This window comes from Cryobacterium serini, assembly GCF_004404025.1.
Classification (GTDB): domain Bacteria; phylum Actinomycetota; class Actinomycetes; order Actinomycetales; family Microbacteriaceae; genus Cryobacterium; species Cryobacterium serini.
The window spans coordinates 1-228291 of record NZ_SOHN01000018.1 but is presented as its reverse complement, the minus strand read 5'-3'; the positions used below and the strand labels follow the sequence as shown (position 1 = coordinate 228291).

The following is a 228291-nucleotide window of genomic DNA, read 5'->3' as shown; positions in this document are numbered from 1 at the left end:
CCCGTCGTCATCAAAAAAGGCTAACCACCCCGGCTAACCCCACCCCAGAATTCCCTCGCAGGAACCAGGCGGGCCCCACGTGCACACAGCACGCGAGGCCCGCCTCATCGCACACCCCACCACAAACCCACTGCCCCACAACCCGAGCCCACACCAGTGACCCAGCGCCGGCAGCCCCACCCTGGACACGGCTCTGAAAGTCACCGAGTCAACCGGCGCACTCGACTCGCTCGACTGATGGTGACTGGCCTGCTTTGCTTCCTGCGCCGCAGGAAATACTTCGCCTAGATCAGTACGAGATTGTTGATGACGTCAGCGGCACTTCTGTGCATGGGCTCTTGGCGCGAACGGGCGTGCGCACGGAGGCGCTTAAAGGCCTCATCCATATTGATGTTGTTGCGTGCCGCAATGACCCCCTTTGCCTGCTCGATGAAAACCCGGCTGTTCAGTGCGTGCTGAAGTTGAGCATTCACCGTCGCGTTTTTTCTAGCTGTGCGTTCGTGAAGGAGAGTGATGGTGGCAACGTCGGCCAGTGCCTGCCCGATGACCGCATCCTCATCACTCAACGCGCCTTTCCGATTTCGAAACAAATTCAGTGCGCCGATCGTATTTGGACGAAAGCGCATCGGAATGGCATGTACGGATTGGAAGCCTTGGGCCAGCGCCGCCGCCTGAAACTCGGGATAGTCGTTGCCGTCCGCTGCAATATCGCTCAGCGTGACCACCATGCCGGCTCGATACGCGTCAAAGCAGGGACCGGCTCCGGCCTGGTGTTGAAGTACTTCGACACGGCGACTTTCCTCGCTCGTGGAGGCGATGACCTGAAGATTGCCACGTTGGTCCGCCAGCAGAAGACCCGCTGCCGTGGCGTCGAGCAATACAACACACTGATCGACCAAAGTACGCAGGAGATCAGCGGAATCGTACTCGCCCACTAGAGCGTCCGCCAGTTGCACAAATGCTCCGCTCACCAGCGAGGCGCGAGACAAGTTCGTCATGCCTGCCATTCTGGACTCCATCCCACAATTGGTAACGACCTCTGCCCGAATCTCAGTGTTTTGGGAGGAAGGCTTCCCGCGCGGCGACACCCTGCTGTTCTTCACCGGCGGTCCTACCGTCGGGGGTGATTTATTCGCGCCGCCGTCGGATTCTTCACGGCCGGCGTGATCTATCAGCCAGGCCATCCGGCTTGAACCAACGGGTCTTGACAGACCTCCAGGGCCATGTAACACTCAATTCAGACCGCATGGTCGATCAGCTACTGAATAAATATGCACCGAACCGTGAGTAGTTTCAAGGGAGAAACCCATGCACAGCATCAAATTTCGTCCAAAATGTATGATTGCCACTGCAGCCGCGTTGTCGGCGGCTCTGCTCTTCACCGGCTGCAGCCCGACTGTCGTCCCAACAGCCAATGTCGCTGACGGCAGCGACAATGGCAAAACGATTGGCATCGCGGTCGCGGACCAAAAGTCCCTTTTCTATGTCGCGGCCGTGGACGGAATGGAGCAGGCTGCGGACGAGGCCGGTTACAAGCTCGTCACGCTCTCCGCCAATAACAATTCCGGTCAGCAGGTCAACCAGGTTCAGGATTTGATCACCCAGCAGGTTGATGTGATCATTTTCATCGCCCAGGACGCGACATCAGCTGCAGCCGGCGTCAAGCTGGCCAACGACGCCGGTATTCCGATCATCGCCGTCGACCAAAAGCCGGAGTCTGGCAACGGAAAACTTGCGACCTACATCGCGACGGACAGTGTCGCGGCAGCCGAAAAGCTGTGCACCTGGATGTTCGACCAGATCGGCGGCGCGGGCGACATAGCAATTCTCCAAGGCCCGCTTGGCTCCACCGCGGAGTTGCAGCGAAGCGAAGGGTGCGCGAACGCACTGGCGAACTATCCCGACGTCAAAGTTGTCGGTCAGGAATCAGCAGGGTGGGACGAGACCAAGGCATTCACCGCCGCGCAGAACATCCTGACGGCAAATCCCAACTTGAAGGGAATCTTCGGCGAAAGCGATGCCATGGCTCTAGGCGCAGCTAAGGCAGCCCAGCAGGAGGGCCGCTCCGGCCTGGTATTTGTGGGTATCGACGGATTCCCGACGATGTTCACGGCGGTCGCAGACGGACTCACCCAGGCCACAATGGCCCAGCAGCCGTACCTCATGGGGCAAATGTCCGTGCAGGATGCGGTGAAGATTGCCGAGGGAAACGGTAGCGATATTCCCGAACTCCAGTATCAGGACACGGTGCTCGTCACCAGCGAGAACGTTGCTGAAAACGATCCCGCGAAGTTCTACGGTCCTGACTTCAAGTAATCGAACATATCACCGGTGGGAGACGTCCAGACTTCGTTGGAATGTCTCCCACCGGTCCTACTCCGATCGCGATGAATGGATGACAGTGGTAGAGACACTAGAACAGACAATTGACGACGGCCAGGCACGCGGAGATTCTGCGGGTCTCATTTGCACCGGGCTCTCGAAAAGCTACTGGGGAATTCCCGTGCTCAAGGACGTCGGATTGACGCTCCGGCCCGGAACCGTCATCGGACTCATCGGCGAGAACGGGGCCGGCAAGTCGACGACGTCGTCCATCATCGCGGGCATAGTGGAAGCCAACGCGGGCTCGATGACCATTGACGGTGTTCCCTACGAACCAGCTCGGCCCTCAGACGCATTGAAACACGGCGTCGCTCTCATTCATCAAGAGATTCGTATGGTGCAGGAGCTGTCGGTAGCGGAAAATATCTTCATTGGGCGGCTGCCTCGGCGCCGAGGAGTGATTGATCGAAATCGCATCAACGACGAGGCGAAAGAATACCTCGAGCTCGTCGGTTCCCAGACAGACCCGCGCCGCCCCGTTGCCGGGCTTTCCATCGCGGCGCAGCAGGAAATTGAGATCGCACGCGCCCTCTCTCGCAAACCGAAATACATCATTTTCGACGAGCCGTCGGCTTCACTCGGACAATCCGAAACCCAGCACGTTTTCGCTCAAATTGCAGCTTTGAGACAACGGGGCGTTGGAATCGTGTATATCTCCCATCGCCTGGAAGAGATCAAAGAAGTCGCGGACACGATCGTGTGCCTCAGGGACGGCGCGTTGGTGGGAAATTGGCCAGCAAGTGAGATCACCAAAGACGAAATGGTCAAAGCAATGGTTGGCCGCGACTTCGTCTTCGCGCACCGGGCACCACAGGCCGCTACTGGCGAGATCGCATTGTCTGTCAAAGGGCTGAGCAAGGCTGGGGTATTCGCGGGCATCGACTTCGATGTTCGGCGGGGTGAAATATTCGGCTTTGCTGGACTCGTGGGAGCTGGTCGGACCGAGGTGGTGCGCGCCATCGCGGGGGCGGACCAGGCCGACGCGGGCGAGATCAGCGTGCGCGGCGAGGTCGTTCACATCAAAAACCCACGGTCGGGCATCGACGCAGGGATCGCGATGGTTCCCGAAGATCGGAAGGGCCAAGGTCTCAACCTGGACCGAACCGGCGCCGAAAACATCACCCTTCCGTGGGAGAAAAAGTTAAGCTCTGCGGGAATCATCACCAAGAAGAAGGTGACGGCCACCGCGAACAAGCTACGAGACTTCCTCGACATCCGCGGACGGCTCGACATCCCCGTGGGGTCTCTCTCTGGCGGGAATCAGCAGAAGGTGCTGCTGGCGAAGTGGCTGGTGAACGAGCCCAAGGTGCTCATTCTCGACGAGCCCACCAGGGGCGTCGACGTCGGGGCGAAGATGACGATCTACGAGACCATCAGAGCGCTGGCCGAAACCGGTGTCGGCGTCATCGTCGTCTCATCAGAACTTGAAGAAGTACTCGGCCTGTCGCACCGCGTGCTCGTGATGTCAGGTGGCCTCCAGCGTGCGATTCTCGACCGCGCGGACGCTACACCGGAAGCAGTCATGGCCCTTGCGCTCAGCAACGTGCCAAAAGAATCCCCACTCGAGTCGCCGATCGACGGCGAAGCAGAGTATCAAACGCCGATGAGAACACAGGAGAACTGAACCATGGCCATAGTCGACCGCAACGTCACACCACCTCGGCCAGACGCTACTCCTGCCCACGGCGCGGTCGCGCCGCCGTCTGTTGCGTCCGACAACACCGGTCGGTTCCGGCGAACAATGAGCCAAATTCCCGGTCCCCTGATCGGCCTGATCGTCATCTTCGTCGCGCTCTCATTCCTCTCCGAGTACTTCCTGACCCCTCGCAACCTGCTCAATATCCTGAGCCAGGTTTCGGCTGTCGGCGTTATGTCGGTCGGAGCGCTCCTGATCATCCTCCTGGGCGGTATCGACCTCTCCGTTGGCTCCGTGCTGGCGCTCAGTTCGATGTCTATGGCCGCCATGTACAAAATGGCCGGGTGGCCATTCGAGGTTGCGTTCCTCGCGGGCCTCGTCGTGGGTGCCCTCGTCGGTCTCATCAACGGCATCCTTACCGCCTACGGCAAACTGCAGCCGTTCATCGCAACTCTGGCAACTATGTCAGCAGCGGCGGGCCTCGCGTTGTTCATCACGAATGGCAACCCAATCACGGGGTTCCCCGACTGGTTCATTGCGATCACAGCTACGAGCATTCTCGGCCTTCCTATTGAGGGCGTCATTCTCGTCGCGATATTTGCTATTGCGGCATTCTGGCTCAAGTTCAGGCCGTCGGGCCGTGCGCTCTACGCGATCGGTGGAAACGAGGAAGTTGCTCGCCTTTCCGGACTTCCCGTGCGCCGCGCCAAAATCTTGGTCTACACCATCGCCGGATTACTCGCCGCGATAGCCGGTCTACTGGTGACATCACGACTCGACTCCGCTCAGCCCACCGCTGGCGCTGCTGACCTCCTGAACGTTATCGCCGTAGTGGTCATCGGCGGTGCCAGCCTTTCTGGCGGCTCGGGCAGCCTTTTGGGCACGTTCGTCGGACTCCTCATAATCGGAGTCCTGAATAACGGAATGTCGCTCCTGAACGTCTCCGCCAACCTCCAGCCCGTCGTTATTGGCGCCGTTATCGCCGCCGCGGTGCTCACCGACCGAAAGTCGAGCAGAAGACACACATGAGTACATTCGCCGCAATCACCGATCCCACCGACCTCGACGCGATCCGCGCGGTCATCGCCTCAACAGCCGACGCGGCCGAACTGGTGCCGCTCGGCATCCGCTCACTGGTGATTTCACCCGAAGCAAGCTTCAATTTAGTCTCCGCGGTGAAAGGCCTGATACCGGAAGGGCCAACGGAAACGCGCCGAGTCGCAGTACTGGTCGACGAGACGGCCATTCTGCGCGACGGCCGCGATCTGAAACAGCAACTGTGCCTGCTCCTTGCCGAAGCGTTCGTGGTGGATATTGTCGTGCTTGGCCATGGGGGACAGCTGCACGCCGACGAAAAAGCGCTCGAGACTGCCACGGCTGCAATTAAAGGGTATGACTGCGCCGTTGCGATCGGTAGCGGCACTATCTCTGACATCGGGAAGGTGGCGACTGACCGCCTCGGTGGGATCCCGCTCGTGATCGTGCAGACCGCAGCATCTGTCGACGGCTTTACCGACAACGTCTCGGTGGTCTTGCGCAATGGGGTGAAGCGCACCATCCCGTCCCGGTGGCCCGACGTAGTGCTCGCCGACACGACGACAATCAGAGACGCCCCCGTCGCCATGAACACTGCTGGTTTCGGTGAGGTGCTTTCGCTCTATACCGCTCCTGCCGACTGGAATCTCGCCAATTGCCTGGGCTTCGACAGCAGTTTTCGACTGACTCCGCGGGATTTCCTGCTCGAGTTCGCGGGAGACCCCGCCACCTGGGCAGACGGTCTCTCCGAGGGTGCACCTGGAGCTGTGCTCGACCTCACGCGGATGCTCGCTATTCGCGGAATGGGCACAGGGATTGCGGGTACCACGGCCTGCCTCTCCGGTGTTGAGCATGTCGTCTCGCATATGCTCGACATGTACGCCGCAGCCCACAATTTACCGACCGGTCTCCATGGAGCTCAGGTTGGCGTTGCAACTCAGGTTGCGTCCGCAGCATGGGACCTCTTGCGTCGCCGAGTCGCCGAGGGTGAGATCACCCTCCGTTTCCCCGCAGCGAGCGACCTCGAGCAGCTGGTGAAGCGAGCGTTCGATGTGTGCGACGAGACAGGCGGTCGCGGTGAGGAATGCTGGTCCGATTACGCGCGCAAGATCGAAGCGTGGAACGTCGACCCCGAGCGAATGAAGGGCCTTGTCGCCAATGCTGTCGCGGATGGTGTCGCTATCGCTGCCACGGTTCCCACGCCCGGGTCGTTGTCTGCCGGTCTTCGCGCCGCTGGCTCACCGACCACGCCGGGGGGTCTTTTGGACTGGGTGACCCCGGATATCTGGCGGTGGGCCGTAGCGAACTGTCTCTTCATGCGCGATCGCTTTACTGTCATTGACTTGCTCTTCCTGCTCGGGTGGTGGACGTCGGCCGACGTGGATGCAGTAATTGAACAGGCCTTTCAGACGGAGAGTGAGCCGACATCATGAGTGATCGCGTGGTCATCGCGGTGGACTGCTCAACCACCGGAGCGAAAGCGAGTGTCTGGAACACGGATGGCACCGAGGTGGCCAGTGGGCGGGCCGAGCTTGACTTGAGCATCCCCGCACCTGGCCGCGGCGAACAGGATCCGCGCCAATGGTGGACAGCTATGCAAAGCGCAGTGCGTAGTGCCGTCGCGGGACTCGACATCAGCCGCGTCGTCTCCCTCAGCGTGACCCACCAGCGCGAGAGTTTCGTCTGCCTCGACGACGATGGCGAAGCCGTCAGACCCGCAATGCTTTGGCTCGATTCCAGGGCTGGCGAACAAGTGGACCGATTTGGTTCTACCAATGTGCACGACCGCACGGGTAAGCCACCGAACACCACCGTTTCGTACTACAAATTGCTATGGATGGCCGAGCACGAACCCGAGAACTTGCGTCGTACGGCGCACGTCGTCGAGGTGCATGGCTATCTGGTTCACCGCATGACCGGCCTCTGGGCGACCTCGACGGCGAGTATGGACCCCACTGGCCTCGTCGACATTCGAACCGGCGATTACGACGCAGCCGTCCTGACGCACCTCGGTCTCGATCGCTCTCAACTATCGACCATGCACTCTCCCGGAGACGTCATGGGAGGCCTCACCGTCGATGCCGCCGAGCTTCTCGGCTTGCTTCCCGGCACGCTCATCGTCGCGGGAGCCGGTGACGGCCAATGCGCAGGCCTCGGCGCGGGGGTCGCGGCGCCCGGGCGAGCGTACCTCAATATTGGTACCGGCCTGATCTCAGGAACGTATTGCTCTCACTATCAGCCCGACAGGGCGTATCGCGCGATGCTGGGTACGATACCGGGCAGCTTCGCGTACGAAACTTTTGTGGGCGCAGGTACCTACATGATCTCTTGGTTCATCGATACGTTCATTCATACCTCGGAGGAGTTTCTCGGCGGGGTCGAGGCGAACCTCGAGTCGGAAGCGGCGGTCGTGCCTCGCGGCAGTGACGGCCTGTTTGTTGTCCCCTACTGGAACGGTGCGCTCACGCCGTACTGGGACCATGAGGCCCGCGGCATCATGGTGGGCCTCCAGGGCGTGCACCGTCGCGGCCACATCTACCGCGCCATTCTGGAGGGCGTGGCATTCGAACTGCGGCTTAGTCAAGACCAGGTTGAGCAAGCAACGGGGGAGACGGTGACAGAGTTCGTAGCTATGGGGGGCGGCTCGCAATGCCCGCTCTGGTGTCAGATAATCGCGGATGTTCTGCGCCGACCCGTTGTATTGTCGCGCCAGAGGGAAACAACCTGTCTCGGTGCCGGCATGCTCGCGGCCTTCGGGGCGGGACTATTCCCGAGTATTAGCCATGCCGCCGAGGCCATGAGTGCTACCGATCTCCGATACGAACCCAGCCAGGTAGCGGCCGACGACTACGAAACGCTTTACCGCCGATATGCAGCGATCTACCCAGCGTTCCGCTCCTTCTTCCATGACCGGATCGATGTGATGGCGTGAGTGAGACAACGGCGATCAGCGTCGGCCTATCCGCGGCGTCGACGCGTGACTACGCACCGCGGACGCTGCCCGAACGGGTCTACGACGCGTATCTCTTCGACCTGGACGGCACCATTTATCTGGGCGAGGAGCTTCTTCCCGGAGCGCTCCAGCTCCTGGCGCACCTCCGCGAGATGAAACGTCGGGTGGTGTTTCTCTCGAACAACCCGACGCTCAACCGGGCAATGTACGTCTCCAAGCTCACGAAACTTGGCATTCAGGTTGCGCCAGAGGAGGTCGTCAACTCAGTGGTGAGTATGGTCGCCTGGCTCAGGCGCGAACACCCCGGTAAAACGGTTTACCCGATTGCTGAACAGCCGCTGATAGCGGCCCTGCGGGAGGCTGGCATCCTGACGTCTTCCAACCCGGACGAGATAGAGATTGTCTTGGCGAGCTATGACCGAAGTTTCGACTATTCCAAGCTTCAAATAGCATTTGACGCTTTATGGAAGCGGGATGCGATCCTGGTGGCTACCAATCTGGATCGCTTTTGCCCCTTTCCTGGCGGCCGCGGGGAGCCTGACGCGGCCGCGATCGTCGCGGCGATCGAGGCGTGCACCGGAGTGTCCTGTGTTGCCAATGCGGGGAAGCCCAGCGTGATAATGCTCGAGACGGTAATGGCGACCCTCGGGTTACGGCCAGAGCAGTGTCTGATGACGGGTGATCGGCTCTACACGGATGTGAAAATGGCCGTGGATGCCGGGATGGACTCCGCGCTCGTGCTCACCGGAGACGCCGACCTCGACTCGGTGGCGCGCACTGCTGCAGCGGACCAGCCGACCTACATTCTTGACCGAGTGGACCATGTCATTCCGGCGGCTGTACGGCATCAACTTGGTTGGTCTGATGTTCCATCGGTATCGCTTGCAGTGGAACCCGGAAGTGCGTAGCATAGAGTTTCATAACGCGAATGAATATTCACTCGCGAACGCAGACAAAGACGTCGAGAGAAAGGCGGTTTCCAATGGCCGAATTGGCACGCGATACCCTGCGCGAAATGCAGCTGCGAATGTTGCGAATCCGAGCGTTCGATGAGCGCGCATCCAAGATGGTGAAACGAGGCCACATTCCCGGCACCGTGCACACCAGCATCGGGCAGGAGGCGCAGGTCGTTGGCGCCACCATGGCCCTCGGCACCGGTGATTACATGAGTGGAAACCACCGCAGCCATGGGCACCCCATCGGAAAAGGCTCACCGCTCGGCCCGCTCATGGCTGAGCTCGTAGGCAAGGCAACGGGGGTCTGCAAAGGCAAGGGCGGCTCGCTGCATCTCGCTGACTTCGCTGTGGGAAGCCTCGGCGAGTCCGGCATTGTTGGGTCTTCCATCCCGATCGCCAATGGAGCAGCCCTTTCGTCGAAGGTGCTGAACAACGGAAAAGTGGCGCTCGCCTTCTTCGGTGACGGAGCAGCCAATCAGGGTGTCCTGTACGAGTCCATGAACATGGCCGGGGTGTGGGCCCTCCCGATGATCTTTTTGTGCGAGAACAACCAGTACGCTCTGAGCACTCCGGCTCACACCGTTACATCGGGCATCATCTCCGAGCGTGCCGCCGGATTCGGGATGCCCGGGATCAAAGTTGAAGAAGGGCAAGACGTTCTGGCTGTGTACGACGCGGTATCTGCAGCGGTGGCTCGGGCGCGCGCCGGCGACGGACCCACTCTCGTGGAGGTCATGACCTACCGCTATAACGAGCACTCCGAAGGGCTGAGGCTAGGCACGGACTACCGGAACGCCGATGAGCGTGAGGCCTGGCTGAGAAAAGACCCGATCGTGCTTTTCCGGCAGTATCTGGCGTCGCAGGGGTTCTCTGAAGAAGAACTTGATGGCCTGCAGGCCACTGCGCTCGCCGAGGTCGACGCAGCTGTCGCATTCTCGGACGCGAGCCCCTACCCCGATCTCTCCGTCGCTTTCGACGACCTCTACACCGACAAGGAGTCCGCAGCATGACTGTGATGAGCTATTTGGGTGCTATTGGGGCAGCCCAGCGCGAGGCGATGGACGCTGACGAGCGCGTCATTATCATCGGCGAAGACGTTGAAGCCAATGTCTATGGCACCACCGGCGGTGGTAAATCCCGCAGCGACAAGGGTGATTTTCTGCAGCGGTACGGCAAGAACCGCATTCGCAACACCCCGATCTCCGAGGAAGGCATTGTCGGCGCGGCAGCTGGTGCTGCGATGACCGGGCTGCGCCCGATAGTCGATCTCTCCTACTCCAGCTTCCTTTACATGGCTATGGATCAGTTCGTGAACCAGGTAGCAAAGAATCGGTACATGTTCGGCGGCCAGGCCTCGATGCCCGTGGTTTTTCGCTCTGCCATGTTCTACGGACTGAACACCGGTGCGCACCACTCGGACCGTCCGTATCCGATGTTCATGAACGTTCCGGGCCTCAAGATCATCGCGCCCGCCACGCCCGCAGACGCCAAGGGGCTACTCCGCTCAGCGGTCGACTCCGACGACCCGGTGCTCAGTTTCGAGGCCTGCCTCTTATGGAGCACGAAGGAGGACGTCGATGAGAACGAGTTCTGGGTGCCGCTGGGCGTTGCCCGCACGGCGCGTGAGGGGACCGATGTCACAGTCGTAGCCATATCGAGTTCGGTGCCGGAAGCCGTGGCTGCCGCAGAAGAACTTGCGAAGGAAGGCGTGTCTGTTGAGGTCATCGACCCCCGCACGCTCGTCCCTCTCGATCGCAATGCCATTCTGCGATCAGTGGCGAAGACAGGTCGACTGATTGTGGCGGAACCTGCTCACCGTACCTGCGGTGCCGCGGCGGAAATCAGTGCGCTTGTCGCGGAAGAAATCTTTGACTCTCTCAAAGCCCCGATCATTCGTGTGACCGCACCGGACATGCAGATCCCCTTCAGCCCATCGCTGGAAAAGCAGATGTACCCGACTCGAGCCACTATCGCGGCCGCCATTCGTCGCGTGGTCGACCTGCCGGCGCTTCAGCCGGTCGCAACCGCAGTCTAATAACGAAAGAGGAATCTAATGGCTCGCATAGATGTGTTGCTTCCCCAGTGGGGAATGGGAATGAGCGAAGGGGCGATCGTGGAGTGGCTCAAGAAGGTGGGCGACCACGTCGACGAGGACGAACCACTGGCGGAGGTTGAGGCGGAGAAGGTTGAGGAAACCCTGGAGTCACCTGCTACGGGAACCCTGGTCGAGATCCTGGTTAAGGAAGGTGCCTCAGTCGAGGTCCGCACCATTCTTGCCGTGATCGAAACCGAATAAACGCGAGCTTAGACAAAAAACAACGAAGCAGGAGGAGCCATGAGCGCATCTTTGGTGAACGCGCGCGACACCCGCGCACCGTACGACCTGGTCGTCGTCGGTGCTGGTATCAACGGACTTGGCATAGCCCGCGATGCGGCTGCGCGAGGGCTGCGAACCATCGTCATCGACCAGGAAGACATTTGCAGTGGTGTCTCCGCATGGTCGGGGCGACTCATTCACGGAGGCCTGCGATACCTCGAGCACAAGGACTTCGCCCTGGTCCGCGAATCTCTGAAGGAGCGCGAGCGCCTCTTCAAGCTCGCTCCGCACCTCGTCAAGCCCGTGCCTCTGCTCATGCCCTTCTATGCTCGCAACAAGCGGCCGTCATGGTTGATCCGCCTGGGCATGATCGCCTATGACGTACTGTCCTTTGACAAGAAGCAGCCCAACCACAGCATTCTGACCAAGCGCGCTGTGCTGTCCCGCTTCACTGGGATGGAGCCCGCCGGACTTTCAGGTTCGGCGGTCTTCATCGATGGGCAGGTCGAATATGCTGAGCGACTCTGCGTTGAACTCGCGGTGGCAGCCAAGAGTGACGGGGCCGACATCGTCACCCATTCGCGAGTCGACGGGCTACTCAAGTCCGGTTCTCGTGTGACCGGCGTCCAGTACATCGATTCCATCACAGGGGAGCGCCATTTCGTGAATGGGCGTGTGGTCATGAACGCCGCTGGCCCGTGGGTCGACCGCCTGCTCTCGGATTTTGAGGGAGTCAGTTCACCTCGATTCATCGGCGGCTCCAAAGGAAGCCACATTGTCGTAGCTCCCTTCCCCGGGGCGCCGCATGACGTCGTGTACTACGAGTCACAGGCGGATGGCCGTCTGGTGCTCGTCATACCGTGGATGAACAGATACCTGATCGGGTGCACCGATAACCTCTTTGACGAGGAGCCGGACTCTGCTCGCGCGGAACAGTCGGAAATCGATTATCTGCTCAACGAGGTCAACACTCTCGTGCCGGGCGCCAAGCTCACCACCGGTGATGTTCTTTACACCTACAGCGGAGTGCGACCACTGCCCTATGCGCCCGGTGTGCCCGAATGGAAGATTCCGCGCAGCCACATCATCCACGACCACGCCAAAGACGGCGTCGAAGGCCTCTTCTCCGTTATCGGGGGCAAGCTCACGACCTTCCGACAGCTGTCAGAGGACGCCGTCGACTTGGCACTTCGCAGCCTGGGCGCCAAGAAGGTGAAAACAATCACGCTGACGAGCCCACTTCCTGGTGCTCGAGTGGCAAACTATGCGGCGTTCTCGAAGGCGTTCATTGCGAACGGTGCTTTGCCACCACGAGTGGCAAAGCGCCTCCTGGCGCTGTACGGAGTGCGGGCAGCGCACATAGTGGCTCTCGTGGGTAACGACGCCAGTCTGGCCGAGATTGTCGATGAGAAGTCGGGGGCTTTGGCCGCTGAAGTGGTTTTTGCAATCAATGAGGAATTTGCGCGTACTCTCACAGACGTCATGGCGAGACGACTTCTGCTGGCGTTTGAACCGGATCACGGAATCGAAGGCGCCGAGCGGATCGCGACGATCATCGCGGCGATCAACGGCTGGGACGAAAATCGCATCCAGAATGAACTCGACGGCTACGTTGAGTGGCTCGGTCACCTGGCAGTCCCCGGCCGGCCCACTGCGCAAATTCCGGGTCGCGCGACATCCGCTGAACGCGAAAATGGGTTGACCGTCGGCGGCGTCGGCCTCCAGGGCGGCCGGGCAGACTCGTGACCGGCCGCTATGTTCTCGCGCTCGACGAAGGGTCGAGCAGCGCGAGGGCGGTACTCGTCGATGCGGACGGACGCATCGTCGCCGAGGCATCAAATCCGATCACGCCCCTTTTCCCGAACCACGGCTGTGTCGAGCTTGACCCGGCCCAGCTGTGGAGTGCGATGCGGGCAGCGATCGACGAGGTAATGGACCGGACGGGGCTGACGGCACGTGATATCGCAACGGTCGGGGTGACAACTCACCGCGAGACCTGTCTGATCTGGAACCGATCCACCTTTGTACCCGTGCACAACGCGATCATGTGGTCTTCACACCAGACCGATGAGATCGTACAACGCTGGTCAGACATGGGGCTCGACGCTGAGATCCGCATGCGCACCGGGCTTCGGAACGACTCGTTTTTCTCGGCCCCCAAGCTGGCATGGTTCATCGAAAACGTCCCGGGGCTCAAAGCGCTTGCAGGTACGGGCGCCTACGCTGCCGGAACAGTCGACACCTGGCTTGTTTGGAACCTCACCGGCGGGCGCGCGCATGTCACCGATGCGACATCGGCGTCGCGAACGGCGCTGCTCAACATCGACGATCTCGAGTGGGACGACCGCCTCTGCGAGGTATACGGAATCCCGCAGGAGCTACTCCCCGAGGTGCGGTCTTCCAGTTCACTCTTCGGCTACCTTGACCCCAGCATTCTTCCCGGCGGCGTCGGCCACCCCGTACCGATCCACGCGGTCGTCGCCGATCAACAGGCCGGTCTGTTTGGGCAGGGATGTTTCGACGAGGGATCAGTCAAGAACACGTTTGGAACTGCTGGCGTGCTCGTCGCTAACGTGGGGAGCAGCCCACTGCTCCTGGCCGGAATGACCACCAGCGTGGCGATGAACATTCCGGGGCTGACCAGCTACGAAGTCGAAGGGGTGGTATTCCACAGCGGGCAGACGCTGCATTGGCTGCGTGACAAGATGCGGGCAGTTGGATCTATAGCGGAGATGGAGCGCATTGCCGAACGGGTCACAGACACGCAGGGCGTCTACTTCGTTCCCGCGTTCGCTGGCCTCTGCGATCCTTACTGGGACAAAGATGTCCGGGCATCAATTTTTGGTTTGACTCTCGACACGGGCATCGATCAAATCGTTCGCGCAGCGCTTGAAGCCATGGCATATCAGACACGGGACAATCTTGACGCGTTGCGCGCCGGCGGTATGAACGTGACGTCGCTGAAGGTAGATGGAAAAGCAGTCTGCAACAACTTCCTGTGCCAGTTCCAGGCAGACATCCTCGGCTTGCCGGTCGTTCGACCGGAGGGCCTCGAACGCACCGCACTCGGAGTCGCCTACATCGCCGGGGCAGAAATAGGTCTGTGGAACGCGCAAGATCTCGTGCGCGAGACGTGGCGTGTGGAGCGAGTATTCGAGCCCCGCATGAGTAGCGAACGCCGCGACCAGCTTTATGGCGGTTGGCAGGCCGCTGTGCGATCGGCGCGCATGATGCCGCCCGCACCGCCTCATCCGACCAATGGAACGGTCCTAGGCTCCATCCCGATACTGGCCGCACACTGACGTGCCAGTCCAACAACTGAACCAATTGAAAGGATCATGATGACCCCGAATACAGCCGAAAACTACGTTGCCCGCGCCCGCGCAGGCGGCTACGCGGTAGGTGGTTTCAATATGCACAACCCTGAGACCACACAAGCGCTGATCGCAGCGTCCATTCGCTCTCAATCACCAGTGTTCCTGCAAGTTGGACGAGCGATCGTTCCGCACATGGGCCTCGAAGCCGCGTACCGCATGACCCGTCGTGAACTCGACGGCACAGAAGCGGATGCGGTCATCCACCTGGACCACGGTACATACGGCGAGGTTTTCGAAGCCCTGCGCCTCGGATTCGACTCGATCATGTTCGACGGCTCGCACTTGCCGTTTGAAGAAAACCTGAAAACGACCCGCTATGTCGTTCAGGTCGCACATTCATTCGGCGTTCCGGTGGAAGCGGAGCTGGGCAGCATTCCCGATGCGTCCAATGGGATCGACTGGTCAGCGCACTACACCAATGTCGACGAAGCCGAACGTTTTGTCGCGGAAACCGGCGTTGACTTCCTGGCGATCTCGGCCGGTGTGATGCACGGCATCAGCTCCGGGGACCCTTTACCCCTGGACATCGAACGCATCCAGCATATTCGTGACGTCACGGGCGTTCCCCTTGTACTGCACGGAGCGTCGGGCGTGCCAGCGTCGGATATCAGCGCCGCGATCGCGGCTGGTGTGCATAAGTTGAACGCCGATACAGATCTCCGCCATGCCTTCCGACGCGGTATCGAAGAGACCTGGGCCAAGGGTGACCGTCAGTTCGAAGACGCTATGTCCGAAGGAAAGCGCCAGATGATCGAAGCGACGATCGCCAAGATGCGTGAGTACGGGTGTGCCGGTGCGTCGACGGCCACCGTTTTGACCGAAGCGCGGGCGCGATGACGCAACCATTGGAACTTGACGAGGGCCAGCGCACCGAGCTGAAGGGGATGCGTCGCACCGCGGCGCGACGCATGGTCGTGGCGTGGGAAGCGCCTGTGTTCCACCTCACGGTGGAAGTCGACATGACGGAGGCATCGCGTGCCAAGGAAGTCGTGTCGGGAGCGACAGTGACTGACGTGCTCGTTCGCGCGACCGCGCATGCTCTGACCAGCGTGCCGGAGGTGAACGTCCACGTCGATGGCGAAGCGGTGGTGTCTTTTCAACGAGCTCACGTTGGAATAGCGGTTGCCACGGAGAAGGGTTTGACAGTACCGATCATTCACAACGCTGATCAGTTGGATCTCGAAGAGATCGCCCTGCGCAGGCGCGACATTGTCGGCCGTGCCCGTACCGGGGGACTGGGGCGCGAGGACATCACCGGAGGAACGTTTACGATTTCGAATCTCGGCATGCTCGGTGTGACACGCTTCGACGCCATCGTGAATGCCCCCCAGGCTGCGATCCTGGCGGTGGGAGCCACGATCCGCCGAAATGTCTGGACCGAGGACGGCGGGGCGTGGCGCCCCATCGCGGAATTGACATTGACGTCGGATCACCGCGCTTTGGACGGAGCCGTTGCGGCCCGGTTCCTTGCGGCGTTGAAATCGGAGCTGGAGGCGCCGCTCTAACAGCGCGCAGGCGGTGGCGGATGCTCGTTTGCGCGGGCAACCGCCACCTGCAGATCACTCGCGCAGGAGGCGCTCCGCGGTTTCCATATCCGTGACCAGGGTGTCGATCCAGTTGCCACGAAGGGCTGCGCGCACAGCCTCGTATTTCGACCTTCCACCAGCGACGGCAAATCGTCCGCCCTTGGCCGGAAGCTGGGCCAGGGTCACACCGATCACCAGGGAGTCGAGCTCGCTGACGATCGGGATTCCCTCCGCATCGATGAACCTGAGGTTGATCTGTCCCACGGCGCCCAGCGACTTCGCCATTTCGAATTGCTCTACTGTGAAAAAGTTGCCACCCGGCTCCAACGGCGCATCGATGTTGCAGGTGCCAATACCGACCAGAGCGACGTCCAGCTCGTCCAACGCTGCGATTGCTTCGCGGGTGTGCACGTCGTAGCTAATCATGGCTTCACGCATTTCCGCGGACGACAGAACCCCGGGAGCGCGGATAAACAGGGGCGTCCCCCCGATCAGGTCGGCAAAGCGCTGCGTGGATCGGGTGGAATCATGCTGGAGCTGTGGGGGGCCGACGTCTCCGAGCATTTCGACGATGCGAGTAGCGGTGGATCTCTTTTTCGACGGTTCGAGAGTAGACACGAGTGACCGCAGCGACCGGCTCCAGGAAGTGAAGCCAATGGTTTTCCCCGATAGTTGCATCGCCGAGAGGATCAATGCGGCAGCCTCGCCGAGGTCGCGATTGATGCCGGCCTCGTCGTTGGGATCCAGCGCCTCCACGACATGAGCCTGGGACAACCCGTAGCGCTTCTGAAGATCTTCTTCGATTTCCGCGTGCAGGCCCTCGGGGATCACGACAATCGTTCGCACAATTTTCGCCTGTTCTGCGGCTTGCAGCAGCCGGGAAACGCGGGCTTGCGATATGCCCAGGCTCGACGCAATCTCGACCTGACGGATGCCGTGGGTGTAATACATACGCGCCACCTTCGTCATGAAGCGGCGCGGTTCGGGAACAGCAGCCACGATTCTTCCTCTCCCTAGGTCGCTCAAGTGTATCAAGATTCGTCAATTGCAAGAATATCCATTTGGATCTAAACTACGGCCTTGGGTTAGTTTAAATCCCCGGGCAAGGAGATTGACGGATGGCGATCCCACGACGTGCCCACACAAATCTCGTTTGCACGCCATGACGGGGGCGAAACAACAGCTGCCCACTGGCCTGCCGGAATTATCACTGGGCCGGGTCGGAACCACGGCCCAGGACGACATCGATGAAAGCTTGCGTCTGCTTCGCGAGATGCAAGAGGATGTCAAGCCTCAAGCTCGGATCAGGGCGTATCGACCGGTTCCAACCGTGGCATTCAGTCGCCGCGAAAGTTTGATGCCCGAATTTGCTGGCGCGTCGGCAGCTGCTCGTAGGCTCGGCTTCGACCCGGTGATTCGCCTCGCGGGGGGACGGGCGGTGGCGTACGACCAAACGTGCCTCGTCATCGACCTCATGGCACCCCTGGCTCTCTTCGACAATCACATTGCGGCTTTCGATGCTGGCGCCGCCTGTTTTCGGGACGTGCTGAGCGATCTGGGCATCGACGCCCGAGTGGGTCCAGTGCCTGGAGAATACTGCGCAGGAGCCCACAGCGTAAATGCACGGGGACAGGTGAAAATCGTGGGACTTGCTCAGCGCGCCATGCGCCGGTCCAGGCTTCTCACGGCTTGCATCGTGCTGGAAGCACCCGACCGACTTCGTCCGGTCGTGGACGCGGTCTACAGCGCCATGAAACTTGATTGGTCACGAGAAAGCCTGGGAAGTGTTCGCGACGAAGGCGTGCAAGGTTCACTCGACGAAGTGGTGCACGAGCTCGTAACCGGGCTTCAACAACGACACGCGGCCTGGGCGCTGCCACAAAAGACCATCGTTGACGGCGTGCTGGCGTGAGTAGCCCGTATCCGGGCAGATAGCCCGGCCGCATCCTCTCCATAGGTTGGGTGACGGGCGCAGGTTACCGGATGTTGTAGAGCGCTCTAGCCTCGTCAGGTGTCGCTATGGGGCGGCCCACCTCTCGCGCGATCTCCTGGGCTTGCTGAAGTAGCTCAAGGTTCGTGGGGTTGCGGGCCGGGTCATAGAACAACTCCAACCCAGTCTTGATGTGGCCCCCAAGTTCGATCGCCCTGCGGAGGATCGAGGTGTCGTCGAGTGCCCCCTGGCCCCAGATAGAGATGTACCACGGGTGCTTCACCTTTGCTTCCTCGATCATCCAGAGGTAGTAGTACAAGCTCTCAAGGCTCGGCTTCATGCCGTTCGTCCCGATGGGATCCTTGGCGGTGAGGCCATAGTCTCCGATGAGGTAGAAATCCCACATAGAGCCAGGTGTGGAAAGCCCGTTGTTGACATAGTGCATGGCGTGGCGAAGGTGCCCTGGCTCATAGACGCCGAAGACCATCGGTGAGCCGTAATCACGCAGCATCTTGATTTGGCTGCCAACGCGCTCGTAATTGAATCCGAATTCGGGGCCAATGAGGTAGCCCTCGGCGTCCGTTTCTGTAGCAAAAAGCGTGAGTCCGGTATCGACACAGGCGATCCGGACGTTTGCCTTTTCGATCAGGAAGGGAACGTGCTGGAGTCCGTTCTCGTCGCCTTTGAGGCGAAGGTTATTGCAGGTGGTGGGATACCAGGTAATGTCCGGGTGCTTCTGCAAAACCTGGTCCCAGGTGCGCATGTAGTCCTTGAATGCGTCTTCGCCCATGAGATCAAAACTGGTGTTGTGGGCGTGGATCGCGCCGGCTCCCGCCTCCCAACAACGGATCGCGTCTTCCGCGATCTCGTCATAGGAAATCGGGGTGTTCGGGTTCATTTCTTTCGTGCGAATCCCATTGATGTGCGACTCAATGATGACCGGGTAATCCCAGTGTGGCTTCATATCTGCGTACTTGTCGAGGCCAGTGCCCATGGTTCACTTCTCCTTCTCGTAATGGCTGCATTCCCAGCGATCAACTCATTCGGCGAAACCGGACCACGACATTCGGACCCTGCGCGCAGACTATAGCGCAGGTCAAGAGCGCAACGTGAATCGGCACGCCACCTGACCAGCGTCGGACGTCCGGGAGATGCCGAAACAACTCCGTGATGACTATTTTTCGATCGGCGTGAACGGAAAAGATTCAACGATTACGGCCGGGAGCCGCTGCACGCTAATTCTTCTGAGCTAGCACGATTCGTTGACACGCATCCCTACTTGGGATATAAATGAATATACACTCAGGTACTGAATATTCAATTCTTCGTGTGTGCGACACAGAACAAGGAGGTTCTACATTGTCGAATTCGTTCGATGTTCGTCCCTACGAGATCCGCATCCCCGAGGCAGATCTTGACGACATGATGGAGCGGCTGAAGCGGACCCGATTTCCTCAGGACTTCGCAAACGAGGATTGGCGCTACGGCTACAACACTGAGTATCACCGTACGCTCATCGACTACTGGATCAACGAGTACGACTGGCGCGATGTGGAGCGTCGTATGAACGAGCTGCCACACTTCAAGGTCGACCTGATGGGCGTTCCCCTGCATTTCATCCACGTGCGCGGCAAGGGATCGAATCCAAAGCCGCTGCTTCTCCACCACGGCTGGCCCTGGACTTTCTGGGATGTCCGCAAAATTATCGAGCCTCTGACCGATCCGGTGAAATTCGGCGGCCAGGAATCCGATTCGTTTGACGTGGTTCTGATCTCCCTGCCCGGCTACGGGTTCTCCTCACCACTGACTGAGACGGGCTGGAATTTCTGGAAAACCGCCGATCTCGAGAACGTCCTCATGACGCAGGTCCTCGGTTACGACCGTTACGCCACCGCAGGGGGCGACTGGGGAGCGCTGATCGCCCAACAGCACGGTCACAAGTATGAAACAGACGTCATCGGCGTTTACACGCACTTTCCCGCGCAGATGTCGCATTACCTAGCGGAACACCCCGACCAGCCCGATGGCGTGGAGTACGACGCTGCCTTGGGACTGCCGGCGGCGAGCGAATACTCCGCTGAAGAAGACGGGTGGTTTGATCGCGGCAAGTTGTTCGTTGAGAATGAAAGCGGCTACGGCGAACTCCAATTGACGAAGCCACAGACACTCGCGGCTCTCGTCACCGACTCACCGGCCGCCCAGCTGGCCTGGATCACCGAAAAGCGGTACTTCTGGGGACTCGCGGAACGTGGCAGCGGCACCAAAGCATTCGAGAGCGTCTGGCCCAAGGAAGATCTGGTCACGACCGCCGCGGTGTACTTCCTCACGGGCACGGGCGGGACGTCAGCCCGCTACTACTGGGAGTGCCGCGGAAATCCCTGGACGCCGAGTCATAACCGCTTCCCGGTCGTCGGGGTGCCGACGGCGGTCTCGATCTATCCGGGAGAGATCTACAAGCCTCCGAAAACCTGGACGGAAAAGTATTTCAACCTCAAGCAGTACCGGGTTCACAGCAGTGGTGGTCACTTTGCTCCCTTGGAGGAACCGGAGATCTACGTCAATGACGTTCGTGATTTCTTTCGAACCTTGCGCTGAAGCACGATCCCTCGGTGCCAAATCGTAACGAATCGGTCACGAGTGGGCTATCCGGCAAGATCCTCTTGCGTGCGTATGTAAAATGCCTCTATCCTCACAATGAATCAAAACTAATTCATTGAATAAAAATGCAAACAACCTAATTTCAAGCCTTACCCACCATCAAGGAGTCAACGATGTCTCTAAAAAATAAACGTGGCGCGCTCCGCCTCGCCGCATTCGCGGCTGTCGCTGCGCTCGCGCTCGCCGGGTGCACGTCGACGGCGGGTGGAACCGCTGCTGGTTCCTCCGGGCCGATCGCAAAGGAGGACCTCGTCCTAGTAGCGTCCGTCATCAACACCACCAACCCGTACTTCATTGCCAACATTGAAGGGGCAAAAGCCCTCTCGAAAAAACTTGATATCCCGCTCGAGATCATTGACTCGCAGGGCTCGTCGCAGACTGAAATCTCAAAGATCCAGGCGATTTTGGCGCAGGGCAAGAAGGTCGTCATGTTCGTCAACACCGTTGCTAGTTCGGACACCCCCACAATCGTGGACGCCGTCAAGCGTGCCGGTGGCTACGTATCGATCTGGTGGAACAAGCCGGATAACTTCGAGCCCTGGGACTCGGGTGACAACTTTGTGGCCTTCCAGAAGCACCCCGGCGTGGACTCTGGTCGCTGCAATGCACAGGCGATCGGTGATGCGCTGGGCGGCAAGGGCAACGTCATTATGTTCCCCGGCGTTCAAGACAGCACAACGAGCCAGACGCGTGTCGCCGGCTTCGAGGCTGAAATGCGTGAAAACTACCCCGGGATCAAGATTCTCGAGAACCAGCCGTCAAACTGGGACCCGCAGCTCGCCAACCAGAATGCAAAAGATCTGATCGCGAAGTACGGGGATCAAATCAATGGCGTGTGGAGTGCCGATGACGGCATGCAGCTTGGCGCGATCCAGGCCTTCGACGACGCAGGTCTGCTGGACAAGGTGAAGTTCGCTTCCGATGGCCTGTATCCCGACACGGTGGCCATGATGAAAGAGGGCTACGGCAACAACGCCATCGTCGGGGAAACCTTTCACCGTGGCTACATGGCTTCCGCCATTGGTCTGTACACGGCTTACCTGGCGGCTACGGGAGAAATCGTCCCGTCTGAACTGCCGAAGGAAAAGCGTACGAGCTTCTTTGACATCAAATGTGTGACGCCCGACACCCTCGATGACTACCTGAAGTACGACAGCCCCACTGCTGCAGCTGATTTCGTCGACCAGCTTGTCGAGAATGGCCCGTGGGACACCGAGCCGGCCACCCTCACCGGCGGCGGTGGACCCGAAGTAATGCCCAAGCCGTAACATCACGGCTATTGGATCCGGCCCTCGTCTGATCGACGAGGGCCGGATCAGGCACATCACCATTATGTGATCGGTATCTGCGAGGAGAGTTCTCATGGTTAACAAAGTCTTGTCGGAACAGGGCGCGGGCGGGATAACCACCACCGCGATCAGAATCCGCGAGTCCGGTATCGAGCGTCGCGCTCGTTTCCGAAGTCTCGCCGAGCCATTGAGCTTACTCGTGGCTCTCGCCGTCCTTATCGGTGTTTTTTCCCTACTCAATGAACGTTTTCTGACCGCATCCAACGTTCAAAACATACTGACGCAGTCCGCTATCCCCTTGATCGTTGCCGTGGGAGCGACCCTGGTTATTCTCCTCGGATCTATCGACTTGTCCGTCGAGGGAGTCATGGGAGCCACCGGAATGACCTGGATCCTCCTCAGTGCAAACTCGCGCGGAGGAGTGGACCTTGGGCCATGGGCTTGGGTTATCGCGCTCGGCGTGGCCCTCCTGCTCGGAGTCGCCAGCGGCCTCATTTTCACCGCACTGAAAGTTCCCTCATTCATCGTCACTCTGGGGATGTGGTACGTCGGCCTGGGAATCGCCACCATGCTCTACGGAACCGACCTTCTCCCTCGTCTTGAGGACGAGGGGCTGAAAGGCTGGACCTCGCGAATTAGTTTGGGGCTTCCCAACTCCTTCTGGGTGGCGCTGCTCGTCATTGGCCTCGGCATACTCGTTCTACGCAGCACTCGGATCGGCCGCGTGACCCTCGCGATTGGAAACAGCGAGACGATAGTTCGCTCGGCGGGCCTCCCCGCTTTCCGTGTCAAGGTCGCCGTCTTTGCCATCGCCGCCGTGCTGAGTGGCCTCGGCGGTATCCTCGCCACTGTTCAACTCGACATCGGGTCGCCCACTGTCGGCTCCGGAGTGCTTTTCATCGTCATCCCCGCAGTTGTCATCGGAGGAACTCACCTCAGCGGCGGAAAAGGAGGGATCCTGCGCACAGTATTGGGCGTATTCCTCCTGACGATCCTCAACAACGGACTCATTCTCTCCGGTGTTGAGTCGAGCTATCAGTCGGCCGTTACCGGCGCGATACTGGTCGCAGCCATTGTGTTCGCCGCGTGGTCGCAGCGCGACAGATTGCGGGTGGCAAAGTGAGCGACGTGACCGCACCTCCTGCAGTACTTCACCTCGACGGTGTCTCCAAGAGCTTTGGATCTAATCGTGCCGTTCGGGGTGTGTCCCTGAGTATCCAATCCGGTCAGGTCATTGGACTCATCGGCGAGAACGGCGCGGGCAAGTCCACGCTGCTGAAGATCCTCTCGGGCAACTATCGCCACGACGAAGGAACAATCGCGGTAAACGGGCAGGCAGTCCAGTTCCGCGGACCAGCCGATGCCCTGCGCGCGGGGATCGGGGTCGTTCACCAAGAGCAATCACTGTTCACGAACCTCACTATTGCCGAGAACATTGAGGTCAACACCCCGATCGGCCGGGGCGGTGTCAATCGACTCGGGCTGTACAACTGGCGGCGCCTCTACGCGGACGCGGCAAAGGCCCTCGACCTCATTGGATCGCACCTGGATCCCAAGACGCGAGTCAGCGATCTATCATTCGTTGATCGGCAGATGGTTGAGATCGCACGGGCGATCCGGGTGAGTGCCGCCAGTCACACGACTCCTCTCGTGATCCTCGACGAACCGACAGCGATTTTGGAGAGGACGGAGACCGCGATCCTGGAGAGGGAAATCTCCAAGCTTCGCGACATCGGCTCGGTGATCTTCGTCTCGCACCGACTCGACGAGGTTATGCGCATTTGCGATCGCGTCGTCGTCATGCGCGATGGTGAATTGATCGCCGACCGCCCCGTCGATGACGTGACCGAAGACGAGCTATTCCGCCTCATGGTCGGTCGTGAGACTCACGCCGCCCTTCGAAGTCGGCGCGGTATTGAGCCGGAGAGCAGTCCAATCATCTCGACGCACGACCTCAGTCGGGCGGGCGAATATACAGATGTGTCGATCAATGCCTACCCCGGCCGTGTCCTGGCCATTCTGGGTACCAGCGGCTCAGGCCGCGAGTCCGTGGCGCGAGCGATATTTGGGGCCGAAGGCTTCGATTCCGGATCATTCTCGATTGCGGGCTACTCCGGGCGCCACCTGTCCATCAAGAAGGCCGTTGCCCTCGGTGTGGGCTACGTCCCCGCAGAACGCAAGACTGAGGGAATGGTGGGGGAAATGCCGGCCGATCAGAACATCACGCTCACGCATCCCGGCTCTGCAGCTCTCGGGCCGTTTGAGCTCCCCCATCGCAGAAGGTCTCTGGCACGCATGTGGTTTGAGAAGCTGGACATCCGGCCTCGCGAGCCGGAACATATGCTGCAGGACTTTTCTGGTGGCAACCAGCAGAAGGTCGTTCTCGCCAAGTGGTTGAACTCGACGCACCTGAAGGCGCTTGTGCTAGACCACCCGCTCCGAGGCCTTGATCCAGGTGCGGCCGAAACAGTCAATGCGCAAATCCGGTCGGTATGCGATGACGGGGCCGCGATCATCCTCATTCCCGACACGATCGACGAAGCATTGAACATCGCCGACGACATCGTCGTGATGCGAGACGGTCGGATCTCAGGCGTCTTCGATCTTGGGCACGACAATCCCGCCACCCTGGACCTGCTCGAAAGGATGCTCTGATGTCCAAGATTGACAACGAGACGACTAAGACTGCCGTCCCTGTCCCCGTCCCCGTTCCCGCGCGCGCTAAGTTGCCGTCCGTGAAGCGCATCGGAGGCTGGCATGCCATTGGCCCGATCGTCATCTTCCTCGCGATACTCCTTGTCGTTGCGATCCTCACGCCAGCTTTCATCGGGGGAGGAGGATTAGCGATAATCGCGTCGTCGTCGGCCCCTATTCTCCTGCTGGCCCTCGGGCAGGCAATGGTGCTCAACATCGGGTCGATCGACCTGTCGAATGCCGCGATTGGCCTGTTGGGTGCAATCCTGCTTGCGCTCACGCTCGGGCCCGTAGCGGGTCTGTCGCCGCTGATCGTTCTCCTTGCCACCACGGCTTTCGGAGCCGTGAACGGTTTGATCCTCGCCTATGCGCAGGTACCGTCCTTTGCGCTGACACTCGGCACGCTGGGAATCTTTCAGGCCGTCGCGCTCGTGGCCAGCGGCCGCACGACCGTGTATGTCTCCAGCAACGGGGAGGGCGTTCACTCTTTGTATGAAAGCGGAATCGCGAATGTGCCGATGACGTTCTGGATGGGCGTGCTCCTTGCGGTCGCTCTCTGGGTACTTCTGCGCTACACCCGCGTAGGCCGAGGGATGACGGCCATCGGGAAGAACGAGTCTGCCGCGATCTTCTCTGCGGTCCGAACTCGCTCGCTTAAGGTGCTGGCCTTCGCTCTCTCTGGGTTCGCCGCCGGACTTGCCGGCATCGCGATCATCGCGCAGGCGGGTTCTGCGTCGCCCACGGGCCTCGGCAGCGACCTTCTGCTTCCCGCTATCGCCGCAGCCCTGATCGGAGGCACGTCAATCTCCGGGGGTGTAGTCAACCCGCTCACAGTAATTTTCGGAGCGCTGACCGTTGCCCTCGTTCCTATCGCGACGACCGCCGTCGGCATCGACGCTCAAGCTCAAAGTTTGGTCTACGGTGCGGTCATCATCGGAGTTGTTGCCCTTACGATGTCGCGCAACAAATCAAGCATTGTCAAGTAACCAACAAGAGGGATAACACATGTCTGCAGTGGACGTCTTGGAAGCGACCAACTCTGGCGTGCTCAGAGACCTCGAACCGCGCGAGGTATTCCGATTCTTCGAAGTGCTCACCAGTATCCCGAGAGGGTCAGGGAATGAGAAACAGGTCGCCACTTGGGTCGTGGATTTCGCGCGGTCCCATGGACTTGAGGCGACCAAGGACGACCTGCACTGCGTTCTCGTGCGTAAGCCCGGACAGGGAGGCCTCGAGAAGGCAGCGCCCCTGATCCTGCACGGCCACCTGGACATGGTCTGCGAAAAGGCCGAAGGGATCGAATTCGACTTCGTGAACCAACCGTTGAACCTCGTCGTCGATGGCGAGTACATCTCGGCGACGGGAACGTCTCTGGGGGCGGACAACGGAATCGGAGTGTCGTACATTCTCGCGCTGCTGGAATCGAAGGATATTCCTCATCCGCCGCTGGAGGCAGTACTTACAGCCATGGAAGAGAAAGGAAAGGTAGGTGCCGGACAGTTCAACGTTGCGCAACTTGCTGGGCGCCGCATGATTGACTTCAACTGGATAACCGACGAAGAGATCCTCGCGGGGTGCAGCGGGGACGTGACGTTCACTGTCGATGTCCCGGGCGAGTTCGAATTGGTACCGGAGGCCTTGACCTGCGCGCGCTCGCTGGAGGTGCGCGGGCTCAATGGTGGTCACTGCGAATTTGACATTCAGCTGGAACGGGCGAACGCCCTGCAGGTGCTGGCCCGCGCAGTGCACAGGCTGGCGGGCGCGCATGAGCTGCGCATTGCCAACCCTGTCGGAGGCGCTCAAAATAGTGCGATCCCGGCCGATGCATCCGCTGTCATAGTTTTCAAAGACGCGGACACGGATTCGATCGAGGCACTCATCGCCGCGCTGGACGGAGAGCTCAAGAAAGAGTACGAGGTTTCCGACCCCGCCATTCGTGTCGAGCTGAAGGCTGCCATACGTCCCAATCTTGCGTTTTCGCTCGCTGCTGGGCTTCGTCTCATGTCGGTTTTGCGCCTCATTCCTCATGGGGTGGTCAGCTGGAATCTGCACGTCCCCGGCCGCGTAGAGACGTCAAACAATGTCGGAACGTTGCGGCCGACTCCTGAAGGCGCACGCGTGATGTCCACGGTCACGTCGGCCCTCACCTCGCGGAAACACGAGTTGATCGAGCGAGTACAGGCTCTCGTGGCGCTCGCTGGTGGTGGGGTCGTGTGCGAGCTCTACGGCCTCGACGCTCCGGAGTTTCCGTATCGTCCCGACTCCCGACTCCTGGCTACGGCATCCGAGGCCTACCGCGACGTGCTTGGCAAGGAGCCCAACGTCGAGGTATCGCAGTGTTCTCTCGAGCTCGGTATGTTCAGCAGGAGGGTGCCTGTCACCGATATTATCTCGATCGGTACCGAGCTTCAGGCCCTGCATTCCTCCGCCGAGAGGGTGAATCACAAGTCCGTGGAACGTGTCTGGCCGCTGATCAAGACGGTCGTGTCGCGACTGGGATAGGCACGGATGGTCCGGGACAACGAGGTTGCGGACCATCCCTGCCTGTCCCAGAGATAACTTAGTTCTGCGACTCGAAGGTGAATCCGGGCGGCCGATCGGCTTGACCGGATTGATCGGGCTGTGCAGACGAACGGTAGATGCATGTAGGTTATCCTTACCTAACTAGCTCCCACGTATCGTTCGAAAGTGTTCCGTGTTCCAGACTATGCCCGCTCCACACCTCAGGCTCCTCAGGGGCGCAGACGAGGACGTCGCCTTCGTCGCTGGCGGTGGATTTGTCAGCTATGCCCAGGTGGCCGAGATGGCTGCTGCACGTCGACGCGAGCTGGGCGATGTCCGGCGACTGGTGATGCTGGAGGCGTCCAATGCCGTCGAGTCGATCGTCACGTATCTTGCAGCGTTGGAAGGCGGACACCCCGTACTTTTAGTCCCGCCGGGTGACGACGAAGCATCGCGCACTCTTCGTGCGTCGCTCGCTGACCGGTTCAATCCGGATGTCCTGTTTATTGGCGGCGACGGCGACGGCGAGGGTGGCGCGGCACTGCGGGAGGTACGGCCCGGCTCCGCGCACAGCTTCGCTGACGACCTCGCTCTGCTGGTGAACACGTCCGGGTCGACCGGGACGCCCAAGCTCGTGCGCTTATCGCGACAAAACGTGTTGAGCAACGCACACGCCATTGCGTCGTATCTACGTCTAACCCCCGCTGACCGGGCAGTGACCACGCTGCCATTGCATTACTGTTACGGGCTCTCCGTGTTGAACAGTCATCTCGTGGCCGGAGCGAGCGTTCTCCTCACTGATCGGTCAGTGGCCGACGCGGCGTTCTGGGAGGAGGCCGCGACGCACCGGATCACCTCTTTCGCTGGGGTCCCTTATACCTTTGAGCTTCTCGAAGCGGGCGAGTTCACTGATCGGTTGCCCGCGAGCATCCGCTACCTCACCCAGGCTGGTGGCCGCCTCGCCCCCGACGCGGTGCGCCGCTTTGCACGCCTCGGGGAACGTCGCGGATTCGAATTCTTCGCTATGTACGGGCAGACAGAAGCAACCGCGCGCATGGCGTACGTCCCCGCGGAGTTCGCCGCCCAGGCCGCTGGCACAATCGGCCGCGCCATCCCAGGCGGTCGCTTGCGCATCGATGCCGCGCCGGGAACGGATGTCGGCGAGCTGGTCTACCAGGGCCCCAACGTCATGCTCGGCTACGCAGAAACACCCGCGGACTTCGCACTCGGGCGCAGCTTGCACGAGCTTCGTACCGGCGATCTTGCCCGGCAGCGCGACGATGGCATGTTCGAGGTCGTCGGTCGGCTGAACCGATTTGTGAAGGTGTACGGACTCCGGGTCGACCTTGATTCCGTTCAACGCCTCCTTGCTCAGGAAGGTTTCGAAGCCCGTACCGCGAGCACCGGAGAAGACGTGCTCGTATTCGTCCGTGCGGCCCGCTACGTTGACCGCGTGCGAACCCGCGCCGCTGCACTACTCGGCATTCCCGCTCACGCGATACGTGTCTACTCCATCAGCGAGTTTCCACGCACGGCCAGTGGCAAGCCCGATTGTGTCGCGCTCGTGCGATACGCCGAAACGATCGACGCTCAAAAGGTGTCGGTAGGGGTGATCGGCGGGCAGGGCGCAACCGCCGACGTGATTCGTGACCTGTTCATCGTGCTTCTCGAGCGACCCGACGCGACGATCAGCGACTCGTTCGCCGGGCTGGGTGGGGATTCGTTGAGCTACGTTGAGGTAGCCCTGCGGCTGGAAGATTTGCTCGGGGCGCTGCCGCGGAATTGGCCCATCCAATCGGCTCAGACCCTCGCTTCCTTGGCCGAAGGATCTTCCCCACGTGCTGATCGCACTGCCGTGGGCGAATCGGAGATTGGAGGACCAGCGACAGGCACGGGGTGGTGGGGCCGTCTTTCCCGCGTAGAGACTCCCGCCGTTCTTCGCGCTGTGGCTATCGTTTTGATCGTCGCCACCCATGCCGACCTAATCACAGTGGAGGGCGGCGCGCATCTGCTGCTCGCCGTAGCTGGCTACAACCTTGCCAGGTTCCAGCTTGCCAACGTGGCGGGGGCGACGCGCGTTCGCCGTCTGTTGACGAGCGCAGCCCAAATCGCGGTTCCGGCCGCGCTGTGGATCGGTGCCGTCGCGGTGTTCACCGGCAAGTACACCTGGACCACCGCTTTGTTGGTCAACAATATTGTTCCCGGCGATGGCGGCTGGAACGAGCAATGGCAATTCTGGTTTCTCGAGGCCGCCGTCTGGACGATGCTCGGCCTGGCAGCCATGTTCCTCATTCGCCCACTCGATCGTCTGGAGCGCCGACATCCATGGACGTTTTCCGTTGCCCTCTTTGTGGCAGCGGTAACGATCCGGTTCGCGCTCGTCGGGATCGAAGCGGAAGGTGTTGAACGCTATGCCGTGATCACTGTGCTGTGGTGCTTCGTGCTCGGGTGGGTCATCGCCCGGGCCGACAGCAATGGCAAGCGCCTGGCCGTGTCCGTGGCGGCGATCGTCGCCACCGCCGGTTTCTTCGGGGATCCAGCGCGCGAAGCGGTCGTGGTGGGCGGAATACTGTTACTGATCTGGGTACAGCGGCTGCCAATACACCGGCTCCTCGTGCCTGCCGTGCGACGTCTCGCCAGCGCATCCCTGTTCATCTACCTCACCCACTGGGTCGTCTACCCGGCATGGGAGATGAGTGCACCCTGGTTCGGGACGGTCTTGTCACTGTCCATCGGAGTTGCGGCGTGGTACCTGTATCGCCTGGGTGGCCGAGCGCTGAACTTCACTGTCCCCAGTGGCATCCGGGGCCATAAGTTTGCTTTGGCACGCGGCGACGAATCGTTACGGACAACGGAGTGAAATGCCATCACGTACGGTCTGATGCGACGCCACAATTACTGGTGATGGCCCTAACCCTGGCGTGACGTCTCGCTGAGTGGTGTACACCGTTTAGCGAGGCAAGGCGCGCACCTGTGAACCCGTCATCGCCCATTCCCTGACCCGGATCATGGACAATTGACTGCGGGTCGATGCCGCTACGGACGTATGCTGCGGCGTCTCTTGACCGCGTTCTCCGCTTTCGTCGATTCAGAAAGGTTGCTCAAGTACGAAGTACACCACTCTCGGACGCTCCGGGCTCGTTGTTTCCACACTCGCGTTGGGGACGATGACGTTCGGCGCCGAAACAGGCGCCGAACAAGCTCACGCTCAGCTGGATCACTACACGGAGGCCGGTGGCACCATGATCGAGACCGCCGATGTGTACAGTGGTGGACATTCGGAAGAGATTGTCGGTGAATGGCTGCGCGGCCAAAGTGACGTGGCGCGGAACCGGCTCGTGATCGCGGGCAAGGGGCGGTTTCCGGTCGACGTAGACCCCCGGGATTCCGGCACGTCCCGTCGGCACCTGCGGCGCGCGCTCGAGGGCACGTTGCGGCGGCTGGGCGTAGACCACATCGACCTTTATCAAGTGCATTCGTGGGACCCCATCACCCCGCTGGATGAGACCCTTGGATTTCTTGAATCCGCAGTTCAGTCGGGCAAAATCAGCTACGCCGGTCTGTCGAACTTCCTTGGCTGGCAGATTGCCCAGGCCGCGTCGGCCGCTCGCGGTCGGTTCCCGCTCCTCAATGCAGCCGCAATACAATCTGCTGGTGCGCGAGGTCGAGTGGGAAATCTTGCCGGCCTGCGAAGCCAACGGGCTAGGAGTGCTCCCGTGGTCGCCCCTAGGTGGTGGATGGCTAGCTGGCAAGTACTCAAAAGACCAGCGCCCCTCCGGTGCGACACGCTTAGGTGAGGATCCCCACCGCGGCGTCGAGGCTTACGACCTGCGCTCCGCTCAGGCGAGGACGTGGCGTGTACTCGAGGCGCTGCACGATCTCGCTGACGTTCACAGTCAGTCGATGTCGCGTATCGCACTGGCCTGGTTGAACGCGCAACCAGCAGTCAGCTCGGTAATTCTCGGCGCACGCACCACCAGCCAGCTTGCCGACAATCTCGGCAGCGTCGACGTCGCGCTCACCGCCGACGACATTGCAACGCTCAACACCGCAAGCGACCCCGAGCCCTCGGCTTGGCCCTACGGCGCAGTGGGGCGCGAGCAGCGCTCCCGCGTGCTCGACTAGGTGTAGGAGCCTGCGATTCGTCAGTTTGTTGAGTCGTCGGGCCACTGCGCTCGTCGAAATAGGTCATCAGGGACGCTCGCTGTCCGTCGTCGGCTGGCGGGGAACTCACGTGCGCGGGGAGTTTTTTGTGAATTTTCATGACATTTGTGAACGAGAAAACGTCTTGCTGATGACCGGGTGACACACACCGGACGATTCAGAGGAGCACATCGTGTCGCAACGCAATACTCTCGTTCGAAGCCTGCATGACATCGGATTGGCCGCCTGGTTCGGCGGTTCGCTCATGGGTGCGGTCGGGCTCAACGGTGCAGCTGCAACCGTCAAGGATCCGAAAGAACGTATTCCTGTGGCCACGGTGGGTTGGAAACGCTGGGCTCCCGTGCAGATGGCAGCATTTATCGCGCACGGTGTCGGCGGTGTGGGGCTGATTTTGAGCAACAAGACCCGTCTTGTTGGCCAGCGGGAAGCGCGGGCAAATACCACGGTAAAACTCGTCCTCACCCTCGTCGCCGCCGGCTCATCCATCTACTCGGGCTTCCTCGGGGCTCGAATGGCCGCGCACGCGGGTGAGGGAACCCACGGCATTACTGAGCCGTCGCCAGACTCGTCACCGGAACTGGCATCCGCGCAAGCTCAGCAGCGTGTTTTGCAGTGGCTTACTCCAGCGCTAACCCTCGTTCTGCTCATTCTGGGAGCCCAGCAAGGTGAGCAGCAGCGTCCGGTCGCAGGCTGGATGAAGCGCACAACGAAAAGTTGACGCCCGCTCCGAACGCCGTTCCGGAAACTAATTCGCACCTATTGAATGCATGGAGAGCCGTAATGACAGCTACCACTCAAAGTACTGAAAAGTCGGTCGGAGTACGGCCGGTCGAAAGCGCCCACCACGAAGGGGATCCAGCGTTGAACCTTTACCAGGACCCGTGCGCAGTGGAAGATCTGGAAGTCCGCAATCTGTCCGATCACGAGTGGCGTGTGGGGGATGGGCGATGCCACGAGGGATCGCCAGCGAAGGTGCTGGGTTACATCGAGAAATGTGGTTCTGCTTTTGAAGTTCTGAACCTGAAAAAGCCACGACAGGTTTTCGTATTCGATCGTTTCGAAGCTGCGGTCGCGTCGCTAGCAGTAGTCTCCCCGAACTAGATTTGGTACACGGCGCTGCGGCCATTTCCCCGCGGGCGTTGCGGACCGCGCCGGGCAGGGGCAACGGGAAGGGGATCTGATCTCACACTGCCGGGCCACGGGCAGGACGCTGACCGGGTAGAACGGTGCGGAAGAATCTCGCATGAAATCCGCGCGCCCCTGCCGGACATGCCTCAATATGAGAGTTGTGATCGACACAGAGCGCGAAAAGCGGATGCGCGACCTCGTCCTGCTCGTCGGCGACCCTGTTCGCCGCTACCTGCACCGCCGCACCGACGCTGCGACGGCCGATGACGTGATCGGCGACACCCTGCTGGTGTGCTGGCGCCGCCTTGACGAGGTGCCCGACGATGCCCTCCCGTGGGCGATCGTCGTCGCGCGACAGTGCCTCAGTAATGCCCGACGTGCCGAGCGTCGTCGCATCCGCCTCATTGGCCGCATCATCGCCATCGACCCGCCGCCGGTCGTTGCACACGAGAACGCCGCAACATCCACCGTCGATGCCACCGCCGAGGCGGCCCGTGTGACCACCGCCCTGGCCGGCCTGCGTCGAAACGACGCCGAAATCCTGCGGCTGTGGGCGTGGGACGCGTTGACGAGCCCGCAGATTGCCGTTGTGCTCGGCATCAGCGCGAACGCAGCGGCGATCCGCTTGCACCGTGCGAAGGCGCGCCTTAAGCAGGAGTTACTGAAATCCGGCACCCCGACCGGACATGTAACTCACGACGAAGGGAGCGAAGATGCACGACGATGACCGTGCGCTGCGCGAGCAGCTGCGTGGCGCCGATCCGGCCCGCGCGCTGCTCCCCGCCTCGCCGACGTGGCTCGACCACAGAATGGAGCAGATCATGACCGACCAGTCCCTGACCACCACGACCGTCACCCCCGAGGGGCCGCGACGCACCTTTCGGCGGTGGATGCCGGTGGTCGGCGTCGCCGCGGGCCTCGCCATCGCGGCGGCAATCGTCGCGCCCCTCGTTCTCGGTGGCGCGGAACCCACCGTCGAGGCGCTGCAGCCGCCCATGGGCGGAGACCTCGCGAGCGGCAGCTGCCTCGCGCTCGAGCCGGCGACCGTATCGGCGCAGGAGCAGGCGTTCGCCGCGACGGTACTGCAAATCCGTGGCGGCATCGCGATGTTGGAGGTTACGGAGCGCTTCGCCGGCGACGTCGCCGACCGCGTGGAGGTGGCGCAGGTGGATGCGATGACCTCCGACTTCTCGGGCGTGCCCTTCGAGGTCGGCCAGAGCTACCTCGTCGGCGCAGTCGATGGAACGATGACCGGTTGCGGCGTCACCGGGGCCGACAGCGCCGAGCTACGCGCGGTCTACGATGCCGCGTTCCCTGGCTGATCCACGCGAGCGCGCGCGGGTCCGTATTGAGCGCCTGATCATCCGCACTCCGCCGCCAGGACGGGGTGCCCAGCACCGCATCGAGGCCGAGTGAATCCGGGCGGACGGAATCGTTCTTTGGTCGGTCCAGCCGGAGAGGTCCGATCGCCGCGGTGGTGGTCGGCTACTGCCTCGGTGCGACAGACGTGGCCAATTTCAAACAATTTCAACGTCACCGCACTAGCCCAGATTCGCCTGCGTCCGTATGCTGCCAGGATGACAGACTTCAGCAAGGGCGACCGGGTGAGTTGGGCCACACCTCAAGGACGAACTCAGGGTGAGATAGTCGAGAAAAAGACGAGCAACTTTGACTTTGCGGGCCAGACGTTTCATGCCTCGAAAGACGAGCCGGCATTTATCGTGAAATCTGAAAAGACGGGTGCCGAAGCCGCGCACAAGGCCAGCGCCCTTCGCAAGCTGTCGCCACGTTAGGGCGCGTTCCACTTTGGCAAAATAAAACCTGGCCAGCCTGCGATGGGTTTACAGGAGCACAGCTTCACACTCAATCTTGCGCCTACCGGTTTGTGAAACACACCCAGGCTATTTCGGCCGCGAAAGATTCTTACGCCACGCCGAAAAACTCTGGACAGATCCGGCGTGAGGTTGGGCAAGCCAGGGCCACGGATGAAGCTCCACGGCGGATAGGGCGTATTTCGCGAAGCTTGGGACCGGAGCCCAGGTCATCGCGGCCTTGAGTTCTGGAGCGATCAATCTCGGGTCTCCGAGATGTACGACCACATCGCGCCGCGTCGCCAAATCCTGCAGTGTCTCGACGAAAAAGACCAGCCTCTTGCTCGAAAGCTGAAGTTTTTCAAGAGCTGGTTCGTCGAAGATAAAGACGGCCGGCAATTGTGGATGCGCGAGAAGAGCCGGATCCGCATCGCCCAGCGATTCGACGGTGAGCAAGACCGATTGTGGCGTGGAGCGCTGCACCACAGTGGCGGGACCTTGGGTGGTCGCAAGATCGTCGTCCCGCACGAGCAGCGGAGTCGGATTCGACACTGGGCGCAGATCCATGTCTGGCGGAAAGTTTTGAATCGGGCAGGTGCGGTTGAGGGGGCAGGCGGCACACAACTGAGGCGCGCGCTTCTCGACCTGCCAACGTGCGAACCCGTAGGGTTTGCTCGAGCCGGCGCCAACCGTCCACTGCCACCCCAGCAAGTTGGCAGCGCGAGAACCATCGAGCAGGTGTCGATGAAAATACTCCTGCCCGGCCACCCAGCCCGCTCCGGATCGCACCGTGTACTGCGAGGCGAGCCACATACGAGACTGGTTCACCAGCCAGCCGTCCGTTTCCAGACTCGAAAGAGCCCAGTCAACGCAGGCCATTTCGCGGGGCCAGGCCGCTGGCGCAAATTCCCCCGACCATGCCACGTCGAACCGTAAATTGCGGTGCAGATGCATTCCAACGCGAGCATACAAATGACGGGCATACTCCTGCCAGAGCAATTCGTCCCTAAATTTTGAGGCATCCGGCGCCGGACCCGCTGCGACCGCGTTCCAGGCTTCTTGCAAGGAAAGCAACCCGTGGCGAATGTAGGGCGACAGCCGGGAGGCTCCGCGACCCGATTCCGGAAGTACTCGGTTGCGCGTCGCGGCATACCCGGCCACGTCGAACGCGGCGAGGGCAGCATCCGCGGCCGTTTGGCCACCGCGGATGTCGGGACTCGCCCTGATTCGATCGCTCACGAGGTGCGACAGGTGTCGATTCACAACAGCTTCCGCGGAAACACCAGCAAGGGCAATGATCACTCGGTGATTCTAACGCCCGACGATATGGAAGTTAGAGACAAGATGTCGATCCCGTGCAGGGGTGCAGGTCGGTCGATATAGAAGAAAGAGCTCAGGGAAAAACCCAAAGCCGGTCAATGTTTCGAAAATTCGTTTGCAATTGGCTGGCAAACTCCTGTCGGCCGGAGTACGTTGTGACACATAACCAAGTTAGCTATTTATTCTCGTTTGATTCCCGCCGTTTCGGCGCATGCTCGTGACCAGCAAAGGACATCGTGATACCTGACTCCCTGACCCAGATCCAGTACGACACCATTTATAACGTGTTCTCCCTCGTGATCGCTTCGCAACTGTTCACGTCTGTTTTTCTGGTCATTTGCCTGCCGCGAGTACTTCCGCGCTACCGCCAGGCAATGACCGTCGCGGCTATCGTCTGTGGCATTGCGGCGTACCACTACTTCCGCATTTTTAACTCCTTCACCGACGCGTTTGTTACGGACGCCGTCGGTGGCCGCGGGAGTTACTCGCAAGTCGCCGGAGCATCCTTCAACGAGGGCTACCGCTACGTCGACTGGCTGCTCACCGTGCCGCTGCTGCTGCTTGAGCTCGTGGCCGTTCTGGCCCTGGCGCGCAAGGTGCAAAGCAGTCTCCTGACGCGCCTGATCCCCGCTGCCGCTCTCATGATCGCCCTCGGCTACCCCGGCGAGATGGCCTCTGACAACCTCACTCGCGGCATCTTCGGCCTGCTGTCCTCGATCCCATTCGCGTACATCCTCTACGTGCTCTTTGTGGAGCTGACTCGATCGCTGGAACGTCAGCCCGCCACGGTGCGCAAAACCATAAGCCTGCTGCGCCTGCTGCTGCTGGCCACCTGGGGCGTTTACCCGATTGCCTACCTACTGCCCGGCATCGGCATCGACGGATCCGACGCCTGGGTCGGCCTGCAAATCGGCTACTCCGTGGCCGACATCCTCGCCAAGTGCCTCTACGGCCTGATCATCTACCGCATCGCGCGCATGAAATCCTTCGCCGACGATCAGACCTTCGCCAACTCCGAACTGTCCTTGGAAGACGCTGCAAGCTTCAAGCGTTCCACGACCAACTCGTAGTTGCCGCTGAAGTTCATCGCGGTGCCAGCGCAGCGATCGGCTGGCGGTGAGCCAGCGACCGGAGTCTGAGCCAGTCAGTTTGATGCAGGGACGGCCGTCACTCGGACCGTGGCGCGCCTTCCCCGGACACAATGCTGCGGATAACGGCGATCGGCAGTTTGGGCTTCCGGTTCGCGTCGGTCAGTCCGTTCGTCTCCTGCATGGTGTCCGTGAGCTGGGTATAACAGAAGCCGGAGAGAATTGGGTTGTCCCGAAGACTGCCGACGAGACCTGACACTCGACTTTCGAAGTCCTCATAGCTCGTTGCTGTCGTGTAACCCCAGGAATCATCGGCAGCGTCCGGCGCGAAGCTGACCCCGCCGAATTCGGTGACCATAATCGACTGGCCGTCGATCTCTCGGGGGATGAGCTGAAGGCGCCGGCCGGCCGGCCCCATACCCGCAACCAAGGCACGGATGGCGTCGACGTCCCGGTAGTTGGCATCAAGCTGTTCAGCCGTACCGGCGTAATCATGGATCGTAAGAATGTCAGAAATCGCGTGCTCCCAGCCGTCATTGGAAATGACGGGGCGGCTCGGATCGAGCGATCGGGTCAGATGGTAGAGCGACTGGGCGAAGCTCATCTGGGCGTCGTCATGTGCGATCTGTTGAACGCCCCAACTCTCATTGAGGGGAACCCAGGTGACTATTGACGGATGCGATCGGTCACGGCGCACCACGTCGGTCCATTCGCGGGTGACTCGCGACACTGCCTCCGAAGAGAACTCGTAGGTGCTCCCCATTTCACCCCAAATGAGAAGTCCGAGCCGATCCGCCCAATAAAGAAATCGTGGGTCCTCGACCTTTTCGTGAATTCTAGCTGCGTTGAACCCGAGGGCCTTTATCAACTCCACCTCGGCACGCAAAGCTTCGGCTGACGGGGCAGCGAGATGCGACTGTGGCCAGTAGCCCTGCTCGAGCACCGATCGTACAAAATAAGGTCGGTCATTGAGTAAGAACCTACCGCTGGCGACGCTGGCGCTGCGTAGCCCGAAATACGAGTCAGAATCGTCGAGAACGCTTCCATCCTCAGCAATGATTGACACATGCGCGTCGATAAGTCGCGGATTTTCCGGCGACCATAACAGAGCTTCGAAGACCTGACCGTTTGACTGTCGCGCAATCTGAATGGTTGCCCGAGAGCGAGGCTCCAGGGTCGAGTAGGACTGCCTGGCAAGGATTTCGCCCGCGATGGACAGTTCTACCTGCACGCTTACTCCGGTCGCCGGTCGTCGGCTCAGGCCCACCTCGATTTCAACGTTCCCGGCCTGTGCATTCGGGGTCCAATTCAGTGCCTCGATGCGCTGGTCCGGCACGGACTCGAGCCAGACCGGCTGCCAGATCCCTGTCGTACGGTGGTACCAAATCACGTGCGGCTCTTCAAGCCAGTCCTGTTTGCCGCGCGGCTGAGCGACGTCGTGAGGGTCATCCTCAGCACGAACTACAAGCACGCAGTCCTTGTGGAGCGTTAGCGCTTCGGTGACGTCAAAAAAGAATGGCGTCTGGCCGCCCTCGTGTGACCCGATGAACTGGCCATCGATCCATACAGATGCGCGGTAGTCGACCGCCCCAAAATGCAATATCACTCGGTCACGCTCTAGAGATCGACCACTCGCGGCTATGTCTTCTGTGCTGATGACGCGCGAGTACCAGACGACAGGGTGGAAGCCAGGGTCATTGATTCCGGACATCTCCGACTCGGGGGGAAATGGAACTGTGATGACCTGGCTGAGGTGCGAAGCATGTGCGAACCAGCGTTCGGTTTTGCCAATGTCCCGGTCGTCGTGTTCGAATGCCCACTTGCCGGCGAGGTCGTGCCAATTCGGGCGGACAAGTTGGGGGCGGGGGTATACGCCACCCTGGGCACTGGCAGAAATCCGGAGAGAACGCGACATACCGCAATCATGCCGCCAAATTACAGCGCTGTAAAGTTTCGCGAAATTGAGGATGCTACGGAGTAAGTGGAGCGCTCTCGCGCACCGCGAGCGAATGCCCCGCGATCATGTGCCGACCAACGCCTCGGTATCCAGCAATCCGTTCCTCGAGAAGATCGAAGGCAGCCGCGACAAGTTCGGTCTTTTTCGGCGCCACCGAGGTGAGGGTCGGGGAGGTGTATGCAGCCAGAAAGGTGTTGTCCCAGCCGACCACAGCCACGTCTCCGGGTACCGATCGGCCGGAATTATGGAGGGCCTTCAGTGCGCCGATCGCGAACCGGTCGTCGCGGCAGACCACACCGTCGAAATGCACCCCGCGCTCGATCGCCTCAGCGACTGAACTAAGGCCAGCTTCCGCTGTGAATTCCAGCGCAGTGAAGACGAGCTCGGGATCCAATCGAATCCCTGCTTCCAGCAGGCCCTGTTGGTAGCCAAGAAGACGCTGATTCGTCGAACCAGTGATGTCGGCCGCGATGACTCCGAGGAAAGCGATGCGGCGGCATCCGCTTGCCAGAAGATGCCGCGTAGCATCGAGAGCGGCCGAGACATTGTCGATCATCACGTGGTCGGTCATAACTGGCATAGCGGCCTCGCCGAGTAAAACCAGGGGAGTGCCAGCATCGAGCCTGGCAATGTCGAGCGTTTCCATGCGGACGGGGTGAAAGATCACGCCGTCGACCAACCCCGCTTCGCGATCGCTGAGTACCGCTCGCTCTAAATCAGGATCGCTCAAAGTCTGCTCGATGATGACGCGGTATCCCCGCCGAGTTGCTTCCTCGGCCAGATGGCGTGAAAGCTCCGAAAAGTACGGGTGGTCGATTTCCGGGATGGCCAGGGCAATCATTCCGGTTTTGCCGGTAGCCAGGCGCCGTGCCGTCAGGTTGGGGCGATACCCGAGCTGGTCAATGGCGGCTTGCACCTTTTCGCGAAGGGCTGGGGCCACATGGGGATAGCTGTGAACGACGTTCGAGACGGTCTTCATGGACACGCCCGCCAGTTCAGCAACGTCAATGAGTCGAATTCTTGCCATATTGGTTCCGTCCAGTCCGGTCCATCCTAGGGCGGCTGCGGCCGGCGCTGGAAACGGCATGTACGTCGCATGTGCACGATGTAGACAAATATCTTTCTAGCGCTGTACATTGTCGGAAGGCGCTTGTTTGCCGCACCATGACGTGCGGGGAGAATGTAGCCGGCTTTGCGCATGAGTCGCGGAGCAATGTTTTCGATGAGGAGGACGAACGATCATGAAGCAGAAAGACTTCTCCGGGCGACGAGTACTCGGGGTCACCGCTCTCGGTGCCGCACTCGCGCTGGTTCTCGCCGGATGCTCCGCGGGCGGAGCCGAACAGACGGCGAGTGAGCCCTTCACCGGTGAATACGCCGGGCCTGAGGTTGAGCTGTCTTACTGGAACGGATTCACCGGTGGTGATGGCCCGTTCATGGAGACGATGGTCGCTGAGTTCAATGCCGAACACGACAACATCAAGGTTGTCTCAAACACGATGCAATGGACTGACTTCTACCAGCGCCTTCCCGCCGCAGTGACCGCTGGAGAGGGCCCGGACGTCGGCGTGATGCACCTGGACCAGCTCGCGACCAATGCTGCGCGAAACATCATCGTACCGATCGACGATCTCACCGAGGAGTTGGGTCTGACGTCGGATGACTTCACCAAGGACGTCTGGAATGCCGGCGTCTACAAGGACGCCCGATACGGCGTTCCGCTCGACGTGCACTCCCTGGCCATGTACTACAACACCGAACATTTCGCTGCAGCGGGGATCACGGCGGTCCCAACCGATGCGGCTTCCTTGCAAGATGCGCTCGTCAAGCTTCAGGCAGCTGGCTATGAAACTCCCTTCTGGATGCCGACGAGGTGGCCGAGCCACCTCATGAATCTCTCCGTGCTCTGGCAGAACGGCGGTGAACCGTACGGCGACGACGGAGCAACGTTCGATTCAGCGGCCGGGGTAGAGGCACTTGAGTGGCAGCGCTCCATCGTGGACGACGGATATAGCCCGAGTGACGTCGCTATCGACTCTCAATATGTCGCGTTCAAGAACGGTGAGACCTCGATCACCTGGGATGGCATCTGGCAGATCAACGATCTCGCCGAGTCCGGTCTTCCGTACGCGGTCGCCCCGATTCCCACAATCGGCGAAACAGACGCTGTGTGGGCCAACTCACACAACTTCTTCCTTCCGCGCCAGAGCAACGCCGACCAGAACAAGGTCAACGCGTCGAAGGTCTTCATCGCCTGGATGAGCGAGCAGTCGGCTGAGTGGGCAGGCTCGGGCATGATCCCCGCTCGTCAGTCAGTGCGCGATGCGGGCGCACTCAAGGGGCTCCCGCAGGAAGCAATCGCGGAGACGATCGATTCGATGCGTTTCCTGCCGCCCATTCCCGGGATCGGCCAAGTGCAGGCCGAGACCCTCGAAATCGCCGTCGCCGACGGGGTTCAGGGAACGACAACGCCGAGTGAGGCGCTCAAAAAAGCCGCCGACTCGGCGACGCAACTCATGGACGACAACAAAGCCTCGTTCGGGGGCTGACCTATGTCGACGAAGGTTGGTGAGCGCGCACTTCCTACGGGGAGGGCGCGCCGCCCCTCGGCTTCTGAACCGGAGTCGCAGAAGAAACGTGGAGTACGAGCGGGCACTCGGCAACAGGGGATAGCAACGCCGTGGCTCTTTCTCACCCCCTACCTGCTATTGTTTGGCAGCTTCGTCATCCTCCCGGCAGTTCTGGGGGTGTGGATCAGTTTTCATTCCTGGGACTACACGCTGCCAAATAAACCCTTTGTCGGCCTAGACAACTACGTCGCCTTGTTCTCGCCCGGGTCGACGGTTTTCGGACCCTTCTGGGGATCAATGCGGGCCACTGGAATCTTCACGGTACTCAGCGTGCCGCTGCTCCTGATCGTTCCACTGGCCGTTGCATTGCTCATGAGCAAGAAGTTTCCCGGACGGGACTTTCTCCGCGCCATCTATTTCGCCCCCTACGTGCTCGGCGTCGCCGTCATTTCGGTACTCTGGCGATACCTGCTCGATAACAATATTGGACTCGTGAACCACTATCTGGGACTTCTCGGACTCCCGGACGACACGGCGTGGACAACAACGACGCCTGCGGCCTGGGTCGCGCTCGTGGGAGTGACCGTCTGGTGGACGCTCGGCTTCAACGCCGTCATCTACCTCGCCGGTCTTCAGGACATCCCGGCCGAGCTCTATGAAGCCGCGCGCGTTGATGGGGCCGGACCGTGGATGCAGTTTCTGCACGTGACGATCCCCGGGCTCAAGCCCATTCTGTCGTTCATCACGATCATCACCCTCCTCGCATCCGCCAATATGTTTGGTCAGTCTTATCTCATGACCCAGGGTGGCCCCGGACGTGAAACGCGCACGGCCATTTATCAGATCGCCGACACGGGTCTACGCAACTTTCAGATGGGCAGCGCAGCAGCGATGAGTTACGTGCTCACCGTCTTCCTCATGGCGATCAGTGCCTTTGTTTTCTATATTTTTCGCGAGAAACAGCCCAGGAAGCTCAGGAAGGGGGCGCGCTCGTGAGCAATTTCACGGCGACGGTCCGTGCGGCATCTCGAGCACGCCGTGCACGCCGGCGGAGTGGCAGTATCACTCGAGTCGTCGTTCTCGGCGCAATCGCAGTCGCGTTCATCAGCCCGATCATCTTCATGATCGTGACCAGCCTCAAGACCCGGGCCGACGCGACTGCTATTCCACCGTCGTGGATTCCCGATCCGATTTCTCTGCAAGCTTTTGCGTCTATCCTGGCTCCCGGGACCGCGACTCCGGTGCTGCAATGGTTCGCAAACAGCATGGTCGCAGCTGCCCTCAACGCCACGCTGGTCGTCATCACGGCGTCACTCGCGGCGTATCCGCTCGCGCGAATGCAGTTTCGCGGCAAGAATTTCGTCTTCGTCATCATCGTTGCGACTTTGCTGGTGCCGCCGGTGATCCTGGTGATTCCCAATTACCTCATCGTGAGTGAACTGGGGTGGCTCAACTCGCTCGTCGCGATCATCGTTCCAACGGCGGCATCCGCTTTCGGAGTGTTCTTCATGCGACAGTTCTTCGTGGGCCTGCCCGTGGAGTTGGAGGAGGCCGCCCGGCTCGACGGGGCGAACCGATTCGTGATCTTCACGCAAGTAGTTCTGCCGCTCGCCAAGCCCGCGCTTGCAACACTCGCGCTGCTCGCTTTTCTCGGCAACTGGAATGACTTCCTCTGGCCCGTCTACGTCTTATTCAGCCCGGAAGTACAAACGCTGCCCGCTGGCCTGTCCACGCTGCAATCGGCAAATGCAGTGCGCTATGACCTACTGATGGCCGGCGCCGTCGTCGCGAGCGTGCCAGTGCTCGCGCTGTTCATCTTTCTCCAGCGCTTCATTATTGAGGGCGTTTCTCGCTCCGGCGTCAAGGGATAGCACCCGATGAAGTCAGCTCGCCGCGCAGCGTTAGCCTCGGTGTCGGCAGCAATTATGACCGTCCTCGCGGTGACCGGCTGCACGGCGGCTGCAGAGCAATCGGCGCCCCCGGCGCTCGCCACAGCCGGCGCCCCAGTACTCAACGCGAATTTTGCTGATCCCGACGTGATGAAGGTGGACGGCACGTACTTTGCGTATGCCACCAACGACAACAACCGCAACGTGCAGGTCGCCTCCTCCACCGATCTTGTCGATTGGGACGTCCTTCCCGACGCTTTGCCGGAGCTGCCGAACTGGATCATTCCGGGGAAGACCTGGGCACCCGAAGTAACGAGGCTCACCGACAATTCCTTCGTTATGTACTTCACGGCGACGAACTTTGCGCCAACGCTGCAGTGCATCGGGGTTGCCACGGCCACCGACCCGGCCGGGCCGTTCACCGTTCAGGGCGACGCCATGATCGTGTGTCCTGAAGACCAAGGCGGTGCAATCGATGCAAGCACCGTCGTCATCGACGACGTACTGTACCTCGTCTGGAAAAATGACGGGAACTGTTGCGAACTGGATACCTGGATTCAGGCGGCTACGCTCTCTCCCGACGGACGCAGCATCACGGGCGATCCCAGCAGGATTCTCAAGCAGACCGAAGAGTGGGAGGGCGCCCTGATCGAAGCTCCGACCATTGTGGCTCGAGGGTCAGGACTTGTCATGCTCTACTCCGCGAATTCTTACGGAGGTGACCAATACGCGGTCGGTGCGGCAACAGCTGCCTCAATCGACGGTCCGTGGAGGAAGGAGGTTGGTCCGATCCTTTCGACCGACACTTCGGACGGTCTATATCGCGGGCCCGGTGGCCAAGACTTGGTCATGGATGTGGGTGGTCAGGACTACATCGTTTTCCATGCGTGGGACAAGGATTACACATATCGCGCCTTGCACGTTGCTGAGGCGGATTGGGATGCCGACATTCCTCGGATCGTGATCCCCGACTGAGCACTCCAACACGAACTGAATGGCGCCCCATGGAAAACTCTGTATCGCCCAGCCCGCTGTCGGGAACACAATTCGTTCTCGAGGCCAACGGATACACCGCCTCGATCGCGAGCATTGGGGCCAGCATTCGATCGCTCCAGTACCGCGGGCGGCACCTCGTGGTGCCGTTCGACGCCGACCAAGTGCGACCGTTCTTTCGCGGCGCAGTGCTGGCACCGTGGCCGAACCGAGTCGTTGATGGACGCTACTCATTCGGTGGCGTTGAGCAACAGCTGAGCATTACGGAACCGTTGAGGGGACACGCTCTCCATGGACTCGTGGCCTGGCTGGATTTTGCTGTGGTGAGGCAGACGACCCGTCGACTGGTTCTCGGAGCAACTATCGAAGCGCAACCTGGATACCCTCACCGGGTGACACTAGAGGTGGCTTTTGCGCTTGACCCCGGAGGACTTCGAACGACAGTGACGGCAGTGAATACCGGCCCAACTGCTGCCCCGTTTGGTATCGCTCCGCACCCCTATCTTGTCGCCGGCGAGGGCCGTGTCAACGACTGGACGCTCGAACTCCCCGCCAGGCAAATACTGACCGTGAGTCCTGACCGACTCATTCCTCTTCGCCTTCGTGACGTCACTGAAAGTGATCTCGCCGCCTTTGATTTTCGCGCGCCACGTACGATCGATGACACCTTTATCGACCATGCCTTCACTGGCTTCGACCGGGACGAGGAAGGCAACGCGACGGTTCGAGTGACAACGAGCGCCGGCAGTGGCGTGGCACTGAGCTTTGATGGCGAATGCCCGTGGGTTCAAGTGCACACCGCTGACCAGCCCACACCCGCTATTGACAGAATCGGACTAGCCGTGGAACCGATGACCTGTCCGCCGGATGCTTTCAACTCCGGGGTGAACCTGAACGTCCTCGAGCCAGGAGGCTCGGCAGGTGCCTCCTGGACGATTCGAGCCATCGACTAGTCAGGCGCCGCAGCCCCGTCCCGTCCGAGAGGGCAAGCCCCAAGCGTTCTGGAGAATCCGACGCGTTCTGACAGGTGCGACAACCGGCCGCCATGCCGGCGGTGGGACATGGCGCCGCACCACCGCCGACAGATTCAAGCGTCTTTCAAGTCGATGCCCTTTGTTTCCTTCATGATGAAACAGGCGATCCCCGTGCACGCGCAGAGAACAATGATGTACACGCTGGAGAGCCAGCCAACATCCAGCGAGTTGAAGAGGGCGTTCAAGTAGGGAGCGGTACCGCCGAACACGGCCACTGAAATGGAATAGGCGAAACCGATGGCCCTGGTACGAATTCTGGTCGGGAAATTCTCGGAGAGAATGGCCGAGAGCAAAGCACCGGGGATGGCGACGATCACTAAAGCGATCGCCGAGGCGAGCAGGAGCGTCCACCCCGCCGAACCGATCATGGCAGTCAGGGGGAGGGAGAGCGCGATCATGAGAACGGCGAAGATCAGCATCATCGGGCGCCGACCGACTCGGTCGGAAACCCATCCCCAGAGTGGCAGGGTTGCCAGGGCGATCAACTGGGCCGTCAGGGTCATCCAGAAGGCGGTGCCTGAGTCCATCCCTTTCTGGGTGATCGCGTAGGTGGAAGCATATGAGGTCCAGGTGTAGTGGGCCGCTGTCACCCCGGAAGTCATGGCGATCATCAGCACGATTGTTCGGGCAACCTGAGCTTTCGGGAGCGGGGCCGGCTTGTCGGTGCCGGCCGTGTGGTCGTCGAAGACCTCGCTCTCACCCATGTTGCGTCGCATATAGAGAGCCGCAAGGGCGAGGAAAGCGCCGAGGATGAACGGGATACGCCATCCCCAGGCCGCGACACTGTCGTCGGGCATGATGCTGGTCACACCGCCGGCGACACCGTAGGCCAGTACAGACCCGCCGAAGATGGCGATGAAGACGGCACTGCCCCAGAGTCCGCGATGACGCCGCGGCGCAATTTCAGCCACGTAGGTATAAGCGGTCGCGGTTTCTCCGCCGTGGGCAAACCCTTGGATGACCCTGACCGTGAGCAGCAGGAATGACGCCCAGGCACCGGCGTTCTGATACGTCGGCATTACAGCCATGGCCAGGCTTCCGCCGGCCATCATGAGCATTGTCGTGACCAAGACGAATTTGCGCCCGCGCCGGTCGGCGACCAGGCCGAAGACGATGCCGCCAAGCGGTCGCATTAAGAAGCCGACGGCAAAAACTCCCAGGGTGGAGAGGAGTCCGGAGATGGGATCCTCGGGGTTGAACATGGCAGCGGCGATGAACGGCGCAAAGACCGCGTAGGCGCTCCACTCATACCATTCAAGAACGTTGCCGAGAGTACTGGCGATCAGGTCACGCCGCTTCGACCGTTCGGTGACGCCCTTGGCTTCTCTGGCTGTGTCGTTGTCGGTTTCGTCGATCTGGGTCATCAGAAAAGGCTCCTTTGCCTCAAGATATTCACATCAGTGCACCCCAAGTGGGATGTCGGTGGGTCACAAGCCGGACACTTTGTCGTGCGGGTAGAACCTGGCTCCGGTCGTTCGATCAAACCGCCCTGCTCGCACGGAGGCAGCTTTCGGCAATCCCGCGGCCCATTGGGCCCGGGCCGCCAACACCCACCGTTTTGATCCTCGACATTCCCGTTTGCGGTGTCATGCCTCGTACCTCCTGATCAAAGCGGCGAGTGCTTGGCCGCCGCCGATGCACAGCGTGACGATGCCATATTCCGCGCCGCTGCGCTGCAAATGTCGGGCTGCACGGAGTGTCAGGATGGCGCCGGTCGCCCCGATTGGGTGGCCCAGGGCGATAGCCCCGCCGTAGGGATTGGTCTTTTCTGGATCAAGTTTCAGATCGCGGATGACGGCGACGGACTGGGCCGCGAACGCTTCGTTAAGCTCGACGATCTCAATGTCTGCCGGACTGAGTCCGGTTTCGTCAAAGAGTTTTCGCAGCGCCAAGGCCGGGGCATAGCCCATCAGCGCCGGATCGATCCCGGCCGTCGCGACATGTTCCAGAGTAGCCAGGCCACCGAGTCCTCGTTCGCGGGCCGTGCTGTCCTTCATCAGAATAACGGCCGCGGCGCCGTCGTTGATTCCCGATGAGTTGCCGGCGGTCACGCTGCCCCCCGTCTGAAACGCCGGGCGGAGCCCCTCCAGCGTGTCAAGGGTAGTGTCCGGGCGGGGTGCCTCATCGATGGTCACAGTCACCGGCTTCTTTCCGGGAATCAGTACCGGCGTGATTTCATTCTGAAATACCGCCTGGGCTTCCGCGGTGCCCGCTCTGCGTTGGCTCTCCCAGGCAAACTCATCCTGTTCCCGCCGGGACACCCCGTATTTTTTGGCCACGTTCTCGGCCGTAACACCCATGTGCTTTTCGCTGAACGGGTCGATGAGCATGGCCAGTGTGCCGTCAACTTGGGTGCGGTCTCCCAGTCGAGCATTGCCTCGGGCGTTGTAATCCAGGAAGGGCATCCGGGACATCGATTCATCGCCGCCGGCCAGGATGACGTCGGCTCCGCCCCAGCGCAGCTGCTGAGCAGCCGACCAGATGGCCTGCAGGCCGCTGCCGCAGAGCCTATTGACGGTGAAAGCGGGGGTACGGTCGGGCACGCCGGCTGCCAGAGCAACGCGCCGGGCGTTGTAGGCATCCGCACCGGCTTGGCCGACGCAGCCCATGATGACCTCGTCGATGTCGTCCGTTGTCACGCCGCTGCGCGCCATTGCCGCGGTCGCAGCAATGGCGCCGAGTTGGTGTGCTGGCACGGCCGCCAGGGCCCCGTTGTATTTCCCGACGGGCGTTCTGGCTCCGTCAACGATAACTATCTTCTGCTGTGACACTGCAATCTCACTTCTATGACGTGCAGGGGAATGGCGTGAATGGGTTCAGGAAGCGACGGTCGAGCTGACGCCGGCAAACTGCCGGGCACCGTCCAGTAGTCTCGGGATGCCTTCTTCAAGCGAGGGGCCGAAGCCGGTGTCGCCCGGTCGTTCGCCCTTGAGCCAGCGGGTGTAAATGGCTTCGCAGAAGATGGAGGCTTTCCACAATGCCAGCGTCTGGTACCAGGGCAGCGCGTCCAAATCCAGATGCATCCGCTCGCGGTACCGCGAAATGAGCTGATCGCGGGTGAGATATCCGGGTTCGCGGGTCACGCTGGTCAATTCGAGCGGCGTAGAAAAACTTCCGGGTTCCGAATAGGTTGCCGTGAGATAGCCAAGATCCGCCAACGGGTCACCCACCGTGGCCATTTCCCAGTCCAGGATGGCCATCACGCGTGCCGGGGACGACGGTTCAAACATCAGGTTTCCGGCCCGAAAGTCACCGTGGATCACTGTGACGGCCTGGCTGGTGGGAATATTGCGTTCCAGCCAACTGCCGATGCTGACGACCTCGGGCAGATTCCGGGTGGTGTTCACCTCCCACAGGGCGGAGAAGCGCTGGACCTGTCGTTTTAGGTAGCCTTCCGGGCGCCCGAACGCGGCCAGTTCTCCGGCGGAAACATCCACCTGGTGTAGCTGCACCAGAGTGTCAACAACGGCGGCACTGGTCGCCTCGCGCTGCGCCATGGCACCGAGGTAGCCGGGGATTTGATCGGTGATCACGGTGCCGCTCAGGAAAGACATGATGTAGAAAGGAACGCCGAGCAGCGACTCGTCTTGACAAATGGCGAGAATTTCGGGAACCGGCACCCCCTGTTTTCTGACCAACTGTTGGATCCGAGCCTCACGAACCATGTCATGGGTGGATCGCGGCAGGGGCGGACGGGGGCCGCGGCGCAACACAAACACCTCCATGCCGCGCTGGAGACGGTAGGTGACATTGGACTGCCCGTCACCAATCCGACACCAGGACAGCGGCCCGATACCGAGCCCTTGGACATCCATGAACTTTTCGACTGCGTCGAGAATGAGAAGAGGCGGCAAGTCCAGCCGTGCTGCTTCGGCGCAGTCGGCGACGACTTCAACGCCGTCGGGAACGGTGCGCATCAACGGATTCCTGCCAGCTCAGTGTTGAGATCAGCGGCGTGCAGGTCGGCACTACCCGCGGCAGCGCCGTCCAGATCGGAGCCGTGCACGTCGGCCAGGTACGGCTCGCCCGCATCGACGGCCCGCTTGCGCGCCGCCGAGGCACGCCGGGAGATGGCCCATTTATGGGTTTCATTGGCGCCGTCGTAGATCCGGAACGGGCGCACCTCGTTCAGGTAGGCGGCCAAGGGGAGCCCGTCTGAAACACCGTCGCCACCGCAGAGCTGGATGGCGCGGTCGACCACCCGGAAGATCGCTTCCGAGCAGTGCACCTTTGCGATAGAGGACATCGCGGATCCGGCCCGTGGATCCGCCGCGAGCAGTGCGGCGGTCTTCTCGATGATGGCATCGGAGGTTTCGATGTCGATCACGGACTGGGCAATCAGTTCCTGGGCAAGACCCAGGTTCTTCATCGGAGAGCCGAACATTTCGCGGCGCTCGATTCGGTCCAACGCAATGTCCAGGGAGCGCCGGGCCAGTCCGAGCCAGCGCATGCAGTGTGTAAGACGGGCTGGGCCGAGGCGGACCTGGGCGTATTTGAAGCCGAGTCCGACAGCCCCCAGTACCGCATCATCTGTCACAAAGCAGTCGTTGAGATAAATGTGAGGATGACCGCCAGCTATGGCACGGTCCATGGTGTGGATGCTTTCACCGAGCCGGATGCCTTTGTTGTCGAGATCGACCAGGAACATGGTGGCACCGGTCGGGGCGTCTCCGACAGCCTCGGTGCGGGCCATCACGATGCAAAAGGCTGCGCCGTCGGCGCCACTTGTGAATCGTTTGTGACCATTAATGGACCATCCGCCGTCGACCTTTGCCGCTGCGGTGAGCAGGGCGGCCGGATCTGAACCGGCGCCGGGGTGCGGCTCGGTCATTCCGAAGCAGGACCGCGACGTGCCGGCGGCCAGGGGCACAAGGTAGCGCTGTTTCTGCGCTTGCGTGGCGATCAGATTCAGCATGTGCATATTGCCTTCGTCGGGCGCCATGCAGTTGAGCGCGGACGCGCCGATCGGGGAATATCCGGCCTCTTGAAAGATCGCGGACCAGTGCTGAATGGGGACGCCCTGGCCGCCGAATTCCTTAGGGACGTGCGGGGCAAAGACATTGGCGGCCTTTGCTGCTGCTTGGAGTCGGTCCCGGGTGGACTGGGCCAGGTGCTCGCCCGGCCTGGGCTCGGCAGGAATAACCGTGTTGCGGATGAACTCGCGGGTGCGGATTCGCAAATCTTCGACGTCTGCGGGCAGTGACTGGGTGCTCATTATTCTGTTTCCTTTCGCGGCCTGGGCCGATGAGGGGGGGCTGTTAAGCGGTGCCACCGGCCGCGAGCAGGCCGCCGTCAAGGTTGATGACCTGACCGGTGATCCAGGCCGAATCTGAGGACGCGAGAAAGGCAACGGTGGCAGCGATATCCTCGGGGTTGCCGAGGCGGCCCAGAGGATATCTCGCGGCGACTTCCGCCTCCTTGCCTTCGTAAAGGGCCTGAGCGAATTGCGTCTTGACCACCGCCGGTGCAACCGCGTTCACTCGTATCTTCGGTCCCATTTCGACGGCGAGAGTGCGGGTCAGATGCGCTATGGCGGCCTTGGTGACGCCATAGAAACCGATGCCGGGTGCCGGTGTCTGCCCGGTGACCGAAGACACATTAATGACGGTGCCGCCGCGGCCGGCGAAATCGAGGGCAGCGTGGCGGTAAGCATCCTGGATCCAGGCCAGGGTGCCGAAGACGTTCACCTCGGTGATCTTGCGCGCGGCGGACAGGTCTAGATCCATCACCGAACCGTAGACGGGGTTGATGCCCGCATTGTTGACGAGGACGTCCAGCTGGCCGAATGTTTCGGCGACGGCGTTGAGTACCTCGAGGCGGTGGTCCGGATCGTGGGCTTTGCCAGCGAGGGGGAGTACAGATCCTTTCGGGAACTGGGCGGCCGCATCGTGTAACGCCTCGGCGTTACGGGCGGTGATACAGACCCGGGCGCCCTCCGCCACCAGCCGCAAGGCGATGGCCAGCCCGATTCCGCGACTGGCGCCCGTGACGATGGCCGTCTTGCCCTCAAAGCGGTGCGCTTGGACGGGTTGCTCGCTCATAGTTTGTCTTTCTGGGACGGTACGCCCTGGGCTGCCGTGTTTTCATCACGGAGCTCCTGGCGGCGAATTTTTCCGGTCTGTGTCTTGGGTAAGTCGTCGATGATGTGCACGATGCGGGGGTATTTGTAAGCTGCGAGTCGCTCTTTGGTGAAGGCGATGAGTTCGGCGGGGGTGGCCGGCACACCTGATTTCAGGGACACGAAAGCGACGACGGTTTCGCCACGGTAGTCATCCGCCTGGCCAATCACAGCGGCCTCATGGACAGCTGGATGTTCATACAGCGCGTCCTCGACCTCGCGGGGCCAGACCTTGTACCCGGAGACGTTGATCTGGTCTTTGAGCCGGTCCACTAGATAAATCCAGCCTTGGGTGTCGATGATTGCCACGTCGCCGGTGCGAAACCTGCCTCCGGGCATTGCATGGGAGGTGGCATCCGGATTATTCCAGTAACCCGGGATGATTTGGGGGCCAGATAATTCCAGCTCGCCCTGGGTTCCGGGGGGAACGGATTGACCATTCTGGTCGATGATTCTTGCTACAACGTGCGGTAACGGAATGCCGATAGACAGCGTGCCGCTGGAGGCGTCGACCGGCGCCTCGGTAAAGGGCGGGACGGCAATTACACCGGACGTACTTTCGGTTAGTCCATAGGCATTGTGGATGTAGACGCCGAAGCGCGTTCTGAAGCGTTCCACGGTGGACGGCGGGATCGGTGCTCCACCGGAATACAGAGTCTTAACGGCGGCAAAATGGCTGGCGTTGGCGTGTGGAAGCGCCAAAATCGCGTTGAAAACGGTAATCGAGCCGATGGTATAGCTGACCCTATGCTCGGCGAAGGCCTCTAACACGACATCAGGGTCAAAACGGCCCGTAAAAACCAGGGTTGTGTCGGTGAATAGTGAGATCGCAGCGTTAATCACGGCGCCAGTGATATGAAATAGTGGGGCCACGGCCATGACGACGTCACCGGGGGCGAGCCGTGCAAATCGGCCAAATGTCGTGGCGACGGCCAAGACGTTTTCGTGGGTGTTCATGGCGCCCTTTGGCGGCCCGGTCGTACCAGAGGTATAGGTCAAGAGCGCCACGTCGTAGCGGGTCAGATCAATGTCCGCGGGTCGCAAGCCGTCGAATTCGCGAATCAGAGCCGCGACGTCTCCGTCAACCGAAGCCGCCGGGTGTGTTGTCATGTCACAGCTACGCGGATCGTTTCGCGTCTGAAAGTCACGTGCAGAGGTACTGATGAGCCAGCAAGCCGTGCCTCCGGCAAGCGTTTGACGAGTTTCCGACACAGCCGTATCGGCACAAATAACACCGATTGCACCCGAGTCGTCAACGAGGCGACGCAGCTCTCGACCTTTGTACATGGGGTTCAGCAAGAGTGCCGTCGCGCCCAATTTCCAGAGGGCAAGCAGGGCCAGCACATAGTGCGGGGTGTTCTGGAGGTAGATGCCTACCCGGGAACCGCGAATTGTGCCGCGGGCCGCGAGCGCTACAGCGAGAGCGTCGGAGGCACGGTCGACTTCGGCGGCAGTCATCCTGCCATCGAAATAGCGTACTGCGACGCGCTCCGGATTGGCGGCGACGCGGGCCTTCCACGCTTCCACGGTGGACTCATACCGCATCCCCGCATGTACTTTCGTGCTCAACACGTCTGGTGCGGTCTGAGAATCGTCTCCGGTGTTGATCCGAGAACGACTCTGTACGGCAGAGCTGATCTCACAACGGTTGGTCACAGATGAACGAGTCACGGCAGCCGCCCCTCTCCGGCATCGTCGCCGGAATTGACTTTACTCACTCCTACCGAGCGATCGCTCGGTAGGATTTAGTCTGGAGTAGACGTCATCATCTGTCAAGACAGACAATGGCATTCAGGCATGAACAGGTGAAGGAGTATTCGTGAAAGTTGAGACTGCGAAAAAAGTCGAAGATGCTGCAGCATGGCGCAAATACTCCGAAAATATGCTGCCACCCCTGTTGCAAGCGGCTTTAGATTGTTTTGTGGAGCACGGCTATCACGGCACGACAATTCGCACTGTGGCCGCTCGGGCCAAGCTCTCCGTACCGGGCCTGTATCACCACTACGCCTCCAAGCAGGCACTGCTAGTGGCGATTGTTCAGTTTGCGATGAAGGATTTATTGATCAGGAGCGAAGATGCCGTAGCGGAGGCAGGTTCTTCAGTGGAGGAACAGTTCCGACTTCTGATCGAATGTCTGGCGCTCTTTCACGCTCATCGCAGTGAGCTCGCCTTCATCGCTGCTAGTGAGATCCGAAGCCTGGAAGGCGAGTCGCGAACGGCGCACATCAAATCTCGCGATAAGCAGCAGCAGATGGTGGACGACATCATCAACCAGGGGATGCGGGAGGGGAACTTTGACGCCGAGCATCCCAAAGACACCAGTCGAGCAATCGTGACTATGTGTACTGGTATTGCGCAGTGGTACCGCCGTGACGGTGAGCTTTCGCCCGAAGAACTGGCCCTCAGATACGCCAACATCGCCCGGATGACTTTAGGGGTTGGCCCAGGCTCTCGAAGAGAGAGTGTTTTCACGGCGCCCATCGTGGGTGATGCTCCGATAGTTGTCAATTGATATTTTAAGGTTTCGGTTGCTCGTGGTGCCAGTCTCGACGTCAAAATGGCCCCCTGCGGCTGGCCACTAACATCGAGTTCATGCCGACCAACCAAGACTGCCCGATGATCCACAAGGCGGTGAAGCTTGTCATCGTCGAAAATCTGCGTCGAAGCGTTAGCGTCGTAACATGAGCAACCATAAGGGCGGGACGGCGCGTCGCGGCACCAATCTCCCAGCGATGGCCGACTTCAATCAGTCGGTTATTCTCGATGCCATCCGTCGATCTGCCACCGGCCTGAGTCGTGTCGAGCTCGTGACCACTACCGGGCTTTCTCCGCAGACCATTTCGAACATCACCAGGCGCCTGCTTGATAACGGGTTCATCGAGGAAGCCGGCAAAACGGGCACCGGGCCTGGCAAGCCCCGCACGATGTTGCGGCTCAATCCCGGCGGGCGCTATGCGCTCGGAGTTCACATCGATCCGACGGTCGTGACTTTGGTCATGCTCGATCTCCATGGCAGCGTCGTCAGTCGGTCGAGTTTCTCGACCCCGGCGGTCATGGACCCGAACCTCATCATCGAACAGATCGTCGCGTGGCTCGTGCAGCTGATCGATGACTCGGGGGTGCCCCGGGTCCGGATCGGCGGGGTGGGCATCGCGGCCCCCGGGCCCATCGATAATCTGCTGGGTACGGTGGTTGACCCGCCACACCTGCACGGCTGGCATCGGGTTCCGCTAAGAGACGCGCTCCAGGCGGGCGTCGGGCTCCCGGCCATTCTCGACAAGGACGTCACTGCGTCGGCGATAGCTGAGATGTGGGCGGGCGGGGAATCCGGATTAGGTAGCTTTGCCTTCTTTTACCTGGGAACCGGCATCGGGGTCGGTCTCGTGATGCGCGACGAAGTGGTCAGGGGAAGCTCTGGAAACGCGGGAGAGATCGGGCACATCGTCACCGATCCTGCCGGCCCGCCGTGCTTCTGCGGGCTGCGCGGATGCATCGCGGTGACCTGTATGCCTCAGTCGCTCGTCCAGGAGGCGGAGCGATTGGGTGTCCTCGATGACACGAGTGTCGCCAACGACACCCGAACTGTCGATTCGAGGTTCACGGAATTGTGCGCGGCCGCGGAGGCGGGCAACGCGACCGCAATCGAGATTGTAGAGCGCTCCGCCGTTCGGATGTCGAAAGCGGTAGCCGTCATAGCGAACCTTCTCGACGTCGATCGTGTGGTCTTCGGCGGACCATTCTGGTCCCGCCTCTCAGACCATTACCTGCGCAGGATCCCGGAGTTGCTCGAGGAACTCCGCGCCACGCGAAGCATCCACAGAATTTCAGTATCGGGATCGGCGGTGGGGGAGGACGTCGGTGCGATCGGGGCAGCATGCCTTGTGCTCGATCACGCACTCGCTCCGAATCCCCGAGCGCTGCTCCTGTCCGACGAGAAAGCGGAACCCAGCGAAACAAACGCGTTAAGGCCTTGACGTAGGTTTATCTAATCGATGTACTATTACGTCGGAGCACGGCAGCGAGGCATTTCAATCTCTTAAGTGCGTCGGCACCACACATCGCATGTCCATTCGTACTCGGAGCAAGGGAGCACCGTGAAGAAAAGAGCATCAATCGCCCTATCGGCGTTTGCGATAGGCGGACTGGTAGCACTCACCGGATGCACGGCCGGATCGGCGCCATCTGAGGGACAAGACAAGGTTCTCAAAGTCGCGTACATCAAGACGGATGCTTTCACCGCTCTCGACACGCTTTTCACGACCACGAAGGCGGACTTCGAGGCCGCGAACGAGGGCGTGACCGTCGAGCTGCAGCCCATCGCGGCAACGGATGACGACTACAAGATCAAGCTCGCCCTATCCCAGCGCTCGGCAGAGACCGCCCCGGACATCTTCTACGAAGACACCACTGCATTGCGCGCGGACGCGGATGCCGGGTACCTCCTCAACCTCGATGAGTATGTTTCCGAGTGGGAGGACTGGGATCAGTTCACCGATGCCGCCAAGGAGGCAGGCAAGGGCGACGACAACAGCATCTATGCCGTCTCCCTCGGCACCGATACCCGTGCGGTCTGGTACAGCAAGCCCGTCTTCGAGGCGGCCGGAATCGCACTTCCGTGGGAGCCGAAGAGTTGGGACGACATTATGGAGGCCGCGCGCCAGATCAAGGCAAGCAGTCCTGACGTCGTGCCGTTCAACTTCTACGCAGGAACAGGCACCGGCGAGGGCTCGAACATGCAGGGCTTCTACCAACTCCTGTACGGCACCGAACTCGGGGGAGATTCGCTCTACGACTCGGAAACCTCGAAGTGGGTCACTGGCTCGCAGGGGTTCATCGATTCCCTGGCCTTCGTCGACGAGCTCTACACTGAGGAACTCGCTCTGACCCCGGCGCAGGCGCTCGATCCAAACATCTGGAAGAGCATCTTCGGGGAAATGTTCCCAAACGCGACTCTCGGTGCAACGATCGAGGGCTCCTACACACCGTCATTCTGGCAGACCGGTGGTTCATATGAGTGGCCCGAGTACGTCGACGACATGGGCGCAACGGTGTTCCCGACCCAGAACGGCCAGAATCCTGGCGGCGTTAGCATGTCAGGCGGCTGGGCCCTCGCAGTCGGCGCTAAAACTGCAGATCCGCAGCTTGCCTTCGACTTCATGGCGATGGCGCTGAGTAAGGACAACGCACTCGCTTACGACAACGAGAACTCGCAGATTGCCGTTCGTAAGGATGTCGCCGCCGATGAGAGCTACATTGCTGCCAATCCCTTTGTCCGGACCGTCACTGACATCGTCGAGGTGACCAACTTTCGTCCGGCGACGGCCGACTACAACCAGATCTCGGCCGAGGTCCAGAAGGCCAACGAAGCAGTCATCACCGACAAAGCAACTCCCGAGGAAGCGGCCGCAGCCTACGACAAGGCAATCGAAGCGATCGTCGGCGCCGAGGGCGTCATCCAGAAATAGCAGTACAGGGACACCCAGGTGCGCGCCCACAGAAAAACGAAAACAGGAACACAGTGAATGCAGAAGTGCTCGCGCCGCAGGTCACGCACGTGCGGCGGCCGAAATCGAATTCGGGTTCCCGCCGCCGCCCGGTGCGCGAAATCGTCAAAGCCATGCGGATGATCCCGCTCCTGCCAGCGATTCTCATCATGATCACCTTTCTCGCCGGACCGATCATCTGGTCGATCTATGGGTCGTTCACGAACGCGTCGCTCACAGGGGTCAACGCGAGCAACCCCCAATGGATCGGCTTCGAGAACTACCTCAAGCTCGTCAACGATCCCGTTTTCCCCCTCTCAATCTGGCTGACCGTGATCTTCACCTTCGGCTCCGCCGTTATCTCGCAAAACGCCCTTGGCCTCGGTCTCGCGCTCCTCATGCAGAAGGCCGATAAGAAGGTCACCGCTTCCGTTGGCACGATCATCGTCGCCGCGTGGATCCTGCCCGAGATCGTCGCAGCCTTCGTCTGCTACGCGTATTTCAGCCTCGACGGCACCCTCAACCAGATTCTGGCGAACTTCGGTATGACCGGTCCCAACTGGTTGTACAGCTTTCCCATGTTCGCGATCATCCTGGCAAATTTGTGGCGTGGAACGGCGTTTTCGATGATGGTCTACCAGGCCGCCCTCAACGACGTGCCACCAGAGATTACCGAGGCGGCAATGATCGACGGAGCTGGCGGTTCAAAACGACTTTTGCTCGTGACCATTCCCATGATCAAGAACACGATCGTAACGAACACCATGCTCATCAGTTTGCTCACCTTGTCGGTCTTCACCCTCATCTACGTGATGACAGCGGGTGGGCCCGGCAACGACAGCACAACGTTGCCAATCCTCGCCTACAAAGAGGCTTTCCGCTTCAGCAACATCGGCTATGGCACAGCCATTGCCACTGTGATGCTCATCATCGGTGCGATCTTCTCTGTCGTCTACATTCGGGCACTTCGTCCACAGAAGGATTAGCCGATGTCAGTCATCGCCGCGCCACCGAAGGGTCGAAAGTCCGATCGGCCCGTCTCAGTAGCCTCCCCCAAAAAAAACGTGATCGGGTTCCTTGCCAATGCCGTTCTCGTCGTGATCGGCGCCTGTTTTCTTCTTCCCCTATGCTGGCTCATCTTCGCGTCGGTCGACAACAAGGCCACCTACCAGACCAAGTTTCCCGAAGAGTTCTCGCTGGACAATTTCGCGGCGGTTCTCACTCCCGAACTCACATTCCTTCCGCTGTGGAATAGCCTGATCATCTCCGTCGGTACGGCAGGAATTACGATCGTCGCCGCATTGCTCGCGGCATATCCGCTGTCTCGATATCAGGCGAGATTCAACAAGCCGTTCATGTATGGCGTGCTCTTCGCGACCGGGCTGCCAATCACGGCAATCATGGTGCCGGTTTACAGCCTCTTCGTGCAGTTCAATCTGCTCGACTCGATCCCGGGCACAATCCTTTTCATGGCCGCCTCGTCTCTGCCGGTCGCGATCTTCATGACCAAAAACTTCATGGACTCGGTGCCGATCACCCTCGAGGAAGCAGCTTGGATCGACGGCGCGTCAGCGATGGGAGCCCTGCGCCTGATCGTGGTTCCCCTGATGAGACCCGGCATCGCCGTGGTCGGGATCTTCGTCTTCTTTCAGGCCTGGGGAAACTTTTTCGTGCCGTTCATCCTGCTCCTCTCGCCAAGCAAGCAACCCGCCGCAATCAGCATTTACAGCTTTTTCGGCCAGTACGGCGCGATCGCCTACGGGCAACTCGCCGCGTTTTCACTCATCTATGCGGTGCCGGCCATCGTTCTGTACGTTCTCGTGTCCCGCGGCATCGGCGGTTCATTCGCTCTCGCGGGCGCAGTCAAGGGTTGAATCACCATCACCATCACGCCTCGCCGCGCGGCGAGCATTATCGCGGGCTAGGGAGCCATCATGCATGACAATCGAGTTCTCCTCGAAGCGCGAATCGAGCGCGTCATCCGGGAGCGGATCAAGCCCGCCGTCTACCGCCGTAGCGCCCCGCTGTCGATCGTTGCCTGGACCGTCGACGATGAGCCGGTGCCGTTTGACGCGGCCATCGGGCAGAGCTACGTGCCTTTCGCTGTCGGTGGCGCGTGGGGCAAACCCTGGGGCACTGTCTGGTTCCATCTCACGGGATCGGTGCCGGCTGAATGGGACGAGGATGGCACCCGGGCTGAGGTCGTCGTCGACCTCGGGTTCTCCGCCACGCTCCCAGGTTTTCAGGCCGAGGGCACCGCGTACACGGGTGATGGCGTGATAATCAAGGCGATCGAACCGCTCAACAGCTACATACCGGCGGGAGAAGCGGGGGATCCCGTGGACATCTACCTTGAGGCGGCCGCCAATCCAAATATCGCCGGTATTTTTACCTTCGGCGTCACTGAGCTCGGCGACAAGGCCACAGCGGGGGACTCGACCAGTTACGTTCTGCGGCGGCTCGAACTAGGACAACTCGACGTCGCCGTATGGGAGCTCCTGCAGGACACCTGGACCCTTATCGGCCTGATGACGGAGCTTCCGCACAGTCTCCCGCGGCGGGCGGACATCCTGCATGCGCTCGGCCGGATGGCTGACGCTCTTGATCCCGACGACGTTGCGGGCACGGCAGAGGCCGCCCGTGCGACGCTCGTCGACGTGCTCGCCAGTCCCGCGTACGCGAGTGCGCACCGCCTTGCCGCCGTCGGTCACGCCCACATCGATTCCGCCTGGCTGTGGCCGGTCCGTGAGACCGTGCGCAAGGTCGCGCGAACCTTCTCGAACGTTCTGGCGCTGATGGAGGAGGACCCGGAATTCACCTTCGCTGCCTCCTCGGCGCAGCAGTACGCGTGGCTGCAGGTTTACTATCCGGAGTTATTCGAGCGAGTGAAGAAGCAGGTGGCGGCGGGCCGATTCATTCCGGTCGGCGGAATGTGGGTCGAGTCCGACACGAATATGCCCGGCGGTGAAGCGCTCGCGCGGCAATTTGTCGCCGGCAAGAAGTTCTTCATGGAGGAGCTCGGAGTCGAGCCGCTCGAGGTGTGGCTTCCGGATTCGTTCGGTTACACCGCATCGCTACCGCAGATCGTGGCCGCGGCGGGATCTCGCTGGCTCCTCACGCAGAAGATGTCGTGGAACGAGACCAATCGGATGCCGCATCACACCTTTTGGTGGGAGGGCATTGATGGCACGCGGATCTTCACTCATTTCCCCCCGGTCGACACCTACAGCGCGGAAATCTCTGGCAAGGAGCTTGCCCAGGCCGAACGGCAGTACGCCGAAAAGGGGGTGGGTACTACCTCGCTCCTGCCGTTCGGGTGGGGCGACGGCGGTGGAGGCCCAACCCGCGAGATGCTGGCGGCTGCGGCGCGCACGCGTGACCTCGAGGGATCTCCACGCGTCACCATGACGACGACGGAGCAGTTTTTCCAGAGCGCGCACCGCGAATACATCGAGGCTCCGGTCTGGTCGGGGGAAATGTACCTCGAATTCCATCGCGGCACCTACACTTCCCAGGCCAAGACGAAGCGCGGCAATCGCCGCAGCGAACACCTGCTCCGAGAAGCAGAGCTCTGGGCCACTGCTGCGACAGTCCTTCACGATGCAAAGTATCCCTACGACGCCCTCGACGACGTCTGGAGGACTGTGCTTCTGCAGCAGTTCCACGACATCCTCCCCGGCACATCGATCGCGTGGGTGCATCAGGAAGCCGAGCGCAACTACGCTGCCGTAGCCAAGATCCTGGCTGAGCAGATCAACCGATCGATCGAAATCCTGGCCGGCAGCGGCAGTCATCCGCTCACTTTCAATGCCGGGCCGAACACACGTGACGGTGTCCCGGGCCTCGCCGCGGCAACCGCGGTGAGGAAGGGAGCAGCCAAGGTCACCGAAAACGGCGCAGGATTGGTCCTCGCGAATGACCGGGTGCGCGTCGTCATCGACGATCGGGGACTCATTGTGTCGATGCGCGACCTCGTTGCCGACCGTGAAGTCATCCCCGTCGGCGAGGCCGCCAACCTGCTGCAGCTGTTCCGGGACACACCAATCCAGTGGGACGCCTGGGACATCGACGAGACTTACAAGAACGTCGGTCATGACCTGACCGAGGCCTCAAGCGTCGCTGTCACCGACGACGGTTTCGGCGTCCAGGTCGACAGGTCCTTCGGCTCCTCCTCCGTGGTCCAGACCCTCCGACTCAACGGCGCGACCGGTGCCCTCGACATCCACACGGCCATCGACTGGCACGAGTCCCAGAAACTCCTGAAGCTCGCCTTTCCCCTCGCCGTCCACGCCGATCGCGCCGCCTCCGAAATGCAGTTCGGGCATGTCTATCGGCCGACCCACGCGAACACCTCCTGGGATTCCGCTCGGTTCGAGACCGTTGCCCATCGCTGGGTTCACGTTGGCGAGCCGGGGTACGGTGTCGCCGTCGCCAACGATGCCAGCTATGGGCACGACATCCGACGCGCCGCACTGACCAGTGGCGGGACGAGCACCGTGGTACGCGTCTCCCTTCTGCGCGCGCCGCTCTTTCCCGACCCAGTCTCGGACCAGGGCGCGCAGGAGTTCGTCGTCTCATTGCGTGTGGGTGCCGAGATAGCGGATGCCGTCGACGAGGGATACAGGGTCAACCTGCCCTTGCGCGAGGTCGCGGGAGCCGGCCCGATGGCGCCCCTGATCGTCGTGACCAATCCGGCAATCGTCGTCGAGGCAGTCAAGCTCGCGGAGGACCGTTCCGGCGACGTGATCGTGCGGCTCTACGAGTCATTGGGCGCGCGTGCACGCGGCGGTCTGGCTCCGGGATTCGACTGGTCGGAAGTCACGGAGACTGACCTGCTCGAGCGGGAAACCACTCCAAACGCCGTGATCGGGCGTTCAGACGAAACCATTTCGCTCTCGCTCCGCCCGTTCCAGCTCGTCACGCTGCGCCTTCGCCGCACCGCACCAGAGGATGTCAAATTTCGACACCTCAGCCGATGAGAGTTCGTGCTGGAGAGCCGTTGGCTGTCGGATGTTCCACCCCGCTAGAGCGGGGCGCTCGGGAAAAAAATACTTCAATCAAGGGCATTCGACATTTTGTGCACAAGTGGAAGCGCTGCAGCCGCTGTCCCCGCGCCCGTCGAACAGCCCGGCGGCGGAATCGCCTGGAACGCGGCGGTCAGCTACGCCGGAACCGAGCAGCGCGTTTGCGGGCCGCTCTCTGGCGACGGCTACTCCGAGGACGATGTCTTCCTCAACCTCGGGCTCGACTACCCTGATCCAGAGCGCTTCCAGATCGTCGTCTGGGACGTCGGTGTACTCGAACCCATTGCACACGGTTCAACGCTCTGCACATCGGGCGTGATCACGTTGTACAACGGGGTCGCCCAGATCGAACTCGACGACCCAAGTCTGATATCGATCTACGAATAATGCTCACCCCTGCAATCAACGTTGGCGATTCGTTTTGTGATCTCGGCAACGTCGGCAAGAGCGCGGAAGGCCGCGTCGTCCGCGTTCGATGCACAGGGCGACCCGCGGCGGAGACCGGCCGCAAACGCCTCGATCCACCGCATCGTGCGCGTGTCACCGGGTGGTCTATTCGAAGATTGTAAAACCATCACTTTTTTTGCGCGCTGGGCCACGCCACGGCGAAGAATCGGTAAACAAAAACCCTTTTCTCTCAAGACGTGGGCAGGAAAGCTTTCTGTCTCTATCTCTGGCTCTGTCCTTGGCCGGGGGAAGAATTTGATTATGCGCCCGTTAGCGCTTTCTCCCGGAGGCGTACTTCGAGTAGTGCCGCAGCGTCTAAAAGCTGAGTTTCGTGTCCTGGCTTTCCGACGAGCTGTATGGAGTGTGGCATGTCGGTGCAGGGGCTGAAGACAGGAATGCTGATGGCTGGAAAGCCCAGGACGCTCCAAGGTGCCGTCATGGAAAGAAGCGCTTCCCGAGGGTTAGCCCAGCCACTATCGGGGGGAAGGCGGCGTTGGCCAATGGCCGGAGCCTCTATGGGAACAGTTGGCATTACCAAAATATCGGAGGAGAAAGTCCGCTCGAGGGTGGCGACCCGCAGTAGACGCCGTTTCTCCAGCGCCTGGACGTAGGTCCATCCTTTGACCTCCGCGGCGATCCGGAGTCGTTCCAGGACCTCCGAATCAAATAGTTCTGGTGAGTCGTCGACCCGTTTGCTATGGATCGCGAATGCTTCGGCGGATTGGATCGCTACGTATGGGTCCCAGCACGCGTCGATTTCTGGAACCGGAAGTGTCGCGACGTGGGCCCCTGATCTTGACAGCTCTTCCAGCACGGTTTCCGCTGAATTTATGAGTTCCGATGCGGTCCTGCGCAACAAATCGGAGGTCACGCGGGCGAAGCGAAGATTTTTGGCTCGTTCAGGGCGAGGAATGAAACGCTCGTTCCATTCAAGCCCTCCGACTCCGTTAGTACCTGGTCTGGAGGACAGGGCCCACCAGGCTATCGCCGTGTCGAGAACGCTTCCGCCCATGGGACCTACTGTGTCCATGCTCGGTGAAAGCGGAAATACTCCACGGGCACTTAGTGCGCCCTGGGTAGGGCGTAGGCCAACCGCCCCGCAGAGTGCCGCGGGGATTCGCACGGATCCGCCGGTGTCTGTGCCCAATGCAATCGGTACGATTCCGGCTGCGACAGCAGCCCCGGAGCCGGCACTGGAACCGCCCGACATTCGGGAGTTGTCGTGGGGGTTGCGGACCGGACCGGTCGCTGTGCGGTCACCGGTTGGTCCGTATGCGAATTCGTGGCTCTGCGTCTTCCCAAGGATCACCGCCCCGGATCTCCGCAGTGAAATTACGACGTCAGCATCCACCATGGGTACATGATTGGCGAAATGGCGCGATCCCATTGTTGTCGCCAGTCCAGAGGTGGCGATCACGTCTTTTACTCCGACAGGAATTCCGTGCAGCGGCCCTCGATCCAGTCCTGAGTCCAGTTCCCGGTCGGCGAGTCGTGCAGCCCGCAGTGCGCCTTCATCATCGATGGTGACGAAGCAGTTCAGTTTTGTACCGTTTTCGTGGGCCGCAGTCAGCGCCTGCTCGGTTACCTCCAGCGCCGTAATCTTTCTTTTACGGATCCGGTCTGCTATCTCGAGAATAGAGAGACCGCCGAACGGACCTGACCCTGCTTCGGATTTCATGTCGCTCATGCGGTGGCCGATAGTTGGGGCTGCTTGTTGCGTACCCCTGGCTTGACGAAAATCATAGCCAGCATACCGACGGAAGTCGCCACTGCGGTTGCTATGAACATTGAGTTGTAACCGTGGAGTGCTACGAGGAAGCCAGTCAGGGTCGGGGCGATAATCGTGGCGATGTTGGTGACGAAGTGGCTGATCCCGCCAAATGTTCCCGCCCGGGTCGGGGCGGTGTCGATGATAACAATCCAGTACACCGCATTAGGCAGAGAATTGAGCGCGTTTCCGATGGCCATGATGAGCAGAACCGCCCATACGCTGTCGACCAGAGGAATTAGGCTGAAACACAGCGTCGTCAGTAGCAGAGATCCCGCAGCGAAACCGCTACGCGCGATCCATAGGCTGCCGGTTCTTTGACGGAGCCAATCGGAAATTTTACCGCCGAGAAGTACCGTGAAGCACGCGCCTATCCAGGGAATCATTCCCAAGTACCAAAGAGAGCCGAGATTGAACCCGAATTCATCCTGCAGGTATTTCGGAGTCCATGTGAGAATCATGAAGTTCACGTATTGGAAGGCAAAGTAACCGATGGCGTTAAAGACAAGCGTTCGGCTTTTGAAGAAGGACCACCAAGGCACTTTTTCCTCTTCAGTGACAATACTTCGCTCATCGTGAAGCATTCCGTCGGTACTTCGGATCCTGCGCAGCTCATCAGGAGAAACCTGCGGATTGTCCTCCGGGAGGTCGGTGAAGACCCGTCGGAAGAAAATAAGCCAGACGAGACCCACTACGCCGAGGATGATGAACATCCACCGCCAGTCGCCGGTTGCTGTTAGCAGAAAAACAGCTATTGGAGCAGCCAGTAACGCTCCCAGGGGTGTCCCGAGCAGCCCCAGAGACGCAGCAAAGCCCCGTTCGCGGACTGTCGCCCAGTTCGCCATAGTGCGGTTGATGGTTGAAAACGTCGGGCCCTCGGCGACTCCGAAGAGGATGCGGAAAACCGCGAACCCAGCCAGCGCGGATCCGCCGAACAGTGCTATCCCGATATTGCCTGCAAAAGCCATACCGACCTCGAATATCGACCACAAAAGAACAGCCCAGAACCATACCCATCGTGGTCCTTTCCGGTCTGCTAATGCTCCGCCTATGAGGGCGCCGAACATGTATCCATAGCCGAAGTAGCCAAGCACTTGCCCCCAGGCGACCGTATCCAGATTGAACTCATCGATCATTGGGTTTGCCGCGTAAGAAATTGCGCCACGATCGACATAGTTAATGACGGTGATGACCACGACTAGTCCGAAAATCGTGAATCTAAAATTCGGCTTCAGACTTTTCTTTGCTCTGCCGACCTTATGGGATACCAATCTGGGGAGCGCGTCTCGAGTGGTCATGGCGTCTTTCTCAAAGTTGTGTGCCTCACTAGTGCCAGGTAATCCATGCATGAGCGCCGCTAAATTGTTCGGGCTGCTGACCAGCGATGGCAGACTCGTGGTCGCAATCGGCAACTTATTGCGACGGTCGTTATGCAAGAAGTTAGCAGTTCCTCCGATATCGCGCAATCGTTTGTGTCGTATGGATTGGGAGGGGGCGCGTCTCCTCCCTGTCAGACATTTTGTCCGTGCGACAATCCTTGAGTACTGGATGTCTCTGTGAGAGCAGCCGTTCAAGCGGATACCGAGCTAAGCTTTCGAAGTCTCGAGAATCGAGTGTCACTGCCTCAAAGGAGATCGGCGTGGGCGTTGAGCAAGGTCGGCCCGTAACGCTGCGAATGATTGCAGAAGAAGTGGGCGTTCACGTATCAACTGTGTCACGGGTCCTCACAGCGGCAGATGCTGATGTATCTCGCTGGGCGGCACCGAATACTGCCGAGCGAATCCGTGATACCGCCCGTAAACGTGGCTACCACCGGAATGTTTACGCGTCGAATCTGCGCACTGCACGATCGAATCTCGTCGGTGTCATCGTTCCACGTCTTCAAGATTTCGTTCTGGCCACCGTTTATGAAGGCATTGAGGAAGCCGCTATTGAGAATGGCCTATCTACCTTCGTCACCAATTCTCTTGACCGTGAGGAAGACCAGCGGACTCGTACGGAAATGATGCTTGAGCGCCGTGTGGGCGGCTTAATATTTGGTGACGCTCACCTCGACAATCCCTTCCTTGATGAGATACGGTCGCGAGGAGTGCCCACGGTTTTGGTCAGCCGGCACTCAGGTGACCACGTCTCAGTTACCTGCAACGACTATCTGGGAGGTCGGCTGGTAGGCGAACACCTGTTAGCTCTCGGGCGTCGCGACGTGGCAATCCTGGCCGGGATGTCTTTCGCCTCCACCGGGCAGGACCGTACACAGGGCGTCATCGACGCTTACCGTGATGCAGGAATACTCATTCCGCCTGATCGCGTTGTCCACGGGGGTTTCGATGCGGCGGGCGGGCGGGCGGGCGCTGAGGCCATACTCGCGACCAGAAAATATCCGGATGCAATCTTCGCGACGAATGATTTCGCGGCCATCGGTGCTCTCGGGGTGCTACGGGACCGTGGACTGAGTGTTCCAGATGATGTGGCGCTAGTCGGCTATAACGACACTCCCTTAGCTCGTGAAATGATGGTGCCACTTACGACCGTGCGTTCACCCATGCATCAAATGGGTCGTCGGGCACTGGAAATGTTGATCTCAGTCATGGATGGGAAGACCATCAGCTCAGAGCGGCTAGATCCGACACTGATCATCCGTACATCGACAAGCGCTCGAGCGGACGAAACCGGATGATTTGGCCTCAATATCGTTCGGTTAAGCGTTTGAATGCTGATTTTCGGCTCGCGGCGCGGTGAGGACCGGTGGGCGTGGTGGGTATCAACGCGGCCAATGAGTGCGAGCGACGGTTATAAACACCTGCTCAGCATGGTCGTTGCCGGTGATGGCAAACGAGTACGGTCGATTCCGCTCACTCGTTACTGCACCCAGGAAGGTACACCGCCGGATCGGTGGATGGGTGCAGGACTCGTAGGGGCCGCGGAGGACGCATTTTCCAAGGCGGTGTCGTTACGAAGGCGCAGCTGCACCTGGTCATCGGGCTTGGTCGCGACCCGGTTGCTGGAGGGGCCCTCGGGCGCGCTCACCCGATCTACCGGACCGTCTCCGACCGCATCCCGGACATCAAGACGGTCACGGCCTGATCAAGCGGGCTGCGGTATCCGCTGACGAGCATTCGGACTCAGGTCGGCGTCGAGCCGTTGCCGGTTATGACTTCACGTTCTCGGTCCCGAAGTCGGCGAGTATCCTCTGGGGTGTTGGTGACGCGACCACGCAGGAAGTTATCGTGCGGGCGCACCATGCGGCAGTGGGCGAGGTGCTTGCCGACATGAAGCGCGAGGTGGTCGAACGCGCCACGAAACGGAAAGATTGACCAGCGCGGCAGCGTGCCCACCAAATCGCCATCACACCCCGCACTCACGCGCCGCTTAAACCAGAAATCAGTCCTCGCCTTTTAGAAGGCTTTCGCTTCACCGAGGCTTTAAAGGTAGATGCATAGCGCCCTAGCCAGCGTCCTATCAGTGACGAGTATGTCGCCGAGCTGCGCGTTCACGGTAGGGCTGTGGCGGTTCTTTCCGGACAAAAATCTTGTTTTCGTAATTTCTTTTGAGCAGAGAAATGCTATGGACAAAAGAATTCAGGGGTGCTTAGGTGGTACAAGTTGTCAGCAACGGCGCACCAACTTACTCACGGAGGACCCATGGCATATGTGATCGGGATCGACATCGGTGGTACCTTCACCGACGCATTCGCGGCTGACGAGTCGGGGAGGGTCGCGGCGGCAAAGACACCGTCGACACCGCCTGACTTCGCAAGTGGTTTCCTTCAAGTCGTGGACGAGCTGGCCGCCAACCTCGGTGTATCCACCCAGCAGTTGCTCGAAGACACGCAGTACATCGTGCATGGCACGACCACTACTCTGAACGCACTCGTGACGGGGGATGTCGCTAAGGTGGGGTTCCTTACGACGGCTGGCCATTCCGACTCCATCACGATCATGAACCTGGAGGGTCGTTACGCGGGCCTCGGCGCAGACAAGGTGCAGGATATGGTCCGAACCGACAAGCCCGCGCCGCTGGTGCCGCCGCACCTGATTCATGAACTTGACGAGCGCATCGACTACAAAGGTGAAGTCGTAGTCCCGCTCGACGAGCAGGGGGCCCGCGTTGCGATCCGGTCGCTTGTCGATCAAGGCGTGGAGGCGATCGCGGTCTCCTTCCTCTGGTCGTTCAGTAACCCCAAGCATGAGCATCGCGTACGCGAACTCATCTCCGAGATTTCTCCCGATCTCTATGTCGCTCTCTCGAGCGACGTGAGTCCTCGCATCCGGGAGTTCTCGCGAAGTGTGACCACCATTATGAACACCCAAGTGGGGCCGCGTCTTCGTGCCTATCTCGTACCGCTCGAGGCGCGGCTGCGTTCGCGCGGTCTTACCGGCAGCCTTTTGGTAATGCAGGGCAGCGGCGGTTGCGTCACAGCCGCTGAAGCACCCGCCCGTGCGATCACAACTATAGGATCGGTGCTTACGGGCGGCGTTGTAGGCTGCACCCGACTAGCGGATGAACTGGGACACAGGAACGTCATCTCCACCGACATGGGAGGCACCACCTTCCTCACAGGTCTTGTCGTTGACGGCGCTCCGGTGACGTCGAACACCACCGTGCTGAACCAATACCACGTCAATGTGCCAATGGTCGACGTGCACACAATCGGGGCAGGCGGTGGAGCCATCGCTTGGGTCGATGCCGGAGGCAATCTGCATGTGGGGCCCCGCAGCGCCGGCGCCCGTCCTGGTCCCGCATGTTATGGCGAGGGCGGAACCGAGCCGACCGTGACGGACGTGGACCTCATCCTGGGCATCATCAATCCGGACAACTTCCTGGGTGGGCGCAAGAAGCTACACCGCGAACTTGCCGAGGAGGCGCTTCGCATTTACGTGGCCGAGCCGCTTGGTCTTGACATCGACTCCGCAGCCGCCGCCGTGTATGCGATCCAGAACGCGCAGACGGCAGACCTTGTGCGAAAGGTGGTGGTGACCTCGGGACAGGATCCTCGAGACTTTGTGCTCTACGCGTTCGGCGGCGCTGGGCCGATGCATTGTGCCAGCTACGCAGCTGACCTTGAGATCTCGGAAGTTATTGTGCCCCTCGGCACAGCCGCCGCGGTGTTCTCAGCATATGGGCTTGCTGCCTCAGACATATCGCTCACCGCCGAGATATCGCAGCCGTGCAACTTCCCGCCCGCCTCCGACGAGTTTGGCTCGGTGTTCGCCGCGCTCGACGTCGAACTCGACGAACGCCTTGCCGCTCAGGCGCTGAACTTTTCGAATGTTGTGCGCAACCGCGAGGTCGACATGCGCTACACCATGCAACTCGCCGAGGTGACGACGCCCGTAGAAACTGATATTTACACCTCCGAGACGCTCGACCGTCTTGGAGACCAGTTCGGCCAGCAATACGAACATCTCTATGGGCCCGGCTCCGGTTTCGCCGACGCAGGGCTTCAGCTGATCACCTATCGATCAGAGGCTATCGGCGTCCTGCCGATCCGTCCAAAGCTGACTGCGGCGCCTGCTGGCAGCGGCGAGCCGCCGATCACGGGAATCCGCAGGGTGTATTTGGACACGACGGCTGGCTGGGAAGACGCTTCGATCTACGACTACAGCACGCTTGGCTTCGGCCACGAACTAGTGGGGCCAGCCATCGTGGAGGCTCCCACGACCACGGTCGTCATTCCCCGAGGATGCCATGGAGTCGTCGACCCCCTCGGAAACCTCGTCATCCGTTACGACGCACGCTGAAACTGGAAAGGTTCAACTAATGCCTATCATCCCCGTCGCCGGTTCCGAGGAGTTCGCGAACCATCCCGTCTCTGCTGCAGAGACGCGCGCCCTTGTCGAAGGCAAGATAGCACTGCACTCCGTTGATTCGTCGTTGGTCGACTCGATCGACCCCTTGACCTATGAGGTCGTGCGCCACCGCCTCACGTCGATCACCGAAGAGATGGGTGAGGCTCTCAAGAAGATGTCGGGTTCCGTCGTAGTGACCGACTGTAACGATTTCGACGCGGCCATCATGGATGAGGTCGGTGACGTCGTCCAGGTGGGGCTTTACAACACCGAACTCGCCGCCTCGTTGGACATGGCGGCAAACTGGACACTGCGCAACCGCGTGGACTCTCCCGGGATTTACACGGGCGACATGTTTCTCTGCAATGACCCCTGGGTCGGCGGCGGCCTGCACCAGAACGATGTCAGCCTCTTCGCCCCTCTGTTCCATGACGGCGAGTTGTTCGCCTGGACGGGGGCGGTGGCGCACCAAGTCGACCTCGGCGGAGTGTCGCCGGGCAGCTGGTCAGTCGGCGCCACCGACGTTTTCTGGGAGTCGGTGCCGACGCCGCCCGTCAAGATCGTTGACGGCGGCAAGATCCGCAAAGACGTCGAAGACGTCTACCTCCGCCGGTCCCGCGTGCCGAAGCTTGTCGCCCTCGACTTACGCGCCAAGATCGGCGCCAACAATGTAGCCCACGAGCGTATCCGCACATTAATTGCGAAGTACGGAGCAGACACAGTCAAGGCGGTGATGCGCCGCACGATGGACGATGCGGAGCGGCGTCTGAAGGCCAAGCTGCTCGAGATCCCAGACGGCACTTGGCAAGCAGTGGCTCATCAGGACTCGGCCCGTTCGGGTGACGACGGCGTGTACAAGATCGTGCTCAGTCTCACGAAGACTGCCGATAAGTTGATCTTCGATTTCACGGGCACCGATCCTCAAGTCGAGGGCCTGATCAACTGCACGTATGCGGGTCTGCGCGGCGGGATCTTGCCGATCCTGCTCACCACGGTGTGCGGCGACATTCCGTGGGCACCCGGCGGACTGTATCGGTGTCTCGAGATCATCAGTGAACCCGGCACTATCAACAACTGCACCTTCCCCGCAGGTATCGGCAAAGCCTCCGTGGCATCGGCCTGGGCCACGCAGAACGTGGTCACTGAATGCATTGCCGGGATGCTCGACACCCATCCCGAGCACCGCAAGCGGTTGATGAGCGTGTGTTGCGGTACTTGGGACTTTGCCCTTCTCGCGGGAGTCGACCAGCGCGGCGGTGGATTCGTCACTATGCTTTGCGACTCGATGGCGGGAGGGCTCGGTGCGCGTACGGATTCCGATGGCGTCGATACTGGCGGGCTGGCCTGCATTCCGATGGGCCGGATCGCCGACTCCGAGATGAATGAGTTCGCCTTCCCGATGCTGTACCTTTGGCGCCGGGAGGAAGCTGACTCGGGCGGTCCTGGCCGCTTCCGTGGCGGTGTCGGGGCGTCGAGTTGCTTCATCCCGTGGGACAGCCCCATCGGAGGGGTGCACCTCGTCGTCTCGGCACCCGGTAAAGCGCTGCCTCTAGCGGCGGGAGTGAGCGGCGGCCTGCCGGCCGGCACGCAGTTCGACGTGTTGGTCCGCGAGAGCCGGGTGCGAGAGCTTCTCGCGTCGGGTCGGATCCCACGCTCTATCGATGAGCTCGGTGGGGAGGAGCAGCTGGTGCCAACGCACTATGAGACTGACCTCGGGCCGTCCGACGTGTACTTCACGCATTGGCAGGGCGGCGGCGGCTACGGCGATCCATTGCTGCGCGAGCCCGAGCTCGTCGCGCGGGACGTGCTCGCGCGTAAGGTCTCGCCTGTGGCGTCGTTCGAGGTGTACGGCGTCGTGCTGGGTGGCGATGGATCGGTCGACTTTGACGCGACGACCGCAGCAAGGTCGGTTCGGCGACGGACGCGCGCAGGCATCAGTGAAGGAGCAGACGTATGACGTTCATCGACGATAACCTCGAGGCGGTCGGCGAGACGGTGGCCTGCAGGCACTGCGCCACGCCGCTCGGCAGTCGCACAGAACCGTTGCAGCTCGCGAGGGTGACGGAAGTCGATCCTGCGCTGGCTGGCCCCGGTGTGCGGGCCGAAGCTAGCAACTTCGCCTCACGGACAATCGTGTTGAGGCGCACTTTTTGCCCGAAGTGTCTCACACAGCTAAAAGCCGAGATCGTCCCGGCCGATGAGCCGACCTTGCGTTCGAGCGTCTTGAGTGAGTCGCCGTGACGGCGGGTAGGCGCACGCTCGAAGACCGGGTCGTCGTTGTCACGGGTGGCGGCCAGGGCATTGGCCGCGCATACGCCCAGGCCATCGCGAACGCTGGCGGCATAGTGATCGTGGCTGACCTGAACGACGAAACGGGAGCTGCTGTTGTCGCAGAAATCGAGCAAGAGGGAGGCCGGGCGTCATTCGTACATCTCGATGTCTCCGATCAGGTCAGTTGTGAGGCCCTGGCAGTTCAGCTGCTCGCTGAGCACGGGCGTGTCGATGGACTAATCAATAACGCGGCCGTGTTCTCGACAATCACAATGAAGCCGTTCTGGGAGATCCCAGTGGCCGAATGGGATCGGCTGATGTCAATCAACCTCCGCGGGCCGTGGCTGCTCACAGTTGCACTGTTGGAGGCTCTGCGCGCCGCGCCCGCAGCGTCGATCGTCAATATCTCTTCTGACGCTGTGCTGCTGGGACGGTCTGGGTACCTGCATTACGTCGCTAGCAAGGGTGGTGTGACTGCCATGACCTTCGCCTTATCGCATGAGCTTGGCGGCGACGGGATCAGGGTAAATAACGTCTCGCCGGGCCCCACATACACCGAGGTGGAGCGGGCGACTGTCTCGACCCAGCAGAAAGCCGCAATGCTTGCCGGGCAGAGCCTGCATCGCGAGGCGCATCCCGAAGATATGGTCGGCGCCGTGCTGTTCCTGCTCTCCGATGCCAGCGGCTTCATCACGGGCCAAACCATGCACGTGAACGGCGGATTGTTGCACGCCTGAACAAGCATGTCGCTTGGAGAGGAGCGTGGCCCTATCGTGGGCCTCGCTCCTCTCGTTCGTCAGTGGCCGTTCAACCGAGGATCTCGGCCAATCGAAGCGCCGCTTCGTGCAAGGTGAGGGCGAATGTCTTTGCTTTGTTCGCGGGCAGCCGGTGGATCGGTGCGGAGGCATTTATCGCGATCTTTAGACCTGAAGATGTGGGCACGGCAACGGCCACGGAACCTACGCCATCCTCGCTCTCCTCGCGGTTGACGGCGTAACCGCGCTGGCGCACCTGATCCAGCTGTGCTTCGAGCTCCGTCCTGGTGCGAACGGAGTGCGTTGTGAATTCTTCGAGCTCCTCGGTTGGATAGAGACTGTGCAGCTGCTCGCGGCTGAGCTCCGCGAGCAGGGCCTTGCCGGTCGAGGTGGCGAAGGCCGGCATGACCTGGCCAAGGCGCGACGCTACACGTACTGCGGTATCTGGTTCGGAGACTGCAAGAAACCGTAAGCGATTGCCCTCCAGCACCCCCAGGTGACTCGTCTCGCGCAGAACGGAGCTCACGTAGTTGAGGATCGGCTCGGCAAGGCCTGTCAGGTCCATTTGCCGCAGAACGGAAAACGCTACCGTGGTCAGCGCCGGGCCAGGCAGGTATGCCTTCGTGGAAGGGTCCTGACGAACGAAGCCTCGCCAAGCGAGCATGGCCAGAATGCGATGTGCAGTTGAGGATGCGACCCCCAGATGCGCACTGGCCTCGGTGAGCCGGATCTGCGGACGATCCCCGAGGAGCAGAATAAGCTTTAATGCGTTGTCGACCGATTCGATCGGATATTGCGGGGAAATCGCGTCTTTCTGCACAACAGAAACGGTATCGCTTAATGCGCCGTGTGGCTAGCACCAGCTGCTCTATCGGATCGAGCGCAATCCACTGCCCGGATTCGGGCGACTCGATCAAGGCGGGAGCCGTTCCTCGTCGTCCTGCGCGCCACCCGGATTTCCCTGAACTCGTTCGCGATAGTCACCGGCGGCCCGATGGCTCTCTCCGCAAGGCGGTCGTACTCGATTCCGGTACGGTGCACGTCGACGCCAAAAACCAAGGACGGCCCCTTTGAATGCCTCCGCGTCCTCCGTGCCGCTCGCAGTTCAGCGGTGAAGGCCCGCACAATTGCCATCAACCAGATCAAGGGGATACTCGTGCCCGCTCAAGAGCACGTGCGCAGTCGGTTCCGCCCGCTGACCAGCGCGCAACTCATCCCGGCGATGGAGCGTTCCCGTTCAATGGGAAACCTCACGGACCCTGAGATCGCAACGGCCCTCACTGTGAAGAAACTCGCTGCCCGATACCGATTTCTCGAGCGGGAGATTCTTGACACCGATGCAGTGATGGCAGAGATTCTTCGGGACTGCGCGCCGCTGTTACGGAAGGTCCCCGGTGTTGGCATAAAAGTAGCCAGCCAACTCCTCGTTACCGTGGGCGACGACCCCGAACGCATCGCCTCAGAAGCGGAGTTCGCAGCACGCGTCGGCGTAGCTCCGATACCCGCCTCGTCGGGCAAGACGAGCCGGCACAAGCTCAGCCGCGGCGGCGACAGAGCCGCCAACGCGGCAGTCCACCACGTCGTCGTCTCACGCCTCGCGACCGACTCCCGCACGAGAGAGTATGCGGCCCGACGGACGGCTCAAGGCAAGACCAAAAAGGAAATCATGCGCTGCCTGAAACGATACGTCGCCCGGGAGCTCTACCGTCAACTCGCCAACCACGCGCGGCGCCCTCGATCACCGACCTACGCGCCGCGCGCGAAGACCTCCACATCACCCTCCGCGCAGCGGCCGGACACTTCAACACCTGGCCGGGCACCCTCTCCCGAATCGAACGAGGACTCAGCCGAGACGACAACTTCGCGAGCCAATTCCGGGACTGGCTCCACCAGCAAAGAGCCATCCAAAATATCAACTGGCGACTACAGGTGCGTCACATGACGGGATCATGCCTCGTCGCAGATGGACTTGCGCACTGTCATGATGCGGATGCTGAAAGTTGGGGTGAAAGAAAAGGAAATCTGCTTTGCAGAGGAATTGCATCGATCGGGGCCAAAACTTAAGTATTTCTGCTTGTCAGAGAATGATTCTGCTATTCTCAACGGGTGCAACGATGGACGGATGAGCGGCGCACGATCGCCGAAGGATGCAGAATATTGGCCCATCGAGGCCTGGTCGATGACATCTTAGGTCACATCAGCTTCCGGGTAGATGAGACCACGGTGCTCGTGCGGTGCCGTGGCCCTCTGGAACGAGGATTGGCGTTCACCTTGCCTGCGGACATCCACGAGTTGTCGCTGGATGGGAGTCACGATCTGCCCGATCTTGCCGGTCACGGGCTAACGGCCGCCGGTGAGAGCGTTGAGCAGGCCGTCATCCGGGCAGTAAACGTCGAGACGCTTGCAAAGATGCAGCTGAGCGTGCTCTCGGCCGGCGCAACACCGCCCGACATTGTCGAGGCCGACCGGGGAGACCTACCCGACCTCGGTTCGGCATTCAACGACGCCATGGTTTGGCGGTTTCACCTCGCGGCAATCGACCATGCGGGACTATCAATAAGAAGACCCGAGGAGGCAAAGTGACACTGCAGGCGATCACCGAAACCCGAGGAGGCAAAGTGACATTGCAGGCGATTGCCGAAACCCGATGGAACATCGTGATCGGTGGTCGCAGTGTCGAGGTGGCCGCACGGTATCCGGTGGAAAATCCGTCGACCGGCCGACTGTTGGCCAGCGTTCCGGACTGCTCAAAGGACGATGTCGACCGCGCGGTCCGTGCTGCGAAAGCGGCGCAGACCGCGTGGGGCGCCCTACCTCCGCGGCGACGTGGGGCGCTCTTGCGCGCCTATGCCGGTGTCGTTCGTGAGCACAGGGAGGAACTGGCGAGCCTCGACGCCGTCGACGGGGGCTTTGCCCTTGAGATGATGCGTCGCGACGTGGATGCGGGGATTGAATTGATCGAGCTCTTCGCCGAGTTGGGCCTCGCACTCGGCGGCCGCACCATTCCGGTAAGCGAAAACCTGCACTTCACGAACAATGAACCGTACGGCGTGGTAGCGCGGATCGGTGCCTTCAACCACCCCGCTTTTTTCGCACTTTCGAAGATCGCTGCTCCCCTGATGGCAGGCAACTCAGTTATCCTCAAGGCGCCAGACCAGACGCCCCTCTCATCGCTCCGGTTAGCCGAACTCGCGATCGACGTATTGCCGCAGGATCTTTTCATCACCATCAGTGGGCGCGGGCAGACGGCGGGGCGCGCGATCGTGCGTCATCCCGAGATTCGCCGGATCGGCTTTATCGGGTCGACCGAGACTGGCCGAGCGATCCAGCGTGACGCGGCAGAGACCGGAGTCAAGCACATCTCGCTTGAGCTCGGGGGCAAGAATGCCCAAATTGTGTTCGCTGACGCCGACCTGGAGAAGGCAGCTCAAGGAGCGGTGAGCGGCATGAATTTCAACTGGACAGCGGGGCAGAGCTGCGGCTCGACGAGCAGGCTGCTCGTGCAGGAATCGATCGCTGAAGCCGTGACCGAGCGCGTCGCGGAGCTTGTCTCGGCGATTAGGGTTGGCCATCCTCTGGACGAAGCGACCGAGATGGGTCCGCTCGTCTCTGAGGCGCAGCTACGCAAGTCCGAATACGCTATAAAGCGCGCGCAGGAAGAGGGTGCGCGAGTGGTCGCCGGCGGTGGTCGGCCAGCGTCCGTTGCGCCAGGAGGCTGGTTCATCGAACCGACGGTGCTGGCTGACGTGAAGCGCGGATCGTTCGTGGAGCAAACCGAGATATTCGGCCCCGTGCTCTCGATTGTCACCTTCGCCACGGACGATGAAGCAGTCGATATCGCAAACGGAGTCGAGTACGGGCTTACTGCGACAATTTGGTCCTCAGACGTGACCCGCGCTCTCACGACAGCCAGACGAGTGGAGGCAGGCTACGTCATCGTGAACGGCGGTAGCAGGCACTACTGGGGCGTTCCCTTCGGCGGTATCAAGGCCTCCGGCGTGGGGCGCGAGGAATCCACAGACGAACTACTTTCTTACACTGAGGTGAAAGCTACTACAGTCATATTGTCGTGATGACGGCTCGGCGCACCCAGCGAATGCTGCTGCATCAGCGGCGCTGGGCGGGTCCGAGGTCGTGGGTATCCGTCGGCTGAGGTCTGCCGGCATCGGTCCCGTCGCGGTCATACACACCTGGCCGCCCTGTCGATCGCTGCCGACCTCACGGCCATCGAGCTGACGGACGCCTCGCTGTACACCGTTTTGCATTCCCGCCTTGGCGTGTCGATCGTCTCCGGCCGCCGACAGGTGCGCGCCGTACCCGCTACTCAGGGTCTGGCGCAGCTGTTGCAAGTCAGCATCGGGGAGCCGCTGCCACTGCAGCTGCTCGAAGGGACGAGCCTGGACGAAAACGGCGTGCCTTTCGAGATGTTCCCCTCCTGACACCGCGCCCGAAGCGACCAGCTGGCCGGTGTGGATACTGTTTCAGTCCTCCAGCGCTTCGCCCTGTTTCTCGGGGAGTCCGAAAGCGCCGAGGGCCGCAACCACGAAGAACATGGCAAAAACCGCGAACAGGAGGCCGGTCCCGCCCGTCTCGCGCAGCGACGGCACGGCCAGCGGCGCCAAGATTGCGGCGATCCGCCCGATGCCAGCCGCCCATCCGGCCCCGGTGGCTCGGATGCGGGTGGGGTAGAGCTCGGGGGTCACGGCGTACAGCGCTCCCCATGCGCCGAGGTTGAAGAAAGAAAGCAACATGCCGGCACCGATCACCTGGGTGGCGTCTCCGGCGACCCCGAAAAGCGTCGCCGAGAGTGCCGAGCCGATGAGGAACACTGCGAGGGTCCGGCGCCGCCCCCACCGTTCGATCAGGTACGCCGAGGCAGCGTATCCCGGCAGTTGAGCCACGGTGATGATGAGCGTGTAGGCGAAGGAGCGAACAAGGGAGAATCCCGACGCGACCAGGATGGTCGGAAGCCAGATAAAGGCACCGTAGTAGGAGAAGTTCACGCAGAACCAGACCAGCCACAACGCACCGGTTCGGCGACGCAGGCCGCGCGACCACAGCGCGGTGACGCGTGTCCTGGCCGCGGAAATAGTCGACCCTGGACTTGTCGCCGCAGGCAGCGCCAAATCATCGGGTGCAGCGGTGACTCCGGCGGACTTTTCGAAGCGTCGGACGGTCGACTCCGCGTCCTGGAAGCGGCCACGCGATTCGAGGAAGCGAACAGACTCCGGCAGCCGCAGCCGCACGACCACCGCGTACACGGCCGGAGCTGCTCCAATAGCCAGCGCCCAGCGCCATCCGTCGGCCGAAGACGGTACAACGAGAAACCCGATCACGGCGGAAAGGGTCCAGCCGATGGCCCAGAAGGACTCGAGGAAGACGATGATGCGGCCACGAATTCGTGGCGGCGCGAATTCGCTCACGAGCGTCGAGGCGACCGGAAGCTCACCGCCGAGACCGAGCCCCACGACGAATCGCCAGGCGATAAGGATAGCCACGGACCCGGACAATGCAGACGCTCCCGTCGCGAGTCCGTAGACGAGCAGTGTGAGTGCGAAAACTTGGCGTCGACCGATGCGGTCGGCCAGCAAGCCGCCGAGGACGGCGCCAATGGCCATGCCGATGAACCCGGCGGACGCGATCCAGGACAGTTCTGCGTCTGTGGTATCCCATTGCACCGCCAATTGGGCAAGGACGAAGGAGATGAGTCCAACGTCCATCGCATCCAGGGCCCAGCCCAGGCCGGAACCCACGAGCACACTGCGATGCTCCCGGGTAAACGGAAGTGCGTCCAATCGCTCGGATCGACTAAAACGTGCGCGAACTTCAGCCATCAGGTGTCCACTTCAGCGTTGGCGGCAATGCGGCAAACTGAGGGTAAAGCGTCCACCGGATAAACGAACTCTATTGCACGTCTTTCCCGCGCCTCCCTCGCTCTTCGGCCATCACGCGGTGCGGTTGATCTCCCGCGTGGGTGGTTGACTCCCGCTGCACTCTACCGGGGTGGGCCTCGTGCTGCTGTTCTAGGCGCCGAATGACGCCGTGCAGGGCTGCCGAGAGTCGTCGATGCGAATACCTTGACTGCATCACACCAGCATGCCGCAAAGTTTTTCCGCAGCGGCTTGGAGCAGGGCTCCGAGCTCGGCACGCAGTTTGTCTGACATCCGGTGGGCCGGCACCGAAACATTCATGCCGAAGATCTCGCCGCTGGGGCTGGATATCGCGACGGCGACCGACATGACACCGTCTTCGCTTTCCTCCCGGCTGGTCGCGTAGCCGGTGTCACGGATGGATTCCAGGGCTTGCTCCAACGCGGTTCGGGATGTAATTGAGCCTTGAGTGAGACCGGGGAGCTCTTCTTGGGGGTACAGGGTCCGCAGCTCATCTGTGGTGAGGCGGCTCATCATCGCTTTTCCTGTGGCAGTGCTGTTGGCAGGCAGCGTGAGGCCCTGGCGGGAACCGACGCGTACCACCCGTGAGCTTTCGATGGCATCAATGAAGCAGGTGTGGGCCCCTTCCAGCTTGGCGAAGTGGACCGTCTCGTCTGTTGCATTTGACAGTTGCTCTAATATGGGGCGAGCCAAGGATCGAACGTCGACTTGACGTCTGATCGCGAAGGCGATGGAGCTAAGCGCCTGACCGGGCTCATAGGCTCGCGTAGACGGATTTTGCCGGACAAATCCGCGGTAGAGAAGCATTCCCATGAGCCGGTGGGCGGTGGACGACGCCACGCCGAGATAGTTGCTAGCGTCAGTCAGTCTGATACTTGGACGCGTCTCGAATAACAACAACAGGCGCAAGGCACTGTCAACAGATTCGATGCGATATTGCGGCGGCGGACCGTACTTGGACTGGGGTTCTGGCTCTACAGTGCTGATGCCACTTGCCCTATCCCTTGGCCCAGTCTCGCGAGCTCGTGCCGCCAAGCCGTAGCCGTATTAAAGGATCCGCCCAAGTCAGGCAGCTCAACTAGGTCGCTTTCGGGAAGGTCGACGAGTTCGCCTCCGGCGGCACGTATCTGCAGTGAAAGCCGAGCCAAATTGTCGACGCTGATGGCTTGCAGCACTGCCTGCTCGACTGTCATCGCTGCGCTGGTAAGTCCATGCCCGCGAAGTACTACGACGGGGCGTTCGCCCATGGCCGTGACCATTTCCTTGGCCAGCCGGCGGTTTCGGACCAACACTCCACGAGGGTAGACGGGCACTCCACCGGCGGCCAGGCGCGTGCCGGGAATGTCGAAAGCTCCAACAATGGGTCGTATCGGCAAACCGGCGAGATCTGCCGCAACAACGTGAGGGGGATGGGCGTGGACGACGGCCCTAACATCAGGGCGAGAACGAAGAAGTTCGGTGTGGAGGGGCAGCTCATTGGGTACTGTGTACCCGCCGTCGAGCTCGCCATCGGCTGCGGGATTGCCGTCGAGGTCGACCAGATGGATATCTTCGGCCTCGGTGAAGGCAAGGCCGCGCTCCCGGGGCCCACGGCAGCGGATAAGGAGTGCATTTTCATTGACTAGAAGACTGATGTGCCCTAGAACGCCGTCGGCCAAGCCCCGATGTGCCAATACCCTGCAGGCCATCGACACAGCCTCCCTGCTAGCACCCAATGACAAGGTTTCGAGAGTCTGCCGCATCACGGTACCGGCATCACTTGTGAGGTCAGCTGAGTCTCGAGCGCATCGCGCAGCTCGGTGATGGTGATGCCTGTTGCCATTCCGCGGCGGCAGGTGATGAGCGCCTTTGGCCAGTTGACTGTCGCTGCCCCGTGCAGACTGATCCCGTCTTTCGTGTAAAGGGCAGCGAACCTGCCGTGAGTCTCGGGGTGCCCGATCACGATGTGCTTCGCATTGTTTCCCACCCGCCCGACAATCTGGATTTTCCAGTTGTATTGGTCACTCCAGACATACTCGACGGGAGTATATTCTCGAGGCTCGGCCGGATGGGTGATGTTGTATGCGACGCAGATGGCCTGCTCGACCGCATTGGTCCAATGCTCGATTCGGATGTCTTCACCGTGCCGCGGGTGGTGCCAGCGTGCCACATCGCCGACGGCGTAAATGGATGGTGCGTGCACGGCGCGGCAATATTTGTCCAGCACGACCCCGTTGTCTACGAGCAGACCGGAGGACGAAAGCCAAGCGTCATTGGGAACGGCTCCGATGCCAACGAGGACTGTCGCTGCCGGCAGAACGCGGCCGTCGGTCAGGTGCACGCTGAAGGCGCCCTGGTGTCCGTCGATTGCGTCGACGCCGGTACCGAAAATCGTCGTGACGCCGTTATCGCGATGCAGGGCGCCGAACCAGTGGCCGATCTCGGGATTGAAGATGCGACTCATAGGAATGATCTGCGGATCGATGACCGTGACCGTGAGGCCCATCGACCGCGCCGTGGCTGCCGCCTCGGCGCCAATGAAACCGGCGCCGATGACGACCAGGTCACCGCCGCCGAGGAGACTGGCGCGCAGCCGGTGGGCATCATCTAGGGAGCGAAGCACGTGGATGCCCGCACGTTCGCCCCAGGGAGACGGGCGCGCGGCCGCTCCGGTCGCGATAACCAGGTTGTCGAAGTGGATGGGGTCGTGATTCTCTAATTCGAGGAGACCATAGTTGATGTCGACACCGGTCGCGGTGTGCCCCAGCACTAACTGGATTCGCGCTTCATCGGCCTCTTCCTGCGTGAGGAGGCAGATAGACGCTGCCTGTGCTGTGCCGGCCAGAACGGACTTGGACAGTGGCGGCTTGTCATAGGGAAGCTCTGATTCTGCACCAACGAGAACGATGTCGCCTTGGTACCCCTCCAGCCGAAGAGACTGTGCGGTGCGCACCCCGCCGATGGAGGAACCCACGATCACGGTGGTCGAGCTCATTCGCTCACCGTGAGGGCCGAAACCGGGCAGCTGCGGGCCGCTTCGGTGACACGGGATCGCTCCGCCTCCGGAACCTCTGTCTTGACCATGACCACGTTGCCATCATCGTCGAGGTCGAAGTAATCCGGTGCGGCCATGACGCAGTTGGCATAGCCCTGACAGGCCTTCAGATCAGCGGTTACAACCGGCATGGTCAAGCTCCTTTGCCTAAATTATTCACGTGTTGTTGGGTGCTACGGCAACGTTGTCAGCCGAAGTTTCGACGGTCAGGCATCCTCGGTGACCAGTGGTCCGAAGGGATGGCCGATCATGGCTGAGAAAGTAGCCGGTGACTGCCACGTCAGGGCTTCGAGTTCGAACGGACAGAGCGCCACCCATTGGCCCGAACGTGGGGAGTGGATCATGAGCCGTGAACCATTGCGGGTCTCGACGCGGCTGACCCGTATCTCGGAAAACTCGTTACCAAGAACGATCGGGGTACCCGTCGTGTGTGCCTCGAGCTGGGCTCGTTCTTCGCTCGCGTGAAGCGCCGCCTGACGGTCTTCTGCCTCACCTTCCCATTCGAGCTTCACAGGAATATCGCTAAGTTCTGCATGCGAATAACGGACTCGTCGACCATGATCGTTCGGCGGGCAAGTTCCCAACCGGTTGGAGTTCGCCGCAGCAGGTCCTCACGACTGGCCGAAATGGTGGCGGCCTCGTTAATGTCCCCGCGACTTCTAAAAAGCAGTACGGCAGAGTCCACGACAATTTCGTCTGGATTCTTGGTTCGAAAAGTGCGGACATTGGTGATGTAGTGGCGCAGGCGAGAGGGTGGGTCTTCGGTCCAGGCGTGCTCGGTCGCGAAGCGGGCCACGCGGCGACTGAGCGAGTACATGTTTTCGTCGAGATGGGCCATTCCGGGAGCAGTCGTGTAACCGGCCCCGAGGGCTGTGGTGACGCGCACCGGCATGAGATAGTGAATATCGGAAGCGATTGTCGATAGCCAGGCCTCGTAATCCTGCGCATCCAGAAGATAGGATTCGTCCACAAGCCACCGGTGGGCCTGGAGGTGCAGCTCGTCATTGAACGCCAGGGATTCACCCATTCGCTGGGTCCGGGGGGCGTGTGCTCCCAAGGGAGACTGCTCCGATAATGTGCGGTCGGTGCGCACGTTTGCCGTTTTTACACTCATGGCTAGGCGTCCAGCAATACGGAATCGGCGGCTTCGTCGGTGGGAGCCGTGGCGGTGACACAGGATAAAGCGGCGCCACTTTTAGACGTCTTCCGGACGGCGGTCATTCCGACCTTCAGCTGTGCCGCGGCTTCAATTGGGCGTTCCAGGTGGTCGGCCCAGCGAGTCAGCAGCTCCCGCTGGTTGTATTCGCTGTAGCCCACGCGAGTGGAGCCCGGACCCGAATACTGCTCGGTAGTCAACGGCTCCACAACGTTCTCACCGTTTTCCAAAAGGCCCATTCGGCCATTGAGGAGAAGCCGCCGAGCCATGGAACCGGCCGCAGTATTGGTCAACGATACCCAATTTTCAACGTCATCCTGCTCGAACATACCGCCGCTGCCGAAGCACATGAGGTAGGCCTTGTAGGAGAGTTCCTTGTATTCGTCGGTCGCATTCTTGTCTACAGCGAACCAGGACAGGACCTCAGTCTCATTTTCGCTGATCGGCTGCCACTGACGGATGGAGATGAAGGGGTGCACGTCATCGGAATCCTCCTCCACTCGCGGCCAGTTGTGGACGAAGCTCATATTGGGGAACACCGATGCAGCGGAGACCATGAAGCCATCCTTGCCGATGACATCCAGTTGCGCCTGGCTCCACTGCCCCTTCATCCTGTCGATCATTTCGTCCGGGTAGCCGACATAGCGCAGACGGTCTTCCAGGCTTCCCTCGGGAAGTTTGTAGGTCGTACCGCCACCGTTGCCGGCCCAATACGTGGTGCCATCTTTGCGTTTTTCCGCCTTGGGTTCGCGGAACAAACCGATTTCAACCACGGAAGCGTGCGTCTGAGGTGTGTGGTACATGTCACCGGCAAAGTTTTCGGCACCGATTTTCCAGTTGGCTTTAATGCGCCAACGCTGCGGTCCACGTAGTTCAATGCCGCCGCCGCTCTGCTTCGTGTAGTAGTCCAAGTAGAACTTGAAATCGCCGAGAAAGTCCTCGAGCGGCTCCGCATTCGGATCCAGGCTGATGAAGATGAGCCCGTTGTACACACCGAGGGATGGTGCGGGGAGAAGAGTCTGGCCCTTTTTCTTGAAGCCCTCTTCGCCGCCGAACGCTTCCTCGTGGAACGGCAGGCCGATGAGTCGGCCATCATTTCGGTAGGACCAGCCGTGGTAAGGGCAGCGGAAGTGTGATGCGTTGCCCATTTCCGCTCGGCAGACCTGCATGCCACGGTGCAGGCACATGTTGAACAAAGCTCGGACCTCGCCTTTCTCGTCGCGCGAAATGATAAAAGAGTCCTCGAGGACATGACGGACGACATAGTCACCGGCCTGGGGAACTTCGGACTCGTGCGCGACAAACAACCAACTCCGACCAAAAATGCGCTCCTTTTCAAGATCGAACAGTTCTTTGTCGTTGTAGATATGTGCCGGAATCATGCCCTGGCGTACGTCGTTCAGGACACCGCTCTGGTCTGTCATGGGAACTCCTCGTTTGGTGCGGCGTTGGACATTTATTCTGCTAGTCAGAGATTAGTTCTGTAATAAAGAGAATGGCGCACTGCTGATAGTTCGTCAAGCCCCGGTTGCACGACTCGTTGCAGCTGGCCCGCTGAGCGCGGGTGAGTGCCGAGCCGGCACCTAGATTCAGTGCCCGTTTTCCGGGTTATCTGAGTCGCGAGCGGCTGCTTCGCCTCGATCCATCTCATGCAGGGCCTGCATGTCGGTGGCAGTGAGTACGAAATCGAAGACCGCGAGGTTTTCGGCCAAATACAGGGGGTCGGATGACTGGGGGATCGGGATGAGGCCCTGTTGGACGTGCCAACGGAGCAAGACCTGCGCGGGAGTTCTCTGCACACGTTCCGCGATTGCTTTGACGATGGGTGTGTCCCGCAGGCCGGAGGCGCGGCCGATCGGGCTCCAGGATTCGGTCAGGATTCCCAGGTCATCGTGGATCGCCCGCGCTTCCCTGCGGGCCAGGTCAACACTCAATTGGATTTGATTGACATCGGGGACCACACCGGTCGCTTCAATGATCTTCTTCAAATGAGTCGGTTTGAAATTGGAGACGCCGATTGCTTTAACCTGGCCTTCCTGCAGCAGCTTGACCAGGCCCTTCCATGCCTCGACGTAGCTGCCCTGTGCTGGCACAGGCCAGTGGCACAGGAACAGGTCGAGGTAGTTGACGCCGAGCCTCCGAAGGCTGTCGTCGTAGGCTCGCTGAACGCCTTCGACGCTGTGGGATTCCTTGTTGAATTTGCTGGAAACAAAAAGGTCATCCCGGTCGATGTCCGAGGACCTGATTGCACGTCCGATCGCTTCTTCGTTCCGATACTGGAACGCGGTATCCACCAAACGGTACCCCGCTTGAAGTGCATGACCGACAGCGGCCTCACATTCTTTGTCCAGAAGTGGCCACGTTCCCAGTCCCAATAACGGAATGCTGTGCCCGTGGAGTAATTTTCGTCGAGGCGCGACTCCCGTTTCGCTGATCATGTTTGCTCCGGACGGCCTACATCTTCGAGATAGGTGCAGGCTTTGTCGAGAGTGACAACGTCACCATATTTGCTGTCGATGTCGAACAGGCTGGCTAGATGGGGTAGCTCGGCTCGGTCACCGACGCCTTCCTCAACGACGACAGTGTGGAAACCATATGAGCAGGCATCAACGGCCGTGGCGCGGATGCACCCGCTGGTGGTGCATCCGACGATGAGCAGCGTGTCCACGCCTTTCGATATCAGACGCGTCGCCAAATCCGTGCCAAAGAAGCAGGATGCGAATTTCTTGACTAGGAGCATTTCATTGCTCTGGCGCTGCAGCCTTGCGTCGAGTTCGACCCATTCGCTACCCTCCACGAGCCAGCTGTTGGAGGGTATTTTGCGGATCCACTTACCGGCATCCTGCAGATTGGTGTCATAGGCGACGGTCGAGAAAATTATCGGAATATCTGCTGCCCGCGCACTCGCCAGTAATTTCAGCGTAGCTTCTATCTGCCGATCGAGATCGCCAGCTAGGGGCGACCGTGCATCGGTGAAACCACGGATAAAGTCGACGACAAGAAGAGCCGGACGTGTGCCGAAGCCGGTGCGGCTGCTGAGACCCTTTTGCCTGAATTCGGACCGGAGCTTCTCATACGCATCAAAAATGATGGTGCTGGATGACATGATTTCCTTTCTCGAAGGATCCGTTCCAGGAACGGACAATTGACCGCGGCGCGGCCTAGGTGGTTTTACGCAGGTGTCCCTCGATAGCCCAGAGCGCCAGATTGCCAATGAGCGCGATGAGGGCGAGCAACGTGATAAGGCCATACATCATGGGCAAATCCAGCTGTCCATAGGCGCGCAGCGCCAGCAGACCTAGGCCGGCGCGCGCGGCAAAGAACTCGGCGATGATGACGTTGATGAAAGCGATGCTGAATCCGATTCGGATACCGACCATCAGTGATGGGGCCATCGCCGGTATATATATTTTCGTCACGGTCTGCAGCCGGTTCAGGCTGAGGGACCGTGCCAGCTTCGGCAGGAGTGGATTGATGGCGCGGACACCGGCCGTGGTGGAAACCATGATCGGGAATACGGCCGCGAGAGCAGCCATGGCGGCCTGGGCTCCTACTCCCACGCCGAAAATCTGCAGCAGAATCGGAAAGAAGATGACGCGTGGCGTGGCGAATGCGCCCGCCACGATCGGATCGAACACGGCCCCCAGGAATTTGCTCCTTCCGATGCAGTATCCAAGAGGAAAGCCCACAACGGCGGCAATCAGAAAACCAATGGCTACCGCGTTCAGCGTGCTCCACAGGTGCCTATAGATTGACCCGTCCGCAAAGGCATCCGCAAGTGCCAGGAAGGATGCGACGGGGGATGACACCAAATCGCTAATGGTTGACAAGAAACCCCAGATAAGGAAGACAGCCACGAGGACGACAGCGCGCCACACGTTGTCGATGAGGGCGGAGGATTTCTTCCCTCCCGACGGGTTGCTGGCCTTGGGCGCGGCAAGAATCGTGACATCGGTGCTCACAACATGTCCCTTCTGATGCGCTTCTCGAGCCACGTGAGAACGCCGTTGACGACAACGCTGACGACAACGACGACGACAATGTAGCCCCACATGTCTATTACATTGAGTTCCCGGTAATACAGGCCGGCGCGGAAGCCGATTCCTTGTGCCGCCAGAATGAATTCCATGGCGATGGTGCCGATCACGGCATAGATGAAACCGAGCCGGATGCCGGGGAAGACCAGCGGTGTGGCGGCAGGAAATAATACCTTCAGGTAATACTGCGCTGGAGAGGCATTTACGGAGTTCGCGAGCTTGTGAAGAATGGGCTTGATTGAGCTCAGCGCGATCTTCGTGGTCAGCGCGATCGGAATCAGAGACATCGTTGCCGCGATCAAAATAATTGGCCCCGCGTTAAGTCCCATCACGGCCAGAAGTACGGGATAGAACAACAGCGTGGGCATGGCGTAGCCCGTGACGATGAATGGCTCCAGGATTCGCCCGGCAGCCGGGACACGCCATAAGAACACGCCCAGTGGAATTCCCACGGCGAGGCCGGTGGCGAACGCGAAAAGAATCGTGGTCAGGGTGCGAACCGAATCCTCCGCAAACTCGCTGGTCGGGGCAATGGATGCGAGCCGGATCAGAATTTCAGATGGTGGTGCCATCAACGTGGGCGCAATGAGCCCTGTCTTGGTGGCCGTTTCGAGGAGGACGAGGAGCGCTGCGATGATGAACCACCGAACGAAAGTCGGCGTACGCCAAACCGAGGCCGCGCTGAGCTGTTTCGTTTTGACCTTTATCTGCAGTGTGCTCATGCAAGCAGCGCCCCAGGGCCCAGTGTTTTTTCGGCTTCGACCTTCACTAGGTTCCACAGGTGCTCTTCCAACTCCCGGAAGCGTGGAAGTGCGTGAGTACCTTCCGGCCGTGGACGTGGCAGGTCAATGGTGACGATCTCTTTGACGATTGACGGTCGAGCCGACATGACCCACACCTCATCCGAGAGATAAACTGCCTCCTGAATATCATGGGTAATGAAGAGCACCCGATTTTGGGTCCTCTCCCAGATACGCAAGAGCTCCCGACCGATAAACTGGCGAGTTTGCTGGTCCAGCGCACCGAACGGTTCATCCATGAGCAGAACGCGAGGCTCGACGGCCAAAGCTCGAGCAATAGCGACACGCTGTTTCATTCCCCCCGACAGCTGCCCGGGGCGGTGATCTTCGAATCCTCGCAGCCCTACAAGATCGATCATGAGGCGTGCACGGTCGTGGCGGGCGACTTTGGAAACGCCTTGGACCTCCAGGCCAAAGGCGACGTTGTCGAGGACGCTGCGCCAATGCAGAGTGGAGTCTTCCTGGAACACCATTGCGGTGTCCCGGCGGGGACCGGTGACGAGCTCGCCGTCAATGCTGACGGAGCCCTGCGTGGGTTTCAGAATTCCCCCGACCATGTCCAACAGAGTGCTCTTCCCACAGCCGCTCGGACCTATTACGGAGACGAACTTGCCTTCGGGAATTGTCCCCGAAACGTTGGCCACCGCCTGGGTAGCCCCGGCATCGGTTTGAAAAGTCATACCGATGCGGTCGAAAACAACATTGTTGTTCTGTTCGGTCGAACCCGTGCCCAGTACGTCGCTCATGACAGGACGTTTTTCAGGACGATGGCGTCCATATCGGGCTCCCGAGTTAGCTGGCCCTGGTCGAGACCCGCGGCGACAACGGACTGTAACTGTGCGTCCGTGAAATCGAGACTGTAGAAACTCTGGGAATTTTTCAAGGCCTCAAAGGCGACTTCCGCTTCGTAATCGATCGCCTTGGCGTAAATGGCTGCGGCCTTCTCCAGATCGGTCGCGATGAGGTCAATGCCCTTCTTGAGTGCCCTACCCCATCCTTTGAGAACCTCTGCGTTCTCGTCGATGAAAGCACCGGTCGCGCACAGGCAGGTATCTGACCAGTCGGTGACATAGTCGCGCGAGCGCCAGATGATCTTCGACTCACTCTCATTGGCAATTTTCTCTGACAAGGGTGAGGCCGTCCAAGCGACATCGACAACTCCCTGAGACAAGACAGTCCAAGAATCGCTGGCCGACCCGACACTGACCAGTTCTACGTCTTTGCCGGGGATGATTCCGGCTTCCCGCAGCGTTCGCTCTGCAAAGTAGGTCGAGTTCGAACCGGGAGTACTGACGGCTACCTTCTTGCCGCGAACGTCCTCAATGGATGTTATGGACGAACCAGCGGGTGCGATGAAATCTACGGACGGAGAGGTGTAGACGTTGCCAAATATTTTGACGTCCATACCCTTCTCGGCCGCGATAAAGACCGGAATTGTGGAGGAAGTGCCAAAACCGATACCGGAGTCAATCCCGCGCACCGTATCGAGGCCGCCAGGGAATTGGATGTGCTCAAGGGAGAGCCCTTCTTCTTCGTAATATCCGGCCGCTTGTGCGATGAAAAACGGGGCCGAATGAATTAGGCTCGCCAGCCCGGTGACCGCAACGTCACCGGAAAATCCGGCCTTCCCCGTGCTCCCGCTCGGCGCGCACGACGTTGTGGCCCCCAAGAGAGCCAGACCTCCCGCAGCGGCAGAGAGCCGCATAAATCCTCGCCGGTCCATATGGCTTAATTTAAATTCCATCGTGTTCTCCCTCGCCATTGAGTGCTTTTTACGGGCATTTGTCTGAGTAAATCACATTGTAGTACTGCTGTGCAGATACTTGTTCTGTTGGACAGAGATAATCGTGCGAGCATACGCGTAAATCGACCGTAAAAGAACGTGCGTCGCGCACGTCCGAGTTGATCGACGTCGTGGGATGTGATGTGTGACGCCGAATACACAAGTCCCCCCAGATGCTATCGCCGGATTTGTTTGACATGAAAATGGTATGAGGTAGCCGTAGGGCTCCTCATTGGAGTGTCGGCCATCACGCAGATTATTGCGCGGGCTGGCATGGGGGCCCTGATGGATCGCTTTTCAACGCGGACATTCATCCTGCTTGCGCTCATCCTTTTGGCCGCCTCCTGTGCGATCCTTGGCCTGAGTGAAGATTTATGGGCGTTCGTTGTCTCGCAACTCCTCCAAGGTGCCGCTCGCGCCTACTTCTTCACCGGCGCACAGACGCACGTAGTGCGTTCGGCGCGGCCGGCCGTCACTGCCCTCGCGCTCATGAATGTGACGAACGGCATCGGATTGCTGGTCGGCCCCCTACCCGCCGGATTCGTCGGTGCATCGTCCCTGACCCTCACGCTCTTCATCGCAGCAGGCATTGCAGCCGCTGCTATCCCAGCATGCGCATTCCTAGTGCGATACGAGCCGTTTACGAGGCCGCCTTCGGAGCCCGGCGTGGTCTCAGTTGCGGTATGGCGGCGTCCCAGCGTGCTGACTGCGGCATGGATGAGCGTGGCGGCTGGGTCATGGCGAGGCATTATGAACTCATACTTTCCACTCCTATTGTCAGAAGCAGGTCACTCCGTACCAGTCGTGGGTGCGATGACGACGTCGGCAAATTTTGCAGCATTGGCTGGTTCTATCTTGGCGCGGGGAGCCCGGCGGGCAGGCCTGAGACTTGCGAGCGTCTTGGGTACTGTGTTGGCCCTTGGAGGCATCGCTGCCATGGCCCTTCTCCTGCCCAACTTGGTATTGGCGGGCGCATTCCTCTTCATCTCGGGGGTGGGCTCAGGAATCCTGCAGACTCTTGGCCCGGCTCTCGCGGCAGAGGCAGTCGGCCCGGAAGAGCGTGGTCGCTCCATTGCCTCGATCGGCACGTTCCGTGCCTTCTCGCTCCTCGTCACACCTATGAGCATCGGGGCACTAATTTTCGTACTTCCCTCTGCCGCAGTTGCGACCGCGATCGTTGCTATCGCTGTCGGCGTCCCTGGGATGGTGATGCGGTCCCGTCCTCCCCGCGGCATGAATGACTAAACCTTCTCGGCATCTATCTTCTTGAAATCTGCTTCTGCAATGCGCAGAACTGGCCTCCTGGCCGGCGCATTGAGCGTGAGCATATGCGCGCCGGTTCTGAGGGCACCGTCTAATTCATCCAAGCCAGCACATTCATGACTCGAGAAAAACTCGATGAAATGTCGTCATGATCGTCGATGGATGGATGAGCGGACACCGTGCGCCCTGTGTCTGATCTCCGAGGTTGAAACCCACTAGTCACGTGCGAGAGCTACTTGGTCCGAGCCTCGGAAACGCTTGCGGCAGGACTGTCGCTCTGACCAGAAACGCGCCAAGAACCCCGCAATGTGACCAGAATTCGCCGGTGCTTCACCGTACAGCGCATACACTAAGCGGCATGACATCCGCGGAATTCCGCGAAATGCTGCCCCTGTTGCAGGTTCGCGACCAGGCCGAGACGACTATGATTTGCTCTTGGTTCGAGTCGAGGCACCACCGCTAGCCACCATTTTCTACGGGGCAAGAGAATCGGATTCCGGGCTCAGTATCGGGCGTCGCATTTTGTGCGCACGCTCAGTCCTTGTCCTTCGCAAAACTCCTGTTCAGAAGCTCCGCGGTCGCCGGATTCACCACCTCGTTCCGCCGGATGTAGTGCTGCACGGTGATCTTCGTATCCGTGTGACCGAGCAACTCCCCGGCCAGCTCGACGTTGGCGTTGTCACCGCAATATCGTTTCTGCCACTTGCCAGAGCCTCGCCAAGACAGGGAAGCGCACTGTCATATTGCTCACGTAGCTCTCATCTACGACATTCAAATTGTGTTGCTAGTTGTGCGACAAATTTTGGTTTCTCGAGCGATTCGGTTGGGTTGTCCCATAATCGAACGTATGAGTGACACGGACCAGCATGCTTGTTGACTACATGCGGGCGTCGAAGGCCGACGGGTCGCAGAGCACTAATCTTCAACGGGATACGACGGTTGGGTCGTCGGTTCTTATTTTGCCAGAAGGGACTCGTAGCGGGCGCGCATGTCCTGGAAAACCTGGGTGGTCGCCGCTGCGTCCAAGAAGGAATCCGGCACGAAGCGATCGCCGATCTGGGCTATGACGTCCTTGTCCTGGCTGCAAGTTTCGACACCATTCTGGAGCTTCTCGGAGACATCCTGGGGCAGGCCTTTAGGTCCGAAGAGGCCGTAGACCGATGTCGTCTTGACGTCATAGCCGGCCTCATCCGTGGTCGGAACGTCGGGAAAGGCTTCGGAACGCACGTCGCCCGCCGCGGCCAACGGGACAATCGCACCGTCCTTCACCTGGGCTTCGACGTCGACGTGGTCGTTGACGAACCCGGCGTCGATGTGGCCGCCCAGCAGGTTAGTAATGAGCTCGGCGCTGCCCGATGTAGGCACCATCGCCAACTCGATGCCGGTGTCCTTCTGGAGGCGCTTGAGCTCGATGGCCAACGAACTAGTGGCGCCGGGGACCCCGATGGAGATCTGTCCGGGATCGGCCTTCGCGGCATCGAACAGATCTTGGAGGCTCTTGTACGGGGAGCCTTTGGGTACCGCGAATAGCGTCGGAATCTCGGCCATCGTGCCCACGGCTTGGAAGTCCGCCTGGGAGTAGGACAACTCATTGGACATCGGGTTCAGGACCAGCGGCCCGTTGGTGCTCAGGCCCACGGTGTGTCCGTCCGGTTTCGCGCTGGCCAGTTCCTGCATGGCTACGGCGCCAGCGCCGCTGTCCCGGTTCTCCACCACGAAGGTTCCGCCGAGAAGCTTTTCCAGGCAGGAACTGTACGCGCGGGCCGTGGTGTCAGACGGGCCGCCAGCGGCGTAGGGCACGAGAAAGGTGACGGGCTTTGTGGGGTAGCCCTCGGCTGCCCGGGAGGATACCGAGCACCCGGTGGCGGTCAAGGCCAGTCCGGCGATAGCGGCGGCGGCCGTGACATGGCGCAGTCGATTCTTGTTCAAGGTATCCTCTGGTGGTCGAAGTGAAGTTGAGAGTTCAATCCGCACGGAGTGCCCTCTCAGTAATACATGATTATGACGAACGGCACAACTAGTTGTGGTGAATTTACTCACCCGTTACGCACGCGTGGGACTCCAGCCGGGAAACGCTCAGCGCGGCCCGCGGCTTCATGAAGCTGTCCCATACGGGCCCGGTCGAGAGCCAGCGTAACGGGTCCATCAGGGCAAGGCTCCGCGGGATGAAAACCTTACGGCGGCGGCTGGCCATCGCGTTGACTAGGAGATCGGCGCAGGTATCCGTGCTGGAAACGATGCTGAAGGGCCATGGCAGAGAGCGGCTCTCCCCGGCCCGTGTGGATGCACCCGAAATCATGTTCGTTCGCACCCAGGCAGGATGTGCGACGCCGACGTTTACGCCTTTATGGGCGACTTCCAGCCGCAGTGCCCCGCCGAAGGCCTCCACGCCCGCCTTCGAGGCGGCATAGGCGTTTGCGCGCGGCACGTTCTTCAGCGCGGCCGCCGAACTCATGAGCAGGAAGTAGCCGCCGTGCTTCGTGACCTCTTCGAGGGTGGCCTTGACGGTCCTGATGACTCCGCCGAGGTTGACATCCACGATCCGCAGCAGGTCCTCGGTACGGGAGGCGGAGACAGTGGAGGCGCTGCCCACACCGGCACAGGCAAAGACGATGTCCAGTCGGCTGAAGTGTTCGACTGTTCGCTGCACCGCGAGTTCCAGCGAGGTATAGTCCGTGACGTCCGCTGCCGTGGCCAGGTGATTCCCGCCGAGCCTGGACACGACTTGTCCGAGGGCCTGCTGGTCGCGGTCGACGAGCGACACAAGGGCTCCTGCGGCAGCCAGTCGCTCGGCCGTGGCCGCGCCAATGCCGCCGGCGCCTCCGGTTATCAGAACTACTTTTCCGCGTAGGGAAGCGCGGGCCGATCTGGCGCCGGAGGACCCCGCGCGGCCCGAAATTTTGAAGACGTGAGAGGGCCCGTTCATCCCATATACGACCCGCCGTTGACGTCAACCGTAATTCCGGTGACGAAGCCATTGCCGGGTGTTGCCAGGTACTGGACGGCTTGAGCGACGTCGCTGGCATAGCCCAGACGCCCGACCGGGATACGGGTCAGATAGTTTTGGTTGACCTCATCTGACACCGACGAAACCATGCCTACTCCGATCCGTCCGGGGGCGATGGCGTTGACGGTGATGCCGAACGGCGCGAGTTCCCGGGCGAAGGAGCGGGTAATGCCCAGCAGGCCCGTCTTGGTGGCCGCGTAGTGGACACCGCCCAGTCTGCCGCCGTCGCGGCCTGCAAGCGAAGACATGTTAATGATCCGGCCGAATCGAGTGCTCTTCATGTGAGGTGCCAGCGCCTGGATGCCCAAAAATGGCCCGGTGAGGTTCACGGCCATGACCGCGTTCCATTCATCGAATGGTATTTCGTCCCCTGGGATCTTCTGGCCGTCTCGTTTTGGGGAGATGCCGGCGTTGTTGACCAGAACGGCCTGCGCTGCGGGTGAGGCTTCGACGGCCTCGGCGATCCGCTTCCAGTCCTGGGGTTCGGTGACGTCGCAGCACATGGTCAGGATCGATCCATCCTGTTGTGGATCCAGCGTCGCTTCAAGGTCGGCTAGTGCGGTCTCTGACGCGTCCACCGCGATGACCCTGTCTCCGCTGGTCAGGAACGACTCCACGATGCCGCGGCCAATGCCACCGCCCGCACCGGTGATGACGACTGTTCTGTAGTGCTGCTCGTTCATGATTATGCTTTCCGTTCCTGGATCGTTAACGACGTGCACTAGCGAGCCGCGATCAAAACCTGTTCAACGGTTTCGTCTTCAGATCCCGTCAAATACGGTTCGGGTTCGAAATGCGCGTTGACTTGGCGGAAGGTGTAGGCCGGTTCCGGCCACAGCGTGGTCAGTCGGCCGTTGCGGTGGTCCACGTACCAGCTCCGGCAGCCGCCCTCCAGCCATACGGTGCCTTCCGCCAGACGGTCCACGCGATCCATGAAGGCTTCCTCTGCCTCTTCGGCGACCTCCAGGGCGGGTAAGTCGGCCGCCTCGCGGAAGTTCACCGCCGCCATGATGTAATCGATCTGTGCCTCCGCGATGTAGACCGCGGAGTTGTGTCCCAGGCCGGTGTTGGGACCGTTTATGATCCAGAGGTTCGGGAATCCGTGCACCGCCGTCGTGGCGTAAGCCTGCATGCCGTTGGACCAGCGTTCGCTCAACGGCAGGCCATTGCGGCCGAAGATCCGGTGGGCGATAGGCAAGTCTGTGGTTTCAAAGCCGGTGCAGGCCACGATCACATCGAGCTCGTGGCTCCCTCCGTCCTTCGTAATGACCCGGTTGCCTTCGACCCGTTCGATGCCGTCAGTCTCCAGATGGACGTGCTCCTGGACGAACGCCGGGTAGTAGTCGTTGGATTTCAGAACGCGCTTGCAACCGATGATGTAGTCCGGGGTCAGCTTTCGGCGCAGTTCCGGATCCTGGATCTGCCGGTGTAGATGGTCCAGAGCTACCTGGGTGGCGGCGGAAACCAAGGTAGGTGTGCCCCGACGCTGGGCATAGCGCTCCTCGTTGGACCAGAACATCTCTTCGCGCAGTTCCTGAATGCTTTCGGGCATCTTGCGGAAGAGGCCTTTTTCCTGATCGCTGTAGGCGCGGTCAGGACGTGGTGTCACGTACGGTGCCGAGCGCTGGAACACAACGACCTCCGAGGCGATTTTCGCCACCTCGGGCATGACCTGGATGGCAGTTGCTCCCGAGCCAATGACGCCGACCCGCTTGCCCACCAGATCGACTTCGTCAGCCCACTCGGCCGAGTGGAACAAGCTCCCCGAGAAGTCAGACAATCCATCAATATTCGGCAGCTTTGGTTCGGACAGGTGCCCGACGGCGGTTACCAGGTTCTTGGCCGAGAAGTCGCCCTTGGGGGTGGCGACGTTCCACAATGCGGCGGCTTCATCCCAGCGTGCGCTCGTCACCTCGGCGCCGAAAACAATCCGTTCGTGGAAATTCTCATCCCGGGGGACGTGTCGAAGATAGTCGAGGATCTCCTTCTGCGGGGCGAACATCCGCGACCACTCCGGGTTGGGACGGAATGAAAACGAGTATAGGTGTGAGGGCACGTCGCAGGCAGCGCCGGGATAGTGATTGTCGCGCCAGGTGCCTCCGACTTCCTCCGCGCGTTCCAGAATGATGAACGAGCTCTTGCCTTCGCGTGCAAGCTGCGTACCCAGGCCGAGACCGCCGAAGCCGGCCCCAATGATGATGACGTCGACCGGCGAGTCGGGTGCCGGATATCCCAGTGGAGTGCTTGCCACTATTCCTCCAAATTGTGTCTTGTTATGTGCTGGTATCGATGGACTAGACAAACATGCGCTCCCGGATTTCACCGGCAGGGACGGATTCGGGATCCGTCACGAACTCGTTGATGATCTGGAAAAGCTGGGCGGGGCGTTCCTGCGGGATGGCATGCCCGCTGTCGATGACGGCGTAGCGGGCGTTAAGAATGCCTCCGAAGAGCAACTTGGTCTGGCGGGTCGGGACCATCTGGTCATGGGCGCCGGCGACGACCAGTGTCGGGGCGGTAATGCTCGCCAGCTTGCCGCAGAGGTCGGCGTTGGCATTGAGCTTCATCTGTTCGACGATTCCGTCCGGGAAGACGCGGGCTTCGACGAGGGCTCGGACATCGGCTTCAGAGCGGCCTGCAAGGAAGGGATGGCCGTAGGCGGTCCAGGTGGCAAATTCCCGTAGGAGGTCTTGATCCGTTTCGAAGAGCCGCATCCAAATCCGGTTCCGGAGCCTCTGTTGGGAATCGGCCTTGGTCCAGCCCGCGACCAGAGTCAGGCTTGCCAAGGTGTGAGGGTTCGAGGCGGCCAAGTCAGCAGCGACCAGGGCGCCCAGTGAATACCCCACGACGTGGACCGACCGGGCGGGGACGCAATGCTCGATAACGCCCGCGACCTGCCTTGAGAACGTCCCAAGAGTGAGACCTTCACGGGGAGTCTGGAGGTCGACGGCGAGCACACGGTACTTGGCGGCGAGCATCGGAAACAGGGTGTGGAAGTGGGTCCTGGCGTTTCCGCCCGTTCCATGAATCAGGACAACAGTGGCCCGGGCATCATGGGGCGCAACTGTGTCGTGGAAAGGTACGGTGAACCCGCCGACCCTGACGAGACCCTCGTTCGCATCTGGATGAATCTTCAAAACCAATCCCTTCGATATGTGGCTGCCGGCGTTCATGGTCGTAGGATCCGCTCCAGCCGAGACGAATATTGAAAGTACACTCCGTGCGGATTACACTCTCATAAAAGCATATGAATGATATGAAGCACAACCCTTTGAAAGAGTCGACATGAAGATCACCGGTGCGGTTCTTGAGACCGTCGGTTTCGTCCGTCCCTGTGCCGAGTCGCGGCCGATGGTTGTCTGGGAACTCGATCTCGCCGAGCCCAGACCGCAGAAGGTCCTGATCAAAATGGAGGCGGTGGGCGTCTGCCATGCCGACTTGTCGGTCGTAAACGGGGACCGTCCCTGGCCGGTGCCCATGGTGCTGGGCCACGAGGCCGCCGGCATCATCGTTGCCGTCGGTTCGCAACCGGCTCACCCGCAACGGCGGGCAGTCCTCTACCACCTCGGCGTCTCCGGGTACGCAACCCACGCCGGCTCAAGCGGCGCTCGGTCGTCCCGGTCGACAGCGACTTGCTCCCGCCGTCGCGACGGTCCTTGGCTGTGCCGGGATGACCGGCGGCGCCGCCGTCCTCAAGGCAGGCAAGCCCCAGGACGGACAGGACATTATGACTGTCGGGCTCGGGGGAGTGGGTATGGCCGCCCCGCCGACCGCAGTCCCCGTATCGTCAAAGTGGTCAACGTGGTCAGCGCCGGCGCGCATCATTGGTATCAACGCAAACCCGGAGAAACTGACCTTGCCACGAAACTTGGCGGCCACGGGAGCTTATTCTTCGGGAGAAGCAGAGGAGCCTGGCATCCATGCCCATGTCGTCGTCGAGGCAGCCGGCCATTCGCGGGCGCAGATGAGGCGCGAAGGAAGACTGCCGGTCACAAAGCTGACATCATCGGTGATTGTCCTGGACAAGATTAGTGAGGCGATGGATGAACTCGTGGACGGCAAGGCCATTCGCCAGATCGTGGTGTTTAATTGGTCGATATGTGTATTAGGAATTCGTAGTTCAGTGGCCAAAGAATGGCTACTCTGATATCTATGCGCTGATAGGGACGTTAATGCAGATGAGATCATTGGCTTCGGTGGAAACACCGCCCGGTGCACCCCTGGGATTGCGAGAGAAAGCGCGGATCGAGCGCTATCGAAACATTCGCGCCGCAGCGGAGCAGATCTTTAACGAGCGCGGCTACGAGCACGCGACGACGAAGGAAATCGCTGAACTCGCCGGGGTCGGGGAAGCAACACTGTTCCGCTATGTCACCAACAAGCACGAGCTGCTGCTTCTGGTGATCGGCAAACGCGTGGACCTGGAGATCCAGGGCATCGAAGATGTGGATAAGGAACTGGCCGCCGACGCGACCTCCGCTTGGGACTACATCGAGCGGATCTACGCAATCTACCGGGCCCGGGCTAGGTTTTACACGACCGATCCGGAGAACGTGACCAGCTACCTGCAGTACGGCTTCAAAGCCGGAAGTCAGCTGGGCGCCCAGAGCATCACGCAGGGCGACAGGATCATCGCACTGACCGCGGCCGTCCTCGACAGCGCGCAAAAGGCCGGCCACCTGGTAGCCCAAGTTGATACCCGGATCGTCGCGCAGAACTGCAACGGCACCTACACCCACGAGGTCCTGCGCACGCCGGTGCGCGAGTTCGCACCCCGGAACCTCTGGGAGAGGCTCCAGAAGCGCCTGCAGGTGCAAATCGAGCCGCTCTTCCGGCTCTGAGGCACACCAACCAGGACAGCGCAGCCCTGCATGCTTTTGCCGTTCTTACCGTCTCGCGGACCCGACTTGCAACGCGCCGGTCGAACGATAGCGAGGTTTAAGCGACACTTCAATGCGCGGCAGTTACGAGCCGGTGGGGCTGGGTTCGCTTTGTTGATCACGCTCCAGCGGTGACGTGGAGCCGAGCTAGGTCTGGAGTCATAGAGTTGGGCTCGCCATTCCAACTTCAGGTTAGCCCGCGTACGGGTCGGCGATGCCGATGTATTGGGTGGTGGTGTATTCGGCGATGCCTTCGGATCCGCCTTCGCGGCCGAGCCCGGATTGTTTGACGCCGCCGAAGGGGGCGGCTGCGTTGGAGATGACGCCGGCGTTAAAGCCGACCATGCCGAATTCGATCTGCTCGGCCACGCGCAGGAGCCTGCTGAAGTCACGGCTGTAAAGATAGGAGGCGAGGCCGTATTCGCTGGCGTTGGCCAGACGGATGGCGTCACCTTCAGTGGAGAACAAGGTGACCGGGGCGACTGGCCCAAAGATCTCCTGGCGGAGGATCGCCGCGTCATTGGGTACGTTGGCTAAGACGGTCGGCGGGTAGAAGTAGCCGGGACCGTCAACGGGGGAACCGCCGGTCACGGCGGTGGCTCCGGCGTCGATGGCGGCGCGCACTAAGGCGTGAACGTCGTCCCGGGCGCCGGCATCGATGAGCGGACCTACCTGGGCGGCCGGTTCGGTGCCACGGCCGATCGCCAAAGCGCCCATCGCGACGGCGAACTTTGTGGTGAATTCGGCGGCGACGGATTCCTGGACCAGGAACCGGTTCGCGGCGGTGCAGGCTTCGCCCATGTTCCGCATCTTCGCCGCCATGGCCCCCTCGACCGCCTTGTCCAGGTCCGCGTCCTCGAACACGATGAACGGGGCGTTCCCGCCCAGCTCCATCGAGGTCCGCAACACGTTGTGTGCGGCGTCGGCCATCAGCCGCTTGCCCACCGGGGTGGATCCGGTGAACGAAACCTTCCGGAGCCTCGGGTCAGTCAGCAAAGGACCGGAGATACCCGCGGCGCTGGAGGAAGACACCACGTTCAAGACCCCTGCTGGCAGGCCGGCCTCGAGCATGGTCTGTGCGAACAGCTGGGAGGTCAGCGGCGTCAATTTCGCCGGTTTGAGAATCATGGTGCAGCCCGCGGCTACGGCGGGGGCCACTTTCCGGGTGGCCATCGCGAGCGGGAAGTTCCAGGGCGTGATCAGCAGGCACGGGCCGACCGGTTTGTGTTGGACCAGGATTTTGTTCTTGCCCTCTGGGGTGGTGAGGTACCGGCCGTAGTCCCGGACTGCCTCTTCGGAGAACCAGCGCAGGAATTCGGCACCGTAGGTGACCTCGCCGCGGGCTTCGGCCAACGGTTTGCCCATTTCCAGGGTCATCAGCAGGGCGAAGTCCTCGGCCCGTTCAGTCACCAGGTCGAAAGCGCGGCGGAGAATCTCGGCGCGTTCACGCGGCGCCGTCCGGGCCCAGCCGAACTGGGCCTTATCTGCGGCGTCGAGCGCTGCAAGAGCGTCCTCGCTGGTAGCGGAGGCGAGAGTGGCAAGTACCTCCCCGGTAGCGGGGTCATATACGTTGAACGTGCCGCCGTCAGACGCGTTCCTCCACTGCCCGTCGATGAGCAGACCGGTAGGCACGGAGGCTATGAGTGCAGCCTCCCGGGCTGCAGAAATGTCAGACGAGTCGGCGGGTGAAACGGTCATGGAAAGTCCTTCAATGTTACGGCGGGGGAGTAGCGGGCGGGGTTTTCGCCGTCGCCGGCGTGTATGTATTCGACAGCGAGGCTTCGAAGCCCCGTATTAAAAGCGCGATGTCGGCCCTGACCAGGACGAACTTGGCACCGCTGTCCAGGTAGTGGCGGACCGTGGATGGGGCGGTAGGGGAGACCAGCTAGCTAGCCTTCTCCGCCTAGTCGGTGAGCTCGACCAGCCAGTTGGCGGCCCGGTTCAACAGTCTTGCACCGGTGGGAATTTTTCCGGCTGCGGTGAACAGTCCATGGGAGTGGCGCGGCAGATGGTGGTGCTCCACTGGTGCTCCGGCGCGGGCCAGAAGACCTGCGTATTCGACTCCTTCGTCGGCCAGGGGGTCTAGTCCGACGGTCACTACGAATGCTGGCGGAGCGCCGTGTTCGGCCAGTTCGGCGGGTTGACGAAGTCCAGGTGAGACGCGGAGGTCGCGTGCAAATTGCGGATCTGCCAGGTACAGGCTTCGAAACCATCGCATTGAGCCTGCGGTCAGGGGAAAACCGTCGGTGATACGGGCGTAGGAATCCGACTCGTGCAGCAGGTTCGCCACAGGATAGAAGAGCAGCTGGCCGATGATGGTACTTCCGCTTACGGTGCAGCCCGGGTCCGAAGCCAAGACGGCGGCAAGGTTGCCGCCGGCGCTGTCGCCGGCCACGATGATCCGATGCGGATCCCAGCCATATTCTCCGGCCCGGACACTGACAAAGGTCAGGGCTGCTATGCAGTCCTCGAGCGGGGTCGGGAACGGGTACTCAGGAGCCAGCCGGTAGTCGACGGATACAACGTCAAGTCCGCTGACCGCGGCCAGGTAGCGGCAGAGGCGGTCGTGCGTTTCCACCGAGCCGATCACCCACCCACCACCATGGAGGTACACCACGACAGCACGTGCGGTCTCCGAATCGTTACCTCCGGGACGGTAGTGCCGCAGCCGGATGGACCCGCCGTTGACCTCGCAGTAAAGGTCCTCGACCCGTTCCAGAGCTTTAAATGGAACCCCGTTTGCGGCACAGCCCGCCTCGTAGGCAGCCCGTGACTGGTCCAGAGGCTGGTCTTGAAAACTGACCGCTCCGGCGTCGCGGAACGCCCGGATCAGGTCCACTGCGTCGACAGCTACGTCGTCCAGCGGGACCGCCGGCAAGAGTTTCGAGTTCATACTCTCGCCATTTCCTGAACTGGCAGCACGGCGCCGGAGAGCATGTAGTCGCCCGGGTTCCAGTGCCCAGCGAGGCTACGGTATTCCTCCACTGTTCCGGACCAGTTGTTGATGACCTTGCCCGCGGCGTTCTTGTACCAGCTGGAGCAGTCGGCGGAAAAAGCGGATCCTTCCATCTCGTTCTGCAGGCTTGCGTTGTACGAGGTCAGGACCCTTCCGCGCACTTCCACTGAGGCCTGCGGGGCGGTAAGCAGGTGCACCAAGATTTTAAGGATGTATGCCTGCTGGATTTCCAGCATGGTGATGATCGAATTGTGGTTCAGGTTGGTGTTCGGCCCGTAGATCATGAACATGTTCGGGAAGCCGTCGACGCTCATACCCAGATGGGCCTCCGCGCCGTCGGCCCAGCGTTCTTTCAGGTCCTCGCCGGAGGCACCGATGACCTGCAGATCGCCTTGGAAGGCCTGGCTGCTGAATCCGGTGCCGAAAATGATGACGTCCGCTTTATGGATCTGCCCGTCACGGGTGCGGATGCCTTCTGGAACGATGGCGTCGATGCCCTGGGTGACTAGTTCGACGTTCCCACCCATCAGGGCCGGGTAGTAGTCGTCAGTGCGGAGGATCCGCTTGCATCCGAACTCGTAGTCAGGGGTCAGTTTGCGCCGCAGTTCTGGGTCCGGCACCTGCGCCTCGAGATGGGCAACGGCCTGGGCGACGCCGGCGCGCTGGGCGTCGGTGGCACGGCGTGTGCGTTCGAACCCGTTCTCCCGGAAATCGTGCAGGTTGCGGCGGCTTTGCTCAAAGGTGTCCGGATTTTCTTCGAAGGAGTCAAGCTGTTCCTTGCTGAAGATCACTTGGTTGCGGGGCATGATCCAGTTGGCACTGCGCTGGAAAACTTCCAGCGATCCGGCGACCTTGGCCACCTCGGGCACGTACTGGACGGCACTGGCCGCCGAGCCGATGCTGATGATTTTCTTCCCGGTCAAGTCGACAGTGTGGTCCCAGCGCGCAGAGTGGAATGCGGCGCCTTGGAAATCGGCCAGGCCGGGAAATGCAGGAACGAACGGAGTGTTCAGCTGTCCCCAGGCGGGGATGAAAACGCGGGCGGTGTGTTCACCTGAGCCATTAACCTGCAGGCGCCAGAGCGCGTTTGCCCCATCCCATACGGCGGAGGTGACTTCGGTGTTGAAATTCAGGTGCGGGCCCAGTGTGTATCGGGTGGCTAAACGCTCCAGGTAGCCCATCAGCTCGTTGCGGTCCGCGTACATCCGGCTTACTCGTAAGTGGGGGAAGAAGCTGTAACAGTAGAGATGGGCCTCGGTGTCACAGGCGGCACCCGGGTAGCTGTTTTCGCGCCAGACTCCGCCCAGGCCGGGGCCCTTGTCGAAGATGGCGAAGTTCTCGATACCAGCCTCTTTCAGCTGGGCGCCCATGCCCAGGCCGCCGAATCCTGCGCCGAGGATCACTACGTCGTGGTCGGTTGTCTGGATGCTCATCGGTTCTTCCGTTCTTCGTGCGTTGTCCCAAAGTTGATGACCTGCCGGATCCCGCTGCCGGAGGCGAGGGCGTCCATGCCCTCGTTTATGTCGTCGAGGCTGATCTCCCGAGAGACAAGCCGTTCGAGCGGCAGTTTTCCTTCGCGCCAGAGTTGTTCAAAAACGGGGATGTCGCGCTTCGGTACGGCTGATCCGAGGTAGCTCCCCACGATCGATTGTGCCTTTGCCGTCAGTCGCAACGGTTCGATTGAGGACATGGCACCTGGTGCTGGAAGGCCGACGGTCACCAGCGTTCCGCCTAAGCCCAGCAGTTGGTAGGCGGTTTCAAAGGCGCGGGGATGGCCCGCCGCTTCAAGCACGACGTCAACGACCACGGAGCGTTCCAAGGCTTCCTCCGGGGTGTAGGCCTCGCTCGCCCCCCACTGCAGGGCAAGGTCAAGCTTGGAGGCCTGGGCGTCGACGGCAATGACGCGTCGGCAGCCAGTGGCAAGGGCAGCCAGGAGTCCGGCCATGCCCACTCCGCCAAGGCCGACGATTGCGACGGTGGACTCGGCAGTGATGCGTCCAGCGTTGAGAAGGGCCCCGCCCCCGGTGAGTACGGCGCAACCCAGAAGTGCAGCGACCGCTGGCGGCACGTCAGCCCCGACGGGCACCACGGATCGGTGATCGACCACCGCATAGGTGGCGAAGCCGGAGACGCCCAAGTGATGGGCCACCGTTTCGCCGCCGCGCGTCAGGTGGGAAGAACCGCTGAGCAGGATTCCCTGTTCGTTACTCTTGCTGCCCGCGGAGCAGGGCAGCTTTCCGTTGGTCAGGCAGGCCTCGCACTGGCCGCACCGTGGCAGGAAGGTCATAACCACCCGCTGGCCGATGAGGTTGGAGTCAACGTCGTGGCCCACCGCTTCGACGATTCCTGCTGCCTCGTGGCCCAGCAGCATCGGCAGCGGCCGCGGACGTGAACCGTTGACCACTGACAGGTCTGAGTGGCACAGTCCGGCTGCCTCGATCCGCACCAGCACTTCGCCGCGTGCTGGTCCGCTGAGGGTCAGTTCGTCCACGGTGATGGGCCGACTCTGCGCATATGGGGGCTGCGCCCCGGTGGAATTCAAGACGGCACCGCGGATTGTCATTGCGGTCGGGGCCGCTGCGACCGTCACGCCCTGGAGATCTGTCAGTGGAGAGCTCATCATGCCGTCCCCTGCCTGCAGTTGGCCCTGCCAGCGGACCGAGGGTCGAGTTGCTGAGTCATCTGCTGTCCTTTTTGGTAATCAGTGTGATGTAGCGAACGTTCCTGGTTCAGTCTCGCAGGAGAGCCCTCGGGCAGCCATGGAGGTTCATGACATACTGAAACCGGTTTTATGTGGATAATTCCAAGGAGGGTTTCATGCACTTGCTCGCTGGCCTCTTGCAGCAGGCATTGGACCCGGCGTCCTCCGATTTCCTTACGGGGTTGGACCTTCTCCCGGCGGATGCCCAGGGGCAACGGCTGCGCGAGAGCCTGCGGTCCGTGCACGCACTGGCCTCCAACGCACGCGGACAGCGGATGCTCACGCTGGCCCTGTCCGAGACTGCCGCTGCTATCTCGTCCCTGCGCGAGGGTGGAAATGTGCTTCGTGAAATCGTCACCCGTACCCGGGCCATCGTCGGTACGGACATGGCCTACATCAGCCTCAACGATCCAGAAAAGCGGGAAACGCGAATTACGGAGACTGACGGAGTGTGGACCCAGGCCTACCGGGACATCCGCATGCCCTTTGGCACCGGCGTCCTTGGCAACGTAGCACGGGCCGATGGCCCCATCCAGGTTGCGGATTATTTGCCGGCTGTCTCACTTGCACATCTGGAACACATTGACGATGCGGTTGCCAAAGAGGGGGTCAAAGCGCTGCTGGGCGCGCCTATGCGCATCGGCGGGGACATCATTGGGGCGCTCATGGTGGCAGATCGTTGGGCCCATGAGTTCAGCGAGGAACAAATCTTTGCCGTGGAGGCCCTGGCAAACCAGGCCGCCGTCGCCCTGGACAACCTGGAACGCCTGGCCGAACTGACCGAGTCGATGGGATCGCTCGAGACCGCGAACCGGGACAAGGAGAGCTCAATCGCCAGGCTCAAACGGTTGGCGGCCACAGATGATGAGCTTTTTGCAGCCCTGAGTTCCTCGGAGGGCCTGCCCGGACTGGCCGCCCGGATCAGCCAGATCCTCGGCCGCCCGGCACGACTGCTCGATCTAACCGTCCGCATCGATGCCGGTGATGTGGGAGGCGAAAAGCTCCACGCGGCACGGGCCCTGATTCCCGCGTCCCGGCACACCAACGCTCCCGTCACCGCGACGCTGGAGGACGGGACCACTGTGGTTGTCATGGCCTCAGTCATCGAAGGGGAAGCGCTGGGCGGCGTGCTCGTCGAGGGTGAAACCGCGGCCGACGACGAAGCGATTCTCCGGCGCGCTGCGCTGGTTCTGGGAACGTTCATTTCACATTCCGACGCGTCGCGGCACAACCGGCAGCGCCAGCGTGTGGAACTTCTGGCCACGCTGATCAGCCCGCCGGCGGAAGGATTGCGGCAGCACACAGCAACATCGGCTGCTGCCTACGGCCTTGAGGACGGCTCACCGTTCCGGGTCGCCATCGTTGACGGAGCGCTGCGGTCGTTGACGGACTTTGAGGAAGCTTTGGAGGTGGACCTCGGAGAACAGCTGCTGCGGGGCCACTTCGATGACCGCTTGTATTTGGGTGCTCCGGAGCAGGTTTTTGCATGGATCGCCGATTTTCTCGGCAAGCCCGGAGCCCGGCGTTGGGGCGGCGTGCGCATGGCCCACTCAGAGCCCCTCGGCGCGCTCAGTGAAATCGGAGCAGGATTCGCCCTGGCCGAACGCGTGCTGACGGCGGCACGTTCACTACCCCAAGCCGGCAACGTCGTAGGGTGGCAGTCTCTGGGAACCATTGGCATTTTCCTCGCCAACGCGGATTCACAGGTCACTCAAAGTGCCCTGCGCGGAAGCCTGGGTCCTTTACTTGACTACGACCGGTCGAATGGCACGCAGCTGTGCGATACGGCATTGTGCTATCTCGACGAGGGGCGCAATATTGCCCGAACGGCCCACGAGCTGGTGGTGCACCCCAATACGGTCCGCCAACGCCTTGAACGCATCGAATCCTTGCTGGGACCAGACTGGAACAATGGGCGCCGGGCCCTCGACCACCACGTCCTGTTGGTAGTCGCCAGGCTCCTGGACGGTTCCCCGGCAAAACACTAACGGCCGCTGCGCGTCAAGGGCTATACGTACCAAGCGCCGTCGATCGTTAATCCCCCATCGACAACGAGGGTGTGGCCCGTGACGAACGACGCCGCCGAGGAAGCCAGGAATAGGATGCTCTCAGCAATTTCAGCTGGGTGCGCAAACCGGTGTAGCGGCGTGCGACTCACAATCGGAGCCTTGTCTAATTGGCCTGATTCCTCCAGAAGCTGAGTAAAGGAGGTATCGACATATCCAGGGGCGACGGCGTTGCACCGGATTCCGTGCGGAGCCCACTCGACCGCCAGTGATCGGGTAAGGCCCTCGATGCCGGCCTTCACCGCGTTGTAGCTCGCCCTGTGGGGCATTCCCATGCGCCCAGCCACCGAGGAAATGTTAACGATGGCCGCCCGGTCGCTGGCGGCCAGGGCAGGAAGAGCGGCCTGGCATGCCCACATGGCGCCCGTCAGGTGGACGTCGACCATAACGTTCCAGTCCTCCGGCAGGAGTGTCTCGCTCGGGCCGGGGCGTGCGATTCCGGCCGAATTGATGAGCACGTCGCATCCTCCCCATTGGTCCTGTACTGCGGCGAATGCCTCGAAGACGGCCTGGCGATCGCGGACATCGCAGCGCAGATTGAGCAATTGCGCCTGTGTGTCGGAGTCGATCTGGGAGGCGGTGTCATTGGAGATGTCCAAAACTGCCACCCGGTGCCCTTGGTTCAGCAGTGCGTCGGTACAGGCCTGGCCGATGCCGGACCTTCCGCCGGTCACCACAGCCCTCAAGGGAGTCGGCCGATTCTCAGTTGACATAGAACCCACCATTGACGCTGATGTTCTCGCCGTGGACGAAGGAAGCGCCGGGGCTGCAGAGAAAGTCGATGACTGCGGCCACTTCTGCCGGAGTTCCGTATCGGCCCAGCGGCGTGCTGGTGAGAATCGTCGCGCCTGCGCCGTCGCGGAGCGACTGTGTCATTCGGTTTTCAATGATGCCCGGAGATACAGTGTTGATGCGCCGCTGCCCGCCGAGCTCCCACATCACGGATCGCATAAGCCCAAGCAGTCCGGCTTTACTCGCTGCATAATGGGCATGGCCCTTGCTTCCCCGCAGTCCAGCGATAGAACTGATCAAAACGATGGAGGCATCCGGAGCCAGCCGGGGCAGCGCGGCAATGAGCAGGCGGTAGACGGCGGTGAGATTGATGTCGAGGCAGTCCTGCCACTCAACCTCGCTGATGCGGGCGAACTCACGTTCTGGATAGATCCCAGCGGCCAGGACAAGGTGCTGAATCACCGCGTCGTCAGGCAGCGCCTCGACCAGTTTCTGCGCCCCTTCTCTATCGTCGGCTTCGTAGTGCATCTGCAAGTCATTGCCGGATGGCGTTGCATCTTGCGGTGGAGGCTGGCGATCGGCCGAGACGACGCGCATCCCCTTGCCGAGGAAGAGTTCGGCAACGGCGCGGCCGATCGATCCGTTCCCTCCGGTAACTACCGCCACGGGGCTGTTCGATCCCATGGCGAGGGTGCTCTTCGTAAGCTGATCGTTCGTATTCATGGCGGTCGGATTCTCTCTTGAAAATGGGCGTGGACCCGCTGTAGCAGCGGGTCCACGGCCTGCGGTGCGGTAGGTTAGCGGGCCAATTCGTTTTCGTGTATCCGGTCGAGGGAGGAGAGATCCAGTCCACGTGTTTCTTTGAGCCTGGACAATGCCACGGTAGAAATGATGAGGATTCCGACGACGTAGATAACGATCGGAAGAGTGCTGTTGAACTGGTTCAGCAGCAGTGTGGCGATCATCGGGGCCACGGAGCCCGCGAAGATGGTGGCGATCTGGTAGGTAAATGAGGATCCCGAGTAACGCATGCGTGTCGGGAAGATCTCGGACATCAGGGCTGCCTGCGGTGCATACGCGGCGGCCTGGACGGTCAGCCCAAAGGTGGTGCTGGCGAGGATGGCCCAGAAATTACCGCTGTCCAAAGCCGGAAAGAACGTCAATGCCCAGACCAATAGGCCCGCGTACCCGATACCGATGGTGCGTTTGCGACCGATCTTGTCCGAGAGCCATCCGCCTCCGAGCATGGCGAAGAATTGGACGATGTTGGCCACGAACAGCACCAACAGGACAGTCGAGTATTCAACCTTGACGTGGACGGTCAGGTACGTGATAGCGAAGACGATCATGAGGTAGTACGAGGAATTTTCCCCGATGCGCATGATCAGCGCCTTGGTGATCTGGGCAGGGTAAGTGCGCAGGACCTCCCGCAGGGTTGCTGCTTCGCGCTGGGCTTCCCGCTGCTTGCGCATCGCTTCGATAAAAACCGGTGCATCTTCGACCGTACGGCGAATCATGTAACCCACAAAGATGATCAGCGCCGAGAGCCAGAATGCGATCCGCCAGCCCCATGCCATGAACGAGGACTGGTCCAAGGTCCAGGAAAGCCCGAGCATGACGACGGTCGCCAGCACGTTGCCGACCGGTGCGGCAGCCTGGGGGAAGCTGGCCCAGAATCCGCGCTGATTTTGCGGACTGTGCTCGCTGACCAACAGCACGGCGCCGCCCCACTCACCGCCGACGGCGAAACCTTGAAGGAACCGCAAGAGCACCAGCAGTGCGGGCGCCCAGTAGCCGATCTCCTGAAACCCAGGCAGGCAGCCCATGAGGAACGTCGCTGCGCCGACCAGGAGGAGGCTGAACTGCAGCAGCTTCTTGCGTCCATACCTGTCACCAAAATGACCGAAAACCATGCCTCCGAGTGGCCGGGCGAGGAAGCCGACCGCGTACGTGGCAAAGGCCGCAATGATCCCGTCCAATGGATTGCCCGTTTTAGGAAAAAACAGGGAACCGAAGACCAAAGTCGCGGCCGTACCGTAAATAAAGAACTCATACCACTCGGCGACTGTGCCGGCCATGGATGCGGCGACCACGCGCTTTATCCGTGATTTCGGGGTTTTCTGCGGGGCGTTGACTGGCGACTGACTCAGGGCTTGGGTCATCGTAAAGCCTCCTTGCTTTTCGGTGATGACGATTACTCTCAGCCAGCCTCCCGGCTGCGGACACGTAAAACCATGGATGGATACACATACATTTGGGTTCCTTATGTATGATCAACCACCGAGGAATTACGTGGTTTCGGTGCTCTCGTTTGGCGGGGCGCCGGAATCGGCTGGCTATTCGACCAGCAGTGACACCGTTTCGGCGACGCAGGCGGGGCGGTCCGCACCATCAATCTCGATGTGGTGGCGGAAGACGGCCTGGTGACCGCGCTCCGATGCCGTCACCGACACGAGTGTCAGCCGGTCGCGCACGCGCGAGCCCACGGGTACTGCGCTCGGAAATCTGACCTTGTTCAGCCCGTAGTTCACGACCATAAGCAGCCCTTTGACCCGGTACACCTGCTTGGTCAGGTACGGGATCATCGATAGCGTCAGGTACCCGTGGGCCACGGTCCGGCCGAATGGTCCGGCCGCAGCCGCAACAGGGTCAACGTGGATCCACTGCTGGTCGCCCGTCGAATCGGCGAAGGCCTTCACCTGATCTTGCGTCACAGTGTGCCACTCGCTCACGCCGAGCTCCTCACCCACGAGTGCCGCTAGCTCGGTGAGGCCCTGGATTTCGCGCACGACTCAGCCTCCCAGGATCGGCCGGTACAGGGCCTGTATCTCGGCCAGGCTCTCGCCGAGGGCTGTGCCGCCCTGAAACTGGGCGGGCACGAGGCTCTCCCCGAGCTGCTCGAGCACCGTGGGGTCGGTCAGACACGCCTCGAGTGCGCCTTCGAGCGCGTCCGCCACGGGTGTCGGCAGATCGCGAGGGCCGAACAGTCCAAAGACGGATGTCGCATCCACGAGATCGGTGAAGCCGAGTTCGGCAAGCGTCGGCAACTCCGGCAGCCACGGTAGCCGTTCGGGCGTCGTCGCGGCCAGGGCCCGAAATGAGCCCTCATCGATGCGGGAGATAACGTCGGGGTGATCGTTGATGAAGAGCGCATCGACGTGACCGCCAAGCAGGTTCGTAGTCATCTCGGCATTTCCCGTTGCGGGCACGGCCACGACCTCGACGTCGTATTGGTCTTTGAGGCGCTTGAGTTCGATCGCGGCCGGGCTCGTTGCTCCGGGCACGCCCATCGTGAGGGTGCCCGGACGTTTCTCGGCCGCCGCGAAGAACGCTTCCGCGTTCTCGTAGGGAGAATCGTCACCGACGACGATGAGTGTGGGGTTCTCGGCCATCACGCCGATCGGGGTGAAGTCGTCAAGAGAATAGGCCAGGGAGTTCACCATCGGGGTCATTACGAGCGTCCCCGCAGTGCCCAGGCCGAGGGTGTAGCCGTCGGGCTTCGCACTCGCGAGTTCCTGCATGGCGACCGCCCCGCTGCCTCCCGCCTTGTTCTGCACCACGAAGGTCTCGCCGAAACCGTCGCCGAGGCAGGACGAAATCGACCGGGCGGTGAGATCGGACGGGCCGCCGGCCGCGTACGGCATGAGTACCGTAACCGGCTGTGACGGGTAGGTTTCGCTGCCGCCCGTCGCGCCGGCCTGGCAGCCGGCGAGAGCGACGGCGAGAGCGACGGCCGCAGAGGGCAGCAGAAGATTTCTGTGGGACTTGCGCACGATGACCGCCTACCGGAAGGCCGGAATGCCGGTGACGTGGCTGCCGAGGATGAGGGTGTGCACTTCGTCGGTTCCCTCATAAGTGCGCACGGACTCAAGGTTGTTCGCGTGCCGCAATGGCGAATAGTCCAGGGTGATGCCGTTACCGCCGAGAATAGATCTGGCCTCACGGCAAATCTTGAGGGCCTCCCGCACATTGTTTAGCTTGCCGAGCGAAATCTGCACGGGCTCGAGCACGCCGGCGTCCTTCAGACGACCGGTGTGAATGGCGAGCAGCGTGCCTTTCTGGATCTCGAGGAGCATGTTCACGAGCTTGACCTGAGTGATCTGGTACGCCGCAAGGGGCTTGTCGAACTGCATGCGGTCGAGGGAATATGCCAGAGCCACCTCGTAGCTGTCCCGCGCGGCGCCCATCGCGCCCCATATGATGCCATATCGGGCCTCATTCAGGCACGCGAACGGTCCGCTCAGGCCGCGCGCCCCCGGCAGTAGCGCGGTGTCGGGAAGCCGAACGTCGTCGAGCAGGATGTCGCATTGTATGGAGGCCCGCATCGAGAGTTTCGCCTCGATCGGCGTCGCAGTGAAGCCGGGTGTGTCGGTCGGCACGATGAAACCGCGCACGCCCTCGTCGGTCATGGCCCAGATGATCGCGATTTGAGCAACGGATGCGAGGCCGATCCACCGCTTGGATCCTGCGATTATCCAGCCCCCGTTGTCATCACGGCGGGCGGTTGTGGCCATGCTCGACGGGTCGGACCCCGCGGTCGGCTCGGTGAGCCCGAAGCATCCGATCAGGCGGCCGGCTGCCATCTCGGGCAGGTACCGGTTCTTCTGTTCTTCGGAGCCCCACTTATGAATGCTGCTCATGGCCAGCGAGCCCTGCACACTCACGAAGGTGCGCAGGCCCGAGTCCGCGGCTTCGAGTTCCATGGCGGCGAGGCCGTACTCCACGCTCGACCGGCCGGGGCAGCCGTATCCCGTGAGATGCATGCCGAGCAGCCCGAGCGCGCCCATCTGCTCCACGATCTCGATCGGAAAGTGCGCCGAGTCGTACCAGCCCTGGATGTAGGGCGCGATGCGCTCAAGCACGAAGGCGCGAACCGTGTCGCGCAGTTCGCGTTCTGCTGAGCTCAACAGCCCGTCGAGGTTCAGAATATCCGAGGTGGTCGCGGGCATATGAGTGGCTCCTTTGCCGAATCGGCGTGCTGGGTCACCAGCAACACACTCTCGACTGTGCCAGCAAATCTATTTTTGCTCCAATACTAAATCGCTCGGTTATTGATCTCTATTCAGCATGAATCTCGGTGCGGGCAACTACGGGTGGATCGGGGAGCACCTCTTCAGAGAGCCTCAAGACTTCGCGCAGCGCCGGGCTGTCGTTGTCGGTACGCCACACGAGCTGCAACAGGATGGGCTGCATTTCGTCATCGAGGGGCAGAAAGACCACGCTAGGGTAGTGCACGTTTTCGGCCACCGTCGAGACGGTGAGCGCGATGCCGATCTCGGCCGCGACCAGGGAGACGAGGGTCCACGTGTCAGGGGCCACCTGCACGATGGATGGCACGAAACCGGCCGTACTCGCCAGCCGCGTCAAGTGGTCGCGCAGGATCGCCCCGGGGTCCCGCGGCAGGGTCACGAAGGGCTGGCCGACCAAATCCTTCATGGACACCGACTGCCGATCGGCGAGCGGATGGCTGGAGTGGATCGCGATGACGAGGTTTTCATAGGCGATCACGCGGCGTTCGATGCCGGCCGGGATGAAGTTCCACCTACCGAGACCGATCTCCATTTGCTTGTTGATCACCTTGTCGAGCGCGGGGATCGCGAAATTGGAACTGTAGAGCTCGAAGTCGATTCCCGGATGGGTCTCACGCACGAGTTTGGCGAGTTTGCCCACCATGACATGAGACGACGCTCCTGCGAAGGCCACCCGCACGCGGCCCGTCTCGCCCTTTCCCGCCGATACCACCGCGACCGCCGCTCGGCGGACACCATCGAGGATGTCCGTGGCCGGTTGTATAAGGGCCTCACCGGCCGGCGTGAGGCGTACCGACCGGGTGCTGCGGGCGAAGAGCAACGTTCCGAGCTCGCGTTCCAGGTTCTGGATCGCCCGGCTCAGCGGAGGTTGCGCAATGAAGAGTTTCTCGGCCGCGCGGCCGAAATGCAGTTCCTCGGCCACGGCGAGAAATGCTCGAATTTGCTGGATTTCCATGCCTCCACTATTGCGAGTTGCGCATGAAACTGTCAATGATTTATGCATTATTGCCCCGCGGGTATCAATAGACGGCGCAATTGATATTGGACGGAGCGTAATTCTATTTGCGACAGTGGAGGCACGACAGACGAACAGGGAGCCATTCAATGGATGAATCTGGCGCAGCAAAGAAGCTGCACCGCATATTCGGTCGGCCGGGCGGCGGGCCACTGAGCGGAATCATCGTGGCAGACTTTAGCCGCGTTCTTGCCGGCCCGTACTGCACGATGCTTCTCGCCGATATGGGGGCAACGGTCATCAAGGTGGAAAGTCTGCAGGGAGACGACACCAGGGGATGGATCCCGCCAGTGCGCGACGACGAGGCAACTTTCTACCTCTCGGTCAACCGCAACAAGCACTCGATCGCCCTCGACCTCAACGATCCGGCCGATCTTGCGGTGGCACACGAACTCGCCGCGCGGGCCGACGTGCTCGTGGAGAACTTCAAGCCAGGAGGACTCGATCGCTTTTTTCTCGACTACGACTCGGTCGTCACCCACAATCCCGAGGTGATTTACGCCTCGATCACAGGCTTCGGAACCGGCGCTGGTGCAGGACTGCCCGGATACGACCTGCTCGTGCAGGCGGTCTCCGGCATGATGAGCCTCACAGGCGGCCAGGACACTGAGCCGTACCGGGCGGGCCTCGCGATGTTCGATGTGATCACCGGGCTGCACGCGGGAATGGGCGTGCTGGGGGCGCTTCATCATAAGGACCTCACCGGAAGCGGGCAGCGCGTGGAACTCAACCTGCTCTCATCCGCTCTCTCCGGCATGGTCAACCAGTCCGCCGCCTATGTCACCGGCGGCGTCATACCTACCCGCATGGGTAATGAACACCCGAGCCTCTACCCCTACGAGCCGATGCCAACGGGTGACGGCATGCTCATCATCGCGGCGGGCAATAATTCTCAATTCGCAAGGCTGTGCACGGCACTCGACATTCCGGAGACGGCAACGGATGCCAGATTCAACTCGCCGCAGCAGCGCAACTCCAACCGTGGTCCACTCCGGGAGATTCTCCAACTCCAGCTTCTCCAGCGTTCGGCCGCCGACTGGTTCGAGTTTCTCTCCGACCTGGGCCTGCCCTGTGCACCGATCCAGGATGTGAAGGGCGGAATCGAGCTCGCCGAAAGGCTCGGCCTCGAGCCGGTCGTGTTGGCGGGAACCGGGGATCGCCGCATTCCCACCGTGCGGCATCCGGTCACCTTTTCACAGACCCCCGTGACCTACGATCTGGCCCCCCCGCACCTCAACGAGAGTTCTGCCCTTGTGCGCTCGTGGCTCGGCACACGCGAGGCGCAGCTCGTTGACTGAGCCGTTTCGTGCCCGGGTAGGGGTGCGGTGGAGCGACCAGGACCTCAATGGCCATGTGAACAACGCTCGCGTGGCCACCCTGATCGAAGAAGCGCGGCTGGCCTGGCGCGCACAAGCCCTCACCGGCTACGACCACGTCGGCTCGCCGACGGTCGTGGCGGCCCTGCAACTCAGCTTTCGGCGCCCGATCGAGTTCGGCGCCGCCGTCGAGATCGACGTATGGGTCGGCCGGGTGGGATCGAAGTCATACACCCTGCAGTATTCGGGGATTCAGGCCGGCCACCCGGTGCTCGACGCCTCGACCGTGATGGTGCCACTGCACCCCGAAAACGGTGAGGCGCGGCGGCTCGACGCCGCGGAGCGCGGCTCCCTCGCCCGATGGTTCATCGCCGCTGCAGCCCCACAGCAACCGCGCCAACAGAGCCAACCGAAAGGAACAGCATGACCGACTCCGAGATCAACAGTGATTACTACCTCGTCGATGACTTCCTCAACGATGAGGAGCGCGCCATCCGCCTCAAGGTGCGAGCCTTCGCAGACGCCGAGGTGCTTCCCATCATCAACGATTACTGGGACCGCGCCGCCTTCCCCTTCGAACTGATCCCGAAGATCGCCGGGCTCGGCATAGTGGGCGGCACAATAGAAGGCTACGGATGTCCGGGACTGAGCCGTCTGGGCGCTGGTATGACCTCCCTCGAAATGTCCCGCGCCGACGGTTCGATCAACACCTTCATCGGCGTGCAGTCCGGCCTTACCATGGGTACTATCAACATGCTCGGGAGCGAGGAGCAGAAACAGCGATGGCTGCCTGGACTCGCGGCGCTCGACCTCGTGGGAGCGTTCGGGCTTACCGAGCCCAACCACGGATCCGACTCGGTAGCGCTTGAAACGAGCGCACGGCTCGACGGAGCCCACTATGTTCTCAACGGCGCCAAACGATGGATTGGTAACGCGAGCTTTGCCGACGTCGTCGTGATCTGGGCCCGCGACGAAGCCGACGCCAAGGTCAAGGCCTTCGTCATGGAAAAGAACACTGACGGTTCCTTCCCCGAGGGTTACGACGCCACCGTCATCACCGGCAAAGTCGGCAAGCGAGCCATCCTGCAGCCGGACATCGTGATCACCAACCTGCGCATCCCCGCCGAGAACAGGCTCGTCAACGGCCACTCCTTCACAGACGCCGTGCGCGTTCTGAATTCCACCCGCGGTGGGGCTTCCTGGGAAGCCCTCGGGCACGGCATCGCCGCCTACGAGGCCGCTGTCGCGTATGCCCGCGACCGCGTGCAGTTCGGTAAGCCCATCGGTAGCTATCAACTCGTACAGAACAAACTCGCCAATATGCTCGCCGAACTCACGGCGATGCAACTCCTATGCTTTCGGCTGGCCACGCTCGCTGACCAGGGCAAGATGACGGGGGCCATGGCCTCCCTCGCCAAGATGCACACGGCTCAGAAGGGGCGCTGGATCTGCCAGGAGGCCCGCGACATGCTCGGAGGCAACGGCCTGCTACTCGAAAATCACGTGGCTCGGCACCTCACCGACATGGAGGTCGTGCACACCTACGAGGGAACAGATTCGATCCAATCATTGCTAATCGGCCGTGACATCACCGGAATTTCGGCATTCTCATGAGCCTCCGGCCCACGAGCGTCCCACAACAGACCAAGCAGGGAGATTTCATGAATAGGCTCACCGACAGGGTCGCGGTCATTACCGGCGGCGCGCAGGGTATCGGGGCGGCGACGGCACTGCGCTTCGCAACGGAAGGCGCGCACGTGGCCATCCTGGATCTGAATGGAGAGCGCGCGGCCGAAACGGCCCAGCAGATCTCCCAAGCCGAGGCCGTTGTCGCGGCGGGCGGGTCGGCCAGTGGTCTCGTGTGCGACGTCACCGACGAAGACCGGGTAGCAAAAGCCTTCAGCCAGGTCTTCGCCCGCGCCGGTCGACTCGACATTCTTGTCAACAATGCCGGCATAACCCGCGACAACTTGCTGTTCAAGATGGGGCGTGCCGACTGGGATTCGGTGCTCGTCACCAACCTCACGAGTGCCTTCCTGTGCGCTCAGGCCGCTCAGAAATTTATGGTTCCCGCTCGCTACGGCCGGATCGTGAGTCTCAGCAGCCGCTCGGCGCTCGGAAACCGGGGACAGGCGAACTACGCGGCGGCCAAAGCAGGGATTCAGGGGCTGACGGCTACGCTCGCCCTCGAACTCGGGCCGTTCAACATCACCGTCAACGCGATCGCACCGGGGTACATCGCCACGGCCATGACCGCGGCCACCGCCGAGCGGGTCGGCAGCACCGCGGAGGAACACCAGAAAGCGGTCGCCGAGCGCACCCCGCTCGGCCGGGTCGGGGCACCGCACGAGGTCGCAGCCGCTATCGCATTCTTCGCGAGCGACGATTCCTCCTATGTCTCCGGCCAAACGCTTTACATCAATGGGGGAGCGCGCTGATGGCCGAGGCTTTTTTGGTGGGAGGGGTGCGCACGCCCGTCGGCCGCTACGGCGGAGGCCTGTCGAGCATCCGCGCGGACGATCTTGCGGCTCTTGCGCTCGGCGAGCTTGTGCACCGCACCGGCATCGACCCCGCCATGATCGATGAGGTAATTCTCGGCAACACCAACCAGGCTGGCGAAGACAGCCGCAACGTGGCGCGCATGGCGAGCCTGCTCGCCGGTTTTCCCGACGAGATCCCCGGGCTCACCGTCAACCGCCTGTGCGCCTCGGGCTTGAGTGCCATCATCCTCGCCTCGCAGATGGTCAAGAGCGGAGCAGCCGACGTCGTCGTGGCCGGCGGGGTGGAATCGATGTCGCGGGCGCCGTGGGTGCTGGCCAAGCCGGACAAGGCCTTCGGACGACCGGGCGAGATCGCTGACACGAGCATCGGTGCCCGATTCGTGAACCCGAAATTTGCCTCGACGACCACTCTCTCGATGCCGGAAACGGCCGAGGAGCTCGCCCGTGTCGATGGCATCACCCGCGAAGACGCGGATGCTTTTGCCCTTGGCTCCCACGAGCGGGCCGCCGCGGCCATCGATGGCGGCCGTTTTGCGGCCGAGATCGTTCCGGTGGTGACGAAGAAGGGTCTGGTAGAGCACGATGAGGGGCCGCGTCGGGACACGAGTTTCGAGACCCTCGCGGGCCTGCGCTCGGTCGTACGGTCGGACGGAATCGTGACGGCGGGCAATTCGAGCTCGCTCAATGACGGAGCCTCTGCCGTGATCGTGGCGAGTGAGAGTGCCATTGAACGGCTGGGTCTCACGCCACGCGCCCGAATCGTGCACGGAGCATCGGCAGGGGTGCCGCCGCAGATCATGGGAATTGGACCCGTGCCGGCCACCCGGAAGGTGCTCGAACACGTGGGGTGGTCTGTCGATGATCTGGGAGCGATCGAGCTCAACGAGGCCTTTGCTGTGCAGGCGCTGGCCTGTATTCGGCGCCTCGGGCTCGACCCGCAGGTCGTGAATCGTGATGGCGGGGCGATCGCCCTCGGGCATCCACTTGGCTCATCGGGCTCACGGATCGCGATCACCCTGATGGGCCGCATGGAACGCGAGGGCGCCCACAGGGGGCTGGCCACGATGTGCGTGGGGCTCGGCCAGGGAACAGCGATGTTGCTCGAACGGGTCTAAACCTTGACACACTTTTATATGCCACGGGTATCAATCCGACCCCAAAATAGTATTGGAAATGGATTTATGATTCTGCAAGAGTGAAATGGGCTGACGCGAATCACTGCGCTAATTACTCCGCCATGAGGCACTAAACAGATGACAATGAGGTCAGCTTTGAAGAAGAACACTGTTGTATTCCTACCCGCGCTCGCCGGACTGGCCATGATGGGCCTCGTGGGCTGTAGCGCCTCCGGCTCTGCCGGGGCGCAGGAGGCCGAAGGCGGATACCCGTCGAAACCCGTTACCTTCGTGGTGCCGTTTGCGGCGGGAGGGCCGTCCACAGTGACGGCCCTCGCCTTCGCTTCCTGCCTCGAGGCGGGGCTCGGGCAGACATTTGTCGTCGAGAACCAGCCGGGCGGTAGCGGTGGACTGGCCATGCAGGACGTATCGAGCGCCAAACCTGACGGCTACACACTCACGCTCGGTACGAACGGCCCGCTGGTGATGAACCCCATGATTAACGAGCTCAACTACAGCATCGAAGACTTCACCTCGGTTGGTGTGATGGCGCAGATGCCGACCGTGTTGGTTGTCGGTGAGGATTCTCCCTATGAGAGCGCCGATGATTTCTTTGCGGCGGCTGATAAGAACCCTGGCAAGCTCAGTGTTGCCGTTCCGGGCGCGACCACCTCTGCGGCAATCGAGCTGCAGCGGCTATATGAGGAATACGACATTGAGGTGATTGCCGTTCCCGCCGTGGGCAACGCGGAGATGACCACCAACCTGCTCGGGGGTCACGTGGATGCGCTTTTCATCACCGACCACCAAGACGTGCAATCGCGCATCGACGAGGGCTCTTTCGTGCCGCTCGCGGTGAGCAGCCCCAAACGGGCGGACTGGTACCCGGACGTGCCTACCCTGGCCGAGCTGGGATTCCCTGAGCTGGTCAACGCGGTGTCCGTTTTTGGAGTTATGGGACCGAAGGGCATGCCAGATTCCATCGTGTCCACCCTTGAGTCAGAACTTAAGACCTGCTCGGAAGACGCGACTGTCATCGACCAGATCGGCGAGATGTTCGTTCCGGCGGAGTCCAGCGGCGCAGCAGCCCTCGATAAGGTCTTCGCTGACATGCAGAGACTCTACGAACCCATCCTTGGACAAGAATGAGCGAGGACACCCTCGAGGCCGTCCAAGTCGCCGAGCCTGCTCCGTTCGCAACGGCTGGCCGGTACCAGGGCCGCTTCCGACTCGTCCCTGTTGTGCTGCTGGCTACCGGGGTCGCCGCCGTGATTGGATCCTGGCGTCTCGGACTGGGCGAACTCACCAACCCCGGGCCGGGGCTCTGGCCCTTGGTGGTCTCGATCGCGGTCTCGATCTCGGCGGCCATACTCATCGTCATTCCCGATATTGAGGCCTACGAGAAGTGGACGCGGCGGACGACACTGCTCGTGGGCGGCGTGCTGAGCCTCGTGGTCTTCATCCTTCTCTTCACGGCGATCGGCTTCGTCGTGCCCGCCTTCTTGCTTCTTCTTCTTTGGCTGCGGGTGTTCGGCGAGGAATCCTGGCGGCTCGCCCTCACGCTCGCCGGTGGCGGCACCGCCGTCTTCTACGTGGGCTTCGCGGTTCTCCTCGGTGTTCCTTTTCCCGACGACATCGTCGCGGGCACCATCACCCGACTGATCGGAATGTGACATGGACGCCTTCAACAACCTGGGTCTCGGATTCTCCGTTGCCTTCGAGCCCATGAACTTGCTGTTCGTCTTTGTGGGTGTGGTCATCGGCACCGCCATCGGCGTGCTTCCGGGCCTCGGCCCGACGGCTACGATCGCGCTGTTGCTGCCCATCACCTACACGATGGACGCCACAAGTGCCGTGATCATGCTCGCGGGCATCTACTACGGTTCGATGTATGGCGGAACGATCACCTCGGTGCTGCTGCGCATTCCGGGGGAGGCGGCATCCGTGGTGACCACCTTCGATGGGTATCAGATGACCAAGCAGGGCCGCGCGGGCCCTGCGCTCGGAATCAGCGCGATCGGCAGCTTCATCGGCGGCACCGTCGCCATCATCGGGCTGACATTTCTCGCGCCCTTGCTGGCGCAGGTCGCCGTCGCAGTGGGCCCCGCCTCCTATGTCGCGATCATGGTACTCGGGCTCTTTCTGGTGACGTCCCTCGGCACGGGTTCCACGATGAAGAGCCTGTGCATGGCCGCGATCGGCCTGCTGCTCTCAACCGTAGGTCAGGACCCGATCACGGGCACAGCCCGCTTCACCTTCGGGATTCCCTCCCTGCTCGGCGGCTTCGACTTCGTGGCGATCGCGATGGGCCTGTTCGGCGTCGGCCAGCTCTTGCACAGCCTCGAACGCACCGAAAAGGCGCAGGCGATCACGACGAAGATCAAGAACATCTGGCCGTCGCGCAAGGATTTTCGGGACTCCTCCGGCGCCATCGTGCGCGGTTCACTGCTCGGCTTCGTGATCGGCGTTCTGCCCGGGGGAGGTGGGGTTATCTCATCCCTCGCTTCCTACGCGCTCGAGAAGCGCCGAGCGAAAGACCCGTCACGGTTTGGTAAAGGAGCGATCGAGGGGGTTGCCGGACCAGAGACAGCGAACAACGCATCGTCGACATCCGCTTTCATACCGTTGCTGATTCTCGGTATCCCGTCCAACGTGGTGCTCGCAATGCTCTACGGGGCATTGCTGCTGCAGGGGATCACACCCGGCCCGTCGCTGATCGAAGATCGGCCGGACATTTTCTGGGGCGTCATTGCGTCGATGTACATCGGCAACGTGATGCTCGTGATTCTCAATATCCCACTGATCGGTATCTTTATTCAGATGCTACGGGTGAGAACCGGCATCCTCGCGACCTTCGCGCTCATGGTGGTCATGGTGGGCGTGTACTCGATCAATAACAACCCATTCGACATGTGGGTGGTGCTGATCTTCGGTGTTTTTGGCTGGATTATGATTAAGACCGGTTTCGACCCCGGGCCACTCGTACTGGCCTTCATTCTCGGACCGATCCTGGAACGGTCGTTTCGGCAGTCGATGCTCATATCCGACGGCAGCTTCGGTATCTTTGTGACTGATCCGATCTCGGCGACGATCTTCGGGGCGCTCGCGGTGTCTCTGACCTACTCGTTCATCAGCCGACGGCGTCGGGTCAAGGCTGCACAGACTCTGTCGCGCGTGAGTGTGGATGCGAAGTAGTTGGGGTCAGCTCACCTCGCTTCCGGTGTCGAGGGTCAGTCGCCTCTTGGAACGGCTTCCAGCCTGTCGCACTCGGCGAGCGGCTGTCGCGATGTGGGGTGTCCGTGGTCAGCCGGTCGGGGATGCCAGCGACGGTTAGAAATCGAGTCAGAATCGACGGTGAAAACTGAGCCATCCGAGCACGATTGTTGGGTGATTACGGTGGAAGAGTGGGCTGTGGTTCATCTCCTTTATGTACATGCGGGCGTGTCGCAGCGCGACTGCACGGTGTCGACTGGTTCTGCCTCGACGACGGGCTCCTCAACGCTGGGCTCCTCGGCGGCCGGCTGCTATAAAGGTGATGATAGGGCTTGATAAACCGACCGCGAGCCCAGAAATCCGAGTGGGGTACGAATGATGATTGTGCGGTCACGGTCACGGTCAGGTCAGTCGAGAGTGTTCTCGACGAGGTTTCGGATTTCAGGATTAGAGCGCGTGTTGAAGAAGGTGTCCCATGCGGTCACGTTTGGTGCGTAGATAGGCGGAGTTGGCCGGATGAGCACCTGCTGTAAGTGGTATGCGCTCGAGGACGGTGATCCCGTGTTCGGTGAGCTGGTCGACCTTGTCGGGGTTGTTAGTGAGGAGACGCACTGCCTGAAGCTGGAGGTTGTGAAGGATGGCAGCCGCGGCAGAGTAGTCACGGCCGTCCGCGGGGAGGCCGAGCGCGAGGTTCGCATCGAGCGTGTCTAAGCCGGCTTCTTGCAGTCGGTAGGCCTTGAGCTTGTTGACGAGTCCGATGCCGCGACCTTCGTGGCCGCGCATGTAGATCACGATGCCGCCGTATTGATTGATCGTGTTGAGGGCGGAGTCGAGCTGTGGGCCGCATTCACATTTCTGGGATTTGAAAACCTCGCCGGTCAGACATTCTGAGTGCACGCGGACAAGGCAGCCGTCGGTTGGCCTGCCGGACACGATGGCGAGATGTTCGCTGCCCGTGACGAGATCGCGGTAGGCGCGGAACTGGAAAGTGCCGTGCTTGGTCGGAACAGTCGTTTCAACTTCAAACCTGACACCTGACATTGCAATTGCACGCACAGCACGGATACTGTCTTCTTCCGCCGAGAGCGCGGGGGTGGGTGCCCTCGAAGAGTTGGTACTGAAACATGTTTCGGCCATGATTACAGTGATTCCAGTGGCACGTCGGCATCTGCAAGTTTGGCGTGATCGACTTGGTTGCCGCGCCGAATGATGCCTTGCACGGCTTCGTTGACGTCCCAGACATTCACGTTCATTCCGGCCACAACTCTCCCATCCGCCACCCAGAAGGCGATGAATTCGCGGCCAGCCCGGTCGCCTCGGTACACCACATCGGCTCCCCGGGTTAGGGGGCCGAATCCGGAGTACTCCATTCCGACGTCGAACTGGTCGGTGTAGAAGTACGGGATGTCGTCGAAGGACACGTTTTGGCCGAGCATCGACCGCGCTGCAACCTTCCCACCATTCAACGCATTGGCCCAGTGTTCGCTGCGCAGTTGCAGCTTCGCCAGAGGATGGTAGGCATTGGCAACGTCGCCTGCTGCGTAGATTGCCGGGTCGTTTGTGCGAAGGGATGCATCGACGGAGATGCCGTTATCGATCGTTAGCCCCGCTGAACTGGCGAGCTCAACGTTAGGCGTGGCACCAATGCCGACCAAAACGAGGTCCGCGGGAATGACCTCTCCGCTTTCGAGTCTCACAGCGCTAGCTCGGCCGTCTTTTCCGAGAACGCTTTCAACGGACACCGAACGTCGCAGGATGACGCCGTTGTGTTCGTGGAGATCGGCGAACATCTGGCCGAGCTCATCGCCGAGCGCGTTCGCCAGGGGGATTGGGTCGCGTTCGAGAATCGTCACGTCGTTTCCTAGGGTGCGTGCCGTCGCAGCCACTTCCATGCCAATCCAGCCCGAGCCGATCAGGACGAGTCGCAAGCTTCCGGCCGCAAGTAAAGGGCGTAAGGTGTCGGAGTCTTCCAGAGTACGCAGGTAGTGCACCCCTTCGAGGTCTGCCCCGGGGATCGACAGGCGGCGAGGTGACGAGCCAGTGGCTATGAGCAACTTGCTGTAAGCGAATTCATCACCGGCGTCAGTATGAATGAGCTGGCGGCCGGCATCAACGCGGGCGACAGAAGTGCCGAGGAGTAACTCAACATCATGCTGCGCGTACCAATCCTTGGGATCAACGTATACAGAGTCGCGGTCGCTGGATCCGCTGAGGTAGTCCTTCGAAAGAGGCGGCCGGATATAAGGCCGGTGCGCTTCGGCGCCGATCAGTTGGATTGGCCCGGTGAAGCCCTCTTCGCGCAGCGTCCTAGCAGCGGACGCACCCGCGAGCCCTGCTCCGACGATGACATAACTCTGAGAATCCGACATGTTTCCTCTTTACTGTGTGCTGGCGAGCTTCGTAGCCCAACTTTAGGAGCCACCCGTTTCTTTTGTCAAGATACTTTGTTTTAGAGTTACGATCATCACTATGAACGAACAATCACAGTCGGACGACATCTTTGCAATAGCGTCGCTCAGCGACCCGCTGAGGCGCTCCTTGTTCGATTTGGTCTCTCAAAGTGCCGTGCCGATGGGCCGTGATGAGGCAGCCGAAGCGCTGGGCGTTCCGCGCGGGACGGTAGCGTTTCACCTGGAAAGACTTGCTCGATGCGGGCTGTTAGACACCGAATTCCAGCGCCGCACGGGCCGATCTGGTCCTGGCGCTGGACGGCCCGCCAAGCTGTACCGGCGTGCGGCCAACGAAATCGTCGTGTCCGTTCCGGGCCGACATTACGCTCTGGCCGGAGAGCTGTTAATCTCCGCCATTGAGCAATCCGATCGCACAGGGGAGCCCGCCCAGGAGTCGCTCACTCGGGTGTCTGTAGAACACGGCCGTACATTGGGCATGAGTGCCGGCTCATTGGATGCGGTGCTGCAGTCCACCGGATACGAACCTCAGGACGATGGTGATGGCGGACTGCTTCTGCACAACTGCCCATTCCACCAGCTGGCCAAGGGCCACGCCGAGACTATCTGTGCGGCCAACCTAGCCCTACTGGTCGGCGTCGCGGAAGGTGCGGGCGAGAGCAGGCGCAAAGTCCAATTTGCGCCGAGAGACGGATACTGTTGCGTGCATATTGCCCGGAATACCGATTAGGCGGAGGGCTTTGTCTTTTCGTCGGTCGATCCGGTCTATCCGTGGGTCGTGAACGTCATCACCCAACGAGTCCGGTGGTCTCGTCGACACCTCGGTCCCAAAGAGCGGTTGTGACCGCTCGGTTGTAAAGACGACTAATTTCACGGCGTTGTTTTATATTCCGAAGCGAAGTCCCGACACGATTGTGCTTTGGTGAACATTCTCTTCTGTGAGCTGTCCTCTCAAGAGGATCAGTCTCATTGCCTGGTCATTACAGCTCGGCGCGGTCTTTGAGTTGATGGTCATATCATGAAGGGAGAACTATAAGGGGTCAAGACGTTCGTTGAAGCCGGCTCAACCACACTGGTAGCTAACACAATGACGCCATATTTTATCTTCTATCCTCGTTCCACGAAAGGACACCATGCACGCCTCCGATACACTCCGCACGAACTTGCAGTCCGTTCTTGTCGACCTGATTGCGCTGCATCTGCAGGGCAAGCAGGCACACTGGAATGTCGTTGGACCGAACTTTCGTGACCTGCACCTGCAACTCGACGAAATCGTCGGAGAGGTGCGTGAATTCTCTGATCAACTGGCCGAACGCTTACGCGCACTCAACGCGCAGCCCGACGGACGCATCGAAACCGTCAGCGCGACCACACACTTGCCAAGCTTTCCCACCGGCGAGGTACTCACCACGGACGCCATCAACCTGATTACGCAACGCCTGAACGTCACAGTGGAGAACATACGGGCAGTGCACGATGACGTCGACGAGGAAGATCCCACCAGCGCAGATATTCTGCACGTTTTCATTGAGAAGTTGGAGCAGTACGCCTGGATGGTGAGCGCTGAGAATCGGCAGCCGCAACCGGCGGTGCAGACCCACGCCTAAGCCCAGGGTTCGACAGGTTCAATTTCAACGAACTGTCGTGCGCCCTGACTACTCTCCGAGCAGCGCCAGCATGCTCGCGATGGTCTCCGCGAGCTTGTCGTCTGCGGCACCGTAGACGGCAAAGTCGCCCTCGGCCAGAGCTGCCTGCTTCTCGGTGAGCGCCGCGTTGGCGACCTCTAAGAGCGCTGCCAGTTCGACGCCAGTCTCCGCGTTGCCGGTGCTCGTAAGTGTCTTGTGAAATGCCGTCGATCTCATACCGGTCCACGCTGAGGTTGGCTGGGAATTGGTAGTACTGACGGAACTGCTCCAGCTGAGCGAAAGAGTCGCTGACCAGAGCCGGGTCGAGAATACGAATATTCGCCGTCGTGGCGGCATCTTCACGCAACGCACCCGGTGTCGCTTCTGTGGTGGCATTGTGATCGCCGCCGTAATAGCTAGCGGGGCTCGGCTCCGGATAGGAGTACTGGACGAAGATGAACTCACGAATTAGCCTCTTGTTCTCAGTGCTCGGGACACTTATGACGTTAGCCCGAATCTACTGATCAACGTGTAATGTCACGTCATTTTTAGCCGGTAATACCCTTCTGAGCAGCTTTAAAAATTGTTACTTAGGAAAACTATTTAACGCTCACGGAGACAATTCATGGTTTTATTTGTATCTGTTGACTAACCGAATCGTGTTGTCGGAAGCGCTCGTTCGCGACGTGGTGCGTATGAGGACCTCACGACAACTGCTTGGGTTTACGACCTACTTGATCCAGCCGCCTCAACCAGCCAGCCAGTCCAAGGGGCGTGTGAAAGTAGAGAGATGGGCACCCGTCGGCAGCAAGAGTTTCCGGCCTCGAAGGCATACGGCTGGTGAAGATAAGAAGAATCCCAAACGGTGGCATTGGTACGTCGTGAACGACTCTGACCATGGACCGCACAACCGAATAGCGCCCGTGACCTGGTGAGAAGTGATTTCACCGCGTCGGTGCCCGTTCGTAGACTGCTTGTGCTTCAACAGTTCCGTCCGATTTCCCATCATCCCGGCACGGAGGCACTGTTTGTAGTCATAGAAGCATGAGTGATCCCGCGGATATCGCCGCTGATCTGCCTCTCTCAGTTGCGCGTACTGTTGGGCAAGTACGGCTCAAGCCATTTCAGGTCGCCGTTTCGTATCGGGATCTGCACTGATTCGGTGTCCGCTCCAACGGTGATGGTAACGTGCGCAACTGCACCTGAGATGTCATCAGCGGTCTCGAAAAGGGTCGGGTGTTCCTGGAACGCGTACTGCTCCCCCGGATCGAGGGTGACGGAGACCTCATCGTCTTGGTCTGACAGTGTTACCTGAACGTCTTCCTCTGACCCATTCAGGAGGACCCCGATGAGACGTGCGGGCTCGGCCTCGCCGCGTGTGACTAAAAGCAGGTTTCTCACTTCGACAGGACCTACCTCCGCGTTCATGCCGATGTTTATCGATCCCAACTCCGTCGGGGGTATGCGCGGGGCGCCGACGCCGGAGCAGCCTGACAACCCGCCGACCGCAAGCACCAGTGCTGCAGCACTGACTCGATTACGCACGACACGTTGCCTTGACGTGAGAGGAGCCTTGATCTGGCTGGGGGAGTGCACGATGCAGCGGTCCGACCGTCGCACGGTGATCAGGGCGAAAATTCTGGTCATTATGGGTCCTCCTGCTTGATCTATTACGGCTGCTTGTGGTCTTTCTGCTAAGGCCATCGCTCGGTGATTGATGCTTTCAACAATCAGTTTATGTGCGGCGCGCAACTCGACCCCGGACCGATACCGCGCGCTGAGCGCACCCAAGCCCTTGACCCGTGGCTCAACTATTACGGCAGTGAATGTATCCACACGGGCAGTGGATCCACCTCGCTCCAGCGAGTGTCACCAACTTGATGGCCCGGTACAACTAGATGCGACGATCCAGTCGGGTCAGAAATCCTGATCAGGACACTGCGCAGATGATGACCGAGGTATCGCCGAGCCGTTGCCTGGGGGCGGTTGTGAGATCGATTACGTTCTGTGCCTGCTGGCAGCGGTGATGGCGGCCACGATCGCGTGCTGCTCTCCCGACTCGTCCTCGAGAGCACGGAGGGCAGCACGTCGTGGACGTGTTGACACAAGCTACCGCGAGTGAAAGTGTGAATTGTAGACATAGACGAGCGAAACGAGGACAGTATGACCGAATTCACAACGGAAACTGATCAGCTCACGGGCGTGCGGCATCGCACCATTTCCGTCAATGGAGTAGAAATCTTCTATCGGGAGGCGGGCCCCGCGGACGCGCCAACGCTCGTGCTGCTGCATGGTTTTCCTGCTGCGTCGCACCAGTATGCGCGCCTGATGGATCGGCTCAGCGATCGGGTGCACCTCGTCGCACCGGATTATCCGGGGTTTGGTTACAGCAGCGCTCCCACCTCGAGTAGTGGCGGTGGAGACTTTGTTTACTCTTTCGATCACATCGCCGAGGTTATCGAAGCGTTTCTGGTCGCCCTCGGCATCGACGAGTTCTTTATGTACGTTTTCGATTTTGGGGCTCCTATCGGGTATCGCATCGCGGCGCGACATCCGAATTGGATTCAGGGAGTCATCGCACAAAATGGCAACGCCTACGAGTCCGGACTGGGACCGAATATGCAGCCTGTGGTCCAGTACTGGATAAATCGAGAAGAGATGGAGCCCGTCATTCGCGGAGCCCTTACAGCTGAGGCAACGCGCTCCCAACATCTCGAGGGAACGGCTAACCCAGAGTCCGTCGATCCGGACGTATGGACTTTGGATCAACACTGGCTCGATCAAGCGGGGCGAGAGCAGATCATGCTTGATTTGCTCTATGACTATCAGTCCAACGTCGCGCTGTATCCCGCGTGGCAAGCATGGATGCGCGAGCATCAGCCCCCGATGCTTTTGCCCTGGGGGCGTAACGATCAGTTCTTTCCTGAAGCAGGAGCGCGCGCCTACCTCGACGATCTTCCGTCCGCTGAACTGCACCTGCTCGACACCGGGCACTTCGCCTTGGATGAACAGTTGGACTCCATAGTGCATCTGATCGATGGCTTCATCGGGCGACACACGCACTATGAGCCACTCGAAGTACACGCACCGCAAACACAGAAAGACAACGCCAATGTCATTTGAGCAACGCCTCTCCGTCCCGGACGTCGATCCCGAGGCATACAAACCGATGATCGCCCTCGAAAAATACATCCACGCGGGAAGCTTGGGGGAAGCCCTGTTGGCGCTTGTGAAAATTCGTGCTTCGCAGATCAACGGATGTGCGTACTGCCTGGACATGCACGGACGTGAAGCTCGCGCCGCGGGCATCGATCAGCGCCGCCTCGACGTGCTAGCTGGCTGGGAAGAGGCGCCGAACGTGTACTCCGAGCGCGAACGCGCAGCCATCGCACTCACCGAGGCTGTGACCCTCATCGGAAACGGCGGTGTGTCGGACTCATTGTGGGGGCAGGTGAGGAAATCATTCGAGGAGAGGGAAATTGTGCAGCTCTTGATGGCCATCGCCGCCATCAACGTGTGGAACCGCCTGGCGGTCAGCACTCACCAGAGCCTTCCAGCGCAAACGGCCTAACAATCACGCTGCGCCCACGATCGGTGGGTACCGCGGTACACGTGAAAGAACATAAAGCCGGACTTTGGACGGCTGTCAGCCGTCTGTCAACGTACCATTCTCGCCTCTAATCGCGTAATGGTGCCTGGTCCCGACTTGATCGGGACGGCCGTGTACGCCGTAGTGTTCAGTGTTTTATTTCCCAATGGCGTGAGCCGTTGAGTTCTGATGATTTCAACGTGGCCAAGGTACCGATGTGTACTGCCGGGGGCGGTTGCGTGGTTCTCATTTAGCTGATAGGACTGAAATATGAGTGGGAGCGTGGCTCGACGAAAAGTGTCTGCTTTAAAGCGGATGATTTGATATTTATGCAAGAAGATGTTTTTACTCGCGTGAAACCACTGAAGGTTAGGGGTGAGGGGATTTCTCTCGCGGTGACCATTCGCGCATTCGATGGCGACTATGATTTGGCCGCCGATTTCCTCGTGTCCCAGGGCCTGATTGCCGAAAATGATCGGGCTCCACTCTTTTTCGCTGCCGAACTGGCGTCCGAGGTGCGGATGATATCGGAGGGCTTCCCCAGGAAAGTTTGATGGTGATCAATTCCGGCGATAAACACGTCGTCGAAATACCGGCAAGACTACAAGGAAGTGGTGCGCTATGAGTGCGAAAGCCCCGATCGAGGATATCAACGAAAATGCCACTGAAATGGTGGTTGGGGATCCGAAGACGTGGGCTGCCGGAGTGCCCGGTGTCACCCATTCCATGGGGCCGGCCTTTTTAGAGATGGGTATTGGTCGCAGTCTGAAGCTGCTAACCGATATGAATCAGAAGGACGGTTTCGACTGCATGAGTTGTGCTTGGGCGGATCCGGATCACCGCAAGACGTTCGAGTTCTGCGAGAACGGGGCGAAAGCCGTTACCTGGGAGGCTACGCCGGTGGCTATTCCGACGACCTTCTGGTCGGCACACTCCATAAGCAGTTTGCTGGAGAAGTCGGAGTACTGGCTGGGCATGCAAGGCAGACTGATCGAGCCTGTTTACAAGCCGAAAGGCAAAGACCACTACGAGTCGATCAGCTGGGATGATGCGTTCACGCTTATTGGCGACCGGCTGAAAGCCCTTGATTCTGCCAACGAGGCGACGTTCTATACCAGTGGTCGCACCGCCAACGAGACCGCATTCATCTACCAGCTGCTTGCCCGGTCACTTGGCACAAACAACCTCCCCGATTGTTCCAATATGTGTCATGAGTCCACTGGGCTAGCCATGGGTGAGTCCATTGGCATCGGAAAGAACACGGTCGCCTATAAGGACTTTGCTAAGGCGGACCTGATCATCGTAATGGGGCAAAACCCTGGTACGAACCACCCCAGAATGCTTACGGCCCTTGAGGAGGCGAAAGAGGCCGGTGCGGATATTGTTGCGGTCAACCCGCTCCTCGAGGCTGGATTGATCCGCTACAAAAACCCGCAGAAGGTGAAAGGTATCATCGGCCACGGAACAGGTCTTGCCGACCAGTACCTGCAGATCCGCGCCGGCGGCGACGGGTGGTTGATGAAGGCAATCTCCAAACGCGTCTTCGAAGCCGAAGCCGCACACCCCGGAACGGTGCTCGACCACGAGTTCATCGATGAACACTGCGCAGGGCTTGAGGAGTTCAAGGCACATGTCGCCACGCTCGATCACGACTCGGTTCTTCGAGCAACCGGACTTACGACGGAAGAGATCGACGAGCTTGCTGCGCGGTACATGAAAGCAGACAAAGTCATCATCACCTGGGCGATGGGGCTCACTCAGCACAAAGACGCTGTTGCTATCATCAAAGAAATCATGAACCTCCTATTACTTCGGGGAAACATCGGTAAGCCCGGCGCAGGCGCCTCTCCGATCCGTGGTCACAGTAATGTGCAAGGCGATCGCACAATGGGTATCTGGGAACAAATGCCTCCGACATTCTTGGACGCCCTCCAGAAAGAATTTCACTTCGATCCTCCACGCGAGAACGGGTTCGACACCGTTCAGTCGGTGGAAGCGATGCTCGCAGGGAAAACCAAGGTGTGGATTGCGATGGGTGGCAACTTGGTGTCCGCGGTATCAGATACCGCAGCTGCCGAAGCAGGATTTCGCTCTGTGGGCCTCAACGTGCAGATCTCAACGAAACTGAACCGTAACCACCTCACGGTTGGCGACGAAGCGCTGATCTTGCCAACCATGGGGCGCACCGAGATCGACATCCAGGCAGGGGGCCCGCAGGTGCTCTCTGTCGAAGACTCCGTGTGCGCGATCCATGCGACCAGAGGCAAGATCAAGCCGATTTCGGACAAGCTACTCTCCGAAGTGTCAATCGTCACTCGGATCGCGCGCCAGGTATTCGGCGACGATGGGCCCATCAACTGGGCCGGGTTTGAAGAAAATTATGACACGATCCGCGATCACATCGAACACGTTATCGAGGGTTTCGACAACTTTAATGAGCGACTCCACCGCGACAACGGTTTCATCCTTCCCCACGGGCCGCGTGATTCACGGACGTTCAACACGCCAACCGGCAAAGCCATGATCACGGTCAACGAGCTCGAATACATTGAGTGCCCGACTGGACGCCTGTTGCTGCAATCGATGCGCGCGCACGACCAGTTCAACACGACGATCTACAGCCTGGATGACCGCTACCGTGGCATCAAGAAGAGCCGCAAGGTGATCTTCGTCCATCCAGACGATTTGCCCATGCTCGGTGTCGAAGATGGCCAGATCGTCGACGTGCACAGCGAGTTCACCGACAACGTCGACCGGGTGGTGCGCAACTTCAGGGTTGTCGCCTTTCCGACGTCACGCGGGTGCGCAGCTACCTATTTTCCCGAAGGGAACCCGCTCGTTCCTCTGGGTTCCACGGCCGACGGGAGCAACACACCGGCTTCGAAGGCGATCGTCGTACGTCTGGAACCGGTCGAGACGTACCGTGCGGGCAGTCGCCGTGCGCCAGAAGGAACATTGGCGGGAGTGTAGCGATATTGGTCCAGCCGCGGCAGAGTGCAGAGCCGGGTTAGCGATGGGCTATGCGCCATAAAAGTTCTCGTGGGGAACTTGTTCAAAACCATCAGAAGGGTAGAACTATGGATTCATCAGCCATTGCGATTGGCGCAATGACCAAAAAGCCGACGGTGATGCGATGGGGACAAGGCTCCTGACGCATTTAGAAGCTGCCTTGCAATTCTCACTCTCATAACCAACTGAAGGGACTTGAATCATGACATCCGCAGAGCACAGCAAGCTCGTCCGGCTGCGGGACACCAATATGACCATCGCTGCGACAGATTCCGACATCCGGGGGCACCGAGTTCTCGACAAGGACGGCAATAACCTCGGGAAGGTGGACGCTCTCCTGATCGACGAGCAGGAAGAGAAAGTGCGATTCTTTGAAGTCGCCACGGGCGGTTTTCTGGGAATTGGCAAAGATAAGTCATTCATTCCTGTCGACGCGATCACCCATATTGACGATAAAGACGTCCATTTGAACCTATTGACCGACACTGTGGCCGGATCTCCGCCTTATGATCCCGATCTCGTCGAAGACAGCGTTTTCTTTTATGACACTTATGGTTATTATGGGTTCTTGCCATATTGGGGAATGGGGTATGTCTACCCGCCCTACCCGTATTATCCCGGCCGACACTAAGTATCGTCTGCATTCACTTACGTGCGATTCTGATGTAAAGGCTGAACTAAGAAATGTCCCAAAACGATTTGCTGACACGGGTACGGACTTGGTAAAAAATGCGTTCATTTATTGTGCTACTCATGGGTTTAGATCATTTGGATATCCGCGGTGGTTGGTGGGGCACTCTACCCCGCCGGCCGGGTGGGCGTTATGAGCGTACGGCTGGCCTGCGTGCGGCTGATCTTGTTTATCGAAGTGCCCCGACCGCGCGAGCTTACGGTAATCACTTGGGCGGTTCATCGGGTGCGAACGTATGCCCGTGGTGTGCCCGAAAATGGCCCCTCGTCTGGACGGCCTTAGACGAGACTGCCAAATTGCGGTGCCACAAGATGCTGTGTCCGAAGAACTGGAACGCGTAGACACCGATGTAGCGTGAACCTGAAAGGATCAAGATCTTGGCTGAAGTAGGCGCAGAACACCGGCAATACCATCTGCGTGAAGCTAGTTGGAACTTTTGCGCAGCACCGGTGCAATGGCGGCAATCGTTATGTGGTGCGTTTGCTGGCAACATTATTGGACCCGGTCAAGGCTTGGCCAGCCGCAACCGCTCATCACGAAGGAGATTCAATGTCGAATCAGAGCCACGAACCATGCGCACCAGGAGATATTGAGGTCCGCAGTCTGTCCGACCATGACTGGCGTGTCGGTGATCGCCGGTGCCACGAAAGGTCACCGAAAAAGGTCCTCGGTTACATCGGAAAACGTGGTGCTGCTTTTGAAGTCATGAACAGAGAGGCACCGCGACGACATGTACTGTTCGATAATTTCGAGTCGGCGGTCGCTTCGTTTACGTCAGACGTCCGGACGTAGTTTTTATCCACGGCGTTGACGTCAACTTGCCCATTCATTCACCTTCGGAGCCTGACGCTATCGTGTTAGCGCGGCTGGGTCCAGATGAAGCCGGAGCGCTCAGTGCCTGGCGCTAAGCACCAGGCGTATCAGGTCGCCGGTCTGCTCATCGAGTGGGACCAGCCGCGAATGGTTCAGGCTCGGTTTCAGGGGATGAATCTCCCAGATTTGTCTCTTCGAACGATTGATCTTGACTCCTCGGAGGTCTGTGATTTGAGACACACAAGACCCAAGTCGTCGGCTAAGGGATCGTGGCCGCCGCTACCTGGATGTGGCCGCCGCGCAGCGACGCGGAGCGAACATCCACACCTTCACGTTCGATGACGGTCCACGGGCGAGCGTGGAGGTCGGCCCCACCAACCGAGGCGGCCAGCCGCACGAGTGGAGAAAACATCCGGGCGCGGCCGACGGGCAGCTGCATGTCCACGATGCCGGCGTGACCGCCGGGCTTGAGCAGCGCCCGCATCCGATCCCAGGCCGGGTGCCAGTCGTCGAAGACACTCATCGCATAGCTGGAGAACACGGCATCGACGAGCCCGCCCGACGGTGCTGGGAGTTCCTTCGCGATCTCATTCGGATCGAACGTGGTCGCATCCGCTTTGACCAGGCACACGCATGTCCACCCGTTGGCTTCCACTCGGCGGTGGGCCATCTCGAGCATTTTCGGGCTGCGGTCCAGCCCGACCACGGTGCCCGACGGCCCGACGGCCTCCACCAGTAAGGCAAGGTTCAGGCCGGTGCCGCAGCCGAGGTCGAGGACTGTGTCGCCGGCACGCAGATGCAACAGCGCCACACCCGCTTGTCGGCCGGCTCGATATACGACACGTTCTCCGGACAGCGCATCGTAGAAGCGGCCCGCAGCCTCGTAGACATTCACCATGAGTGCTCGACCGGCCTTTCGTTCCCATCAGCCTAACCAGCCTCGCTGTCGCTGAACGCAGCGCAGACCGTCTACGCTCGCAGACATGATTGAAACGCACGTGTGGGACCTCGTCGTTATCGGTGGAGGAACGGCGGGTCTCGTGGCCAGCCGCACCGCAGCCGGGTTCGGGGCGAGGACTGTTTTAATCGAGGACAACCGCCTCGGTGGGGACTGCCTGTGGACCGGCTGCGTGCCCTCGAAATCTCTAATCGCCGCAGCGGATGCCGCCACGACGGCCGGTTCGTCGGCAGGCCTCGGGGTGAGCGTGAACGATGTTGTCGTGGATTTCGCCCGGGTGATGGAGCACGTGCAGGCCGCCATGTACGAAATCGCTCCGGTTGATTCTGAGGAGGCGCTGGTGGGGGACAACGTCGAGGTGGTGCGGGGCCGGGCACGTTTCACCGGCCCCGACACCGTCGACGTCGACGGTCGCGAGCTGCGGTTTCGGCAGGCCTTGATCGCCACCGGCGCCTCGCCGGGACTGCCGGCTATCCCCAGGATCGACTCGGTCGATCTACTGACTAGCGAAACGTTCTGGGACCTGCGTACTTTTCCCGAGCGGCTCGTCGTGCTTGGCGGCGGGGCGATCGGTTGTGAGATCGCCCAGGCGATGGCTCGTCTCGGATCGGCCGTGATGCTCGTAGAGATCGGGCCACGTATCCTGCACGAGGAGGACGAAAGGGCCAGCGCCATCATCCACGCCGCGCTCATTGCGGACGGCGTGGACGTGCGCACGAACTCCAGCGTGACCAAGGTCTTTTCAACCGATCGCCGCGCAGGCACGTTCACCCTCAGCGACGAAAGCACCCTGTCTTTCGACCGGGTGCTTGCTGCGCTGGGCCGCCGCCCGAACACCGCCGGTCTCGATCTGCAGCTTGTGGGAGTGCGACTCGATTCTCATGGCAACGTCGTTGTCAATTCCCGGCTGCGCACCTCCAACCCTCGCATCTGGGCTGCAGGGGACGTGACCGGGTTGCCCCGGTTCACCCACACCGCCGGAGTAAATGCCAGCGTGGCCGCGACCAACGCAATCCTCGGCCTGACCCGCAAGTTCGACAGTGCGGTGGTCCCCCGGGTCACGTTCACCCACCCGGAGGTAGGCGCCGTCGGCCTGCAAACCAAAGATGTGACCGGAGGCCACCGCGTCGTCACCTGCGACCACGAGCACGTCGACCGGGCTGTGACGGAGTCGAAAACGGGTGGCTACACGCAGCTGGTCGTGGACAAACGCGGCCGAGTGCTCGGCGGCACCGTGGTGGGTCCCCGCGCCGGAGAAACTCTCGGCGAGATCTGCCTGGCGGTCAAGAACCGGCTCACCACGAGCAATATCGCCGGAACCACGCACGCATACCCTACCTATAACGATGGCCTCTGGAATGTGGCCGTGGCCGATGTACGCCGCCGGCTCAACTCCGGTCTCGTTCTGGCGGCGACGCGCACCCTCCGACGGTTGCGGAGTGCGCGCCTGCGGTGAAATCGGCAGCGCGACTGGGCGTCAGCGCAGTGCCCGGTAGTCGACGAATATCCCTTGGACGGTGCTGACACCCACGAAAACGGTTCAGACGACCGCGATCTGCCAAGCGAAGAACGAGAAAACCAGCCATAGTTTCTCCACGGTAATCGTCTCCGCGCCCTCGACGATGCGGCGGAAAAACGAGAGGAAGCGTCCGTCGTCGATCTACCGATTCGTGCGTTGCCTTTAAAGACCACCTATATTGCGAAAGAGAGTCAGCAACACGCGAGCTTGAACCGTCGTCCCGATTGCGTACGCCCCGGCCCTTCCGGACACTTTCAACTAGTCGTGGAGATGAATGAGAAAGGGGCACTCCTGAAAGTTAAGTCATGGAGCCTTGGCCCTCCACAAACGGATCCTCGAGTCGGTGGCTGTTCTGCCCGTGAATTTAGACGCATTTTGCAAGGTCCACTGGCAGCACGTTCGAGGCGAAGAAAGTGCGGCAGTAGGCGAGAGCCGCGAAGCCGATCAGATACGCCGCCGCATCTCGAAGTGGGGAGTCCTCGCCGCCCTCGCTCGCAAGCTCGAGGGCATGACGCGCCTCACTGAGGTCGACCCCATAGCTGGAAAGTTCCACGAACAACCGCGCGTCCAGGGAATCCGGGATCATCACGAACTCGAAGGCTGTCTCTCCACCATTGCTCACAAGACCGTCATCGTGGATGCTGTGAGCCGAAGCACCACCGCAAGTCCGATGCGATGCGCAACTATTTTCTGGCATGATACCGTCCACGATGTTGATCGGGGCATGAACGCATGCAACTGGGGGTTCGACGCAGTGAACTGCTTGCCCGCAACCACCCGGGCCGCGATCCGCCTATCCACCACCGTGACCTAGATCAAGACGGCGTTTTCTAGCGAACGTCGCAACACTCGATCAAATGTGGGCTGTTTTCTTGAGCCTATCGAAGTGCGTTTGGGATGGTTCCCAATTGGGTGATTCGCGGGGTCGAGCGTTGATCTTGGCGGCGACTTCAGCCAGGCGTTCGGGGCTGTGGTGGTTCCGGTTGGTGCCCTTGGGGAAGTACTGGCGAATGAGCCCGTTTGTGTTCTCGTTCGAGCCTCGTTGCCACGGCGAATGTGGATCGCAGAAGTAGACGGGGATCGTCGTGTCCTCCATGAACTGAAAATAATCGGCCATCTCTGCTCCTTGGTCCCAGGTCAGCGATTTGCGGAGGTGCGCCGGAAGAGTGGCCATCCATCGCCGTGCCAATGCGTTCGCGCACGGTGACGGCATCGTGCCTGCCGCCGAGATGCACAAGCATGAGGAACCCGGTGGTGCGTTCCACGAGTGTGGCGATAGCCGACGGCAGCACACCTCTTCAATTCACCCGATCGGGCCACGTCGTAGTCGGCGTCGACACTCACAAGTATGTGCACGTCGCTGCGGTGATGGACAGTATTGGCGGGATCCTCGCGTCAATGACCATCGCGACGGATTCAGTATCTCGACGCCGAGACCAAAGAACTACACACCATGATCGAGGACCTCGTCATGCGCACCGCACCCCAGCTCCTCGAACCCTTCGGCATTGGCGTCGACATCGCAGCCGAGATCCTCATCGTCGTCGGTGACAACCCCGAACGCGTGAGATCCGAAGCCGCCCTTGCCAAGCTCGCCGGCATCAGCCCGATACCGGCCTCGTATGGAATGACCAGTGGCAGACACCGAATCAACCACGGCGGCCACCGGCAACTGAACGCCGCGATCTATCGTGCCGTCATAGTCAGAATGCGATTCCATCAGCCCACCATCGACTACGTCGCCCGCCGCACTGCCGAAGGAAAATCCAAACGAAACATTATCCGATGCCTCAAGCGCTACGTCATCCGCGAGGTTTATCACCTCGTCAACCCGGCCCAAAAACCTGCCCAAATCGCCAGTTGACGACTCTCGGGGCATCAATGCTGTTGCCGAGAGTTTTTTTCTCCCACATGAAGACCGAGGTGCACTACCAGCAACACTTCGCCAACCACCTCGCCGCTAGAACCGCAGTGATGGAATACATCGAATCTTGGTACAACCGGCATCGACCTCATTCCCACAACGGAGGGCTACAACCCGCGGCTGCGCTGGCCGCTCACCGCGACCGCTACCAAAAAGCTACGACATAGAAGAAAAACACATCAGATTGTCTCAATAACTTGACGGGCTCAAATAGACCCCTGCGACGTCGAGGGAGCCCTTGAACTTGTCTGACGCGAGGACGATCCGTGGGGGAGCCTATGTGCGCCCTGTCATCGTGCTTCGACGAGCCGCGTTGCGACCGAGATTTCGGTTGCAATCTCGGCGCCGAGAGAGATTGTAGTTCCGGAGCCACCGAGGTCGGGGGTGAGCGCGTCTCCACCGCGAGTAAGTACTCTCTCAATGCCTTCGAGAATCGCAGCGCCGGCCGCGTGCTCGCCGAGGTGGTTGAGCATCATCGAGGCGGACCAGATCTGCCCGACTGGGTTGGCGATGCCTTTTCCGACGATGTCTGGAGCTGAGCCGTGTACGGGCTCAAACAGGCTGGGGTAGATGCGCTCGGGATTGATGTTGCCGGAGGGCGCAACACCGATGGTGCCGGTGCAGGCAGGACCCAGATCGGACAGAATATCGCCAAAGAGGTTGGAGGCGACGACAACGTCGAACCAGTCGGGGTGAAGCACGAAATTCGCCGTGAGGATGTCGATGTGGAACTTGTCTACGGAGATGTCCGGATACTTCGCGGACATCTCCTTGACCCTCTCGTCCCAGTAGGGCATCGAGATCGAGATTCCATTGCTCTTCGTGGCGGAAGTGAGGTGCTTGCGCTCGCGGCTCTCGGCCAGTTCGAACGCGTACTTCAGGATGCGGTCGACGCCGGTGCGGGTCATCACGGTTTCCTGCATGACGATCTCACGGTCGGTTTCAGGGAACATTATGCCGCCGACGGAGGAGTACTCGCCTTCGGTGTTCTCGCGCACGACGTAGAAGTCGATGTCACCGGGAAGACGGCCGGCGAGAGGACTCTTGATCCCAGGCAGTAGCCGCACAGGCCGCACGTTCGCGTACTGGTCGAAACCGCGGCGAAACTTGAGCAAGCTGCCCCAAAGGGAGACGTGGTCGGGGACGACATCGGGCGCGCCGACGGCCCCAAAGAAGATCGCGTCGTAACCTTTGAGCTCATCGAACCAATTGTCCGGGAGCATCTTGCCGTGCTTGAGCCAGTAGTTCGCCGATGCGAAGTCGTACTCGGTGTATTCCAATTCGAAGTCGTGGTTGGCGGCCACAGCGTCGAGGGCCTTGATTCCTTCAGGAACCGTTTCTACTCCGATGCCGTCGCCGGGGATGACGGCGATGCGGTGAGTACGTGTCATGGGACGGCCTCCGTTGCTCTTCCCGAGATGAACCCGGACTTGTCGGAACGACCAGTGCGACGTCCTCTGAATACGACAATACGGCGCAAGAAGCAGCGGAAAAAGCGGCTGGAACGCAAGCCATTCTTTCCGCTGGCGCAATATGCTGAAGCAATGCCTGAAGTTTCCGCAATCGACGACCTGGAGTTCTTTGTCACGATCGCCCGCTCGCCGAGTCTCACCGCGGCAGCACATGAGTGGGGCGTCTCACTCTCGGCGGTGAGTAAACGGCTCACGAGGTTGGAGGCGCGGCTCGGCACGCAGTTGGCGCAGCGCAGCACCCGTCGGCTTTCGCTCACGGAGGCGGGAGGGCGATATGCGGAGGGGGCGACGAAGCTCATGGAACAGCGCGCTGACCTCGAAGATTCGATGTCTACTGACCACTCCGAGATCCACGGCCGTATCGTTGTTCACTCCACTATGGGACTTGGTCGTGCGCACATCGCCCCTCTATTGGGTGAGTTCGCCAGGAGGAATCCGGGCGTGCAGACCGAGCTCACTATTTCGGACAGGCCGTTCAATATCATCGGAACAGGCATCGACGTTGCGGTCCGAGTTGGGCAATCGCCAGATTCGCGGCTGAAGATGCGTCGGCTCTACACCAACACGCGCATCGTCTGCGCCTCTCCGGGATATCTCGCGCGCCACGGCGTGCCGCAGACCCCGGAGGATTTAGCGCAACACAACTGCCTCATCTTGAAGGAGAACGACAACGACTACGCCCTCTGGCGTTTCGGGCTCGGCGATGATCAGCGTACCGTCCGCGTCACCGGCAGTCTGGGCAGCAATGACGGAGACGTGGTGGTCAACTGGTGCCGAACCGGCCACGGGCTCATTCTGCGCTCCAGCTGGCACGTCACCCCGATGCTCGCATCTGGGGAACTCGTGCAGGTATTGGCGGACTTTCCTCGCCCGCCGGCGGATATCCACGCAGTGTACTCGGCAGCCGCCCACCAGCCCCAGCGCATAGAGCTCCTGCTGGAGGATCTTCGCACCGGCCTGACAGAGCGCCTGGACGCGGCGAACGTCGACAAGACCTAACCTTGCCGACGTCCGAAGCCTTCGTGGTCGCTCGGTCAGGCTATGGGGTGGGCGAGGCGTGCCGCGGAGACGGCAGTCGTCACTCTGCCGATGCGAGTTGAGTTTTGCGCGAATGGCATCAAGACCATGCGGTTGAAGGCCGAAAGCATCGCGACGTCCCCGGTGCCACCGAGTCCGCTGTGCCAAACAGTCACTAGGGACGCGTCGATCGGATACATCCCAATTCGCCTTCCCACGAAGAACCCAGTCGCCGCCATTGCGACCACCACTGAGACGCAGACCGTAACGTAGCCCACCGAGAGGACACGCATGACGCTGTCTAGGGGCACGTAAAGCATACCCAGACCGATCATGGTGGGGTAGCTGAAGTAGCCGGAGATGACCTTGTAGACACCCTGCACCGACTTTTCGACTGAGTCCGGGAAGACATTGAACACCGTCTGACCGGAGCAATCCTCAACCACAGGCGATGCGCGAAAATCAAATTCGAATCCGGTCGGGGACTGTTGTACATTTAAAAAATGTCCCGAGTTCGTGCCAAAGACACCGAAACACGTGCCACCGAGCCCGCTTTCGCGCTCTTCGACATGTTTCGGATCAGCCTGGCCGGCGTACAAATCAGTGGACGCGTGTCACGCCGTACCACGGGCGCCGCCCGGCCGGCCCTGCTGCTGTTGCACGGGCATCCAGAAACACACCTAATCTGGCGGCATATCGCCGACCGTCTGGCCGAGCACTACACCGTGATCATTCCCGACCTGCGCGGCTATGGCGACTCCCATGCCGCAGTGTTCGCCGCCGGCAGTGACACGACGCACGCCGGCCACAGCAAACGCGCCATGGCCCTGGACCAGGTGCGTCTAATGGAACATTTCGGCGCAGAACGCGGCTTCACGACGTTCGCCGTTGCCGCGCACGACCGCGGAGCCCGGGTGGCGCACCGGCTGCTCGTCGATCACCCCGGCGCGGTGACGCGCGCCCTGCTGTTGGACATCGCCCCCACCGTCGACATGTACGACGGCAGTACCCGGGCATTCGCCGAGGCGTACTTTCACTGGTTCCTGCTGATTCAACCGTATCCGCTGCCCGAAGCGCTCATCGAAGCAAACCCGCGCGGCTACGTGGAAAACGTTATCGGTGGCCGCTACGCCGGCCTGGCCCCGTTCCCAACCGAGATTCTCGACGCCTACGTTGAGGCACTCAGTCGGCCCGGTGCCGTGCACTCGATGTGCGAGGACTATCGCGCCTCGGCGACGATCGACCTGCACCATGACCGAGCCGACCGTGCGGCCGGCCTCGTGATCGAGACCCCGATCCACCTGCTCTGGGGCCGTCACGGCGTGATCGAGACACTCTTCGACCCGCTCACACTCTGGGGAGCCCTGGCCTCGGCGGTCACCGGGCATCCGGTTGACTCGGGGCACTACCTGCCCGAGGAAGTCCCCGACGAGATCCTGCGCGAAATTCTCGCCTTCGTCCCCGCACTGCCTAACACCACGACCCGCCTGATCCCCGGCTAAACCCGAATCAGAACTGAGGAGAGAGACGATGACGTCTGCCCAGAATCCGCGCGATCCCGCTGCACCCGCCCTACCGTCCGTCCTCGCCGAGCACCACGACGACACCGCCCCGGGCCTGCGCGAAAGCGCGGAACCCCGCACCGTCATCACCCGCAAGCGCATCGGCCTCGTGGTCGGCCTCGTGTTAGGCGGGGTGATCTACTCGATCCTTCCCGCGGATCTCGATCAGAATGCCCGTTTCACCGCCGGAGTCGCCACACTGATGGCAGTCTGGTGGATGACCGAGGCACTGCCGCTGGCCGGAACAGCGCTGGTACCCCTCGTGGCCTTCCCCGCGCTGAACGTTGCCACCATCGAAACGGTCGCGCCACCCTATGCGAACCCGATCATCTTCCTGTTCATGGGCGGATTCCTGCTCGCCCTGGCGCTGCAGCGCTGGAACCTGCACCGCCGCATCGCGCTGCTCACCGTGCTGCTGATCGGCACGAAGCCGCGGCAGCTCATCGGTGGCTTCATGATCACCACCGGCTTCCTGAGCATGTGGGTCTCCAACACCGCCACCGCAGTCATGATGCTCCCCATCGGCATCTCGGTGCTGGTGCTCGTGGCCAAGTCCGGCACCGACGGCAAGGCCCCGAAGAACTTCGGCATCGCCCTGATGCTCGGCATCGCCTACTCCGCGTCGATCGGGTCGCTCGGCACCATCATCGGCACCCCGCCGAACGCCCTTATGGTCGGCTACCTCGCCGAAACCCACGGCATCAACATCGGCTTCGGCGAGTGGATGCTCGTGGGCGTTCCCATGGCCATCGTCTTCATGGCCATCGCCTGGTTCCTGCTCACCTTCGTTTTCTTCAAGCCCGAGATCACCGAGATTCCCGGCGGCCGCGAAATGATCCAGGCCGAGCACCGCAAGCTCGGCAAGCCCAGCACCGGTGAGAAGCTCGTGCTCACCGTGTTCGTGCTCGCCGCTGCCGCCTGGATCTCGGTGCCGCTGCTCTGGCCTGAATCCAACATCGCCGACGCGGTCATCGCGATGGCCGTCGCCCTAGTGCTCTTCGTAACACCGGTGAGTTTTCGCACCGGTGTGCCGCTGCTGACCTGGGGCAGCGCGAAGGCGCTGCCGTGGGACATCCTCATTCTCTTTGGAGGCGGCCTCGCCCTGTCCTCGCAGTTCAGCGCCACCGGTCTGAGCATCTGGGTCGGCGAGCAGGTCGTCGGTCTCGGTGTGTTGCCGGTCGTAGTGATCATCGCCGCCATCGCCGGTATCGTGCTGCTGCTGACGGAATTGACCAGCAACACCGCCACTGCGGCGGCGTTCCTGCCGCTGATCGGCGGCATCGCCATCGGCCTGGAACTGGACCCGATGCTGCTCGTGATCCCGGTGGCGATCGCCGCCACGTGCGCGTTCATGTTGCCGGTGGCCACGCCGCCCAACGCCATCGCGTTCTCCTCGGGCTACATCGAGATCGCGCACATGCTCAAGGCTGGCGTCTGGTTGAACCTGGTCGCCCTCGTGCTCACCACCCTGGTGACCATGACCCTCGCGGTCTGGGTGTTCGGAATCGTCTACTGATGTGACCGGGCCGGCTACAGGGATGACACCTCACCCCTGCGCGCCGGTGGGCACGAGGTCATCGATCACGGGCCGCAGAGTTACCACCCACTCGACGACTACCCGGCGGCGCCTTGCGATCCTAACCGGAGTCAACAGTTCGAGCCTTTTGGGGCAGCCTCGTCACCGGAGGGGCTGGTGAAGATGTTATCGAGGGTGGCGCAGCCTGGTTGGGCGGCGGACGAATCCGCTGGTGTGGGCCGGGCGCACACCGGCACATTTCGGGTGAAGGACGACCGGATTCTTCCCCTAGTGGGAACCACTCTCGATGCGTGCGCGATGGACCTGATAGCGAAACCCTGGACGCATTGCCGGAATTCACGATCACCGTTTCAGTGATCCAACCCGTAAGATGTCAACCTATATGAGGTTCTCTTTCGAATGATTCTTCGAATCAATCTGGCCGAGCGTCTTGACATGATTTCTGGGGCGGGGATACCGTGAAGACGGTTACCCACCAAGAGCATCTGCTGCGAGGATTATAATTGTGAGTTTATCGGGAAAGACACAACAACCGCCCTCGATTGTGAGCGCGCGGCCGCAACGTGAAATGTGGTCCGGGCGGAGAGTGTTCATTCTTGCCGCTATCGGGTCCGCCGTGGGACTGGGCAACATCTGGCGCTTCCCCTACGTTGCCTACGAAAACGGCGGCGGGGCGTTTATTATCCCGTACCTGGTCGCCTTACTCACTGCCGGAATACCGCTACTTTTCCTCGATTATGCCATCGGGCACCGATTCCGTGGATCGCCTCCGCTGGCAATGCGGAGACTGCATCCCAAAGCCGAAGCCATTGGCTGGTGGCAAGTAGGAATCTGTTTCGTCATTGCCGTGTACTACGCGGTGATCATTGCCTGGGCCGGCATGTACTTCATATTCTCTTTCACCACAGCTTGGGGCGAGGACGCCGCGGGTTTCTTTACCGGCGAGTTCCTTCAGGTCAGCGATCAGGTGAATCTGGGTTTCGACTTCGTGCCCTCCGTGCTCATTCCGCTGATTCTCGTGTGGGGCGTGGTTATCGCCATCCTGGCTTTGGGCGTGCACAAGGGGATTGCCCGTGCCTCCATCGTGTTTATGCCGTTGCTGTTGATCATGTTCCTCATTCTGGTCGTCCAAGCGCTGTTCCTTGAGGGGGCCTGGACCGGACTGGACGCGTTCTTCACGCCGGACTGGACCCGGCTCGGTGACAGTTCTATCTGGGTGGCTGCCTATGGGCAGATCTTCTTCTCGCTGTCGGTGGCCTTCGGGATCATGATCACGTATTCCTCCTACCTGCGGCGGAAAACTGATCTGACCGGTTCTGGGTTCGTCGTCGGCTTCGCCAATTCCGGCTTCGAGCTGCTGGCCGGCATCGGGGTCTTCGCTGCCTTGGGATTCATGGCGGCATCGAGCGGGGTTGGTGTGGACGAAGTCGCTGTCAGCGGTATCGGTCTGGCATTCATTGCGTTCCCGACCATCATTGCGCAGGCGCCGGCGGGCGTTCTGTTGGGAGTGCTGTTCTTCGGTTCGCTTGTGTTCGCCGGTCTAACATCGCTGATCAGTATCGTCGAAGTCATCATTGCCGCCGTTCAGGACAAGTTAGGCTGGCGGCGGGTAAAGGCAGCGCTGGTCGTCGGCATCCCTATTGCCCTGATCTCGATCCTGCTGTTTCCAACGACGACGGGACTGAACCTGCTCGATGTGACCGATGCCTTTGTCAATAGCTTCGGAATTGTAGCCGTCGCACTGGTGGCCGTGGTGGCCATGTCTGCTGGGTTCAGTGCACTTCCTCGGCTGCGCGAGCACATCAACGCAACGTCCTCGGTCAAGCTGGGCCGCCGTTGGCAGGTTTTCATCGGCGGTGTCACTCCGGTGGTCCTGGGTTACATCCTGATCGACACCCTCACCACCAGGATCAGCGAGGGCTACGGCGGTTTGCCAACCTGGTTTGTCGGCGTCTTCGGCTGGGGCATGGTGATTGCCTTGGTACTGATCGCCTACCTGCTTTCGAAGATTCCGTGGAGCTATCGATCCGCCGCTTATGAGAAAAATATCCATGAACCGATCCTGGATGCCGAACTCGATGCGAATGAATCGGCCATGGATAAGACCAGGGGTGGCGAAACTGGCCTACCCGAAACCGCCGCATCAGGATCCGTAGCCGGGGAAAGGAAGAACGCGTGAGTACCTCCGCGGTCGTCATGATGATCATCGCTCTGTTGGCCGTATGGGGAGGTCTGGGGTTGGCCCTGCTCAATCTCAAGCGGCATCCGGAAGCCATCGACGACGAGGAAGCCGACGCTGTTTTGCACGACGGCGCTTCCGTGTCACCATTACGATAAGTTCGTGACCCTCAAAGTGGCGTTGATTCGCCTGCGGCTGAGTCGGTTCGCCAGATCGGCTTTTCGAGGATAGGCCAAGCACGCCCTGCTGCCCGGAGCGGGCCACCTTCGCATGGGCTTGAGGATGCGCGCTCGCGCGACGACGGCCGCGAGCAGCAGTTTTCTGAGAGCGACTAAAAGTTGGCACCCGGATCCCGAAGCCACCTGTTCGTAATGCCACAAATCCGCGTTGCTCGGTGGCCGGGAGTGCGGTGCGACTGCGGCGTGCTTTGTCCCTCCGCCGCGACGGGTTCCTTCGGTGAGGGCGTCGTCGCGGAAGTTTATCGAGGAGCACTGCGCGGGGCTTGAGGGATTCAAGGCAGTTGTCCCCACGCTCGATCACGACTCGGTTCTTCGAGCAACCGGACTCACGACAATCGTCGTAAGTTCAATGCCGCGTTCCCAGGAAATGATGGCGTCGTGTTATTGAGTGTGCGGAGATGTGCGTCGCGTTCGCTTACGCAAGGTGGGACCTTGGCCGAAAAATGTTTGTTGGCAAGAAACATTTTCTGACGTCGGTGTGTGAGGACGGTTTATTCAGTGCACGAGGGGAGAGCTGGCGATTGACAGGATGCCGCCAGCGACGATGTCGAGAACGAGGACGGAGACTGCTCCTGTGACGGCTGTGCGGGCTGCCCAGCGGCGTTGAACACGTGTTGCGGCGGCGACTGGTGACCTGGACGACGGAGAAAACGGGGGCGCATGAGCGCGTGAGAACATTGATGCTAGCCAGCGCAGGTAGTAGAACAAGCTCGCCACGCTGTTGATTACGGCGATGACTGCGAGCCAGGCGAGGCCTCCGTCCCAGGCTGCGGCGAGTGTGGTGAGTTTGCCGATGAACACGATAGTCGGGGGTGTTCAGCAGTCGGCGAACGTCGTCTTGCCAGAATGCGGCGAGGTTTCCGAGTGTCATGCTTGCGGCGGCGAGAAGCCCGACCAACAGTGGCCAGTCGATGCTTGCCGGGATGATGTCGAGCAGCCGGTAGGCCGCAATGAGAGCACCGATCTTCGAAACGGTGGTGAGGAATGCTGCGACAGCCGTGCCGGACGCTTGTGTCGCGTCCGGAATCCAGAAGTGTCCCGGCACGCCGCCAGCCTTGAACATCAGTCCGCCGAGCACCCCGACAACCCCGGCGGCCACGGCGGCGGCGGGGCATCGACGAGAGCAGGCCCCAACTGGCGGTACGAGGTGCCTCCGCCGACTCCGAACAGCATGGTGATGCCCAGCATCATCATGATTCCGAGCAGCGCGCCGAGCAGATAGGTCTTCATTGCGGCTTCGACGGCACTAGTGGAACGACTCATTCCGATGAGGGCATATAACGGGATCGAGGTGAGGAGGTACCCGGTCACTAGGATGAGGAGGTCGCTCGCGCCGGACAGGAGCATCGCGCCGAGGGCGGCGAGAAGCAGCAGGGCGTATGTCTCACTTTCCCGACGCGCACCACTGAGCTCCTCGATTCCAAGCACGATGACGAAGATCGTTGCCAGGGCAATGATGATTCGACCGAAACCGAAACCGAAACCGAAACCGAAACCGGAGCCGACGTCCACGGCGAAGCTCGCCTCGAAAACCGTCGTCGACGGCTGCGTCATCCCGGCTGCGGCCGCGACCACACTCGCCAGCAGCGCCAAGATGGCGATCCACCGGGTCGCGACTTGGCGGTTCCGGGGGAGGAACGACCCGGCGAGGAGCGCGACGATCGCCCCGCCGAGAACGAAACCTTCCGGCAAAAGGGCGAGAGTGTCCAGTGCTACGTTCACGGGCAACTAACGGCTGACCAGGTTGACGACTACGGATGCTGCGGGTTCGATGATGTCAAGTAGAACCCCGGGAACACCCCGATGACAACCGAGAGAACCAGCAGCGAACACGCAAAACCGTTCTCCTGGCCTCAGACTCCGCCGGAGACTGCGGCGTCGATGTAGTCGATTCCCTTTTCAGCGAGAAGGGCCGCGTGCACGAAATCGTCGCTGAACGGTTTGCTGCCAACGGCATGCCGCCATGGGCGGGGGCTATGTTGGGTGGAGATGGAAGCGGCATCGGAGCTGGTCGAGGTACCGCTAGTCCGGACCGCTCATCACGAAGGAGATTCAATGTCGAATCAGAGTCATCAGCCGTGCGCAACGAAAGATCTCGAGATTCGCAGTCTGTCCGATCATGAATGGCGTGTGGGTGATCGCCGCTGCCACGAAAGGTCACCCGAGAAGGTGCTCGGTTACATCGAAAAACGTGGTTCTGCTTTTGAAGTCATGAACATAGAGGCGCCGCGACGGCATGTCGTATTCGATCACTTCGAGTCGGCGGTCGCCTCGTTTGCGTCAGTCTCTCCGACTTAGATTTTGTCCACGGCGTGACACCAACTTGCCGAATCGCTCAGCTCCGAGCGCGAGGTTCTGACGCGTTCACGCTGCGGGGTCCAGATGAAGCAGAAGCGGCTCAATCCAAGCCTTCCCCGGTGCCAAGCAGCGCACGTATCAAAAGTGCGACTGTCTTACTTTGAGGAGAGAGGACATCGCGGGAGCCCTACTCATTAGATTCTGCACTAGGCACATTATTACTCGTCGTAATCCACCATTATCAGTCATATTGCCCGACAAGTAGATAGACGTTCGACTGCTATCAGTAGACCACTGGAGGTGAGCAGTTTGACGAATCTTGCTGTGCAAGCGGTGCCGCCTGCTCGCATCATCCGTGATGCGCATGCTCGTCCTGTAGAACTTGGAATCAGCGACATCGTTGGTGCTTTGCAGTCCCAACTTGGTCAGGTGCTGCTCGGAGTGATGCTCACGAAGAACGCGCGGACTCTCATACGGTGGGCCAACGGAACGGTTGGCATCGACTTCACCGACGGCGGGGCACTGTGGATAAATCCCGTCTCGACGTTGATCTGGACTGCTCGCGGGCGCAGACTACAAGTCAGAGCGGAAGAGGGCGTTGTTATGGTGGACAGGATCGGCGATATCTGGGGCACCAGGACGCCCTTTGCCCGAGGCGAGAAGTGGCCGGTGCGTGTTGATCAGAAGTTGGCTGATGGTCTCGGTGAAGACGACGTTGATCGTTGGGTGCAGTCGGCTTGCACGCTGTGCAGCAATGGCTGCGCGTGCGACATCGCGGTGAAAGACGGGCGGATGGTCGGAGTGCGCGGTCGCGCCATCGACATTGTCAATCATGGGCGACTCGGGCCGAAGGGCCTCTTCGGCACTTGGCAGAGTATGTCGAACGAAGACCGGCTGACTCGTCCGCTCATCCGGGTCGGTGGCGAATTGGTCGAGACCGACTGGGACACGGCGATGTCCCGGATCGTCGAGCGAAGCAGGAAGCTCTTGGCGGACAAGGGTCCGCTGAGCCACGCCTTCTATACCAGCGGCCAATTGTTTCTCGAGGAGTACTACGCGCTGGCAATTCTCGGTAAGGCCGGTATCGGCACCCCGCACATGGATGGCAACACCCGATTGTGCACGGCGACCGCGGCTGCGGCGATGAAGGAGAGCTTTGGTGCGGATGGCCAGCCTGGTAGCTACGCCGACATCGACGAATGTGACGCAATGTTCCTGTACGGACACAACATGGCTGAGACGCAGACGGTGCTGTGGGCGCGGGTGCTCGATCGGATCGCCGGGCCCGACCGGCCACGTATTGTCTGTATCGACCCGCGTGAGACTGAGGTGGCGCGGGTCGCGGACGTGCACCTTGCGGTGCGTCCAGGGACGAACCAGGCGCTGATGAATGGTCTGATTCGGGAACTGTTCACGAACGGATGGATTGATGAGGCCTACATCGCGGCCCACACCATCGGAGTCGACAGATTGCGGGCCATCGTGGAACCATGGACGCCAGAGGCAGTAGCTGAGACCTGCGGTGTCTCGGTCGACGATGTGCGAGAAGCTGCACAAATTTTCGGCACGAGTGCCCGGGTGCTCTCCACCGTTTTGCAGGGCTTTTACCAGTCGGCGCAGGCAACCGCGGCATCCTGTCAGGTGAACAATATGCACTTGTTGCGAGGAAAAATCGGCGCGCCAGGAAACGGGGTGCTGCAGATGAACGGCCAGCCAACCGCGCAGAACAACCGGGAGTGCGGGGCGGATGGAGACCTTCCCGGATTCCGCAACTGGGAGAATTCGGAGCACGTCCGCGAGCTCGCGACACTGTGGGACGTTGATATTTCGGTCATTCCGCACAAGGGTCCACCAACCCATGCGATGCAAATCTTTCGGTATGTCGAGCAAGGCAGCATCGAGTTTCTTTGGATCTCGGCGACGAACCCGGCGGTCTCGATGCCGGAATTGGAACGTATCCGCGCCATCCTCGGCCAAGAGAGCGTCTTCCTCGTCGTGCAGGACCTCTATCTCACCGAAACAGCGCTGTATGCCGATGTCGTGCTGCCGGCCGCGGGCTGGGGCGAGAAAACAGGAACTTTCACCAACGCAGATCGTACCGTGCATCTCTCCGACAAGGCCGTCGAGCCGCCCGGTGAGGCAAGGAGCGATCTGGACATTTTTCTTGACTACTCGGCGCGGATGAATTTCCGCACAAAGTCGGGCGCGCCACTCCTCGACTGGACTGGGCCGGAGGATGGATTCCACGCTTGGCAGGACTGCAGCCGAGGCCGCCCGTGTGACTACACCGGCATCACCTACGAGCGACTTCGAGGCGGAAGCGGCATTCCATGGCCGTGCAACGACGAGCATCCGGACGGAACCGTTCGACTTTATGGTGACGGCATCTTCGCCACCGATCCAGACGATTGCGAAACGTTCGGCCATGACCTGCTTACCGGTGCCTCGGTCGGTGAGCAGGCGTTCCGTGCGCTGGAGATTCACGGGCGCGCCGTTTTCAAGGCTGCATCCTATGTACCACCACTCGAAGAGCCGGATGCCGACTTCCCGTTGCGCTACACGACAGGTCGCACGGCGTACCAGTTCCACACGCGCACTCGCACCGGTCGTGCCCGGCAGCTAAACAACGCGGCACCGTCGGCGTGGTTGGAGATCTCGGTGTTGGATGCTGGCCGTCTCGATATCTCGGAGGGTGACACTGTACGAGTCACTTCTCGTCGCGGTGAACTTCTCGTTCCCGCCCGCGTCAGCAATGTGCGCGAGGGTACGGTATTCGCACCGTTTCATTACGGCTATTGGGATTTGAAACGGTCCGGTCCGGACGGTCACCCCACTGCGGCCAACGAACTGACGATGACGGAGTGGGATCCGGTATCCAAGCAGCCCCTGTTCAAAAGCGCGGCTGTGCGGGTGGAGAAAGTAGCGGACGGTACCGGGCCGTCACCGGCTCCAACGACCGCAGCATCCCGGCCTGCAGATGTCGGCGGCGTGCCGGTCACGGCCGGCGGCGGGGACGCCGAAGCGTCCGAATCAATATCTCCGATCGAACTGCCCGCCATCGCACCCGGGCTTGGAAACTGACGCTGTTCCCTGCGTGCCCCCGAATACTGGCTACGGTCTAGCGGCGCTGTGCCAACTCATTCCGCTAGGTCACGGCGTTTTCTAGCCAGAGCCCCGCCGTCATCTACGAGGGCAAGAACGCGCGTAGTGGAGGATGAGAAGATCATAGCGAAGCCCTGAGCGGGGTGCTGATAACCCGCGTGGAACCATGAAATATACACCCGCGGGAGCAGCCCGCTGCGCGCGGGCTGAGGCATACCTAGTGGCCTTTTCCAGCGACTGACACCCCGAAATCGCCCGTCAGGCGGGCCGACCGGGTTACACGATTTCCCTTTCGAGGGAGCCATCTGGGTTTTTAGCGTTCGCGTCAAGGGGGACTGAGCTAAGCGGGCGGCAGAGACCGCACTCGCGAGTGCAGTCCCGCCCGCCCGCTCGTCCATGTGGCTTTCTCGAGCCCCGGGTTTGGTGAAGGCTCGGTTAGACCCGTGTCTGCCGGTCCGCTCCGCGAGACGATCGCAAGTGTTAGGAAAAGCTATGACCTCCTCGACGTCATGCAGCGCTCAGACAACGAAGAGCGTCAGTGGATCCTTCACGCCGAAACCGTTCCGGAGCTTCGCCACGCTCCGAAACGGTTACTCGATCCGCAGTTTCAAGTGAAGACGCTCACGCCACCTGGACCAACCAACAGTCCCACGACGATGAGTACGATGCCCCAGAGAATCTGGCGTCGAAATAGCGCGAAAATGCCTGCAATTACGAGGATTACCGCAATGATCCAGAGAATTGTTGCCATGGTGCTGCTCCATTTCATTTAGCGCCAACGGGCCGTACGCCCACAGCGGTTTTTGATCTGTTAAAGCGAACGTACGCCCTGCTCAGTCTCTGACCACTGTGTTTTATCCAGAATGTTGTGGAGTTGATTCTCTGTGCCGCAATCTCACCGAAGATGACCGGCATGGAGCTCCGTACGTACCAGTACCGATGTGTCGGCTGCAGCTGAGCGGAAACCCTGATCAAATTCGATTTGCCTTGTAATCAGGGAGACCGTCATAGACAGGCTGGCGTTTGAAAAGCCGTGCCGATTTGCCGCGGCGCGCTGACTACGAGCGATGCCGATGATTCTGTGGTCGTCGACGTTCCCAGGTGTCGAGGATGTGCGAACGCATCGCGGCCTCAGCGGCATCGGGATTCGCCGCGTCGATTGCAGCGAAAACCTGCTCGTGCTCGTCGAGGGTGAGCTTGAGCTCGCTGGGGAGGCTTTCAAATCCGGCAAGACGTGGCGCTGAATGACTGAATGCAACACCTTTCCACATTCGCGGGGTCAAAGGCGTTCTATGAACAATTAGCGCCCCAACGAGCTCGTGCACGAAGAGGTCGTGACCATACTTAAGCTCCTCGGCAGTGATCATTCGTCGGTGTTGCAAGTCGGCAGAGTGACCAGATTTGCAGGCGCCAGATTTTCAACCAGCCCTGCTCTCGCGACAGCGTTTCAACGGATTCACCGACCACTGCGCCGCTTAAGGAGCCGGTTGATCAGTTGTGTGTTTATCGCGCCCAGCCCGAGGATAGGTGCGACTGCGTGGCGGCTAACGGCGACCACAATGGGAGCATCAAATTCCGCTGGGCTGATATCAAAACTCGGTCCCAGTTCCCCGACAGGTAGACCCATCCGCGCGAACAAATCTTGAACGGACCAGGCGCCTCACACTGGGAGCCAACCTGGTCAAAGTAAAACCGCTCAGCCGTGTACACCCTTTCTCGATTGTGTGGTTTCTCAGAATCCATAGGTTACGACACAGAGATCGTGAGACATGCACATCGGGGTCGGGGAAGGTCACCCTTCTACTCGCGGTCGCGCGCCTGTCCCAGAGCCCCGTCTTCCCGGTCCGTCTTCCCGGTCCATCTTTCCGGTACAGCGGACGTCCATTCTCCCTGAGAAGGCTAGCCCCGGCGCCACGAATGGCCTACCTTGGTGGCAGCGGCATGCCCTGGAGGCCAATTCATACCGACGAATGTCGGCGGGCACCGCTATCGACTAGGGAAGCTCACCGTGGCATACAACGTCGCACAGAAACTCATCGCATCGCACCTGGTCTCCGGGGAGATGGTGCCAGGGACCGAAATCGGCCTGCACATCGACCAGACCCTCACCCAGGACGCGACCGGGACCCTGGTCATGTTGGAGTTGGAGGCGTTGGGACTGGATCGCGCGCGCACGGAGGTTTCCGTGCAGTACGTCGACCACAACCTGTTGCAGGCCGACAGCAAGAATGCGGAGGACCACGACTTTCTCCGCTCCGCCTGCCAACGGTTCGGCCTGTGGTTTTCGAAGGCCGGCAATGGGGTGTCACACCCCACGCACATGCAGCGCTTCGGCATCCCCGGCAAGACGATGGTCGGCTCCGACAGCCACACCCCGGCCGCCGGCTCGCTGGGGATGCTGGCCATCGGCGTCGGCGGCACCGAGGTAGCCCTGGCCATAGCCGGTGAGCCTTTGTACATCAGGATGCCCGAAATTTGGGGCGTGAAGCTCACCGGACAACTGCCGCCGTGGACCAGCGCCAAAGACGTCATCCTCGAAATGCTGCGCCGGCACGGCGTCAAGGGCGGCGTCAATCGGATCGTCGAGTACTACGGCCCCGGCCTCGCCGCCCTGACCGCGATGGATCGGCACGTGATCGCCAATATGGGCGCCGAACTGGGCGCGACCACCACCGTTTTCCCCGCCGATGATCAAGTGCGAACCTTCCTGCGCGCCGAACAGCGCGAGCAGGATTTCACCGAACTGCTCGCGGACGAGGATGCGACCTACGACGTGACCGAAGAGATTGACCTGGCTGAGATCGTGCCGTTGATCGCGCTTCCCAGCTCGCCCGGCAACGTCGTGCCGGTACGCGAAGTGGCGGGGCGCCCGGTGGAACAGGTCGTGATCGGGTCCTCCGCGAATCCGGGCCTGCGTGATTTCGCGATCGTTGCCGCGATCACGAAGGGGCGGCAGGCATTCCCAGGCCTGTCCCTCGACGTCAATCCCAGCTCCCGGCAGATTCTGCAGGACCTGACCATCATGGGGGCCACCCTGGATCTGATCGGGGCGGGCGCCCGGCTGCATCAGTCCGGCTGCATGGGCTGCATCGGCATGGGCCAGGCCCCGGCGAATGGCAGCATTAGCCTGCGCACGATGCCGCGCAACTTTCCCGGTCGCTCGGGCACACAGGAAGACTCGGTCTACCTGTGTTCGCCTGAGACTGGGGCCGCCGCCGCGCTGACGGGACAGATCACCGATCCGCGGGACCTGCCCGGGCTCTTCGGCTTGGAATATCCCCAGATCACCCTCCCGGCGGTGTCGAGCGTGAACCTGGCGATGCTCGAGAAGCCCTTACCGCCGGAGGAATCCATCGGGGTGCGTCTGGTCAAGGGTGAAAATATCTCCTCGCTGCCGGTCTTCGGACCGCTCTCCGAGCACATCGAGGCACCCGTCGCCCTAATCGTGGGCGATGACATTTCGACGGATGAGATCCTGCCGGCGGGTGCGCGCGTGCTCCCTTTCCGCAGCAACGTCCCCAAGCTCGCCGAATTCACCTTCGACCAAGTCGACCCGACCTACCCGACTCGCGCCGCCCTAACCCGGGATACGACCGGCCACATGATCGTCGCCGGGGCCAATTATGGGCAGGGCTCCTCTAGAGAGCACGCCGCGATCACCCCGCGCTTCCTCGGACTGCGGGTGGTGCTGGCGGTCTCGTTCGCACGCATCCACTGGCAGAACCTGGCCAACTTCGGCGCGCTGGCGCTCCAGTTCGCGGATGCGGCTGATCACGATCGCATCTCGCAGGATGATGTGCTCGTGCTCGACGGGATTCGGAAGGCTCTCTCGAACGGAACGGAGATCCTCGTGCGCAACACAACCCGAGATGAGGTCTACTCCGTGCGCCACGAACTCTCGACCCGGCAGATCGAAATGCTCCTCGTCGGTGGCCTCATCCCGTGGCTGCGCAACCGGAGCGCGCGCGGAGTCGCCATTCCTGTGGAAACCAAATAGGCTCACGCCGTTTCATTTTGCTGCGAAATTTCGTTCTGTGACGGTGACCGTCTCGGCGCACACGTGACGGTGAGCTAATTGACCTCTAACTCAATCGCGGCACTAGGCGCCCGGACCGCGCGGAAAACGGAGATCTATCAGTATGAGATGCTCGAAAATCGAGCGGACTCCAGGCGCTGGCAGCGTAGCCAAATCCGAGCCGAGAACGGGGGCACCGACCAGCCACGCGCGGCAATCACAGCACCGTTGACACGCGCGCAGCGGTAGCGGAGCATGAAGGAAATGAAAGTTGAGAACGACACATGCAAAAGAAGTCGCTCACCGCACTCGTGCGCCACCATCTCAATCACGCACGGGAGGCGTCCAGTGGTCGCAGTGCGGAGACCGTGTACGGCGGCCACGTACACGTCCTCCGGCAAACGCTGATCGCTCTCCGTTCCGGGAAACGCCTCGGAGAACACGACAATTTGGCTGAAGCGACCGTGCAGGTCCTTGAGGGGCGGGTCGTTCTCACCTCGGGTGGCGCATCGTGGTCTGGATGGCGCGGGGACCTGATCACGATGCCGCCGGGCCGCAACTCGCTGGAGGCTGTCGAGGACGCGGTCATCCTGCTCACCGTAGCCAAGCTCATCGCTCCGGCGCGGCGTCCTGAGCTGTTTGCACTCGGCTGGCCGATTGCAGATGGGGCCGTTGACGAGACGGCCGCGGGGGCGGAAAACATCGTGCTCGACGCCCGCACCATTCCGCACGCTATCCGGCACGCGGCCGTCTTTGGGGCGCTCGACGCCGTTATACCGGGGTTCGCCCTGGACGTGATCGAACCGCACGACCCCCAACGGATGCTGGCGGAACTTCAGCATAGCCAGCCCGACACTTTCGACGTGAGCTACATCGAACGAGGCCCGGAGTTCTGGCGAGTGCGCTTCCGCCGCGCCTAACCCTCAGTAGGACGGCTGCCGGGCAGCCCCTTGTTGTTGTCGGGCGAGTTCGTGGCCCGGTGTGTCCCTCAGCGGCCTACATCGACTTGGTTACAGCCAGCCGGCTAGCGCGCAGTGTGTCATTGCACCGAGATTTCGCCCCGGGGCTGCTCGCGTTCATTGCATTGTCTTTGCTCGGTGCATTGATTCTGGCCGGGGGAGCACTGTTTACCGGTTCCATCGACCGCGCCCCAAAACACAAAAACCACCGGCGACACGGCCCCGTCAATGAATCGCCAATACAACCCTACGAACACGCCGCATAAACCAGAAATCGCTCCTGAGAATCCTCAGGAGCGATTTCTTTTTGTTCCGACCGGGCCGTTTCGTGAACAGTTTCGGGAACGGCCCTTTGGTCGGGCTGACAGGATTCGAACCTGCGACCCCTTGGAGGTTTTTGCCTTCATTATGTCGTTGCCGACTGTCTCCGAAAGCCCGCGGATTCCCTTGTGTTTACAGGGAACCGGGCGGTTCGCTGCTTCCAATTGTACGTCATCGTTTTAGGTCATTTAGTGATGAATGTGATGGGTAAATGATGACCTTGTGAACCGCTTTTAGCGGGCGCACAGTCGTGGAATGACCGCGGCCCTGACGCAAACCCCGCCCACACGTTCGTTGCCGGGCGAGCCGTTTCATGAAAAAACCCCGGCTCGTTGCCGCTGGGGAGAACCCCGAGCTCGGGCAACTCGCCATCTAAACTTGGCCCGGTACCCACGGAAGGAACCATCATGAGCATGGAAGGCGCGGCCTGGAGCTCGCTGCACAAGATGTCGAGCGCTAGGGACAGCAAACGCGGCTTCTCCCGTGAGTCCGTGAGGCGGATCATGAGGTTCGCGGTGCCCTACCGGTCCAAGCTGCTTATCTTCATCACCCTCTCCACCGTGGGAGCTTTCCTCGCGGTCGCGACGCCGGTACTCGCCGGCCAGGTGGTCGACGTTATCGTCGCCCAGGGCGCGGTCACCACGATTGTGTGGCTCGCCGTCGTCATCGCGCTCGTGGCCGTGGCCGACGCCGCCGTGTCACTCGTGACGCGCTGGTACTCGGCGCGGATCGGTGAAGGCGTGATCCTGGACCTCCGCACCGCCGTCTTCAACCACGTACAGAAGATGCCGATCGCGTTCTTCACCCGCACACGAACGGGCGCCCTCGTGAGCCGCCTCAACAACGATGTGATCGGCGCTCAGCAGGCCTTCAGCGGCACGCTGTCCGGCGTGGTCACGAACGTGGTGGCGCTGATCCTCACCCTGATCGTCATGCTCAGCACGTCCTGGCTCGTGACGGTTCTCGCCGTGATCATGCTCCCCATCTTCCTCGTACCCGCCCGCCGCATGGGAAGCCGCCTCGCCGCGCTCCGCCGCGAGGCCGCCGATCACAATTCCGCCATGAGCACGCAGATGACCGAGCGCTTCTCAGCGCCCGGCGCCACCCTCGTCAAGCTGTTCGGCCGGCCCGACGAGGAGGCCGAGGAGTTCCGCGTCCGCGCTGCCCGTGTCCGCGATATCGGTGTCCGCGCCGCAATGCTGCAGTTCGTCTTCTACACCGCACTGATGCTCGTCTCCGCTCTCGCCCTCGCGCTCGTGTACGGGCTCGGCGGCGCCCTCGCCCTAGCCGGCCAGCTGAACACCGGCGACGTGGTCACCCTGGCGCTTCTCCTCACCCGCCTCTACGCGCCGCTCACCGGCCTCGCAAACGCACGGGTGGAGATTATGAGCGCGGTGGTCAGCTTCGAGCGCGTCTTCGAGGTGCTCGACCTTGACTCGCTCATCAAGGAGAAGCCCGACGCCGTCGCCGTGCCCGAAGGCCCGGTGACCGTGGAGTTCGACAACGTCCGCTTCGCCTACCCGTCTGCGGACAAGGTGTCTCTCGCGTCTCTCGAGGAGGTTTCCACATTGGACACCCGCGGCGGCGAGGAGGTGCTGCACGGCGTGTCCTTCAGGATCGAGCCGGGACAGACCGTTGCCCTCGTTGGTTCGTCCGGTGCCGGCAAGTCCACGATTGCGCAGCTTCTCGCGCGCCTGTATGACGTCGACAGCGGCGCCGTGCGCCTCGCGGGGGCGGATGTCCGCGATGTCACTTTCGCCTCCATGCGGCACACCCTGGGCATGGTGACGCAAGACGGCCACCTGTTCCACGAGACCATCCTCTCCAATCTGCGCCTCGCGAGGCCGGAAGCGTCCGACGATGAGGTGTGGGACGCCGTCCGCCGTGCGCGGCTCGAGCCGCTCATCCGGTCCCTGCCCGACCAGCTGAACACCATGGTGGGCGAGCGTGGCTACCGATTGTCCGGGGGTGAGCGCCAGCGGATGACCATCGCGAGGCTCCTACTCGCCCAGCCGCGCGTCGTCATCCTCGACGAGGCGACGGCGGCGCTGGATTCGACGTCTGAGGCCGCCGTGCAGGCGGCGCTCAGCGAGGCGCTCAAGGGACGGACAGCGATGGTGATCGCACACCGCCTCTCCACCATCCGCAGCGCGGACCTGATCCTCGTGGTTGAGGACGGCTCGATCGTGGAGCGCGGTACGCACGAGGAACTGCTGGCTGTGCGCGGGCGGTACGAGGAATTGCACCGGACCCAGTTCGCCGTGCAGAAGAATGTTGCGGCGGATGCGGATGCGGATGCGGATGCGGATGCGGATGCGGAGGCGCTAAGCGGGATCTAGTGACTGAGCACTTCGCCACCATGCGGTCCGGCGCCTGAGCCGGACGACCGACGAGTCGGTGGCGCTGGTAATCACGGCCGCGTAACCGACTCCGGCCCGGTGGCCTCACGTCAAGCGCGGGCGGAGCGCGACGTGAGTTGGCGAAGGGTGGCTTCGATGCCGGCGGCGTTCTGCCGAGGAAAGCCGAGCAGCTCGTAGACCTTTCCCTGAACGGCTGGGACGGTGCTGTAGTCAAACGTCTCAGTAACGCGCGTAGACGTGGGCGTGAGCGGCGTGAGTTCCCAGCGCCACCGGTGTCCCGCGGGGTGACGCCACTCTACAAGCCGACCGTCTTCGATGCGCGTCACCGTGCTGGTGATGCGATACGGGACGCCGAACTGCTTCATCGCTACCGAGAATTTTGCGCCCTGGGTGAGCCGCCGCGGCCCCGACACCGTACCGCCGACGGTGCCCGAGCCGTCGAGCTCACCGTGACGGTGCGGATCAGCCACCAACGCGAAGATGTCTTCGGCCGAAGCCGGCACCTCAACAGTGCGCGCGACTTGGCGGGGCCCTTGCTCAACCTGTTCGATTGTCATACTGCTCAGCCTAGGTGGGGGCTGTCTCTTAGACGGTGTTTCCGGCCTGACGCGCTGCACGTGGGTCTTTCAGGAGCGGCGTCGATGCAACGAATTGCCGCTACGCGGGGTCGACAAGGGCGCCGTCATCCTCGTCGCCCCAAGACTCAACAAGCGTGATTCGCCCGCGCGAATCGCGAATCGAAAGCACGAGCGCAATGATCGCGGTCGCGATTCCGACAACGCCCAGGGGGTTCGCGATACCAATAGCGAAATCCAACGCAGGCTGTGTTGGTCCGCTGATGATTGTCTGCAAACCGCGAGGTGTTGAATCTGGAAGCGTGAGTCCCAACAAGAGTCCGCTAACGCCTGATGCAAAGAAAAACACGTATGTTATCGCGCGAGTTTCGAACCCTCGACGTGCCGTGCGTCGTACCGCGAGCCCCGTGATCACCAGCAAGGCGGCAAAAATCACACCCAGCGTCGCCGCGTAGATGATGGTGAGGTCGCCACCGATCCCGAAGAGGTGGCGGCCGAAAGAGATCCACGTGGCCACCGCGATACCAGCAACCACGAGCACGCCACCCATGTGCCCTGAGCGCGAGGCACCAGGCGTCGCGCGAACTCGAATTACGTTGTACGTCATCACGCGCTCTCAATCACTGTGCTCACTACAACCGTAGCCATGGAAGTGCTTGCGCGTGCGCACATCCACAGATGGACTAGCCCGCGAACCGCGAACCGCGAAATAAATGCGACGCTATCCGACAACACACCCCTGCTCGCTTTCTCTATACGGAATCTTGCAAGATGCCGCAAGCCTGAGTTTCATCCTTTCCGTGCTCCGGTACCGCGACGATCTCAGCGTCAACGGCGCGGCCGGCTTGCGCGCTCAGCAGCATTCTGAATGGCGCGGTTCAAGTCGACGATTAAACGCACGGCGGGAGCCCATTTGTTGTCCAGCAGCAATGTGTCCGAGCGGACCAACCCATTCAGAGCGACGAGGACATTCGCAATCGCCCGGGGTGATCCGCAGACCTGTCGGACGCACTCGGTGATGTCGTGCCCTTCATCGATGGTCCGAATCTTCTCAACCGTCTTCACGACAGTACGGTCAATAATTCGCACGTGAAATGCCTCCGGTTTACGAGCCCGTCTGTCGTCGTATGCCGCTTTGCGGCAGGCAGGGCCACAAAAGACGCGCGGTCGTCCGGTGCTCGCGGCCGGCGGCAGCGCCGCGCCACACCGGACGCACTGGGTCGAGGTCATTCGTCGGATGTTGAATTTCTGCAAGTCGCTCATACTCAGGAGGAGCGCCAGTCTGCACCGTTTCGTCACCGACGAAATGGCCGGCTCCTCGATCTGCAAGAGGCGTGGCAATTCAAGTTGGATGTCCGCGGCGGTCGCTCAGGTCGCAGACTCGTCGAAGAAGGATTGGGATGCGGTGAAACGAGCGGTGAAACCGATCTACACCGCTCCGACCGTCGATGCCGCCCGCGCAGCCCTGGATGATCTGGCCGAGGTCTGGGGGAAGAAGTACGGTGCGATCATCCGGTTGTGGGAGTCGGCGTGGGAAGAGTTCACCCCGTTCCTGTCCTACGACCCCGAGATCCGCCAGGTGATCTGCTCCACCAACGCGATCGAGTCGCTCAACGCCTGGTATCGGCGGGCAGTGCGCGCTCGAGGACATTTCCCCACCGAGCAAGCAGCCCTAAAATGATTGTATCTAGTCACTCGAAGTCTCGATCCCACCGGTGTGGGACGAGCCGGTGGACAATAGGGTGGAGGCCAGCTCTCAACGCGTTCGCCATCACCTTCCGAGACCGCTGGCCGAACGCAGAATCCTACTAATGAAAAACGCCGGAAACACCGATAACGAGACACTCCCAAGGATGAAATGTCGCCCGTGTTCAGCCGTCGTGGGTGGACAGCACGATGGAGTAGGTGTAGGAATGGCGCAAGTGATCGTCGATTTAGCCTCAGACCTCGGGCGGTGGGTGCAAGATGCGTACAAGCGAGAACCGGAGGGGGACCGGGGTTCTTGTCGCTATCACACTCCTCTTCGTCCTTACCGGCTGTGACGGTGGCGGGACGACGGACGGTGGCGGGACGACGGACGGTGGCGGGACGACGGACGGTGGCGGGACGACGGACGGCGCTGGCACGGTCGGTCTCGGCTGTCAGGAGGATTGGCCACTCCGGTTGGAGCCTACAGCGCAAACCGATGAGGAGCTTCAATTTCTGGATGACATTGTCATCTGTAGTAGCTCGGACGGCACCTCACGCTTGTTCATCAACAACTCTGACGTCGTCTGGTACTTCACTGCCGCAGAAACAGGCGAATCTGGGAATTATGTGCCATATCCCACCGACGATGGCTCGGAGCGATTCCGCGACGAGATTGCACCAAGTCTGGCCACCTACGCGTATATGGCGCCCGACGATCAGGTGGTTGCTGTGTACCGGACCTTGGAAGATGCCGAGTCGACTCAGTGGTACATCGACCGCAAGCTGTCCACCGCTCTGGCCTTGCAAACGATCTTCGAAGATCGAGTCGAAGCCCTCACGCAAAGCACCGTTGTGCGCTTGTTCGCGCAGGGGAGCGCCGCACGCAAAGCTGTTGCTGCGTGCGCCGTAGCTGGCGTAAACGCCGGTGTGCTGGTCGGCGAGAACGATGTCGGCTTCAATGCCGACACTCTCGGCGCGATCGCAGGAGAGGCTAGTTGCGCAAGCGCCTGGCTCACAGCCGAGCAGGCCAACAGCGAGATCCGATTCCCGAAGGTGACCGCCGCTGTCGGTAGTGCGGCCGAAGTCGGCGAGCATGCGTCGTTCTGGGCCAAGATCGGTGAATATGCACAACTCGGTTGTCGCATCATGCCACGTGGTTGCTAAGGCAGTTCTAGATGCGACCGCTGGCGGCTCGGCGGGTTGCTACCGGCGAGTCGGCCTATTGTCACTCGGCATGCCGATGAGCCACGCCTCAGCGGAGACCCGCTGAGCAATCGTCGCGGCCTTCCAATGCAATTGGCGGCTGAGGCTGGGATTGAGAGTTGATTAATCTATTTTCTGCAGATGACAATGATCGTGTTGCAGGGCCATAATTGGCATCATGAACGAAAGCGCCAAGAACGCGCCTGAACGCCTATGGGCGATCGGGTGCAGCGTCCCGTTCCGCCGCAGCGACGACGGCGACTTCGACCTCGACCTTGAATACCGGTTGGACAATCAGTGGCTCCAGCAACTGATCCGGAAGGGGCTGCTTGCACCCCAACTGGCGTTCGATTACGACGACCTGCCAGACGGTGAGCGCCTTGTACTTATACCGGTCGGATCGGACGTTGAAGTGAAAGCCGAGGCAGACGAGTCTGGGGAGCCCACCCGCGGACCATTGCCCGCTATTCCGTGGGTAGCCATTGGCGTCGGCGTTGCGAGCAGCGCCATCTGGGACGGGGTAAAAGCTGGCTACAAGGCAATCAACAGTTCTCCCACGCCGTCGACCACTTACTCGCCACCGGGCGGCCGACCGCCGGTGCGGCCCGGGCACGGCTTCATGTAGCGGGCATCGCGTCATGTCTGTTGCCGCAGCCGACGGAGCCGAGGGTGCCCGTGTCGAAGTGTTCGATGACCGTGTGGTGATCTCCCGCAGCGGGTTCATATCATCCCTGCGGCAGGGTGCCCGGGTCGAGGTGCCTGTATCGGAGATCAGCGACGTGGTTGTGTCAAGGACCGGGCTCCTACCGGGTGTGTTCGTTCTCATCGGTCCCGGGCAACCTGCGAACCCCGGATGGGCGACTAACAACACAAACCCGCGGGCCATCTACTTTGATCGTGGTCAACAGCCCGCCCTCGAACGGGTCCGGGTAGCGATATTGGAGCACATCTTTCAGTCGGGTCCCCAGTCGGCCCCGGCCGCGCCGTGGGCTTCCAATCGATCCGTGGTGCTGTTCCTTACGGCCCGCCCGGTGGACCCGCGTCCGGCACCCCTCAAGGAGTGGTCCGACCTGAACGTCGACCTCGAGCAGCGCGTCGTCCTGGAAGAGCTTCAAGGTGCGGGCGGCCAGCAATCGGTCGAGCTCGAACTGCGGCCCGCGGTTACTGTGGACTACCTCATCAATGACATGCTGAGCACTCGCCCAACGGTCCTGCACTTCTCCGGACACGGTCTAGTCGAGGGGCTCATTGTCGAGACGCAAGGGAGAGGTGTCGCTTTGGTCCAGGAGGCGGCGTTGCTCCGGATTTGCAGCATCCTTGAGATCGCGCAAGAACTTCGGCTCATCGTGCTGAACGCCTGTCTTTCAGCCCGGCAGGCGAACATGCTGGCGTCGAGTATGCATGCCGTGGTGGGCACCCTCGATAGCGTGAAGGACTCGGCGGCGATCGCCTTCTCGAAGGGTTTCTACAACGCGCTCGGGCATGGGACATCGACGGCATCAGCGTTTGCCGCCGGGGTCGCGCAAGTTTCCCTCGAGGGCGGGGAGGACGAAGCGCAGAAATATGCTCTGTTCGCCAACCCCGCGGTGGACCCGTCGACATGGGGACTGCTGGAGTAGTCCCTCGAACCCGGTCAGCGGATACGCCCGACTCGGACCGCTTCAATCCATCCCGTCCTTCACCTCGACGGGCTATCAGAGGTCAAGGCCCGAGTTGTGGTGTGACTGCGGTTATTTCGTCTGGGTTGGTTTGGGGTTAGGCGGTGAGGAGTAGCTCGCGGTCCGCTGTCGCGATCTCACGGGGCGACGTACATCCCTAAGACCCAGCCCCGACTGTTGGCACTTAGCCACCCAACTGCACCTACTCTTTAGATTTGGTCTCTCGTATCCTTAGGGATTTGGGGCGTCTCATATCGAGCTGCATCGCGAAGGTTCGGCGCGTGCGGCGCGCCGATAACACTTCATATGTCTTCGCCGCGAGTGTGTGCGACCAGCCTGGCACGCGTCTCGCGGTAACAACTTGCCTCGGGGCCAAGCTTGAGGTCAGCGCTTCTGGCAGCCCGATACCCAGGTTGACCTGCCGGCCGCCACCGGCTGAACCCGATCGAGGGCCGCGGGAAGAATCGCTGAAAAGTGATTGCGCATGCTCATTCGTCGGTGTATACCTGAAAGCAATTCCACATCGTGCCCACCCGATGCAGAGTTGACCTCGATCACGGGATTCGACAAAACTCCAGATCAGACGGTGGTGCCACCGTGGCACCACCGCATTCCAGTCGGCAACTCTTGCCAAGGCCCGGTCGAAAAGTGCGGCGGCGGTCGGGCACCTTATGGCTTGACTTGCAGAAAAACCCCAGATCAAGCGGTGCTGCCACCGTGGCAGCACCGTGTTCACTCCTCGTCTTTCGCAAACGCGCGGTCGAGCAGCGCGGCGGTGGCCGGGTTCACGAGTTCGCTGCGCTGGATGTAATGCTGCACCGTGATCCTCGTGTCCGTGTGGCCGAGCAGCTCCGCGGCGAGTTCGATGCTGGCGTTGGTGTTGACCGCGGTGGCGACCGTGCGGCGGAACATGTGCGGGGTCACTCCGTTGATGCCCGCTCCCTCGAGCACCTGTCGCAGCTGACGACGCACGTTCGCGGTCGTCAACGGAGTGCCGTCGCGGGACTGAAACAGCAGCCCATCCAGGCCCAGACTCCCGAATTTGGCGAGCCGCCGGCGCACGGCGTCAGCGGTGAACGTGGGCAGTGCCACAACACGGGTGGATTTCGCGGTTTTGGGATGGGCTTGCCGGAAGGTCAGTTCGCCTTTACGACTGACAATGGTTCCGGCCAGGCGAATGGAGGGCACGGCACTGGTGATGTCAATGTCCCGGCGTCTGATGGCGAGCACCTCACCGATGCGGGCCGAGGTGCCGAGCATCACCTCGATGATGGCGCCGAGCTGGCCATCGGGTTTGGGGCCAGAGATATGGTTGGCGGCGCCCTCCCAGTGCGCGATCGCCGCGCGGATGGCGTTCACCTCTGGGGCGGTGAGGGCATTGGGCACGTGCGGCTCGCGGTGGAGGCGGGCGACGTGGTCCATCGGGTCGCGGGGGAGTACCTCGTGCCGCACGGCCAGTTCCAATGCCAGCCGCAGCACGACCCGGGCCTGTTTGGCCCGGCTGTAGGAGAGCTTCGCGAGCTGCTTGATGAATTTGTCGCACCGGGCCACGCCGATCTCCCGCAGCGCCAAGTTGTCGAAGCTCGGTGAGACCAGGGTGCGCATGTTGCGCTCGTACAGGTTGCGGGTGGTCCGGGAGATCCGATCCTCCAGGTCGATGTCTTCCAGCCAGTACGTCACCAGGTCTTTGAACAGGCTGTCGGGCGTCAGCGCCGTGTCGGCGGGTTGGAACAGGTCCCGGTCGGCGAGCTTGGCCTTCAGTGCCCGTTCGGCGGCGTTGGCCGTGGCACCGGTGGCTTGCACCAGGCGCGCGTGGCCATCCCAGTCCCGGTAGCGGGTTCGCGCCGCGTACCTGCCGGTCGGTGTCTGGCGGGTGTTGATGTCGCCGAAGGTGCCGATCGTGAGCCTCTGCCGGGCCATCTCAGCTCACCGCCGATCGGTTTGCCTGGGCTCGCTGGAGGAGGGCTCGCGCTGCTGGGCGATCCAGGCTCGCACGTCGGAGATTGCGAACTTCAGATGCTTGCCGAACCGGTAGGCCGTGGGGCCTTTGCCGTGCACCCGCCAGTCGTAGACGGTGGAGATGGGGATGCCCAGGTAGGCGGCCAGCTCGGCAACGTCCATCAGGGGTTCGAGCCCCCAGTCGTCGGTGGGAGGGGAGGTTAGCTTGTCGTCGTGGATACTCATGTCCAAAAGGTGCGCACGGCAGTCCCGCATGATCGGAAGGAACCGAAACCGACGTCGGTGCCTCGGACGACAGGGCCGAGTAACCGGCTCTGGAACGCTGAAAGTGATGACGTAGTGATGACTTAATCAAATCTTTAACCTAAAAAGTCCCGGAAACCCTTGAGTTTCCGGGACTTTTGGTCGGGCTGACAGGATTCGAACCTGCGACCCCTTGACCCCCAGTCAAGTGCGCTACCAAGCTGCGCCACAGCCCGCCGCTTCCACAAAGCGATTCCAACATTCGAAACCTGCGGAAGACAACTGTAAGAGCTTACCGCTTTATACGAGGACCAAAGAACACATGGGAGGGTGCCGACGATCGCGGTTGGACTGAAGATTATTTGGTGTTCCCACGGCCTCCGAGCTGGCTGGGTTCATCGGTTGCGTCGCAAAGGGGCTGACGGCGAGACGACATTCGTGATGCGCGGCGGCGGTAACGCCCTCACGATTAGATTTACCCATTGTTCGCTTGCCAACTTTCATCATGTTGCTACTCTGGGCGCATGGCAGCCATCGCTAGCACCGTTAACCACATGCAGACGCATCGCGCCCGTCGTGATTCGGTCCGCTGGTCGCTCGCCACGGCCGGGCTGTTTCTTGCAGCGGCCGCGCTTCAGCTTGTCGCCTCGCTGGAACGGTGGGTCGTGCTCAGCGCCTCATGGGCGCGCACCGACACCACAATCGAAGACCACCGTTTCGACTACGCCTACCCCGCGGACCCGTGGGAAAACCTCGGTACGACCGCTCAACTCTACGGTTTGAGTCTTCTGCTCCTGGCGCTGGGTATCAGAGCCCTGGCGCGATCAGCCGCGAGCCGCGACGGTGGCCTGGAGCGGATGCTCACCGTCGCCACCGCGGCATCCTTCGGCATCACCGGCATGCACGCCCTCGTTTCGGGCCTGATCGGTGTTCCGTCTCCGTTGCAATTCCTGCCGGTGCAGGTACTGCTGAGCTTGGTCGCGTTCGCCGGTTTGATCGCTTTGAGCGTGCGCTGGTTGCGCGTGTCGTGGGCGTCATCCGTCGCGTGCCTACTGCTGCTCGGCGTCACCGTGCCGGGCACCATCGTCGTCACCTTTCAGATTGCGCCGGCCGTTCTGGGCTATCAGTCGCACGACACGACTCCCTTCAGCGAGACAATCGTCGCAGTGTTGACGGCCGCGGCAGGCGTGGCGATGCTCGTGGCGGCAGGGATTGCCGAGCGCTCTCGTCGCCGATCCGCTGCGCAGACTTGAGCGACTGCGCAGAGTCGAGTGACTCCGCAGACTTGAGCGACTGCGCAGAGTCGAGTGACTGCTTAGCGCCTACTTTCCGATTCGGGGCGCAGTCGGATGAGTCGCTGCGGGCCATCCTCTTTCAGCTCGGCCAGGTCGCTTCGCGAGGAGAGAAAGTCGGTGAAGGAACGAAAGCCGAGCGGCTTCTCGTTGAAGGACGGGTCCATGCGGCGCATCTGGTTCTTGATCGTGCCCGTGTTGAGCCACTCGTCGGCATCGCCCTTGGCGTGACCGATCTGCAGCGCGCGCACCAGAAGCTCCGTGGCCAGTGTCTGTGGGTCAATGTCGTCGCCGGCCTCGGGCTCGTCGAACTGCGCGTCTTCGGTGTGGGAGAACATGGGATTAGTGGCGAAAAGACGGGCCTGGATGGGCGCCGGGTCGGGTGCAATCTCGGCAGCTTCCGGGGCCTTCCTGCTTGCCTTGGGCCTCTGCGTAATGGTTGTAACGGTCGTTTGACCAATTCCGGGCAGCGAGTCGTAGTCCTCAAACTCGTCGCACGCAGCCGCAAGCGATGTGCTCGTCGAGCCGGCAACGCCAATGCCAACGACGAAGCGACCGAGCCGCTTCGACTTTTGGGCGAGGGCGATGTAGTCGGAGTCGCCGGCGATGATGATCACATGGGTCAGGTCGGGGAGTCGAAAGAGGTCTTCAACAACGTCGACGGCTAAACGGATGTCGGCACCGTTCTTGGTTCCGCGAGTGGTCGTGGTGAACAGCTGCGTCAGGTCCACCGCTCGAGACATGAGCTGGCGCTGGTAACTCGCATTGACGGGCACCGACCAGTCGGCGTAGGCACGATTCACGACCAGGGTGCCAAACGACGCGGCAAAGTCGATGATGGCGTTGAAGTCCACCGTGGCGGAGGCGAGCCGCGCGGCGACCTCGGGGTCGGCATCCGCACTCGACTTATTGAAATCACGGATGCCGTCGCGCTGAAAAGCGTTGCGCCCGTGCAACTGCTGATAGCGGGAGATGACGATGTTGTCGAAGTCGATATAGAGGCCGACGCGCGCATCGTTCGGTTCAGTCATGGTGAGCTCCTTAGCCACAGGCGGAAGACTCAGTTGCGATCCGGTACCCCCAGTCTGCGCCGAGCGGCGGGGCGAGGGCAACTCGGGTTCCAACTTGCACCAGCAATCGACTGCGGCAGAAGAGCGAAGCCACGTACCATCAGTGCATGCCCCCGCCTTCTCCACTCCCGCAACGGCACGGGCTCAATGCCGCGTGGGTGTGCACGCCGGAACGGTCGCAGCATCCGCTCTGGGAGACCATGGGGGCCTGGCTCGAGGAGCGGTTGTCGGAGTTCGTGGACGTGGCGGGCTTTCTGGCCCAGGAGCGTTTTGTCTATGGCACCGGCGAGGCAGTCGGCAGCCGCGACCCTTACCGGCCGTACACCTTTGTGTGGTTCCATCGCGATTTGGCCGAGGAGACCGTTGTTCCGGGGCCCATTCATCTGATCTATCGTGACGATCGGATCGTGGTGGTCGACAAGCCCGCCTTTCTCTCGTCCATTCCGCGCGGGCGCCACGTCGTGCAGAGTGTGGTGGTGCGCCTGCGAGCGGAATTGCAGCTTCCAGAGCTGTCCCCGCTGCATCGGCTGGACCGGGGGACGTCGGGGCTGCTGGTTCTGTCGACTGAGCGACGGTGGCGCGGGGCGTATCAGTCGATGTTCCAACGCCACGAAGTAGAAAAGACCTACCGTGCGCTGGCGCCGCTGTTGCCGGGCCTCGAACTGCCCGTAACGGTGCGCAATCACCTCACGACGCACCGTGGTCGGTGGCAAGCCGAGGTGCTGGCGGGCGTGCCGGCCAACGCCGAGTCGTTGATCGCACTCGAATCGGCAGTCGATGGCCTGGGCAGTTACCGGCTGGCACCCCGCACCGGTCGCACGCACCAATTGCGCATGCACATGCTCGGCTTGGGAATTCCCATCTGCAATGATCCGCTCTACCCCGTTGTGCAGGATGTCGCGCTCGACGATTTCACGCGCCCCCTGCAGTTGCTCGCGAACGAGTTGCGCTTCACCGACCCCATCGATGGGGGAGTGCGGCAGTTTGCCAGCCTGCGCACGCTGCCGTTGCGCAGTGAGAAGTCCTGAGCGCACGCGGTTGCGAGAACGCATCGGGTCATGATCGCCCCGGAGGCCACCGGAATTTGTCGCGCACCAGTGAAAGACGGATGCTTGAATCATGGAGCACACGAACGAGACCTCACCCGGCGACACCGACCACAACGCGAAGGCGGCATCCGCTGCTCACACCCCTCGCGATCCCGGCGCGGTTGAGGAATTCTGGGACGAACGCTACGCCGACATGGCACAGCTGTGGAGCGGGCAGCCGAACGCGACACTCCTGACCGAGACACAGGAATTACCGACCGGGCGCGCGTTGGACGTCGGCTGCGGCGAAGGAGCGGATGCCCTCTGGCTGGCGGAACGCGGGTGGCGCGTCACTGCGCTGGACGTGTCGCGGGTAGCACTCGCCCGGGCAGCCGCCCAAGCCGCCGCTCGCGGAGTGCCGGTGAACTGGCTACACGCCGGTCTGGTCGAGGCGGCGCTGCCGAAGGCATCTTTCGATCTGGTTTCTGCGCAGTACCCCGCGCTGCTGCGCACCGACGAGAACGTTGCCGAGCACGCGTTGCTCGAGGCGGTCGCTCCTCACGGTGTGCTGCTTTTCGTGCATCACCCTGCCCCGACGGAGGAGGAGGCCGCAGCCCACGGTTTTCATGCCGACGATTATGTAGGCCCGGCCCAGATCGCTGCACTGCTGGACGACAGCTGGCAGGTTGAGGTCGACGAGACCCGGCCGCGCCATGTAGCAACCGGCGCCGGGTCGCATCACACCCACGACGTTGTCCTGCGGGCTCGACGACTGCGCTGATCGGCCGCATGTAGATTGTGGACGGCGCTGCGCGGCCGCAGCGAGGTTTCGCAAGTGCTGTGGGCGGCGCGGCCCGCGGGCGGTCTGCCGATAGGGTGAGCACTATTATGCAGATTCGCGACATTGGCCTGTCGGCGCTCAAGGGCGGCCCACATACGAAGCGCAAAAACGTACTGCTCGAAGCATACGGTCCGGTGGGGGACCGGCTCTTCGCGGTCGTTGACCTCGCAAACGGACGGGTGTTGAAGACCGTTGAGCATCCGTTATTGCTCACCTGCCGAGCCCGGTGGGAACACGAGGTGCTGTCGGTCGACATCGACGGGCAGCAGATTGCCGCAAAACCTGAGTTCAACGGTCAAAATGTCACACTCGACTATTGGGGTCGCGCCGTTGGCATGCAGGTGGTTGGCGGGCCGTGGGCCCAGGCATTCTCTCGTTTGCTCGGGAAGGATGTCGCTGTGGCACAGATAAACGCCCCGGGCGGCGTGGTCTACGGCGACTCCGTCACCATCGTGACGACGAGTTCGCTGCGCCGGCTCGCCGAGGAGGCGGCCACGACCATTGATGCTCGCCGTTTTCGGGCGACGTTCACAATCGACACGGGTGACGCGGCTGCGCAGGTTGAAGATTCCTGGGCTGGTCGTGAACTCGACGTGGGGAGCGCACGTCTGCTCGTGGGCGTCGGCATCCCTCGTTGCGCCGTCATCGATTTAGAGCCCGACACCGGCGCTCGCGGCACAAACCTGCTGAAGACCCTCGCCCGCTTGAGCGGGAGTGATATGCCATTCGGCGTGTACGCCCAGGTCATTCGCCCCGGAAGCGTCGGCTGCGGCGACCAGGTGCGATTAGCCCCCGGTAACTGACGGGAGATACTAAAGGGATGGACGACAAAGATACCCTCGCTGATTTTCTGCGCTCAGCCCGGGCCCGCCTGACGCCAGCCGATGTCGGCCTGTCGGTCAACCCCCACGCGGCCGCCCGACGGGTGCCCGGCCTGCGCCGTGACGAAGTAGCGGGGCTGGCCGGCGTGAGCGTGGATTACTACGCGCGCATGGAACAGGGCCGGGTGACGCAGGCATCCGATGCCGTTGTCAATGCGCTCGCCGAGGTGCTGCACCTGAACGAGGCGGAGCGCAGCTACCTGTTCTCGCTGTTATCCACCTCGACCGGCGGCCGCATCCAGCAGCGGCGGCGCACCCACGCGGTTCGGCCGTCGGTGCGCACGATCATGGATTCCTTCACCGAACAACCGGCATTCGTGCTCGGCGTCGGCATGGATGTGCTGGCCATGAACGACCTCGCCAAGCTGCTGCTGAAGGACTTCACGACGGGCTCGGGACTCGGGCGCAGCATGGCCCGATGGACATTCCTCGACCCGTCGGCGCGCACACTGTACCTGGACTGGGAGATTGTGGCGTGCGATGTGGCGGCTATGCTCCGTCACGACGCGCGTTCCCACCCCAACGACCGAGCCCTCAACGAGCTGATCGGTGAGTTGACCGTCAAGAGCGACGAATTTCGCGCGTGGTGGAGTCAGCACCGGGTGTGGGAGTGCACGTTCGGCGTGAAGCGCTTCGAGCACCCGATCGTCGGCCGGGTGGACGTGGACTACGAGACCTTCCCGGTTCCGGGCGAACCAGACCAGCAACTCTTCGTCTACAGCACCCAACCGGCGTCGGCCTCCAGCGACGCGCTGCGCATCCTGGCCTCCTGGCGCACAGAGCAGACGGATACCGCCGCGCTCGAGTCCTTTCGCTGACGGTCTAGAACCCTTCGGGCAAACGCGGCACGTACGATGCTTCAAGGCGCGTGCGCTCGTCGGCACTGAGCTCAAGGTCGAGCGAGGCGATGGCATCGCTGAGGTGGTGCGGCTTCGTGGCGCCAACGATCGGCGCCGTCACGGCGGGGTTGCCCGACACCCAGGCCAGGGCTACTTGAGCCCGCGGCACGCCGCGCTCGGCGGCGATGTCGGCAACGACCGATGCAACCGCACGATCGCCCTCTTCCGCCTGCGCGTAAAGGGTCTGGCCGAACAGGTCCGTCTCGGTGCGGGCGGTCGTTTCGTCCCAGTTTCGAGTGAGCTTTCCACGCGCAAGCGGACTCCACGGGGTAAGGCCGATGCCGGCATCGACTGCGAGGGGGAACATTTCGCGCTCCTCTTCTCGGTTGATCAGGTTGTACTGGCTCTGCATTGATACGAACGGCGTCCAGCCGTTCGCCTGCTGCAGGCGCAGGGCCTTGGCAAACTGCCAGGCAAACATCGAGGAGGCGCCCAGGTAGCGCGCTTTACCCGAGCGCACCACGTCGTGCAGGGCTTCAAGCGTCTCCTCGAGGGGAGTGAATGGGTCGAAACGGTGCACGATGTAGAGGTCCACGTAGTCGAGGTCGAGGCGATGGAGACTGTTGTCGATTTCCTGCAGCACCGCCTTGCGTGACAGGCCACGCTGGTTGGGGCCCTCACCGACGGGTGCGTATACCTTGGTCGCGACAACGACCTCGTCCCGGTTCGCATACTCCTTGAGTGCTCGGCCGAGGATTTCTTCGCTCGACCCGGCCGAGTACCCGTTCGCGGTATCGAAGAAGTTGATCCCGGCTTCGACGGCCTGCCGAATGAACGGCCGGCTGGTCTCCTCGGTCAGTGTCCAGGCGTGGTTGCCGCGTTCCGGCTCGCCGTAACTCATGCATCCCAAGGCGATCGGGGAGACATCCAGACCGGTGCTGCCGAGCTTCACATACTTCATGGGACTCCTTTAATGACGGATGCCCCGGGCCGCGTTGAAATCTGCGGCCCGGGGCGGTTCGTGCCTGGGTTTTTATCAACCTGCGCGGCTGATGCCGCGCCGGTCGGGGCGCCTACGCGTCGACGCGGGTCTCGTTCGCAAACGTGGCCACGTCGATAACGAAACGGTAGCGCACGTCGCTGCGGATAACACGCTCGTAGGCCTCGTTCACCTCATCGACCGAGATGATCTCAATGTCGGCGCCGATTCCATGGGCGGCGCAGAAGTCGAGCATTTCCTGGGTCTGGCGGATGCCACCGATCTTGGAAGCGGCGATGGCGCGACGCTGGGCGGCGAGCCAAACCATCTTCACGCTGTCAGGCTCGGTGGGGATTCCAACGTGCACGAGCGTGCCGTTGAGGGCCAGCAGCTTCAGGTAGTCCTCCAGGTCGAGGTTCGCGGCCACGGTGTTCACGATGAGGTCGAAGTGGTTCTCGAGCTCGGTGAAGGTGGTCGGGTCGCTGGTGGCGTAGTAGTGGTCTGCGCCGAAACGCAGGCCGTCTTCCTTCTTGCTGAGGGTCTGGCTGAGCACGGTGACCTCGGCGCCGAGCGCGTGGGCGATCTTCACACCCATGTGTCCGAGGCCGCCCATGCCGAGGATGGCAACCTTCTTGCCGGGGCTGGCTTCCCAGTTCACCAGAGGCGAGTAGAGCGTGATGCCGGCGCAGAGCAGGGGAGCGGCCTCGGAGAGCTCGATGCCGTCGGGGATGCCGAGCACGTAGTTCTCGTCGACGACGATCGCGGTGCTGTAGCCGCCGTTGGTGGGGGAGCCGTCGTGGTTGCGGTCGTTGTAGGTGCCGACCTCGCCCTTCAGGCAGTACTGCTCCTCGCCGGCCAGGCAGTTGGCGCACTCGCGGCAGGAGTCCACGAAGCAGCCGACGCCGACGCGGTCGCCAACCTGGTAGCGGGTGACGTCGCTGCCGACGGCGGAGACGATGCCGGCGATCTCGTGGCCGGGAACCATCGGGAACAGTCCCACGCCCCACTCGTCGCGAGCCTGGTGGATGTCGGAGTGGCAGATGCCGGCGAACTTGATGTCGATCGCTACGTCGTGGGAGCCGGGGGTGCGCAACTCGATCGTGGTGCGAGCGAGGGGCTGGTTGGCCGCGGGGGCGGCGAGTGCAGGAACAGTGGTCGTCATAAAAAACTTTCAGTGCCGATGATGAGATGCGAGGAAATCCCGTGCCGGGGCACGTGTCGACGGTGACATCCGCTCGCTCAACGTTACGTGATTGAACCGACCCGATCGAGACTGGAGCGTGGCACTGTCTGACCCACCCAGGTATCCGGTGCTCGCGTCTGCGCGGCCACCTGAGCTGGCTGACCGCGCTGCAGCGGCATTACGCTTTCTGAACGGTGATGGTCCAAGCGGCGTCGCCGACGCGGTCGAAATTGGTGACCGGGTAGCCTTCCTCCGCGGCCCAGCGTGGCAGGGCATCCGTCGCTTGGGTGCAGTCGAAGTTGATGACCAGCTCATCGCCCAGATCGAGCAGGGCAATGGCTTCCTTGGCCTCGACGATGGGGAACGGGCAAACCTGACCATCAGTTTCAAGTACGTGAACTGCCATGATGAATCTCCTTATTTTACGGTGAATTGGTGAATTGAAACGTGGCGCGGGGCGAGCGATGCTAGCGGCGAACGGATGCCCGTGCAGCGCTAGGACCGGGCGTCGCCGCCTGACTGGACGAGCCCGCGGCTGCGGCATTGCGGGCGGAACGGGCCTTGGAAGGCCCGGTGATGAAGAGCCGGGTGGCGGCACCGGTGCCGAGGATCATAAAGCCGAAGGCTACCCAGCCTTGCAGCTCGAAGGAAGCTGTGTTGACCATGGCGTTGCCGATGGTGCAACCGCCCGCCAGGCTGGCGCCGATACCCATAAGTGCACCGCCGGCGATGCTGCGAACGGTGGTGACGGCATCCGGAATTCGAATGCGGAATTCTCCGCTGCCCTTGGCAGCGATAAACGCGCCCGTGAGGATTCCAATCACCAAATAAACTCCCCAGTCGATGACCTCGGCGTCGCCGCTCACCAAATAGTTGACGATGTTCGAGGATGGGCCTGTGATTCCAAGTCCCGCTTCACGGCCGGTGGCCCAGCTCAGCGGCCAGGCCAAGATAGCCAGCGCGGCAATCACGAGCGCGGTCGTGAACGCGCCCCACTGCTTCTCGAAGAGAAGATGGGCGATGCCGCGTTTGCGGGGCGGCAGGGTGGCTAGACGAGCTCCTGGGCGCTTGCGCAGGTGATGCCGGACCAACAAACCAACCGCGCTGGCCAGCACGGCGATCAGGAGCCACGGCGAGACGCCCAGCAAACCGTGCACGGTTGAGGCTTCGACCGTGACGCTGCGCAGGCCGGAGACTCCCGTAGCCAGCACGCCGGTCTTGGAGATGGCGGAGAACAGCGCGTAGAAGATGAGCGCCAGCCAGCTGCCCACCAGACCCTCACCGGCGCGATAGTAGGTGCCCGTGGCGCAACCGCCGGCGAGCACGATGGCGAAGCCAAAGAGGAAGGCTCCAAGAACCGTGGCGAGCCAGGGAAAGGCGCTGGACGACAACGAGATTACGCCGACTGCATCCAGGGTAAAGACTCCGACGCTCTGCACGGCGATCACGATCAAAAACGCCGTGATCCAGCGAGTGTTGCCCGTGACCCAGAGATCACGGAATGCGCCGGTGACGCAGAAACGACCGCGTTGCATCGCGAAGCCGAGGGCAATGCCCAGGCCCAAACCAGTGAGAAGCATGTCGTATCCCCGTTCGTTTTTGACCTTCGCTGCAGTCGTGAAGGCACTATTTACGCTACGACTCATCATCGGATCAGCGCCGCAGAAGTCGCCGGGTGACCCTGTGAGACGACACATTTGACTGCTTCGAGGTCGAGCGCTACGCATCGAAATCATGAACCAGAGGGAAATATTTTGACGCACGATGCGTTGCGCTTCGAATCGGGGAGGATGGTGTCATGGCAAACACTGAGCACGAGTCGTGGGTCAAGAACTATCAACCGGGCGTTCCCGCCGAGATCGAACTCCCAACGGAGTCCCTCGTGGCCATGCTCGAGCGAGCAGTGGCCGAAGCCGGTACCCACCCCGCACTGGAGTTTTTCGGGCGTCGAACGACCTACGCCGAACTCGGCGACCAGATCGACCGGGCCGCGGAGGGATTGCGTCACCTCGGGGTGAGAGCTGGCGATCGAGTGGCCCTGATCTTGCCGAACTGCCCCCAGCACGTCGTCGCTTTCTACGCGGTGCTGCGCCTGGGCGCGGTGGTAGTGGAGCACAACCCGCTCTACACGTCCAGAGAATTACGCCACCAGTTCGAAGATCATCAGGCCCGTGTCGTTATCGCTTGGGACAAGGCGACGGCCGCCGTGCGTGAGTTCCCGGCCGACATCGAGATCGACCACGTTGTCTCGGTCAATCTCCTCACCGCGTTTCCCACCCTGAAGCGCCTCGCCCTGCACCTGCCGGTGAAGGGGCTGCGCGAATCACGCGCGGCGCTGACGGGCCCGGTACCGGGCACGATGTCCTGGAAGGACCTGCTCGCTTTCGGCGTGATCGATTCCGAGCATCCGCGCCCGTCGGTCGATGACCTGGCCGCTATTCAATACACCTCGGGCACCACCGGAACCCCCAAGGGGGCCATGCTCACCCATTTCAACCTGTATTCCAATGCTCTGCAGGGTGAGGCGTGGATGCACGGCGCCCAGTACCGCAAAGAAATCTTCTATGCGATCCTGCCGATGTTCCATGCGTTCGGGATGACCCTCTATTTGACCTACGGCATCCGCAAGCAGGGCCTGCTCGTGCTGTTCCCTAAGTTTGAACCCGGGCTGATTCTCGACGCCATGAAGAAGTCGCCCGCCACGGTCTACTGCGCGGTGCCGCCGATCTACGAGCGCACGGCGCTCGCCGCGAAGGAAAAAGGAATCTCGCTGCGCTCGTGCAAGTACTGCATTTCGGGCGCCATGGATCTACCCGATCATGTCGTGGAACTGTGGGAGTCGGTATCGGGCGGACTTCTTGTTGAGGGATACGGCATGACCGAGTCGTCTCCCGTTGCCCTGGGGAATCCGTTTCATGCCAGCCGACGCACGGGCACGATCGGTGTGCCGTTCCCATCGACCCTGATGAAAGTGGTAGATCTGGATGATTCGAACGTTGAGGTGCCGTTGGGGCAGCCGGGTGAGTTGTTGCTGAAGGGACCGCAGGTTTTTCAGGGTTATTGGAACAACCCAGAGGAGACCGCAAAGACGCTCCTGCCCAATGGGTGGCTGCGCACCGGCGATATCGTGACCGTGGATGAGGATGGCTTCACCACGATCGTAGACCGCGCTAAAGAGCTGATCATCACGGGTGGTTTCAACGTGTCGCCCTCCGAGGTGGAGGCTGTCTTGCGGCTGCACCCGAGCGTCAGTGACGCCGCCGTGATCGGCCGACCGCTCGAACGGGGCGGGGAGATGGTTGTCGCCGCGATCGAACTCACGGCCGGTGCCACCCTCGATGAAGATGCATTGCGGGCGCACTGCCGGGCACACCTCGCGGCCTACAAGATTCCGCGGCGGATCGTGCAGATCGAAAACACACCGCGCTCGATGCTCGGCAAGGTGTTGCGCAAGCAGGTTCGTGAGCAGGTTTTACCACTGCTCTGACACCGGGCCAACGGTGTTGCCGGGGGACATCCAGGTCTCCCAAAACAGGCGAGCCAATGGAGTCCATTGCGGGCTTGAAATTGAACGGATACTGTTCCACTGAACACACCGGTGTTATCGCTCGAACGGTGGGAGCCTCATGACAGCATCCTCAGACTTTTGTAGGCGCCACGTATTGCACAGCGGGAACGGTGAACTGGCCGATGACGTCTTTCCCTACAGTTCTGTCGATCAAATAGACGAAATGCTCGATGCCGGTGCTAAATGCCCCAATGGGTTGGTGTTCTTTATCCACGGCGGACTAGTCGGGGTGGACGCGGCGGTTGACCGCGCTGTGAGACTCGAGCCCTATTGGGGAAAGCGGGCCCGAGCTCACGCGGTTTTCTTCGCTTGGGAATCGAGCCTGATCGAGACGTTCACAAACGACTATCCTCCGATACTACGTAGAATCGTCCGAATGTTTACCGGGCACGCAAAGGCTCTGGTCGAGCGAACAATCCAGGCGCGGTCCGACGGAGCATGGAGTGCGTTCATCACGCAGCCGAACTATCAGCAGAACGCGCGCGCGGAGCTTGAATTTCTATTAATCGACGACGTGGGATTGAACATACAGATCGACCTCGCCGCCCGAAGGGTCCCAGTCGGTACCAACTCTTTGATCGCGACAGAAGAGAACGTTCTGGTGGAGCCACAGGAGCATTTCGATACGGCACTCCAACCCCTGTCCCGAGAGACCTACGAGGCAATATTTGGTGCGACGGAAACCCGCACAGACTTGTTTATGGCGCTACTGGCACCCCTCAGTCCGATGCAGAATTTTGTCGCTCGGGCCCTGGGCGTGTTCGACGATGTGATGCGCCGCGTCGATGCCCATCGTGATCACGGCGCGGTCGCGACGATCCAGGAGGAATGTATCCGCAGTTTCAAGATCGGTAATGCGGCCTGGGACAGTATGAAGGCGGACACGGCCGCTTCCGTTCAGCCCACCGAGAAGGCTTGTGGTACAGCGTTAATCGGTGCCATCGCGCGACGTGAAAATGATAAAACCAAAGCTCCGCTGTCGAAGGTGACAATAGTCGCGCATAGTGCGGGGTCAATTTTGGCATGCCACCTGCTGCGTTTGGCCGATGAACAGGGAATTAAGCAGAGGTTCAATGTCGTGTTCCTAGCGCCCGCTGTGACTCATTCTTTTTTTGCGGAAACGATTCGCCTGCACGGTTCGGTCATCAATAAATTTCGTCTCTTCACAATGAGAGATCACTTCGAGCAGCTGGACGGTGTCCCAAGTCGTCGGTTGGCCCTGTACGAGCACAGCCTCCTTTATCTTGTATCGGGAAGTTTTGAGACAAGACCGGTTGACGAAACGAATATTAGGGGCGACGTTCCTATACTCGGCATGCGCAGGTTTGCAGAGATGTCCGGGGACCTGTCCGCATCCGAAAGTGCTGACGTCTCGTTTGTTGAAAACTACCTCGCGAAGCCTACCCAGAAGGGGTTCTGGTCAGTCACGGGTAAGCACACTCCGATCGGAGAGGTCACCCGGTCGAAGACCCACGGAGGATTCCCAGAAGACCCTGGCACCAAGCGCAGCGTTTTGGAATTCATCTGCACTGCCTGATTGGGCACGACGTTTCGGCATCTGTCTGCGCGCCGGTCAGGCGGCCATCGAACGGATGCGCACCGAGTGCAACTGTGCACGCCAGGAATACCGACGGCGACGGCCTATTCTGGCCGGCCGAGCGCATCCTCCCGAAAGATGCGCCGGTGGTGGCCCGCAGACGTCACGCAACTCTCGCGTCTAAAATACTTACATGCCCCAAATCGTTCATGAGTTCGTCTGGCCTGACCGGGTCGTCATCGGCACCGTCGGCCTGCCTGGGGAGCGTACGTTCTATCTGCAGGTACGCAGCGGCGCGCGGATTGTCAGCATCGCCTTAGAGAAACAGCAATCGGCCCTGCTCGCCGAGAAGATCGACGAGATTCTCGACCAGCTGATCACCTTCGAGGGCAACCCGTTTAGTATCCCCACTGGCACCCCCATCGAGCTCGTCGATAACGACCCGCTTGAGCAACCGGTCGCTGAGGAATTTCGCACCGGCTCGATGAGCCTGGGCTGGGATCCATCGACGGTTCAGGTGGTGATCGAGGCCTACCCGATTGTCGACGAAGATGAGGAAATGCTCGACCCGCTTGAAGCGGCCAATGTGTTGCTCGTGCGCATACCCGTCGGCACCGCTCGCGCATTCGCGATGCGCACTCGTGAGGTTGTGGGCGCCGGGCGGCCGATGTGCTCCCTCTGCGGTTACCCCATCGACGCCGACGGGCACACCTGCACCGTTCCCGGGGACTGATGTCGATTCCCGACCTGGTCGACGGCGAGTTGAAACTCACCGGCCGGATCACGACGGCCTCGAACGCGACCTTCCTGGGCAGCATCGATGGCGCGATGGTCGTCTACAAACCGGTGGCGGGGGAGCATCCGTTGTGGGATTTTCCGGATGGAAACCTCGCCAATCGTGAAGTGGCGGCTTATCTGGTCTCGCAAGCCTTCGGGTGGAACGTCGTGCCGCACACCTGGCTGCGCGAGGGTCCAATGGGTGAAGGCATGGTGCAGCTGTGGCGGGAGCCTGACCCCGCGCAGAGCCCCGTCGATCTGGTGGCAGCGGACGCTGTTCCGGAAACCGGCTGGCGCCACGTTCTCGACGGGCGAGACGAGCACGAACGGATGGTCACCCTCATTCACGAAGACAGCGCCCCGCTGCGGCGGATGGCCGTGTTCGACGTTGTCGTGAACAACGCTGATCGCAAGGGCGACCACATTCTCGCCATGACCGATGGGCACCGACACGGAGTCGATCACGGGCTCACCTTTCACGTCGAACCCAAGCTGCGCACCGTGCTGTGGGGATGGTTGGGCGATGCGCTCAGCACCGACGAGCTCGACGGCATCGACCGGGTCAAGGCGGGGCTTTCCGGCGAGCTCGGCACCGCCCTCGCTGGCCTGGTCAGCGCCGAGGAGCTCACGGCATTCGTCGCGCGTTGCGACCAATTGCGCTCTGAAGCACGATTTCCGGCCCCGAGCGGCGACATGCCCGCAGTACCCTGGCCGTTGTTCTGAGATCGCCACTTTTTTGATACTTATCGTGCCCGAGGTAACTTCGGGTGTGCAACGCTAGGGACATGGATCTTGAGGTGTCGGCGGCGCTGACCATTCCCGAGCGCGAACTCGGCTGGCGGTTCTCCCGGTCGTCCGGTCCCGGCGGCCAGCACGTCAACACCTCCGACAGCCGGGTCGAGCTGTCCTGGAACGTCGCCGAGTCCACGGTGCTTTCCGACGACGAGCGGATGCTGCTGCTCACCCGTCTGAGTCACCGTCTCGTCGCTGGGGTGGTCACCATTGCCGCCAGCGAGCAGCGCTCCCAGCTGCGGAATCGCGAAATTGCGCTGCGAAAGCTCGCCGACCTGGTGATCGCGGGCCTTGCGGCAGAGCCGGCCGCGCGCCGGGCGACCAAACCCACCCGCGGTTCAGCCAGGCGGCACCTCGCGATCAAACAGCAGCGCTCTGCCACGAAGCAGAACCGGCAGCGTCCCGCGGCCGAGTAGGTGGGCGATCCACCGACATCCGTTTGATGCGTCCTACCGCACGAGCAGCATCTGCCGAAAGTACGCGGCCAATTCGTCGGTCGCCGTCAGCGGCAGCACGTTGGCGACATACTGATCGGGACGCACGATCACTACGACGCCGGTGCGGCTGATACCGCGCTGCTCGAAGATGTCGTGGTGTGGATCGGCGGCGTACACCTTCTCGTAGTCGATCAGCCCGAACGGGCCGGTTTTCGGCAAAAACGTCTCGTCGACCCGGCCCAGGTCGACCTCGCTGTGCGGCTTTTGGTAGACCACTTTCACGTCGAAGACGCTGTCGATGTCGCTGCCGGCCGGGGTGTGCGCGAGTAGCGGCGAATCGGGTGCGGTACGCATCCACTCGGCCCAGGTGGCCAGTATTTCAGAGGATGCGTCAGCGAACGCATACACGCGCCAGCGGCCGTCGGCGCGGTGGTGGTGGCCCAGCTGCACCGGGTTGGCGTCGCCCACGCGCACCACCGGGGCGGACTTGAACCGTTTGCCGATCGGGAATCCGGTGGCAATGGATTGGTGGGTCGCCCCGCCGATGAGCATCGACGGCGGGTATTGGGTCATAAAGCCCGCCGGAAACTCGGCTGTCCGGGTGTAGAAATCCTCGAGCGGAATTTTGAGGTCTTCCGGCTTGGCCGCCATCAGGCTCGACCACTCCTTGTCGAAGTCGATCAGGTTCTTCGCGATAACCTGCCGCTCGGCGGAATAGGTGCTGAGCAGGCTTTCGGGGCTGCGGCCATCGAGCACGTAGGCGAGCTTCCAGCCAAGGTTGAAGCCGTCCTGCATGGAGACATTCATACCCTGGCCCGCTTTGGCGCTGTGGGTGTGGCAGGCGTCGCCGGTGATGAAAACCCGCGGCGAACGGATGCCGATCTCCTCGGGAAGCAGATCGTCGAACCGGTCGGTGAGGCGGTGGGCGACCTCGTAGACGCTGTGCCAGGCGACGTTTTTCACGTCGAGTGTGTAGGGGTGCAAAATCTCATTGGCCTTCACGATGATCTCGTCGATCGTCGTCGTGCGCACGGCGCCATTGTCGTCGGCGGCCACTTCGCCGAGGTCGACGTACATGCGAAACAGGTAGCCGCCCTCGCGCGGAATGTGCAGGATGCTTCCGCCGGATCCAGACTGGATTGCGCACTTGGTGCGAATGTCGGGAAAGTCGGTGACGGCCAGCACGTCCATGACGCCCCAGGCATGGAAGGCCGCGTCGCCGGCGAGGGTGCAGCCGATGGAATCGCGGACGGAGCTGTGGGCGCCGTCGGCGCCGACGACATATTTTGCGTGCACGATGCGCTCCTGACCGGTCAGCTCTCCGCTGGTGTGCCGAAGCAACACGGTGACGGGGTAGTCGCCCTCATTGGTGTTGGTCAGGCTGAGCATTTCATAGCCGAAATCCGGGGTCATACGGCTGGGCGAATTGGCCATGACCTCGGCGAAGTAGTCCAACACGCGTGCCTGGTTGACGATGAGGTGCGGAAATTCGCTGATGCCGGTGGGGTCATCGATGGCGCGGGCGGTGCGGATGATGTTGGCCGGGTTGGTGGGGTCTGGCTTCCAGAACGCCATCTCGGTGATGCGGTAGGCCTCGGCGATGATGCGTTCGGCGAAGCCGAACGCCTGAAACGTCTCCACGCTGCGGGCCTGGATGCCGTCGGCCTGCCCGATCGCGAGACGTTCGCCGCGGCGCTCCACGATGCGGGTCGTGATGCCCGGAAACTGGGAGAGCTGGGCGGCGGTGATCATGCCGGCCGGGCCCGTTCCGACGATGAGAACATCGACACTGTCGGGGAGCTCGTCGGGGCGATCGATGCCGACCCCGGCGGCATCTTGTTTGCGCGGATCAGTAGACACGTATCCGTGGTGGTGAAACTGCACGGCTTCCTCACTTCTGTGTGTGGTTTCTCGGTGCTCTCGGCGCGGCGATTCGAATGCCAGCCCTATTATGTGTTCTATAAAAGAACGCGTCGTTCTATTATCGTTTTTTGAATCATATACGACCGTGCGAGATGCGCAACCCGCGCACGGCCAGGCATCCGCTCGAGGCTATCGGCTGGCGACACTGTTCAGGCTCTTTCCGAGTGGCGAGAGCGCGGGTAACGTGCTGACAATGACTATCGAACGAAGACTTCTCGACTGGATGCTCGACTCCGACCCGGCCCTGCGTTGGCGCGTCGAGCGTGACCTTGTCGGCGCGCCGACTGAGGTATGGCGGGCAACCAAGGCCGAGGTCAACACTGAGGGATTCGGGGCTCGACTGCTGGCCCAGCAGGATAGTGACGGTCAGTGGGCGGGCGGCGCCTATTTTCCGGGAGACTTTGACTTCAATGGCCCCGATGCAGCCGCCGATGCGGGGCAGCCGTACACAGCAACGACGTGGGCACTCTTCGACCTGCGCGAGCTGGGCGTCGATGCTGCAATGCTCGCTGGCACAGCCGAGCTGCTCGCCGCCAATAGTCGGTGGGAGTACGAAGATCTGCCGTATTGGACCGGCGAAGTCGACTGTTGCATCAACGCCTTCACGCTGGCCAACGGCGCGTGGCTCGGCGTCGACGTCTCGCACAACGCCCAATGGTTTCTCGACCACCGTCAACCCGATGGAGGCTGGAACTGCGAATGGGTGGAGGGCTCGACCCGATCCTCGTATCATTCGACGCTGAATTCCCTGATGGGGTTGCTGTATTACGAAATGGCGATCGGCGGCACGGAGGAGCTACGCGCGGCCCGCCACGGGGGAGAGGAGTACCTGCTGCAGCGTGGGCTGCTCCACCGGCTGTCCACCGGCGAGCAGGTTGCCCCGTGGGCGACGCGCTTCGCCTACCCGTTTCGCTGGTTCTACAGCGTGCTCAGCGCCGCGGATTACTTTCGGTCCGCGGCCCTGCATGATGGCAGCGCCCCCGACCCAAGACTCGCCGAGGCAATGGACCTGATCCGTGCCGCCAGGCGGCCGGACGGCACCTGGTTGCAGGAGCGCCGTCACCCCGGGCGGGTGTGGTTCGAGGTGGATGTGCCCGCCGGCGAGGCGTCGAAGTGGCTCACGTTCTATGGCAGCCGCGTGCTGGAGTGGTGGGACGGCGCCACCGGCTCCTAAGTGGCTCTTGACACAACGCGCGTTGTCGCCACGATAGAAGAGAGCTCGCGGCATGCGGGCACCGCGCCAGGCAGAGGAGTCACCATGGTTACCAGTATCTTCGTCAACTTATCCACGAGCGACCTCGACCGGTCGAAAGCCTTCTTCACCGCACTCGGCTGGAGCATCAATCCGCTGTTCACCGACGAGAACGCCGCCTGCATCGTGATCGAGGAAAACCTCTACCTCATGGTGCTCTCGCGTGACTTCATCGCCACCTTCACCGACAAGCCGATCGCAGACCCGAGCACCACGGTGCTCACGCAGACCGCGTTCAGCCGAGACTCTCGCGAAGACGTTGACGCGATTGTGGATAAAGCGCTTGCCGGCGGCGCAACCGAGCCGCGTGCGGCACAGGACTATGGGTTCATGTACGCCCGCGACTTTCAAGACCCGGACGGCAACGAGTTCAGCGCCCTCTGGATGGACCCGGTCGCCTCCGAAAAGGGTCCTGCCGCGTACCTGGCTGAGCATCAGGCCGGCGCCTGATTCTGGGCGCTGCCAGCTAGAACTGCCAGGGGAAGGGCGACCAGTCGGGTTCGCGATGTTCCAGGAATGCGTCTTTCCCTTCGACAGCCTCGTCGGTGCCGTAGGCCAGGCGGGTGGCCTCACCGGCGAAGATCTGCTGGCCGACCATGCCGTCATCGACAGCATTGAACGAGAATTTCAGCATGCGGATCGCAGTTGGCGATTTTGTCAGGATGGTGTTTGCCCAGTCCAGTGCGGTCGTCTCCAACTCTGCATGGGGCACCACGGCATTCACGGCGCCCATCTCGTAGGCTCGCTGGGAGTCGTACGGACGCGCGAGAAAGAAGACCTCTCTCGCGAACTTCTGCCCGACGTGTTGGGCAAAGTAGGCACTGCCGTAGCCGCCGTCGAACGAGCCGACGTCGGCATCCGTTTGCTTGAACATGCCGTGTTCCCTGCTGGCGATCGAGAGGTCGCAGACCACGTGCAGGGAGTGGCCGCCGCCGGCCGCCCAGCCGGGGATGACGGCGATGACGACTTTCGGCATGAAACGGATGAGTCGCTGCACCTCGAGAATATGCAGCCGCCCCGTGCTCGCGACCCCGTCGCGGTACTGGTAGCCGTCGCGCCCGCGGATACGCTGGTCACCACCGGAACAGAATGCCCAGCCTCCGTCCTTGGGGCTCGGCCCGTTGCCCGTGAGCAGCACCACGCCGATGCGTGTGTTCTGCCTGGCATCGTCGAGGACCCGGTAGAGCTCGTCGACCGACTGCGGCCGGAACGCATTGCGCACCTCTGGCCGGTTGAAGGCCACGCGGGCGACCCGCCCGGCGTTGTCGTGGTGGTAGGTGATGTCTTGCAGCGCGGAGAAGCCGTCGACGGGCTTCCACAGTGAAGGATCAAAAATTTCGGAAACCTGAGTCATGGTTTCAGCTTAGGTGTGCTCGGAGTCGGCGCGGCAGCGCTATCGGTCGTAACGGACGTGGCCCGGCTTCACGCTGATCAGTCCATCAATGGCGCGTCAGGGGCCCTAGGTACGGCGGCGATCCAGCTCGCCAGGCACTTTGCCTCGGTCACCGCGGTGTGCACCACGGCACACTTGGAGCTCATGCGCGCTTCGGGAGCGATTTTCATTGGGGAGTACGCTGTGCCGCATGAAAGCTGCCGTGTACCGACATTACGGACCACCGAGCTTCGTGCACGTCGAGAATGCGCCGCAGCCGATACCCCAGCCCGACGAATTACTTGTGCGGGTTTTCGCCAGCACGGTCAACCGCACCGACTGGGGCTTTCTGAGCGGCAAGCCACTCGTCGTGCGGCTATTCAGCGGACTGCGCGCGCCTCGGGCGAAGATTCTCGGCTGCGAGTTCGCCGGCGAGGTCGCCGGTATCGGCGCTGACGTCAGGGCGTTTGCGGTCGGCCAGCGGGTGTTCGGCTACAGCGGCGTGAAATTTGGTGGTCACGCTGACTATCTGACCATCGCCGAGATGGGACTGGTCGCCGAGATTCCGGTAGGCGTTTCCTACGTTGAGGCGTCACCGATTCTGGAGGGCGCCCACTACGCGCTCAATATGGTTCGGGCGGCACGGGTCACCGCCGGACAGAATGTGTTGGTCAACGGCGGTACGGGTGGGATCGGATCAGCTGCAGTGCAACTGCTCGTGAACCTCGGAGCTCGCGTCACAGCGGTCTGCGCCACCCCGCACCTAGCCTTGCTGGAATCGCTCGGGGCCGAGCGGGTGGTGGACTACACGCGCGAGGACTTCACCGCGCTCGAAGACGAGTTTGATGTAGTGCTCGACGCGGTCGGTAAAAGTTCTTTCGGACGCTGCCGTCGGCTGCTCGCCCCCGACGGAGTCTACGTCTCGTCTGAACTCGGGACCCTGTGGCAAAATGTGATACTGGCGCTGACCACGCGGGTGTTGAGGAGGAAGCGCGTATTGTTTCCGATTCCCAAGGACACCCGCAATGATGCACTGTTCCTGCAGGGCCTGGTGGCATCGGGCGAGTTTCGACCGGTAATCGACCGGACCTATCCGCTCGAGGATATTCGCGAGGCCTACGAGTATGTCGCGACGGGGCAGAAGATCGGCAACGTCGTTATTCGCGTACGCGACGAGGAAGCTATGCAGTAGCGCCGGTGGACTGGCGCTCACGGAAGGCGATCATGTTCATGCGGTTGCCGCAGCGCACGCTGCAGAAGCGCTTGGACCCGTTACGGGAGAGGTCGAGAACCAGCCCGGTGCAGGCATCCGCTTCGCAAATTCGCAGGCGACCCATTTCGTCACTGCGAATCACGTCGATCAACGCCAGCGCTGCCTCGACGCGCATGCGTTCTCCGAGCGGAGCCTCGGGCACCGTCGCATGCAGGTGCCAGTCCGAGACATCATGACGGGCGAGCTGGGGGAGCGCCCTGGCCTCGCGCAGCATGCGGTTGATCTCCGAGACGGCGTCGTCGCGGTCGAGAGTCCAGACCCGGCGCAGCAGTGCGCGAGTCTGTCGCACGTCGAGCAGTTCGGCATCATCCCCGTCGATGCGGCCGGTGAACGGAATGGGGGCGAGCATAGCGGCGAGGTCGGCGAGCGTTTCCAGTTCGTCACGGCCGCTTCTGGAAGCGCCGGGATCAGTGGAGCCGAGCATCACCATGAATTCGAGCGCTTCCTCGGTGTCAGGGGCAAAATGCAAGTTGACTCCTTCGCTCTTCGGTTCTACTGTCAGTGGTATAGGCCAGTTTAGACTATGACCGGCACTCGTCGCTCGAAGGAGAAGCATGAGGATCTCGTCCTTACCCGGAGGCTTGATCCTTGCCGCCATTGCAGCCGTCTCGTTCGGAACCTCCGGCGCGCTGGTCAAGCCGATGCTCGAGGCTGGCTGGTCCCCGACGGCCGCCGTGACCGCCCGAGCCGTGACCGCCGGGCTCGTATTGCTGCCGGTCGCGCTGTATTCGTTGCGCGGGCGTTGGGCAGCCCTGTGGCGGGGTCGCTGGCGGGTGCTCGGAATGGGCATCGTCGGTGTCGCGGGTACTCAGCTGGCCTATTTTGCCGCGCTGCAGACCATCCCAGTCTCGACCGCGCTGCTGATTGAATTTCTCGCTCCGCTGATCCTGGTCGGCTTCGTCTGGGTGACGACTAAGCGGATGCCGCGCCGCACGGTGCTGCTCGGGTCGGCTCTCGCAGTTGGCGGGCTGCTGCTCGTGATCGGGCCCGGCGCCATTCGGGCCGTAGACCCGATGGGGGTGCTGTTCGCCTTTGGCGCGGCCATCGCCTGCGCGGTGTTCTTCGTGGTGGCCGCGCGCCCCGCTCGGGGCCTGCCGCCGATCGCGCTGGCGGCCTTCGGGCTGCTGGTCGGGGGAACGGCACTTGGCCTGCTCGGCCTGACCGGGCTGCTCCCCTTTACCGCATCGTATCTTGACCTGTCCCTGCTCGGCACGGTTGTTCCCTGGTGGGTGCCGCTGCTCACGCTCGCCATTATCAGCACCGCGCTCGCGTATGTGGCGGGCATCACGGCGGCGGGAATTCTCGGGTCGAGGCTCGCCTCGTTCGTGGGCCTGCTCGAGGTCATCTTCGCGTCGTTGTTCGCCTGGCTGCTGCTGGGCGAAATGCTGACGCCGCTGCAACTGCTCGGCGGGCTTCTTATCCTGGGCGGCATCGCAGCTGTGGGGGAGGAACGGGTTGAGCTGGCCGCCGAGTCGCTGTTGCCGGACGAGCCGGGATTGCCGCACGCTCATGGCGAGGGTCACGGCGGCGCTGCCGACGTTGCCGACGAGGCCGCTGAGGCTGCCCGCTCCGATGAGGCGACGCCCGGCGCATCCGCTCAGGCGATCAGTACCGGCGCGGGACCGTCGATGGTCGGCGGTTTCAGATCGATCTCGAGAGCATCGGAACGACCGAGCGAACCGGGAAAGTTGTAGCGGGCAAAGCGACCGCTGGGGTCATTGGGCGTGAGGTCGCGCGGCACGAATGTGTTGTCAGACCACTCAGTTCGTGGCCTGTGCAGTCACCGGGCCGAACATGGCGTCGACGTCGGCAAGCTCCGGGTCGGCCGTCGCCTGGATGAGGGCGAGCAACTCCGGGTCGAGTCCGGGTGTGAACTCTTCGAGGCGTTCCTCCGAGGTTATGGACGGAACACCGGCGGCGCTTGCTCGGTTGCAGCGAGCTTGGTGCCGTCCTTTGACGGTGACATGCCGCGGTAGATCTTGCCCACTTCAGACTGGCCGGCGAGGTTGAAGGTGTATTGCTTGCTCTGCAGACCGAGGTCGACAAGGCGCTTGACCTCCGGAAAGTTCTCCGCGTTGGTCTTGGGAATCGGGAGGAGGGTCTTCCAATTCACACCGAGGGTTTCGAGAGCTTTGGCGAAGCCGTTCTCGTGTGCCTGAGTGTGAAAGTACATCAAAATCTCCTCGCGGTGTTCACTTGGTGACAATGGCGCGGTGAAGTGCATCACTCTTGAAGACGAGTCAAAAAGGAAAATCGTCACGCTGCGAGATAGGAATCTGCGCGAAATTCAGGGCCTGGGCGATCTAGGCTGGCAGTCATGACCGGCAAGAAGGACCGCGGTGACGCGCCACCAAACGACGCCCGGCTCAACGTGGCCCGATACCAACTCAAGCGGATGCTGCCGCCCGATGAGGCAGACTCCGCTGCGACGGAAGAGAACGACCCCGAGCAAAACACGGCCGGGCAATCCATGATGGAAGCCCGAGCCCAGTATGTGGAAATGGCCATTCAGCAGGCCATTCGTCGTGGCGAGTTCGACAACCTGCCCGGCGCCGGCAAGCCGCTGGCGAACCTCGACCGTGGGTATGACCCCGACTGGTGGATTCGCCAGAAGATCGAAAGCGAGAAGATCACTGGGCTCGGGCCGCCGGCCCTCACCTTGCGCACCGAGAACGCCGAGCTCGATGCCCGGCTGGACAGCGTGCAGTCTGAGGCTGCGGTGACCGAGATTCTCAGAGATTTCAACAGCCGAGTGGTGGCAGCACGACGGCAGTTGCAGGGCGGGCCGCCCGTGGTCACCCCCACCCGAGATGTGGCGGAACAGCTCGCCCTCTGGCGGGAGCGCCGCGCCGCGCGCAGCGAGGCCGCCAGGCAGCAACGCGAGAGTGAGGCCGCGGCGCTGGCCGCCATGACCTGGCGGGAACGCCGTCGCGCCCGCCCCCAATGACCGCGTGGGGCCTCTCAACCGTTCTGGCAAAGAAAGTCCGTGATCGCCGCGGACATCACCGGTGACTTGGTCCAGTGCAGGTTTTGAACGCACCGCTCCCGTCAGGGAAACATTTCGGCGCCTCCAGCGTTGGCCCCTACATGAAGACCATTGTGTACAGCAAAACCGGTGACCCGTCCGTGCTCCATCTCATTGATCGACCGGTGAGCGAACCCGGTTCCGGAGAGGTGCGCGTTCGGATCGTGGTGAGCGGGGTGAACCCCACCGACTGGAAGTCGCGCCGTGGCACGGAATCGGGCGAGGCTCTGGCCTTCACCGACGTGGTCCCGAACCAGGACGGCGCTGGCGTCGTTGACGCCGTCGGTCCCGGTGTGTCGAACGTGGCTGTCGGCGATCGCGTCTGGCTCGTCCTCGCCGCGTACGAGCGATCGAACAGCGGAACTGCCCAGGAGTACGCGGTGCTTCCGGCCGAACGCGTTTTCCTGCTGCCCTCCCCGGCCACTTTCGACCAGGGAGCCAGCCTCGGCGTGCCGGCCATCACCGCCTACCGGGCCCTCACCGTGGCCGAAGATGGGCCACCGCGCCTGCATCCCGGAGCGCTTGACGGCAAGATCGTACTCGTCGCGGGAGGTGCCGGCGCCGTCGGCCATGCCGCCATCCAGCTCGCCCGCTGGGCCGGCGCGACCGTGATCACGACCGTGAGTGGGCCAGCCAAGGCCGCCCTCGCAACGGCTGCCGGGGCACACCACGTGCTCACCTACACCGACTCCGACGTGGCAACCGACATTCGAAGCATTGCGCCCCACGGCGTCGACCTCATCGTCGAGGTGGCCCCCGCCCAGAACTCCGAACTCGACCTCAAGGTGATTCGCAATCGCGGATCCGTAGCGGTCTACGCCAACAACGGCGGCGACCAGATGACCCTCGACGTGCGCAAGCACTTCAGTCTCAACGTGCGGTACCAGTTCTTACTGCTGTACACCGTCGGCATCGAGGTCGTGCGGCAAGCGGCCGCCGCGATCAATGAGGCACTCGTCGACGGCGCACTACCCGTGGGAGCGGATGCGGGTCTGCCGCTGCACCGCTTCGACCTCGCCCACACAGCGGATGCCCATGCCCTCGTCGAAAGCGGTGTCACCGGCAAGGTGCTGATCGACGTCTCCGCGGCCTGACCCGCGGTCGCCTGCTTCAGGAGCCGGCCCAGCGCATAACTCCTGCAATCTGTGGGGCGCACCGTAAGCTTCCGCATGTTTCCGCGGGTGTTGCGGCGGGCCAGATACGAATTGCAGGAGTTACGCGCCGGGGACTCGCAGAAAGCCCCCTCGTCGTGAACGACGAGGGGGCTTTCTGCGGCAGACTCTAGTACTCGCGGCGCGGAGCGCGCAGCGGGCGATCGCCCTGCTCGGCCGAGCGCGACGCTCCGCCCTTGTCGGCACGCAGCTCGATCAGTTTGCCGCTGATGCGGGTATTCTCCAGCTTGGAGAACACGTCGTTCGACAGATCAGCGGGCAGCTCGACCAGTGAGAAGTCCGGCAGAATCTTGATGTGCCCGAAGTCGTCGCGGCTCAGCCCACCCTCGTTGGCGAGGGCGCCGACGATCTGACGCGGCTCTACCTTGTGACGCTTACCGACCTCGATGCGGTATTGGGCCATCGGCTTACCGCTCGAACGCACCGGGCGTTCGCTGCGCACAGGCCGGTCGTCGCGGGCGCTATAGCTGCCGCGGTCGTCGCGGCTGCCTCGCTCGTCCCGATTAAAGCGGTCAGGGCGGTCCGAACGACCGCCGCGTTCGGGGCGGTCGCCGCGCTGCTCGGAACGTTCAACCCGTTCGTCGCGCTCGAGGCGCTGCTGGGCGCGAACATCCTCGGCCGAAAGCAGCAGCGGAGTTTCGCCCTGCCCGACAACGGCAAGAGCCGCGGCCACATCGACCTCGGGCACATCGTGGTGGGACACGTAGTGCGCGATGATGTCGCGGAACTTGCTGATGCGGTCGGTCTCGTCCAGTGCCGCCGTGATGGCGTCGTCGAAGCGGGTGAGGCGCGTCACATTGACGTCCTCAACGCTTGGCAACTGCATCTGGGTGAGCGGCTGGCGGGTCGCTTTTTCGATGGCGGAGAGCAGACGACGTTCGCGCGGCGTAACGAAGCTGATCGCTGCGCCTGAACGGCCGGCACGGCCGGTGCGGCCGATGCGGTGCACATACGACTCGGTGTCGATCGGAATGTCGTAGTTGACGACGTGGCTGATGCGCTCCACGTCCAGGCCGCGAGCGGCGACATCCGTTGCGACCAGAATGTCGAGCTTGCCGCTCTTGAGCTGGTTGATCGTGCGTTCGCGCTGTACCTGCTGCACGTCGCCGTTGATCGCCATGGCCGAATAACCGCGCGCACGCAGCTTTTCGGCGAGGATTTCGGTCTCGTTCTTGGTGCGCGCGAAGATGATCATGCCCTCGAAGTTCTCAACCTCGAGAATGCGGGTGAGCGCGTCGAGCTTCTGCGGGTACGACACCATCAGGTAGCGCTGGGTCGTGTTCGCGCTGGTTGTGGTCTTACTCTTGACCGTGATCTCTTCCGGGTCGTGCAGATACTTCTTGGAGATCCGGCGAATCTGCGCCGGCATCGTGGCCGAGAACAGGGCTACCTGCTTGTCGTCGGGGGTGTCGGCGAGAATGGTCTCGATGTCCTCAACGAAGCCCATGTTCAGCATCTCATCGGCCTCATCGAGCACCAGGAACTTCAGCTCAGAGAGGTCGAGGGTGCCCTTGGCGAGGTGGTCCATGATGCGGCCCGGAGTACCCACGACGATGTGCACTCCGCGACGCAGGGCCGACAGCTGCTGGCCGTAGCCCTGTCCGCCGTAAACGGGCAGCACGTGCACGCCTCGCATGTGGGCGGCGTACTTCTCGAACGCCTCGCACACCTGCAGTGCGAGCTCGCGGGTGGGCGCAAGCACGAGCGCCTGCGGGTTCTTCTGCGCGAGGTCGAGTCGGTTCAGAATGGGCAGCGCGAACGCAGCCGTCTTGCCGGTACCGGTCTGGGCGAGTCCGACAACGTCGCGACCCTCCAACAGCGGGGGAATAGTGGCGGCCTGAATAGCCGAGGGCGTTTCGTAGCCGACAACTTTGAGCGCCTTAAGCATGGCGTCATTGAGTCCAAGGTCGGCAAAGGTCTTCGTTGTGGAGGCAGAATCTGCCTCGTTCTGCGTTGTAGTGTCTGGGGCGGTCATAGTATCAACGGTAGCCGAAGAGTTCGCCCCCGGCGCCAAGGCACGTCTGACAACTTGAAAAGCGGATGCCCGCGGCCGCGGCATCCGCTTATGCACTGCGCTGGTCGGCCACGCGTTCGCCCCTGCTGGCGGCCCGTGTTTGAGAAGTTCGCCCTGTGCAAACCAGTCCCAACGTCTCAAACCCGTGCCACGAGAGCTCTGCAGGCGACTAAACCGAGGTATCTTTCACGGCCACGTTGCCGACCCGAACGGCGTCATCTGGGAGATCGCACACAACCCGGGCTGGCACGTCGACGATGACGGAACGGTATCGTTTCGCTGAGGCCTAAGCCGTCAAAAAGCCAATCGCCGCCTCGCGGAACGCCCTCGATGTGGGCGCATTAAAGTGATTGCGGCCGGGAATCTCGAAAAAGCCCCCGTTTGGCGTGGCGTCGGCCAACACCCGGGAGGCGTCGAGAATGCCGTCCTCGCTACCGGTGGCAAACAGTACCGGCTGAGTGGGTGCGTTTGCGGCGCCGGGCTGCGGGCCGCCGCGCATGCCTTCGACCAGGGCGACGAGTGCCGCCAGATCGTTGCCGGGTAGCGCCTTCGCCATCGTGAGATAGGTGCCCGTGAGACGATCGGTGAGTTCGGTACCGTGTTCGAGGTGGGCGCGAGCATCCGCTATCTGAAAACTTTTAAGTGGATCACCGTCCGGAATCCCGCCAAGTACCGCTTGCGTGATGCGGCCGCCAAGGTCGCGGGCAGCCTGCCAGCCGACGCGGGCACCGAGCGAGTAACCGACGTAGCGCACCTCGGTGAGCAGGTAGGCGTCGAGCACTGCCTCGACGTCGGCGACAAGTAAGTCCATCGTGTACGCGTCGGGGGAGTGCGGTTTGTCGCTGGCGCCGTGCCCGCGCTGGTCGATGCCGATGACGTGAAAGCCGGCCCGGGTCAGGTCGCGGGTCCAGCCGGTGGCGTGCCAGTTGGCGATGGCGCTCGAGGCGAAGCCGTGCACCACGAACACGGTCGGCTGCTCCGGGTCGCCGAGCTCGTAGGTGGCCAACTGAACGCCATCGACGGACGGAACAAAACTGTGCTCGGGGGTGTTTCGGTGCAACATCCCCCTATCTCACCACGGATGCTGGGCGGCAGGCGGCCCCTGCCGCGCCAGTACGAGATCCTGGGACGGCGGCTGCGTTAGTGACCGGCACACCAAACATGAGGAAGTGTTCAGGAAAGCCGTGCATACTGGAAACTTCGCCCGCGACGCCGCCTGTGGAGTATCGATCCAGAACCGCTAGTGCGACCCAGCGATTCGTCCTCTGAAAGCCAGGCCTATTTCTTCTTCAACCACGCCCACCACATCCCTTGAGACCGACGGCAGACGCCTTCAGGCTACGCGTCGTCGCCGGAAGCGGAGCCGCTTGATTGCAGCCGGCGCCGCCGTTGCCATCACCGCTGTCCTCGGCACCGGCTTCGCGGTGCAGTCCGCTGTCGCAGACCAGAACGCGCGCACAGCCGCCATAGTGGCCCTTGTCTCCAGCGGTGCTGGCCATGCCGAACAATTGGAACTCAACAGGGAACGCCTGCGAGACCGCGCCGAACACGCCTCTGAAACTGCCGTGACAGGTGCCAGCGTCGTAATCGCTGCGGCGCAGGGCAAGACGGATGCTACAGGCCTGTCGGAATCTGTTGCAGCGCTCTCCCACGTCACCCTTCTCGCTCCGGAGCGCATTTTCGAGCTCGTCGACGTCACGAAAACCGAAACCGCGAATGTGCACGCTTCCACGACAGAGGTCGATCGCGTCGCTGCCGAGCAGGCAGCGATTGCCACGGCCGCCGCTGAAGCTGCTGCCGCGGAGGCTGCTGCCGCTGAGGCCGAAGCTGCAGCAGCCGTCCCGGCGACACCGGCCCGACCGTCCGCTCCAGCTGACCCCAACGCGGCGCAGCAAATCGCCCGTCAGCTCATGGCCAGCCAGTACGGCTGGGGTGACGATCAGTTTGGTTGCCTGGTGAGCCTCTGGGACAAAGAATCAGGCTGGAACGTGAACGCCTACAACGCCTCCAGTGGTGCCACAGGTATTCCCCAGGCACTGCCCGGTAACAAGATGGCCTCGGCCGGGGCCGACTGGCAGACCAACCCGGCGACCCAGATCACCTGGGGCCTGGGTTACATCGCGAGCCGGTACAGCACACCGTGTGATGCCTGGGACAAGTCGGAAGCATCGGGCTGGTACTAGAGCGCGGGGAGCGATCCGTCGTAGCCGGGCGGTTCCCGATGTGTCACGTGCGGTCAGGTAGAAATCAGGCGATCCACACCGGCGCGCTCAGCTCGCGGGGAGCAGGGCGGGCTGCACGATAACAACGTCGGGGCCGTATCGCTCGTCGACGTAGCGCTGAATGCTGCCGTCGTCGTACAGCACGGACACCCAGAGGTAGCCGTTCATCGGTACGGACGTGAGTGTGTGCGCACCGGCGAGTTCGTCGCTGATGACCTGCAGGGTGGCATCATCGCTCGCGCCCGCGTTCTCCGCGTCCTGGCGTGGGTCGGGGGAGCCGACCGGTGAGTACAAAGAGAGCGGAATCGGAGGCTGGGTTTGTGTGAAGGTCGTGCCGTCCCACGTTCCAAAGACCGCGTACGTGCCCCAGGTCACCGTCGACGCGGTTTCGGAGTACTCGGCCAGCGACCAGTCCCAGCCATGAATCGTTGGTCCAGTGCACTGCGGTGGGTATGACTCCATGATCGGGCCCAGACAGAGCTGCGGATCGCCCTCGCCCTTCTGCAAAACGGTCCCCTGGCCGACGAGTTCGTCGGTGTTCGTCGGTGGCTGAGGAAGAGCTGCGGGCACTTCGGCACCCGGTACTGCCGTACCCGCGCACGCGGTCAGGGTGAGGAATGCGCCGGTCACGAGAGCGGCGATGAGCGCGCGTCGAGGTGTCATGCTCCGAGTGTGGCATCCCGATGTTTGCGCTGTCAGTTTTAGCCGCGCCGGAACTCAAATCGTAACGTTCACGTCACTCGACAGGCCAAGACGGATACGCTAGGGACACGACTGTCGAGCGGGAGTATCAGTGAACGAGAACACGCAAGTACCTGGCGGAGCCATCAGTCCGCAGGTCATCGAGGGTGTTTTCGACCTCGCTCGCGACGGCTTGACCGGCCCACTGGGCGAGATGATCGACGCCGGAGTGCCCCTCAACGTGGTCAACACGCGTGGAGACACGCTGCTGATCGTCGCGGCCTACCAGCAGCATCCCGATACTGTCGCTGAGTTGCTGCGACGCGGGGCAGACGCATCCGTTATTAATGCCATGGGCCAGACCGCGATCTCGTGTGCGGTTTTTCGGGGCAATGAGCCGATCCTGCGCTTGCTCCTTGAAGCGGATGCCGACCCTGACCTCGGCGCGCACAGTGGCGTAGCCGTCGCCGACCAGTTCGGCCTGCCGCGCATGCGCGAGGTCATCGAGTCGTACCCACACGGCTGAAATACGAAAAGGGCGCCTCCCGAGTGGGAGACGCCCTCGCTTCTAGGTGAACGCGTTAGCGGCCGAGGCCAAGTCCGAGGTCGCCGAGAACATCGTTGACGATCGAGTCGACCGAGCCGTCGATGTCGTCAACGTCGACGCCGCCGACATCGGTGCCGACATCGGTGCCGTTGCCGGCGTCGACCGGCGCGGTGACGGGTGCCTCGATCGGTGCGACGACGTCGTTGCCGCTGCCGACGGATGCGTCGTTGCCGACCTCGTTGCCCGACGCGACATCACCGATGTCGCTGTTGAGCGAGTCATCGACCAGTGGACCATTGACGACGCCGCCACCCAGGATTCCGCCGTTGCCGACGCCCCCGACGGAGGTGTCGTTGCCGAGCACGCCGTTGCCGGTCGAGTCGTTGCCCGAAAGGTTGAACAGGTCGCCGATAACGTCAAGCCGGTTCTGCTCGGATGAGCTGTCGGTACTCGTGGTCGTGCTGGTGCTGTCGCCGTCAAACGCCTGGGCGGGGGCGACAAAGCCTCCAATCATGAGCGCGGATGCTGCGGCGCCGGTGATTCCCAGCGCGGTGATCTTGCGAATATTCGTGTGCTTCGTGTTCGTGTTCATGAGAGCTCCTATTCGTTGTTCTGTTCCGGCCTCGATGTGTTCTCGGGCCGCACAGATGGTCCGGAGCCCTGGCTGATGTGGTTTGGTCTGCGTACCCCAAATGGGTGCCGTCGGACGTTTTGGGCGACCGGTACGCTCGTGGTGACGCGCTCAGATCGCCGCCACGCGGGGCATCCGCTCGCCGCAGTGGCACAACCTGCGAAGGGGCTGGCAACCGGTGCTCACTGGCAATCGATGGAGCTGCGTTAGACGAGAAGGCTCACGACGCGCTCGCGCAGCACGTTGCTGCGCGCGGTGAATGCGCGCTGACGGCGCACATACTCGGTTTTACCGGCCGGAGTCTCAACCTCGACGGGCGCGTAGCCCCACTCGGCGAGGTCATAGGGGGAAGCCTCCATATCGAGCTGGCGAATGTCGCGGGCGAGCTCGAAGGAATCGAGAAGTACCTCGCCGGGAACCAGCGGACCGAGCTTGATTACCCACTTGTAGATGTCCATTCCGGCGTGCAGACACCCCGCCTGCTCCATCACCGGTTGGTTCTCGCGGGACGGTTGCAGTTGGTTTAGCCCAATAGCGGCGGGGGTGAAGAACCGAAACGCGTCGAAATGGCTGCAGCCGATGCGATTTCCGTCGACGACAGCGTCGGTGTCAGCCTGGCCGAGTCGGAGTGGCGCGACATGCCGGTGCTCGCCCTGCCGGTAGACCATCGCCCATTCGTGCAGGCCGAAGCAGCCAAAGTGGGCCGGCCGCTGCCGGGTCGCGGCGAGGAGTGTTCTGATGAATCCGATGACGCGCTCGTTCTTCTCGTAGAAGGCGGCAGCATCCACTTGACTGGCGCCGCCCTCGTTGCGGTACCACTTCCAGCTCGCGCGCCGCTGGTCGGCGGCACCCTGCAGCAGTAAGCCAGCGCCGGGATGCCAGCGGCGCAGTAGACCGGGACGAAACGGGTAGTACGTGAACAGAAAATCGTCGACCGGATGCACCTGGCCGATTGCCGCGCGCTCACGGCGACCAAGAGTGTACGCATCAGCGCGTTCCTCATGGGCCTGCTCGCGGCTTCGCCAGTCGGCGGTCTCGAGCACCCGGGTCAGGTCTGTAAGTGGCACCCAACGACCTTACGCCGTCAGCCGTCGCGAGCTGGGCCTCAGCCCCCGAGGCCCAGCTCGCGCAGGGTTGCGTTGAGCTCGGTGCGGGCGGCAGGGTCGAGACCGAGCAGCGGCAGCGGCAGGTTGGGCGAGGCGACGAGGCCCAGAGTTTCGGCCGCAGCCGACATGACGCGCAGGCTGCCGTACCGACGAAAGAGCGCCCAGAGTGGTTCGAGTCGGTCGGAGGCTGCGACGGCCGCTGTGCTGTGGCCGGCTTGGACGGCTCGTGTGATCGCTATGGCGGTCTCGGGAAAAAGCCCGCCAAGCACGCTGTACCAGGCGTCGGCGCCGCCAAGCAGTCCGCCGATGGCTAGCCAATCCCCGGAGACCCCAATCGTGACGTGCGCGGGAATCACCGCGCGGAGAGCGGCGATTCTGCCCGGGGCCGCCGTGGCGGAGAGTCCCGGAATCTTGATCGAGGCGACGTTCGGCAACGCGGCAATGCGCCCGTGCAATTCGTCGCTGAAGGCGACGTGCGTGGTTCCCGGGTTGTCGTAAACGACCAGCGGAATGGCCAGCTCCGCGGTCACGGCCTCATACAGGCCGAAGACTTCATCGTCGTTGAGGGGCTGGTACGTCATCGGCGCGAGTAACACGCCGGCGGCGCCGGCAAGTTGGGCATCCGCTGCCAGGTCGAGCACCTGCCGGGTGCGGAGTGCGCCGATTCCCGCGATGACCGGGGTGCTGCCGGCCGCCTCGACCGCCGTCCTGGCCGCCCAGGCACGCTGTTCACGGCTGAGGTAGGCGTACCCGCCGGTCGAGCCGAGCGCGCCGATCGAGTCGACGCCGGCTGCGGCAAGCCGGGAGATCAGGCGCACGAAGGCCAGCTCGTCGATGCCGCTCTCGTTGGTTGGCGTAAGGGGAAATGCGCTGAGCCCCGTGAACATGGCTGTGCTCCTTCGTCGGTGCGCGCGCGTGAGCGGCGCTTCCACCATCCTCCTGCACGTTCTGGGTCGAAGAGGCTTTCATTCAGATGCGCTCCACTATCTCGCCGGTGGAGCCCGCAGCGATCGCTGAGCCCGCCGAGCCCGCTTAGCTCGCCGCGACCGCCGGAGCAGCGCGGTCAGCCGGGTCGAGCACGGCTGGGCGGGCAGGCACTCCTTTTTTTCCCGTTGGGTTTTTCGGTGGGGCGTTTTTTACGCGGCCAGAGCGTCGGCCACCCAACGGATTGCACGCACTCCGGCACGGGTGCCGTGCGTGTCGTCCTCATGGCCGCGCAGGCGGCGGCACTCAACAAGGTCCTCGGCCGGTGTGATGTGCGGATCGCGGCAAGAACTGTTGTAGTCGGTGTAGTCGATTTCAAGAAGGAGTTCATCGTCGGTCATGGTTGTGGATCCATTTCAGCAGCGCATCTCAGGTGTAGATGCCGGATGGATGCACGTGACGGAGCACATGCTTGCCCCGAGCTGATCGTGCGCGAGTTGTTGGCGCGTGATCTGGATCGAAGCCGATGTCACTCTCCGGCGGCGGCGACGGAGCTGGTTCAGTGCTTCACAGCGTAAGTCGCGATCATCCAGAATGTCTGTAAGACAGTGAAATTCTTAGATTTCGTTACCGGCCAAAGATGCGTCCTGCTCGTTTCGAGCCCCGGGTAACGATTTGCGCGCGAAAGCGTTGCCCCCAGTATGACTATTCCGCTCTCCGTCCTTGACCTTGCTCCGATTACCCCCGGCCAGACCGCTCGGGAGAGCTTCGCTGGGAGTGTTGCCCTCGCCCAGACGGCCGAAAAACACGGGTATGAGCGGGTCTGGTATGCCGAGCACCACAATATGCCGACCATTGGATCGTCGGCGACGAGTATTCTGATCGGCCACGTGGCCGGCCAGACCTCCACGATTCGGCTCGGATCCGGCGGCGTCATGCTGCCCAATCACTCACCGCTTGTGATCGCCGAGCAGTACGGAACCCTCGCGGAACTGTACCCCGACCGCATCGACCTGGGCCTCGGCCGGGCGCCCGGAAGCGACCAGAATACCGCTCGGGCGATGCGTCGCGACCCCCGTGCCTCTGACCAGTTTCCGCAGGACGTCATGGAGCTGCAGGCCTACCTTCGCGGGCAGTCGATCGTGCCCGGCGTGCAGGCCATTCCCGGGACCGGTACCAATGTGCCGCTGTTCATTCTCGGATCGTCGCTGTTCGGCGCCGGGCTTGCCGCAGCCCTCGGCCTGCCGTACGCCTTCGCGTCGCATTTCGCGCCCGACGCACTGCACGAAGCGATCGCGCTCTACCGCCGCGATTTCACGCCGTCAGAGCAGCTTGCAGCGCCGCACCTCATCATTGCGGCCAACGTGATCGCGGCCGACGACAAAGCGGATGCAGTGACGCAGTTTGAGACGACCCGCCGCACCCGGGTGCGCGGCATGCTCTCTCGCGGACCGGCAACGCCCGAATACGACGACGACCAGATCGACGTCTTCCTGACCACGCCGGAGGGTCGCAATATCGCCAACATGATGCGCTACTCGGCGGTTGGCACCGCCGACGAGGTGCGCGCCTATCTTGAGGAGTTCGCCGAGGGAACCGGTGCCGATGAGCTCATTCTCGCCCACCAGTCCCCATCGATCGCGGACCGCCTGCGCTCGGTTGAGCTTACGGCCGATGCGATGAACCTCGTCGCTGCCTGAGTGCGTACGTGACCCCGGACGCGCTCGTCGATCTGTGCCTGGGCCTGCCCCAGGCGATGGAATCCTTTCCATTCGGCGAAGAGACGAGCGTGTTCAAGACCAGTGGCAACGGCAAAATCTTTGCCCTCGCGGCGCTGGGGAGCGAACCGCTCACGGTATCGCTCAAGTGTGATCCGGAAGAAGGTCGCGCCCTGCGCGAGGAGTTTCCGCTGTGGATCACTCCGGGCTATCACCTGAATAAGAAGCACTGGATCACGATTGTGCTCGAGGGGGATGTGCCCTCTGAGCTCGTCGAACAGCTGCTGCGGGACAGCCATGCGCTCGTGCGGCCCCGGGTTCCCGGGCCCCCGCCGCAGTAGCGGAGCTGGCTCGTCCGGGGCGGATTCTCTGACTTACGCCCCGGGGACCGGGTCGCCCAGAGGATCGGCAGCACCCAGGTCGACAAGGGCCATCCCGCCTACCGGCAGGCCCGCCCAGGACAGTAGGGTCCACCCGTTCTCTGGCGATCCGGTGAGTTCGACGACACCGGTGTTGTCGAGCTCGTTCTCCCCAGCAAAAGTCGACGGTACGTTTTGCGCGCGGGCCGCGGTCCAGACCCGAATGGCTGCCCCGTGGCTGAATACCGCGGCGACCTCAGAGCCAGCCGCTGCGAGCGCGATGTCCGCGTCGAACCGACGGAAGAAGGCGTGACCGTCGTGAGCACCCGGCATCCTTTTGTCGAGGTTGCCGGTGCCCCAAGCTACCGCTGTCTCTAAATAGGTGCGAACGGATGCTCGATCGCGCAGCCCCTCGAGAGATCCGGCTTCGATCTCGTGCAACCCGGTCGCAATCTGCACATCCAGCCCGCGATCGGTGGCGAGCGGGTGCGCCGTCAGATGCGTGCGCAAGAGCGTCGACACGAAGATGGCGTCAATCGGTTCGTAGCGCAGCGCATCGGGAATAGCGGATGCCTGGCGCAGGCCGAGATCGGTCAGTCCTGGACCGGGATGCGCGGTGTCAAGCCGCCCGAGAACGTTGCCGGGAGTCTGGCCATGGCGGATCAGGAGAAGTCGCATATCCCTCCAGCATAGGCAACGTAACCGAGCAAGAGAAGACGGGTGCGCCGACGGCCAAAGCGTCGAGGGTTTCGAGCGGCAGGTGCGGCACCTGCGGCAACAGTGTCAGATGTCCGTGGCGATCTCGAACTTGGTGAGAACGGGCGTGCCGGACAGGATCGTTCCCAAAGAAGATTTACCCGGTCCAGCCCGATAGGTGCGGTAAGCGGTGTCGTGGTCCAGGGAGATCCACTTTTCCACGAGAACGAAGTGGGTGGGGTCTTCGGTGTCGACGAGCACATCGACACCGAGGCATCCGTCGAAAGCGCGGGTGGCAAGGAGAGTGTCGTGTATTACATCGGGAGCCTCGGCGAGGGACTCGGGCTTTACATGGATATCGAGGAAAGCGGTGATAGGCACAAGAGCTCCAAACAGGTTGAGGTCACGGGAAATTGGTTGCGCGTAATCGATCTGGCACACCTTGACCGACCAAAAAAAGGTCGTGTATTCCAGCATAGGGAACGCGGTGTGCCGGGGGATGCAGTTACGCCGACCGCGCGGCTGTGCCTGGTCGCCGTAGCGCCGGCTCGGGCTGACAGCCGAGAGTGACAGCATGGAGAAAATACATTTCGCGCGTTTGAACAGAAAGAAATTTCATGACGATCATCAAAATAAACGCCATCACCGTGCCGAGCGACGGCGGCGACGAGCTCGCCCGCCGATTTGCTGCCCGTGCTGGCGCTGTCGACGACCGGCCCGGCTTCGAAGGCTTCGAGCTTCTGAAGCCGACCGACGACCGCCTCACCTGGCTTGTCGTCACCCGCTGGGCCGACGAGGAATCGTTCCAGGCCTGGTTGAGTTCTCCGTCATTCGCCAACGGGCACCGCAGCGAGACGCCGAAAGAGGGCGAGCCGGCGGCGCGCCCGGTCGGTGTCAGCAGCGAGCTGTGGTCGTACGCCATCGCTGGCGGTACTGCCAGCTAGCCGATCGCCTGACAGATCGGGACGTCGCAATTTTGACGGTGTCGTTCCGAACGGACACGCTAGCCCGCACTACGTGGCGGGGCTCGACTCTGGATCGGGAGTGTTGTCCTGAAGCAGGTCGGTGATCGACCGGAGGGTTTCTGGCGAGACGTCGCCGAGCATCCGTGCTGCGAAGCTCACGACGCGGGCAACGCGCAGGCTCTTGACGAAGGCGAGTTGAGCGTCGACGCGTTCCGGCAGGTCGCTATCGGAGCCGAGCATGTATTCCGCGGGGATGCGGAAGAATTCGGCGATGCCGGTGAGGAGTGCTGGATCGGTCACGAGGGGTCCCTCGCCGGTGATCATGTAGGCCCAGCGTGCGCGGGAGAGAGTTAGGCCACGTGCCTTCAATCCGGCTTCAATTTGTCGATACGTGTAGGGGGTATTTCCTTCGGCAACGACGACGTCGAGCAGCAGGTTGAGTTTGCGGGCCAACTCCAACTGTGGGCTCACGTCGGCGGCGTCCCGCGTGGTCATTGCGCTGGAACCACGAGGGTGGCGCCTTGGACCGCCGACCGGGCCTGGGTGCGCGCTTCGGCTAGATCGATCAGTGTCATTTCGGCGGGGGTAAGGGTTTGGTCCGGGCGCAGCAGCAGGTTGTCTCGAATTTCGACGTGTCGCCGGTAGAGGTGAACGCCAGGCGTACGCACCGTAAGAAGCTGCAGCGGCGAGAGTTGTCGCTCGATGCTCAGGTACGGGGTGTCGCGCATAAGACGGTGCCAAAGCGGCGTGATACGCCAGAGGAGCACTCTGTCGCGGTAGTTCCTTTGGCCGGCGGCCAACCCGTCGACGGTTGCAGTCAGTCCGAGTCCAATGACCAGGCTGATGGGGGACAAGAGTAGGGAAAGCGTGTAGGCAGTACGCGCCCAACCGACCAGCAGAAAGTCCGCGTAAAGAACGGCAAGAACTGCGCTGGTTAGGCTAATGACGGCGTAGGTGAGTACGCCCAGGCAAGCCAGAAGTACCAAGCTCAATGAAATCCGTGTGACATGGCGGCGCTGCCGACGCAGGTCGAACAGGCACGCCGTTGCGAAGGACACCGCGAAGATGCCCATCGCGATCCACGTTGTTGCCGCATAAGCAGTGAAATCCCAGCGGGGAATGAACGACGCGGCGATGTCGTCTGTCACGCGCCAGTCGCTTCCGAAGAACAAAAGGGCCTGGGCGAGGACGATCACCGCGGTGATCAGGGTAGTCGCATGTTTGCGAGCTCGGGTGAGCCCGCGAGGCGCCATAGCCTCTTGCACAATCACGTCGAGGAGCGCAATGGCCACAATGGTCAGAGCGTGGAAGATGAAATAAGTTACGTTGCCGTTGCCCAGTAGCGCGTCGACGGGCCGGTAGACCGGTTGGGGCATGAGCGTCATGGTGAGTGCGAACACCGCTAAAAACAGGAGAAGCGGCCGACGTTGTCCCCGAATTGCCGACGGAACACACACTGCCGCGGCGATCCAGAAGACGGCAGAGAGTGTAAAGAGGATCGCTTGCATTAGAGCACTCGTCCGAATCCGGTTTTGCTGCCGTGGGCCGCTTCAGGGCCATCGCGCAGCATGATGAGGGCCAGCTCGTCGCCGATGGCCTCGGCCAGGGCCTCCTGTTCGTCGGAGAACCGCGTGCGCGAGAGCGCATAGACGATGGCATCGAGGGGGATCAGGGGCGCGAGCAGAGCGATTTGCTCAGCAGAGAGCAGCTCCTGTTCCTGATTGAGGATCATGTGGCCGTATTCGTGATTGATGAACTGCTGGCGGTGCACCACCGAACTGGTCGGTGCGTGGTGGATCCGCTCAAAACTTTCTCCGGCGACGGCAACCCACAACCCGCAGAGCCCGGCCTCGAGCATTCGTGGCGGCGCACTTTGAACCACGATCTTCTTGCCACGCACCGTTTCCATGTGTCGGTGCAGCAGCTCAGCAGTGAGCGGCCGGGGTAGACCGAGTTCGGCCACCATCGTGTGCGCCCGTTTCTGGCGTAACTCGTAGCTCATCCCGTACCCCCTGAAGATACCTTGAGCCTACCTCCTTGCTGGGAGCGGTTCAGGAGAGTGTCGGCGCACGGCCCGTAGAAGCTCTACGATAGACATGTCCAACGTTGGTCTAGGGGGAGGATCGGCTATGGCTTGGCTCATAACTGGCGGTAATGCGGGGGCTCTGATTCCGGTGTCTGGCACTGGTTTTGGCCGTCCAGCACTCGGGCACAGGCTGCGCTCTGCGTGGAATTTGCATGCTTGGCGCTTCCGAGTCGGGGGCGCCAAGCGACAGAACGGCCGGTCGGTCTTTCATCGCGCGATTAACGGCGCCACAGTGGCTCATGACGCGGCGCCTCGGAGCGGTACGAGCGTTGATACTTTCGCGCTGAGGTGGTTGCGGGGGCTCGTGCCCGCCGAAATCGATCAGCAGGTCACCCTGAGCTTTGATAGCTGGCACAACGCGCAAACGAAGACGGAGATCGGCATCGGCGCCGACGGCGCTATGACCGTGGCGAATCTCCCGGCCGTTCGCGCAGCCTGGCGCATCGTTCAGTCAGGTCACAGCGTTGTGGTTCAGGTTTGGTCTATGCCAGAACGTCCACGTGCATCCGGCGCCACAATCAGGGTCTGGGTATGCAATGGAGACAGCGCCCGTGCGATTGACGCCAAGATTTTGGAGCACACGCTGCAGCTCGATGGGGGCGAGTCGGCGCGGACTACGCAGACTCGCTTCGCGACCGGCTGGATTGTGACCGGGGAACCCGGTGGCGCCCACCGCTCGCAGTGACGCTTGCCGCGCGGCTCATAATCCCGAACGCTAAGAAACGTTACTTCGCGGCCGCAGTCAATTCGGGCCCGCCGTTAAGCTGTGCCAATGAGCACTGTGCGAACTACTGACGCCGAACCACCCGTCGATGCGGCGCGCCCGGCTCGATCCCAAGCGCTGCTGGATGCCGTCACCAACTCTGTCGTCATCGCCGACGGCGCCATGGGCACCATGCTCCAGGAACACAACCCCACCCTCGACGACTACCAACAGCTTGAGGGCTGCAACGAGATTCTCAACGTGAGCCGCCCCGATATCATCGCGGCCATTCACGACGTCTACCTCGAAACCGGCATCGACGCCATCGAGACCAACACCTTCGGTGCGAACTGGTCGAACCTCTCGGACTACGGGATCGAAGATCGCATCGAGGAGCTCGCCAGGCTCGGCGCCGAGATTGCCCGCGCCAGCGCCGAAAAATTCGAAGGCCGCGACGGCCGCGTGCGCTGGGTGCTCGGCTCGATGGGCCCCGGCACCAAGCTGCCGAGCCTCGGTCACACCACCTACGCCAACCTCAAGGCCACGTTTGCCGAGCAGGCGCTCGGCTTGATCCGCGGCGGCGCTGACGCGTTCCTCATTGAAACCTCGCAAGACCTGCTGCAGACCAAGAGCGCGGTGAACGGATGCAAGCAGGCCATTGTCGAGACCGGCATCCGCTTGCCCATTTTTGTCGAGGTGACCGTGGAGACCACCGGAACCATGCTGATGGGCAGCGAGATCGGCGCGGCGCTGACCGCGCTCGAGCCGCTCGGAATCGATGCGATCGGCCTGAACTGTGCGACCGGACCGACCGAGATGAGTGAGCACCTGCGCCACCTCTCCAAGTTTTCGCGCGTGCCCGTCATCTGTATGCCCAACGCCGGCCTGCCGCAGCTGACCAAGACCGGCGCAAGCTATCCACTGACCCCCGACCAGTTGGCCACGGCGCACGAACAGTTCGTGAAGGAATTCGGGTTGGGACTGGTCGGCGGATGCTGCGGCACGACTCCCGCACACATGACCGCTGTGGTCGAACGGTTGCGTGGTGTCGCGGCGAAACCCCGCACGCTCGACCAGGACCCGGGTGTCGCAAGCCTGTACCAGCACGTCAGTTTCGATCAGGACAGCGCCTTTCTCGCCATTGGGGAGCGCACCAATGCCAATGGCTCGCGTGCTTTTCGCGATGCCATGCTCGCTGAAAACTGGGACGAGTGCGTTGACATCGCCCGCAGTCAGGTGCGTGACGGGGCCCACCTGCTCGACGTCTGCATCGACTATGTCGGTCGCGATGGCGTCGCCGACATGAAGCAGGTCGTCTCCCGACTAGCCAGCGCCTCGACCCTGCCACTCGTCGTCGATTCCACCGAACCGGCCGTGCTGCAGGCCGGAATGGAACTCATCGGTGGTCGCCCGGTCGTGAACTCGGTCAACTTCGAAGACGGCGAAGGCCCCACATCGAGGTTCGGCCGCATCATGCCGCTCGTCAAGGAGCACGGCGCCGCCGTGATCGCCCTGACCATCGACGAAGAGGGCCAGGCCCGTACCGCCGAACACAAGGTGCGCATCGCCACCCGTCTGGTGGACACCCTCGTGAACGGGTGGGGAATGCGGGTCGAGGACATCATCGTCGACGCATTGACTTTTCCCATCGCGACCGGCCAGGAAGAAACCCGCCGCGACGGCATCGAGACCATCGAGGCGATTCGGCAGATCAAGGCGAAGTACCCCGGTATCCACACCACGCTCGGCGTCTCGAACGTGTCGTTCGGACTCAACCCCGCCGCGCGATCGGTGCTGAACTCGGTCTTCCTGCACGAGGCCACCGAGGCCGGCCTCGACTCGGCCATCGTGAACTCGGCCAAGATCGTGCCGCTCGCCTCTGTACCCGACGACCGCCGCAAGGTGGCGCTCGACCTGGTCTGGGACCGCCGCGAATACGACGCCGATGGCGCCCTCACCTACGACCCACTCGTGGCCCTGCTCGACCTGTTCGCCGGCGTTGACTCCGCCGCCCTGAAAGACGAGCGGGCCGCCGAACTCGCCGCCCTTCCGGTGGGCGAACGCCTGGAACGCCGCATCATCGACGGCGAGGCCAAGGGCCTCGAGGCCGACCTCGACCTTGCCAGAGCCGGGGGGTTGAGCGCCCTCGATATCGTCAACGTGCACCTGCTCGTTGGCATGCAGGTCGTCGGCGCCCGCTTCGGCAGCGGCGAGATGCAGCTGCCGTTCGTGCTGCAATCAGCGGAGGTCATGAAAGCCGCCGTGGCACTGCTCGAACCGCACATGGAGAAATCCGAAGCGGCCGGCAAGGGCACGATCGTGCTCGGCACCGTGCGCGGCGACGTGCACGACATTGGCAAGAACCTCGTCGACATCATCCTCACCAACAACGGTTACGACGTGATCAACATCGGTATCAAACAATCGATAGCCGAATTCATTCGGGTCGCCGAGGAGAACAACGCCGACGTCATCGGTATGAGCGGGCTGCTCGTGAAGTCCACCGTGGTGATGAAAGAGAACCTGCTCGAGCTTGAGTCGCGCGGCTTTGCCGACAAATGGCCGATTCTGCTCGGCGGCGCAGCCCTCACCCGTTCCTACGTCGAGGACGACCTCGACAGCGTCTTCGCTGGGCAGGTGCGCTACGCCCGCGATGCCTTCGAGGGCCTCGCCCTGATGGAACCGCTCGTGGCCATCGCCCGCGGCGCTGACCCTCTGTCGGTTGGCTTGCCACCGCTGAAGAAACGCATTCACAAGAAGAGCCTGCTCACCCTCACCGAACCCGAAGAGATGCCCGGGCGTTCCGAGGTCGCGAGCAATAACCCGATTCCGGTGCCGCCGTTCTGGGGCACCCGCATCGTCAAGGGTGTTGCCCTCGCCGATTTCTCGGCCTTTCTCGACGAACGGGCCACCTTTATGGGGCAGTGGGGGCTCAAGCCCAGCCGCGCCGAAGACGGCGCAAGCTACCAGGAACTGGTCGACACCGTCGGTCGGCCGCGCCTGCGCTACTGGCTCGACCGCATCCTGGGCGAGGGCATGCTCGATGCCTCCGTCGCCTACGGCTACTTTCCAGTCGTTGCCGAGGGCGATGACATGATCGTGCTGCACCATGGCGACGACCCCACCGGTATGGTTGGCCGGGCCGGACTGCTCGCGCCCGACGGCGGTTCCGGCGGCGAGCTCGGCACTGACCGACTGCGCTTCAACTTTCCCCGGCAGCGCCGAGACAAACACCTGTGCCTGGCCGACTTCGTGCGCGGGCGCCGGAATTTGCAAACGGGGGAGCCAGGCCAAACGGATGTCGTCGCCCTCCAGCTGGTCACCGCCGGCTCGCACGTCGACGAGGTCACGGCCAAAATGTTTGCCGCGAACCAGTATCGCGACTACATGGAACTCAACGGGCTCACCATGCAGCTGACCGAGGCCCTCGCCGAGTACTGGCACTCGCGCATCCGCTCGGAATTCGGCGTGGGCGGCGAAGACCCCGCCGACATCGCCGGCATGTTCAAGCTTGAGTATCGTGGAGCCCGGTTCTCGCTGGGCTATCCGGCCTGCCCCGAGATGGAGGACCGCCGCAAGGTAGTCGAGCTTTTGAAACCAGAGCGCATGGGCGTCGTACTGTCGGAGGAGCTGCAGCTGCATCCGGAGCAGTCGACCGACGCGTTCGTGTTCCACCACCCGGAGGCGAAGTACTTCTCGGTTTAGTTTAACGGCGGCGAGTTGAATGGCACGGCGTTGCCCGAGATCGCTTGACGGCTTAACCGCGCACTCGTCGAAGCAGTCAAGAGCGAATCAACGACTGCGCGGATGCAAACGCGTCATCCTGCGCACCTTCACTGCTGTTCTATCTCCCGAGGAACACTCCGTTCACGAAGATGATCGCCGGAAATGTCGCGGTGAAAGCCCAAAAGAATGTGTCGAGGCCAATCAGTACGGCTGTTCCGAGATGGAGCATGGCCCCGGCAAAAAGGAACGCTACCAATAGGCCAGGGGGAGCCACGAGGGCCACGGGAAAAATGATCTCCACGACGATAACTGACCATCCGACGAAGCCTCCAAGCCAAGGCCGTCTGCGAAGTACGGCTGCGGCCGTGGAGTGTCCATAAGTAGCGGTGTTGAGAATGCTTTGCAGCGCTGATCCTTGACGCCACTGTGCGTTGGATATCTTCGATATTCCCGCCGCGAAATATGCCAACAAGGCCTGCGCCGCGATGAAATACAAACCCACGGCTTGAAAAGGACTCGACGTCGGGAGTAAAAAGGTGAATGCCAAGCCCGCCAGGATGATGAACGATATTTGATTGGAGCCATCTTTACCATAGCGAATTTGATAGGCCAGGAAAAGGCTTGATAGCAAAATGACCGTTGCGTAACTGGCGTAGAGCAGGTTGCTTTGAAACGGAATAATTAGTGTTATGGAACAGACGATTCGGGCAATCACGACAATACGCAGCCACACCGAGCCGCTGTGTCCGACCATCCATCCACGTGACGTACCGTGTGACCCAGCGAGGACCTGTCTGCTATTCCAGTCGAACAGACCGCTCGAGACGAATTCTTTCAAACTGAAAAGCAGTTGCAAAGAACCTTGAAGAATTCCTATGCCCACGATGATGGCGGTGATTCTTGCGGCGCTTTCGATTGTCAACATGGCTTATGACACCGGGTGAGTCAGCGAATAAAAACGAACGAGTGGCACAGAAGCTTCGCTAGGACCGCGTGTTTCAACCAAGGCAAATTGGTAGAACGCCTGAGACGATAAGGAACCTCCGAGTCGCTTGCGCGCAACGTCAAGCAAGATTATGTATGGCGCAGTGAACTGAAGCCGCTCTGCAGAGCAGTTGATACTGGAAAGTGCCAGGAGCTGAAACAATTCGATCATGCCCTCTCGGTAGCGCTTTCGAGGGTTCCAGAGGAAAAAAAAAATTCCTCTCGGGGATAGATTCAACTCCAACCATGGACTGACGCTCGTTTCAGCGCCGCGACTGCGATAAACAAAGTGATAGTTACTTGCGCCGGGATCTGGCGTAAAAAATGACCATTTTGGTATGAGAGTGAAACGGTCAAATCGTGTAGTTAGCCGGCTGAGCGGATTATTTTTCTGAAATGCGATCGACAGTAAAAACCAGATAGAGAAAACGACGATTCCAATAACGCCGAATATGGAGCTTGCAACATCAATCATCATGTCTTCTTCCTCAGATCGAATCGGTCGGCGAACGGTTTATAACGGAAGCGACTTGACGAACGAACTTGTGGCGGGATTAGTCATCGATTCGGGTAGCACGCAGCTGTTGATGATTTGAGAATACGAAGCAGAGTTCGGGTCATTTCGATCGGGCGGCACTGACGTCCGCGTGGTAGGCCCGAAGTACCTCCAACGTCTGTGCCGATCGGTGCTCGACGGGAACTTTTGCAAGCTCTTCGCTCATGCCCTCTGTGTCGCAACGGATAGCCGAGCCGCCGTCCGTGACCACCCAGTCGTCATGGGGGGCGACCGGGGTGATGAGGCTGTCGAGGGATGAGAGTTCGAGATCGGTGAGGCTGATAGCCATGTGCGTTCCGTCTTTCGGGCTCGGAGTCGTGTCGACGCGCCCTCACTGTGAATTCAGGATGACCGGCGGCCGCTCATAATCAAGCGCGCCGGTCCACAGAAAGGCGAGCCGTATCGGTTCAACTACCAATGTTTATTCTGAGAATCCAGTTTCGTCAACCATAAAAAAATAAAAAGTTTCACAGACAGATCAGCTCGGTAGGGGAAGCCCCCGCAGCGATGTGTTCGGGGGTAGCGGAGCATCAACCCGCCATCCTGTCAGTGCGATTATCTCCTGACGGCAGGAAGCCCGCGACAAGACATTCGGAATTCGTCAAGGAGGATGAGGCAGTGAGAGTTTAAGCGGCGAGTTCGAGTCCTTCATTACTGCACCGTCGAACGCGATTGCTGGACCCACGGCTTGAGCTCAACCTCTGCCCTCGGACCGGCTTGACGCACCGTCGTCCCGGCGGGGTTTGCCCGAACGGGTCCGCGGCCGCTCGGTCAACTGCGTAGGGAAATCTTCGTTCGCCGCAGAGCCGCGAGCACGGCCGGGCCGACTAAGGCGATACCGACCACGGTCGTGATGGCGCGTACCGTATCCCAGGTGAGGGTCGACGTGACGAGTGAGTAGAGCGCGAACGAGGCGAGGTTCTGGCCGGGATCGGCGCTGGCTTCGTAGGAAATGCCGGTGCCGCTGCCCACGACGAAAGGCCAGAACCAGAGGTTCATAATGAGACCGAACAGGTAGGACGCGACCACGCCGTAGGCGGCGAGCAGGGCGATTTCGAGGTTGGCGCGCATCCGCTGGCCCGAAGACTCTCGCCGAGCAGCGTTCTGCCAGCGTGGGAGCAGCCCGGCGCCGGCAGCGACCCAGCCGCACGCGAACATCTGGAACGGGGTCCACGGGCCAAAGCCGCCCCAGAGCGCCGAGGAGACCGCGATGGTGAGCAGGCCGAGCAGAAAACCGAAGCGCGCGCCGTAGACGCGTCCGGCCAAGATGAGCAGCACGAATACCGCCTCGACCCCGCCGGCGCCTGCGCCGGCGATGCGCACCGCGGCACCGACGGCCGAGAGTACTCCGAGCAGCGCGACAGTTTGCGCCGTGTACATCTCGCGGTCGAGGGTGAGCGCGAGGGCCACGATTAGCGCCGGGATGAGCGCGAACGCCACGATCGGAACGGCGACCTGCGCGTCTGCCGGCACGGCCCCGACGAAGAACGGCCACGCGAACGCGGCGACGGCGAGCAGGCTGCCGGCACCGAGGATCCACTTCGTCCAGCGGATGCTGCGGCGCGGCCGTGCCTGATCTGCGCGTTCGCGGGGGCGGTCGCTGAATGCGATCCCTGCGTTGGGGGCACTCTGGGCATCTGGAGCCTCGTCGGCGAAAGTACCGACGACGTCGTCGTCGCTGACGTTGCCGGCCGCTGTTGCGTTCGCGCGGGTCGTGGTTGATTCGTCGGTCATGAAAGCACCTCGATCGGGGCGGCGAGCCGCCCGGCCTGCATGCGCAGGTTGCGCGTGGCCAGGTCCTGCGCAAAGTCGTCGTCGTGGGTGGCGAAGATGACCGCTGAGGCTGCACCGGCAGCCGTGAGCAGCGCCGCACTCACGAGCGCGCGCGCAACCTGATCGAGGCCGCGAGTGGGTTCGTCGACGAGGAGTAGGGCGGGCCGGGCGGCGAGCTGAATGGCCATAACGAGGCAGAGCCGTTCGCCGGCGGAGAGGTCGCGCGGGTGGCGCTGCAACAGCGGCGCGGCATCCGTTGGGGCATTGAAGCCGAGCAGATGGGCAAAAAGAGCTGCGGTGCTGCGTTCGGTATCGGTAGCGGCGGGAAGAGCGCGCCTAAAATTCGGTTCGCGCAGCGTTCGATCAGCGCGGCGACATTCCTCGGCCACGGTGATCGCAAACAGCAGGTCGTCGAAGTTCTCGGGCACGAGCGCCACGGTCTGCCGGCGCGTTCGCCGCTTGAGGGATCGAACATCTTGCCCGGCGACGATGACGGTGTCGGCAGCTGTTGGCAGCGCGATCGCCCGCAGCAGGCTGGTCTTGCCGGCGCCGTTGCTGCCGCGCAGGGCCACGAGCTCGCCCGCCTGCACCTCGACGGACACGTCGTTGACGACCAGATTGGTTTTGTGCCGAACACTCAGCCGACGGATGCTCGCGAGCGGCACCGCAGGCACAGCGCCGATATCCCGCATAGCGCCCTGCGCCGCCGTTGCGATGCCTGGACCGCTCCCGGAAGATGGCAGTGCGCTGCCCCACGAATCGGCGGGCGAATCAGCGGGGAGCTGGTGCAGCCGGCTGCCTCGAATCTGGAGCCAGGCATCCGCTATCGAAGCGAACTCCTTCGTGTTGTGTTCGGCGATGACGACGCAGACGTCGGCCTCGTGGGCGAGCTGGCCAAGCACGGTGCAGACCCGATCCCGGGCGGCTGTATCGAGGTCGGCAAGCGGCTCGTCGACGAGCAACAAGATGGGGTGATTCACGATGGCCGCCGCGATTGCGACGAGGCTGGCCTCGCCCGCTGAGAGCCGCTCGATCGGTCGGTCGACCAAGTGTTCGATTTTCAGCCGAGCGGCGACCTCGAGAATGCGGGCGTGCACGATGGACGGGGCGACGCTGCTCACGGCCAGGGCGAAGCCGATCTCGTCGTGCACGGTTTCCGCCGTGAAGCCGAGCCGAACGTTTTGCGCTACGAGTCCGACGAAACCGGCCGTGTCACGCGGGGGAGTCGAGGCCCGATCGGCGCCGACAATGTCGATCCGCCCGTTTTGGGTTCCGTCGTAGAAGTGTTGGAACAGCCCGCTCATGCTGTGCAGCAGGCTGGTCTTGCCTGACCCGGTCGCGCCGACGATAACGGTGAGAGTGCCGGGCTTGAGGGTAACGTTGAGCTCGTCGAGGTGCCAGCTTGTCTTGTCAGGCGCAGCACCGAAGTTCAATCCGACATCCCGGAGCACCACCGGTGCCTCGCACACGCCGGTTGCGACGCGGGTCGCCGCGAATCCGCGGGTTTCCATCGAAGCGGCCAACGCGAGCGCGCGCTCGATTGTCTGCTCGAAAATGGGCACGAGCAACGACGCGATCGATCGTTCTCCGCGCAGGGAGCGGGCGACGCACACGCGGCGCACGGATTCCAGCAACGCCGGAAAGGTCGCCCAGGCGATGACGAGCGAACGGGAGATGGCGCGCAGCGGGCCGCGACCGGCACCGCGCGCGAACAGGGATTGCACGTTGATGACCGCGTTCAGCAGGCCGAAGAAAACGATGATGGCGGCGACCGGCAGTGCGCTGAGCGCGGCATTGCCGAGACCGACCAAGGTGATCGGGCCCAGCAGCGAGATGTGGCTGAACGGCCCGTCGAGTCGGAGCCGGGGAAGCTCCAGGAGCACCGGGCCGGTGCCTGCGCCGACGCCACCGAAGACCACGCGGTAGACGACCCGCAGCGAAACGAAGCCCACCGCGAGCACGATTGCCGCGAGAAGCGGGGCGAGGCGCAGGCGAAACACTAGCTGCCGGGCGTCGGCGTTTCAGTGCCGGTCGTGTAGACGAGTCCCACTGACTGGCCGGGTTCGACCTCGAGTGTGCCGATGCCCTCCTGGGCGTAGGCCCAGTCGGCGTCGGGAGTAGCCTTCACCCAGAGCGCCCAGTAAGCGTAAGCCGGTGGCATCGAGGCGCAGGATTCGCTGAAGGATTCCTGGCCCTCGACCACGACGGTTTCGTCGGCGGCCGGGCGGTCGTTGACGCGGCAGACGATGGCGTCGCCGTATTCCACGCTGCCCTCGGTCGTGGTGCCCGTCGTTGCGAGGGTCTCGCTCGCAGCGATGGCCTTGGTTGCGTCGACGCACTCGGTGATCGTGGCGGCGTCAAGCGTTCCGAAGTCCACGACGACGGCGACGCCGGCGCAGTCGGCCGAGGAAGCTTTAGCGGTCGCGGCAGGTGAGACCGACGAGCCGGAATCAGCGGAAGCGCATCCGCTCAGTGCAGCGAGCAGAACGAGCGCGCCCAGCGCAATCGAGGTGCGGGCACCCGTGCTGCGGGAGAAAATGGGCGCGGAGAAAATTGGCGCGGTGAGGTTCATGAATTTAGAGTACCTAGCGTTAGAGAATGCCGGCGACTCGGTCGAGCCCCCCGCGGAGGTCGAGCAAAAGATCGTCGAGCGCTTCGATGCCCACCGACAGGCGCAACATTCCGGCGGTGATGCCGAGGCGTGCGTTGAGATCGGGGGCAAACGAGGCGTGGGTGGTGGTGAGCGGATGCAGCACCATCGAGCGCGTGTCTCCGATACCGGTCATCCGGCTGAACACGCGCAGGCCGTTCGTGAACGCGCGAGCGCCCTCGGTCCCGCCCTTGACGGTGACAGCAAACACCGATCCGGTACGACCCTTGTAGTAGCGCTCGGCGATCTCGTACAGTGGGCTGCTTGGCAGGCCGGCGTAATCGACGACCTCGACCTCGGGCTGCTCCTGAAGCCAGTGCGCTAGAGCGATCGAGTTGTCAACGTGGCGTTCCATGCGCAGCGACAGGGTTTCGATGCCCTGGTGCAGCAGAAATCCGTTGAACGGCGACAGCGACGGCCCGACATCGTTGACGACGGCTTCGCGCACGTATTGGGCGTAGGCGGCCGGGCCGAACCGGTCAAGCAACGAGGGCAGGCCGGGGCGCAACGAGTCGGTCAGCAGCGGGTAGCGGCGGGAGCTCGCCGCCCAATCGAAGGTGCCGCCGTCGACGATCGCGCCCGATACCCCGGCGCCGTGGCCGCTGAGAAACTTAGTGGTCGAATGCACGACGATGTCGGCGCCGTACTCGAACGGGCGAATGAGGTACGGCGTGGCCACGGTGTTGTCGACGACGAGCGGAATGCCGTGGCGGCGGGCGACGGCGGCGATGCGGGCAATGTCGACGACGTCGTTGCGCGGGTTGGGAATGGTTTCGGTGAAGATCGCTTTGGTCTCGGGCCGAATGACCGCGTCCCAGGCTTCGTCGGAGTCGGTGTCCCAGACATAGTCGACCTCGATGCCCATGCGCCGAAAGCTGCGGCCGAGCAGAATGCGGGTGCCGCCGTAGATGCTCGCGGTCGACACGATGTGCTCGCCCGCTTCGGCCAGGGCGAACAGGGCGGCGCTGATCGCGGCCTGCCCGCTCGACACGGCGACGCAGGCCGTGCCGCCCTCCAGTGACGCGAGGCGCTGTTCGGCGACCGCGTTGGTGGGGTTGCCCTGCCGGGAGTAAATGGGTTCGCGCGATCCTCCGTTGAACCGGGCAGCTCCGTCGTCGAAGGAATCGAAGACGTAGCCGGCACTCAGGGTGAGCGGCGGAATGCGTGCCCCGCGGTTTTCGTCAGCGTATTCTCCGACGTGCACCTGGCGGGTGTCGAAGCTGAAGCCGTCCCAGTCGGTGATCGGTGCGACCACCTCGGTGGCGTCAGAATTCAGTAGCGAAGCGGATGCTGGTGCGGGCGTGGCCATGGAACTTCCTGTTGCGTCGGTGTCGGTCTGGATCGGGGCGTCCGTTGTCGTCATGCGAGGTTCGCCGCCTTCGGAGAATCGGCATCGGCATCGGCATCGGCCCGCGCGACGAGCGCCGCGATACGGACGACGGCCTCGCGCAGGGTGTCGGGCGAGCAGGCCAGGTTGAGGCGGCCGAACCCCCGGCCGCCGAGGCCGAAAGATTCGCCGTTATTGAGGGCGACGCGGGCTTCGTCAAGAATGCGCTGGTAGGGGCAGTCCCCGAGGCCGAGGTGGCGCAGATCCAGCCAGGCCAGGTAGCTGGCGCGCGGCCGGTGGTAAATCACAGCGGGCAGGTATTCACGCAGTAGTTCGGCAAGCAGAAAATCGTTGGCGACAATTTGATCGATGGCATTGTCGAGCCAGTCAGTACAACCGAACGCGGCGATGTTCGCGTGCAGGCCCAGGATGCTGGTGCGACAGGCGACCTCTTCGGGCAGCCGGTTCAGAAGGTCATTGGTGGCGTCATCAGCGGCGATGACGAGCGCACACTTGAGCCCGGCCACATTCCAGCCCTTGCTCGCCGAGGTCACGGTGACTGCGCGGGCGCCGGCGGCCAGGGCCAGCGGGGCGAACGGCGTAAAAGTGACGCCCGGGTAGGTGAGCGGCGCATGGATCTCGTCGGAGATGACGAACACGTCGTACTGCGCGGCCAACTGGGCCAGCGCTTCGAGCGTCTCGCGGCGCCACACAATGCCGTGCGGGTTGTGCGGGTTGCAGAGCAGAAAAGCGTCAACGCCACCGGCAAAGCTGGTTTCGAGTGCGCCCAGGTCGAGCACCCAGCTGTCGCCCTGCTCGAGCAGGGGCGTTTCGATAACGGATGCAGCAGCCTCCTCCACGAGTTCGTAGAAGGGCGGGTAGACGGGCGGGGTGATCGCAACTCGGCCTCCGTGCGGAACGGCGAGGCGGAGGGCCTCAACGATGCCGACGCTCACGTCGGTCGCCAGGTGCACGTGGCTCGGGTCGACGGTCCAACCCCAGCGATTCAAAGCAAATGCGGCGAAGGCCGGAGCTAGCGGGCCCGGACCGTCAAGGTAGCCGGTGTCGGAAGCCTGAACCCGCTCCACGAGGGTGGCGACAATGGCCGGGGCGAGGGGATAGTCCATCTCGGCAACAAACAAGGGAAGTACGTCGGCGGGAAACCGAGTCCACTTGATGCTGCTGCGCTCGCGCCGGATATTCTCCAGCGGTGCGACCTTGATGACTGACATGATGACAGCTTGTTCCTGCCGTCGAGAATTAGCGAACAGGCACGTAAACATTCGACACATGAGCGGATGCCGCCGTGACGACCACGCCTCCACCGGGCCGGGCATTACGCCCTCCTCGTGGTCACCGGAGAATTGGGCGCCCATTTCCAAGTTTGTGACACGAGCGCAGAGATCGTCTTAAGTACAGTGCACGCAGCTCTCGCACATCCTGATCGCAGAGGCACCGGCGCGCTGGCTCGTCCAACTGTCCTATGGCGCCCTCGTGCTGCCAGCGGTGTCGGGTACGTCGTCATCAGCTTCAGCGGAGGATTCGGCGTGAATGCGGTTGAAAGCAGTAACTTTTCTCGGTAAAACCTCACGGTTTGTTGGCAGGACAGAACACGGTCGTAACACCGCAATGCCGGTGGGATTGCTGGGTTGATTTCTCGGCAACTAGATTGGCAGCCATCCGCTTCGCTCTCGCCCGGAGCAGGCGGCCTCGAACCCGAGCTTCGCGGATCTGGGTGTCGTCGTCGTTGGACTCGCTGCCAGTGTTCGGTACAACCCCCGCCAAACCTAAAACCAGAGAACTCCGCTCCCTGCGCCAACGTCAGCTGACCCCGTGATTAGCGGATTCCAGCGTCGTGATGGTGGTGCCGAGCACAGGGGACCTCGCCCGCTGCCACGCCCGGTTTCATCGAGCTAGGGTGTCCATGAACAGCACGAAGGCGCAGAGGATGACGCTCAAAATGACGAGCAACCAGTTGGTGGCGAACAGAAATAGCCGGATGCCGATAGAGGTCCGTGGCGTATCGGCGGACGCGGAGCCGGGTAACACGATGGGGTCATCCTGATACGAGTGTTGGAACTGAGCCCACAGGGGTGGGGCGATGAGCAGCACGACCGCCACCAGGAAGACCGGTAGCGCAGGAACGCTGAACACGATCCGGTCCGCTGACCACAGGGATAGCAGCACAAAAACCAGCGTAACTGCGAGCCCAACTGCCGCCCCCTCGACAAACGCCCTGACCTTCCCGTGCGAAACTATCCGCACGATGATGGTGGGCAGGAGTCGTGGCAGGAACGCAATAATTGCGAGCACTGCGATGGTAATCAGAAGCACCCCGAGCCCGACTGTCACGTCTGTCTGATGCGTCAGCGGAACCACCGTCTCTGTCACCGCCATCAGCCCGAGCAGGCCGAGACCGCTTCGCAGGGCGGCACCCCACACCCCTTTTGAGGCACCCGCGGTTGCCGGAAGGCCCAGGTCCGCGGCGTAATGACGTGCGCCACCGAAAGATTCCTCGGCCAGAGCCCCGGAGTCGACCAGAAACTCGCGTGCAGTCGCCACGGCGTCGCCGATCCTCGTGCCGTTGACGTCGAGCAGGCGCAGCTCAATGGTCAGGCCTTCCAGCCACTTCTCGTTCTCGGTGTCGCGGTCGTGTGCGTCGCGAATGTTGCTGGTCGTCATGATTTGTCCGTCCCCGTGGTTCGTGCGGTGCTGCCTGTGGGTGTGTTGTCGAGGTGGGCCAGGACCGTGCCCGTGAAGTCGCGCCAGTTAGCGGTCTGGGTTGCCAACTCGTCGCGTCCGGCATCTGTCAGCGATAGGTATTTGCGCTCGGGGCCGCCGGCGCCGACCCGCCACTCGACAGCGATCCAGCCCGCCGCTTCACAGCGGGTGAGCAACGGATACAGCGTGCCGCCCTTGATCGCGCCGAATCCGTTCGCTTCCAACGCGGCCGCGATAGCGTACCCGTAGGTCGGGCCGGCGGCGAGAGTGCGCAGCACGCACAGGCCAAGGGCGGCCCGCATCCAATCACTTGGCCACTGTTTGGCGCTCATAACATTCCCCTCCAAACGCTGAACTCATAACTACATAGTGTCACTAGTTAGTCAGGCTGTCTACTCACATCGCGGGTCGAGGCTTGCGCCGCGAGAGCGGTCGGGTCGTCGTGGCCCCAGTCGGAAAAGGTACCGCCACTGGACGAGATTAATTCGCTCTCCGAATCGAACTTGTGACTTGCCCATCAGATGCTTCGAACGTCCACGCATTGCCACCCCCGACGATCCTGATGCTGGAAGGGTCGTGCAGCGTTGTGACAACCGCCGTGTTCTCGTCAATGGCAACGACCCGATCAGCGAGACCATTGACGACTGCGGAAAGTGCCCGACCGAGGGTTCCTGCTTGGGCTGCGTGAACGTCGACCGTGAATGGGACCACGCCGAGGCCAGCCTTCAGCGTTATCTCCGCCAGCCCTTCCGACCATTCTTCGGTGCAGACTTCTGTTCCATTCATCGTGTACCCCCCAATCAAGGCCACCTTCGGTGCGATCATCGCGCCCGCCGAAAACCCGATGTAGGGGGCTCCTTGTACGATCGCACTTGCGATCGCATCGATCGAAGTCTGGAGAGCATTTAAATAGGCCGGTGTCGGGCCGCTTGCGACAAGGATCGCATCGACGTCATCGAAGCTGGCCGATTCCACCAGGCTGTCACGGCAGACCAACACTGGTCGGATTTCGCACGACATTCGGCTTTCGAGCGGTGCTGTGTAGGCCGGCAGGAAGTGCGTCGCACTTCCTCCCTCGTCAAAGATAACGAGGACGATTTTCGGAACTCGGTGTCTCGTCGCTCCTCGCTCAAGTACCTCGTCAACAAACTGGTCAAATATCTCGGAGGAAGTAACGGTGTCCGGGCCGCCTCCGACAAGGAAAATACTCATGGCTGCCAACTTATCGGTGGCGACAGATGCTGGGACGCAAACGAAGGACCCGCGACAGTTAGCTCGTCGTAGGTGTGGAATTCGACCGGAATCGGTGACCTGAATCGGCTTGGTCAGTGCCCATAAGCCGAACCCGGTACGGGACTCTAGGATTCGGCGCCGTTGCTGGCTGAGCTTGTGCAATTGAACCGCCTACTCATTGTCACAACGGAGACACGCAGAACCAGCAGGTCGCCCAGAGCGGCACCGTGGGTCCGTGCCTAAATCGGGTCCACGCCAGAGTCGAGAGCTAAAACCTGCGCTATGGCGCTGCAGGCATCTCAGTGTCCTCGACCGAAGCTATTCGTTTCGCCTCGGTGGCGATGGTCGCAAATGCCGCTCGCAGTGCTGACGGATTGATGACGGTCAAAGGTCTATCCATCAGGAGCAGCCAGCGTGCGATCGCATGGTAGCTGTCCGCGCCTGCGTGGACGATTGACGTGTGGGCTGTTTCCTCGGTGATGGTTCCCCAGGCGGCTGAGATCCAGTGGGCGACCTCAGCACAAGGAGCATGCACGCGCACGGTCGCGGTGACCTGCCGGACCGCGGCACCGACTCGGCCTGCCACATAAAGATCCAGGTCTTCTGCCGGCAGTTGTCGAGGGCGGCTTGAGGCCGAGGTGATGGTGGCATCCGCTAGGCGGTCAACGCGAAATATGCGCCAGTCGTTCGCTTCGAGGGAGAACGCCACGAGGTGCCACCGGTTCATCGTGCGCACCAGGTGGAGGGGTTCGAGGTATCTGTGCTTGCTCGTTCCTTCGTCGCCACGGCAGGTGACCTCGATTTGTCGACGGTCCCGGCAGGCTCGAGCAAGCAGCATGAGAGTGTTCGCGTTCACGGGCGCCGGGTCTGAGCCGATCTGGCTGCCGAGGTCGATGCGGCTGGAGTTCTGTGCCAGGGCGTCGACCGTGGAACGGAGTCGGGGCGGCATGACGCGATTGAGCTTGTCGAGGGCGCTGAGCGCCCCCGGCGCTGCAGTTCGATTGCCTGTCGCCGAGGCTTCCTGCAGCGCGAGGAGGGTGGCAATGGCTTCTTCGGCGTCGAACATCAGCGGAGGCAATGTTGCACCGGCTTCGAGCTGGTACCCACCACCAGTGCCATGAACGCTGGCCACCGGGTAGCCCAGATCACGGAGCCGGGCGACGTCGCGTCGAATAGTGCGGGCAGTTACCTCCAGCTCGACTGCTAACTCGGCAGCATTCCACTCACGGGTGCGTTGAAGCAGCGCCAACAATCTCAGCAGTCGTCCGGAGGTATCCCACATGACATCCATGTTCCACCCTGTTGCGGACAAGACCTGTCCGGTACTGCTTCTACGGTGGCAACTGCCCGGCAACCACCGGGCCGCATCCACCTGGAGAACTTCACATGCCCAACGCCACCGCGCTTGCCACCACCACCACCAGCGAAATCATCCTGAACCGGTACCGCACCGATCACACCGTCTCTCCCTCGCACTGCCTCACGATGCAGACGATCGAAGCCGTCCGTCTGCAGCCCGGTCAGGTTCGCGTGCAAAACCATTTCATTCAAATCACCGCCGTTATGGCCGATCTCATGACGCAGCATTCTGGCCTTCCAATGCTGCCCTATGCGCTGGGGGCGCCGCTCTGGGGCGGAGCCGTTGGAACGGTTATAGAATCAGCAGCCGACCTGCCGGTCGGATCTGTCGTGACTCACATGAGCGGATGGCGGGAAGAGACCGTTGCCGCCGCGGAAACGTTCTGGCCGGTACCGATCGAGGTGCTGCCGGGGGCGGAATACGTGCTGAATCAAGGTGTCACTGCCTATCACGGGATCGTCGACATCGCCCAGGTCCGGAAGGGCGACGTGGTTTTCGTCAGCGGGGCTGCGGGCGGCGTGGGTTCACTCGCCGGACAAATCGCCAAAGCCTTGGGCGCGAAGACCGTCATTGGGAGCGCTGGCTATGATGCCAAAGTCTCCTACCTGGTCGACGAGCTCGGCTTTGACGCCGCGATCAACTACCGCACGGGTTCGATCGCCCCCCGCTTGCAAGCACTGGCACCAGAAGGCATCGATGTCTTCTTCGACACGGTCGGTGGTGACCAATTTGAGGCGGCAGTTCAGGCCGCAGCTCCCGGCGCACGTTTCGCGCTGTGCGGGGCGTTGGCCGGTCAGATCGATGGCGGCGACGCCGGCAGTCCGCGTCTTGACATCATGACGGCCATCGTCAAACAACTTCAGATTCGCCCCTTCTCCACCGTCCACACCCCCGACCAGATCCAAGCCTGGAACCAGCACTACGGGCTCTGGCTCAGCGAAGGCAAAATCATCTTTCCGCACACCATCGTCAACGGCGGCCTCTCGGCCGCGCCAGCGGTCCTAGACGGACTACTCCGGGGGAAGTTTCGCGGTAACGTCATCGTTCGCCTCGACCGCGAGTGAAACAACACCGCGCTATCCTCGCCGTCTGCAGTATTGCGCAGCTCCTGGTCGTTCGCGATAGTTCAATCGTGACCGTCGCACTGCCTCAGCTGGCAGCAGAATTCGGCATCTGACGAGAAGACCTGCCCTGGGTCGTGAACGCGTTCGCTATCCCGATCGCCGGGCTGCTCCTCGTGTCGGGCTGCTTAGCCGATACTTTTGGCACGCGGCGGATCCTGCTGGTCGGAGTTGAGCTTTTTGCAGTGGCCAGTTTGGTCGGAGGGATGGCCCCAACGGCCGGCGTCCTGATTGCGGCGCGCGTGGCCCGGGGCGGCAGCCGGGACCGTCTGCGTCACGACCCTGACGCTGGGGTTCGCGTTGCTCCACTCAGAGTTCCTCGACGTCCCCGCGGCTGTCTGGTTCATCACAGCTGCGGCGAGCTTCCTACTGTTCGTCTTCATCGAGATCCGGACATCGCCGAATCCGCTGCTACCCCTTCGACGCTTGGCCGGGGAACGAGTGTGGCAGCTCCCCGTGGCGATGCTTCTCGTGGGTGGCGCGATGACTAGTACGTCCTATTTTCTGACCCTGAATTTTCAAGTGCATAGAGAGCTGATTGCTCTGCAAACAGGGTTGTCATTTCTGCCTTTGTCCGTTGGCATCCGCCCGGACGTCGCCCGCGCGGGCTACTCACGCGCCCGGCGCACCCTACGAATACGACTTGGTGAGTGGGAACAATGCGCACCACGATTCGTTAAGGCCTGGCCCGCGCGGGGAACCTTGTATGGGACGCCCTTATCGCGCTTCAAAGGGGCAGAACACACCACGTCGCAGTCGTGCTTGCCATTCGAATACCCCGTGAAGTTCTAGATTCCGAAACAGCGACATGGGGAGCGGGGACCTTGGACTGACCTGGGTCAAATAGTTAGGCTTGGACAAACAGGGATGGGGATGTACTGGGATGCACGTGATTGGCTTTGGCATTTCGTGCTCAATGGACCACGTGTCCGAGGACTCGCTCTCTTTTTCGCTTCAAGAATTTGTGTACCTTGACGATTCCTCGCAAGTTGCCTTTCGGAGTGATCGCGGGTTTGGAATAGGCTTTCGCCCTAAGGGCCGTCAGTGGCAGTTGGCTGAATCCGAGCTGCGGGATCACATCTCGATGGCTTTGCTGCCCGATGAGGGAATAGTCGAGGATGCTGGAGAGCGGCTTCCTTGGCATGAATATTGTGAACTTCTGGAACGAATCGGGATAAGCGCATCGATCGAGACCTTGAAGAGTAGTCCTCATGTTTTGCTTTTCTCTCCCGAAGTGCGGCGACTACTTGACATTGAGTAGTCGCGGGGACGATCGTCAGGTCAGAAGGACACAATCTGGAAAGCAACTACAAGCGTTCCAGTGATGAGTGGTGAACTGACGGCCGCCCTCGCGTCATCCGGCTGCTCAAAACTGCTCCGTAGACGCGCATCCGCGCTGAGGAACGCTCAACGGGCATTGTGAGTGCGGGTCCCGGGCCTACGGCCCATTGCGCTCCACGAGCGCGGCGCCGAGGCGCATGAGTTCCGAGCGCACGGATGCCGGCTCGAGAACGTCAATGTATTCACCCCATCCAGCGAGGCCACGTGCGAGCATGATTTCGGCCGGCGCACTGATTCGGACCCTGGCTCGATGGTCGTCGATCGCGGTGTCCTCCACTGCCAGCTCGCCGAACTGTTCACGCAGGAAGGGCAATATCGCGGTATTTGTGACCACAATCGTGGATGCGCTCTCGCGCTGCTGGTTCACGTCGCGTACGACGGTATCCCATGCCTCTGCGAGGTCGAAGTCGTCCGGGCGGTCGGCGGGATCTTTTGTGACAACTGCCCAGATGATCCGCTCGATGCGAAATGTTCGCTGGGCGCCATCCACGCCGCCCAGTAGGTACCACACCTCGTTTTTCTCGACCAGGCCCCACGGGTCGCAGAGTCTTTCGACCGGGTCGCGGTCCCAACCCCGGTAGCTCAGGCGTACTTTCCGGCGCTGTATGACAGCGGCCTGGAGTTCGGTCACGAGTGGTGGCTGTGCGCGGTGGGGCCGGCCCCACCGTGCGGGGTCAAGCACGACGGCCTCTGCCGCCGCTTCGGCATCCCTTCTAAAGCTGTCGGGAAGGGCGTGCACAAGCTTGCGGATCGCCGACTTGGCCTCTGGGACTAGGGACGCGGCTGGCCCGACCAGGAGGAAAAGCGCACGCGCCTCAGCCGATGTGAGCCCGCTCAGGTCGGTGCGAGCACCGCCGAGTAGTTGCCACCCACCGCCACGGCCGACCTGTGGGTATACGGGAATTCCCGCAGCTGACAGCGCTTCGAGATCACGCCTCGCCGTAGCGATGGATGTCTCAAACTCAGCAGCTACTTCCTTCGCTGTCACGCGTCCCCTCGCCTGCATCAGCAGGAGTGTGGCGACGAGGCGATCTGCGCGCATGAATCAATTGTCGCAAACAAAGTAGTCAGAAGGTGAGCACTTTACTGGTGGAAACTGGCATCACGTGAATCGGAAGGAAAATCTTATGTTGCGAGGCTTCGCTACCGTCAGCTATTTCGCCGCCGATCTGGAGGCGGCACGCAAGTGGTACAGCGAGCTGCTGGGTATCGACGCGTACTTTCAGGTGCCCGGCTATGTGGAGTTCAGGGTTGGCGACTACCAGCACGAGCTTGGAATCATTGACGCGTCGTACGCGCCGCCAGTACCAGACGCGCCGGCCGGGGAGATCATTCAATGGCACGTGGACGACCTGCCGGGGTCATTCGAGAAGCTGCTGTCGATGGGGGCGACCGAATACCAACCGCCGACTGACCGCAGTGAAGGATTTGTGACGGCATCCGTCGTCGATCCTTTCGGCAATATCCTGGGGATTATGTGTAACCCGCACTATCTCGAGGTGCTCAAGAAGGTTTCCGGGAAATGAGCGAAGCTGTCATGTCTCGGTCTGTCGCTGAGAAGATGGGAATTAAAGAGGGCGCGCTGGCCCACTTCGTGAACGCCCCTGCGTCGACCCTGAAGGCCATCGGGCTTCCGGAGTTGGAGGTCAGTGAGGATCTCGAGGGTGACTTCGACTACATCCATTTCTTCAGCGTGACTCAATCTGAGATGCACGACATCTTTCCAACACTGAAGCTCCATCTGAAGCCGTCGGGCATGTTGTGGCTCTCCTGGCCGAAGGCGCGGAAGCTGGGCTCAGGTCTCAGTCTGCCGAAGGTCATTGAGATCGGATACAGTCACGGTCTCGTCGAGAGCACATGCCTGCGCATTGACGACATGTGGGCAGGGCTGAAGTTCACGCACCCGAAGAACGGCAAGATCTACAACAACAGCTACGGATCCCTGCCCAATCTCTGAGCCGGGTGCGCTGTTCTGCCCTCGGGTGGCCATGATTAACGCGGCGCCCGTGCGCGTCATAACTCCATGATTGCGCCGCGCGATGCCTGTAACTTGGTTCGAATGCAATGGCCGTATGCCGAACCCCCTATGGAACGTGGGTGCTAGCGGGCCTACGCCTGTAGGCCGAGCCGTGCAATGACGCGGCTTTCCAGCATCCATCGGTTTTGGATTCATGGACCTCCTTGCGTCCGGGCGGTTGCACGCGGGAGAGGCATCTCGCTCCGTCGACCGCCACCACTCATTCCCAAGCGAGTGTGAACCACGCGATCGCGCCGATATACCCAACGAAAGTAACGAGCGCTAACCGGGTTGGCGTGCTGAACGGGTTGTGTCTGCTGAACCCGAAGAACGAGTTCGCGTTCAGGAGGTGCAGTAACAATCCCCCGCTGAGACCATCCCAGCCACGAAAACATTCCGGTGAGCTGCAGAATNGCTGCAGAATGATCGTCGCGAAGGTGACCAGGACGCCCACGCCTTGGAACAGATAAATGAACGCGTGCGTGATGGAATCACGGCGGGCTTGCTGCGCGCTCTTGCGAGCATCTAGCTTTTCCACCGCCTCACCGAAGTCGATACTCTCCACGCTCACAAATAGGTCTCTGACAGGGACCTCTAGCGCATTCGCAATCAGGGCGACCGTATCCAAACTGGCATCGTTACCCGCTTCCACCCGTTGGACCGTTCGCCCAGCGACCCCGCTCTCCGCAGCCAACCGCTACTGAGTCCAGCCGCGGGCCCGACGGAGTTCACCGATGTGTGTCTTGTTCATGCACTCAACATAGGAGACGACCCGGCCGCCACACCACGACACCACCACGACAATCCGACGACAACGTCAGACATGGTGGAACACGACCGAGTTCTGAGCGAGCACCGCCCACATGCGTGCCCGTATGCCGGACCTCCAACGCGACACGTTTGCGGCCAATCCACTCACCGGCGTTGCGGAAAGACGATGTGCCACTTGGCCACCCTTTACGGGGCGATGCTGCGAGTTTAAGAGTCTGCGGGCCCGTCATCCCAGACCAGGATGTCGCCGGGCTGACAATGCAGGACTCGGCATATTGCGTCGAGCGTGGAAAACCGGATAGCGCGAGCACGCCCGTTTTTGAGGACGGCAACGTTGGCTGGGGTGATGCCAATCGCCGCCGCGAAATCGCCGACGGACATGCCGCGTTCAACCAGCAGGCGGTCGATGTGGCCTTGACCCCGGAGAGTGGACACGGGTTAAGCGGCGAGTTGGATCTTTGCGGCCTGTGACGAGTATTGCAGCTCGAAGGCCACAGGCGTGACGTGCCCGATCGAGGAGTGGCGACGGCGACG

206 protein-coding genes, 2 tRNA genes and 8 pseudogenes are annotated in these 228291 nt (G+C 61.6%); 113 read left to right on the top strand and 103 right to left on the bottom strand.

What is annotated here, in order from left to right:
• Nucleotides 1-284: 284 nt before the first annotated feature.
• The gene (locus E3T51_RS15575; RefSeq protein WP_338145167.1) at nucleotides 285-1007 is read right to left on the bottom strand and encodes a GAF and ANTAR domain-containing protein; all 723 of its coding nucleotides are present in this window, start codon (nucleotides 1005-1007) and stop codon (nucleotides 285-287) included.
• A 331-nt stretch (nucleotides 1008-1338) separates the two neighbouring features.
• Between E3T51_RS15575 and E3T51_RS15570 the strand changes: the two genes are divergently transcribed.
• The 13 genes from E3T51_RS15570 (at nucleotide 1339) to E3T51_RS15510 (ending at nucleotide 16161) form a co-directional block, all read left to right on the top strand.
• A complete protein-coding gene (locus tag E3T51_RS15570) occupies nucleotides 1339-2316 on the top strand; it encodes a substrate-binding domain-containing protein (protein ID WP_166806515.1) in 978 nt (325 codons plus the stop codon).
• A 79-nt stretch (nucleotides 2317-2395) separates the two neighbouring features.
• A complete protein-coding gene (locus tag E3T51_RS15565) occupies nucleotides 2396-4006 on the top strand; it encodes a sugar ABC transporter ATP-binding protein (RefSeq protein WP_134530662.1) in 1611 nt (536 codons plus the stop codon).
• Between the two features lie 117 nt (nucleotides 4007-4123).
• Nucleotides 4124-5047 (top strand): ABC transporter permease, encoded by a 924-nt coding sequence (locus E3T51_RS15560; protein ID WP_134530661.1) that lies wholly within the window; start codon nucleotides 4124-4126, stop codon nucleotides 5045-5047.
• Nucleotides 5044-6486 carry an iron-containing alcohol dehydrogenase gene (locus E3T51_RS15555; protein ID WP_134530628.1) on the top strand — a complete coding sequence of 481 codons (1443 nt, stop codon included), beginning with the start codon at nucleotides 5044-5046 and terminating at the stop codon, nucleotides 6484-6486. Before E3T51_RS15560 ends, E3T51_RS15555 begins: the two co-directional genes overlap by 4 nt.
• Nucleotides 6483-7985, top strand: coding sequence for a xylulokinase (locus E3T51_RS15550; protein WP_134530627.1), 1503 nt, complete (start codon nucleotides 6483-6485; stop codon nucleotides 7983-7985). Before E3T51_RS15555 ends, E3T51_RS15550 begins: the two co-directional genes overlap by 4 nt.
• Nucleotides 7982-8914, top strand: coding sequence for an HAD-IIA family hydrolase (locus E3T51_RS15545; RefSeq protein ID WP_241989375.1), 933 nt, complete (start codon nucleotides 7982-7984; stop codon nucleotides 8912-8914). Before E3T51_RS15550 ends, E3T51_RS15545 begins: the two co-directional genes overlap by 4 nt.
• A gap of 74 nt (nucleotides 8915-8988) precedes the next feature.
• A complete protein-coding gene (locus tag E3T51_RS15540) occupies nucleotides 8989-9972 on the top strand; it encodes a thiamine pyrophosphate-dependent dehydrogenase E1 component subunit alpha (RefSeq protein WP_198417896.1) in 984 nt (327 codons plus the stop codon).
• Nucleotides 9969-10997 carry an alpha-ketoacid dehydrogenase subunit beta gene (locus tag E3T51_RS15535; RefSeq protein ID WP_104191353.1) on the top strand — a complete coding sequence of 343 codons (1029 nt, stop codon included), beginning with the start codon at nucleotides 9969-9971 and terminating at the stop codon, nucleotides 10995-10997. The genes E3T51_RS15540 and E3T51_RS15535 overlap by 4 nt, the downstream gene beginning before the upstream one ends.
• An 18-nt stretch (nucleotides 10998-11015) precedes the next feature.
• Nucleotides 11016-11258, top strand: a complete 243-nt coding sequence (locus E3T51_RS15530; protein ID WP_104191352.1) for a biotin/lipoyl-containing protein — start codon at nucleotides 11016-11018, stop codon at nucleotides 11256-11258.
• Nucleotides 11259-11297: 39 nt separating this feature from the next.
• The gene (locus E3T51_RS15525) at nucleotides 11298-13025 is read left to right on the top strand and encodes a glycerol-3-phosphate dehydrogenase/oxidase (RefSeq protein WP_198417895.1); all 1728 of its coding nucleotides are present in this window, start codon (nucleotides 11298-11300) and stop codon (nucleotides 13023-13025) included.
• Nucleotides 13022-14581 (top strand): FGGY family carbohydrate kinase, encoded by a 1560-nt coding sequence (locus tag E3T51_RS15520; protein ID WP_134530626.1) that lies wholly within the window; start codon nucleotides 13022-13024, stop codon nucleotides 14579-14581. The genes E3T51_RS15525 and E3T51_RS15520 overlap by 4 nt, the downstream gene beginning before the upstream one ends.
• A gap of 36 nt (nucleotides 14582-14617) precedes the next feature.
• Nucleotides 14618-15493: a class II fructose-bisphosphate aldolase gene (locus E3T51_RS15515; RefSeq protein WP_198417894.1), complete on the top strand. Its 876-nt coding sequence runs from the start codon at nucleotides 14618-14620 to the stop codon at nucleotides 15491-15493.
• Complete coding sequence (locus E3T51_RS15510) at nucleotides 15490-16161, top strand: 2-oxo acid dehydrogenase subunit E2 (RefSeq protein ID WP_104191349.1); 672 nt, start codon at nucleotides 15490-15492, stop codon at nucleotides 16159-16161. Before E3T51_RS15515 ends, E3T51_RS15510 begins: the two co-directional genes overlap by 4 nt.
• A 54-nt stretch (nucleotides 16162-16215) precedes the next feature.
• Here the strand turns inward: E3T51_RS15510 and E3T51_RS15505 are convergent, their stop codons facing one another.
• A complete protein-coding gene (locus E3T51_RS15505) occupies nucleotides 16216-17181 on the bottom strand; it encodes a sugar-binding transcriptional regulator (protein WP_104191348.1) in 966 nt (321 codons plus the stop codon).
• Between the two features lie 46 nt (nucleotides 17182-17227).
• On the opposite strand from E3T51_RS15505, the gene E3T51_RS15500 reads away from it, so the two are divergent.
• Entirely contained in the window at nucleotides 17228-18094 is an 867-nt protein-coding gene (locus E3T51_RS15500; RefSeq protein WP_134530624.1) for a lipoyl protein ligase domain-containing protein, read from the top strand.
• 64 nt (nucleotides 18095-18158) lie between these two features.
• On the opposite strand, the gene E3T51_RS15495 is transcribed toward E3T51_RS15500, so the two are convergent.
• Nucleotides 18159-19106: a beta-keto acid cleavage family enzyme gene (locus E3T51_RS15495; RefSeq protein ID WP_134530623.1), complete on the bottom strand. Its 948-nt coding sequence runs from the start codon at nucleotides 19104-19106 to the stop codon at nucleotides 18159-18161.
• Between the two features lie 365 nt (nucleotides 19107-19471).
• Between E3T51_RS15495 and E3T51_RS15490 the strand changes: the two genes are divergently transcribed.
• The 14 genes from E3T51_RS15490 (at nucleotide 19472) to E3T51_RS15435 (ending at nucleotide 34340) form a co-directional block, all read left to right on the top strand.
• On the top strand, nucleotides 19472-20707 hold the full coding sequence (locus E3T51_RS15490; RefSeq protein WP_166806514.1) for an epoxide hydrolase family protein: 1236 nt from the start codon (nucleotides 19472-19474) through the stop codon (nucleotides 20705-20707).
• 176 nt (nucleotides 20708-20883) lie between these two features.
• A complete protein-coding gene (locus E3T51_RS15485) occupies nucleotides 20884-22038 on the top strand; it encodes a sugar ABC transporter substrate-binding protein (RefSeq protein WP_134530621.1) in 1155 nt (384 codons plus the stop codon).
• Nucleotides 22039-22132: 94 nt separating this feature from the next.
• Entirely contained in the window at nucleotides 22133-23182 is a 1050-nt protein-coding gene (locus E3T51_RS15480; RefSeq protein WP_104191343.1) for an ABC transporter permease, read from the top strand.
• A gap of 5 nt (nucleotides 23183-23187) precedes the next feature.
• Nucleotides 23188-24714 (top strand): sugar ABC transporter ATP-binding protein, encoded by a 1527-nt coding sequence (locus E3T51_RS15475; protein ID WP_166806513.1) that lies wholly within the window; start codon nucleotides 23188-23190, stop codon nucleotides 24712-24714.
• On the top strand, nucleotides 24714-25739 hold the full coding sequence (locus E3T51_RS15470) for an ABC transporter permease (RefSeq protein WP_134530619.1): 1026 nt from the start codon (nucleotides 24714-24716) through the stop codon (nucleotides 25737-25739). Before E3T51_RS15475 ends, E3T51_RS15470 begins: the two co-directional genes overlap by 1 nt.
• 19 nt (nucleotides 25740-25758) lie before the next feature.
• On the top strand, nucleotides 25759-27255 hold the full coding sequence (pepD, locus tag E3T51_RS15465) for a beta-Ala-His dipeptidase (RefSeq protein WP_134530618.1): 1497 nt from the start codon (nucleotides 25759-25761) through the stop codon (nucleotides 27253-27255).
• A gap of 205 nt (nucleotides 27256-27460) precedes the next feature.
• Nucleotides 27461-30115 carry an AMP-binding protein gene (locus tag E3T51_RS15460; RefSeq protein WP_134530617.1) on the top strand — a complete coding sequence of 885 codons (2655 nt, stop codon included), beginning with the start codon at nucleotides 27461-27463 and terminating at the stop codon, nucleotides 30113-30115.
• Nucleotides 30116-30422: 307 nt separating this feature from the next.
• Nucleotides 30423-31052, top strand: a complete 630-nt coding sequence (locus tag E3T51_RS15455; protein WP_338145166.1) for an aldo/keto reductase — start codon at nucleotides 30423-30425, stop codon at nucleotides 31050-31052.
• Complete coding sequence (locus tag E3T51_RS17455; protein ID WP_338145168.1) at nucleotides 30934-31380, top strand: aldo/keto reductase; 447 nt, start codon at nucleotides 30934-30936, stop codon at nucleotides 31378-31380. The genes E3T51_RS15455 and E3T51_RS17455 overlap by 119 nt, the downstream gene beginning before the upstream one ends.
• Nucleotides 31381-31591: 211 nt before the next feature.
• Nucleotides 31592-32137 (top strand): hypothetical protein, encoded by a 546-nt coding sequence (locus E3T51_RS15450; protein WP_134530616.1) that lies wholly within the window; start codon nucleotides 31592-31594, stop codon nucleotides 32135-32137.
• 62 nt (nucleotides 32138-32199) lie between these two features.
• Nucleotides 32200-32520: a hypothetical protein gene (locus E3T51_RS16860; protein ID WP_166806512.1), complete on the top strand. Its 321-nt coding sequence runs from the start codon at nucleotides 32200-32202 to the stop codon at nucleotides 32518-32520.
• A 187-nt stretch (nucleotides 32521-32707) separates the two neighbouring features.
• Nucleotides 32708-33274: an RNA polymerase sigma factor gene (locus E3T51_RS15445; protein WP_134530615.1), complete on the top strand. Its 567-nt coding sequence runs from the start codon at nucleotides 32708-32710 to the stop codon at nucleotides 33272-33274.
• The gene (locus E3T51_RS15440) at nucleotides 33261-33869 is read left to right on the top strand and encodes a hypothetical protein (RefSeq protein WP_104191337.1); all 609 of its coding nucleotides are present in this window, start codon (nucleotides 33261-33263) and stop codon (nucleotides 33867-33869) included. Before E3T51_RS15445 ends, E3T51_RS15440 begins: the two co-directional genes overlap by 14 nt.
• A 255-nt stretch (nucleotides 33870-34124) precedes the next feature.
• Entirely contained in the window at nucleotides 34125-34340 is a 216-nt protein-coding gene (locus E3T51_RS15435) for a hypervirulence associated TUDOR domain-containing protein (protein ID WP_104191336.1), read from the top strand.
• Between the two features lie 108 nt (nucleotides 34341-34448).
• Here E3T51_RS15435 and E3T51_RS15430 read toward each other — a convergent pair whose 3' ends face one another.
• Nucleotides 34449-35519: an FAD-binding domain-containing protein gene (locus tag E3T51_RS15430; protein WP_255453249.1), complete on the bottom strand. Its 1071-nt coding sequence runs from the start codon at nucleotides 35517-35519 to the stop codon at nucleotides 34449-34451.
• A gap of 395 nt (nucleotides 35520-35914) precedes the next feature.
• Here E3T51_RS15430 and E3T51_RS15425 point away from each other — a divergent pair, with 395 nt between their 5' ends.
• Nucleotides 35915-36748, top strand: coding sequence for a bacteriorhodopsin-like (locus E3T51_RS15425; RefSeq protein WP_104191335.1), 834 nt, complete (start codon nucleotides 35915-35917; stop codon nucleotides 36746-36748).
• Nucleotides 36749-36845: 97 nt separating this feature from the next.
• On the opposite strand, the gene E3T51_RS15420 is transcribed toward E3T51_RS15425, so the two are convergent.
• Together E3T51_RS15420 and E3T51_RS15415 are read right to left on the bottom strand one after the other, a co-directional pair.
• Nucleotides 36846-38681, bottom strand: coding sequence for a glycoside hydrolase family 2 protein (locus E3T51_RS15420; protein WP_134530614.1), 1836 nt, complete (start codon nucleotides 38679-38681; stop codon nucleotides 36846-36848).
• A 55-nt stretch (nucleotides 38682-38736) separates the two neighbouring features.
• A complete protein-coding gene (locus E3T51_RS15415; RefSeq protein WP_104191333.1) occupies nucleotides 38737-39750 on the bottom strand; it encodes a LacI family DNA-binding transcriptional regulator in 1014 nt (337 codons plus the stop codon).
• 214 nt (nucleotides 39751-39964) lie between these two features.
• Here E3T51_RS15415 and E3T51_RS15410 point away from each other — a divergent pair, with 214 nt between their 5' ends.
• From E3T51_RS15410 to E3T51_RS15390, 5 genes are read left to right on the top strand one after another with little or no spacing between them, the layout of a single operon-like run.
• Nucleotides 39965-41272, top strand: coding sequence for an ABC transporter substrate-binding protein (locus E3T51_RS15410; protein ID WP_134530613.1), 1308 nt, complete (start codon nucleotides 39965-39967; stop codon nucleotides 41270-41272).
• Nucleotides 41273-41275: 3 nt separating this feature from the next.
• Nucleotides 41276-42289, top strand: coding sequence for a carbohydrate ABC transporter permease (locus E3T51_RS15405; protein WP_134530612.1), 1014 nt, complete (start codon nucleotides 41276-41278; stop codon nucleotides 42287-42289).
• Nucleotides 42286-43164: a carbohydrate ABC transporter permease gene (locus E3T51_RS15400; protein WP_241989373.1), complete on the top strand. Its 879-nt coding sequence runs from the start codon at nucleotides 42286-42288 to the stop codon at nucleotides 43162-43164. Before E3T51_RS15405 ends, E3T51_RS15400 begins: the two co-directional genes overlap by 4 nt.
• Before the next feature lie 54 nt (nucleotides 43165-43218).
• Complete coding sequence (locus E3T51_RS15395; RefSeq protein ID WP_134530611.1) at nucleotides 43219-44157, top strand: glycoside hydrolase family 43 protein; 939 nt, start codon at nucleotides 43219-43221, stop codon at nucleotides 44155-44157.
• Nucleotides 44158-44186: 29 nt separating this feature from the next.
• Complete coding sequence (locus E3T51_RS15390) at nucleotides 44187-45128, top strand: aldose 1-epimerase family protein (protein WP_134530610.1); 942 nt, start codon at nucleotides 44187-44189, stop codon at nucleotides 45126-45128.
• A gap of 134 nt (nucleotides 45129-45262) precedes the next feature.
• Here the strand turns inward: E3T51_RS15390 and E3T51_RS15385 are convergent, their stop codons facing one another.
• The 6 genes from E3T51_RS15385 to E3T51_RS15360 all read right to left on the bottom strand — a co-directional run bounded on the left by E3T51_RS15385 (nucleotide 45263) and on the right by E3T51_RS15360 (nucleotide 52872).
• Nucleotides 45263-46573, bottom strand: a complete 1311-nt coding sequence (locus E3T51_RS15385; RefSeq protein WP_134530609.1) for an MFS transporter — start codon at nucleotides 46571-46573, stop codon at nucleotides 45263-45265.
• Nucleotides 46574-46795: 222 nt separating this feature from the next.
• Nucleotides 46796-47980: a thiolase family protein gene (locus tag E3T51_RS15380; protein ID WP_134530608.1), complete on the bottom strand. Its 1185-nt coding sequence runs from the start codon at nucleotides 47978-47980 to the stop codon at nucleotides 46796-46798.
• A 45-nt stretch (nucleotides 47981-48025) separates the two neighbouring features.
• Entirely contained in the window at nucleotides 48026-49126 is a 1101-nt protein-coding gene (locus tag E3T51_RS15375) for a phosphotransferase family protein (protein ID WP_198417892.1), read from the bottom strand.
• Complete coding sequence (locus E3T51_RS15370; protein WP_134530606.1) at nucleotides 49126-50424, bottom strand: acyl-CoA dehydrogenase family protein; 1299 nt, start codon at nucleotides 50422-50424, stop codon at nucleotides 49126-49128. The genes E3T51_RS15375 and E3T51_RS15370 overlap by 1 nt, the downstream gene beginning before the upstream one ends.
• A gap of 43 nt (nucleotides 50425-50467) precedes the next feature.
• Complete coding sequence (locus E3T51_RS15365; RefSeq protein WP_134530605.1) at nucleotides 50468-51250, bottom strand: SDR family oxidoreductase; 783 nt, start codon at nucleotides 51248-51250, stop codon at nucleotides 50468-50470.
• Nucleotides 51247-52872: a class I adenylate-forming enzyme family protein gene (locus E3T51_RS15360; RefSeq protein WP_134530604.1), complete on the bottom strand. Its 1626-nt coding sequence runs from the start codon at nucleotides 52870-52872 to the stop codon at nucleotides 51247-51249. Before E3T51_RS15360 ends, E3T51_RS15365 begins: the two co-directional genes overlap by 4 nt.
• Before the next feature lie 274 nt (nucleotides 52873-53146).
• Here E3T51_RS15360 and E3T51_RS15355 point away from each other — a divergent pair, with 274 nt between their 5' ends.
• From E3T51_RS15355 to E3T51_RS15325, 7 genes are all read left to right on the top strand, one after another.
• Nucleotides 53147-53839 (top strand): TetR/AcrR family transcriptional regulator, encoded by a 693-nt coding sequence (locus E3T51_RS15355; protein WP_198417890.1) that lies wholly within the window; start codon nucleotides 53147-53149, stop codon nucleotides 53837-53839.
• Nucleotides 53840-54008: 169 nt separating this feature from the next.
• Complete coding sequence (locus E3T51_RS15350; RefSeq protein ID WP_241989372.1) at nucleotides 54009-55301, top strand: ROK family transcriptional regulator; 1293 nt, start codon at nucleotides 54009-54011, stop codon at nucleotides 55299-55301.
• A gap of 120 nt (nucleotides 55302-55421) precedes the next feature.
• Nucleotides 55422-56792, top strand: coding sequence for an extracellular solute-binding protein (locus E3T51_RS15345; protein ID WP_134530603.1), 1371 nt, complete (start codon nucleotides 55422-55424; stop codon nucleotides 56790-56792).
• Between the two features lie 152 nt (nucleotides 56793-56944).
• Complete coding sequence (locus E3T51_RS15340) at nucleotides 56945-57796, top strand: carbohydrate ABC transporter permease (RefSeq protein WP_134530655.1); 852 nt, start codon at nucleotides 56945-56947, stop codon at nucleotides 57794-57796.
• Between the two features lie 3 nt (nucleotides 57797-57799).
• On the top strand, nucleotides 57800-58684 hold the full coding sequence (locus E3T51_RS15335; RefSeq protein ID WP_134530602.1) for a carbohydrate ABC transporter permease: 885 nt from the start codon (nucleotides 57800-57802) through the stop codon (nucleotides 58682-58684).
• A gap of 60 nt (nucleotides 58685-58744) precedes the next feature.
• Nucleotides 58745-61789, top strand: coding sequence for an alpha-mannosidase (locus E3T51_RS15330; protein WP_134530601.1), 3045 nt, complete (start codon nucleotides 58745-58747; stop codon nucleotides 61787-61789).
• Nucleotides 61790-61885: 96 nt separating this feature from the next.
• Entirely contained in the window at nucleotides 61886-62221 is a 336-nt protein-coding gene (locus E3T51_RS15325; protein ID WP_134530600.1) for a hypothetical protein, read from the top strand.
• A gap of 319 nt (nucleotides 62222-62540) precedes the next feature.
• Here E3T51_RS15325 and E3T51_RS15320 read toward each other — a convergent pair whose 3' ends face one another.
• Both E3T51_RS15320 and E3T51_RS15315 read right to left on the bottom strand, forming a co-directional pair.
• Nucleotides 62541-63968: an amidase gene (locus E3T51_RS15320; RefSeq protein ID WP_198417889.1), complete on the bottom strand. Its 1428-nt coding sequence runs from the start codon at nucleotides 63966-63968 to the stop codon at nucleotides 62541-62543.
• Nucleotides 63965-65245: an MFS transporter gene (locus E3T51_RS15315; RefSeq protein WP_198417888.1), complete on the bottom strand. Its 1281-nt coding sequence runs from the start codon at nucleotides 65243-65245 to the stop codon at nucleotides 63965-63967. Before E3T51_RS15315 ends, E3T51_RS15320 begins: the two co-directional genes overlap by 4 nt.
• A gap of 443 nt (nucleotides 65246-65688) precedes the next feature.
• Between E3T51_RS15315 and E3T51_RS15310 the strand changes: the two genes are divergently transcribed.
• From E3T51_RS15310 to E3T51_RS15285, 6 genes are all read left to right on the top strand, one after another.
• Nucleotides 65689-66726, top strand: coding sequence for a LacI family DNA-binding transcriptional regulator (locus tag E3T51_RS15310; RefSeq protein WP_241989371.1), 1038 nt, complete (start codon nucleotides 65689-65691; stop codon nucleotides 66724-66726).
• A 403-nt stretch (nucleotides 66727-67129) separates the two neighbouring features.
• Complete coding sequence (locus E3T51_RS17575; RefSeq protein WP_134530652.1) at nucleotides 67130-67363, top strand: relaxase domain-containing protein; 234 nt, start codon at nucleotides 67130-67132, stop codon at nucleotides 67361-67363.
• 327 nt (nucleotides 67364-67690) lie between these two features.
• A complete protein-coding gene (locus E3T51_RS15300) occupies nucleotides 67691-69790 on the top strand; it encodes a hydantoinase/oxoprolinase family protein (RefSeq protein WP_134530599.1) in 2100 nt (699 codons plus the stop codon).
• A 19-nt stretch (nucleotides 69791-69809) separates the two neighbouring features.
• Nucleotides 69810-71795 (top strand): hydantoinase B/oxoprolinase family protein, encoded by a 1986-nt coding sequence (locus tag E3T51_RS15295; protein WP_134530598.1) that lies wholly within the window; start codon nucleotides 69810-69812, stop codon nucleotides 71793-71795.
• Nucleotides 71792-72079: a hypothetical protein gene (locus tag E3T51_RS16965; protein WP_134530597.1), complete on the top strand. Its 288-nt coding sequence runs from the start codon at nucleotides 71792-71794 to the stop codon at nucleotides 72077-72079. Before E3T51_RS15295 ends, E3T51_RS16965 begins: the two co-directional genes overlap by 4 nt.
• Nucleotides 72076-72846 carry an SDR family NAD(P)-dependent oxidoreductase gene (locus tag E3T51_RS15285; protein ID WP_134530596.1) on the top strand — a complete coding sequence of 257 codons (771 nt, stop codon included), beginning with the start codon at nucleotides 72076-72078 and terminating at the stop codon, nucleotides 72844-72846. The genes E3T51_RS16965 and E3T51_RS15285 overlap by 4 nt, the downstream gene beginning before the upstream one ends.
• Nucleotides 72847-72916: 70 nt before the next feature.
• Here the strand turns inward: E3T51_RS15285 and E3T51_RS15280 are convergent, their stop codons facing one another.
• Complete coding sequence (locus E3T51_RS15280) at nucleotides 72917-73684, bottom strand: IclR family transcriptional regulator (RefSeq protein WP_134530595.1); 768 nt, start codon at nucleotides 73682-73684, stop codon at nucleotides 72917-72919.
• Between the two features lie 420 nt (nucleotides 73685-74104).
• Between E3T51_RS15280 and E3T51_RS15275 the strand changes: the two genes are divergently transcribed.
• The 4 genes from E3T51_RS15275 to E3T51_RS17280 all read left to right on the top strand — a co-directional run bounded on the left by E3T51_RS15275 (nucleotide 74105) and on the right by E3T51_RS17280 (nucleotide 77303).
• On the top strand, nucleotides 74105-74806 hold the full coding sequence (locus E3T51_RS15275) for a transposase (protein ID WP_166806511.1): 702 nt from the start codon (nucleotides 74105-74107) through the stop codon (nucleotides 74804-74806).
• Between the two features lie 164 nt (nucleotides 74807-74970).
• Complete coding sequence (locus E3T51_RS15270) at nucleotides 74971-75447, top strand: class II aldolase/adducin family protein (RefSeq protein WP_134530593.1); 477 nt, start codon at nucleotides 74971-74973, stop codon at nucleotides 75445-75447.
• A gap of 35 nt (nucleotides 75448-75482) precedes the next feature.
• Nucleotides 75483-76937: an aldehyde dehydrogenase family protein gene (locus E3T51_RS15265; protein WP_134530592.1), complete on the top strand. Its 1455-nt coding sequence runs from the start codon at nucleotides 75483-75485 to the stop codon at nucleotides 76935-76937.
• 33 nt (nucleotides 76938-76970) lie between these two features.
• Nucleotides 76971-77303, top strand: coding sequence for a UTRA domain-containing protein (locus tag E3T51_RS17280; RefSeq protein ID WP_134530591.1), 333 nt, complete (start codon nucleotides 76971-76973; stop codon nucleotides 77301-77303).
• A gap of 42 nt (nucleotides 77304-77345) precedes the next feature.
• Here E3T51_RS17280 and E3T51_RS15255 read toward each other — a convergent pair whose 3' ends face one another.
• From E3T51_RS15255 to E3T51_RS15190, 14 genes are all read right to left on the bottom strand, one after another.
• Nucleotides 77346-78698 (bottom strand): MFS transporter, encoded by a 1353-nt coding sequence (locus tag E3T51_RS15255; RefSeq protein ID WP_134530590.1) that lies wholly within the window; start codon nucleotides 78696-78698, stop codon nucleotides 77346-77348.
• Nucleotides 78699-78950: 252 nt separating this feature from the next.
• Nucleotides 78951-79742 carry an IclR family transcriptional regulator gene (locus E3T51_RS15250; protein WP_134530651.1) on the bottom strand — a complete coding sequence of 264 codons (792 nt, stop codon included), beginning with the start codon at nucleotides 79740-79742 and terminating at the stop codon, nucleotides 78951-78953.
• Entirely contained in the window at nucleotides 79730-80443 is a 714-nt protein-coding gene (gene phtC / locus E3T51_RS15245; protein ID WP_174844604.1) for a 3,4-dihydroxyphthalate decarboxylase, read from the bottom strand. The genes E3T51_RS15250 and phtC overlap by 13 nt, the downstream gene beginning before the upstream one ends.
• Nucleotides 80444-80496: 53 nt before the next feature.
• Nucleotides 80497-81729, bottom strand: coding sequence for an NAD(P)/FAD-dependent oxidoreductase (locus E3T51_RS15240; protein WP_134530589.1), 1233 nt, complete (start codon nucleotides 81727-81729; stop codon nucleotides 80497-80499).
• Nucleotides 81726-81920 (bottom strand): ferredoxin, encoded by a 195-nt coding sequence (locus E3T51_RS15235; RefSeq protein WP_134530588.1) that lies wholly within the window; start codon nucleotides 81918-81920, stop codon nucleotides 81726-81728. The genes E3T51_RS15240 and E3T51_RS15235 overlap by 4 nt, the downstream gene beginning before the upstream one ends.
• 75 nt (nucleotides 81921-81995) lie before the next feature.
• Nucleotides 81996-82301, bottom strand: coding sequence for a hypothetical protein (locus tag E3T51_RS15230; protein WP_134530587.1), 306 nt, complete (start codon nucleotides 82299-82301; stop codon nucleotides 81996-81998).
• Nucleotides 82298-82816, bottom strand: a complete 519-nt coding sequence (locus E3T51_RS15225) for a 3-phenylpropionate/cinnamic acid dioxygenase subunit beta (RefSeq protein WP_241989369.1) — start codon at nucleotides 82814-82816, stop codon at nucleotides 82298-82300. The genes E3T51_RS15230 and E3T51_RS15225 overlap by 4 nt, the downstream gene beginning before the upstream one ends.
• Before the next feature lie 89 nt (nucleotides 82817-82905).
• Entirely contained in the window at nucleotides 82906-84369 is a 1464-nt protein-coding gene (locus tag E3T51_RS15220; RefSeq protein ID WP_134530585.1) for a Rieske 2Fe-2S domain-containing protein, read from the bottom strand.
• Between the two features lie 165 nt (nucleotides 84370-84534).
• Entirely contained in the window at nucleotides 84535-85383 is an 849-nt protein-coding gene (locus E3T51_RS15215) for an aldo/keto reductase (protein WP_134530584.1), read from the bottom strand.
• Complete coding sequence (locus tag E3T51_RS15210) at nucleotides 85380-86051, bottom strand: N-carbamoylsarcosine amidohydrolase (protein ID WP_134530583.1); 672 nt, start codon at nucleotides 86049-86051, stop codon at nucleotides 85380-85382. Before E3T51_RS15210 ends, E3T51_RS15215 begins: the two co-directional genes overlap by 4 nt.
• A 55-nt stretch (nucleotides 86052-86106) precedes the next feature.
• On the bottom strand, nucleotides 86107-86907 hold the full coding sequence (locus E3T51_RS15205) for an ABC transporter permease (protein ID WP_134530582.1): 801 nt from the start codon (nucleotides 86905-86907) through the stop codon (nucleotides 86107-86109).
• Entirely contained in the window at nucleotides 86904-87704 is an 801-nt protein-coding gene (locus tag E3T51_RS15200) for an ABC transporter permease (RefSeq protein ID WP_134530581.1), read from the bottom strand. Before E3T51_RS15200 ends, E3T51_RS15205 begins: the two co-directional genes overlap by 4 nt.
• Nucleotides 87701-88528, bottom strand: a complete 828-nt coding sequence (locus E3T51_RS15195; protein WP_134530580.1) for an ABC transporter ATP-binding protein — start codon at nucleotides 88526-88528, stop codon at nucleotides 87701-87703. The genes E3T51_RS15200 and E3T51_RS15195 overlap by 4 nt, the downstream gene beginning before the upstream one ends.
• Nucleotides 88525-89526: an ABC transporter substrate-binding protein gene (locus E3T51_RS15190; RefSeq protein ID WP_241989368.1), complete on the bottom strand. Its 1002-nt coding sequence runs from the start codon at nucleotides 89524-89526 to the stop codon at nucleotides 88525-88527. Before E3T51_RS15190 ends, E3T51_RS15195 begins: the two co-directional genes overlap by 4 nt.
• Before the next feature lie 264 nt (nucleotides 89527-89790).
• On the opposite strand from E3T51_RS15190, the pseudogene E3T51_RS15185 reads away from it, so the two are divergent.
• Nucleotides 89791-90810: pseudogene (locus tag E3T51_RS15185) on the top strand (MFS transporter); the annotation flags it as partial.
• Between the two features lie 972 nt (nucleotides 90811-91782).
• Here E3T51_RS15185 and E3T51_RS15170 read toward each other — a convergent pair.
• The 5 genes from E3T51_RS15170 to E3T51_RS15150 form a co-directional block, all read right to left on the bottom strand.
• Nucleotides 91783-92757, bottom strand: coding sequence for a tripartite tricarboxylate transporter substrate binding protein (locus E3T51_RS15170; RefSeq protein WP_166806509.1), 975 nt, complete (start codon nucleotides 92755-92757; stop codon nucleotides 91783-91785).
• Nucleotides 92758-92860: 103 nt separating this feature from the next.
• Nucleotides 92861-93754 (bottom strand): SDR family NAD(P)-dependent oxidoreductase, encoded by an 894-nt coding sequence (locus E3T51_RS15165; RefSeq protein ID WP_134530577.1) that lies wholly within the window; start codon nucleotides 93752-93754, stop codon nucleotides 92861-92863.
• Nucleotides 93751-94518: an SDR family oxidoreductase gene (locus E3T51_RS15160; RefSeq protein ID WP_104191314.1), complete on the bottom strand. Its 768-nt coding sequence runs from the start codon at nucleotides 94516-94518 to the stop codon at nucleotides 93751-93753. The genes E3T51_RS15165 and E3T51_RS15160 overlap by 4 nt, the downstream gene beginning before the upstream one ends.
• 38 nt (nucleotides 94519-94556) lie before the next feature.
• A complete protein-coding gene (locus tag E3T51_RS15155; protein ID WP_198417887.1) occupies nucleotides 94557-96086 on the bottom strand; it encodes a flavin-containing monooxygenase in 1530 nt (509 codons plus the stop codon).
• Nucleotides 96087-96129: 43 nt separating this feature from the next.
• Nucleotides 96130-97008: an alpha/beta fold hydrolase gene (locus tag E3T51_RS15150; RefSeq protein ID WP_134530576.1), complete on the bottom strand. Its 879-nt coding sequence runs from the start codon at nucleotides 97006-97008 to the stop codon at nucleotides 96130-96132.
• A gap of 112 nt (nucleotides 97009-97120) precedes the next feature.
• Here E3T51_RS15150 and E3T51_RS17450 point away from each other — a divergent pair.
• The 3 genes and pseudogenes from E3T51_RS17450 to E3T51_RS15140 all read left to right on the top strand — a co-directional run.
• Nucleotides 97121-97303, top strand: a pseudogene (locus E3T51_RS17450) (alcohol dehydrogenase); the annotation flags it as partial.
• Between the two features lie 202 nt (nucleotides 97304-97505).
• Entirely contained in the window at nucleotides 97506-97982 is a 477-nt protein-coding gene (locus tag E3T51_RS17270) for an MDR/zinc-dependent alcohol dehydrogenase-like family protein (protein ID WP_241989382.1), read from the top strand.
• Nucleotides 97983-98031: 49 nt separating this feature from the next.
• Nucleotides 98032-98676 (top strand): TetR/AcrR family transcriptional regulator, encoded by a 645-nt coding sequence (locus E3T51_RS15140; RefSeq protein ID WP_158250914.1) that lies wholly within the window; start codon nucleotides 98032-98034, stop codon nucleotides 98674-98676.
• A 231-nt stretch (nucleotides 98677-98907) separates the two neighbouring features.
• Here the strand turns inward: E3T51_RS15140 and E3T51_RS15135 are convergent, their stop codons facing one another.
• The 4 genes from E3T51_RS15135 to E3T51_RS15115 all read right to left on the bottom strand — a co-directional run bounded on the left by E3T51_RS15135 (nucleotide 98908) and on the right by E3T51_RS15115 (nucleotide 104294).
• Nucleotides 98908-100413: an NAD-dependent succinate-semialdehyde dehydrogenase gene (locus tag E3T51_RS15135; protein ID WP_134530574.1), complete on the bottom strand. Its 1506-nt coding sequence runs from the start codon at nucleotides 100411-100413 to the stop codon at nucleotides 98908-98910.
• Between the two features lie 205 nt (nucleotides 100414-100618).
• Nucleotides 100619-101608 (bottom strand): alpha/beta hydrolase, encoded by a 990-nt coding sequence (locus E3T51_RS15125; protein WP_134530573.1) that lies wholly within the window; start codon nucleotides 101606-101608, stop codon nucleotides 100619-100621.
• On the bottom strand, nucleotides 101605-103104 hold the full coding sequence (locus tag E3T51_RS15120) for a flavin-containing monooxygenase (protein ID WP_134530572.1): 1500 nt from the start codon (nucleotides 103102-103104) through the stop codon (nucleotides 101605-101607). Before E3T51_RS15120 ends, E3T51_RS15125 begins: the two co-directional genes overlap by 4 nt.
• The gene (locus E3T51_RS15115) at nucleotides 103101-104294 is read right to left on the bottom strand and encodes an alcohol dehydrogenase catalytic domain-containing protein (protein ID WP_420898446.1); all 1194 of its coding nucleotides are present in this window, start codon (nucleotides 104292-104294) and stop codon (nucleotides 103101-103103) included. Before E3T51_RS15115 ends, E3T51_RS15120 begins: the two co-directional genes overlap by 4 nt.
• A 194-nt stretch (nucleotides 104295-104488) precedes the next feature.
• On the opposite strand from E3T51_RS15115, the gene E3T51_RS15110 reads away from it, so the two are divergent.
• Nucleotides 104489-106360, top strand: a complete 1872-nt coding sequence (locus E3T51_RS15110) for a helix-turn-helix domain-containing protein (protein WP_134530571.1) — start codon at nucleotides 104489-104491, stop codon at nucleotides 106358-106360.
• Between the two features lie 20 nt (nucleotides 106361-106380).
• Here E3T51_RS15110 and E3T51_RS15105 read toward each other — a convergent pair whose 3' ends face one another.
• From E3T51_RS15105 to E3T51_RS15075, 7 genes are all read right to left on the bottom strand, one after another.
• The gene (locus E3T51_RS15105; RefSeq protein WP_134530570.1) at nucleotides 106381-107151 is read right to left on the bottom strand and encodes an SDR family NAD(P)-dependent oxidoreductase; all 771 of its coding nucleotides are present in this window, start codon (nucleotides 107149-107151) and stop codon (nucleotides 106381-106383) included.
• Nucleotides 107141-107893: an SDR family NAD(P)-dependent oxidoreductase gene (locus tag E3T51_RS15100; protein WP_134530569.1), complete on the bottom strand. Its 753-nt coding sequence runs from the start codon at nucleotides 107891-107893 to the stop codon at nucleotides 107141-107143. The genes E3T51_RS15105 and E3T51_RS15100 overlap by 11 nt, the downstream gene beginning before the upstream one ends.
• 74 nt (nucleotides 107894-107967) lie before the next feature.
• Nucleotides 107968-109332 carry an MFS transporter gene (locus E3T51_RS15095; RefSeq protein WP_158250913.1) on the bottom strand — a complete coding sequence of 455 codons (1365 nt, stop codon included), beginning with the start codon at nucleotides 109330-109332 and terminating at the stop codon, nucleotides 107968-107970.
• 174 nt (nucleotides 109333-109506) lie between these two features.
• Nucleotides 109507-109959, bottom strand: coding sequence for a MaoC family dehydratase (locus E3T51_RS15090; protein ID WP_104191305.1), 453 nt, complete (start codon nucleotides 109957-109959; stop codon nucleotides 109507-109509).
• Between the two features lie 3 nt (nucleotides 109960-109962).
• Nucleotides 109963-110943 (bottom strand): tripartite tricarboxylate transporter substrate binding protein, encoded by a 981-nt coding sequence (locus E3T51_RS15085; RefSeq protein ID WP_198417886.1) that lies wholly within the window; start codon nucleotides 110941-110943, stop codon nucleotides 109963-109965.
• A gap of 9 nt (nucleotides 110944-110952) precedes the next feature.
• Nucleotides 110953-112119 carry an acyl-CoA dehydrogenase family protein gene (locus E3T51_RS15080; protein ID WP_134530568.1) on the bottom strand — a complete coding sequence of 389 codons (1167 nt, stop codon included), beginning with the start codon at nucleotides 112117-112119 and terminating at the stop codon, nucleotides 110953-110955.
• A gap of 109 nt (nucleotides 112120-112228) precedes the next feature.
• Nucleotides 112229-113155, bottom strand: a complete 927-nt coding sequence (locus E3T51_RS15075) for a LysR substrate-binding domain-containing protein (RefSeq protein WP_134530567.1) — start codon at nucleotides 113153-113155, stop codon at nucleotides 112229-112231.
• A gap of 149 nt (nucleotides 113156-113304) precedes the next feature.
• On the opposite strand from E3T51_RS15075, the gene E3T51_RS15070 reads away from it, so the two are divergent.
• The 8 genes from E3T51_RS15070 (at nucleotide 113305) to E3T51_RS15035 (ending at nucleotide 121342) form a co-directional block, all read left to right on the top strand.
• A complete protein-coding gene (locus E3T51_RS15070) occupies nucleotides 113305-114513 on the top strand; it encodes a CaiB/BaiF CoA transferase family protein (RefSeq protein ID WP_134530566.1) in 1209 nt (402 codons plus the stop codon).
• Entirely contained in the window at nucleotides 114506-114958 is a 453-nt protein-coding gene (locus tag E3T51_RS15065) for an acyl-CoA thioesterase (RefSeq protein ID WP_104191301.1), read from the top strand. The genes E3T51_RS15070 and E3T51_RS15065 overlap by 8 nt, the downstream gene beginning before the upstream one ends.
• The gene (locus E3T51_RS15060; protein ID WP_104191300.1) at nucleotides 114955-116145 is read left to right on the top strand and encodes an acyl-CoA dehydrogenase family protein; all 1191 of its coding nucleotides are present in this window, start codon (nucleotides 114955-114957) and stop codon (nucleotides 116143-116145) included. The genes E3T51_RS15065 and E3T51_RS15060 overlap by 4 nt, the downstream gene beginning before the upstream one ends.
• 47 nt (nucleotides 116146-116192) lie before the next feature.
• Nucleotides 116193-116969 carry a 3-oxoacyl-ACP reductase FabG gene (fabG, locus tag E3T51_RS15055; protein WP_134530564.1) on the top strand — a complete coding sequence of 259 codons (777 nt, stop codon included), beginning with the start codon at nucleotides 116193-116195 and terminating at the stop codon, nucleotides 116967-116969.
• Nucleotides 116969-118147, top strand: a complete 1179-nt coding sequence (locus E3T51_RS15050) for a thiolase family protein (RefSeq protein ID WP_134530563.1) — start codon at nucleotides 116969-116971, stop codon at nucleotides 118145-118147. Before fabG ends, E3T51_RS15050 begins: the two co-directional genes overlap by 1 nt.
• A gap of 144 nt (nucleotides 118148-118291) precedes the next feature.
• Entirely contained in the window at nucleotides 118292-119296 is a 1005-nt protein-coding gene (locus E3T51_RS15045; RefSeq protein WP_134530645.1) for a tripartite tricarboxylate transporter substrate binding protein, read from the top strand.
• A complete protein-coding gene (locus E3T51_RS15040; RefSeq protein ID WP_134530562.1) occupies nucleotides 119293-119820 on the top strand; it encodes a tripartite tricarboxylate transporter TctB family protein in 528 nt (175 codons plus the stop codon). The genes E3T51_RS15045 and E3T51_RS15040 overlap by 4 nt, the downstream gene beginning before the upstream one ends.
• 1 nt (nucleotide 119821) lies before the next feature.
• Nucleotides 119822-121342 (top strand): tripartite tricarboxylate transporter permease, encoded by a 1521-nt coding sequence (locus E3T51_RS15035; RefSeq protein WP_134530561.1) that lies wholly within the window; start codon nucleotides 119822-119824, stop codon nucleotides 121340-121342.
• A 465-nt stretch (nucleotides 121343-121807) separates the two neighbouring features.
• Here the strand turns inward: E3T51_RS15035 and ribA are convergent.
• A pseudogene (gene ribA, locus E3T51_RS15030) lies at nucleotides 121808-122398 on the bottom strand (GTP cyclohydrolase II); the annotation flags it as partial.
• A 101-nt stretch (nucleotides 122399-122499) separates the two neighbouring features.
• Entirely contained in the window at nucleotides 122500-123729 is a 1230-nt protein-coding gene (locus E3T51_RS15025) for an NAD(P)/FAD-dependent oxidoreductase (RefSeq protein ID WP_134530560.1), read from the bottom strand.
• A gap of 100 nt (nucleotides 123730-123829) precedes the next feature.
• Between E3T51_RS15025 and E3T51_RS15020 the strand changes: the two genes are divergently transcribed.
• Nucleotides 123830-124498, top strand: a complete 669-nt coding sequence (locus E3T51_RS15020) for a helix-turn-helix transcriptional regulator (RefSeq protein WP_134530559.1) — start codon at nucleotides 123830-123832, stop codon at nucleotides 124496-124498.
• A gap of 403 nt (nucleotides 124499-124901) precedes the next feature.
• Nucleotides 124902-125375, top strand: coding sequence for a Dps family protein (locus tag E3T51_RS15015; RefSeq protein WP_134530558.1), 474 nt, complete (start codon nucleotides 124902-124904; stop codon nucleotides 125373-125375).
• 48 nt (nucleotides 125376-125423) lie between these two features.
• Here the strand turns inward: E3T51_RS15015 and E3T51_RS17265 are convergent, their stop codons facing one another.
• From E3T51_RS17265 to E3T51_RS15005, 3 genes and pseudogenes are all read right to left on the bottom strand, one after another.
• Nucleotides 125424-125630: a hypothetical protein gene (locus tag E3T51_RS17265; protein ID WP_241989367.1), complete on the bottom strand. Its 207-nt coding sequence runs from the start codon at nucleotides 125628-125630 to the stop codon at nucleotides 125424-125426.
• Nucleotides 125602-125793, bottom strand: a pseudogene (locus tag E3T51_RS17260) (UPF0182 family protein); the annotation flags it as partial. The gene E3T51_RS17265 and the pseudogene E3T51_RS17260, both read right to left, overlap by 29 nt.
• Before the next feature lie 683 nt (nucleotides 125794-126476).
• On the bottom strand, nucleotides 126477-127229 hold the full coding sequence (locus E3T51_RS15005) for a hypothetical protein (RefSeq protein WP_166806508.1): 753 nt from the start codon (nucleotides 127227-127229) through the stop codon (nucleotides 126477-126479).
• Between the two features lie 327 nt (nucleotides 127230-127556).
• Here E3T51_RS15005 and E3T51_RS15000 point away from each other — a divergent pair, with 327 nt between their 5' ends.
• From E3T51_RS15000 to E3T51_RS14980, 5 genes are all read left to right on the top strand, one after another.
• A complete protein-coding gene (locus tag E3T51_RS15000) occupies nucleotides 127557-128516 on the top strand; it encodes an alpha/beta fold hydrolase (protein ID WP_134530556.1) in 960 nt (319 codons plus the stop codon).
• Nucleotides 128458-128964, top strand: a complete 507-nt coding sequence (locus E3T51_RS14995; protein ID WP_198417885.1) for a carboxymuconolactone decarboxylase family protein — start codon at nucleotides 128458-128460, stop codon at nucleotides 128962-128964. Before E3T51_RS15000 ends, E3T51_RS14995 begins: the two co-directional genes overlap by 59 nt.
• A gap of 347 nt (nucleotides 128965-129311) precedes the next feature.
• Entirely contained in the window at nucleotides 129312-129536 is a 225-nt protein-coding gene (locus E3T51_RS14990) for a hypothetical protein (RefSeq protein WP_134530555.1), read from the top strand.
• A 67-nt stretch (nucleotides 129537-129603) separates the two neighbouring features.
• Nucleotides 129604-131952 carry an FdhF/YdeP family oxidoreductase gene (locus E3T51_RS14985; protein WP_134530554.1) on the top strand — a complete coding sequence of 783 codons (2349 nt, stop codon included), beginning with the start codon at nucleotides 129604-129606 and terminating at the stop codon, nucleotides 131950-131952.
• A 241-nt stretch (nucleotides 131953-132193) separates the two neighbouring features.
• Nucleotides 132194-132622: a PRC-barrel domain-containing protein gene (locus E3T51_RS14980; RefSeq protein ID WP_134530553.1), complete on the top strand. Its 429-nt coding sequence runs from the start codon at nucleotides 132194-132196 to the stop codon at nucleotides 132620-132622.
• A gap of 1132 nt (nucleotides 132623-133754) precedes the next feature.
• Here E3T51_RS14980 and E3T51_RS14975 read toward each other — a convergent pair.
• Nucleotides 133755-134393 (bottom strand): class I SAM-dependent methyltransferase, encoded by a 639-nt coding sequence (locus E3T51_RS14975; protein WP_134530552.1) that lies wholly within the window; start codon nucleotides 134391-134393, stop codon nucleotides 133755-133757.
• A gap of 85 nt (nucleotides 134394-134478) precedes the next feature.
• On the opposite strand from E3T51_RS14975, the gene E3T51_RS14970 reads away from it, so the two are divergent.
• Entirely contained in the window at nucleotides 134479-135909 is a 1431-nt protein-coding gene (locus E3T51_RS14970; protein WP_134530551.1) for a dihydrolipoyl dehydrogenase family protein, read from the top strand.
• A gap of 427 nt (nucleotides 135910-136336) precedes the next feature.
• Here E3T51_RS14970 and E3T51_RS14965 read toward each other — a convergent pair whose 3' ends face one another.
• Nucleotides 136337-136594: a hypothetical protein gene (locus E3T51_RS14965; RefSeq protein ID WP_134530550.1), complete on the bottom strand. Its 258-nt coding sequence runs from the start codon at nucleotides 136592-136594 to the stop codon at nucleotides 136337-136339.
• Between the two features lie 231 nt (nucleotides 136595-136825).
• Nucleotides 136826-137255, bottom strand: a pseudogene (locus tag E3T51_RS14960) (IS30 family transposase); the annotation flags it as partial.
• A gap of 170 nt (nucleotides 137256-137425) precedes the next feature.
• Here E3T51_RS14960 and E3T51_RS14955 point away from each other — a divergent pair.
• Together E3T51_RS14955 and E3T51_RS17570 are read left to right on the top strand one after the other, a co-directional pair.
• A complete protein-coding gene (locus E3T51_RS14955) occupies nucleotides 137426-137836 on the top strand; it encodes a transposase (RefSeq protein ID WP_198417884.1) in 411 nt (136 codons plus the stop codon).
• Nucleotides 137758-138063 carry an IS3 family transposase gene (locus E3T51_RS17570; RefSeq protein WP_134530548.1) on the top strand — a complete coding sequence of 102 codons (306 nt, stop codon included), beginning with the start codon at nucleotides 137758-137760 and terminating at the stop codon, nucleotides 138061-138063. The genes E3T51_RS14955 and E3T51_RS17570 overlap by 79 nt, the downstream gene beginning before the upstream one ends.
• Before the next feature lie 123 nt (nucleotides 138064-138186).
• Here E3T51_RS17570 and E3T51_RS14945 read toward each other — a convergent pair whose 3' ends face one another.
• On the bottom strand, nucleotides 138187-139287 hold the full coding sequence (locus E3T51_RS14945) for a tartrate dehydrogenase (RefSeq protein ID WP_104191282.1): 1101 nt from the start codon (nucleotides 139285-139287) through the stop codon (nucleotides 138187-138189).
• Nucleotides 139288-139314: 27 nt separating this feature from the next.
• Here E3T51_RS14945 and E3T51_RS14940 point away from each other — a divergent pair, with 27 nt between their 5' ends.
• Entirely contained in the window at nucleotides 139315-140367 is a 1053-nt protein-coding gene (locus tag E3T51_RS14940) for a LysR family transcriptional regulator (protein ID WP_241989366.1), read from the top strand.
• Between the two features lie 35 nt (nucleotides 140368-140402).
• On the opposite strand, the gene E3T51_RS14935 is transcribed toward E3T51_RS14940, so the two are convergent.
• A complete protein-coding gene (locus E3T51_RS14935) occupies nucleotides 140403-140804 on the bottom strand; it encodes a 2-hydroxycarboxylate transporter family protein (protein ID WP_277613346.1) in 402 nt (133 codons plus the stop codon).
• An 84-nt stretch (nucleotides 140805-140888) separates the two neighbouring features.
• Between E3T51_RS14935 and E3T51_RS14930 the strand changes: the two genes are divergently transcribed.
• From E3T51_RS14930 to E3T51_RS14915, 4 genes are all read left to right on the top strand, one after another.
• Entirely contained in the window at nucleotides 140889-141887 is a 999-nt protein-coding gene (locus tag E3T51_RS14930; RefSeq protein WP_241989365.1) for an alpha/beta fold hydrolase, read from the top strand.
• Between the two features lie 28 nt (nucleotides 141888-141915).
• The gene (locus tag E3T51_RS14925) at nucleotides 141916-143463 is read left to right on the top strand and encodes an SLC13 family permease (protein WP_104191278.1); all 1548 of its coding nucleotides are present in this window, start codon (nucleotides 141916-141918) and stop codon (nucleotides 143461-143463) included.
• Nucleotides 143464-144052: 589 nt separating this feature from the next.
• Nucleotides 144053-145663: a sodium-dependent transporter gene (locus E3T51_RS14920; RefSeq protein ID WP_134530641.1), complete on the top strand. Its 1611-nt coding sequence runs from the start codon at nucleotides 144053-144055 to the stop codon at nucleotides 145661-145663.
• Nucleotides 145660-145821 (top strand): methionine/alanine import family NSS transporter small subunit, encoded by a 162-nt coding sequence (locus tag E3T51_RS14915; protein ID WP_134530545.1) that lies wholly within the window; start codon nucleotides 145660-145662, stop codon nucleotides 145819-145821. Before E3T51_RS14920 ends, E3T51_RS14915 begins: the two co-directional genes overlap by 4 nt.
• A 576-nt stretch (nucleotides 145822-146397) precedes the next feature.
• Here the strand turns inward: E3T51_RS14915 and E3T51_RS17250 are convergent.
• The 3 genes and pseudogenes from E3T51_RS17250 to E3T51_RS17355 form a co-directional block, all read right to left on the bottom strand.
• Complete coding sequence (locus tag E3T51_RS17250; RefSeq protein WP_241989381.1) at nucleotides 146398-146703, bottom strand: hypothetical protein; 306 nt, start codon at nucleotides 146701-146703, stop codon at nucleotides 146398-146400.
• A 76-nt stretch (nucleotides 146704-146779) separates the two neighbouring features.
• Nucleotides 146780-146965 (bottom strand): annotated as a pseudogene (locus E3T51_RS17360) (proton-conducting transporter transmembrane domain-containing protein); the annotation flags it as partial.
• Nucleotides 146965-147624, bottom strand: a complete 660-nt coding sequence (locus tag E3T51_RS17355; RefSeq protein ID WP_255453245.1) for a proton-conducting transporter transmembrane domain-containing protein — start codon at nucleotides 147622-147624, stop codon at nucleotides 146965-146967. The gene E3T51_RS17355 and the pseudogene E3T51_RS17360, both read right to left, overlap by 1 nt.
• Nucleotides 147625-148803: 1179 nt before the next feature.
• Between E3T51_RS17355 and E3T51_RS14905 the strand changes: the two genes are divergently transcribed.
• Nucleotides 148804-151281, top strand: a complete 2478-nt coding sequence (locus tag E3T51_RS14905) for a molybdopterin oxidoreductase family protein (protein WP_134530640.1) — start codon at nucleotides 148804-148806, stop codon at nucleotides 151279-151281.
• Nucleotides 151282-151909: 628 nt separating this feature from the next.
• Here the strand turns inward: E3T51_RS14905 and E3T51_RS16850 are convergent.
• Both E3T51_RS16850 and E3T51_RS14900 read right to left on the bottom strand, forming a co-directional pair.
• On the bottom strand, nucleotides 151910-152053 hold the full coding sequence (locus E3T51_RS16850; protein ID WP_166806505.1) for a GPGG-motif small membrane protein: 144 nt from the start codon (nucleotides 152051-152053) through the stop codon (nucleotides 151910-151912).
• A gap of 307 nt (nucleotides 152054-152360) precedes the next feature.
• Nucleotides 152361-152573, bottom strand: coding sequence for an FCD domain-containing protein (locus tag E3T51_RS14900; RefSeq protein ID WP_198417882.1), 213 nt, complete (start codon nucleotides 152571-152573; stop codon nucleotides 152361-152363).
• A 737-nt stretch (nucleotides 152574-153310) separates the two neighbouring features.
• Here E3T51_RS14900 and E3T51_RS14895 point away from each other — a divergent pair.
• Both E3T51_RS14895 and E3T51_RS17445 read left to right on the top strand, forming a co-directional pair.
• A complete protein-coding gene (locus tag E3T51_RS14895; RefSeq protein WP_134530543.1) occupies nucleotides 153311-155299 on the top strand; it encodes an aconitate hydratase in 1989 nt (662 codons plus the stop codon).
• A 302-nt stretch (nucleotides 155300-155601) separates the two neighbouring features.
• A complete protein-coding gene (locus E3T51_RS17445; RefSeq protein WP_134530542.1) occupies nucleotides 155602-156237 on the top strand; it encodes a DUF2249 domain-containing protein in 636 nt (211 codons plus the stop codon).
• 392 nt (nucleotides 156238-156629) lie between these two features.
• Here E3T51_RS17445 and E3T51_RS16845 read toward each other — a convergent pair.
• Nucleotides 156630-156714 (bottom strand) — tRNA-OTHER (locus E3T51_RS16845).
• Between the two features lie 290 nt (nucleotides 156715-157004).
• On the opposite strand from E3T51_RS16845, the gene E3T51_RS14885 reads away from it, so the two are divergent.
• Nucleotides 157005-158936: an ABC transporter ATP-binding protein gene (locus E3T51_RS14885; RefSeq protein WP_134530541.1), complete on the top strand. Its 1932-nt coding sequence runs from the start codon at nucleotides 157005-157007 to the stop codon at nucleotides 158934-158936.
• A gap of 110 nt (nucleotides 158937-159046) precedes the next feature.
• On the opposite strand, the gene E3T51_RS14880 is transcribed toward E3T51_RS14885, so the two are convergent.
• The 3 genes from E3T51_RS14880 to E3T51_RS16840 form a co-directional block, all read right to left on the bottom strand.
• Nucleotides 159047-159514 carry an SRPBCC family protein gene (locus tag E3T51_RS14880; protein ID WP_134530540.1) on the bottom strand — a complete coding sequence of 156 codons (468 nt, stop codon included), beginning with the start codon at nucleotides 159512-159514 and terminating at the stop codon, nucleotides 159047-159049.
• Between the two features lie 100 nt (nucleotides 159515-159614).
• Nucleotides 159615-160082: a hypothetical protein gene (locus E3T51_RS14875; RefSeq protein ID WP_241989364.1), complete on the bottom strand. Its 468-nt coding sequence runs from the start codon at nucleotides 160080-160082 to the stop codon at nucleotides 159615-159617.
• Nucleotides 160083-160360: 278 nt separating this feature from the next.
• A complete protein-coding gene (locus E3T51_RS16840) occupies nucleotides 160361-160597 on the bottom strand; it encodes a hypothetical protein (protein WP_166806504.1) in 237 nt (78 codons plus the stop codon).
• A gap of 316 nt (nucleotides 160598-160913) precedes the next feature.
• On the opposite strand from E3T51_RS16840, the pseudogene E3T51_RS14865 reads away from it, so the two are divergent.
• The 4 genes and pseudogenes from E3T51_RS14865 to E3T51_RS17440 form a co-directional block, all read left to right on the top strand.
• A pseudogene (locus E3T51_RS14865) lies at nucleotides 160914-161344 on the top strand (transposase); the annotation flags it as partial.
• Between the two features lie 351 nt (nucleotides 161345-161695).
• Nucleotides 161696-162385, top strand: coding sequence for a hypothetical protein (locus E3T51_RS14860; protein ID WP_166806503.1), 690 nt, complete (start codon nucleotides 161696-161698; stop codon nucleotides 162383-162385).
• A gap of 217 nt (nucleotides 162386-162602) precedes the next feature.
• Entirely contained in the window at nucleotides 162603-163049 is a 447-nt protein-coding gene (locus tag E3T51_RS14855) for a hypothetical protein (RefSeq protein ID WP_134530536.1), read from the top strand.
• Nucleotides 163050-163062: 13 nt separating this feature from the next.
• Nucleotides 163063-164043 carry a CHAT domain-containing protein gene (locus tag E3T51_RS17440; protein WP_134530535.1) on the top strand — a complete coding sequence of 327 codons (981 nt, stop codon included), beginning with the start codon at nucleotides 163063-163065 and terminating at the stop codon, nucleotides 164041-164043.
• A gap of 771 nt (nucleotides 164044-164814) precedes the next feature.
• Here E3T51_RS17440 and E3T51_RS14845 read toward each other — a convergent pair.
• The 3 genes from E3T51_RS14845 to E3T51_RS14835 all read right to left on the bottom strand — a co-directional run bounded on the left by E3T51_RS14845 (nucleotide 164815) and on the right by E3T51_RS14835 (nucleotide 166520).
• Nucleotides 164815-166002, bottom strand: a complete 1188-nt coding sequence (locus E3T51_RS14845) for a tyrosine-type recombinase/integrase (protein WP_134530534.1) — start codon at nucleotides 166000-166002, stop codon at nucleotides 164815-164817.
• 6 nt (nucleotides 166003-166008) lie between these two features.
• A complete protein-coding gene (locus E3T51_RS14840) occupies nucleotides 166009-166266 on the bottom strand; it encodes a helix-turn-helix domain-containing protein (RefSeq protein ID WP_241989363.1) in 258 nt (85 codons plus the stop codon).
• Between the two features lie 177 nt (nucleotides 166267-166443).
• Nucleotides 166444-166520, bottom strand: a tRNA-Pro gene (locus E3T51_RS14835).
• 288 nt (nucleotides 166521-166808) lie between these two features.
• Here E3T51_RS14835 and E3T51_RS14830 point away from each other — a divergent pair.
• Nucleotides 166809-167537: a hypothetical protein gene (locus E3T51_RS14830; protein ID WP_134530533.1), complete on the top strand. Its 729-nt coding sequence runs from the start codon at nucleotides 166809-166811 to the stop codon at nucleotides 167535-167537.
• Between the two features lie 62 nt (nucleotides 167538-167599).
• On the opposite strand, the gene E3T51_RS14825 is transcribed toward E3T51_RS14830, so the two are convergent.
• On the bottom strand, nucleotides 167600-168607 hold the full coding sequence (locus E3T51_RS14825) for an NYN domain-containing protein (RefSeq protein WP_134530532.1): 1008 nt from the start codon (nucleotides 168605-168607) through the stop codon (nucleotides 167600-167602).
• 239 nt (nucleotides 168608-168846) lie between these two features.
• On the opposite strand from E3T51_RS14825, the gene E3T51_RS14820 reads away from it, so the two are divergent.
• The 4 genes from E3T51_RS14820 (at nucleotide 168847) to E3T51_RS14805 (ending at nucleotide 172214) form a co-directional block, all read left to right on the top strand.
• Nucleotides 168847-169674, top strand: a complete 828-nt coding sequence (locus E3T51_RS14820) for a pseudouridine synthase (protein ID WP_241989362.1) — start codon at nucleotides 168847-168849, stop codon at nucleotides 169672-169674.
• 91 nt (nucleotides 169675-169765) lie between these two features.
• Nucleotides 169766-170455: a class I SAM-dependent methyltransferase gene (locus E3T51_RS14815; RefSeq protein ID WP_134530530.1), complete on the top strand. Its 690-nt coding sequence runs from the start codon at nucleotides 169766-169768 to the stop codon at nucleotides 170453-170455.
• Nucleotides 170456-170562: 107 nt separating this feature from the next.
• The gene (locus tag E3T51_RS14810; protein ID WP_134530529.1) at nucleotides 170563-171318 is read left to right on the top strand and encodes an MOSC domain-containing protein; all 756 of its coding nucleotides are present in this window, start codon (nucleotides 170563-170565) and stop codon (nucleotides 171316-171318) included.
• A gap of 17 nt (nucleotides 171319-171335) precedes the next feature.
• Nucleotides 171336-172214: a helix-turn-helix transcriptional regulator gene (locus tag E3T51_RS14805; protein ID WP_134530528.1), complete on the top strand. Its 879-nt coding sequence runs from the start codon at nucleotides 171336-171338 to the stop codon at nucleotides 172212-172214.
• A 4-nt stretch (nucleotides 172215-172218) separates the two neighbouring features.
• Here the strand turns inward: E3T51_RS14805 and E3T51_RS14800 are convergent, their stop codons facing one another.
• The 4 genes from E3T51_RS14800 to E3T51_RS14785 form a co-directional block, all read right to left on the bottom strand.
• Complete coding sequence (locus E3T51_RS14800) at nucleotides 172219-173196, bottom strand: aldo/keto reductase (protein ID WP_134530527.1); 978 nt, start codon at nucleotides 173194-173196, stop codon at nucleotides 172219-172221.
• Between the two features lie 112 nt (nucleotides 173197-173308).
• On the bottom strand, nucleotides 173309-174376 hold the full coding sequence (locus tag E3T51_RS14795; protein WP_134530526.1) for an NAD(P)-dependent alcohol dehydrogenase: 1068 nt from the start codon (nucleotides 174374-174376) through the stop codon (nucleotides 173309-173311).
• A gap of 199 nt (nucleotides 174377-174575) precedes the next feature.
• Entirely contained in the window at nucleotides 174576-174803 is a 228-nt protein-coding gene (locus E3T51_RS14790; RefSeq protein ID WP_104190802.1) for a sulfurtransferase TusA family protein, read from the bottom strand.
• 61 nt (nucleotides 174804-174864) lie between these two features.
• Nucleotides 174865-175977, bottom strand: a complete 1113-nt coding sequence (locus tag E3T51_RS14785; RefSeq protein ID WP_134530525.1) for a YeeE/YedE family protein — start codon at nucleotides 175975-175977, stop codon at nucleotides 174865-174867.
• Nucleotides 175978-176195: 218 nt separating this feature from the next.
• Between E3T51_RS14785 and E3T51_RS14780 the strand changes: the two genes are divergently transcribed.
• The 5 genes from E3T51_RS14780 to arfB all read left to right on the top strand — a co-directional run bounded on the left by E3T51_RS14780 (nucleotide 176196) and on the right by arfB (nucleotide 181487).
• Entirely contained in the window at nucleotides 176196-177884 is a 1689-nt protein-coding gene (locus E3T51_RS14780; RefSeq protein WP_134530524.1) for a long-chain-fatty-acid--CoA ligase, read from the top strand.
• 457 nt (nucleotides 177885-178341) lie between these two features.
• Nucleotides 178342-179502: an alpha/beta hydrolase gene (locus E3T51_RS14775; protein ID WP_206751180.1), complete on the top strand. Its 1161-nt coding sequence runs from the start codon at nucleotides 178342-178344 to the stop codon at nucleotides 179500-179502.
• A gap of 193 nt (nucleotides 179503-179695) precedes the next feature.
• Nucleotides 179696-180235, top strand: coding sequence for a DUF3090 domain-containing protein (locus E3T51_RS14770; RefSeq protein WP_104190801.1), 540 nt, complete (start codon nucleotides 179696-179698; stop codon nucleotides 180233-180235).
• Nucleotides 180235-181002 carry an SCO1664 family protein gene (locus tag E3T51_RS14765; RefSeq protein ID WP_134530522.1) on the top strand — a complete coding sequence of 256 codons (768 nt, stop codon included), beginning with the start codon at nucleotides 180235-180237 and terminating at the stop codon, nucleotides 181000-181002. Before E3T51_RS14770 ends, E3T51_RS14765 begins: the two co-directional genes overlap by 1 nt.
• Before the next feature lie 62 nt (nucleotides 181003-181064).
• On the top strand, nucleotides 181065-181487 hold the full coding sequence (arfB, locus tag E3T51_RS14760; protein ID WP_104190799.1) for an alternative ribosome rescue aminoacyl-tRNA hydrolase ArfB: 423 nt from the start codon (nucleotides 181065-181067) through the stop codon (nucleotides 181485-181487).
• 33 nt (nucleotides 181488-181520) lie between these two features.
• Here arfB and E3T51_RS14755 read toward each other — a convergent pair whose 3' ends face one another.
• Nucleotides 181521-183392, bottom strand: coding sequence for an FAD-binding monooxygenase (locus E3T51_RS14755; RefSeq protein ID WP_134530521.1), 1872 nt, complete (start codon nucleotides 183390-183392; stop codon nucleotides 181521-181523).
• Between the two features lie 232 nt (nucleotides 183393-183624).
• On the opposite strand from E3T51_RS14755, the gene E3T51_RS14750 reads away from it, so the two are divergent.
• Nucleotides 183625-184605 (top strand): squalene cyclase, encoded by a 981-nt coding sequence (locus E3T51_RS14750; protein WP_134530520.1) that lies wholly within the window; start codon nucleotides 183625-183627, stop codon nucleotides 184603-184605.
• A gap of 84 nt (nucleotides 184606-184689) precedes the next feature.
• Nucleotides 184690-185133 carry a VOC family protein gene (locus E3T51_RS14745; RefSeq protein ID WP_134530519.1) on the top strand — a complete coding sequence of 148 codons (444 nt, stop codon included), beginning with the start codon at nucleotides 184690-184692 and terminating at the stop codon, nucleotides 185131-185133.
• 16 nt (nucleotides 185134-185149) lie between these two features.
• Here E3T51_RS14745 and E3T51_RS14740 read toward each other — a convergent pair whose 3' ends face one another.
• Nucleotides 185150-186037: a 1,4-dihydroxy-2-naphthoyl-CoA synthase gene (locus tag E3T51_RS14740; protein ID WP_134530518.1), complete on the bottom strand. Its 888-nt coding sequence runs from the start codon at nucleotides 186035-186037 to the stop codon at nucleotides 185150-185152.
• A 229-nt stretch (nucleotides 186038-186266) separates the two neighbouring features.
• Here E3T51_RS14740 and E3T51_RS14735 point away from each other — a divergent pair, with 229 nt between their 5' ends.
• Nucleotides 186267-187247: an NAD(P)-dependent alcohol dehydrogenase gene (locus E3T51_RS14735; RefSeq protein ID WP_134530517.1), complete on the top strand. Its 981-nt coding sequence runs from the start codon at nucleotides 186267-186269 to the stop codon at nucleotides 187245-187247.
• On the opposite strand, the gene E3T51_RS14730 is transcribed toward E3T51_RS14735, so the two are convergent.
• Nucleotides 187237-187797: a CGNR zinc finger domain-containing protein gene (locus E3T51_RS14730; protein ID WP_174844603.1), complete on the bottom strand. Its 561-nt coding sequence runs from the start codon at nucleotides 187795-187797 to the stop codon at nucleotides 187237-187239. The genes E3T51_RS14735 and E3T51_RS14730 overlap by 11 nt on opposite strands.
• Before the next feature lie 85 nt (nucleotides 187798-187882).
• On the opposite strand from E3T51_RS14730, the gene E3T51_RS14725 reads away from it, so the two are divergent.
• Nucleotides 187883-189022, top strand: a complete 1140-nt coding sequence (locus tag E3T51_RS14725) for an EamA family transporter (RefSeq protein WP_134530516.1) — start codon at nucleotides 187883-187885, stop codon at nucleotides 189020-189022.
• A gap of 66 nt (nucleotides 189023-189088) precedes the next feature.
• Here the strand turns inward: E3T51_RS14725 and E3T51_RS14720 are convergent.
• Nucleotides 189089-189486, bottom strand: a pseudogene (locus tag E3T51_RS14720) (manganese catalase family protein); the annotation flags it as partial.
• Nucleotides 189487-189645: 159 nt separating this feature from the next.
• Here E3T51_RS14720 and E3T51_RS14715 point away from each other — a divergent pair.
• Nucleotides 189646-190275, top strand: a complete 630-nt coding sequence (locus E3T51_RS14715; protein WP_241989361.1) for a DnaJ family domain-containing protein — start codon at nucleotides 189646-189648, stop codon at nucleotides 190273-190275.
• Between the two features lie 140 nt (nucleotides 190276-190415).
• Complete coding sequence (locus E3T51_RS14710) at nucleotides 190416-191447, top strand: NADPH:quinone reductase (protein WP_134530515.1); 1032 nt, start codon at nucleotides 190416-190418, stop codon at nucleotides 191445-191447.
• A 187-nt stretch (nucleotides 191448-191634) separates the two neighbouring features.
• Here E3T51_RS14710 and E3T51_RS14705 read toward each other — a convergent pair whose 3' ends face one another.
• Both E3T51_RS14705 and E3T51_RS14695 read right to left on the bottom strand, forming a co-directional pair.
• The gene (locus E3T51_RS14705) at nucleotides 191635-193500 is read right to left on the bottom strand and encodes a DEAD/DEAH box helicase (protein WP_134530514.1); all 1866 of its coding nucleotides are present in this window, start codon (nucleotides 193498-193500) and stop codon (nucleotides 191635-191637) included.
• 325 nt (nucleotides 193501-193825) lie between these two features.
• Nucleotides 193826-194602 carry an alpha/beta fold hydrolase gene (locus E3T51_RS14695; protein ID WP_134530513.1) on the bottom strand — a complete coding sequence of 259 codons (777 nt, stop codon included), beginning with the start codon at nucleotides 194600-194602 and terminating at the stop codon, nucleotides 193826-193828.
• A 304-nt stretch (nucleotides 194603-194906) separates the two neighbouring features.
• On the opposite strand from E3T51_RS14695, the gene E3T51_RS17230 reads away from it, so the two are divergent.
• The gene (locus E3T51_RS17230; RefSeq protein WP_241989360.1) at nucleotides 194907-195722 is read left to right on the top strand and encodes an aggregation-promoting factor C-terminal-like domain-containing protein; all 816 of its coding nucleotides are present in this window, start codon (nucleotides 194907-194909) and stop codon (nucleotides 195720-195722) included.
• 87 nt (nucleotides 195723-195809) lie between these two features.
• Here E3T51_RS17230 and E3T51_RS14685 read toward each other — a convergent pair whose 3' ends face one another.
• Nucleotides 195810-196424 carry a hypothetical protein gene (locus tag E3T51_RS14685; RefSeq protein ID WP_134530512.1) on the bottom strand — a complete coding sequence of 205 codons (615 nt, stop codon included), beginning with the start codon at nucleotides 196422-196424 and terminating at the stop codon, nucleotides 195810-195812.
• 130 nt (nucleotides 196425-196554) lie between these two features.
• On the opposite strand from E3T51_RS14685, the gene E3T51_RS14680 reads away from it, so the two are divergent.
• On the top strand, nucleotides 196555-196968 hold the full coding sequence (locus E3T51_RS14680) for an ankyrin repeat domain-containing protein (protein WP_198417881.1): 414 nt from the start codon (nucleotides 196555-196557) through the stop codon (nucleotides 196966-196968).
• Between the two features lie 55 nt (nucleotides 196969-197023).
• Here E3T51_RS14680 and E3T51_RS14675 read toward each other — a convergent pair whose 3' ends face one another.
• The 4 genes from E3T51_RS14675 to E3T51_RS14660 all read right to left on the bottom strand — a co-directional run bounded on the left by E3T51_RS14675 (nucleotide 197024) and on the right by E3T51_RS14660 (nucleotide 200051).
• Nucleotides 197024-197581, bottom strand: coding sequence for a hypothetical protein (locus tag E3T51_RS14675; RefSeq protein ID WP_134530511.1), 558 nt, complete (start codon nucleotides 197579-197581; stop codon nucleotides 197024-197026).
• A 245-nt stretch (nucleotides 197582-197826) separates the two neighbouring features.
• Entirely contained in the window at nucleotides 197827-198687 is an 861-nt protein-coding gene (locus tag E3T51_RS14670; RefSeq protein WP_134530510.1) for a 3-methyladenine DNA glycosylase, read from the bottom strand.
• A 38-nt stretch (nucleotides 198688-198725) separates the two neighbouring features.
• Nucleotides 198726-199613: a dihydrodipicolinate synthase family protein gene (locus E3T51_RS14665; RefSeq protein ID WP_134530509.1), complete on the bottom strand. Its 888-nt coding sequence runs from the start codon at nucleotides 199611-199613 to the stop codon at nucleotides 198726-198728.
• A gap of 249 nt (nucleotides 199614-199862) precedes the next feature.
• Entirely contained in the window at nucleotides 199863-200051 is a 189-nt protein-coding gene (locus E3T51_RS14660) for a hypothetical protein (RefSeq protein WP_134530508.1), read from the bottom strand.
• Between the two features lie 300 nt (nucleotides 200052-200351).
• Between E3T51_RS14660 and E3T51_RS14655 the strand changes: the two genes are divergently transcribed.
• Together E3T51_RS14655 and E3T51_RS14650 are read left to right on the top strand one after the other, a co-directional pair.
• The gene (locus E3T51_RS14655) at nucleotides 200352-201350 is read left to right on the top strand and encodes an LLM class flavin-dependent oxidoreductase (RefSeq protein ID WP_134530507.1); all 999 of its coding nucleotides are present in this window, start codon (nucleotides 200352-200354) and stop codon (nucleotides 201348-201350) included.
• An 8-nt stretch (nucleotides 201351-201358) separates the two neighbouring features.
• Complete coding sequence (locus E3T51_RS14650) at nucleotides 201359-201709, top strand: MmcQ/YjbR family DNA-binding protein (protein WP_241989359.1); 351 nt, start codon at nucleotides 201359-201361, stop codon at nucleotides 201707-201709.
• A 33-nt stretch (nucleotides 201710-201742) separates the two neighbouring features.
• On the opposite strand, the gene E3T51_RS14645 is transcribed toward E3T51_RS14650, so the two are convergent.
• Entirely contained in the window at nucleotides 201743-202405 is a 663-nt protein-coding gene (locus tag E3T51_RS14645; RefSeq protein ID WP_134530506.1) for a histidine phosphatase family protein, read from the bottom strand.
• Nucleotides 202406-202510: 105 nt separating this feature from the next.
• Entirely contained in the window at nucleotides 202511-202999 is a 489-nt protein-coding gene (locus E3T51_RS14640; protein ID WP_241989358.1) for a putative quinol monooxygenase, read from the bottom strand.
• Nucleotides 203000-203040: 41 nt separating this feature from the next.
• Between E3T51_RS14640 and E3T51_RS14635 the strand changes: the two genes are divergently transcribed.
• Entirely contained in the window at nucleotides 203041-203367 is a 327-nt protein-coding gene (locus E3T51_RS14635; RefSeq protein ID WP_134530505.1) for an antibiotic biosynthesis monooxygenase family protein, read from the top strand.
• Nucleotides 203368-203436: 69 nt separating this feature from the next.
• Here E3T51_RS14635 and E3T51_RS14630 read toward each other — a convergent pair whose 3' ends face one another.
• The 3 genes from E3T51_RS14630 to E3T51_RS14620 form a co-directional block, all read right to left on the bottom strand.
• Nucleotides 203437-203883 (bottom strand): hypothetical protein, encoded by a 447-nt coding sequence (locus E3T51_RS14630; protein WP_134530504.1) that lies wholly within the window; start codon nucleotides 203881-203883, stop codon nucleotides 203437-203439.
• Entirely contained in the window at nucleotides 203880-204773 is an 894-nt protein-coding gene (locus tag E3T51_RS14625) for a DUF6545 domain-containing protein (RefSeq protein WP_134530503.1), read from the bottom strand. Before E3T51_RS14625 ends, E3T51_RS14630 begins: the two co-directional genes overlap by 4 nt.
• Before the next feature lie 122 nt (nucleotides 204774-204895).
• The gene (locus E3T51_RS14620; RefSeq protein ID WP_134530502.1) at nucleotides 204896-205390 is read right to left on the bottom strand and encodes a hypothetical protein; all 495 of its coding nucleotides are present in this window, start codon (nucleotides 205388-205390) and stop codon (nucleotides 204896-204898) included.
• Between the two features lie 388 nt (nucleotides 205391-205778).
• Between E3T51_RS14620 and E3T51_RS14615 the strand changes: the two genes are divergently transcribed.
• Both E3T51_RS14615 and metH read left to right on the top strand, forming a co-directional pair.
• A complete protein-coding gene (locus tag E3T51_RS14615) occupies nucleotides 205779-206159 on the top strand; it encodes a hypothetical protein (protein WP_134530501.1) in 381 nt (126 codons plus the stop codon).
• A gap of 87 nt (nucleotides 206160-206246) precedes the next feature.
• On the top strand, nucleotides 206247-209882 hold the full coding sequence (gene metH, locus E3T51_RS14610) for a methionine synthase (RefSeq protein WP_134530500.1): 3636 nt from the start codon (nucleotides 206247-206249) through the stop codon (nucleotides 209880-209882).
• Between the two features lie 139 nt (nucleotides 209883-210021).
• On the opposite strand, the gene E3T51_RS14605 is transcribed toward metH, so the two are convergent.
• The 12 genes from E3T51_RS14605 to E3T51_RS14550 all read right to left on the bottom strand — a co-directional run bounded on the left by E3T51_RS14605 (nucleotide 210022) and on the right by E3T51_RS14550 (nucleotide 222438).
• Nucleotides 210022-210828, bottom strand: a complete 807-nt coding sequence (locus E3T51_RS14605; protein WP_134530499.1) for a hypothetical protein — start codon at nucleotides 210826-210828, stop codon at nucleotides 210022-210024.
• 3 nt (nucleotides 210829-210831) lie between these two features.
• A complete protein-coding gene (locus E3T51_RS14600; protein WP_166806501.1) occupies nucleotides 210832-211365 on the bottom strand; it encodes a hypothetical protein in 534 nt (177 codons plus the stop codon).
• Between the two features lie 139 nt (nucleotides 211366-211504).
• Nucleotides 211505-211732 carry a hypothetical protein gene (locus E3T51_RS14595; RefSeq protein WP_134530497.1) on the bottom strand — a complete coding sequence of 76 codons (228 nt, stop codon included), beginning with the start codon at nucleotides 211730-211732 and terminating at the stop codon, nucleotides 211505-211507.
• 482 nt (nucleotides 211733-212214) lie between these two features.
• Nucleotides 212215-213177, bottom strand: coding sequence for an ECF transporter S component (locus E3T51_RS14590; protein WP_134530496.1), 963 nt, complete (start codon nucleotides 213175-213177; stop codon nucleotides 212215-212217).
• The gene (locus E3T51_RS14585) at nucleotides 213174-215216 is read right to left on the bottom strand and encodes an ATP-binding cassette domain-containing protein (RefSeq protein WP_134530495.1); all 2043 of its coding nucleotides are present in this window, start codon (nucleotides 215214-215216) and stop codon (nucleotides 213174-213176) included. The genes E3T51_RS14590 and E3T51_RS14585 overlap by 4 nt, the downstream gene beginning before the upstream one ends.
• Nucleotides 215216-215788, bottom strand: coding sequence for a hypothetical protein (locus E3T51_RS14580; RefSeq protein ID WP_134530494.1), 573 nt, complete (start codon nucleotides 215786-215788; stop codon nucleotides 215216-215218). Before E3T51_RS14580 ends, E3T51_RS14585 begins: the two co-directional genes overlap by 1 nt.
• 19 nt (nucleotides 215789-215807) lie before the next feature.
• Complete coding sequence (locus E3T51_RS14575) at nucleotides 215808-217229, bottom strand: O-acetylhomoserine aminocarboxypropyltransferase/cysteine synthase family protein (protein WP_241989357.1); 1422 nt, start codon at nucleotides 217227-217229, stop codon at nucleotides 215808-215810.
• Entirely contained in the window at nucleotides 217226-218425 is a 1200-nt protein-coding gene (locus E3T51_RS14570) for a MalY/PatB family protein (protein ID WP_134530493.1), read from the bottom strand. The genes E3T51_RS14575 and E3T51_RS14570 overlap by 4 nt, the downstream gene beginning before the upstream one ends.
• Nucleotides 218426-219098: 673 nt before the next feature.
• Complete coding sequence (locus tag E3T51_RS14565) at nucleotides 219099-219875, bottom strand: hypothetical protein (protein ID WP_134530492.1); 777 nt, start codon at nucleotides 219873-219875, stop codon at nucleotides 219099-219101.
• On the bottom strand, nucleotides 219872-220246 hold the full coding sequence (locus E3T51_RS14560; RefSeq protein ID WP_134530491.1) for a PadR family transcriptional regulator: 375 nt from the start codon (nucleotides 220244-220246) through the stop codon (nucleotides 219872-219874). The genes E3T51_RS14565 and E3T51_RS14560 overlap by 4 nt, the downstream gene beginning before the upstream one ends.
• Before the next feature lie 148 nt (nucleotides 220247-220394).
• Nucleotides 220395-221126, bottom strand: coding sequence for a Type 1 glutamine amidotransferase-like domain-containing protein (locus E3T51_RS14555; protein ID WP_134530490.1), 732 nt, complete (start codon nucleotides 221124-221126; stop codon nucleotides 220395-220397).
• A gap of 301 nt (nucleotides 221127-221427) precedes the next feature.
• A complete protein-coding gene (locus tag E3T51_RS14550) occupies nucleotides 221428-222438 on the bottom strand; it encodes a helix-turn-helix transcriptional regulator (RefSeq protein ID WP_134530489.1) in 1011 nt (336 codons plus the stop codon).
• Between the two features lie 95 nt (nucleotides 222439-222533).
• On the opposite strand from E3T51_RS14550, the gene E3T51_RS14545 reads away from it, so the two are divergent.
• The gene (locus E3T51_RS14545) at nucleotides 222534-223571 is read left to right on the top strand and encodes an MDR family NADP-dependent oxidoreductase (RefSeq protein WP_241989356.1); all 1038 of its coding nucleotides are present in this window, start codon (nucleotides 222534-222536) and stop codon (nucleotides 223569-223571) included.
• Nucleotides 223572-225066: 1495 nt separating this feature from the next.
• Here the strand turns inward: E3T51_RS14545 and E3T51_RS14540 are convergent.
• A complete protein-coding gene (locus E3T51_RS14540; RefSeq protein ID WP_134530488.1) occupies nucleotides 225067-226011 on the bottom strand; it encodes a helix-turn-helix transcriptional regulator in 945 nt (314 codons plus the stop codon).
• Nucleotides 226012-226096: 85 nt separating this feature from the next.
• Between E3T51_RS14540 and E3T51_RS14535 the strand changes: the two genes are divergently transcribed.
• Together E3T51_RS14535 and E3T51_RS14530 are read left to right on the top strand one after the other, a co-directional pair.
• Nucleotides 226097-226495, top strand: a complete 399-nt coding sequence (locus E3T51_RS14535; protein ID WP_134530487.1) for a VOC family protein — start codon at nucleotides 226097-226099, stop codon at nucleotides 226493-226495.
• Nucleotides 226492-226926: a hypothetical protein gene (locus E3T51_RS14530; RefSeq protein WP_241989355.1), complete on the top strand. Its 435-nt coding sequence runs from the start codon at nucleotides 226492-226494 to the stop codon at nucleotides 226924-226926. The genes E3T51_RS14535 and E3T51_RS14530 overlap by 4 nt, the downstream gene beginning before the upstream one ends.
• Before the next feature lie 280 nt (nucleotides 226927-227206).
• On the opposite strand, the gene E3T51_RS17435 is transcribed toward E3T51_RS14530, so the two are convergent.
• Entirely contained in the window at nucleotides 227207-227680 is a 474-nt protein-coding gene (locus E3T51_RS17435) for a helix-turn-helix domain-containing protein (RefSeq protein ID WP_338145165.1), read from the bottom strand.
• A gap of 284 nt (nucleotides 227681-227964) precedes the next feature.
• The gene (locus E3T51_RS14520; RefSeq protein WP_255453250.1) at nucleotides 227965-228165 is read right to left on the bottom strand and encodes a helix-turn-helix domain-containing protein; all 201 of its coding nucleotides are present in this window, start codon (nucleotides 228163-228165) and stop codon (nucleotides 227965-227967) included.
• Nucleotides 228166-228291: the final 126 nt, after the last annotated feature.

Bases quoted from the DNA above. Each gene is read 5' to 3' on its own strand.
- E3T51_RS15575 (WP_338145167.1), bottom strand. From the start codon at position 1,007: ATGGCAGGCATGACGAACTTGTCTCGCGCCTCGCTGGTGAGCGGAGCA.
- E3T51_RS15570 (WP_166806515.1), top strand. From the start codon at position 1,339: ATGATTGCCACTGCAGCCGCGTTGTCGGCGGCTCTGCTCTTCACCGGC.
- E3T51_RS15565 (WP_134530662.1), top strand. From the start codon at position 2,396: ATGACAGTGGTAGAGACACTAGAACAGACAATTGACGACGGCCAGGCA.
- E3T51_RS15560 (WP_134530661.1), top strand. From the start codon at position 4,124: ATGAGCCAAATTCCCGGTCCCCTGATCGGCCTGATCGTCATCTTCGTC.
- E3T51_RS15555 (WP_134530628.1), top strand. From the start codon at position 5,044: ATGAGTACATTCGCCGCAATCACCGATCCCACCGACCTCGACGCGATC.
- E3T51_RS15550 (WP_134530627.1), top strand. From the start codon at position 6,483: ATGAGTGATCGCGTGGTCATCGCGGTGGACTGCTCAACCACCGGAGCG.
- E3T51_RS15540 (WP_198417896.1), top strand. From the start codon at position 8,989: ATGGCCGAATTGGCACGCGATACCCTGCGCGAAATGCAGCTGCGAATG.
- E3T51_RS15535 (WP_104191353.1), top strand. From the start codon at position 9,969: ATGACTGTGATGAGCTATTTGGGTGCTATTGGGGCAGCCCAGCGCGAG.
- E3T51_RS15530 (WP_104191352.1), top strand. From the start codon at position 11,016: ATGGCTCGCATAGATGTGTTGCTTCCCCAGTGGGGAATGGGAATGAGC.
- E3T51_RS15525 (WP_198417895.1), top strand. From the start codon at position 11,298: ATGAGCGCATCTTTGGTGAACGCGCGCGACACCCGCGCACCGTACGAC.
- E3T51_RS15515 (WP_198417894.1), top strand. From the start codon at position 14,618: ATGATGACCCCGAATACAGCCGAAAACTACGTTGCCCGCGCCCGCGCA.
- E3T51_RS15510 (WP_104191349.1), top strand. From the start codon at position 15,490: ATGACGCAACCATTGGAACTTGACGAGGGCCAGCGCACCGAGCTGAAG.
- E3T51_RS15495 (WP_134530623.1), bottom strand. From the start codon at position 19,106: ATGGGCACTGGCCTCGACAAGTACGCAGATATGAAGCCACACTGGGAT.
- E3T51_RS15485 (WP_134530621.1), top strand. From the start codon at position 20,884: ATGTCTCTAAAAAATAAACGTGGCGCGCTCCGCCTCGCCGCATTCGCG.
- E3T51_RS15480 (WP_104191343.1), top strand. From the start codon at position 22,133: ATGGTTAACAAAGTCTTGTCGGAACAGGGCGCGGGCGGGATAACCACC.
- E3T51_RS15470 (WP_134530619.1), top strand. From the start codon at position 24,714: ATGTCCAAGATTGACAACGAGACGACTAAGACTGCCGTCCCTGTCCCC.
- pepD (WP_134530618.1), top strand. From the start codon at position 25,759: ATGTCTGCAGTGGACGTCTTGGAAGCGACCAACTCTGGCGTGCTCAGA.
- E3T51_RS15460 (WP_134530617.1), top strand. From the start codon at position 27,461: ATGCCCGCTCCACACCTCAGGCTCCTCAGGGGCGCAGACGAGGACGTC.
- E3T51_RS15455 (WP_338145166.1), top strand. From the start codon at position 30,423: ATGACGTTCGGCGCCGAAACAGGCGCCGAACAAGCTCACGCTCAGCTG.
- E3T51_RS16860 (WP_166806512.1), top strand. From the start codon at position 32,200: ATGACAGCTACCACTCAAAGTACTGAAAAGTCGGTCGGAGTACGGCCG.
- E3T51_RS15440 (WP_104191337.1), top strand. From the start codon at position 33,261: ATGCACGACGATGACCGTGCGCTGCGCGAGCAGCTGCGTGGCGCCGAT.
- E3T51_RS15435 (WP_104191336.1), top strand. From the start codon at position 34,125: ATGACAGACTTCAGCAAGGGCGACCGGGTGAGTTGGGCCACACCTCAA.
- E3T51_RS15420 (WP_134530614.1), bottom strand. From the start codon at position 38,681: ATGTCGCGTTCTCTCCGGATTTCTGCCAGTGCCCAGGGTGGCGTATAC.
- E3T51_RS15415 (WP_104191333.1), bottom strand. From the start codon at position 39,750: ATGGCAAGAATTCGACTCATTGACGTTGCTGAACTGGCGGGCGTGTCC.
- E3T51_RS15410 (WP_134530613.1), top strand. From the start codon at position 39,965: ATGAAGCAGAAAGACTTCTCCGGGCGACGAGTACTCGGGGTCACCGCT.
- E3T51_RS15405 (WP_134530612.1), top strand. From the start codon at position 41,276: ATGTCGACGAAGGTTGGTGAGCGCGCACTTCCTACGGGGAGGGCGCGC.
- E3T51_RS15395 (WP_134530611.1), top strand. From the start codon at position 43,219: ATGACCGTCCTCGCGGTGACCGGCTGCACGGCGGCTGCAGAGCAATCG.
- E3T51_RS15390 (WP_134530610.1), top strand. From the start codon at position 44,187: ATGGAAAACTCTGTATCGCCCAGCCCGCTGTCGGGAACACAATTCGTT.
- E3T51_RS15385 (WP_134530609.1), bottom strand. From the start codon at position 46,573: ATGACCCAGATCGACGAAACCGACAACGACACAGCCAGAGAAGCCAAG.
- E3T51_RS15375 (WP_198417892.1), bottom strand. From the start codon at position 49,126: ATGCGCACCGTTCCCGACGGCGTTGAAGTCGTCGCCGACTGCGCCGAA.
- E3T51_RS15370 (WP_134530606.1), bottom strand. From the start codon at position 50,424: ATGAGCACCCAGTCACTGCCCGCAGACGTCGAAGATTTGCGAATCCGC.
- E3T51_RS15365 (WP_134530605.1), bottom strand. From the start codon at position 51,250: ATGAGCGAGCAACCCGTCCAAGCGCACCGCTTTGAGGGCAAGACGGCC.
- E3T51_RS15360 (WP_134530604.1), bottom strand. From the start codon at position 52,872: ATGCGGTATGAGTCCACCGTGGAAGCGTGGAAGGCCCGCGTCGCCGCC.
- E3T51_RS15350 (WP_241989372.1), top strand. From the start codon at position 54,009: ATGAGCAACCATAAGGGCGGGACGGCGCGTCGCGGCACCAATCTCCCA.
- E3T51_RS15340 (WP_134530655.1), top strand. From the start codon at position 56,945: ATGCGGATGATCCCGCTCCTGCCAGCGATTCTCATCATGATCACCTTT.
- E3T51_RS15335 (WP_134530602.1), top strand. From the start codon at position 57,800: ATGTCAGTCATCGCCGCGCCACCGAAGGGTCGAAAGTCCGATCGGCCC.
- E3T51_RS15330 (WP_134530601.1), top strand. From the start codon at position 58,745: ATGCATGACAATCGAGTTCTCCTCGAAGCGCGAATCGAGCGCGTCATC.
- E3T51_RS15320 (WP_198417889.1), bottom strand. From the start codon at position 63,968: ATGAGCGACATGAAATCCGAAGCAGGGTCAGGTCCGTTCGGCGGTCTC.
- E3T51_RS15300 (WP_134530599.1), top strand. From the start codon at position 67,691: ATGGCATATGTGATCGGGATCGACATCGGTGGTACCTTCACCGACGCA.
- E3T51_RS15295 (WP_134530598.1), top strand. From the start codon at position 69,810: ATGCCTATCATCCCCGTCGCCGGTTCCGAGGAGTTCGCGAACCATCCC.
- E3T51_RS16965 (WP_134530597.1), top strand. From the start codon at position 71,792: ATGACGTTCATCGACGATAACCTCGAGGCGGTCGGCGAGACGGTGGCC.
- E3T51_RS15275 (WP_166806511.1), top strand. From the start codon at position 74,105: ATGGGAAACCTCACGGACCCTGAGATCGCAACGGCCCTCACTGTGAAG.
- E3T51_RS15255 (WP_134530590.1), bottom strand. From the start codon at position 78,698: ATGGCTGAAGTTCGCGCACGTTTTAGTCGATCCGAGCGATTGGACGCA.
- phtC (WP_174844604.1), bottom strand. From the start codon at position 80,443: ATGGCCTGCAGGGTATTGGCACATCGGGGCTTGGCCGACGGCGTTCTA.
- E3T51_RS15240 (WP_134530589.1), bottom strand. From the start codon at position 81,729: ATGAGCTCGACCACCGTGATCGTGGGTTCCTCCATCGGCGGGGTGCGC.
- E3T51_RS15235 (WP_134530588.1), bottom strand. From the start codon at position 81,920: ATGCCGGTTGTAACCGCTGATCTGAAGGCCTGTCAGGGCTATGCCAAC.
- E3T51_RS15225 (WP_241989369.1), bottom strand. From the start codon at position 82,816: ATGGGTGAATCCCTGGCGTTCAATGACGAGCTGCACCTCCAGGCCCAC.
- E3T51_RS15220 (WP_134530585.1), bottom strand. From the start codon at position 84,369: ATGACAGACCAGAGCGGTGTCCTGAACGACGTACGCCAGGGCATGATT.
- E3T51_RS15215 (WP_134530584.1), bottom strand. From the start codon at position 85,383: ATGATCAGCGAAACGGGAGTCGCGCCTCGACGAAAATTACTCCACGGG.
- E3T51_RS15210 (WP_134530583.1), bottom strand. From the start codon at position 86,051: ATGTCATCCAGCACCATCATTTTTGATGCGTATGAGAAGCTCCGGTCC.
- E3T51_RS15200 (WP_134530581.1), bottom strand. From the start codon at position 87,704: ATGAGCACACTGCAGATAAAGGTCAAAACGAAACAGCTCAGCGCGGCC.
- E3T51_RS15195 (WP_134530580.1), bottom strand. From the start codon at position 88,528: ATGAGCGACGTACTGGGCACGGGTTCGACCGAACAGAACAACAATGTT.
- E3T51_RS15190 (WP_241989368.1), bottom strand. From the start codon at position 89,526: ATGGAATTTAAATTAAGCCATATGGACCGGCGAGGATTTATGCGGCTC.
- E3T51_RS15165 (WP_134530577.1), bottom strand. From the start codon at position 93,754: ATGAACGGGCCCTCTCACGTCTTCAAAATTTCGGGCCGCGCGGGGTCC.
- E3T51_RS15160 (WP_104191314.1), bottom strand. From the start codon at position 94,518: ATGAACGAGCAGCACTACAGAACAGTCGTCATCACCGGTGCGGGCGGT.
- E3T51_RS15150 (WP_134530576.1), bottom strand. From the start codon at position 97,008: ATGAACGCCGGCAGCCACATATCGAAGGGATTGGTTTTGAAGATTCAT.
- E3T51_RS17270 (WP_241989382.1), top strand. From the start codon at position 97,506: ATGACCGGCGGCGCCGCCGTCCTCAAGGCAGGCAAGCCCCAGGACGGA.
- E3T51_RS15135 (WP_134530574.1), bottom strand. From the start codon at position 100,413: ATGACCGTTTCACCCGCCGACTCGTCTGACATTTCTGCAGCCCGGGAG.
- E3T51_RS15125 (WP_134530573.1), bottom strand. From the start codon at position 101,608: ATGAACTCGAAACTCTTGCCGGCGGTCCCGCTGGACGACGTAGCTGTC.
- E3T51_RS15120 (WP_134530572.1), bottom strand. From the start codon at position 103,104: ATGAGCATCCAGACAACCGACCACGACGTAGTGATCCTCGGCGCAGGA.
- E3T51_RS15115 (WP_420898446.1), bottom strand. From the start codon at position 104,294: ATGATGAGCTCTCCACTGACAGATCTCCAGGGCGTGACGGTCGCAGCG.
- E3T51_RS15110 (WP_134530571.1), top strand. From the start codon at position 104,489: ATGCACTTGCTCGCTGGCCTCTTGCAGCAGGCATTGGACCCGGCGTCC.
- E3T51_RS15105 (WP_134530570.1), bottom strand. From the start codon at position 107,151: ATGTCAACTGAGAATCGGCCGACTCCCTTGAGGGCTGTGGTGACCGGC.
- E3T51_RS15100 (WP_134530569.1), bottom strand. From the start codon at position 107,893: ATGAATACGAACGATCAGCTTACGAAGAGCACCCTCGCCATGGGATCG.
- E3T51_RS15095 (WP_158250913.1), bottom strand. From the start codon at position 109,332: ATGACCCAAGCCCTGAGTCAGTCGCCAGTCAACGCCCCGCAGAAAACC.
- E3T51_RS15080 (WP_134530568.1), bottom strand. From the start codon at position 112,119: ATGCCCGCGACCACCTCGGATATTCTGAACCTCGACGGGCTGTTGAGC.
- E3T51_RS15075 (WP_134530567.1), bottom strand. From the start codon at position 113,155: ATGGAAATCCAGCAAATTCGAGCATTTCTCGCCGTGGCCGAGGAACTG.
- E3T51_RS15070 (WP_134530566.1), top strand. From the start codon at position 113,305: ATGGATGAATCTGGCGCAGCAAAGAAGCTGCACCGCATATTCGGTCGG.
- E3T51_RS15060 (WP_104191300.1), top strand. From the start codon at position 114,955: ATGACCGACTCCGAGATCAACAGTGATTACTACCTCGTCGATGACTTC.
- fabG (WP_134530564.1), top strand. From the start codon at position 116,193: ATGAATAGGCTCACCGACAGGGTCGCGGTCATTACCGGCGGCGCGCAG.
- E3T51_RS15050 (WP_134530563.1), top strand. From the start codon at position 116,969: ATGGCCGAGGCTTTTTTGGTGGGAGGGGTGCGCACGCCCGTCGGCCGC.
- E3T51_RS15045 (WP_134530645.1), top strand. From the start codon at position 118,292: ATGAGGTCAGCTTTGAAGAAGAACACTGTTGTATTCCTACCCGCGCTC.
- E3T51_RS15040 (WP_134530562.1), top strand. From the start codon at position 119,293: ATGAGCGAGGACACCCTCGAGGCCGTCCAAGTCGCCGAGCCTGCTCCG.
- E3T51_RS15035 (WP_134530561.1), top strand. From the start codon at position 119,822: ATGGACGCCTTCAACAACCTGGGTCTCGGATTCTCCGTTGCCTTCGAG.
- E3T51_RS15025 (WP_134530560.1), bottom strand. From the start codon at position 123,729: ATGTCGGATTCTCAGAGTTATGTCATCGTCGGAGCAGGGCTCGCGGGT.
- E3T51_RS15020 (WP_134530559.1), top strand. From the start codon at position 123,830: ATGAACGAACAATCACAGTCGGACGACATCTTTGCAATAGCGTCGCTC.
- E3T51_RS15015 (WP_134530558.1), top strand. From the start codon at position 124,902: ATGCACGCCTCCGATACACTCCGCACGAACTTGCAGTCCGTTCTTGTC.
- E3T51_RS17265 (WP_241989367.1), bottom strand. From the start codon at position 125,630: ATGAGATCGACGGCATTTCACAAGACACTTACGAGCACCGGCAACGCG.
- E3T51_RS15000 (WP_134530556.1), top strand. From the start codon at position 127,557: ATGACCGAATTCACAACGGAAACTGATCAGCTCACGGGCGTGCGGCAT.
- E3T51_RS14995 (WP_198417885.1), top strand. From the start codon at position 128,458: ATGAGCCACTCGAAGTACACGCACCGCAAACACAGAAAGACAACGCCA.
- E3T51_RS14990 (WP_134530555.1), top strand. From the start codon at position 129,312: ATGCAAGAAGATGTTTTTACTCGCGTGAAACCACTGAAGGTTAGGGGT.
- E3T51_RS14985 (WP_134530554.1), top strand. From the start codon at position 129,604: ATGAGTGCGAAAGCCCCGATCGAGGATATCAACGAAAATGCCACTGAA.
- E3T51_RS14980 (WP_134530553.1), top strand. From the start codon at position 132,194: ATGACATCCGCAGAGCACAGCAAGCTCGTCCGGCTGCGGGACACCAAT.
- E3T51_RS14975 (WP_134530552.1), bottom strand. From the start codon at position 134,393: ATGGTGAATGTCTACGAGGCTGCGGGCCGCTTCTACGATGCGCTGTCC.
- E3T51_RS14970 (WP_134530551.1), top strand. From the start codon at position 134,479: ATGATTGAAACGCACGTGTGGGACCTCGTCGTTATCGGTGGAGGAACG.
- E3T51_RS14955 (WP_198417884.1), top strand. From the start codon at position 137,426: ATGATCGAGGACCTCGTCATGCGCACCGCACCCCAGCTCCTCGAACCC.
- E3T51_RS17570 (WP_134530548.1), top strand. From the start codon at position 137,758: ATGCCTCAAGCGCTACGTCATCCGCGAGGTTTATCACCTCGTCAACCC.
- E3T51_RS14945 (WP_104191282.1), bottom strand. From the start codon at position 139,287: ATGACACGTACTCACCGCATCGCCGTCATCCCCGGCGACGGCATCGGA.
- E3T51_RS14940 (WP_241989366.1), top strand. From the start codon at position 139,315: ATGAACCCGGACTTGTCGGAACGACCAGTGCGACGTCCTCTGAATACG.
- E3T51_RS14930 (WP_241989365.1), top strand. From the start codon at position 140,889: ATGTCCCGAGTTCGTGCCAAAGACACCGAAACACGTGCCACCGAGCCC.
- E3T51_RS14925 (WP_104191278.1), top strand. From the start codon at position 141,916: ATGACGTCTGCCCAGAATCCGCGCGATCCCGCTGCACCCGCCCTACCG.
- E3T51_RS14920 (WP_134530641.1), top strand. From the start codon at position 144,053: ATGTGGTCCGGGCGGAGAGTGTTCATTCTTGCCGCTATCGGGTCCGCC.
- E3T51_RS14905 (WP_134530640.1), top strand. From the start codon at position 148,804: ATGGTGGACAGGATCGGCGATATCTGGGGCACCAGGACGCCCTTTGCC.
- E3T51_RS16850 (WP_166806505.1), bottom strand. From the start codon at position 152,053: ATGGCAACAATTCTCTGGATCATTGCGGTAATCCTCGTAATTGCAGGC.
- E3T51_RS14900 (WP_198417882.1), bottom strand. From the start codon at position 152,573: ATGTGGAAAGGTGTTGCATTCAGTCATTCAGCGCCACGTCTTGCCGGA.
- E3T51_RS17445 (WP_134530542.1), top strand. From the start codon at position 155,602: ATGCAAAAGAAGTCGCTCACCGCACTCGTGCGCCACCATCTCAATCAC.
- E3T51_RS14885 (WP_134530541.1), top strand. From the start codon at position 157,005: ATGAGCATGGAAGGCGCGGCCTGGAGCTCGCTGCACAAGATGTCGAGC.
- E3T51_RS14880 (WP_134530540.1), bottom strand. From the start codon at position 159,514: ATGACAATCGAACAGGTTGAGCAAGGGCCCCGCCAAGTCGCGCGCACT.
- E3T51_RS14875 (WP_241989364.1), bottom strand. From the start codon at position 160,082: ATGGGTGGCGTGCTCGTGGTTGCTGGTATCGCGGTGGCCACGTGGATC.
- E3T51_RS14855 (WP_134530536.1), top strand. From the start codon at position 162,603: ATGAACGAAAGCGCCAAGAACGCGCCTGAACGCCTATGGGCGATCGGG.
- E3T51_RS17440 (WP_134530535.1), top strand. From the start codon at position 163,063: ATGTCTGTTGCCGCAGCCGACGGAGCCGAGGGTGCCCGTGTCGAAGTG.
- E3T51_RS14845 (WP_134530534.1), bottom strand. From the start codon at position 166,002: ATGGCCCGGCAGAGGCTCACGATCGGCACCTTCGGCGACATCAACACC.
- E3T51_RS14840 (WP_241989363.1), bottom strand. From the start codon at position 166,266: ATGAGTATCCACGACGACAAGCTAACCTCCCCTCCCACCGACGACTGG.
- E3T51_RS14830 (WP_134530533.1), top strand. From the start codon at position 166,809: ATGGCAGCCATCGCTAGCACCGTTAACCACATGCAGACGCATCGCGCC.
- E3T51_RS14825 (WP_134530532.1), bottom strand. From the start codon at position 168,607: ATGACTGAACCGAACGATGCGCGCGTCGGCCTCTATATCGACTTCGAC.
- E3T51_RS14820 (WP_241989362.1), top strand. From the start codon at position 168,847: ATGGGGGCCTGGCTCGAGGAGCGGTTGTCGGAGTTCGTGGACGTGGCG.
- E3T51_RS14815 (WP_134530530.1), top strand. From the start codon at position 169,766: ATGGAGCACACGAACGAGACCTCACCCGGCGACACCGACCACAACGCG.
- E3T51_RS14810 (WP_134530529.1), top strand. From the start codon at position 170,563: ATGCAGATTCGCGACATTGGCCTGTCGGCGCTCAAGGGCGGCCCACAT.
- E3T51_RS14805 (WP_134530528.1), top strand. From the start codon at position 171,336: ATGGACGACAAAGATACCCTCGCTGATTTTCTGCGCTCAGCCCGGGCC.
- E3T51_RS14800 (WP_134530527.1), bottom strand. From the start codon at position 173,196: ATGAAGTATGTGAAGCTCGGCAGCACCGGTCTGGATGTCTCCCCGATC.
- E3T51_RS14795 (WP_134530526.1), bottom strand. From the start codon at position 174,376: ATGACGACCACTGTTCCTGCACTCGCCGCCCCCGCGGCCAACCAGCCC.
- E3T51_RS14790 (WP_104190802.1), bottom strand. From the start codon at position 174,803: ATGGCAGTTCACGTACTTGAAACTGATGGTCAGGTTTGCCCGTTCCCC.
- E3T51_RS14785 (WP_134530525.1), bottom strand. From the start codon at position 175,977: ATGCTTCTCACTGGTTTGGGCCTGGGCATTGCCCTCGGCTTCGCGATG.
- E3T51_RS14780 (WP_134530524.1), top strand. From the start codon at position 176,196: ATGGCAAACACTGAGCACGAGTCGTGGGTCAAGAACTATCAACCGGGC.
- E3T51_RS14775 (WP_206751180.1), top strand. From the start codon at position 178,342: ATGTTTACCGGGCACGCAAAGGCTCTGGTCGAGCGAACAATCCAGGCG.
- E3T51_RS14770 (WP_104190801.1), top strand. From the start codon at position 179,696: ATGCCCCAAATCGTTCATGAGTTCGTCTGGCCTGACCGGGTCGTCATC.
- E3T51_RS14765 (WP_134530522.1), top strand. From the start codon at position 180,235: ATGTCGATTCCCGACCTGGTCGACGGCGAGTTGAAACTCACCGGCCGG.
- arfB (WP_104190799.1), top strand. From the start codon at position 181,065: ATGGATCTTGAGGTGTCGGCGGCGCTGACCATTCCCGAGCGCGAACTC.
- E3T51_RS14750 (WP_134530520.1), top strand. From the start codon at position 183,625: ATGACTATCGAACGAAGACTTCTCGACTGGATGCTCGACTCCGACCCG.
- E3T51_RS14745 (WP_134530519.1), top strand. From the start codon at position 184,690: ATGGTTACCAGTATCTTCGTCAACTTATCCACGAGCGACCTCGACCGG.
- E3T51_RS14740 (WP_134530518.1), bottom strand. From the start codon at position 186,037: ATGACTCAGGTTTCCGAAATTTTTGATCCTTCACTGTGGAAGCCCGTC.
- E3T51_RS14735 (WP_134530517.1), top strand. From the start codon at position 186,267: ATGAAAGCTGCCGTGTACCGACATTACGGACCACCGAGCTTCGTGCAC.
- E3T51_RS14725 (WP_134530516.1), top strand. From the start codon at position 187,883: ATGAGGATCTCGTCCTTACCCGGAGGCTTGATCCTTGCCGCCATTGCA.
- E3T51_RS14715 (WP_241989361.1), top strand. From the start codon at position 189,646: ATGACCGGCAAGAAGGACCGCGGTGACGCGCCACCAAACGACGCCCGG.
- E3T51_RS14710 (WP_134530515.1), top strand. From the start codon at position 190,416: ATGAAGACCATTGTGTACAGCAAAACCGGTGACCCGTCCGTGCTCCAT.
- E3T51_RS14705 (WP_134530514.1), bottom strand. From the start codon at position 193,500: ATGACCGCCCCAGACACTACAACGCAGAACGAGGCAGATTCTGCCTCC.
- E3T51_RS14695 (WP_134530513.1), bottom strand. From the start codon at position 194,602: ATGTTGCACCGAAACACCCCCGAGCACAGTTTTGTTCCGTCCGTCGAT.
- E3T51_RS14685 (WP_134530512.1), bottom strand. From the start codon at position 196,424: ATGACACCTCGACGCGCGCTCATCGCCGCTCTCGTGACCGGCGCATTC.
- E3T51_RS14675 (WP_134530511.1), bottom strand. From the start codon at position 197,581: ATGAACACGAACACGAAGCACACGAATATTCGCAAGATCACCGCGCTG.
- E3T51_RS14665 (WP_134530509.1), bottom strand. From the start codon at position 199,613: ATGTTCACGGGGCTCAGCGCATTTCCCCTTACGCCAACCAACGAGAGC.
- E3T51_RS14660 (WP_134530508.1), bottom strand. From the start codon at position 200,051: ATGACCGACGATGAACTCCTTCTTGAAATCGACTACACCGACTACAAC.
- E3T51_RS14655 (WP_134530507.1), top strand. From the start codon at position 200,352: ATGACTATTCCGCTCTCCGTCCTTGACCTTGCTCCGATTACCCCCGGC.
- E3T51_RS14645 (WP_134530506.1), bottom strand. From the start codon at position 202,405: ATGCGACTTCTCCTGATCCGCCATGGCCAGACTCCCGGCAACGTTCTC.
- E3T51_RS14640 (WP_241989358.1), bottom strand. From the start codon at position 202,999: ATGCTGTCACTCTCGGCTGTCAGCCCGAGCCGGCGCTACGGCGACCAG.
- E3T51_RS14635 (WP_134530505.1), top strand. From the start codon at position 203,041: ATGACGATCATCAAAATAAACGCCATCACCGTGCCGAGCGACGGCGGC.
- E3T51_RS14630 (WP_134530504.1), bottom strand. From the start codon at position 203,883: ATGACCACGCGGGACGCCGCCGACGTGAGCCCACAGTTGGAGTTGGCC.
- E3T51_RS14625 (WP_134530503.1), bottom strand. From the start codon at position 204,773: ATGACGCTCATGCCCCAACCGGTCTACCGGCCCGTCGACGCGCTACTG.
- E3T51_RS14620 (WP_134530502.1), bottom strand. From the start codon at position 205,390: ATGAGCTACGAGTTACGCCAGAAACGGGCGCACACGATGGTGGCCGAA.
- metH (WP_134530500.1), top strand. From the start codon at position 206,247: ATGAGCACTGTGCGAACTACTGACGCCGAACCACCCGTCGATGCGGCG.
- E3T51_RS14605 (WP_134530499.1), bottom strand. From the start codon at position 210,828: ATGTTGACAATCGAAAGCGCCGCAAGAATCACCGCCATCATCGTGGGC.
- E3T51_RS14600 (WP_166806501.1), bottom strand. From the start codon at position 211,365: ATGATGATTGATGTTGCAAGCTCCATATTCGGCGTTATTGGAATCGTC.
- E3T51_RS14595 (WP_134530497.1), bottom strand. From the start codon at position 211,732: ATGGCTATCAGCCTCACCGATCTCGAACTCTCATCCCTCGACAGCCTC.
- E3T51_RS14590 (WP_134530496.1), bottom strand. From the start codon at position 213,177: ATGACCGACGAATCAACCACGACCCGCGCGAACGCAACAGCGGCCGGC.
- E3T51_RS14580 (WP_134530494.1), bottom strand. From the start codon at position 215,788: ATGAACCTCACCGCGCCAATTTTCTCCGCGCCCATTTTCTCCCGCAGC.
- E3T51_RS14575 (WP_241989357.1), bottom strand. From the start codon at position 217,229: ATGACGACAACGGACGCCCCGATCCAGACCGACACCGACGCAACAGGA.
- E3T51_RS14570 (WP_134530493.1), bottom strand. From the start codon at position 218,425: ATGTCAGTCATCAAGGTCGCACCGCTGGAGAATATCCGGCGCGAGCGC.
- E3T51_RS14565 (WP_134530492.1), bottom strand. From the start codon at position 219,875: ATGACGACCAGCAACATTCGCGACGCACACGACCGCGACACCGAGAAC.
- E3T51_RS14560 (WP_134530491.1), bottom strand. From the start codon at position 220,246: ATGAGCGCCAAACAGTGGCCAAGTGATTGGATGCGGGCCGCCCTTGGC.
- E3T51_RS14555 (WP_134530490.1), bottom strand. From the start codon at position 221,126: ATGAGTATTTTCCTTGTCGGAGGCGGCCCGGACACCGTTACTTCCTCC.
- E3T51_RS14550 (WP_134530489.1), bottom strand. From the start codon at position 222,438: ATGGATGTCATGTGGGATACCTCCGGACGACTGCTGAGATTGTTGGCG.
- E3T51_RS14545 (WP_241989356.1), top strand. From the start codon at position 222,534: ATGCCCAACGCCACCGCGCTTGCCACCACCACCACCAGCGAAATCATC.
- E3T51_RS14540 (WP_134530488.1), bottom strand. From the start codon at position 226,011: ATGCGCGCAGATCGCCTCGTCGCCACACTCCTGCTGATGCAGGCGAGG.
- E3T51_RS14535 (WP_134530487.1), top strand. From the start codon at position 226,097: ATGTTGCGAGGCTTCGCTACCGTCAGCTATTTCGCCGCCGATCTGGAG.
- E3T51_RS14530 (WP_241989355.1), top strand. From the start codon at position 226,492: ATGAGCGAAGCTGTCATGTCTCGGTCTGTCGCTGAGAAGATGGGAATT.